Origin of the sequence: Sediminibacillus sp. JSM 1682029, assembly GCF_041366435.1 — a bacterium.
Classification (GTDB): Bacteria; Bacillota; Bacilli; order Bacillales; family Amphibacillaceae; genus Sediminibacillus; species Sediminibacillus terrae.
This window is the reverse complement of the sequence record NZ_JBEWYY010000002.1, coordinates 114,351-345,036: the sequence shown is the minus strand read 5'-3', so window position 1 is coordinate 345,036 and position 230,686 is coordinate 114,351. Positions and strand designations below refer to the sequence as shown.

Below are 230,686 nucleotides of genomic sequence, written 5' to 3'. Positions count from 1 at the left end.
CAATGAAGAAGAAGTGGAATTCAAGGAGATCCCGAAACCTCAGGAGATCTGTGAAATTCTGAATGACTACGTGATTGGCCAAGAAAAGGCAAAGAAGAATCTGTCGGTGGCCGTGTATAACCATTACAAACGGATCAATGCCGGTAAGACTGCTTCCGATGACGTGGAACTGTCCAAGAGTAATATTGCGATGATCGGGCCGACTGGAAGCGGTAAAACGTTGTTGGCACAGACACTTGCACGGATATTGAATGTGCCATTTGCGATTGCGGATGCCACTTCCCTTACGGAAGCGGGCTATGTAGGGGAGGATGTGGAAAACATCTTGCTGAAGCTGATCCAGGCTGCTGACTATGATGTGGAAAAAGCAGAAAAAGGGATTATCTATATCGACGAAATCGATAAAGTAGCGAGAAAATCAGAAAATCCGTCCATCACCCGTGACGTTTCCGGTGAAGGGGTACAGCAGGCATTGCTGAAGATTCTTGAAGGTACTGTTGCAAGCGTACCTCCACAGGGTGGAAGAAAACATCCTCACCAGGAATTCATACAAATCGATACGACCAATGTACTATTTATTTGCGGAGGGGCTTTTGACGGCATCGAGCAAATCGTTAAGCGCCGTCTTGGCAACAAGGTGATTGGCTTCGGCGCGGATGAAGAGAATCAGGACCTGACCAAAGCAGAACTGCTTTCTAAGGTTCTTCCGGAAGACATGCTTCGTTTCGGCCTTATTCCTGAATTTATCGGGCGGCTCCCGGTTATCGGAGCTTTAGAGCCATTAGACGAAGAAGCGCTAGTCGAAATTTTGACAAAGCCGAAAAATGCGCTCGTCAAGCAATATCAAAAGCTGTTCCAAATCGATAATGTCGAATTGGAAATGGAAGAGGAAGCTTTAATTGAAATTGCACGAAAAGCCATTGAACGAAAAACGGGGGCACGCGGGCTGCGTTCCATTATCGAAGGAATTATGCTTGACGTCATGTTTGAGTTGCCATCGAGAGACGACATCGAAAAGTGTATCATAACCAAAGACACCGTCCTGTTAGAAAACGGCCGTCCAAAGCTAGTTCTAAGCGATGGCACGGTAAAAGACGAAAACAAAGAATCACCGAAAGAAAGTGCTTAAAAAAACGTCAGGACACCAGTCTCGTTAAAACAGACACGCATTATCCTGCAATGTAAATCCCTTGTTATGGCATAACAAGGGATTTACACATGGTTAAAAGGAAGTTTCTAGAACGGTATCGATGTTTTGATTAGAAAATGCCAGGTAATGATAAACTAATGGGGCGAATAGAAAGCTTGCATAGCGAACTTCTCGTGAAATGGTATAAATGCGCCTTATTAGTGAAGTAATAAGGAAATGGAAGCAATGTCGTGAATGGACTGGTTTGCGAAGATATGGAGGTGCCAATTGTGACAGCAGAAAACAAAGTACAAATCCCCCTGCTTCCGCTGCGCGGGCTATTGGTCTTTCCCGCTATGGTTTTACACTTGGACGTCGGGCGGGAAAAGTCGGTAAATGCATTGGAAAAAGCGATGATGGACGATCAAAGTATTTTTCTTGCTGCCCAAAAAGAAAGCGGCGTGGACGAGCCTGCTGTAAATGATATTTACAGAGTGGGAACGATGGCAAAAGTAAAGCAAATGCTGAAACTGCCAAACGGTACAATCCGTGTGCTGGTGGAAGGATTGTATCGAGGTGAAATTGTTCAATTTCTTGAAGAAGACGACCAATTTATCGTCGAAGTCCAGGAATTTGAAGAAGTCCATGGAGACAACAACGAAGAAGAAGCACTAATGCGGTCTCTGATCGAACAGTTCGAGCAGTACATAAAGATATCAAAGAAGGTAAGTCAGGAAACGCTAGCGACGGTTACTGACATTGATGAACCAGGCAGACTTGCTGACATCATTACTTCCCACTTATCTTTAAAGCTCAAAGATAAACAGGAACTGCTGGAGACGGAAAATGTCAAAGAACGGTTGAACCGTTTGATTTCGTTCATTACAAATGAGCGTGAAGTGCTCGATTTAGAGAAAAAAATCGGGCAACGGGTCAAGAAGTCGATGGAAAAAACGCAAAAAGAATATTACTTGCGTGAACAAATGAAAGCTATCCAGACAGAGCTCGGAGATAAGGATGGCAAAGCTTCTGAAGTAAATCAGCTCAAAGAAAGAATCGAAGCTTCAGATATGCCGGAAAGAATCCAGGAAATTGCCTATAAGGAATTGGATAGATACGAAAAAGTTCCACAAAGCTCTGCGGAAAGTTCGGTTATCCGTAATTATGTCGATTGGCTGGTTTCCATTCCCTGGACGGACAAGACGGAGGACAATCTTGATGTCAACCATGCTGAAAAAATATTGGATGAAGACCATTACGGACTCGAAAAAGTAAAAGAGCGAGTTTTGGAATATTTGGCTGTTCAGCAGCTTACTAAAACAATCAAAGGGCCGATATTGTGTTTAGCCGGACCTCCGGGTGTTGGGAAGACATCATTGGCGAAGTCCATTGCCCGGGCAATAAATCGGAATTTTGTGAGGATCTCCCTCGGTGGAGTCAGGGACGAAGCGGAAATCCGCGGCCATCGCCGAACTTATGTCGGCGCAATGCCAGGCAGAATCATACAAGGCATGAAAAAAGCTAAAACGGTCAATCCGATTTTTTTGCTGGATGAAATCGATAAAATGGCAAGTGATTTCCGTGGGGATCCTTCGGCAGCTATGCTCGAAGTATTGGATCCAGAGCAAAACAGTAATTTCAGCGATCATTTCATTGAAGAAACGTACGATTTATCCAATGTGATGTTCATCGCCACGGCCAACAATCTTGCTTCGATTCCAGGGCCGCTGCGTGACCGGATGGAAGTGATTTCAATTGCCGGTTATACGGAAGTGGAAAAACTCCACATTGCCAAAGAGCACCTTTTGCCGAAACAAATTAAAGAAAATGGGCTGAACAAAGGGCAATTGCAAGTTCGTGATGAGGCATTGACGAAATTGATCCGCACGTATACAAGAGAAGCGGGTGTGCGAGGACTGGAAAGGCAGCTTGCATCCTTATGCCGGAAAGCGGCAAAAATAATCGTGTCAGAAGATAAAAAGCGTGTCGTAGTAACCGATAAACAGTTAGAGTCACTGCTTGGCAAGCCGCTCTTCCGGTATGGAAGGATGGAAGAGGAGAACCAAGTGGGTGCTGCAACAGGGCTCGCTTATACGTCTGCTGGCGGAGATACCTTATCGATTGAAGTTAGTTTATATCCGGGCAAAGGAAAATTGACGCTTACCGGGAAATTGGGAGATGTCATGAAGGAATCTGCTCACGCGGCTTTCAGCTATATTCGGTCCCGGGCAGAAGAATTGAAAATCGATCGAGAATTTCATGAGAAAAACGACATTCACATTCATGTCCCGGAAGGCGCGACACCCAAAGACGGACCTTCAGCCGGGATTACTATGGCTACCGCGCTGGTTTCAGCTCTGACTGGCCGGGCAGTGAAACGTGAAGTAGGTATGACGGGAGAAATAACACTCAGGGGAAGAGTGCTTCCGATCGGAGGTTTAAAGGAAAAATCTCTTAGTGCTCATCGTGCAGGCTTGACAACGATCATTATCCCTGCAGATAACAAGCGCGATTTGGATGATATTCCGGAAAGCGTCAGGGAAGGGCTGACTTTTATCCCTGTCGAGCATTTAGATGAAGTGCTGGAACATGCATTAGTGGAGGAGAAACATGAAAGTAACTGAGGCGGAGATTGTAATCAGTGCAGTATCGAAAAAGCAATACCCGGGAGACATGCTGCCAGAAATAGCGTTGGCAGGAAGGTCGAACGTCGGCAAATCTTCTTTCATCAACAAAATGATCAACCGGAAGAATCTTGCCAGAACCTCTTCCAAACCGGGGAAAACCCAAACACTGAATTTCTATAAAATTAATCAAAGCTTTTATTTTGTGGATGTACCAGGCTATGGGTATGCCAAAGTCTCCAAGAAAGAGCGGGAAAAATGGGGTAAGATGATGGAAGAATACTTCATGCAGCGGGAAAACCTGAAAGCTGCCGTTCTTATTGTAGATATCAGGCACCAGCCGACAGAAGATGATGTGATGATGTATGATTTTTTAAAGCATTTCGAACTTCCTGTCATTGTAGTCGCTACAAAATTGGACAAGATTTCGAAAAACAAACGGGCAGCACACCTGCAAAAAGTGATTAAAACCCTTCAAGCGGACGTCGAGGACATCGTTATTCCTTTTTCCGCTGAAACGGCAGAAGGAAAAGAAGAGGCTTGGAAAGTGTTACAAGGCTTTTTGTAAAGCCGGCTGTCTTTTTGCTGGTCTTGGCCGGAATCAAAGAAAAGGCTTGAAAGCAGATGGAATGAATGTATGTATGGGTGCCGAAACAAAACCGAACGAATTCGAATGCTGAACATTCGAATTCGTTCGGTTTTTTGATTGTTGATAGCAGGCAATGCCCCCGTCAGCTGCCTTTTATCCTTTTTGCACGACTACATTACGCTTCTTTTTCTTCGACGTGTTAACTGAATCCATACGCACGGAAAGCGAATCACCTTGCCATCTTTCATAGGAAACAGAAGTTTCTCACTTGCTGCCGGCCCATCGTTCTGTTACAGAGGTGAAAGCAATATCTCTCCTTTTTGCTATGCTACTTTTTCCGGTAAACAAGATAACCACCGACAGCTATCAAAACAAGCGGCCAAAAGCTTTCCAGCAAAGCAGCCGTTTCGTTTATCCAGTTGAACCAGCCCGGCTTGTTAATCGAATAGATAGCGAACAAAGCAATTCCCAATAAAAGCAGGCCGGGAAGCAATCCGCTTTTTGTTTTTTGAAACCGGATAAGAAAAGCAATGCCAATGATCAATGGGTAAACACCCCAATGATCAATCCAAAAACCATAATGGCGCAAACCGAAAAAGTGGAGGCCCAATCCAAGAAGAATGGTACCCGGGAATAAATTTTTATACTCCTTGGAAAAGTAACTATGAAACAGAAATACAATGCCGATGATCATTAGTAATGTGGGCCAGGAATAGAAATCGGTGAAAAAGGGTATCTGGAACTGTTGGAGAAAAAAGTAGCAGCCGATACCGATCAACAAAAAGCCGGTGAAAATGTTTTGTTTCTTCACGCAGGTTCCTCCGTAAATTATAATAATTATTAAATAGTATTAATTAGTTGCTTATGTGCTGTGTATATGATAAAGTACAAAAGGATTGAAAAACAGCAAGATACAACTACGTACTGATATTATCCTAACATATAGTTTCAATATCTGTTCACAAAATTCATAAGTCGCTGGTGACATGCGTGTTATAATGAAAGATGGACTTATAAAAATAATAAAGTGAAAAGCGCTGGCCGGCATGTTTGAATAATGAATGCAGCTGCCTTGCTGCACCAGTTTTTATACGTAATATTGGGGGTAGAATAAAGTGCATATTTTAGTTGTCGGAATAAACTACAGAACAGCCCCTGTGGAAGTTAGGGAAAAACTTACTTTTGAAAATCAAGATGTTTCGCAGGCGATGAAGTCATTGAACCAACAAAAAAGTGTGCTGGAAAATGTGATTATCTCCACATGCAACCGGACAGAGATTTATGCAGTGGTCGATCAACTCCATACAGGACGCTATTATATCAAGCAATTCCTTGCAGAATGGTTCGACATGGACAAAGACTTTTTCTCGCCACATCTGGCTATTTACGAAGCAGATGGAGCTGTGGAACACTTGTTCAAAGTGACGAGCGGTCTTGATTCCATGGTGCTGGGCGAAACCCAAATTCTAGGTCAAATGAAACAGGCATTTCTTTTGGCACAGGAATCGGGAACAACCGGCACCATTTATAATGAACTCTTCAAACAAGCTGTTACGCTGGCAAAGCGTGCCCATAAGGAAACCGAAATCGGCGATCATGCAGTATCGGTTAGTTATGCGGCCGTGGAACTTGCCAAGAAGATATTCGGCGATTTGTTGAACAAACATGTCGTCATCCTTGGTGCCGGAAAAATGGGAGAGTTGGCTGCGAAAAACTTGCAAGGTTCTGGTGTGGAGAAAGTGACGGTCATCAACCGCACCTTATCAAAAGCGGAAGCACTGGCTGAGCAATTCTCCGGACAAGCGCGTACAACCGAGAGTCTTCCCGAGGTTTTGAAGGATGCAGATATATTGATCAGCTCAACCGGAGCGAACAATTACGTGTTGGACAAAGACGTGCTGGCACCTGTTCATAAGCAAAGGAAAGGACGTCCCCTTTTCTTAGTCGATATTGCGGTTCCACGTGATATTGATCCAGTCTTGGGTGATCTTGACAGCGTGTTTTTATATGATATCGATGATTTACAAGGTATTGTCGATGCCAACCTGGAAACAAGGAAGCAAGCTGCGGAAGCAATCGAATTGATGATAGAGGGAGAAATCGTTGCTTTCAAGGAATGGCTTCAAACCAAGGGCGTTGTACCGGTCATTTCTGCTCTGAGAGAAAAAGCGTTATCCATACAGGCAGAAACGATGAAAAGCATTGAGCGCAAAATGCCGGATTTGTCCGATCGCGAGCGCAAGGTGTTGAACAAGCATACGAAAAGTATCATCAACCAAATGCTGAAACAACCGATTTTGCAAGCGAAGGAAATGGCGGGAAAGCCGCAGGCAGAAGAATCACTGCAAATGTTCATGCAAATATTCGGTATCGAAGAGATGGTTCAAGAGGAATTGAACAAACAGGCCGGCAGCAAGGTTTTCAGTTTTGATCAAGGAGCAAAGGTGCCGCAAAGGACTGCTGTACAAAAAGCTTCCACTAATTGAGCCCCATGGGCGATAAACGGGAAAGAAGTGGGCTGAATGCTATACAAATGAGAGGATTTCTCATATGCTGGAAATGAAGTGGCTTTATGAACTGATTCTTATCATATACGGCGCTAGTGTAATGGGATACTTTATCGATTTTATTCAATACAACCGGAAGGCCAATCGGATTGCCTTCTGGTTGCTTAGTTTGGTATGGGTTTTACAAACCTTGTTTTTAATTTATCAACTGTTGCTGGAAGACAGCTTCCCGGTGCTCAATATTTATGATGGGCTTTATTTTTATGCCTGGATACTGGTTACATTTTCTCTGTTGATCAACCGTTTTTTTCGGGTCGATTTGATTGTTTTTTTTACGAACCTGCTAGGGTTTTTCATTATGCTTCTTCATGTAGGGGCTAGTGCACAAAATCTGGGGAACGAACGGGGAGTCCATCTTGTCAGCGAGTTGTTGATCGCCCATATCAGCCTGGCGCTTTTATCCTATGGTTTTTTTACAGTGTCTTTCCTATTTTCTATTATGTACTTACTGCAATACCGCTTGCTGAAGGAGAAAAAAGGGTATAAATGGCTTAGTCGGTTCGGAGGACTCGACCGGCTTGATACCTTGTCGTTCCAAGCGGTGACGGTTGGGGTGCCCATACTCATGATTTCCATCATCCTCGGGATCGTTTGGGCGTATTCCTCCGGTGCGGAATTTTATTGGAATGATTTCAAAACAATGGGATCAATGTTCGTTTTAATTGTTTATATGGTCCATTTGATATTACGATTGGTAAAAGGGTATCAAGGCAGGACAATAGCTTTGTATAATGCAGGAGCATTTTTGTTTCTGTTGATTAATTTCTTTCTATTCAGCATGCTGTCTAATTTTCACTTTTGAAAAGATGACTTGCTTTAAATAAAATCGTTCTATTTTTATGATGTCAGGAGGATAACAATGCGCAAAATCGTAATCGGTTCCCGAAAAAGCAACCTGGCTTTGACCCAGACAGAATGGGTGATCGACCAGCTGAAAAAAGCAGGGGTGCCATATGAATTCGAAATCAAGAAGATTATGACCAAAGGGGATAAAATCCTCGATGTCACGCTTTCAAAAGTGGGCGGAAAGGGCCTGTTCGTCAAAGAAATAGAACAGGCGATGTTTGACAAGGAAATCGACATGGCTGTGCACAGTATGAAGGACATGCCTTCTCAGCTGCCTGAAGGACTTGTCATTTCTTCCATACCTGGCCGTGAAGACCACCGCGATGCTTTTGTTTCCAATAATGAAGTATCATTGAAAGACCTGCCGGAGGGAGCGGTTGTCGGTACAAGCAGCTTGAGAAGGGCGGCTCAAGTACTGGCAGCAAGGCCGGATGTTGAAATTAAATCCATACGCGGCAATATCGAAACACGGTTGCGGAAATTGAAGGAAGAGGACTACGATGCTATTGTCCTTGCAGCTGCGGGCTTGATCCGCATGGGATGGGGAGAAGAAATCGTAACCGAATTCCTGGATCCTGAGCTTTGTGTTCCGGCCGTCGGGCAGGGAGCATTGGCCATCGAATGCAGAGAGGATGATCAGGAGCTGCGTGAACTGCTTCAGAAAATCAATGATCAATACACGGCGCATACAGTCTCAGCTGAGCGTACCTTCCTGCACCTGTTGGAAGGTGGATGCCAAATCCCGATAGCTGGATATGCTCATATGGAAGAAGAAGAGGTTGTCCTGACCGCGCTTGTTGCCACCTCAGATGGAAAGACGGTTTTAAAGGAAGTTGTCAAAGGCAAAGACCCTGTGGAAGTCGGCAGGGAAGCAGCTGAGCGGATGAAGGCAAGAGGAGCTCAGAAAATCGTCGATGACGCCAAAGAGGAGCTCGACCAATAATGGACAAGCCTCTTGAGGGCAAAAGAGTCTTAATCACCCGCAGTGAGCAGCAGGCGGAGGATTTCGCAAGAAAATTGAAAGAAGCGGAAGCAGTTCCGAAAATTGTTCCGCTTCTTCGTTTTCGAAAACGGGAAGCACCATCCAACAAAAAAATCCTCTCCAAACTTCACGAGTTCACATGGGTGTTTTTCACAAGTGCCAATGGCGTGAAGTTTTTTTTCGAGCAATTAGAGGACTTCGGTCTTGATGTGGGACAACTGGGCAATTGCAGGGTAGCGGCAGTCGGCAGAAAAACGAAACAGGCTTTACATAAACAAGGTTTATCCGTCGACTTTACTCCTCAAAAGTATTCCGGGAAGCAGATGGCTTTGGAATTTATGAAAAAGTATCCGGATCCAGGTCGGGTTCTGCTTGTATGCGGTGGATTGGCGAGACAGGAGATTCCTCAACAGCTTGAAAGGCAGCAGGTTTGTTTCCAGAAAGCGGTGGTTTATGATACGCTGATAAATACAGCGGCTCGTGAAGATTTATTGTCTTTCATCAGAAAGAGAGAATTGGACGTCTACACATTTACCAGCCCATCGACAGTAAAAGCGTTTATGAAGTTAACGTCACATGAACCGGATTTACAGGAAAAGCTTGTTTCTGAAGTGTTGACCGTTTGTATAGGACCGACTACTAAAGAGGCGGCTCAAAAACGAGGGTTTACCAATATTCTGGTACCGGAAGAATACACGCTGGACGGCATGATCAGCCGGCTTGCCAGGCACTATGATACAGAAAGGAACTAGGTGAACGTTATGAATGAGTTTAAAAGACATCGACGATTAAGAACAACAGCAGCCATGCGGGCGCTGGTTAGGGAAACACAGTTATCGACTGACGATTTGATTTATCCAATTTTTGTTATAGAAGGGGAAAGCAGCATCAGACGTGAAGTTCCTTCGATGCCTGGAGTATATCAGGTTTCGCTCGACAACCTGTCGGAAGAAATGAATCAGCTTGTGGAACTGGGCATTCGTTCTGTCCTGTTGTTCGGTATTCCAAAAGAGAAGGATGAGCAGGGAACCCAGGCTTACTGTGAAACAGGTATAGTTCAACAAGCATTGAGAAAAATCAAACAAGAATTTCCTGAGTTGATTACCATTGCGGATACTTGTCTCTGTGAATACACCTCTCACGGCCATTGCGGCGTTATTCATGACGGGGATGTTGATAACGATGCCTCTCTTCCGCTACATGTCGAAACGGCAATCAGCCAGGCAAAAGCTGGAGCAGATATTATTGCTCCGTCGAATATGATGGACGGATTTGTTGCTGCAATCCGAGAAGGTTTGGATAATGCCGGCTTTAAACACATCCCGATCATGTCTTACGCGGTAAAATATGCGTCGGCATACTATGGACCATTTCGAGATGCAGCGGACAGTACACCGCAATTCGGTGACAGAAAGACATACCAGATGGATCCGTCCAACCGAATGGAGGCTTTCCGAGAAGCGGCTTCCGACATGGAAGAAGGGGCAGATTTTCTTATTGTCAAGCCAGCTATGTCTTACTTGGACATCATGCGGGAAGTCAAGGACCGTTTTAATGCACCATTGGTCGCTTATAATGTCAGTGGAGAATATGCAATGGTGAAGGCGGCGGCCCAAAATGGCTGGATAAACGAACGGGAATTGGTGATGGAAAAACTGACTTCGATGAAACGCGCAGGCGCAGATTTGATCGTCACCTATTTTGCAAAAGACGTAGCTAAATGGTTAAAAGAAGAATAATCGTTGGAGGTAGTGGATAATGGCTAATTATGATCGTTCGAAACATGCTTATCAAGAAGCTGTGGATTTAATGCCCGGAGGGGTCAACTCACCTGTCAGAGCCTTTAAATCAGTTGGAATGAATCCGCTGTTCATGGAACGCGGGAAAGGCTCGAAAATTTGGGATATCGATGGCAATGAATATATCGACTATGTTCTGAGCTGGGGGCCGTTGATTTTAGGGCATGCCAACGAAAGAGTGGTCAGTCGATTGAAGGAAGTGACCGAGCTGGGTACTAGTTTCGGTGCTCCGACCGAGATTGAAAACAAACTGGCACAACTGGTGATTGAACGGGTACCTTCGATCGAGATGGTGCGAATGGTCAATTCCGGAACCGAAGCGACCATGAGTGCACTGCGACTTGCACGCGGCTATACGGGAAGAGACAAGATTTTGAAATTCGAAGGCAATTATCACGGTCACGGGGATTCACTGTTGATTAAAGCCGGATCAGGCGTTGCGACCCTCGGTCTTCCTGATAGCCCGGGTGTGCCGGAGTCGATAGCTCAGAACACCATTACCGTGCCATACAATGATACCGAAAGCGTCCGCTACGTATTTGAACAGTTTGGTGATGACCTGGCGGCTGTCATAGTGGAACCTGTATCCGGCAACATGGGGGTTGTTCCGCCGCAAGGGAACTTTTTGCAGGACTTGCGTCAATTGACAGAAGACAATGGTACACTGCTCATATTCGACGAAGTCATGACCGGATTCCGCGTCGGATTTAACAGTGCCCAAGGTCACTTTGGTGTAACGCCGGATTTGACTTGTCTCGGAAAAGTAATTGGCGGTGGATTGCCGGTAGGTGCTTACGGCGGAAAGCGTGAGATTATGGAACGCATAGCCCCGACAGGCGATATTTATCAGGCTGGTACACTATCTGGCAACCCTTTGGCGATGACAGCCGGATATGAAACCTTAAGTCTTATGGATCAGGAAGCCTATAATCTGATAAGCGATAAAGTCGACAAGCTTATCGAAGGATATAAAAAGGCTTCTGAAGATTTTGGTGTTCCGATTTGTGTCAACCGGGCAGGATCTATGGTTGGAATCTTTTTCACAGAAGCAGATGTCATTAATTATGAAACAGCAAAGTCAGCGAATCTGGATCATTTCTCAAGTTATTACCGCTCGATGGCCGAACAGGGAATATTCCTGCCGCCGTCTCAATTTGAAGGGATCTTCTTGTCGGTCGCGCATACAGACGAGGACATAGAAAAGACAATCCTTGCAGCCAGAAACGCATTTGCCAAAATAAGTGAAAATCAATCATAAAAGGAAGCTTGGACAACAGCATAGTGATCAAAACAAAAACCGAACGAATTCGTTCGGTTTTTGTTTTGTCATAAGGCAAGCTCCATGGATAGAATTCCTTTTATCCAGATATCTAATGATTTCATCGCATTGCTGTGGCTAGCCTTATGTTTTTCATTCCCAAGTCAGTGGAGCCTTTCCCGCGCTACCCAACGGGGTCAGTCCCTTTTTATTTGATTCCCCCTAGTAATAAATCAAGTGCGAAGAGAGAGGGTCTGACCCTCATTATAAAGAATGCTTATTTCTAAGGTTTTTCAGCCCGATGGGAGGAAGCCATCCCCCTATTCGGGGACAGTCCCCCTGCCATTCAGTCCCCCTGCATGAGGGGGACTGTCCCCTCACTATGCTGTCCATACAAAGTCTGAGCTGATGGTTCTCCTGTCTTCCTATTGGGTTTTGGCATAAATTCCAAGGGATGGTCATATATCTTAAGGGAGAGAGTGTTCGAGGTTTTATGGATCTTGAAGGGAGGAGTAAGTTTTGGCAGAAGGTGGTCAATCCGTGTTTACGTTTGATTTGAATGAATCTATCTGGTTTAAAAAAGGACAGGAAGTTGATGAAATGATGGGAATATCCCTGGATCCGGAAATTTCTATTCAAGACATGGGTGAGTTTGTATCCATCAGGGGTGTAATTGAGTTGAAAGGGGAGTACTTTCAGGTGAAAGGTCTGGGGGATTCCGATGATGGTGATGGCTTTTCCGGCGAGCACCCATCCCACCGGCTGGTTGATCAAATAGAAGCTTATGAAGATGGGGTGAATGAGTTTTTTCATCATTTTCCAGTCGAAGTGTCCATACCAAAATATCGAGTCAATTCACTGGATGAAGTCATGGTCGGGATTGAGTCGTTTGATTATGAATTGCCTGCATCCAATCAATTGAAATTAAATGCTTCCTTGGCAATCCACGGTGTTACGGAACAACGTCAGGAAAGTACTCAGGAAACAGAAACAGCCGCCCTTCAACAAACGGAACTAGAGGAAGAAGCAGAAGGTTTGCTGGAAGAAGCGGATCCTGAAGGTGCAGAAGGAACACGTGACAACACGATTCCTGATACACCGCAATTGGAAGTTGTAAAAGAGGAGACGGAGTTGGAAACAGAAGAGCAGGAAGTATTCCGGTTTGACGTGAAAGAAAAAGCAGAATCCCCCGCTGAAGACCACGAACGAGAGCAAGAATCAGCCGACGATCTTCCAGCCTCCAACGACAAGGAACAGGAAAAAGTACAGGAAAAGGAACAGGAAAAAGACCGGTGGAAACAGAAAACCCAGTCACTGGCAGAGTTCTTCGGCAAAGTGGAAGAAGTGGAGGAATCAGCTGAATCGAGCCATGTCGAATATGAAAGCGATGATGGAAAGGCAGTTGATGTGTATGAAGAATCCGTCGAGTCGAGTGAGGAATCTCCAGAAGGAAGGGACGGAGAAACCCCTGATACTCGCTATTTATTGAATATCTTTGATAACAAAGAAGAACGCTATGCACGCTTGAAAATGTGCATCGTACAGGAAAGCGATACACTCGCATCATTGGCGGAAAAGTACAAGGTTTCCCCACTTCACATTTCAAAATCCAACCGTTTAGGGGACGATGACATAGAAGAAGGACAGATTCTATATATACCTGTCAAAAAGTGAAGAGCATATGAGAAAATCCCTTGCCATCCATGATTCGGTCAAGGGATTTCTTGCGTTACAACTTTTACGACAGGAATTCTTCTGGCAGATATCTTCGACCTCGTAAAATCAGAATAAGAAACGGTGAGTTTTTAGGAGGGAGATCGGTGGAAAGGATTCAAACAGTTTTGCAAGAATACCAAATCGGACCTGCAGAAATTGTTCCGATAACAAGCAGATTGTACAAAATACACACATATGATCATACATTCGCCCTAAAAAAGTCTCGCATGCAGTCAGAAGCCCTTGCTGACTGGGAAAATGTATTCCGTATAGCCAATTTGCACAGGCTATCTTCTATCGTTCCTGTCTATTTAACTGAAAGAGGACAAATATACGTTCCTTATGAAAATGATATTTATTATTTGTCTCCTTGGCAGGAAAAACTGGAGAGAGATGAACCAGTCCATGAACTGGAAGGTTTTTTCCGGGAATTGGCGAATATTCATGCTGTGACGATGGAAGAACATGAGATCAACCTGGAACTGGTGCAAGATATAGTCGCTCAGGAATTACAAAAGCTAGAATCCCGTCGCGCAGACTTACTAGAATACGTTGAACAGTTTGAGGCAAGACGCTTTATGTCACCGTATGAATTAGAGGTATGCACCCATTATCGTGATATCGAAATTGCCTTCTCTAAAACTTCTGCATGGTTTGAGTCGTATATAGAAGATTTGCGTAGAGACAAAATAGGCAGAACATGTCTATGCCATGGCAATTTACGTACATCTCATTTGTTAACTGGTCAGGAACAAGCCAAGTTTATCAACTGGGAACATGCTTTTACTGGCAACCCGGTACAGGATTTATCCGTTTATTTTCAGCAGGAATGGCAATTCCATGATTGCTCTTTTCAGGAGGTTTTGCAGTCTTTCCCGTTATATGAAAAGCAGAACCGATTGCTGCTCAGTGAGAAATCCCTTTTGGCTATTTTATCTATCAATCCGTCTAATTACCTGGATACAGTAGAAGACCATCTCCGGAGGCCGTACGACAGACCGCTTCCATTTCAAATAAGAGATTTGGAACGGACTTATCGAAGGTTGTACTATGGCCTGAAATTTCAGGAAATACTTGAAGGCCAACGACAGGAGTACCTGGAAAAGCTGGAAGAAGACGATTAAATCCACTCCAGGTAAAATGCAACGAAAACCCCGACAAACAAACCAAGCAGGAAAACGTCCATTGTAGTGGGAAAAAACAAAGTACGGATCAGTTGAAAAATCATGATCGGCAAGGTAGCCTTTTCCAAAACGATAAGCCAGTACCTGCACCATGGAGGGAGTTTATACCGATAATAACGAGCCAATTGCTTTCACTCCTTTTTGCTGCCTTTTGGTGTATCCTATGAACGGAAAAGGCATTATGGTACTTAAAAAGAGAAAATTAATGGCACCATCAGCCGCATTTTTGTCACCTGGCTATTTTTATCATCTTTTTGTTGACTTGCCAGCTGAAATTTGGATAAAATAAGGAATATAAATTGAACACCATAAATGCCGTGATCGGGAAGAGTACAATACAATGCCTTTAGAGAGGGGAACCATTAGCTGAGAGGTTTTCCAGGATGATTGTTTTGGAAGGTCGCCCGGGATGCAGCTTCCTTGAAATAAAGTAAAGGTAGCCGGTTTACAGCCGTTAAAACATTCAAGTGTGCAGATTGGATGCGTCCGTCTGTAAACAAAGGTGGTACCACGGAAATACAGCCCTTTTCGTCCTTTAGGATGAGGAGGGCTTTTGTTATGTTGTGAAAGTCGACATTGTGCATGAGCAAGGATTTCCGCAAACAGGGAAGGATTGCCCTGGCGGTGAATGCTGCAAGGGTACCATTTTCATTTTATCTGCACGGCAATTATGGGAGCAGGAGGTAAAAACGAAATGGATGAAAATAAACAAGAGTTATCTTTGCCGACCAAGTATGATCCACAAGCAGTCGAAAGCGATCGTTATCGGTTTTGGGTGGAAGGGAAGTATTTCGAAGCGGACGGTGATGAGAAAAAACAGCCTTTCACGATTGTTATTCCCCCGCCGAATGTCACAGGAAAATTGCATATCGGCCACGCCTGGGATACAACCCTGCAAGATTTGATTACCAGAATGAAGAGGATGCAGGGATATGATGTACTCTGGTTGCCTGGTATGGATCACGCAGGCATCGCCACCCAGGCAAAAATCGAGGCAAAGCTCAAGGAAGAAGGACAAAACCGTTACGATTTAGGGCGCGAAAAGTTCCTTGAAAAATCATGGGAGTGGAAAGAAGAATACGCTGCCTTCATCCGCCGCCAGTGGGCTAAGCTGGGGCTTGGATTGGATTATTCACGTGAACGGTTCACACTGGATGAAGGTTTGTCAGAAGCCGTGAAAGAAGTTTTTGTCACGTTATATGAAAAAGGGTTGATTTATCGCGGCGAGTATATTATCAACTGGGATCCGACAACCAAAACAGCACTCTCGGACATCGAAGTAATTCACGAAGAAATCCAAGGCCATTTTTATCATATGAAGTACCCGTTAAAGGATGGCAGCGGGCATATCGAGATAGCGACTACCCGTCCGGAAACGATGCTCGGCGACACTGCTGTTGCTGTCCATCCAAAAGATGAACGGTATCAGCACTTGATCGGCAAAAAAGTTGTCTTGCCGGTAGTTGGTCGTGAAATCGAAATAGTCGCAGATGATTATGTCGATATGGAGTTTGGTTCCGGAGCTGTTAAAATCACACCTGCCCACGACCCGAATGATTTTGAAATCGGGAACCGCCATAATCTGGAGCGCATCCTGGTGATGAATGAGGACGGAACGATGAATGAAAACGCGGGAAGCTACCAGGGCATGGATCGATTTGAATGCAGGAAGCAACTGATCAAAGACCTCCAGGATCAGGATGTATTGTTTAAAATAGAAGAGCATATGCACTCAGTCGGCCATTCAGAGCGCAGTGGGGCTGTAGTCGAACCATATTTGTCGACACAATGGTTTGTCAAGATGCAGCCATTGGCTGATGCTGCTGTCGAATTGCAGTCCGATCAGAAAGAAAAAGTGAATTTTGTTCCAGAACGGTTTGAACGGACCTATCTGAATTGGATGGAAAACATACGTGATTGGTGTATCTCCCGTCAACTATGGTGGGGACATCGGATACCAGCCTGGTACCATAAGGAAACCGGAGAAATATATGTAGGCAAGCAAGCTCCGGAGGATAGCGACAATTGGGAACAGGATGAAGATGTACTAGATACATGGTTCTCATCTGCATTGTGGCCCTTCTCGACGATGAACTGGCCGGATACAGAAGCAGAGGACTTCAAACGTTATTTTCCGACGGATGCGCTTGTCACTGGATACGATATTATCTTCTTCTGGGTTTCAAGAATGATTTTTCAATCAAAGCAATTCACTGGCAAACGTCCGTTTAAAGACGTATTGATCCATGGTCTTGTTCGTGCTGCCGATGGCAGGAAAATGAGTAAGTCGCTCGGCAATGGTGTCGACCCGATGGATGTAATCGATAAGTATGGTGCAGACTCCCTGCGTTACTTCCTATTGACGGGTACTACTCCAGGTCAGGATTTGAGGTTTCAGTGGGAAAAGGTGGAATCCACTTGGAATTTTGCCAACAAAATTTGGAATGCTTCCCGATTCGCTTTGATGAACATGGGGGACTTGCGTTATGAGCAAATAGATTTGACCGGAAAGAAATCGGTCGCCGATGAGTGGATTTTGACCCGACTGAATGAGACCATCGAGCAAGTGACCAAAAATGCGGATAAGTATGAATTTGGCGAAGCGGGACGTCATCTTTACAACTTTATTTGGGATGAACTGTGTGACTGGTATATCGAAATGGCGAAGCTCCCGCTATATGGAGAGGATGAACAGGCGAAACACACGACAAGGTCTGTCCTTGCATATGTACTTGATCAAACGATGAGGATGCTCCATCCGTTTATGCCATTCATTACCGAGGAAATATGGCAGCACCTGCCTCATGAAGGAGAATCAATTACAAGAGCTGCCTGGCCGCTTGTGAAAAGGGAACTCCATAATGAAGAAGTTGCGCAGGAAATGCAACAGCTGGTTGCCATCATCCGGTCCGTAAGAAATATTCGGGCTGAGGTCGATACACCGATGTCAAAGCAGGTCCAGCTGCTAATTCAGACGGAAAACCTATCCATCGCTGAAAAGCTGGAGAAAAACCGTCATTATTTAGAACGATTCTGTAATACGAGCAAGCTGGAGATCTCGGACAATATCGATGCACCTGAAAAAGCAATGTCCGCGGTAGTCACTGGAGCAGAATTATTCCTGCCGCTCGAGGGGTTGATCGATATTGAGAAAGAGATCGAGCGACTCAAAAAAGAACTTGAGAAGTGGAATAAAGAAGTGGAACGAGTGGAAAAGAAACTTTCTAATCAAGGATTTGTCAGCAAAGCTCCAGCAAGTGTAGTCGAGGAAGAAAAACAGAAACAGGCAGATTATTTGGAGAAGCGTGCAAAAGTACAGGCTAGACTGGATGAACTGCAATCTTGATAGAAGTAGAAGAGCACAGGGGTATTTGCATGCCCCCTGTGTTTTTTTGCGTGGACGAATTCCTCATAGTGGAGTTTCATTCCTATTCAAAAAGCGTGTTACCCATCGCTTCGGTAGCATACTTCGCTTTCCGCGGGCTCGGCTTCAGCTAACTTGGTAAAGAAAACCGCTTTACCAAGTGGATCTTCAGCTCGTGCTGTTCCCGCAGGAGTCTGCGTATGCTACCTGCGCTAAAAAGCATGCTGATTAAAGGAAGCATAGACTTTTTCCTTGAGAACCAACGAGCCATCTTAAAAACGTTTGTCTGGAAATGTGTACTTCTTTTCATAAAGGACAGTTGGAGTTCCCGTCTTTTCTCCTGTTCTTGGACTTTCTGCTTGTTTTCCTGGCAATGTCTTTTGATGATACGGTGCATGGAGTATTATGAATAAAAAAATTTCGAGGTGTTTCTAAACAGAAATGCTGTTCCTAGCGAAGAAAATACCCGGAGACTCCCGCGGGAGGAAAGGCCTCGGTGAGATCCCGCAGAGCGTCAGCTCGAGGAAGCTCACCAGCCGCCCGCGGAAAGCGCAGGGTATTTTCGCAGCGTCGAATTCCAACTCAACAAAAGTAAGAAGTCAGAAAGACGCATCCAAACTATGTCGCAGTTTATATTTTTTGTTCAAAAGCGACCATCTATTAAAATAGCGACTTTCTCAGCGAAGTCCAGCCTAAAGCTGTTTCAAAAGCTTCCAGTTCCGCAAGGTATTTACGGTCGACTGGTTCTGCCCCTAGGTGTTTGTAGAATTCCTTGGCAGGGTTCTCTTCCAGAACCCAGACCAACAAGGATTCATGTCCATCCTCTAGCAACCGCTCAGCCATCACTCGGACAAGCTTTCTGCCGATTTGGAGGTTGTGATATTCATCGAGTATGTATAGGCTGTAAATCTCTCCATCATAGGGATAAACCCCGCTTCTTTCCGGACCTCCATTAATGAAACCGACTAGTTGTCCATCTGCTGTTTCGGCCGCAAATAGATAGTGCTGTGGATCGTCAAGCCGATTTTTGAAGGCTGTCGTACGTTGTTTATAGGTTATTTTTTTCAATATCTTCTCAGGTATAATTCCTCGATAAGTGGATAACCAGGAATCGACACTGACCTTGGCGATTTCTGCGGCATCGTCTCTTCCAGCTCTTCTGATATGGACCATCAAGTTTCCTCCTTGTAGATTTGATGTCGGATCCATTTCACGTATTTTTCCAAAAGATTGATTTCACTAACTTTGCTTAACGTTCTGCTGCCAACCACATCTTCTATTTCATTCAACAACAAAGAACCGGTACTTGAAAATAGAAAATCGATTCCTACCAGGGAAAACGAAAAATGATCGACAATCCTACGGACCAAGTGGATTTCTTCTTCAGACAATTCGTACCACTCAGCAGTCCCGCCAAGTTTATAATTGGCCCTAAAATCATTTTCATTTCTTCGCAGCACGGCACCGATAATTTCTTTCCCCACTACGAACACTCGCAAATCCTTCCCAGACTGTACAGCGCTTCCTTGTATAAGGATATCTTCAGCTTGCAGTTCATTCCTTACAGAAAGCCAGTTATCGAGATTGTTTACTTTGTAGACTTGTTGACCGCCTCTTCCGGTGGCTTCTTTTACGACGAATGGTACCGGAACAGGCAAATGTTCGCCCAGGAGATATTTTTTCAGAAAGATTGTATCCACCATCGGGATACCCAAGGCTGACAATCTTTGATGCGTGACTGCTTTATTGTTGCAGAGGTAAGAAACTTCCGAAGAATTGAATACAGGGATTCCGAGCATTTCTAGTTGCCTGTTCAGCAATGGTTCGATGGTGCGGACGACACAGAAGTCGGGCAATCTCGTGTTTTCGTCGGTTTTAACAGTCAATTTTCCCGCAAACACACCGATGGTAAGTTCTTCCCGAAAGACGAGGAGAAGCTTGATGTCCTGCTTTTCACACTCCTGGGTGAACCAATCAATATAAGGTGTGTTGACAGCAGCATCTTCCCGCTTATAAATCAGCCATCCGGTTACTTGCATTTTATCCCTCCTGAAGCTTCTCTATGATATAATCGATGATCCATGCCGCAACATTTACGTTAGTACAATCGAATATATTGCGGATGTGGGCATTGGAGTTTACCTCACAGACAATGGGAGCCCCCTCCGGCCCAAACAGAAGATCGACGCCGGCAAAATCTGTACCGACGGCATGGGAAGCAGCTACTGCCAATTCTGCTTCCTGTTTAGTTGGTTGATAAACTTCCATTGATCCGCCTGCACTTACATTTGCTCGAAAATCATCCGGGGAAGTGCGCTTCATCGCAGCAACCACTTTGTCCCCGACCACGTTCAATCGCACATCCGTCCCATAACTGGAAGAAATAAATTCCTGCAAAACAAATGGGCGGTCTCGCAGTTCTCCTATTTTGTCTATCAAACCCTGTTCTGTTTCTATTAAGTACACTTGCTCGCCAAAAGAACCAAACGCTTCCTTTACAACCAATGGATAACCGAGCAATTCTCCGGCTTCGATTAGGTTTGCTGTCTCCAAAGCCCTGGAGTTAGGGAAAATCTTTGGACCTGCAATGGTTGCAGGGATAGGAAGATGATGGACTGACAAGGCTTGATAAGTAGCTATTTTGTCATCACACCGGCTGATTGCCTGTGCACTATTGAATACGGGAATACCCATTAATTCCAGTTGCCTGGCCAGATGTATATCTTTGTCGCCAAACACGACAAAATCAGGCCGTTTGTTATATTCCATCAAAAGAGTGCCGCCTGTCTGTCGATGTAGGGCGAGCAACTCATTGTTTTTGATTAACTTCAGTTCGATTCCCTTTTCTTCAGCTGCTTCCTGTATCCATTCCGCGAAGTCTTTGAATTTCTCGCCAGGCAGGTGTCCGTTATAAATGACCCATCCATTTTTTAACATGTCATTCTCCTTTTTCGTCTGCTAGTGATAGTATATAATGAAGCATGCGAATCTATAAACAAGCAATTTATTTATTGCTGTATTATATTTTAAAAAGCTTTCACACTTTTGAAAAGCAAAACCATAACAGAAATGTTTTGTGTAATGAAAGATACGGGGGTTGCACCATGTTCAGCAATTATCAGGAAGTAAACACGTTTCTGGAGGGAAGGAAACAGCTCGGCGTAAAACCAGGACTAGGACGTGTCCGCTTTCTTCTGGAAAGGCTAGGTCATCCGGAACGAACAATTCAAGCCATCCATGTCGCTGGAACGAATGGCAAAGGTTCAACGGTCACTTACATCAAAGGAATGCTCATGAACGGCGGTTGGAAAGTCGGTACATACACTACACCGCACATCGCGGGACTAAAAGCTGAAATCGAAATTGATGGAAGTTCAATGACAGACACCCAGTCTGTCGAATTGGTCAATCGGATGCTGCCTTTCATTGAAATGTTAGATGAAAGCGGAAATCCTCCGACCGCATTCGAGATCCATACTGTAGCTGCTTTTTGCTTTTTGGGTGAACATGCAGAAATTAGTGTAATTGAAACGGGAATGGGAGGCACAGAGGATGCAACCAATTGCTTTACTCCGCTCCTTTCCATCATCACCAATGTCGGTTTGGATCACCAGCGTATGCTTGGAGAAACCATTGCAGCTATTGCCGGTCATAAGGCAGGCATCATAAAGCAGCGAGTACCGCTTGTGCTCGGGGATGTTTCAGGAGAGGCAGCCACAGTTATTTTAAATAAAGCAAAGGAGTTTCACGCACCTGTTTACCAAATATCAAAGGACTTTTCTATCAAGAAAGTGGCAGCGGAACATCCGGACCAGACGGTATTCACGTTTGAAAGCAATGGATGGTCACAGGAAGCTGTGATTTCGATGGCAGGCAGTCACCAAGTGAAAAATGCAGCGCTGGCTCTTATGGCTGTGAAGCTTTTGAAAGGCCGCTTTCCATTCGAGTGGCCAAAAGCGTTAAAGGGATTGCAACACGCTGTGACTAGTGGCCGATTTGAAAAAATTCATGACCACCCGGCCATCATCGTCGATGCAGCTCATAATCCTGAAGGGATGGCGGCCTTTTTACAAACGGTGAACCACTTTTATCCAGACAAGAAGAAACAATTACTTTTCGCCGCTTTTAAGGACAAGCCTCTCCAAAAAATGCTTCCACAGCTTGAAGATGAGTTTCAAAGCGTCCATTTTACGACTTTCCTGCACGAACGGGCAGCTTCAGCAGAAGTCTTGCAGTCACACTATCCGGCCAAAAACAGCAAGATAGTAGAATGGGAAAAGGTCATCCGCCGTCACTTGGACTCAAGTGGAGAATCTATCTTATTCATCACCGGTTCCTTATATTTCATAGAATTAGTCAGAAAATTCTTTGTTAAACCATGATAAGTATGGTATTTTAAATTTAGGAAATTAAATAAGGCTTAAGACCTAAGCGTGATGAGTTGAAAGTGATAGATAAGTCGGGGAGATGCTGAGAATGGTAAGTAAAAATAAAAAAATTGCTCTTTTAGTTATATGGCTCATTCTATGGCCGCTCCTTACTTGGTGGAGTTATCAGCAATGGAATCCTGATATCCCGGTCAACTGGTATGACTTAGTATTATTCGGTTTTCTCATGTGCAGTGTCGCCCTGTTTCCGATTATCATCAATCAAACGCCCATCTTTTTCGTGAACGGGCTTAGTCTGGCTGTGTTTTTATATTACGGTCTTTTCATCGAAGTCATTCTGACGCAGGTGTCCATCCTCTGTCTTTTGGCCGGTATTCGATTGAAGCGGGCGGAATGGTTTCGCATTCCTATGAATCTTTTTATGTTTTTGATCATTTCGATTATATCAGCTCTGGTCTATTGGTTGTTGGGCGGTAACAATGGAGCGGGCGTGCTGAAGGATCCGCAAAATGCCCTGCCTGTTGCCGGATATGTATTGACTGCTTTTTTTACCAATCAGTTCTCCTTGCGTTTAATCAAGCGATTTGTTTACGGCATAAAGGCTCCTTTTTTTGACAGGGGGCTTATTTGGGAAGCTTATACACTGATTTTGGTCATTCCGATCGGGTTGATCCTGCATTTGTTGTTTGTACAAAATGGGACGACCGCAATTGTGTTCATCGGGTTTCCTTTACTGAGTATTAGTTATATTTTACGGATGTTTCATTCAAGCCAAAAAATCAACTATCATTTGCAAAAAACGAGTGAAATTGGTCATAAGTTGACAGCGCAAATGGAAGTGAATGAGGTCATCGATCTCTTCAATGGGCAAATACATGAGTTGTTGCCCGTGGATTATACGATGGTCTATGAGGTGGAAGATGGATCCAGCATGCGGCTAGTCCGCTTTATCGACATGGAAAGACGAATGGACTTTCCGGAATATGACCGGCTCTTTAAAAATGAAGCTGTAAGCGGTCGGGTTTGGGCGAGTAAACAAGGGGTCCATTATCATCGAAGGAGCCAGTGGGCAGATATGGTCGCCAAACACTTGGAGATGCCGGGAGAAAGTTTGATGTCTGTACCCTTGGAAAGGGATAACGAAGTTGTCGGCGTCATTACACTGATTTCGAAACAAAAGCGGGCATTTGAAAAATCTCAGTTCATGATGCTTTCTATTCTGACTAATTATTTGGCGGTATCGTTGCAAAATGCGAAAAATTACGAAGAGACGAAAATGAGGAGTGAACGGGACGCTCTTACCCGTTTATACAACTTTCGTTATTTTGAAGATTACTTGCATAGGTACTTTACAAGACAGCGGCCGGAAAGTATCACAGATCCATCCTCCTTGATATTGCTTGATCTCGATCACTTCAAAGCTTTCAACGATACATACGGCCATCAAAGTGGAAATGAAATATTGCGGGAACTTGCTGCAAGACTTACAAGGATAATCGGACAGAAGGGGATAACTGCCCGATATGGTGGAGAGGAATTTATCATTTTTCTTCCCAATGCCGATAAATCGGCAGCATTGTTCCTTGCAGAAGTTATTCGCAAGTCTATATCAGAAGACCCTTTTTATCTTTCCGACCACATCATGGACGGGGAAGAAACGATAAAAGTATCTCTGACCGCAAGCATCGGTATAGCTTCCTATCCTGATGAATGTGAAGAACCGATGGAACTCATCCGGCATGCGGACAGGGCAATGTACGTTGGCGCAAAACAAAAAGGCCGAAACCGCGTGGCCGTTTATGAGAAATAGGAACTTTTCTAAGAATTCGCTGTTGCCGGGAAGCGGCCGCAGCTTTTTTGTGGAAGCTTATCCTTTCCGGATTGATAGGGCCGGAATCACGAGGAATGAGGGGGAGTGTTTGTGACCAGGTGGAAGCAGCGGATTATGATGGAAGAAAACGGCATGACGCTTATTGAAGTAGTTGTTTCCATTGCAATATTATCAATCATCATTACGAGTTTTTTCGCTTTTTTTGCTCAGGCAGCCAAGACCAATAAAAATGCGGGCTCGATTGTTACCGCTACTTACGTGGCTGAAAGTTACATGGAAGAAGTTTATCAAATAAGTGTCGACTGTCCGGGGTACACTGAATGCAAAAATAAACTGGCCGACGAATATGGAGATGGAGCAGATAATCGGATCTTCACGGATACTTCGGATGGTTATCAGGTGAGGATAGAGCTGAAACCGTTGATTGAGGACAGTAATATCGGGAATGTGGTGGTCAAAGTCTATGAATCTGATATTTCCCAACTGGAAGCTCAAATGGAAACGACAATTGATTGGAAGGTGCAGCAAGATGACCAATAACAAAGGTTTTACGCTGGTAGAGTTACTGGCTGTACTGGCTTTGCTGGGTTTGATAATCACGCTTGCCGGCTCTGTTTCCTGGTTCGGGCAAAAACAATATACAAACCAGTTAGAGGAGACAAAACAGCAATCGGAAGTCAGGTTGGCCTTAAAGCAAATAACCAAGGACGTGCGTCAAGCCGATTCTTTAACGGTAACGAACAATCAACTGGAACTTGATGAGATTGTTTACCGGTTGGAAGATGGTCTGCTATTACGGGACGGGCGAATGGTTGCCGAGGGGATTGCCGATTTTCTAGTTGAGTCAACGGAACGAGGCACTGGTGTGAAGCTGAAAATAAAGGGTGCTGGTGACGCACATCAATTGTCCGAAGTATCAACCGTTCTGTATATCAGGGAGTAGGGATATTATGATACCGAGAAAAAAATGGAACGGAAAAGGTGAATGGAATAATCAGTCAGGGTCTGCTCTCATTTTCACGTTGATTGTACTCGTCATTCTTTCGGTGCTAGGGTTGAGCTTGCTCGGTGTGATAGTGAACCATACAAAGCTGAGCTCAAGTGAACGGAGCGATCAGTCAGCCTATTATATCGCTGAAGCAGGTGCTGCCTTGAAATATGCTGAAATCGAAACAGCGATCGAACGTTATTATGAGGAGGAAGAAGGGTCTGAAGCAGAAATAAGGGAACTGGTCCAAGCGGAACGGACATACAACAATTTTGAACAGGCGTACGGAAAACAGCCTGAAGCCATCGTGCAAATCGAGGTAGATTCGCCGGACGATGGACAAACCATCCAGTATAGACTTGTTTCCACTGGTACAATCGGCCAGCGTTCCAGAACGGTGGAACGCCCGTTCACCGTCAACTGGATTCCGAAAGACAGCGGAGGCGTCGATTTACCTGACGGGACAGCGGTATATACCAATACGAGTATCGATTTATCAGGTGGTGCGACAATCAAGGGAGGCATCAAAACGAATTCAGATCAGGATGGCTCCATCCGTCTTGATGGGGGAGCCACAGTGGAAGGAAACATCTATGTACCTTTTGGATCGGAAGACCGTGCACTTGATGCTCCGAAATGGATGCTTGATAACTTGCCAAGTCTTCAAGGACAAGCAAAAGGTTCGATGGAAATGCCTGAGTTTCCTGCATTTCCTGAATATCCGCAGGTAGATGACCGACGGTTGCAAGGTGGTGAAACAGGATACATCCAGGAAGGAAGGCTGAAAATCAGGGGCGGAGGAAATTATTCCCTGTCCTTGGAACGGAGCGCTTTTTTCAAAGAAATCAAAATCAGCAGTAACAATAAATTAACCATAGACTTGCATGGCAACAATCTTTCTATAGTCGTTGACCATTTAAATATAGAGAATGGCCACATTGAATTGAAGAACCCGGGTAAGCTGACGTTTTATGTTCGGGATAAAATCACGTTAGGTTCGGGGAGTACGTTGAATGGAGCAGGGGAGACAGGAATTGTCGGTGTATATTACAAAGGGTTGGATAAAGTGAGACTGGCCGGATCACAAGTGATAAAAGGCTCCCTTTTTGCGGAACGGGCTAATATCGAGTTAACGGGCGGCGGGGGCTTCACCGGACATATTTTCACTGGCGGCACAAGTGTAAAAGTTAATGGCGGAGCAAGGAGTGCTTACCTTATATATGCTCCAAATGCAGACTTCCATTTTACAGGAGGCGGCCAATTGAAAGGGATGGTTGTTTCCGACTCGCTGACCGGAGATGGGGGCGGCAGGATTGAGTATGAAGAATTCAATCTCGATGAGCTTCCGTTTGTTTCTGGCCGGACGTTGGATATAGAGGAAATCATCACCAAAGAACCAATCAGGGAAACGGACGAACAGGAGGAAGAACATGGCAATTCGCAATAAAAAGAAGCTGGGCGACTTATTGAAAGAGGCGGGAGTATTAACGGAAACGGAAATCGTAGAAACACTCGACCAAAAAAAACAAGGTCAGAAACTCGGGGATGCCTTATTGGAACACGGTTATATTACCGAGCAGCAGTTGCTTGAAGTATTGGAGCTGCAGCTTGGTATCCAAAGTGTGTCGTTATATCGCTATCCCATTGATCAAAAACTTACCGAGCTCGTGCCAAAGGAAATGGCACAGCGCAACGTGTTGATGCCTTTGAATTTGAGAGAAAATACCATGACAGTTGCGATGAATGACCCGATCGACTACTTTTCAATCGATGATTTAGAGTTGTCGACCGGGTTCGATGTCAAGCCGGTGATCGCTTCGAAGGATGATATTTTGCAGGCGATCAACAAGTATTACGATCTGGAGGATTTCACCCTGAAAGAAGATGAAGCGGACCTCGCTGATGACGCTCCTGCAGTCCGGTTAATGGATCAACTGCTTCAAACAGGGGTCCATTTAAAGGCGAGCGACATCCATATTGACCCGGCGGAAGACAGTCTATCGGTCCGGTATCGGGTCGACGGCGTATTGCATAAGGAAAGAACAATTCCGAAACGGTTGCAAAACTCGCTGACTGCCCGGGTGAAAATCATGGCTAACTTGAATATTACCGAGACGAGGCTTCCGCAGGATGGAAGAATCCGGGTTATTATCGACGAAAAGCCGATCGATTTACGGATTTCGATTTTGCCGACAGTTTTCGGAGAAAAAATCGTTATTCGGATCCTCGACCTTAACAATATTGTTAAAAAGCTAAATGATCTGGATTTCAGTGAAGAAAATCATCATGCTTATAACAAGCTTATTCAGCAGCCCTCCGGACTGATTCTATTGACAGGACCTACTGGGTCAGGAAAAACTTCTACTCTATATGCTTCAATCAATCAATTGAACCGGGAAGATGTCAATATCATCACAGTGGAAGATCCAGTGGAATATCAGTTGGAAGGAATCAACCAAGTGCAAGTGAATGCAAAAATCGGTCTCGACTTCGCCGCCGGACTCCGGTCGATACTACGACAGGATCCCAATATCATCATGGTAGGAGAAATCCGCGATACAGAAACTGCCGAAATAGCCGTCCGCTCATCCCTCACCGGACATATGGTGTTCAGCACCCTCCATACGAATAGTGCGATGGCTGCGATACCGAGACTGTTTGATATGAAAGTAGAACCATATTTGGTCGTATCGTCGCTATCCGGAATCATGGCACAGCGACTGGTAAAAAAACTGTGCAAGAACTGTAAAAGAAGCAGGGAATTGAATGAAATGGAAAAAGAAATTTTCCAAAGACATAACATTGCAATAGACAGGCTTTATGAAGGAAAAGGCTGTAACAGCTGTAGACAGACCGGATATAAAGGCAGGACAGCCATTCAGGAACTGCTCGTGATCGATGACGCTGTCCGGCAAATGATGATGGAAAACAGCACGATGTCCGAAATGAAAAAGTACTTGAAGCAGAGAGGCATGAAGTTTTTGATGGATGACGGTCTGGAAAAAGTGATGCAAGGAACCACCAGCCTGGAAGAAGTCTTACGTGTTGCAACTGAAGAGTAAGGGGGAATCAACATGAATCGATTGGATTCTTTATTGGAGGAAGCTTTTTCCCGAAATGCTTCTGATATTCATCTTACAGTAGGGACGTCGCCGGTTTTCCGTATCCATGGGGAGTTAAAGCCGTTCGGACAGGAAATGCTTACACCAGAGGATACGGAGAATATGGTCAAATCCGCGATAAATGACAAGTTATGGGATAGACTGCAGGAGAAGAGAGAAATAGATTTGTCTTATGGCCTACCTGGAATATCACGATTCAGGATGAACATTTTTCATCAACGGAATTGTCTTTCGCTTGCTATACGCGTCGTTCCCAAGGTCATTCCCACTCTGGAAGAGCTCCAACTGCCCGGGGTGATCAAAGAAATCGCTGCCAGCACCCAGGGACTGGTGCTGGTTACAGGGCCGACGGGAAGTGGCAAAAGCACGACACTTGCTGCCATGATTGATTATATGAACAAGACGATGCATAAACACATCATTACGTTGGAAGATCCGATTGAGTACTTACATTCCCACGGAAATTGCATTATTGACCAACGGGAAGTAGGATTCGACACGCAAAACTTCCAAAATGGTTTGCGTGCTTGCCTGCGGCAGGACCCAGACGTCATACTCGTCGGAGAAATGCGCGATTTGGAAACGATAGCGACCGCTATCACAGCCGCCGAGACCGGTCATCTTGTCCTCGGAACTTTGCATACGACCGATGCTTCCTCCACGATGGACAGAATCATCGACGTGTTTCCTTCCCATCAAAAGGGACAGATTCGTATACAACTGGCAAACGTACTGCAGGCGATCATTTCGCAGCGTTTGTTTCAGACCCCTGATAAGCAGGGGCGGAAAGCAGCAACAGAAATCTTGCGGAATACTGCAGCGATAAAGAATTTGATCCGAAACGAAAAGATGCACCAAATTCCGAATACCATGCAGGTGTCCCGCGAGCAAGGGATGCACACGATGACAATGGATATAAAAAAATTGCTGCGAACAAGAGAAATTTCCGAAGAACTCGCCCTTCCTTACCTCAAGGAAAGAGGGTGAGGCTGAATGGCGTATTACCGATACCGGGCGAGAAGCAAGGAAGGAAAGGCTAGGACGGGAAAAGTGAGTGCCGAATCGAAGCAGGAAGCACTGACTTACCTAAGGAGTCAGGGTGTGGTTGTTTATGATGTGGAAGAGCTCAACAGTTTCCTGTACAGAGATATTCATTTGGGACGACAGGTGAAAAACCGTGATTTCGTTTTGTTTTTGCGGCAATTCGCTACCTTGGTCGATGCAGGCATTTCACTGGTTGCTGCCACATCAATCCTGGCTGAACAGGCTGATAACAAATACCTGAAAGCAGCTCTGGAACACGTCAAACAAGATTTGGAGACAGGTGTCCCGTTAACTGATGCAATGGAGAAATATCCAAAAATATTTCCGGAATTATTGGTCAGTATGGTCCATGCAGGGGAAATCAGCGGCAGTCTGGACGACATTCTCGATAATATGGCGGCCTATTACGAGAAGCAATATAGGCTGAAACAGAAGATCGCTTCATCGCTTGCTTATCCATTGGCAGTAGGCGCGATTTCTATTTTGGTTTCCATTTTTCTGCTAGTTTTCATTGTTCCGATTTTTACGGAAATGTTTGCCTCTTTTGGAGAAGATATTCCTGCTTATACGGCAGCCGTATTAAAAATAAGTAGTTTGGCCCAAGGTTATTGGTGGGTAATAGTCATGTTGGCTGTTTTATTTTCCGTCCTCTACCCATACTTAAGCAAAAAGACTTATATCGCAGATCGGTTGGACCGTGCTAAACTAAAACTTCCGTTGTTCGGCAAGTTCTTACAAAAAGCTTTATTAGCCCGGATGACCCAGACGTTAAGCTCGCTTTTGGCCAGCTCGGTTCCGATTTTGCAGGCTATCAGTATTACTGAACGAGTAATCGGCAACAAGATGTTCAAGCAAGTGTTGAAAAGAAGTCGGGATGCTTTGGAAGAAGGGGAATCGTTGGCAGGCCCGATGAAAGAACACTGGGCTTTTCCGAAGCTGGTGACCCAAATGATCGCCGTCGGAGAAAGTTCAGGTTCTTTGGACAAAATGCTGAAAAAAGTCGCCGATTTTTACGAACAGGAGTTGGATGAGGCTTCTGATAAACTGAAATCGCTGATCGAACCGATCATGATCGTGTTTTTGGCTGTGATGGTCGGCGCCATCGTGTTGGCTATCATCATACCGATGTTTTCTATTTTTGAAAGTATTTAACAGAAAATATACGGATTCTAGTAAAAAGGTCCTGTTCAAAGCCGGTTTATATAGTATAATAGGGTTAGTTGAGAGAACAATGGGAGAACCGCCGGAAACCATGGTAGTCGCAGGCTTGTCGACAAAATACATAGTCAAGGAGGAATCATTGATGTTAAGAAGATTATGGAAGAAGTGCAAGGAAGAAAAAGGGTTTACGTTGGTCGAGTTGCTCGCAGTCATTGTTATTTTAGGAATCATCGCGGCCATCGCGGTGCCGGCTATCGGTGGAATAATCGGAAACACAGAGCATAAAGCGGATGAGGCAGAAATCGATATGATTATCGAGGCTGCCCGTATTGCTTATGCAGCCGAAGAATTCGAAACGGAAATTACAGTTGCTGATCTGGTAACCAAAAATTACCTGGAAGAGAAAGACGGTACGGAGCTCCCTACTGGTAAAGTTGTGTATAAGAGCAATCCAGGTGCAGATGAACAAAATTTCGAGTTTACACCAACCACCACTACTACGGAATAGAATGAAGAATACCGAGGGATCCCCGCTGAGGGATCTCTCTGCATATAGGAGAACATGATGACAATCTTTTACCTCTGTTATTTTTTCATCCTCGGATTGATTTTTGGCTCGTTTTTCAATGTTGTCGGCATGCGGGTCCCCAGGCAGCAGTTGTTCGCAAAGAATCGCTCCTATTGCCCGCATTGCGGTCATTCCTTAAAGTGGTATGAGCTGATTCCCGTCCTGTCCTATCTGTGGCAAAAGGGCCGCTGCCGTCATTGCCGCGGCTGCATTTCCCCGATATATCCTGTGACTGAGTCGGGAACCGGCCTGTTGTTTGCAGCATGCTTCTGGCATGTTGGATTTCAAGCAGAACTTTTAGTCGCCTTGCTATTAAGCTCGATGCTCGCCATCATACTGGTATCAGACTTGCGATATATGGAAATACCTGATCGTGTACTGTTATTTTTTTTGCCGCTTTTCTTAGCGGGAAGAATCATTAGTCCGCTTGATCCATGGTGGACAACAATCATTGGCGGTTTCACCGGGCTCGTGCTTCTCGCAGCCATCATCTTTGCCAGCCGTGGCGGAATGGGCGGCGGGGATATGAAACTATTCGGCGTATTGGGAATAGTACTGGGCTGGAAAAAAGTGTTGTTGGCATTTTTTATTTCGACGGTGTATGGAGCGGTGATCACGCTGATTTTACTTGCATTTAAACGGATAGAACGGGAAAAACCAGTTCCCTTCGGTCCTTTTATCGTACTCGGAAGCATTACGGTCTATTTCTTTGGTGATAAATTATTCAACTGGTACTTAACCTCATTTTTTTAAAGTAGGTGGATCATGTTTCAGAAAAATAAAAAGCAAGTCAATTTGATAATCAAAGATCGAGCGATTCGATACATGGTCACAAGTCAGCCGACGCTCACCGGGGTAGTCGATTATGGAGAGATACAGCTGGAAGCCGGAGTCATCATCGACGGGAAAATTTCTGAACCGGAAAGCTTTGCGTCTGTCTTGCGTATGCTTGTATCCAATAAAAAATGGAAAAATAACCGGCTATCTTTTTGTGTACCTGATGCTTCAGTAACCATCCGCGAGCATTTGGTACCAAAACAACTGAAAAAAGCGGAAATAAAAAGCTTTATCAAAATGGAATTAGAAGAAAACATCCGTCTCCCTTTTTCCGACCCGGTTTTTGACTTTGTCATCATAGGTGAAGAAAATGACCAAGTGAAGATACTATTATTTGCTTATCCGAAAGAACGGATAAATGAATATTTGTATGCTTTCAAGCAATCTGGGCTGGTACCGGTGGTGGCGGATCTTTCCTCTTTATCGCTGTATCGTCTTTATAACGAGCTCGACTATGCAGAGGAAGGCGATCATTTGCTGCTGGCACAGTGGGGAAGGGATGCAGCAGTGCTGACGGCTTTCAACGAAAACAAGCCCGTTTTCACCCGTCAAATTAAATCTGTCCTATCGCAGGATTCGTGGGAGTTAAACGAGGAATCGGAAGAGATAATCTGGCATGGAAGCCAGACAGAAATCGCCGAATCGATTGACGAACAGCTGACAATGCTGGAAAGGTTTTTAGATTTTTATCAGTATTCTGTAATGGACGGAGAGAAACAAATCAATAAACTGCTGCTTTGCGGCGATTTTCCTTTTTTGGAGGAAGTCGAGACTAACCTGAAGGAAAATTATCGGATGCCTATCATCATCCTGGATGATTTGGAAAAGAACATGCAGATGCCGGGAAAATTTGCTGATGTATTGGGATTATCGATAAAAAAGTGATGGTAAATCAAGGTGGGGACTGCCGATGACAATCGAAATCAATTTTATTGCACAACAAAAGAAAAAAAGTTTTGTTTCTCTTATTGCTGTCGTGATGCTTGTTTTTTTGTTTGCCTGTATCGGATTTCTTTATTGGCAGCATGCTTATTTAAATAGCCAGGTGGATGATATGCAAGTACAGTGGAAGAAAAACAATTCCTCACTCAGTGATCGGACGAGCAGTCACAATATTCAACGACAGCGGAAAGAACTGGCTGAACGGGTGGAAATAGTAGAGTCATCCTTGTTTTCGCCAAGGGCGTTAATGGAGGAAATGAACGGCCTTTTACCAGAAAGTGGTTATTTGTCAAATTTTGTTTATGATTCGATGGAAGGTGTGAAACTGACCATGGAATCCGACTCGCTCTCAGGAGCTGCTGCTTTTTCAGAAGCACTGACTAATCAGCCGTATGTCGAGGAGGCAAGTTTGGTCGATGTTTATCCCCAGAAAACGAAAGATGGACAAATCTATCAATCTAGTTTCCGATTCCAAGTGGATACAGCGAGATTCAAGGAGGTGATCAGTGGTGGCGGATAATCACCGTTTCCTTCCAGTGACAATCCTTGCAGCCTTCATTGCCATCGGGAGTTTTTATGCTATTGGTTATCATTTTTATGTAGCTCCGGCAAAAGATAAAAAGAACGAGCTGGAGGAAGAAATACGAATACAGGATCAGGCTTTGCGAAGTCTTGAGTCTGGAGCAAGTGGAGCGAACCTTCCAGAAGGAGCGGGCGCGTTGCAATCGAAGCTTCCGATTGACAAGGAAATGGACCAAATCCTTGTCACCTTAGAAGCTATAGCTGAATCTACTGGAGTAACGCTCAAAGAGCTGGTCGAAATTCAAGAAAGTGAAGAGAGCGCAGAAGGACAGAGAGAATCAGAGGCGATGGCGGAGATTGATAGCTTTGCCTATGAATTGCAAGGCAAATCGGAACAATACGAGGAAGTCGACAACTTTCTTCAACTGTTGGAAAAAGAGAATCGCCTTTTGCGAGTCAATCATTTGGAAATGGCAGGGGAGGAGAATGGAGTTGCTTTCACTGTACATATACAAGGTTTTTATGCCCCGGACCTGGAAGCTCTGTTGGAGGAAAGCATAGGAGAAGCCGAACCAACAACAGAAGAGGAAATTTAAAAATAATGACGGAATTTAATCAAAATGAGGGGCATTTGTAGAAAAGAGGAGAGTTGTCTTAGACAATTCTCCTCTTACTTTTTACCTTTCATATGCTAGAGTTGAAAGAAATTCTAGTAGAGAAACGGGGAAATTGGAGTGGACAAACATAAACCGATCACTGTACGAATCAATGACAACAAAAGGAAGCATGTCAACGCCAAACACGATGAATACCCGGAAGAAAGCAAGAAGACCATCCGTGAACAAGCCGCTGCTTTGGAGAAAAATTTACATGGTTCTGCAAGTCCGCTTTTCGAGAGCCCGATAGAAGAAGGTGCAAGTGAGTGGTATCAGAAAAAGCCACCTGCAAAAAGAAAGCTGCCCGGCATTTATAAGGTGTTTCTTTTTGCGGCATTTTCTGCGTTGGCGATTGGCCTGACATTGGGCTTTATTATGCTTCGAATGTTTGCCGGTATCGATGAATCAAGTGATCCGGGAACATTGCCATCGTCCTACACAAGCCCTGCAAATGACGGCACAGAAAAAGATGACACAGCTGAAAATGCCGGTGGCATGAAAGGAATGGAAGCCTTTGTCGTCCAGGGAGGGGTTTTTTCATCAAAAGAAAAAGCGGAGGCATGGCAGAAAAATTTCACGGAAGCAGATTTTCCTTCGATGGTATGGGAGCGTGAAGGACAGTACTATCTCTTTGCCGGAGTTGCCGACACTGAAGCCGCTGCCAAAAAAACAGCAGTAGAGATGACTGACAGTGAACTGGAAACCTATGTAAAACCTTGGCAGACAGCAGCCGTCAAAAGTGATTTCACAAAAGAGGAAGCAGAATGGCTGAAGCAGTTCCCGCAATTATGGCAAGACAGCGTGAGTGCTGGAGGAGAGATAAATGGCGAGGATTGGAACGATTGGTTGGGGTTGCTTCCGGAAGATGGTCCGGAATCGTTGCTGCAATTTCATGATAAGGCTAAAGAGCTGACAAACCAAGCCAAGGATTTGTCGATGAACGAGATACAGATTGAACTGCTTTCTCTGTGGAAAATGGCCGTCCAACTGTAATGGTTTACTTAACCCGGAAAGACGCTCGGAATCCCGGGAAACAATAGGGGGAATTCCTGTTTTTCCGTTGGTGGAGTTGTCCAAAATTGTTTTTTGTCTGCTTGAATGCAAGCTGTTTTCTCGGTTACAATAAACGTACTCAATACCTAACGGAAAGGACACTGAGAATTGAAGCTTATTTTAGCCTCCGGGTCACCGCGCAGAAAAAAACTACTGGAACAGGCGGGTTTGCAGTTTTTTGTAGAAGCACCCGATATAGACGAACGATCGGTTACCGCTGGTAATGCAAGAGAGCTGGTGGAAAAACTGGCCGTGATGAAAGGGGAAAAGCTGAATCCTGCCGAAGAAGAGGTGGTGCTCAGTGCCGACACGGTAGTCAGCTTGCATGGACGGATTCTCACCAAGCCAGATAGCCGGGAAAAAGCATTCTCCATGCTTTCAGATTTGAACGGAGAAACACACCAAGTACATACTGGAGTTTCTATTCGTTCGCAGGGTAAATCTATCGTTTTTTCTGTCGCAACCAAGGTCACCTTTTGGGAAATGACCGATGAAAAACTGGATACTTATATCGACACCGGCGAACCTTTCGACAAGGCTGGTGGTTATGGCATCCAGGGAAAGGGCTCGTTATTGGTCCGGGAAATTCATGGTGATTATTTCAATGTGGTCGGCCTGCCGCTGTCTAAGGTGGTCCGCGAGCTTGAGCATTTTGGCATTGTCCCATCTTCCTCCGGGTAATTGAGGTTTATCTAAAAGGGGCTGATAAATGCTATGGTGCAAGCGGATGTTACGTTGAAACATGTTCCCAAGCAGGATAGACCAAGGGAACGACTGATTGAAAAAGGACCGGCGACATTATCGAACCAGGATTTACTTGCCATATTGCTTGGTACTGGTACGAAGGATGAATCGGTCACCACGCTTTCTCAACGTGTGTTTATGCATTTTGAGGGGCTTGATTTACTGAAGGACGCTACGATTGAAGAATTGACTGCAATCAGGGGAATCGGCACAGCCAAGGGAGTTTTGATTCTGGCTGCGATTGAATTCGGTAAACGCCTCCACCGTTTTCGACCGGACGAACGGTATGTCATCCGCAGTCCGGAAGACGGAGCAGATTATATTATGGAAGAAATGAGAAACCTCAATCAAGAACATTTTGTTGTAATTTTTTTAAACACCAAAAATCAAATCCTCCACAGACAGACGATCTTCATAGGCAGCTTGAATGCTTCGATCGTCCATCCGAGAGAAGTGTTTCGCGAAGCGGTAAAACGCTCTGCTGCTTCTATTATCTGTGCACATAACCACCCATCCGGCGATCCATCCCCTTCTCAGGAAGATATCCATGTTACCAAGCGTTTGTCCGAGTGTGGCAAGATGATCGGCATCGAACTTTTAGATCATATAGTGATCGGCGACCGTAAATTTGTCTCATTGAAAGAAAAAGGGTATCTGTAACACTATCTATTTTTAATTTTTTTTCGTATAATTATATAGGCGGATGATACAGTCAGCGCCATGCTCGGGATTCTTTCCAGGGTTTGGCGCTTCTTCTCATGCAGCTTTCTGCATTGAAGATGGATGGCAAGTGTCCGCCCGAACAGGAAATCCGTCATTGGAACTGCAATGGGATTAATTGCAAGTTATGTCGGTAATCGATATAGTAAAACATACAAAAGAATGTAATGACAAGATTATGAGATGTGTTGGAAAGGGAGATTTTTTTGGGAAGATTCAGTTTATCACAAGACTTAGGTATAGATTTAGGAACGGCGAACACGCTGGTATTCGTCAAAGGCAAGGGTGTTGTCGTAAGGGAGCCGTCTGTTGTAGCCAAAAACACAGCGACTGGTGAAATAGAAGCAGTTGGCAGTTCTGCACGAAATATGATCGGAAGGACGCCGGGTAACATTTCCGTCATACGTCCGATGAAAGACGGAGTTATTGCGGATTACGACACGACTGCTGTCATGATGAAATACTACATCAAAAAAGCGCAAAAAACCCGGTCTGCTTTTGCCCGCAAGCCGAATGTCATGGTTTGTGTGCCTTCAGGAATCACGATGGTCGAGGAAAGGGCGGTCATCGATGCTACGAAACAAGCAGGCGCCAAAGATGCATTTCCGATTGCAGAACCTTTTGCTGCTGCGATAGGTGCCGGCTTGCCTGTATGGGAGCCTACTGGAAGCATGATTGTCGACATCGGTGGAGGCACTACAGAAGTCGCTATCATTTCACTCGGCGGTATTGTGACCAGTCAATCTATCAGAACAGCAGGCGATGATATGGACGATGCAATCATTCAATATATTCGCAAGCAATACAATCTGATGATCGGTGAACGCTCGGCGGAATCCATCAAAATGGATATCGGATCCGCAGGTAGTCCGTCCGAAGTAGAAGAGATGGATATCCGTGGGAGGGACCTGTTGACAGGCCTGCCGAAAACCATCACCATCACATCGGATGAAATTTCTTCATCTCTGCAAGATACGGTATCTTCCATTGTCGAAGCAGTCAAAAATACGCTGGAAAAAACACCTCCAGAGCTTGCGGCAGACATTATGGACCGGGGAATTGTCCTGTCAGGAGGCGGCGCACTGCTTAAAGGGCTGGATGATGTCATCAGCGAGGAAACAAAAATGCCGGTATTTGTTGCGGAAGAACCGTTGGACAGTGTAGCTATTGGCACAGGGAAAGCATTGGAGTACATCCATCACTTTACCTCCCAACCTAACGTATCCAGTCGATCCTCGATGAAGTAAGTAGGTGTTAATTGATGTCTTTTTTTAGAAGAACACGGTTGTTCATCATTTTAATTGGTTTTATTGTACTGGTTGCCTTGATCGGATACTCTATGAGTGATCGGAGCAATCTTACAGTGGGTGAGGAGTTCTTGAAAGATACGGTCGGATGGCTTCAGGGAGTGGTCCACCGGCCGGCAGAGTTCACCAGCAATATTTTTTCCAATATTGATGAAATCAAACATACGTATGAAGAAAACCAACTATTGAAGGAGCGGCTGGCCGATCATAAGTCACTGCTCTATGAGATACAGGAACTGAAACAGGATAACGAAGAGTTACGGCAGATACTGGACAAAACCGAGTCCATTTCTGATTATGAACCGATTCAGGCCTCTGTAAGGAGCCAAAGTCCAGAACCTTTTTTCAAGGAAGTAACCATCAATAAAGGGGAACAGGATGGCGTCAAAAAGAATATGGCAGTTATTACAGGCCAAGGTATGGTCGGCAAAATTAAATCAGCTGCCGAATTTTCTTCCACTGTCCAATTGCTTAGAGGCTTTGACGGAACCAACAGGATTTCTGTAACAGTTTCCCAAGAGGACAAAGAGGACGAGTCTGGGTTTGTCATTGGTTACGATGAAGAAAAAGAAGCATTGATGTTAAAGCTCAATTCCTATGAATCTGAAGTCGAAGAAGGTGCCTTAGTCGTTTCATCCGGTATGGGCGGGGTATTCATCCGCGGTCTGGAAATCGGGACGGTTAAAGAAGTCACTCCGGACAAATACGGTCTTACCCAAATGGCTTATGTCACTCCTGCAGCCGATGTCGATAACATGGATCATGTGATCGTCGTCAATGCAGCTGAAGGGAATCAGCAGGAGGAGGAAGAATAATGGCGAAATTCTACCTTCCTCTTTTTCTTTTACTTCTGTTGGTACTCGAGGGCGTGGCGGTCGACTTTCTTCCGAACAGCCTGGTGACCGGCCGCTGGATGATCGCTGCACATTGGGTATTGTTGTATTTGGTGTTAATCAGTATTTTTTACGACCTGGAAAATACATACGTATCGGTGCTGTATGCCATTGTCTTCGGTTTGATGATTGATATCGTTTATACTAGCGTCTTAGGCGTTTACATGTTTATCTATCCTTTAGTCGTTTATGGAATCCATGGTCTGAAAAAATTGCTTCATACCAATTTTTTGGTGGCGGTGGTTCTTGCCGCCCTGGCAGTTGTTCTGGCAGATACTGGTGTCTATATAGTATACTCCTTTATTGGTTTGACCGAGCTGCCTTGGCAGGATTATTTCTATATTCGTCTGATTCCGACTCTTCTGGCCAATCTGTTGCTTTTAATCCTAATTTACCCATTGACAAAAGCGAAGTTGTCCAAATGGTCAACGGAGCGTTTCAACACTTCTGGGAAGTTTTGAGATTTAACGGAATGTTCTATCTCCTGAAAAAGATATAAATATAAAAGGCTTGAGGTGAATGATCGTGGCAGGCAGCAAGCAATTAATAACGATAAAAGGAACTCGGGATGGTCTTACCCTGTATATTGATGATTCATGCTCATTCAGTGAAATGCTAACCGAACTCGAAGCAACCCTGTCCACTAATCATGTGGCAGAAGATGAGCCGATGATCACTGTTACCATTCAGCTGGGGAACCGTTATTTACACGAAAATCAAGAAGAACAACTGCGCGAGTTGATCCGCAGTAAAAATAAATTAGTCGTTCAATCGATCGAATCAAATGTCATTCCGAAAAAACAGGCGCTGGATTGGCTCGAGGATAGTGAAGTCAAGGTGGTCAACAAGGTAGTCCGTTCTGGACAGGTAATCGAGGTCCAGGGGGATATGTTGCTGATCGGTGATGTGAATCCTGGCGGAAAAATCATGGCTAGCGGGAATATTTTCGTGATGGGGAATTTGCGGGGAGTCGCCCATGCAGGAGTTCCCAACAATCGGGAAGCGGTGATTGCCGCTGCATATATGAAGCCAACCCAGCTGCGGATAGCTGATTATATCAGTCGTTCCCCAGATTATGAAACAGAAGGCGTTTATATGGAATGCGGAATCATCGATCATGAGCAAGAAAAAATCATTATCGACCGTCTACAGATTTTGGCACGTAAACGACCTGATATAAACGGGTTTGAAAGGAGAATGATACATGGGTGAAGCAATCGTAATTACTTCAGGTAAGGGCGGCGTCGGCAAAACCACCACAACTGCCAATATAGGTACTGCGCTCGCGTTGATGGAGAAAAAAGTTTGTCTGATTGATACAGACATCGGGCTCCGTAATTTAGATGTTGTCATGGGGCTTGAAAACCGGATAATTTATGATATCGTCGATGTTATCCAGAAGCGCTGTAAATTGAAACAGGCATTGATCAAAGATAAACGATTTGATTGTTTGTATCTGCTTCCTGCAGCCCAGACGAGTGATAAATCGGATCTTACTCCCGAGGGGATGGAAGCGATTGTTGCTGAATTGAAACAAGAATATGATTATATTTTAATAGATTGTCCAGCTGGCATTGAACAGGGTTATAAAAATGCGGTTGCCGGTGCCGATAAAGCAATTGTCGTCACGACACCGGAAAAATCAAGCGTGCGGGATGCAGACCGGATCATCGGGTTGTTGGAAAAAGAAGAAAAAGTGGAACCGCCCCATTTGATTGTTAACCGTATCCGGAATCATATGGTTAAAAATGGCGATATGCTGGATGTGGATGAAATCGTTCAAATTTTGTCGATTGAATTACTGGGGATAGTTGCGGATGATGATGAAGTGATCAAAGCTTCCAATCATGGTGAACCCGTTGCTTTTCACCCGAATACAAAAGCCTCCCTGGCTTATCGAAACATCGCCCGCCGGATTCTTGGCGAAACGGTACCTCTATTGTCACTGGAAGAAGAAAAAGGCATGTTCGCCAAAATGAAAAAATTCTTGGGAATTCGCTCCTGAAGCTGATATGTTTGTTACCAATCTCTCAACCTGCCGATGACAGGTTGAGAGATTTTTTGTGGGGTAATGCATTATTGGCAGGAATACACTCGGTTCTAATCTTGAGACGTCGGCTGGCTGTACCGAGAGCCCACTATGTTTTCCGCAACCGGTGAACAGCCTTCGAAGCCGTACTTGTCACGAAAAAGCAAATCCCCCTGTTCCGTAAAGCTTGGGCGTGTCGGTTCCGCGGGGGAACTTTATCATCATTTCCTTGCCATGAACTTTTAAACGGATGGAATAGACGAAGTTTAAAGGGAAGGGTTTGGAGGACAGGTATATCTTTTTTTATTGCTTCATAGACTTGTACAAATCCCGCAAAGGAAAGTGAAGCAAATGAAAAAAGATGTCAGACAAATCAGGAAAAACATTGCGAAAAGAAAAAGAGAACATCCGTTAAATCAATCACTTCCGGATAAACAAGCAGTGACTCCTTTCCCGCAAGAAGAAGAAAAACACGGTTATCTTCCTTTCACCCCTAGTCAAGGGACAAGCCCGGGCACACGTAAAGAAAGTTTTGCTGCCAGCTTAATGTTGAAAGGCATATTAGCGGGCGTCCTGTTTTTTGGTGTCTCGATGATACATCAGCTGGAAGCCAGTTGGAGTGAACGTCCCAAACAATGGACGACCGAGGCCTTTACTGAAGAATTCCCATTCGCTTCTGTGAACGCATGGTATCAAAGTAAGTTTGGCAACCCTTTGGCCATGGTACCGGATCAAGAAGAGACGGAAGAACTTCCGGCTGTGCTTCCAGTTAACGGGACAGTGAGCCAGTCCTTCCAATCAACTGGGGAAGCTATCCGTATAGCTGCCGACGAGAAGTCCGAAGTAGTCGCAGTGAAAGACGGAACAGTGATTTTCGCTGGCAATAAACCGGATACAGGGAAAACAGTCATCGTACAGCATGCCGACCGGAGTAAGAGCATTTATGGATACTTGACCAATATCGATGTTTATCAATATCAGTTCATTGGGGATAATCACGTTATCGGGCAGTTTGATCCAGTAAAAGGAGAGAAACAAGACATTTATTTTGCGATACAAAAAAACAACCAATTTCTCGACCCTGTACAGGTGATGCAAGTTGACGAGCAGTCATAACATGGTTCCTCAACTGCATATTCATCCGATATTATGGTTGTTCGCACTTACTGCAGTCCTGACTGGTACCCTTGCAGAATTTCTGGTTATTTTTTTTATTGTTGTCGTACATGAACTTGGTCATTACCTGGCAGCGAAGTGGTATGGCTGGCGGATAAGAAAAATCAATCTATGGGTTTTCGGCGGAGTGATGGAAACGGAAGAACATAGCAGCAAACCAATCAGGGAGGAAGCTTGGATTATTGCTGCAGGACCGCTGCAGCACCTGTGGATTTATGGTGTGTTGTTTTTATGCAAAGAAAGTTCCGCAATGCCCGCTTCCCTCGTCGAAATCGGCTTTCTATACAACACAACCATCTTATTGTTTAACCTGCTGCCGATTTGGCCACTTGACGGGGGGAAAATGGTATTTTTGTTATTATCCTATATTTTTCCTTTCAGGTTGGCCCACACCCTGACAATTGTCAGTTCAATCGCCTTCTCCTTGGCTGCTGTTGTCTCGTTGCTCCTGTTTTTTCCTTTTACATTGAGCGCTGTCATGTTGACCGGTTTTATATTATGGGAAAATCGATTAGAATGGAAGCAGCGTTATTATATTTTTCTACGGTTTTTGTTGAAACGTTATTTGACGCCCATTACGGAAAAATCGAAAATACGGCCGGTTATTGTTAATCCCAATACAAGGCTGCTTCACGTGTTTTTCCGGTTTAAGCGCGGACAGACACATCACATTTATGTGAAACCGTCCAAAAGGCAATCCGATTGGCTGGAAGAACATACTTGCCTGGACGCCTATTTCAAGATGAAGCAGCACCAGATAAGTGCAGGTGAATTACTTAGCCGTTCCAAGTGAGGATGATCAAACTTGCTGACAATTTATTTATTGACACAAGCAACAGAAAAAATCGGAATAATCGAAGCAGATGGAGTAATCAAAGAGTTTGTCGTCGATCGTCCTGGTTGGGAGGACCAAGTAGGAAATATCTATCAGGCCCAGGTTGCCAATATGGAAAAGGGACTGCAGGCAGCCTTCATCGAAATTGGAACTGGTAAGCCCGGGTTTTTACCTAAAAAGGAATTGCCGGAACTGAGAAAAAATCCCACACGTAAACTGGAAAATGTAATCACTGAAGGAAAACATTTGTTCGTGCAAGTTCAAAAGGCGGCATACGGGGATAAAGGAGCAAAGCTCACAGCCAATCCCACCCTGCCAGGAATTTCGATTATATATATGCCCTTTGGAGGTTATGTGGCTGTTTCGAAAAAAATTGATGAACCGCAACGCAGCGAGTGGAGGGAAAGGTTGGGATCTCTCCTGGGCCCGGAAGAGGGGGTCATCGTCCGGACCAGCTCTGCCAATACCGACTTCGCAATGGTCGTGGAAGAATTGAACAGACTGCGCCAGCAGTGGGATGAGATTACAAGGAAAGCCGCTTCTGCCAAAACTCCTTCCTGTATATATGAGGACCGGTTAATTCCCGAGCGGTTGCTTCGACGTTTTGCACCGGATAAGGTGGATAGAGTGATAATCGACAGCGCGGATTTGGCTCGGAGAATCAGACGGACCTTTCCTGCTTTGGCAGAAAAGACAGAGTGGAAGAAAGACATGACAAACCACCTTCCCTTTTCTGTGAACCAGCTTGTGGAAAAAGCAACCCGGAGACGTGTGAAGCTGCACAAAGGGGTAGAGCTATACATAGACCAAACGGAAGCAATGACCGTAATCGATGTCAATTCTGGTTCTTTTACAGGAAGGAGCAGTAAACAACATACCGCGGAGAAAACGAACCGTATCGCAGCAGAAGAGGTTGCAAGACAATTGCGGTTGCGAAATATTGCTGGTATTATCGTGGTGGACTTCATCAACATGGATAGAGACGAAGCCCGGTCCAACCTGCTCCGTCATTTTCGACAGCATTTAGCCGATGATCCGACAAGGACAGAGATATATGGGTTCACGAATCTCGGTCTCCTGGAGATGACCAGAAAAAGAGAATCGTATTCTCTGTCGCATTTGCTTCAGGACAACAATAATAGCGGATCGTCGCTTTCTGCTTCAACGCTTGTCTACATGCTTGAAAGAGATTTGTATGATGCATCTTACAGCGGGAATGAGGCAGTAGTTGTGGTGGCAAGTCACGAATTCATAAAGTTACTTTCACAGTTGCTTTCCCTTCCAGAGCTCGCGGTTAAATTGGGCATTTCGTTATACACGATTACCGACGACTGTCTGAGAGCAGGTTATCAGCTCGGTTTTACAGGAAGCCAGACGCAGGTGGAAGTGTACCTCGATAGCAAACCGGCAGAAAGTGTTGACAAACTTTTTTAAACTATGGTAACATCAGTATGTTATTCATCGTAGCACCCGCTGCTACAACCGCTCAGAACAGGTCGATAAGTCAACCTCGTTGACACCTGAATGGCGAGTCTTAGTCTAACGAGGAGGTGCAGAAGTATGTACGCAATTATTGAAACTGGTGGTAAACAAGTGAAAGTAGAAGAGGGCCAAGCTATCTACGTAGAAAAAGTAGAGGGTGAAGACGGCGCTACTGTCACTTTTGATAAAGTACTTGTTGTCGGTGGAGATGACGTGAAAGTCGGTGCTCCATATGTTGATGGTGCTACTGTCACTGCTAAGGTCGAAAAGCAAGGCCGCGGCAAAAAAGTAACTGTCTTCAAATACAAGCCGAAAAAGAACTACCATCGTAAACAAGGTCACCGTCAGCCTTACACCAAACTGACCATTGATAAAATCAATGCATAAGGTTTGATAGCATGATTCAGGTGGCTGTGTATCGTAAACAAGGCAATATCCATGCGTTTGAATTAAGTGGTCATGCTGATAGTGTATCAGAAGGCTATGACTTGGTCTGCGCTGGTGTTTCAGCAGTTTCTTTCGGATCCGTGAACGCCGTTATCCGTCTTTGTGAAATCGAACCGATTATTGAACAGGCTGGCGAAGAAGGCGGTTATTTACGGATGGAACTGCCTGAAAACTTAACAGATGAAACAAAAGCGAAAGCATATTTACTGCTTGAGGGTATGATGGTATCCTTGGAGACCATAGCAAGAGACTATGGGAAGTATATTACCATCTCTGAAAAATAAGGAGGTGCAAACCAAATGCTACGTCTTAATCTACAATTTTTCTCCCAGAAAAAAGGTCAAGGTAGTACGAAAAACGGACGTGATTCCGAATCGAAGCGTCTTGGTGCGAAGCGTGCAGACGGACAATTCGTAACAGGCGGATCTATTCTTTACCGTCAACGCGGTACAAAAATCTATCCAGGTGCTAACGTTGGACGCGGCGGAGACGACACGTTGTTCGCTAAAGCCGACGGCATCGTTAAGTTTGAACGTGTGGGACGCGATCGCAAAAAAGTGAGCGTGTATCCGGAAGTACAAGAAGCTTAATGAAAAAAAGACCCTAACCAGTAGAGGCTAGGGTCTTTTTTTATGCCTGTACATAAATAGAAATTAGCCCTGTTTTCGTTCTCCGGCTTTTTTGCTATAATTTTGATAACTGAGTGGGGGGCGGATAACAAGATGGAACCCGAAAAGGTTGTAGATCTATTAAGTCATTATCGTCATGATTGGATGAATGCGATGCAGTTGATTAGCGGTTATGCTTCAATGGGAAAACTGGATAAAGTGAAGGAAAAAATCCATCAAATCGGTGCTGAAATGGAGAAAGAACGGCGAATTTCAAATGCATGCCTGCCACAAACCGCACTATGGGCGATAAGTTTTAATTGGCATCACAGCAATTTTCGGCTTGATTACGACATTTCACTGGAATCAAACGGGTATTCTATATATGATGAAGAGATAGTGTCCCGGCTGAATAGGCTGATAGAAGTGATCAGCCAGCATGCAAACGAAATGGAAATGTACGAGGGGTATCTTACTCTCCATTCCGACCAATCGGATCAATTAGTCGTATTATTGGAGTTTTCCGGGGTGTACCAAGAACCTGGAAAGATGGGCAAAGAACTTTCTGAACTTGACGAACGATTTCTCGTTACGGTTTCAGAATCAGAAAAAAATCGATGTACAGTCAAATGGGTGTGCAGCTGAAGAGGTGATCAACTATGTTTGTCGATCAAGTGAAAGTGTATGTGAAAGCAGGGGATGGCGGAAATGGCCTGGTTGCTTTTAGGAGAGAGAAATACGTACCGATGGGCGGTCCTGCCGGGGGAGACGGCGGGAACGGCGGTGATATCGTGTTTGAAGTGGACGAAGGTTTGAATACATTGATGGATTTCCGTTACCAAAAACATTTTAAAGCAAAACGCGGAGAAAACGGCATGAGCAAGGGACAGCACGGAAAGAATTCCGATCCCCTCGTACTGGCTGTTCCTCCAGGAACAACTGTGAGAGATGATGATACAGGACAAGTCATTGCAGATCTTGTAGAACATAAACAACGAGCGGTGATTGCCCAGGGCGGTCGCGGAGGACGGGGAAATATCCGGTTTGCGACCGCGAGGAATCCGGCGCCGGAACTGGCCGAAAATGGGGAGCCTGGACGGGAGCGTTATATCCAAATTGAATTGAAGTTGATCGCTGATGTCGGATTGGTCGGCTTTCCAAGTGTCGGGAAATCCACCTTGTTATCGGTTGTCAGTGCAGCAAAACCGAAAATCGCTGATTATCATTTCACGACTTTATCCCCTAATCTAGGGGTAGTGGAAACGACGGATCAACGCAGTTTTGTCATGGCGGACCTGCCTGGTTTGATAGAAGGTGCCCATGAAGGCGTCGGATTAGGGCATCAGTTTCTGCGTCACGTGGAGCGGACCCGGGTGATTGTACATGTGATCGACATGGCAGCCAGTGAGGGGCGTGATCCATACGAGGATTATGTAGCCATAAACAAAGAATTGAAGGAGTACGACATGGCTCTGGAAAATCGGCCGCAAATAATTGTCGCCAATAAAATGGATATGCCAGGTGCTGAGGAAAATCTAAAGGAATTCCATGCGAAAATGACGGACGACCATCCTGTCTATCCAATTTCTACGGTGACAAGAGAAGGGGTACGCGAGCTGTTGTTTGCCGTCGCAGATTTACTCGATACGATACCGAAAGAGAGTGCGCCGATCGAAGAGAAGGAAGAGCGTGTTGTCTACAAGTATGAGCCGGAGCAGGAAGGTTTCCAAATAACCCGTGATCCGGACGGTGCTTTTGTCCTTTCAGGGGAGCGTATCGAAAAACTGTTCCGAATGACGGACTTCAACCGTGATGAGTCTGTTAGAAGATTCTCCCGGCAAATGCGGGGGATGGGAATAGACGAAGCCCTCCGCAAGCAGGGAGCCGAAGACGGGGATACAGTACGGCTGCTGGATTATGAATTTGAGTTCATTGAATAAATATGGACAGGCGGAGCCAGGCAAATACAAAGGGGAATAAACCGATGGCTGAAAAAGAGGAAAAATTTTATCTGGTACGAAGTGACATTCTTCCGGACGCCATGAAAAAAACTATTGAGGCAAAAGCACTCATTGAACGCGGCAAGGTGGAATCTGTATTCGACGCGGTGAAACAAGTCGATTTGTCGCGGAGTGCTTTTTATAAGTATCGGGATGCAGTATTTCCTTTCCAGGCAATGGTAAAAGAGCGGATGATCACCTTGTTTTTCCACTTGGAAGACAGGGCAGGAACATTGTCCAACCTGCTGGATACGGTAGCAAAAGCAGGGGGGAATATTTTGACCATCCACCAGACGATTCCGCTTCAAGGAAAGGCCAATGTGACATTGTCCTTGAATACTTCCGCCATGACTGTTCAAATCGAGACGTTGATTCAACAATTGAAACGGCTTGATTTTGTCGATAAAGTGGAAATATTAAGTTCTGGTGCTTAGAACAGGGGGAAGCATGTTGACGACGAAGAAAATAGGGTATTTGGGGCCAAAAGGGACTTTTACAAAAATTGCAGTAGATTCCCTTTTTAATGGAGAAGAAAAAGCGGATTTTGCGACCATTCCTGAATGTATGGACGCTGTCGAGCATGGAGCAATCGACATAGCTGTCGTGCCATTGGAAAATGCGATTGAAGGAACGGTACACTTGACGATTGACTATATGATTCATCAAGTCAGACTTCCTATCGTTGCAGAAATTGTTGTTCCGATCAAGCAGCACCTCCTGGTGAACGAAAGAGCGACCGGGTCTTTGTCGGATATAGCTCATGTATATTCGCACAGCCATGCAATTGCACAATGTCATCAATTTTTGCATAAACAACTGCAGCAGGCGGATGTGCATTACACCACTTCTACAGGAAAGGCAGCAGAGATGGTTGCAGCATCCGATCCGACAGCTGCTGCAATTGGCAACAAGCTTGCTGCAAAGGAATATGGATTAACAATCCTGGCAGAGGATATTCATGATTATCCGAATAATCATACAAGGTTTGCGGTGTTATCGAAACAAGAGGAACCGCTAATCAGCAATGGTCATGTGGCAGGTACGCAAAAAACAACATTGTTGATTACGCTCCCAAGCGATTATGCGGGTGCATTGCACCAGGTGTTGTCTGCTTTTGCCTGGCGGAAAATGAACCTATCCAAAATCGAATCTCGACCGATGAAGACAGGCCTGGGAAATTATTATTTCATCATTGATGTCAACCAGGCATATGACCAAGTGTTGTTTCCCGGGGTGAAGGCCGAATTGGAGGCGTTGGGCTGTAAAGTGACACTCCTCGGTACATATCCCGTCTACCAAATGAATATGTAAAAGTAGTTTTGCTGCCGGCAGGGATGATGCAAGTCATTCCGGCCGGCAGCTTGTATTTTTTGGGCATATTTTTCATGATCATCGAATATTTCATCAACCTTTCTGGGGCATTCGCATATGTTGTATGGAATTGTTCTGTAATTCAGGCTCGTTAGTGTCTGCCATAATTATACAGAAGGGAGTTTCAGTATTGAGAATTCATGTAGTGCAAAAAGGAGAAACATTGTGGGAAATAGCCAAAAAGTATGGAGTGGATTTTGAAGAACTGAAGCAGGTGAATTCTCACCTGTCCAACCCGGATATGATCATGCCGGGGATGAAAATCAAGATACCGGGCAATTCTGTTCAAGTTAAACAAGAGGGAAGCTTAGATAAGGAAATGCAGCAATACCCTCCGCAAACAGCACAACAAAAACAGAAGAAGAAGCAACAGGAAAGCCAGCAGAAGCCCAAGGAAAAAGAAAAGCCGGATACACAGCCACAGGCTGGCAAGCAGCCTGCAAAGCATCCTTGGAAGGATACTTCGCCAAAAGCATTTCCGGTGATCAAGGAAGATGACCATAAGAAACCTCTTTCTAAAATGATGGACGTTCCGAAAGTGCCCATGATGGAACAGCACATGGAAAAGTTTCCGATCAATATGACAGTGCCGAAAAAGCCGTCCTATGAGTCGCCAAAAAAACACGAGGATAAAAAATGGAAACAGGAAAAACCGACCTATGAAATGCCTGCACATACAATGCCGGGACAACAGCCGATGCCTTTCAACTGTTATCAACCGATGCCATACTGTATCCCAATGCAGCCTATGACCATGCCGGTACATCATTATCCGATGGGTGATATGATGCCTTGTGGGCCGCAATTCGGGGTAGAGAATATGACGGCCGGTCATTCTTTTTCTTACCCTGCTGTGCAAGGTGTCTCGCAGGGGATGGAAGACTTGATGGAATCCTCTTCTTCGATGGAAATGCCACAGATGCCGCAAAATGTGGCAGGAACGCACACTGACGATTGCGGTTGCGGGGGTTCATCCCTCATGGGGCAGTACGCCGATCCGAATCAGTTCATGGCTGGAAATCCAGGTCAGCAATGGCCGGGTTATGGTTATCCTGGATTTATGCCGCAGCAAGGCATGCAGCCTTACGGTGGGCAAATGATGCCACAGCAAATGTATCCATCCCACCAACAGTTCCAACCCCAACAGCCATATACAGGGATGACGAATTTCAACCCACCATATCCACCTTATTCCCGGGAGGAAGAAGAAGAGAGTGAATAAGCCAGAACTTAGAGACGAAGCCTTCAAGGCTCGTCTCTCTTCCTTTTTACAAAAGAGGGCAAACTTGTACCTGAAAAAAGTAAGTTTCCTGAAGAACTCTGTTTTCGCTATCCGTGATGAACATGGCCGGGAGTATATTCTGAAAGGAATCAGGCAAATAGCATCAGTACAGCAACAACTCGATTTTCAAGTCGCTTATGCTGCTTCGGGCATTGTCAGGTTTGTCCATTTTCCAAATGGGGAACTCTTTTTATATGAATATGGTTACTATTGGCTTTTAATGCCTCACCGGGCGGGAAAGTCTCTTCATTTCGCCGACAAGCAGGACAGAGAAATGGCGGTAAAGGCCCTCCGTAATTTTCATTCGGCAGCCAGGGGAATTAACGTGTCGGATCCAGTCATCCGGCCGCCGCTGTTGTACAAGTGGGAAAATCGGTTGCAAAAGTTTTCCAAAACCCGAGTTCTCTTTGATAATGCTGGAAAGGGTAGCTTGGCCAGGGAAATCATCGACAGGACGACCGCCCTTTTGGAACAGTTGCGGAAGGATGTCGACTGGTATGCAATAGAAAAAAAGGCAGTAGATCTACACTGTTGGACGCACGGCGATGTCGCTTCCCACAATTTTTTACGGACAAAATCGGGAACAGTGGAAGTCATCGACTTTGATTTGCTCAGTCTGGCTCCGGAAAGTTACGACTGGATTCAAATTGGCCAGCGTTTTTTGTCTTACATCAATTATGATGTAAATCAATTATGCAGGAATGTTTTCCCGGAAAATGAAGAGGAACTTAAGTTTATTTTGCAAGGTGTCGGTATACCGGTCGATTTGCTCAGAGAATGGTTGTTGTTTTTGCGGAAACAACCGTCACGGCAGCAAGTGTCCGATTTTATGGACGATTTGGAGGATAAATGGGAAAAGCGGGTTAAATTTGTGAAAGAAGTTCAAATTGTGCTAACATAAATTATTATCAAATGGGAGGAGACTTACGATGCAGGAAAAAGTAGAAAAGATTGTAGCATGGCTGCAGGAAAAAATCGAAGAATCCGGAGTGAAAGGGTTACTGGTAGGCGTAAGCGGCGGCATTGATTCAGCCGTGGTGGCACATCTGATAAAACGTGCGGCACCAGATCACTCACTCGGTGTAATACTCCCCTGCAAAAGCAATCCGCAGGACATGGAAGATGCCAAGAAGGTAATTGACAGTTGTGGAATCGACTCTTTAACCGTTGATTTGTCAGAAACACATGATGTATTGTTCAACAATATCCAAAAACAGCTCAACGACCAGCAGTCCGTCAATCCGGATAACCAGCAGTTGGCAGATGCCAACTTACGCGCCCGTCTGCGCATGAGCACTTTATATGCTTTGGCGGCGAATTATCAATACTTAGTGGTTGGAACAGACAACGCAGCAGAATTTTATACGGGTTATTTTACCAAGTATGGGGATGGCGGCGTTGATTTGGTACCTTTAGTAAGCCTGGGCAAAGGTGAAGTCCGGGAAATGGCGGAATATTTAGGTGTACCCGATGACATTGTCCATAAACAGCCTAGTGCTGGACTATGGGAAGGACAAACCGACGAGAATGAAATGGGAACGACTTACGAGAAAATCGACAGATATTTGAAAGGTGGGGAAATTCCGCAAAAGGATAAAGATATTATTGAGCGGCTTCATAAAAAGTCAGCTCATAAGCGGGAAATCGCACCGGGACCATCCTTGTAACAGTTCCTCCCAGAATATAACTGATTAAAAAATCTTCCTTATCTCATTATAAAGGTAAGGGAGGTTTTTTTATTGAGTAAATTTTTATTGTTCGCTTTTGGCTGTGTGGTTCTTATGGTTGCAGCGGGGTGTGCAGATCAGCAGGAAGAAGGACAAATGATTAGTGAGGACATGGAAGACTCCACTATGCCGATCGACTATAGTACCCACGATGAGGCCGAACGGAAATTGGATGATGAAGGGAATCGAAACGGCGGTCAGGAAGAGGCGCAGGATTATACCGGCTACCAGGAGAACCTGCCGCCTGGCCAGCGTCATTTAGGCGGCTTTTACAACGAATTGTCTCAATCCATTACCGAGGACCTAAATCGACTGGATGAAGTCAAGCTTGCCCAAGTTTACGTTACCGATCAACGTGTCATCGTTTCTCTTACCTTGAACCAGGAGTATGATGATAATGCTGCATCGATAGCAGACAAGGTTTACAGCAAAGTGGAACGCCAAGCTGAAGGAAAAGAGGTTCTCGTTTATACTGGAGACATCTATTGGAACCAAATGAGAGATCGAGATGCCAAGGAACCGGTAAGATGAGACGATATAACAGATTTTTGCCTTTGTGCAGTATTCGCTGTGGCAAGGGCTTTTTTGCGCTGGGAAGAAGACCGTAATGGCAACAATCCCGATTTATGATGGTTGGAACCCCCAGCGTGAGGATTTGAACTGGTTCTTACATGGTAAAATGATGCAGGCTGTCTGTTTAATCGGAGGCTCAAAATCCCTTATTTATCATTCCGTGCTCTTGATAGAAATTGCGCAGTGGTTGTAATAGGAAGTTCCATTGCCTATTCAAAAAGCGTGTGCTAATCAACGCTTCGGTAGCATACTTCGCTTTCCGCGGGCACGGCTTCAGCTAACTTGGTAAAGAAAATCGCTTTACCAAGTGGATCTTCAGCTCGCGCTGTTCCCGCAGGAGTCTGCGTATGCTCCCTGCGCTAAGGAGCAGGCTGATTAAAGAAAGCGTAGACTTTTTCCTTGAGAACCAACAAGCCATCTTAAAAACGTTTGTCAGGAAATGTGTACTTCTTTTCTCCTGTTCTTGGACTTTCTACTTGTTTTCCCAGCTAAGTCTTTTGATGATACGGTGCATGGAGTATTATGATTAAAAATTTCGAGTCCACGCGTTTCTAAACAGAAAGCTGTTCCTAGCGAAGAAAACACCCGGAGACTCCAGCGGGAGGAAAGGCCTCGGTGAGATCCCGCAGAGCGTCAGCTCGAGGAAGCTCACCAGCCGCCCGCGGAAAGCGCAGGGTATTTTCGCAGCGCCGAGTCCCATCTTAACGACTATAGGAAGGCTAGAAAGGCCCATTCAAACAATGTCACAATTTATATCTTTTGTGTAAAAGCCAAAAGCAATTATTCTCTACTAATACAGACTCCGGGGATATAAATATTTATAAGCATAAAATTTTATGTTATAGTAATAAAGGAATTTTTTCTCAACTTTTACTTGCAGGCAATGTCCTGACTGAATTATTCAGCATTAAGAGAGGAGAATGTCCTATGGCTGGTCATTCTAAATGGAAAAATATACAACGACGCAAGAATGCACAGGATGCAAAGCGCGGCAAAATATTTATGAAGATGGCGAAGGAAATATTCGTCGCAGCGAAACAGGGCGGTGGAGATCCGGAAATGAACCCGTCACTCCGCTTGGCTGTAGATAAAGCAAAAGCAAATAACATGCCAAATGATAATATCGATCGCGCGATAAAAAAAGCGACCGGTGACTTGGAAGGCGTAAACTATGAAGAAATGACATATGAAGGCTACGGACCAGGCGGAGTTGCTGTGATGGTGAAAGCTTTGACAGATAATAAAAATCGGACTGCATCTGAAGTGCGCTATGCTTTTAATAAAAACGGCGGGAACCTCGGAGAAAACGGCTGTGTTGCATTCATGTTCGACCGAAAGGGTTATCTCGTCATCGATAGAAGTACAACGGATGCGGACGAGGATGAAATGCTGTTGGCAGTCATAGAAGCTGGTGCAGAAGAAATGGAAACGACGGACGATGTTTTTGAAATCTATACGGATCCGGAAAGCTTTGCTGAAGTGAAAAATCAATTGGAAGCCGATGGTTATACTTTTTCAACGGCAGAATTGACGATGATACCACAGACGCTCTCACCGCTCGGTGAAGACGAAGCGAAACAGATGATACGTCTGGTAGATATGCTGGAAGATAACGAAGACGTTCAGGACGTTTACCATAACCTTGATGCAGACGAGGAAATTCTTGCTCAATTATAAAGTGATTCTTAACCGGCGTTTTTATAGGAAACTGCCGGTTTTTCTGTGCGCTGACCACTCTTCCTCAGGATAAAAAGTGTGGAAAATGGCCAAACTGTCAAATAGAGGTTTGGCTATTTTAAAATATGGGGTGGATAGTGTGAGACAACGACGAAAGCTTTTTGTCTGTTACAAGGCAGTTATGGGAATAGCCGGTGTATTCCTGTTGTTCGGTATACTGATACATTCAACTGGCGGACGGACGACTCAAGTCTTGGCACAAGAAGAGCAAGCTGCACCAAAAGAACCATTGGTATTGGAAGTGACCCTGCAAAAGCAATACATGGACGGACATGTAGAAAACAGCACCCATGAGGAAAAAATATGGGCGATGGAAGATTTCTGGTCGTATTATCATGATTGGAAGGTAGTCGAACAGCAGGAAGGAAAGGTTGTTTTAAAAAAAGAAATTGCTGACATTTCACCGTACATGAAGGAACATGGTTACTTCGGCTTATCTGACAACCAATTGGCGATATTTGAAGGACTGCCTATCCATGAACAAGTGATACAATCCTTTTATCAGATCGATACGGGTGAGCTGGAGAGTTACCAGCGGCAAAGGCTTCAGAACGGTATCAAAATTGATTCCAAACAAGTTTACCAGTATGTTCTGGAGGCTTATCGAGGTATGGCTCCCCAGCGTTCAGTCAACAGTTAATGGAGGGTTCCGGTTTTCAGCCGGAATCCTTTTTATCATGATTCGTGAATCTCCCCATAGTCACCAAGTAAGCTTAGATAGAAAACAGTTATACGAACATACGCTTGTATGGTAAGATAGATACAGGCTATTGTGGATAGGGGAGAATAATCACGATGATCGCATACATAAAGGGAAATTTGGAAGCAGTGAATGAAGAAGCTGTAGTAGTGGAAGCGAATGGGGTTGGTTATGAAATTATTTGTGCAAATCCATTCGCATTTCAGGATTCTTTAGGTGAGCAAGTACTGATTTATACGTATCATTACGTCAGAGAAGATAATCAAACATTGTTTGGTTTTAAAAAAACAGATGACAAATTATTGTTCTCCAAACTGCTGAATGTATCAGGAATTGGTCCGAAAGGGGCGTTGGCCGTTCTTGCTTCTGTGCGGGTGGAAGAATTCGTATCGGCTATCGAAAGGGAAGACGATAAGTTTTTGACTCAATTTCCGGGTATCGGCAAAAAAACAGCACGCCAAATGATCCTTGACTTGAAGGGGAAGCTGCCTGATGGATTTGCGGCTGTCGCACTCGAAACTGCCGACCGTTCTTCGGAAGCAGATGCTCTCCAGGGACAAAACAACGCCTTGGAGGAAGCAGTTGCCGCCATGAAAGCACTGGGATATTCGGAACGCGAAGTAAAAGCAATCGTACCGACATTGAAACAGGAACACCATGAAAATTCCGATCCGTATATCCGTAAAGGATTGGCTTTGTTGATGAAATAAGTGCCTGTTGTATAAATGGATCAGCCAGAGAGAACTTCTTATTGATAAAGGGGAGATAACGTGGAAGAACGAATGATTTCCGGCGAATTGCAGGAAGACGATCAGTCGATGGAGCTTAGCCTGCGTCCGATCAATCTTGCCCAGTATATTGGACAGGATAAGGCAAAGGGTAATTTGCGCATCTTTATAGAAGCAGCCAGAATGAGAAATGAGCCGCTTGATCACGTTTTACTTTACGGACCTCCCGGACTTGGGAAAACGACATTGGCTTCCATCATAGCCAACGAAATGGGGGTGCAATTCCGTACGACCTCAGGACCCGCGATCGAGCGGGCGGGTGACCTTGCAGCGATACTTTCTTCATTGGAGGCCGGAGATGTTTTGTTCATCGACGAAATCCACCGGCTGCCCCGGGCGGTAGAAGAAATTCTTTATCCTGCCATGGAGGATTTTTGCCTTGATATTGTCATAGGCTCCGGTTCCAGTGCCCGCTCTGTACGGCTTGATTTACCGCCGTTCACGCTTGTCGGGGCTACGACCCGTGCAGGGTTGCTGACAGCTCCGTTGCGCGATCGGTTTGGTGTTCTCAGTCGTTTGGAATATTATGAAACAAAAGACCTGTGTGCCATTGTGGAAAGAACAGCAGAGATCTTCCAAGTAGGAATCGAAAAAGAAGCAGCAATTGAAATCGCCAGAAGGTCCAGAGGTACACCGCGGATTGCCAATAGGCTGCTAAAAAGGGTAAGGGACATATCACAGGTGCAAGGTGAGCAGGTCATTTCACAACAAACAACCAAAACGGCGTTGGAAATGCTTCAAGTAGATGCTGCCGGCCTGGATCATATCGACCATAAATTACTGCTGGGCATCATCGATGGATTTAACGGTGGTCCAGTCGGATTGGACACCATCTCGGCAACTATTGGGGAAGAATCCCAGACAATAGAGGATGTGTATGAACCGTTCCTTCTTCAGACCGGGTTCATTCAGCGGACGCCGAGGGGCAGGCAGGTCACTGCCAAAGCATATCACCATTTCAACCGGGAGGTGCCGAAAGCTTGACCGGAATGGGAAAACTATTTATTGTAATAGGAGTCGTTTTTATTATCATTGGATTGCTGTGGGGGATATTCGGCAGGCTTCCTGGCGATATTAGTTTTAAAAAAGGGAATGTGTCCTTTCACTTTCCGATCATGACTTCAATTTTGGTCAGTATCATCTTATCGGTGATTTTATTTATTATAGGGAAATTCCGATAACATAGTAAGGAGATTGACAATGGATATAAATGATTTTGATTTTGACTTGCCTGAGGAATTAATCGCACAAACGCCATTGGAGGATCGAACAGCGTCCCGTTTGCTTGTGATGGACCGTCTGAATCAGACAATCAGTCATCAACACTTTTCGGACGTGATTGACTATTTATCACCTGGCGATTGCCTTGTATTGAATGATACCAAAGTTTTGCCGGCCAGGCTCTATGGCAGTAAACAGGATACAGGTGGAAAAATAGAAGTTTTGCTGCTACATCAACAACAACAGGATGAGTGGGAAGTGCTTGCTAAGCCCGCAAAGAAAATTAAAGAAGGAACAGTCATCTTATTTGGAGACGGACAACTGCGAGCCGTTTGCACCGGAATCAAAGAGCACGGTGGAAGGATTGTCCGCTTCGAATACGACGGGATTTTTCTGGAAGTGCTCGAACAGCTTGGCGAAATGCCGCTCCCTCCATACATAAAGGAGCAGCTGCCGGATAAAGACAGGTATCAAACGGTTTATGCAAAAGAAGAAGGCTCGGCGGCAGCACCAACAGCCGGACTTCATTTTACCGAGGAACTGCTTGAACGGATTAAAGAGAAGGGTGTCGAGCTTGCCTTCGTCACTCTGCATGTCGGTTTGGGAACTTTTCGGCCGGTGAGTGTCGACAGCATTGAAGAACATGACATGCATAGTGAGTTTTATCACATGTCCAAGGAAACCGCTGATCAGTTGAATAGGATCAAAGCGGCTGGTGGAAAAATCATTTCAGTCGGGACGACTTCGACAAGAACACTGGAAACCATCACTCGGGACAATGGCGGGGTATTCACACAAGCAAGCGGATGGACGGATATCTTCATTTATCCCCCTTACCGTTTTACGGCGATTGACGGGCTCATCACGAATTTCCATCTTCCGAAATCGACATTGATCATGCTGGTAAGTGCGCTGGCGGGAAAGGATTTTATCCTGAAAGCGTATCGTGAAGCAGTAGATCAACGATACCGTTTTTTCAGCTTCGGAGACGCAATGCTGATTGTATAAGCTATTATAGAAGACAAAGAAAGGGTGCAGTTAATGCCAATCACCTATGAACATATCAAAACATGCAAACAGACAGGAGCCCGCCTGGGGCGTGTGCATACACCCCACGGTTCGTTTGATACACCGATGTTTATGCCGGTCGGAACCCTTGCGACAGTAAAGACGATGAGCCCTGAAGAGTTGGAGGAGATGGGGGCTAAAATCATTCTTTCCAATACTTATCATTTATGGCTGCGTCCCGGTGAAGACATTGTTGAAGAGGCGGGAGGCCTGCATAAATTCATGAACTGGGATGGTGCTATTTTGACCGACTCAGGTGGTTTTCAGGTCTTCAGTCTCAGTGATTTACGGGATATCGAGGAACAAGGGGTTCATTTCCGGAATCATATCAGTGGGGAAAAGTTGTTTTTATCTCCTGAAAAAGCAATTCAAATCCAGAATTCTCTGGGATCGGATATCATGATGGCATTTGACGAATGTCCTCCGTATCCAGCGTCCCACGATTATATGAAAGCATCAGTGGAAAGGACAAGCAGGTGGGCAGAACGCTGTCTGGAGGCACATAAACGCCCGGGAGAGCAGGGGTTGTTCGGTATTGTGCAGGGTGGTGAGTACGAAGAACTCCGTCGTCAAAGTGCCCGGGATCTTACCTCGCTTGATTTTTCCGGTTATGCGGTCGGAGGATTGTCTGTCGGAGAGCCGAAAGATGTCATGAATAAAGTGCTGGAGTTTACTACTCCGATGCTGCCGACAAACAAACCGCGTTACCTGATGGGAGTGGGATCGCCCGATTCATTGATCGACGGGGCGATCCGGGGAATAGACATGTTTGATTGTGTGCTTCCTACTAGGGTTGCAAGAAATGGAACGTGTATGACTTCCAACGGCAGACTGGTTGTCCGAAATGCGAAGTATGCACGGGATTTCGGTCCGTTGGATCCAAATTGCAGCTGTCATGTTTGCCGAAATTATTCCCGCGCTTATATCCGGCATCTCATTAAAGCTAACGAAACATTCGGCTTTCGTTTAACTACTTACCATAATCTTTATTTTCTGTTAGAATTAATGATGCAAGTCCGCGAAGCGATAAAAGAAGATCGTCTTGGCGATTTCAGAGAGGAATTCTTTGAACAATATGGTTTTAACAAACCGAATGCAAAAAACTTTTAGAAGGGAGGAAATACGATGGATATTTTAGCATCATTAGCACCGATCATATTAATGTTCGTTATTTTTTATTTCCTTTTGATCCGTCCACAGCAAAAGAAGCAAAAGCAAGTACGCCAAATGCAGTCAGATCTAAAAAAAGGGGATAAAGTCATCACGATTGGCGGCATGCATGGAACGGTGCATGCGCTGGACGAGGGTACGCTTGTTTTGACTACCCAGGATGGTACAAAGATTACATACGACCGTTCCGCGGTAAGAGATGTAGTTTCCCAAGATTAAAATCAAATTTTTGTTTTACAAACTCCGATTTGCTTCCTTGTATAAAGGGGCATCGGAGTTTTTTTTTGTTCTTCTCCCGTGACCTCATCATTTGTGAAAAAAAGGACCGGATGACTCATTCCTGAACCAAAGAAATTTTTGAAAATGAAAAGAAACAAGACTGGAAGCTGCATCCGGCCTTGTCCTTCTGAAAGAAACTTTTCTTCCATTCCTCTTGCATCGTCTCAACTATCTACTTGGAAGACGTATTGTCTTCTGTGCTTAAGTTGACACCCAGCATGCCTCCGATTAGCGATGCAGCTAAAAAACCACCATAATGAACGAGCTGCTCCAATCTGATGCCCGTACGGTATCCGAGGTATTGATACAGCAAAACAAAAAGGATAAACCCCAGTCCTGTCAGGCCACCCAATATCCAACCCTTTTCTTTTCCTTTCAGACCAGAAATAAGGCCACCGATGAACAGTGCCGCAATACTGATTGCGATAGTCGTCCAGTTCAATGCATTTGCCCCAAAACTGGTGAACTTCAAAAGAATGGATAAAATCAGGCTTGCTGCCAAGATAATTCCCAATGCTGTAATCCATCCATAAAGAAGTGCGGTCATTCGTGTCCGTGCCATCTGATTACCTCCCTATGTGTTTGTCCCTTTTGTAACAGCTTATTCGGGGTTTTTTAAATTAGAATTAAATATTTGCCCAAGCTCTGAATACATTCTTAGTAATGGATTTTTAAAAGGAAGCTCGATCAGGCATTTTCGTGGGGAAGGGGAGAAATGCATGTCTGCTGTGGTAGCCATTGCGGTTTTCATCATCAGTTACTTTTTCATTATGACCGAGAAAATCAACCGGGCGCTTGTTGCTTTATCAGGAGGGGTCCTGCTTCTTCTGACAGGCATTTACCGTTGGGAAGATGCTTATACACATTACATCGATTGGAATACGATTGCTTTATTGTTTTCGATGATGGTACTCGTGTCCATCACGAAAAAAACGGGACTGTTTGAATTTATTGCAATTGCTTTTGCCCAGAGAGTGCATGGTGCTCCCATTCCGCTGCTGGTTGGTTGTTCTGTCCTTACAGCGCTTGGGTCTGCCTTGCTTGATAATGTGACAACCGTACTCCTGTTTGTTCCGATTGTTTTGACATTGACCAGGCTGTTGCAGCTTCCGTCATTTCCCTATTTGTTGACAATCATCTTCAGCGCCAATATCGGAGGAACCGCCACTTTGATCGGGGATCCGCCAAACATCATGATCGGCCAGGCGGTAGAGCATTTAACCTTCCTGTCGTTTATTGTTCATTTAGGGCCTGTTGTCGTTTTACTGTTTTCAGTCATGATGATTTCAGTTGTCATTTTATTTCGCAATAAGTTGAAGAAAAACGAGGACCGCATTGATCAGTTGATGGGAATGGATGGAACAGCCTATTTAAAAAAGACACCGATGCTTTATCAATCGGTAACGGTTCTATTACTGACAATCACCGGATTCTTGCTTCATCCGGTGTTCCATATTGAATTGACCACAGTAGCAGTAGCAGGGGCACTCTTACTGCTTCTTCTCACTGACAAAGAAGCTGGTACAGAAAAAGTGTTTCAAGAGGTAGAATGGATCACTTTGTTTTTCTTCATCGGATTATTCATGTTAGTCGGTGGATTGGAGAGAGTCGGAGTCATCGATGAACTGGCCAGGGGAATCATGATACTGACAGAAGGGGATCTGCCCTTCACGGCGTTGCTGATTTTATGGACGGCGGGTTTGTTCTCAGGGATTATCGATAATATCCCGTTCGTAGCTGCTATGATCCCGGTGGTGAAGGAATTTCAATCGTACGGAATGGCGAACTTGGATCCGCTGTGGTGGTCATTGGCACTGGGGGCTTGTCTGGGGGGGAATGGAACATTGATCGGGGCTTCTGCCAACGTCGTGGTAGCGGGTCTTGCAGAGGGAAATGGGCAGCGTATCCCTTTTATCAAATTTCTTTGTTATGGGATTCCACTCGTGCTCGTTTCGTTAATCGTATCAACCATATATATTTATTTTCGCTATCTCGTTCCTTTCCAGCAGAGCTTGTAAGCAAGCGTCATCTGCAGCATAAAATCCAGTCTATTAGCAATAATAGCTATAACTGTGATTTTGGGAAGTGATTTGATTATGGATATCGAACTTGGGAAGATAATATTCCGCACTGTTTTCACCTATTTAATTATCGTGGTGATTTTTCGTTTGATGGGAAAACGGGAAATCGGAGAATTAAGCCTTTTGGATATCGTCGTATTTATCATGATTGGGGAAATGGCGGTTTTCGCCATCGAGGAACCGAAGTCGAATATCGCCCAAGCTATCATACCCATGGCTGTTTTGATGGTCATTCAACGCTTTACTGCCTGGGCGTCCTTGAAAAATCAACGATTTCGTGGATGGTTTGAAGGCAAACCTTCTGTGATTATTTCGAAAGGGAAAATCGATGAACATGAAATGCGGAAACAACGTTACAATTTTAATGATTTGATGCAGCAACTGCGGGAAAACGGCACAAAGAGTATCCATGATGTAGAATTTGCGATTCTTGAAGCGTCCGGAAAACTATCCATATTTGAAAAGTCGGATAATGACAAGGAGGGTATATCATCAGAGGGATACGTAGTACCCATGATCGTAGACGGGAAAATTCAATATGATTCTCTGGAAAAAATAGATAGAACCAAGGATTGGCTCATTGAGGAAGTGAAAAAGCGAGATCTCACAGTCGAAGAGGTCTCTTTTTGCAGTATCGACAAAGATGATCAAATTTATATCGATATAAAAAACGAAAAAAAATAGAAAATGCCATGGGTTTTGGCAGTGAAGAACCTGTTCCAGAGCTGCACTTTCCACGGTTGCATGGAGAGGGCCAGCCCGGGCTTATTAGCGGTCCGCGGTCTGACCGGTCCCTTTTTTATCGAGGAGGGGTGACTCACCTGATTTTGTCGCCATGCCATGGCAGGCTTTATCCTATTTACGGATCAAACGGTTCAGAAGCGGGAATTGACGCAGCTCGGCCATCGATAAAAATTTAAATTGAAACAATAAAACGAGATAAAAGATTCCCAGAACTGCAAGGATGGCAAGAAAAATCAACAAATTGTCCGCATATCCTGGAATTAACTGCTTCAGCAGATTTCCTGCCCACCAGGTAATGGCAAACAAACAGACCATTTTCAGAAAATCCAGCCAAGGCAGTTTGAAGGAAATGACTTTGATCAAAGTAGCCATATGGAGCATAGTACCAAGAACCACACCTACAATCATTCCCAAGGCAACCCCCATGATCCCGAATTGAGGATTGGTAGCAAAAATGACCAAGACTGCAAATTTCACCCCTGTGCTGATGATGCTGTTCCACATTGCTTCTTTTGCATAATTCAATGCTTGCAGTGCTGCGTTTAAAGGGAACTGCACATACAGCATGACGAAGAATGGGGCCATTAAAATCAAAAATCTGCTTGCACTGCTGGTTCCATACATGAATTCCAGAATCGGGACCGAAAAAAGCATCAGGATCACTGTCGCCAAAGCACCAGAAGCAAAAGAAATCCGGATCGCCTGATGAATGCGATAGTGAACGAGTTGGCTGTTTTGTTTCGCGTCTGCTTCACTGATGTTCGGCACCATGGCGACAGCGAGCGAATGGGTGATGAAGGTAGGCATGAACAGTAATGGAAGAGCATATCCCGTAAGCGAGCCATAAAGTTTTGTCGCAGCTACAGTATGAAATCCTGCAATGGCCAGACTTTGTGAAACGAGAATCGGTTCGAGAAAATTGGAAACAGAACCCACAAGGCGGCTCCCGGTTCCGGGCAAGGCAATCGACATGAGTTCATTGAATGTCGTTCTTCCGGATTTGATATAGTGGAGGATGTCAGCCCGCAACTTGATACGCTTCTTCGTTTTAAACATGCGCAGCATGAAAAACAACGAGCAAAGTTCTCCGACAATAACAGAAAACATGGCACCTGCCGCGGCGAATTCCACTCCATAAGGAAGAAACAATTTAACTAAAAATGAAACACAGCAAATCCTGACAATCTGTTCAATGACTTGAGCGTAGCTCTGTGGTTTCATGTTTTGTCTTCCCTGGAAGTATCCACGGATGACAGAGGAAACAGCCGAAATCGGAACCATCGGGCTGATTGCGAGCAACGGATAAAGCGTCCGTTCATCCGTTAAGAACTTTGTCGCTACTATCGGAGCGATCAAAATCAATCCGACGAGGAAAATGACGCTAAGTGTCCCGGTAATAGTCAGAGAAATAATTAGAATGCGTTTGATCTTTTTGAGATCACCATGTGCTTCTGCCTCTGCTACCCGTTTTGAAATAGCTATCGGCAGTCCGAACTGGGTGAGTGTATAGACGAGAAACAAGGTAGGAAGAGCCATCATATACAGCCCTATCCCTTCCTCCCCCATTAATCTTGCAACGATGATGCGGTTGATAAAGCCTAAGAATCTGGTGATCATACCGGCTGCTATCAAAATCAGGGTCCCCTGAAGAAATGTTTGCTTGGTCACAAGTAACGACCTGCCTTCTCAAATTTTTATAATTCATATACAATGAATGTATATGCAAGGTGGTTGGCCAAGCATGACAGGCAGGTAAAAAAATTATCAAAAGCTAGAGGGGGCGCACCAGTGGCGGAGGAAAAACTAGTTGATGAATGGAAAAAAGAAATGGAATTGATACTGGAAAGCAAAGTGGAAGAATTTCAATTGATGGGGTACTCCAGGGCGACTTCTCTGGATGTATGGAATTGTCTCAAGAAGAAGGTATGGAAAGGCAATCCCCCCAAGCGTGTCCATGAGGTTGTGGGAGATATTTTTCATTTGAGTTCAAACATTTATATGAGTTATTTAACCGTTCAAGCTTATCAAGACGACGATTTAATGGCATCCATTGCCGCTTTATCCGGCCCTGTTGAAGAAGAAGGATAGGAATAGTCCATTGACCTTCATGTAAATAATTTCTATAATGTTCCTATGTGTTGTTTGATATGAAACATTAATGAAAAAAGGATCCAGGCGATTTAGCCGGTCACAAATTAGCTGTATTTGCTGTTAGAGCGGATGGAGTATGAGGAGGCACAAACAGGATGGTTAAAAGAGGCAGAATCGTTGCCTTTTTTCTAATCGTGTTGATTTTTGCAGGGACGATTGGGACAACGATTACAGGTATAACCAAGGATATCAAGCTAGGCCTTGATTTGCAGGGCGGTTTTGAAGTGTTATATGAAGTGGAGACACTGGATGGTGATTCGGATGTCAGCATGGAAACGTTGGAAGCGACGACGGAAGCGCTCCGTGAACGTGTCGATGTTCTAGGTGTCAATGAACCGAATTTCAATATTGAGGAGCCGAACCGGATTCGGGTACAGCTCGCGGGAGTGGACGACCAGAATGAGGCAAGGGAGTTGCTCTCAACTTCAGCCCAATTATCATTTCGTGATGTCAATGATAAAGAATACTTAAACGGAGATGACTTAAAAGAGAACAGCGCTCGGCAGGACTTTGATCCAAACACCAATCAGCCGATCGTTACTCTTCAGTTGAAGGACCCTTCTAAATTTGCAGACGTTACGAGGGAAATCTCGCAAATGCCTGATAACCGTCTGGTGATCTGGATGGATTATGAAGAAGGAGATTCATTTGAGGAAGAATCAAAGAAAGAAGATCCCAAGTATATTTCCGCGCCGGCAGTCAATCAGACATTGAATACATCGAATGTTCAAATCAGCGGTAACTTCACAGTTGATTCTGCCCAACGCTTGGCAGATATTTTAAATGCCGGTTCATTGCCGGTAAATTTAAATGAGGTGTATTCTACCTCAGTGGGAGCACAATTTGGACAACAGGCACTTGATAAAACAGTTTTTGCCGGTTTTATCGGAGTAGCGCTCATTTTCTTGTTTATGATGGTCTACTACCGTTTCCCTGGTGTGATTGCTTCCATTACATTGAGCATTTATATTTACTTGATCCTGCTTGTATTTGAATGGATGAACGGGGTGTTGACTTTACCCGGAATCGCTGCTCTGATACTAGGGGTAGGGATGGCGGTCGATGCCAACATCATCACCTATGAACGGATCAAGGAGGAATTGAAATCCGGTAAATCGGTACAATCCGCATTCAAAGCCGGTAACAAAAATTCCCTGTCGACGATTCTCGATGCCAATATCACCACGATGATTGCGGCGGCAGTGTTATTTATTTTCGGGACAAGTTCGGTCAAGGGATTTGCCACTATGTTGATTATCAGCATATTGGTCAGCTTTATTACAGCAGTTTATGGAACAAGGCTGTTTCTTGGTCTTTGGGTAAACAGCCGTTTTCTAAATAAACGTCCTGGCTGGTTTGGCGTGAAATCCAAAGATATACAAGACAAGGACAATACCGATGAGGTAGAACCGAAGTTATTCGGGCGCACATTTGATTTGGTGAGCCATCGTAAAAAGTTCTTTTCGCTCTCCCTTATTCTTGTCCTTGCCGGTGTAATTTGTCTGGCCGTTTTCCGGTTGAACCTCGGGATCGACTTTACGGCGGGATCCAGAGTGGAAGTTCTTGCCGATACAAGTCTGACTCAGGAAGCAATCGAAGAAGATTTTGAAGAACTCGGACATTCCCCGGAACAAATCGTCATTTCCGGAGATGATAACGACATCGCAGTGGCAAGGTTCGATACAGTCCTGTCTCAGGACGAAGTAGGAGAATTCCAAGATTATTTCAGTGATCAATACGGGAACAATCCAAGCGTTAGTACGGTGTCGCCTGTAGTTGGACAGGAGCTCGCCAAAAACGCTGTGATGGCAGTGTTGTATGCCGCGCTATGCATCATCGTTTATGTGACAATCCGTTTTGAATTTTTCTTTGCACTTACAGCAATCATCGCTTTGCTGCATGATGCATTTTTCATCGTGGCGTTGTTCAGCATTACGAGATTGGAATTCGATATTACGATTATCGCTGCGATACTGACAATAGTCGGTTATTCGATCAACGATACTATTGTTACATTTGATCGGATCAGGGAAAACCTGAAGCTTAAGAAACGGGTGAAATCGTTCGGAGAGCTAGCGAAAATCGTCAACCGCAGCTTAATGCAAACCCTGGCGAGAAGCTTCAATACGGTTATTACAGTGGTGTTTGCCGCTGTTATGCTGCTGGTGTTCGGTGCATCCTCGATTACTAACTTTTCCTTTGCGTTAGTTGTCGGGCTAATTGCCGGAACCTATTCGTCATTATTTATTGCAGCCCAGCTTTGGTTGATTTTCCGTGGAAGAAATATCAAAGAAAAACCAATTAACTATGTGAAGAAAAAACAAACAGGCGGACCGCAGGTTTAAGGTGCCTCTCTGTGGGACACGGCCACAGCTGACCTGGTCTTGAAAACCCAGTTGACCATGGGACTTCGGCTGGCGCTGTTCCCGCAGGCGTCACCACCGAACGCTCATCGTGGAATCGACAGAGGTAAAACGAAAAAGCGTGATTTTCTTTGATTTTTAAAAGAAAGTCACGCTTTTTTCTAATACATAAAAGGGAGGGATTCGATGTTAGACCGTCCATTATCCATGAATTTAAGCCAGTATGAAGGGCTTTACGATATGTTGGTCCCTAAGGACCATCTTCTTCGGGAAATCAATGAGCTTATCGATTTTTCCTTCGTTTATGACGAATTGAAGGACAAATACTGTCATGACAATGGACGGAACGCTGTTCATCCCCTTCGTATGCTCCAATACCTTCTCTTGAAAACCATGTATACATTGTCTGATGGAAATCGCGTGGAACGCGCTCAGGTCGACATGTCCTTTAAATGTTTCTTTGAGATGGTACCAGAAGATGACGTCTTTGATCCCAGCTTATTAGCTTACTTCCGTCGTAGTGAAACGAATGAAGGAATAGAGGGCAATAATCACTTGAAATTAGATAAAGAGACCGGGACAAAAGCATGGCCGCCAAATCAAATACCGAAATAATTCTAACTACCAATCAAATTCGTTCGGTTTTCGTTTTATATTCTCGTTATATCCTGTTGTTTGATGTGTGCTTCGAATCGCTACGGCAAGATACTACGCGTTCCACGGGCACGGCTTCAACTTCCTCAGAAAGCAAAAAACGCTTTCTTGCGGGATTTTCAGCTCGTGCTGTTCCCGTTGGAGTCTCCGTATCTTGCCTTCGCTACGTTTTTGTGCTCTGATTTCTACTTTATCAAGACAAGATGACTAGACAGTATTCTTTTATTGGTTGATAGGTATCTAAACAGAGGAGAAGACAAAAAATAAGTACGGAGGTTCCTTTATTCTTTGGAAACTGGACAATTGCATAATAAGGAAAAGAAGTAAACCTGGTCTCCATGCGGCTTCGCTTTCTATCCGCAAGGACATGAGGCAAAACGGAAAACACTCCAGAAGAAGGTATCTCATTCTTTGCCAAGTTAGCTGAAGCCGTGTCCGTGGAAAGCGAAGTACCTTGCCGGAGTGGAAAGTTGCACTTTTATAGGGTCAGTGGCGTCACTGAATTACGAGGGTTTTTTTTCTACTTAGGTTGGGAAGTATATCTTTAACCGGTGTTTATAACCTCTATCATGCAGTAAAGGAGGAAACAAATGAAAGGGCAAAGCTATATCATCCTTGCACTCATATTTGCATTGATTGTGGCGATTTTCGCTGTTATTAATGTCGAACCTGTAGAAGTCGACTACTTATTCGGAACCGGAAATGCACCATTGATCCTGGTCATCTTGATATCTGTCTTGATGGGGGGATTGATCACGGCTGCCGTGGGCTGGGTCAAAGTGCTTCGATTGCAAAAGGAAGTCCGCTCGTTGAAAAAGAAAAACGAACAACTCGACGAACCTGTTGCCGAGCCGGCTTCGATGGAAGAAAGCACGGAACAAGACCAGAAAGAAGCAATGTCCAATCACAAAGAATGAGGGAAGATACGAAAAAAATCCATTTGCTCCCCCTGATTCACTCTAGTATAATAAGTGGGTCAGGGGTGAATTTATGTTACAAAGCCAAGCAAATTGGAAGTTTACATATAACGATTCAGATGAAGGTATCGATTTTACAGAAGAATTTTCCTTGGCTCCTTTAACCGAGCGTCTGTTGTTTCAAAGAGGTATCGTTTCAAAGGAGCAGGTGGAAAAATTCCTTCATCCAAGTCTTGAGGACCTACATGATCCGACGTTGATGAATGACATCAGCAAAGCTGCTGAAAGAGTCCATCAAGCCATAGCGGATGGAGAAAAAATTCTTGTTTTTGGAGACTATGATGCAGATGGTGTAAGCTCGACTGCGGTCATGCTAGAGGCACTTCGGGAGTTGGGGGCGGACTGTGCTTTTTACATTCCCAATCGCTTTACAGAAGGATACGGACCCAATGAACAAGCCTTCCGCAAGGCGAAAACGGAGGGTGTAAACTTGATCATCACTGTGGATACCGGGATTGCTGCAGTCGAAGAGGCGGAAATCGCCAAAGAAATCGGTTTGGACCTGATTATAACCGACCACCATGAAGTGCAGGATCAGCTTCCTGATGCGCTGGCAATCGTGCATCCCAAATGTTCCACTGATTATCCATTTCAGGAACTTGCCGGTGTAGGAGTAGCTTTTAAATTCGCCCAGCAGTTACTTGGCTATTTCCCCAAGCAATTGTTGGATTTGGCTGTGATAGGGACCATCGCTGATTTGGTGCCGCTGGTCAATGAAAACAGAGTGCTGGCCAAATTCGGCTTGAAAGCAATCTCGCAATCAAACCGTCCAGGAATTAAAGCTTTGAAGAAGGTTTGTAATATAGAGGGCGATATTACCGAAGAACATATCGGTTTTTTTATTGGCCCGAGAATCAACGCGGTGGGAAGGCTTCAGGATGCGGATATGGCCGTGGATTTGCTGCTTACACAGGATGGTGCCGAGGCGGAGGAACTGGCAGGATTCATCCAGGAATTGAATCAGGAAAGGCAAAAAATAGTTGCCGACATTGCTAAAGAAGCGGAAGCATTGGTAGAAGCGGGTGACACGGGAGAACATGTCATTGTGGCTGCGAAAGAGGGATGGAATGAAGGAGTTTTGGGGATTGTTGCATCAAAACTCGTAAGGAAATATGATCGGCCTGCAATTGTCTTATCCATTAACGCTGACAAAAACCAGGCCAAGGGATCGGCAAGAAGTATCGATGCTTTTGATTTGTTCAACAACTGTATGGAAATCAGGGAAACCTTTACGCATTTTGGCGGGCACGCACAGGCTGCCGGTATGACGTTGCCGGTGGAAAATCTCCCGGCACTCCGGAATCTCTTGAACGATGCGGCTGCCAATAAACTTACGGAAGAGGACTACAAACAGTCATTGACAATAGATTCGACCGTCGATATCGAAGAGTTGGATGTCTCGATCATAAAAGAGGTCAATAAATTAGCTCCATTCGGAATGAGCAACCCCAAACCGTTGTTCCATGTTCAAGCTAAGCCTGCAGAAATAAGGCTTATCGGAAGCCAGCAAAATCATCTGAAGTTTTCCTTCCAGGGAGGACAAAAAAAATTGGACGGCATCGCTTTCGGTATGGGCGAACTCTACAGTAAAATCTCTCCTCGTTCCGTTATTGATGTGATTGGAGAGTTGGAGATTAATGAATGGAATGGAAAACAAAAAGTACAGCTAATGGTTAAAGATTTAGCAGTACATGCCTGGCAGCTTTTCGATTATCGCGGGTCCAGACACCTCTCAAAGCAAATTCCACTGGAACTTTTCCAGGAAAGTCTGGCTGTCTGTTTTCATGAGGAATCAATGAAACAACGTATTCCAGCTGAAGTCAACCCGTCGCTTTATAGCGAGGACAAGCTGTCTCGCTGGGAGCAGGAAAATATCGAAAGCTTGATTTTGCTCGACTTGCCTGAGCGTTTGGGGGATTTAGAGCAACTGTTGTCCCGGTTGAAACCAGGCAAAATTTTTGCTTGTTTCTATGAAAAAGACGGACGTTTTCTGGAAGTGCTCCCGAGCCGTGAGGATTTCAAGTGGTTTTATGCCATGGTGTTGAAGAGAAAACAATTCGATATGAATACAGAATTGGATATGCTCGCGAAGCATAAAGGCTGGAAGCCGGAAAAGATAAAATTCATCAGCCAAGTGTTTTTTGAATTGGAATTTGTTAAAATAGAGGATGGTCTGCTGAAAACCAATCCGAATCCAGCAAAAAAAGATTTGACCGAAGCGCCTGCATATCAAAAGATGCAAAACAGGCTGGAAATAGAGAAAAAACTTTATTATTCATCTTATGATGAATTGAAAGCTTGGTTCGATCCATTTATGGAAAAGAGCGGATCACCTAAGGAGGAAGTAAGCCATGGATTATAAAAAATACATCACCGTCGTAGAAGATTGGCCGAAAGAGGGAGTAAGATTCAAAGATATCACGACTCTTATGGATAATGGGACTGCCTATAAGGCTGCAGTGGATGAGATTGTCGAGTACTCCCGCACGAAAGAAATCGATTTGGTGGTGGGACCGGAAGCAAGAGGGTTCATTGTCGGCTGTCCTGTTTCATATGCGTTGGAAGTCGGTTTCGCCCCTGTCAGAAAAGAAGGCAAGCTGCCGCGCGAAGTGATCAAAGTCGATTACGGTCTTGAATATGGAAAAAATGTACTGACAATCCATAAGGATGCCATCAAACCCGGCCAGCGGGTCCTGATTACCGATGATTTGTTGGCAACAGGGGGAACAATCGAAGCGACCATCAAGCTTGTAGAAGAACTGGGGGGTATTGTGGCAGGTTGTGCCTTCTTGATCGAGTTAACTTACTTACATGGCCGGCAGAAGCTGGATGGTTATGATGTCCTTACTTTAATGCAATATTGATATAAGCAAAAAAGAGGAGTGCTCTCAGGAGTACTCCTGTTTAGCTACTATCCGGTTTGTACGGATGGAAAAACTTTTTTTCTTTACTTTTTTTAAGCTTTTTTTATACTAGAAGAAAGCATAAACAGCAAATGATGTTATTTTACACTTTTATTGCAGATTGAACTATCCCTGTTGTATAGCGGAAGCTTTCTTACTTGATTCAGCAATCTGATAGTTTTAGGTTTTGATTCACACAACATTGTCCATTCCAGTGTTCAATAGTAAAAGAAATCAAGGTGATTACATGTCGAAAGATAAAATTTTGACAGCAGAAGATGTCATGGAGCAAGCCGGTACGTATCTTCCTGAAAAAGATGTATCCTTTATCAGAGAAGCATACTACTATGCCGAAAAGGCACATGAAGGCCAGTATCGGCGATCCGGAGAAGCCTATATTATCCACCCCGTACAAGTGGCGGGCATTCTCGTTCATTTGGAACTGGATCCGGAGACAATTGCCGGCGGGTTCTTACATGATGTTGTCGAAGATACCGATGTAACGGTGGAACAGTTAGCTGAAGCGTTCAATGATGAGGTTGCAATGCTTGTGGACGGCGTAACCAAGCTAGGAAAAATCAAGTATAAGTCCAAAGAAGCGCAGCAGGCAGAAAATCACCGTAAAATGTTCGTTGCGATGGCCAAAGACATTCGGGTCATCCTGATCAAACTGGCGGATCGGCTCCACAATATGCGGACGCTGAAACATTTGCCGCCCGAGAAGCAGAGACGGATTTCAAATGAGACACTGGAAATATTTTCTCCTTTGGCGCATCGTCTTGGTATTTCCACCATCAAGTGGGAATTAGAAGATACGGCGTTACGATATTTAAATCCTCAACAGTACTATCGAATCGTGCATTTAATGAAACAAAAGCGCGAGGAACGTGAAAACTATATTGAAGAAGTCATGCAGGAAGTGCAAAAGCAGCTGGATGACGTCCATATCAAAGCTGATTTTTCCGGACGGCCGAAGCACTTATATAGTATTTATAAAAAAATGGCCATGCAGAATAAACAGTTTAACGAAATATATGATTTACTGGCTGTCCGGATAATTGTCGACAGCATAAAAGATTGTTATGCCGTACTTGGCATCATCCATACTTGTTGGAAACCAATGCCGGGACGTTTCAAAGATTATATCGCTATGCCGAAACCAAATCTTTATCAGTCCTTGCATACGACCGTGATCGGGCCGAAGGGGGCTCCTCTGGAAGTCCAAATCCGGACAAAGGATATGCACGAAATTGCCGAATTCGGAATCGCCGCTCATTGGGCATATAAAGAAGGAAAACAGCTTGATCAGAATCAAGAGGACTCTGAAGCCAAGTTGAGCTGGTTCCGGGAAATACTGGAATGGCAAAACGAAACACATGATGCAGAAGAGTTCATGGAGTCTTTGAAAGTCGATTTATTTTCCGATATGGTATATGTTTTCACCCCGAAAGGAGATGTGATTGAGCTTCCATCGGGTTCTGTACCTTTGGATTTTGCTTATAAAATCCATACAGAGGTCGGGAACCAAACAATCGGTGCAAAAGTGAATGGCAAGATGGAACCTCTTGACTACCGCCTGCACACTGGAGATATTGTCGAGGTGATGACTTCCAAACATTCTTATGGACCGTCCCAGGACTGGCTAAGTATCACGCAGACATCCCAGGCGAAAAATAAAATCAAACAATTTTTCAAGAAACAGCGCCGCGACGAAAATGTGGTGAAAGGAAAAGAATTGGTCGAAAAAGAAGTGAAGGCTGCAGGTTTCGAACCAAAAGATATTTTAACCGCCGAGAATATTGAAAAAATTGCCGAAAAATTCAACTTCAGCAATGAGGAAGATATGTACGCAGCTGTAGGTTATCAGGGAATCACTGCCGCACAAATCGCCACGCGCCTGACTGAAAAACAGAAGAAACAAAATTTGAAAACCCAGGATTTAGCTGAAACTTTGGAAGGCGTATCCAAAACAGATGTCAAATCAGGGCACGGTAGAAAAAGAGATTCAGGAGTGCGGGTCGCAGGTGTCGACAATCTCCTGGTCCGTTTGTCTAAATGTTGCAATCCAGTCCCGGGTGACGATATTGTCGGTTATATAACGAAAGGTCGTGGTGTTTCCGTTCACCGGACCGACTGCCCTAATATACAGACAGAAGAAGCGCAAGACCGGATTTTAGAGGTGGATTGGGAAAACAATGATGCATTGTCAAAACAATATCATGTAGATTTAGAAATCTCCGGGTTCGATCGGCGGGGATTACTGAATGAGGTATTACAGGCTGTCAATGAAACCAAAACGAACATCATCGGGGTCAACGGGAAATCGGACCGCAATAAGATGGCCCTCATCCATATTACCATCTTGATTCATAACATCAGTCATCTTCGAAAGATAGTGGACAGGCTGAAGCAAATTAAAGATGTTTACACGGTAACAAGAATGTTGCAATAAGGAGTGCGTTAAAGGTGAAAGCTGTCATTCAACGGGCAAAACAAGCCAAGGTTGAGGTGGAGGATAGAACGGTCGGGGAAATAGAATCCGGGCTGGTTGTATTACTCGGAATAGGCCAAGAGGATACAACAGAAGATGCCAAATATTTGGCGGATAAGATAGTATCTCTCCGCATCTTTGAAGATGATCAGGAAAAGATGAATTTGTCCTTGAAAGACGTTGGAGGCAGTGTGCTTTCTATTTCTCAGTTTACTTTGTACGCGGATACGAGGAAGGGACGGCGTCCAAACTTCATGGCCGCGGCGAAGCCCGGTCCTGCTGAACAACTGTATGAAAAATTCAATCAGTATGTAGCAGATTCCGGAACAAAAGTAGAAACAGGCACCTTCGGGGCAGATATGCAGGTCCATCTTACAAACGATGGCCCTGTAACCTTGCTTTTGGATAGTTCGGACCGCAGATGAATGTAATCGGTCTGTCGTAAAGCAATCCAGTTTGTTTTTAGCACATCCCGATTGTCGGGTGTCGGCATAGTCGCCAATTGACTTGGGCATACTTAGGGTAGAGAACGAAACAGCGTTATTTTCTTCAGCGTTTCGCTTGGCTAGTCGTTAGGGGAAATCCAAATCAATAAGGAGGCCTACAGCCGATGCGGTACAACCAAAAGCAATCGGACATGCAGTCAGCAGCACCGAGCATTTTTGGAGCGGATTTTCACCGTTTTATGGAAATTGAAGGGCAGTTGAACAGACTGGAAATTGCCGAAGACCTCGGTATCTCGCTAGGTGATGTAAAAAAACTGAAAGAAAAATTGAACCGCGCTTGACAACAGAAGCGGCAAACATTATGATTATAAACAATTCTTAATATGAATCGAACAACCATGGAAGGGAAAAGTAGACAGAATCACACGTGAACAGAGAAGGAGTGCCACAGGTTGAGAGCACTTCTACATGATGCTCTGTCGAAAGACGTCCCGGAGGTTTTGTATTGAATTTAGTAAATACAAACGTTTTGCAGGCGTTAACTGTGAAAGTGGAAGCTGTGCATACAGCTTCAACCAGGGTGGCAACGCGGGTGAACTCTCGTCCCTTTTCTTAAAGGGACGAGAGTTTATTTTTTATTTGCTGAAACATGTGTTGCGAGATGTCTCATGACATCGAACCATACTCAAGACTACATACATTACAGGGGGTTTGAAAATGAATATCAAGGCACCGAGGGGTACCCAAGACCTATTACCCGAAACTACTGGTGACTGGCAATATATCGAACAGAAATTGACCGACTTATGCAGAAGGTTCAACTATCAAGAAATACGCACTCCTGTATTCGAACACACCGAATTGTTCCAAAGGGGAGTAGGTGACAGTACAGACATTGTGCAAAAGGAGATGTACACCTTCGAAGACAGGGGCGGCAGAAGTCTTACCCTGCGTCCGGAAGGAACTGCTTCGGCAGTACGGGCGTTCGTCGAACATAAGCTTTACGGACTCGCCAATCAGCCGGTCAAACTTTTTTATTTCGGGCCGATGTTCCGTTATGAGAGGCCACAGCAAGGAAGAATGAGACAGTTTGTCCAATTCGGCATCGAGGCTTTGGGCAGTGCTGACCCTGCCGTGGATGCGGAAGTTCTTTCATTGGCTATGAGTGCTTATCAGCAATTAGGGCTTCGTTCTTTGAAGCTCGTAATCAACAGCCTGGGTGATGCGGAAAGCCGCAGCAATCATCGTAATGCTCTTGTAGAGCATTTTTCACCACATAAAGAGGAGCTTTGTGCAGATTGTCAGGTCCGGCTTGAACAAAACCCACTGCGGATTTTGGACTGTAAAAAAGACCGCAACCATCCAGCAATGGCAACAGCCCCTTCTATCCTGACTTATTTGAATGAAGATTCCGAAAAATATTTCGCGGAAGTTAAGAACCATCTTGACAACATGGGTATCGATTATGTCGTGGATCCCAACTTAGTACGAGGTCTGGATTATTACAATCATACCGCTTTTGAAATCATGAGCAATGCCGAAGGGTTTGGCGCTATCACTACTTTATCTGGTGGAGGCCGCTACAATGGCCTTGTCGAAGAACTAGGCGGTCCTGAGACTCCAGGAATCGGATTTGCCATGAGCCTGGAACGACTTTTGATGGCTCTAGATGCTGAAGGCATTGAATTACCGGTGGATGATGGACTTGATTGTTTTATTGTCTCTCTTGGTGAAAAAGCTGAAAAGGCAGCAGTACGCTATACTTATGAATTAAGAAATGCGGGTGTCCAAGTTGACAAGGATTATCAGCAGCGAAAATTCAAAGCACAGTTCAAAGCCGCTGATCGTCTGAAAGCAAAGTATGTAGTGATACTAGGGGAAGAAGAATTGGAAAAAGATACAGCGACCGTGAGAAACATGAGTACCGGGGAGCAAGTAGATGTTTCGCTCCAGCAGTTGGTTGCTTATATGAAGGAAGAGTTGGAAGGAGGAAACTAATATGGCAGAATCAAGACAAATGGCAGGTAGGCTTTCGAGAGAGTCAGTCGGTGAACAAGTGAAGTTAAAAGGGTGGGTTCAGAAACGGCGAGACTTGGGCGGATTGATTTTTATCGATTTAAGAGACCGTTCCGGAATCGTCCAAGTGGTTTTCAATCCTGACATTTCTCATGAAGCACTTGCGATTGCCGAACGGGTTAGAAGTGAATATGTGGTAGAAATCGAAGGAACGGTGGTCGAAAGAGACAGTGCTACTGTCAACGAAAAAATGGCTACAGGTGAAATTGAAATTTCCGTATCAAATATCATCATATTGAACAAGTCGAAGACACCCCCTTTCCAAATAGAAGGGGATACAGAGGTATCTGAGGACTTGCGCTTGAAGTACCGTTATATCGACTTAAGAAGAGAGCCGATGCAAAAAACATTCAAGTTGCGCCATCAGACAACGCAAGCGATTCGAAGCTTTTTGAACGAAGAAGATTATTTAGAAATGGAAACCCCGATGCTGACAAAAAGCACGCCAGAGGGGGCGCGGGATTATTTGGTTCCGAGCAGGGTGCACCCAGGTCACTTTTATGCACTTCCACAGTCTCCGCAGTTGTTTAAACAACTGCTTATGGTTTCTGGATTTGAAAAATATTATCAATTCGCCCGTTGTTTCCGTGACGAGGACTTACGTGCAGACAGGCAGCCGGAATTCACTCAAATCGATATCGAGACTTCTTTCTTGTCGAGCGAAGAAATCATGGCGATGTCTGAGCGAATGATGAAAAAGGTAATGAAGCAAGTGAAGGATATGGACATTGAAACACCTTTTCCGCGAATCAGCTACGATGAAGCGATGGAAAGGTTCGGTTCCGACAAACCGGATACAAGGTTTTCGATGGAGTTAGTCAATGTTTCTGAAGTAGTAAAAAATGCTGGTTTTAAAGTTTTCAGCAGTGCAGTCGAGAATGGCGGGAAAGTCAGTGCACTCAATGTCAAAAGTGCCGCAGCGGATTATTCCAGGAAAGACATCGACCAGTTGACAGAGTTCGTCAAGATATACGGGGCTAAAGGTCTTGCCTGGTTGAAAACAGAAGGATCCGAATTAAAAGGCCCTATCGCTAAATTTTTGTCGGAGCAGGAAGCGGAAGATTTAAAGCAAGTACTTAAAGCTGAAGATGGAGATTTGTTGTTGTTTGTGGCAGATAAAGTGTCGGTAGTGCACGAAAGCCTGGGAGCACTTCGCTTGAAACTGGGGAAAGAACGGAAGTTGATTGATGAATCATCATTCCATTTCCTTTGGGTGACGGATTGGCCGTTGCTAGAATATGACGAAGAACAAGGCCGTTATTTTGCTGCTCATCATCCTTTCACCATGCCTGTTCAACAAGATCTCGACAAGTTGGATACCCACCCGGAGGAAGTGAAAGCGGAAGCCTATGACCTTGTTCTTAATGGCTATGAATTGGGTGGCGGATCATTGCGTATTTACCAACGGGAGATGCAAAACAGGATGTTCGAGGTTTTAGGGTTTTCCCAGGAAGAGGCAGAGGAGCAGTTCGGATTTCTGCTGGATGCATTGGAGCATGGAGCACCTCCACATGGAGGAATCGCCCTTGGCTTCGACCGTTTTATCATGTTGCTTGCCGGCAGAACGAATTTGCGGGATACAATCTTGTTTCCTAAAACGGCTTCGGCGTCTGACTTGCTTACTGAAGCGCCGGGAAGTGTAAGCCAAGCGCAGTTGGATGAATTGAATTTGAAATTGAAAGAATCAAGCCGGAAATCCTGACATTTCAAGCATGTAACAATTGTTATGGAAACGTCATGAGTAAGCTTCTTGAAAGCTGTATATTTCTGTGCTATCATTTGAATATAACTTAAGCGGCACTCCTTTAGGAGTCCAGCTATCAATCCTGATGTGTTCGTCTCATCCAATACGTTTTGACCGAACATTTAGTTGAACGGGAGCCTGTGGTTTCTGTGCAGCGTGCAAGCCTCATTGGAATAACTGATGAGAGGAAGCATAAAACATAGAACAGGGCACCCACCTGCCGAGAGCGGGTTCAAAACTATCCAGGGGACGGCACAATCGGGATTGATGCTACATAATGAAAAACCTTAAGGATATGTCCTTAAGGTTTTCTTTGTGTTTTGTAATTTCTTATTATCTTATTAACTGGTTATCTAGCCATATGTTCTAAATTTCCATTCTTGTCCATCTTGAAAGCAGATGCCGACAGGCTGTCCTGATCATCAAAGACGACCATTTTACGGGCACGGTCCATGATTTGAATCAACACTTGATAATCTTCCTGGATTGCTTGCAACTGTTCCTTCGTGGCCCCCAGTTGTTTCTCGAGCTGGTGGTTTTTTTCTTTGAGAGATTCATTTTCTTCTGTTAAGGTTTGAGCATCCAACTGCGACTGCCTGGAATCATGATAACCCTGTTTTAAGGAAGTTAAATAGTCAATAACCATGTCCAAATTGATAGAAGCCTCTTTTTCTTCTTCAGCAAGGTGAACAGGCAAATGAAATGACTCGTTTACCGTTTCCTCCGTTTCTTCAACCGGACCAGATAAAAAGGCCGTTGCCGGTCTTTGGGCGTTTTTTTGTTGTTTGGCAAGAGCGCGTTTCTTCTCTTTTCGTTGACGCTTGGCAATATCGACAGCTTGCTCGTATTTTTTTCTTACCTCTGCATTCCAACGGAAACCGCAAGCAGCCGAGGTTCTATTTAATTTATCACCGACTTCTTCAAAAGCATTCAATTGGGTGCTGCCTTCCCTGATATGTCTCAATACTGTTTCGGCCAATAGCAAGTCATCTTCATGTGACCAGGCATCTTGTCTAACTTTAACCAAAGTATTCACTCCTTCGCTATGTTCATAGAAATAGTTTGTAAATTTTATATCTATCTTTGCCTTTTCTATTGGATTTATACACAGGAATGCAATACTCTGATATTTTTATGCAAGAACGGACTTTCATGTAGATCTGCCGTTGCCAAAGCAGGTGATTGTTTGCCCACTTGTTGGAAGGAAGCTTACAACCGTCAGCACTAATTTCGATAAAGGGAAAATCAAATCGCTTTTCTTCCTGGCGCTTTCCCTCGGAAACCTTGAAAGAAGTCTATTTTTGTTTTTTGAAATCTTTCAATTTCCTGTAGATTTCAGCCATTCGTCGTTCCTCTCCAGCTTCGACGGGATGATAATACTGTCTGTCTCTCAATTTTTCGGGAAGGTAATCTTGATTGACCCAACCGCCAAATGAACCAACAGGATAATTGTGTGGGTATAAGTATCCTTCATGGCCCAAATCCTTTGCACCTTTATAATGGGTATCGCGCAAATGAAGAGGGATATCCCCCACTTTACCTTTCCGTATATCATTTATTGCCATATCAAGCGCTTTGTAGGCGGAATTGGATTTTGTAGATAAACACATGTCCACCACAGCGACCGATAAAGGAATCCGGGCTTCCGGCATGCCAAGACGTTCACTTGCCTCCACAGCTGCCAGTACACGACCGCCGACATCTTTGTTAGCAAGTCCAATGTCTTCATAAGCTATCACAAGCAGGCGGCGATTGACTGCAGTCAAATCTCCGCTTTCCAACAGGTGAGCCAAATAATACAAACCTGCATTTACATCACTGCCGCGGATACTTTTTTGCAGACTCGACAACAAATTATAAAAGTTGGACCCCTTTTTATCTCCGAACACACCCGCCTTGTCGATAAATTCCTCCACTGTTTGTTCTTCCAGGACGATTCCTTCTTCTTGATTACCGGATGCATAGACCACCGCTTCCAGTACATTCAATGCTTTCCTTGCATCCCCGTTGGTCCCTTCGGCAATGCGCTGAATCACTGTATCGTCAACAGTGATAGAGATTTTTCCGAAGCCTCTTTCTTCATCGGCCAAAGCGTTACGAAGCAGCTTTTCAATATCTTTGCTGTCCAGCCTTGTCAGCTGCTTGATCTGTCCACATCTGCTCCTGATAGCGGGATTAACATCGTGGTAAGGATTCTCTGTCGTGGCCCCGATCAAAACGATCAATCCTTTTTCAACATGCGGGAGCAAATAATCTTGCTGTGCTTTGTTAAAGCGATGAATCTCATCAAGAAAAAGGATGGTGCTTCCTTCCATCTTTGCTTTTTCGATGACGATTTCTACATCTTTTTTTCCGGCGGTAGTTGCATTCAAGGTAGTGAACGGCATGTTTACTGTACCTGCGATAGCATGGGCAATCGCCGTCTTGCCGATACCTGGATCTCCATATAGAAGCATGGATGGTACATACCCGTTCATCAGCATTTGATAAAGTTTTGTCTGTTTTCCAATCACATTTTCCTGACCGACGACTTCATCGATCGTTTTTGGACGCATCCGATAAGCCAATGGTTCTTTGCTTCTCATTATTATTCCCCCTGTTTGATGAAGTGTCCAATTGTCGCTCTGTGAGTATATAGCTTGACGTAACATGAGAATGTCTATAAAATAACTATTTTCAAGCGTAATGATAACCTTGATAAAATGCAAGAAACTTGCTATTCATGCTATAATAGCTTTTGGCTATAGATAAGATGATGCAACGTATAAAAGAGTGAGGTACAAAAGAATTTTCTATATAAATGGTTAAATATACTTCGAGACATTTTTGTCATGAAGGTGTTTCACAACAGAAAACAGACAAATCAGCGGTAACTAAGGCGAAGATATCACAAGCTTGATGTATCAAATAGCGGAGTCAAGCAAAACTAAAGCCTATAAAAGGGTTCTGCTGATAGAAAGATGCATGAAGAGGTGAGGGGAATGAAAATCTCGACCAAGGGCCGATATGGCTTGACTATCATGATAGAGTTAGCTAAAAATTACGGCAACGGTCCGGTATCATTGAAGACAATCGCCAAGGAAAACGAACTGTCTGAACATTACTTAGAACAATTGGCGGCCCCGTTGCGCAATGCCTGTTTGGTAAAGAGTGTACGGGGAGCCTATGGAGGATATATTTTGGCTAAACAGCCCAGCGAAATTACCGCAGGTGACATCATTCGTGTGTTAGAAGGACCCATCACTCCTGTAGAAGGAATTGAAGACGAAGAACCAGCTAAACAAGCCCTTTGGTTGCGGGTCAGGGATGCAGTGAAAAATGTTCTGGATACCACAACCCTTGACGATTTGCGAAAGCATGGTGATGATGACAGCCAGGAAGCCTATATGTTTTATATTTGATTCGAGGGAAGGGAGGATAAAAAATGGAACCAATTTATTTAGATCATGCAGCAACGACACCGGTGCATCCAGAAGTGACGAAAGCCATGCTCCCGGTTTTGCAAGAAGTGTTCGGAAATCCTTCCAGCGTACATCATTTTGGTCGAAAGGCGAGACAGATAATCGATGAAGCTCGGCGGATCATAGCCGGAAGTATCCATGCGAATGAAAAAGAAATCGTGTTTACGAGCGGTGGGACAGAAGCAGATAATCTTGCTGTTGTCGGAACAGCCATGGCTAACCGGGATCGGGGCATGCATGTGATTACCACACAAATCGAACACCATGCCACACTGCATGCTGCCGAATACTTGGAAAAACAAGGTTTTGAAATCACTTATCTTCCTGTCGGTTCAGAAGGAAAGGTATCGGTGGAAGAACTGGAGTCCGCATTGAGAGATGATACGGTTTTAGTGTCGATCATGGCAGTAAATAATGAGACAGGGATGGTACAGCCAATTAAGGAAATGGGCAAGGTTTTGAAGGGACATCCTGCCTATTTTCATACAGACGCGGTTCAGGCATACGGACTGATGGATATAAATGTCGATGACTGGAACGTCGATTTGCTGACTGCTTCTTCCCACAAAATCAACGGACCCAAGGCTGGCGGATTTCTTTATATGCGGGAAGGTGTACAGGTTTCAGCCCTGCAATACGGTGGACAGCAGGAAAGGAAACGCAGACCGGGAACGGAAAATGTATCCGGCATAAAAGGGTTTCAGCGGGCGGTTGAGTTGGCTGTGGAGAACCGCTCTGAGCGACAACAAAAATACGCCGATTTCAAACAGACATTTCTTCAAAAATTAAGACAGGAAAATGTTCAGTTTGTTGTAAACGGGATAGAAACGGAAACAGTTCCCGCTATTGTCAACATCAGCTTTCCTGGGACGAACGTGGAGGCTCTCCTCACGAACTTCGACTTATCAGGTGTTGCGGCTTCCAGCGGGAGCGCCTGTACAGCTGGTTCTATCGAGCCTTCTCATGTATTGTCGGCAATGTTCGGCAAAGGAGATGACCGTACGATCAACTCGATACGATTCAGTTTCGGTCTTGCCAATACCAAAGATAATGTAGAAGAAGCAGCTGGACGGGTCGCTTCGATTGTCAATCGTCTGGCGGAATGATTTATTAATAAAGTAAAAGTAACTAATGAACAAGGCGGGTGAACAGCATGAAAGATAAGAAAGATACACGGGTGGTCGTCGGGATGAGCGGAGGTGTCGATTCTTCCGTGGCAGCTTTGCTTCTAAAAGAGCAAGGTTATGACGTTGTCGGCATTTTTATGAAGAATTGGGATGACACTGATGAAAACGGCGTATGCACGGCTACAGAAGATTTCGATGATGTCGTGAGAGTGTGCAACCAATTGGAAATACCCTACTATGCGGTGAATTTCGAAAAACAATATTGGGATAAAGTGTTTACCTATTTTTTGGATGAATACAAAGCTGGACGGACGCCGAATCCAGATGTTATGTGTAACAAAGAGATAAAATTCAAGGCGTTTCTTGATCATGCTTTGTCGTTAGGAGCAGATTATCTTGCGACGGGGCATTATGCCCAAGTCCGCGAAGTGGATGGAGAATACCAAATGCTCCGTGGTGTGGACGATAACAAAGATCAAACTTATTTCTTGAATCAGCTTTCTCAATCTGTCTTATCCAAAGTCATGTTCCCCTTGGGGCATTTACCGAAAAAGGAAGTGCGCAGAATTGCGGGCGAACATGATTTGGCCACTGCTAATAAAAAGGACAGCACTGGAATTTGTTTTATCGGCGAAAGAAATTTCAAGGAGTTTTTGAGTGAATACCTGCCTGCACAGCCGGGTAAAATGAAGACCTTGAACGGAGTGGAAAAAGGCAGACATGAAGGGCTTATGTATTACACAATCGGTCAAAGACAAGGTCTGGGCATAGGCGGTTCCGGCGATCCGTGGTTTGTCGTCGGGAAAAACCTTGAAGAAAATATTCTTTACGTGGAACAAGGATTTCATAATCACAGGTTGTACTCTGACGGTTTGATAGCTACAGACCTTAATTGGATAAACGAAGAAAAATTGATTGAACCGATGGAATGCACTGCGAAATTCCGTTATCGTCAACAGGATAGCAAAGTGACGGTAAGACCTCTCGGCGATGATAAGGTGCGTGTGGAATTTCATGATGCACAGCGTGCAATCACGCCGGGTCAGGCTGTCGTGTTTTATGACGGTGACGTTTGTTTAGGCGGAGGGACTATTGATGAAGTCCTTAAAGATGAGAAGTATCTCGACTATGTTGGCTGACCGTTTTATCTAAACCCCTTGTCCAAAGAGACAAGGGGTTTTTCAAAGTTCGATCAAGGGGTTGGCGGGACAATCAATTTTCATTAGACTAGAGGTAAGAGATTAAGCTGTGCTTTTGCTGCTCGCCAAATGATTTGGTTTTAAAATATTTCTTATGATGAGACACAAAAATAATGAACTGCGCCGTAACTTTAATGGGAAGTGTCATTGCCTATTCAAAAAGGGTGTTACCCACCGCTTCGGTAGCATACTTCGCTTTCCGCGGGCACGGCTTCAGCTAACTTGGTAAAGAAAAGCGCTTTACCAAGTGGATCTTCAGCTCGCGCTGTTCCCGCTGGAGTCTACGCATGCTACCTACGCTAAGAAGCATGGTGTTATCGCAAACCTAGAGACTATTTCTTTGAGTCCCAACAAGCCGTCTTATTAATGTTTGTCAGGAAATAGGTGCTTCTTTTCATAAATAGAAAGTTGGAGTTCCATTTATTATCCTGTTCTTGGACTTTCTGCTTGTTATCCTAGCTCTGTCTTTTGATAATACGGTTCATAGAGGACCATGAATAAAAAATGTCTAGTACACGCATTTTTAAACAGAAAGCTGTTCCTAGCGAAGAAAATACCCGAAGACTCCTCGAAAATACAAAACCATTTTCTTCGTGCGATGCATCGCTGCCGCAGCCTTCCTTGTCCCGCGGGAGGAAAGGCCTCGGTGAGATCCCGCAGAGCGTCAGCTCGAGGAAGCTCACCAGCCGCCCGCGGAAAGCGCAGGGTATTTTCGCAGCGCAGCACTTCCTCTCATTGAATATAGGTAGGTTAGGAAGACGTACACAAACAATGTCACTGTTTCTATCAACTGGGACAAAAAATGCTTTTCTTCGTCCTAAATCAAGAGCGCATGGGTCTTGTTTATATAGCTGCAGAAGAGCCGATAGTCAACTGTTTAGGAAAAACAATGAAAACTTGTAAGAATGTATAGTAACGGCAGGGTATAAGACGGGTGAAAATAAATTGAGGTGAAAAGATGGATAAAATCAGTAAAGGGATAGAAAAAATGCAAGAACAGGATCTACAGGAAGCAGCAAGATTGTTCAATGAAGCCATTGAGGAAAATCCGGAAGATCCCGTAGGATTCATCAATTTTGGCAACTTGCTGCTTCATATGAATGACTACCAGCGAGCTGAAAAATTTTATCATAAAGCGATCGAACTCGATCCGAATGCGGCTACAGCTTACTTTGGTTTGGGAAATGCCGCTTTTGAACAGGAAGACTATCCGGCTGCACAGCAATATTTTCAAAAGGCAGTCAATTCAGGGCTTGAAGAAGGAGATGTCTATATGATGCTGGCAATGTCCTTGCAGCATCAGGACCATCAAAAGCTTTCTCTTCCTTATTTTCAGCGTGCCATTGAATTGAACCCGAAAGATGAGTCAGCTTTATTCCAGTATGGACTGGCTTTAGCACAGACCAATCAAATTCAGCTGGCCCAAAAAACTTTTTTCAAAGTCCTTGAAATTAACGAGGAACACAGCGATGCACTCTATAATATCGGGGTAAGTTATTTATATGAAGAGGATGCTGATCGGGCTTACGAGTTTTTTGACAAAGCACTGCATTACCAGCCTGATCATTTGCTTGCTGCAAACGGAAAAAAAAGCATTGATGAAATGCTGAGCCAGGATAATCAGGAACAGTAAAAAGGAGCAATCAAGATGGCAATGGAAGATAATAGCGGACAGCTACAACAGAATAGCTATGTGAAAGGAGAGCTTATCCATCATATTTTTATCAATGAGGAGGAGCACTTTTCCATTGCCAGAATCAAGGTTCTAGATACCAATGAATCTTTCAAAGAAAAAGATTTGGTTGTGAAAGGATATTTCTCCCGTCTGAATGAAGGAGAAACTTATGTTTTCCAAGGCACTTTTGAACATCACAAAAAGTTCGGTCTGCAATATGAAGTGAATCAATTCAAACGATTTATCCCGGAAACGGAAGATGGATTGGTTGCTTACTTATCCAGTGATTTGTTTTATGGAATCGGTAAGAAAACAGCTCAGCGGATTGTCGAGGAATTGGGAGAAACTGCCGTCAGCAAGATACTGAAAGATCCAGGTGTCCTGGATTCGATACCAGGTCTTGCAAAGGAAAAAGCGGAACAGCTTTCAAAGGAATTGGCTGAACACCAGGGATTCGAACACATTGTCGTCCATTTATCCAACTATGGTTTCGGCCTGAAAATGGCACAAAAAATCTATCAAGCCTACAAAGATGAAGCGATTTCGATACTTGAGAGAGATCCGTACCAATATGTTTTTGACATAGAAGGATTCGGATTTCAGCGAGCTGACGAAGTGGCACATCAAAATCACATTCCGATGGACCATCCTAGTCGTATTCAAGCAGCCTGCATATATACGTTACAGCAAAGTATCCAGGAAGGGCACGTATATCTGCCATTGGAAAAACATCTTGAAGTTGCCGATGAATTGTTGCAAGGAGAGCAATATCAGATTGAACCGGAAGCAATCACTTCTCAAATTGCAGACTTGAATAAGCAGAAAAAGATAATCGTGGTTGATTCCAGGGTTTACTTGCCATCATTGTATTATTCAGAAAGCGGTTTTTGTACCAACATCGACCGCATCATTGGTCAATCAATCACCGAACTGCCGGCAGATGCAGAGCTGCTAAAAATTGTCGGAAGCATCGAGGAAGAAGAGTCTCTCAGTTATGGAAAGGAACAATACCAGGCGATCGAAAAAGCAATCGGTTCGAAATTGATGGTGTTGACAGGTGGTCCGGGGACTGGAAAGACAACGGTTATTAAAGGAATAATCAACGCCTATGCAGAAATCCACGGCCTATCACTTGATCCGGATGATTATGACAATGATGCAGCCTATCCGTTTATATTGACGGCTCCAACCGGAAGGGCGGCAAAGCGGATGAAAGAATCTACAGGTCTTCCTGCAATGACGATTCATCGACTGCTAGGATGGAATGGTCACGAGACATTTGAAAGAAATGAAGACAATCGTTTGGAAGGAAAACTGCTGGTCATCGATGAGTTTTCCATGGTGGATATCTGGCTGGCACATCAATTGTTCAAAGCAATTCCAAATGATATGCAAGTGCTGATTGTGGGGGACGAAGACCAATTGCCATCGGTGGGGCCTGGACAGGTATTGGCCGATTTATTGAAAAGCGGTCTTGTCCCTTTCGTACAACTGAGTGAAGTATATCGGCAAAAAGAAGGTTCGAAGATCATCCAGCTTGCTCATGAAATAAAAAACAATCAATGCAGTGCAGACTCGCTCCGGCAAGATTCCGATTTTAACTTTATCGAATGTCCGGAATATCAAGTGGTGGATGTGATCATTCAGATTGTCAAAAGAGCTCATGACAAAGGGGTCGACTTGAGAGATTTGCAAGTGCTCGCACCCATGTATCGCTCCAAGGCGGGGATTCATCGCATTAATGAAGAGATACAGAAACTGATCAACCCAAAAACAAATCAACGTAGAGAAATCCGGACAAAAGATGTCACATTCCGGACCGGCGACAAAGTGATCCAACTGGTAAATCAGCCGGAAGATGGTGTCTTTAACGGGGATATCGGAGAAATATCGGCGATTTTCGAGGAAGACGAAGGAAGCGGTCAGTCTGAAGAAGTGGTCGTGGCCTTTGAAGAAAAAGAGGTAGTTTATGAACGAAAAGACCTGGCAAATATAATGCACGCTTACTGTACTTCCATACACAAATCCCAGGGAAGCGAATTTCCGATTGTCATCATTCCGGTCATACAAGGTTACCGAAGAATGTTACGCAAGAATTTGCTGTATACCGCCGTCACGAGATGCAAGAAATCGTTGATTTTGTGCGGCAATAAGCAGGCATTTATTCACGGAGTGAATGAACAGGACACGAATCGGCGGTTTACTTCATTGGAAGAACAGCTTCGTGAGCTAATAGAGAATGTACCCAAACCGGAAGAGGATGTGGAAGAAGAAGTTTCGCCTTACGATTTTCTATAAATTTCATGTATAAAACAGCATAAACCGGGCATGCTTTAGGACAACTTATGATTGGCGAGGAGGGTCCTGGATGCATTGCCCTAACTGTAAAGGTAAAAACATTGGGAAAATAGGAAACCAGCAATTTTATTGCTGGGATTGTTTCATAGAGCTGTCTCTGTTAGGAGAAGTACTTGATCTTCATCAGGTGGAACAGGACGGTTCTTTGAGTTCGTTGAATGACCTTTTTAGCGAGGATGAAAGAAAAGCAAGTTGGTAGAATATCCAGGCAGCGACCAGTGATTGATAAAATCTTCTCTCCCGGGAAAACTAGACGTAGATCGTTTTGATTAACCTTGATCGTTAGGTCTTTTTACCGGGAAGGAGGAATATTGCTTGTTCCATCCTAATAAATCAATTCGCTTTTTATATTGGATTTCAGCGGGAATATTGGCATTTTTGTTTATGTATCTATTATGGAAACTGCTGCCACTGTATCAGTCGGTTTTGACTGTACTTCTCCATATATTGACTCCTTTCATTATTTCTGCTTTAATTGCTTATTTGCTGCATCCGATTATTGAAAAGCTTCATCAATATAATTTCCCGCGTTGGTTTGCCATCATCGGTATTTATCTCGTGTTTTTTGGACTTTCAGGTTATCTTCTATACAAAGCTTTTCCTGTCTTGCTCCATCAACTACGGGATTTGAACGCCAATTTGCCGACGTTTATGGAACAATACCGCAGTGCCATCTATGGACTGTATGAACGGACGGCATACTTACCGGAATCCGTACATGATCGGATGGATCTTCTTTTTTACCGGGTCGAAGAGTTTATCGGCCGCTTGCTTACCAGTGTAGTCGAACAGGCAGCCAAGTTAATGGACATCGTCATACTGGCAGCTGTGATTCCTGTCCTAGTATTTTATATGCTGAAAGATTTTGAATTGATCAGGAAGGTGGTCAGCAGGCTGACCCCTGAGAAATACCGCGATGATGGAAGGAAACTCTGTATCGAAATAGACAAGAGTCTTGGAAGTTACGTCAGGGGACAGCTGCTTGTCTGCCTGTTTGTTAGTTTGACCACTTATGGATTGTTGTGGTTGATCGGCATGCGATATCCGCTTCTCTTGGCAGTGATCATGGGAGTGACAAATATCATTCCTTACTTCGGACCGATTCTGGGTGCTGTTCCGGCAGTAGTGATCGCTTTCACCATCTCTTATAAAATGGTGGTTTACGTAGTGATTTCCGTGTTTATCGTTCAGATCATCGAAGGGAACTTGCTATCCCCTTTCATTGTCGGCAAAAGCATCGATATCCATCCGATATTGATTATATTCGCTTTGCTTGCTGGAGGAGAGGTGGGAGGCATCATCGGCATGATACTGGCTGTCCCGCTTCTAACTGTCTTAAAAGTGATACTGTATCACATCCGTCGTTTTCGGGCGGCTGATTGATTGACATAGCAAAGAATTTTTTTTATACTTTGATACAAGTAGACGAAGGTCAATAAAAGGAATGCTATAATGCGTTGAAGATCCCGAGTACATGGTGTACCATCCGATCAGAGAGGAATTTCCAGGCTGAAAAAATTCCCGGTCAGGACCATGGAAGCTAGATCCGAGTGCGGATTCATCTCCGCCGGCATGCACCGTTACAAGCAACTAGAGGTGATGGATCGTTGTATCCATAATCAGGGTGGTACCGCGAACAGAGCTCTCGTCCCTGCTTTCAGGCAGGAACGGGGGCTTTTTTTGCCTTATCGGGAAGTACATCCTGCTTTTGAAAAAGGGGGCAATAAGCATTCCTTTGTAAAATAAGTCAAAGTAAATGGAGGTAAAAACCTATGAAGCATTTAACTTCAGCAGAGGTTCGGCAGATGTATTTAGATTTCTTTAAAGAGAAAGGGCACCGGGTGGAACCAAGTGCTTCCTTAGTGCCTAAAGAAGACCCGACACTGCTTTGGATAAACAGTGGTGTGGCAACGTTGAAAAAATACTTTGATGGAAGAGTGATTCCAGATAATCCCCGATTGGTCAACGCCCAGAAAGCGATTCGGACAAATGACATCGAAAATGTGGGAAAGACAGCACGTCATCACACTTTCTTTGAAATGTTGGGGAACTTTTCGATTGGTGATTATTTTAAAGAAGAAGCGATTGAATGGGCTTGGGAGTTTCTTACCAGTAGTGATTGGATAGGTTTCGAAAAAGATAAACTATCTGTCACCGTGCATCCAGAAGATGACGAAGCTTTCCGGATTTGGCGGGATAAAATCGGACTTCCCGAAGAGAGGATAATCCGTCTGGAGGAAAACTTTTGGGATATCGGTGAAGGGCCGAGCGGGCCGAACACGGAAATATTCTACGACCGAGGCGAAAAATACGGCAATGACCCAGAGGACCCGGAACTGTATCCAGGTGGAGAAAATGAACGCTATCTGGAAATCTGGAACTTGGTTTTTTCTCAATTTAATCATAATCCTGATCACACTTATACGCCGCTTCCAAAGAAAAACATCGATACTGGAATGGGCTTGGAACGGATGGTGTGTGTCATCCAGGATACCCCGACTAATTTTGAAACCGATTTGTTCATGCCGCTGATAAAACGTGCCGAACAACTGGCTGGTGTGAACTATGGGGATACAGAAACAGGCGACGTAGCATTCAAAGTGATTGCCGACCATATCCGCACGGTAACATTTGCTGTCAGCGACGGCGCACTTCCTTCGAATGAAGGACGTGGTTATGTATTGAGAAGACTTTTGCGGCGGGCGGTCCGTTACGCCAAACAGATCGGAATCGATCGACCGTTCATGTACCAGCTGGTGGAATCGGTCAGTGATATCATGGGAGAATTTTATGAAGAGGTTCGGAAGAAAAAGTCTTTTATTGAGAATGTGGTGAAGACAGAAGAGGAACGGTTCCATGAAACCTTAAGTGAAGGTTTGGCAATTTTATCGGAAATTATGGAAAAAGAAAAACAAAAGGGAAGTAATGTCTTTCCTGGTGAAGAGGTATTCCGTTTGTACGATACCTATGGTTTTCCGAAGGAACTCACCGATGAATATATAAGCGAAGCGGGTTTCACCATGGATGAGGAAGGATTCGAACAGGAGATGGACAAACAGCGGGAAAGGGCCCGTCAAGCCAGGCAAAAGGTTGATTCCATGCATGTCCAGGAAGGCGTTGCCGGTGAAGTGGAAGTAGAAAGCACGTTTACCGGTTATGAAGAGCTGGAAGCGCAAACCACTGTTTTGGCAATCATTAAAGACAAACAGCTGGTTGATACAGTGGAAGCAGGGGAAGAGGCTTATCTTTTCTTGAAAGAAACTCCTTTCTATGCGGAAAGCGGCGGGCAGGTTGCCGACAGAGGATGGATTCATACCGATCAAGCTACCCTTTCTGTAGAAGATGTTCAGAAAGCTCCACAGGGACAGAACCTGCACCGTGTCCTGGTGAAGGAAGGCCGATTGCAAAAAGGAGACCAGGTAAAGGCTACGGTCGATCAACAATCCCGTTCGGAAATCGTCAAAAACCATACAGCAACCCATTTGCTGCACCAGGCACTGAAAGATGTGTTAGGAGAACATGTCAATCAAGCCGGATCATTGGTGACAACAGACAGACTTCGGTTTGATTTTTCACATTTCGGTTCTATATCGCGAGAGGAACTGGACCGTGTCGAACAACTTGTCAATGAAAAAATATGGGAATCTGTACAGGTTGCAATTGATTATCATCCAATTGAAGAAGCCAAGAACATGGGAGCCATGGCCTTATTCGGAGAAAAGTACGGCGATATCGTACGTGTTGTCCAGGTCGGCGACTACAGCATTGAATTATGCGGAGGCTGCCATGTCGTGAACACTGCAGAAATCGGGTTGTTCAAGGTAACGGCGGAGTCGGGGATCGGTGCTGGAACCCGAAGGATTGAAGCCAGCACTGGAAAAGCAGCTTATCAGTATTTAAACGATAGACAGACGGTGTTGAGGAAGGCAGCAGATATGCTCAAGACAACTCCAGAGAATGTGCCGGAACGAATTGACGTCCTGTTTAATGACATGAAGGAACTTCAAAGAGAAAAGGAATCTTTAAGTGCCAAGCTTTCCAATTTGGAAGCATCTTCGGTACTGGATCATATTCAAGAAGTCGACGGAGTGAAGCTTTTGGCCCGGCAGGTTGATGTCCAGGATATGAACCAGCTGCGCAATATGGTCGACGAGCTCAAACAAAAGGCAGGTTCTGGTATTATCCTGTTGGGTGCGGTTTCCGACGGAAAAGTCCAACTTGCGGCAGGAGTTTCGAAGGATCTTGTTGAACAAGGTTATCATGCAGGGAAATTGATCAAAGAAACGGCCCAGCGCTGTGGCGGAGGCGGAGGCGGACGTCCGGATATGGCACAAGCGGGTGGCAAAAATCCTGACCAGCTTCCAGAGGCACTACAATACGCTGAAACGTACATCAAGGAAAACTCCTAGTTTTTCTTGTACACTATTTAGGTATATAATGGTGTGTAACGAATTGTGGTCGATTGTCAATATACGTTAAAATTTGAAATCGGGGGTAAACTAATGGGATCTATGGATAAAACAATGAAATTTAATTTTCCCGAAGAACCATTCGAAGAAAATGTGAAAGAAGTGCTCTTAACCGTGCATGAAGCTTTGCGGGAAAAAGGTTATAATCCAATCAATCAAATTGTCGGGTACTTGTTGTCCGGTGATCCGGCGTATATTCCCCGGCACAAAGATGCAAGGAACCTAATTAGAAAAATAGAACGGGATGAGTTGATTGAAGAACTGGTCAAGTCCTATTTGAACAACCATAAGGAGTAGTAATGAAAAAAATTGGTTTTGATGTTGGCGAAAAAACAATCGGAGTTGCTGTCAGTGATGCCCTTGGCTGGACAGCCCAGGGTATCACGACCATTAAATGGGATGAAAAGGATTATTCGACAGCAGATTCCGAAATAGAAAGAATTATCTCTGAATATAATATTGAAGAAGCAGTAGTCGGCCTGCCTAAAAATATGAACGGAACAATCGGGGAGCGGGGAGAAGCTTCTCAAGCGTTTGCCAAGTATCTCGAGGACCGCTTTTCACTCCGGACCGTTTTATGGGATGAAAGGTTGACTACCATGGCTGCGGAGCGGGTTCTTTTAGAAGCCGATATGAGCCGCAAAAAGCGAAAAAAGGTAATTGATAAAATGGCTGCCGTCATGATTTTGCAAGGTTATCTGGACGCTAACAAATGAACGAATAACTTACGGAGGTGCAGAAAATGGCATTAGAAGAAAAAGAAAGAATTATCATTCCTGACGAAAATGGAGAAGAGCATCTATTTGAAGTACTGTTCACCTTTGATGTAGACCAGACAGACAGTTCTTATATTGCTGTCGTTCCTGCTGAACAGAAAGACGACGATGAAGTCGAGGTGTTTGCCTTCCGCTATGAAGAAAAATCCCAGGATGAAGATGACTTGTCTTTATTTCAAATCGAGTCAGAGGAAGAATGGGAAATGGTCGAGGAAATGCTTAATACCCTGACGGAAGAAGAAACAGAATAAGCATTCGCATTGGATGAATGAAGAGCCTATTATCGATCTCAACCGATAATAGGCTTTTTTTAACTGTCAGGGAACTTAGGCTCTCAAAGTAGGTGCGGTGTCTCTGTGATGATGTGGAATATGGAGGCGGGGAGGCTCGGGTATTTGCCTGTGGAATGGAAATTTCACTACAACACACCCTCTTTGTGGATTAACACACGGGTCCTTGGTTACTCGGTTTAGCGGATGATCGGGACCGTGTAATCCTTGAAAACGGGAACAAAATACATAATAATTAGAAATGTTGTCGTTGTTTGTAGTATAATGTATCCGGTGAAGGGGGTTTCGTATGTCTACTTCTGATAAAGAGACAAAGTTTTCCGTACGTTGGAAACAGCGAATGGAAGAAGCAAGCACCGTCAGGAAAATCGTCGCTATAGTCTTGTCCTGTTTACTATTGATAATGGTAATCGGCTCTATTGCCGGATATTTATACGTTAAGTCTGCCATGGAACCTGTAGATCCGGATGATGATACGACCACAGATGTAGAAATACCGTTAGGTTCTTCTACTTCCCAAATCGCCGGGATTCTAGAAGAAAATGGCATCATCAGCAACAGCCTTGTATTCCGCTTTTATATAAAATTCAACAATGTAGCAGAATTTCAAGCCGGAGAATACGAGTTCTCGCCGTCGATGAGCTTTGACCAGATTGTGGAGTCATTGCAGACAGGTACGCTTGTCAAGGATCCTATTCTGACAATCACCATACCAGAAGGAAAAACAATTGAAGAAATAGCTTCTATTTATGCTGAAAAAGCAGGCATAGATCCAGACGCATTTATTTCCAAAACAGAAGATGCCGAATACTTAGAAAACCTGATTGCTCAACATCCAATGCTATTGTCGGAGGAGATATTGGATCCGGAAATAAGATATCCATTGGAAGGCTACTTATTTGCTGCTACCTACGACTTTTACGTAGAAAATCCTACACCGGAAAAGATTATCGACAAAATGCTGCGAAAGACAGAAAACGTTTTGACGCCATATATGGATTCCATTTCAGCCAACGATAATATTGGATCTGTTCATGAAGCACTGACAATGGCATCTCTAGTGGAAAAAGAGGCGCAAACGGAGAAAGATCGAAAGATGATAGCAGGAGTGTTTTTCAACCGGATGGCTGAAGATATGAGGCTACAGACTGATCCGACCGTGCTTTACGCCTTGGGGGAACACAAATCAAGAGTGTTGTTCGAAGACCTTGAGGTCGAATCGCCATATAATACCTATCAAGTATCCGGACTGCCGATAGGACCGATTTCAAACTTCGGTGAAAATTCACTACAGTCGGTTCTCAATCCGGAGGATACCGATTATATGTACTTCGTTGCGGCAGAAGATGGGACGATTTATTACTCGGAAACCTTTGAAGAACACCAGCAGCTGACGCAAAAATATTTACACAGGGAAGCAGCAGGGAACGAATGAAAAATTCGCATTCCCTGCTTTTTTTGTGTTAAAATAATATGGTTGTAAAAAATGTTGAAAGATTTAATAAGCATTTTTTGAAGAATCTTATTTATAAAAAGTTGTATTTTGACATAAGGAAAACGACGGAGGTTGCAAAAGTGGACGATCAGTTGGAGCAATATTTAACAGGAACTGTCCCAGCCGTACCAAAATGGGCTGCAGAACTTGAGACATATGCACATGAGCATCGCATACCAATAATGGAACCGCTAGGCATCCAGTTGTTGATGCAATTGATCCGTATTCATAAGCCTGATAAAATACTTGAAATCGGGACGGCTATCGGTTACTCTGCGCTCAGAATGCTGGAAGCTCACCCTGCGGCGCACATTACGACAATCGAGAGGGATGACCAGCGATATCAGGAAGCAATAAATAATATTGAAGCTCGAAATCAACAAAATCAGATCCAGGCGTTTTTTGGAGATGCATTGGAAGAAGTTGAACGGGTAGAAAAGAACGGGCCCTATGATCTGCTTTTTATTGATGCAGCCAAGGGTCAGTATCAGCGTTTTTTTGAAATTTACAGCAAGCAGTTGAACGAGGATGCGATCATCGTTTCTGATAACGTATTATTCAGAGGACTGGTTGCTGCAGAATCAGATCAAAAGGACAGGCTCAACAAGATTGCAGGGAAAATACGCACTTATAACGAATGGCTTGTCAATCATCCCGACTATTATACAACGATTATTCCGGTTGGAGACGGAATCGCTGTCAGTGTTAGAAGATGAAAGGAAAAAAAGGAGAGCTAGGTAGCATGTCGAACAAACCAGTAGTAATTGGCGTTGCAGGGGGAAGCGGTTCTGGAAAAACCTCTGTAACGAGATCAATCAGCCAGCGTTTTACAGATAAGACCATATTGGTCATTGAACAGGATTATTACTATAAAGATCAAAGTCATCTTCCCTATGAAGAACGTTTGAGCACCAACTATGACCATCCATTGGCTTTCGATAACGATTTATTGATAGAACATGTGAACACACTGCTGGAACAGAAACCTGTCAACAAACCTGTTTATGACTATACTCGTCATACCCGCTCAGAGGAAGTGATACGTGTCGAGCCCAAAGATGTGATTATTTTAGAAGGAATTTTGATTTTGGAAGATCAACGCCTGCTCGATTTAATGGATATTAAAGTATTTGTTGATACGGATGCAGACGTTAGAATTATCAGGCGGTTGCTTCGGGATATCAAGGAACGCGGGCGCACCATCGATTCTGTTATTGACCAATACATCAATGTAGTCCGTCCCATGCATCTGCAGTTTGTCGAACCGACAAAACGATATGCAGACATCATTATCCCGGAGGGTGGACAAAACCATGTAGCTATTGATTTGATGGCTACTAAAATACAAACCATTCTGAACCGGTAAAATTTTCCGTCCATAAGTAAAAACTATTGAAAAATTAGATAAAATCTGCCATAGTATTGGATATAGTCAAAACTGAAAACGGGAACAAAACCTTGAGCGCACGATTGTGCTGCTCATTTTTATAAAAGGACAAGGTTTTGTCCCGCCCCGATTACCAAGTTGGTGACCAGCAATGTGAACCTTCACCCATTTCATTTATCATGTTTTTGTTGTATATTATATAAACTATATATACCTTGGATAAAAGAAGACTTGGAATGATCGGGAATTTGATATTATTGTTGGAATCAAAGGAGTGTGTCAAATGGCCGCAGAAAAAAGTTTTTATATGACCAATGAGGGCAAGCAGAAATTAGAAGATGAACTGGAATACCTTAAAACGGAAAAAAGACAGGAAGTTGTGGAAAGAATAAAAATAGCCAGAGGATTCGGAGATCTATCCGAGAACTCGGAGTACGATGCTGCCAAGGATGAGCAGGCTTTTGTAGAATCCCGTATCGCTACGGTGGAAAACATGATTCGGAATGCCGTAATCATCGAAAACGATAATGAAAACCCTAACGTAGTCAATTTAGGAAAATCTGTTACATTTAAAGAGCTTCCTGATGGTGACGAGGAAAGTTATCAAATTGTCGGCAGTGCGGAAGCAGATCCGTTCGAAGGGAAAATTTCGAACGATTCACCAATTGCAAAATCACTGATAGGACGTGAAATAGGCGAAAAGGTAACCGTCCCGACACCTGGTGGAGATATGGAAGTTGAAATCCTTAGCGTTGATTAAGGCTGAGAATGTGATAGAAACAAAAACAAAGTAATCGAAGAAAAACCGTGCGATGTTGCGAATGCCTAAGCATTCGATTTCGTTCGGTTTTTTCTTGTTATGGTTAGTTGGACCAAAAAATCCGGCTCTATACTGCATGCGGCGCGATTAAGCAAGCGGTAAAAAAGACGTTATAGAGAGAAATAGCGTAGAACAGAGGAACTAAGCGACACTCCTGCGGAATAAATAGCTATTTTTTGGAGTGATCCTTTCAATAAAGAGAGGGGGGAGTGAAAAACCACCCCACCACATTTGACAGAGAACCAAAATTCTTTGGTTCTACCTGAAGACGGTGGATCACTTACACATATCACCTGTAGGAGAATACATGTTGTTCATCCTTCCTATCCAAACAAACCACTCTTCAGTGGAGAAAACTGCTGATGAGTGGTTTGGATAGCTCTAAAACTCTGTCATTGTTGAATTTATTTAAGTCGATAAGAACGGAGTCCATATCCTTATAAAGAACTTGTTCACCGCAACTCTGAAAGTTCTGTTCTATGCTTGCAAGGATAGTAAGGAAGAAACACTTTTTTGATAAAATCCTCCTTTTTCAGGGAAATCAGGAACTCGAAGACGACCAACTCTTCCACTTCAGCAAATTGAACCTCTGTGCCATCAAAAAAGAAAATGGAAAACAGATTGTGTTCTTTATCATAACCGACTTCATTGAAGGTGGTTATCCCCCAAAGCTGCTGATCGAACTTGGTAATTTTCAATAGCATCATCCCCTTCTGAACTCGCTGTTTTATTAGTTAGATGTTTATGCAAGGACTCCTTCCTATATGCCAAAAGTAGAAGAAGTTCGACAAAAATAATCCGGCGCCCAGTTTAGAATGATTTTGTCCAATTCAAAATACCATAGTATAATAGCAGATAGATGGAAAAGGAGGTACTTTCATGTCAGACGATTTTCATTCACCATCAAGGGTGAATCGTTTTGAGAAAAGAAGAAAAAGCACAAAAGCGATAACTTTCCTTTTGATTGCCGGAGGAATACTGATCCTTGTTTTGATTGGTTTTTTTCTGTTCGGCGGTGGGGATGAAGATAATTCCGCAAACAACAATGAAAACCAAGAAGCTTCACCTGAGGAAGAAAATGATTCTACTACCGAAGCGGATGAGAATGGAAACAGCGAAAATGAAAATGCGCCGGAAGTCGAAGAGCCTGACTCGGACGTAACCGAAGAAGAAGGTAGCGATACGAATGGAAATGAGACGGAGCAAGAAGCAGAAAAAGAAACAGTTGACTCGAGCGGAGACAGTAATGTAAAAGAGGCTTACACTGCTGATTGGAAACCGGTGGGTACTGACCAGCAAGGAACCCATGAGACAACGTTCGAAAAAGGCACCGAGGACTGGGAAGAAATGATGGAAGCCATCGAATTGGCGACGGATTTGCCAAGCAGTGATCGAATTGTCTGGTGGGTCGAAAGAGGAAGTGCCCAACAACAAGTTATTGCGACCGTTTCTGACAGTGACGAGACGGAAACATACCGGACGTACCTTACCTGGGTGGATAACGAGGGCTGGAAACCAACCAAGGTGGAAGTGTTAAAAGAAAATGATCAAAAATACCGTTTTGAACAATGATCAGACCAAGTTTACAGGAGGAATCAGACTATGACGATTGCCATTATCGGAGCAATGGATGAAGAAGTGCAAATCTTGAAGGATAAAATGGACGTCCTCGATACCGTTAAAGTAGCAGGGTGTACGTTTGTGAAGGGTACCCTCGAAAACCGTGAAGTCGTTTTACTTCAATCGGGAATAGGAAAAGTAAATGCCGCGATGGCTGCGACAATTTTGCACGAAAGATTTGCGCCCTCCCATGTAATCAATACTGGATCAGCAGGTGGGTTTGATGAGGAACTGGAAGTAGGGGATCTCGTCATTTCAACTTCCGTCACCCACCATGATGTCGATGTTACAGCGTTCGATTATGAGTATGGGCAGGTTCCAGGAATGCCACCTAAATATGAGGCGGACGAACGATTGGTAGAATTAGCGCTGCAGGCAGCAAATGGATTGAACGATCTTCAGGCGAAAAAAGGATTGATTGCTACCAGTGACTCCTTCATGCAAGATGAAGAACGTGTAGCATTTGCGAGGGGGAAATTTCCTGAAATGATTGCGGCAGAAATGGAAGCAGCTGCGATAGCCCAAGTTTCATACAATTATCAGGTTCCTTTTGTAGTCATTCGCGCCTTATCGGACATTGCAGGAAAGGAATCCTCCGTGTCTTTTGATGCTTTTTTAGAGAAAGCAGCTGCAAATGCGGCAAATTTGATCATCGAGATAGTAGAAAACATTTGAGTTTTTCCATGAATTACCTTCCTGGCAAACTGTAATTCTATGTTATAGTACAAATAGAATCGCTTTGCTTGAATAGGAAGGAGGAAAAACTTATGAAGCAACAGGAAGCTAAAATTATCGAGGAGCGGATTGAAGATTTTGGCCGTTTCTTGGTAACACTGTTGATGCTTAGTGCTTTTTTCTATTTAGGGATGATTATCAATTATTATCTAGAGCCGATGAATAGGGGCGGTCTTTTGCCGGCGATATTGGTAGTTACCGTAGCCTCGGCTGGATGGATTGCTGTTTTGCTGAAAAAATGGCAACGACAGTTAAATAGTTTAATGGAATAATACAAACCGCATGGTATTTGACGACTTGAAGGTCATGGAACGCCATGCGGTTTTTTCATGCATTATGAAAGCTTTCTACATCGAAAGCTGCTTTTTCGCTCTGGGAAAGAAAGTCTTTATCTATGCAGAAGGACGATATGTTTTAACATCCTTTTGAGTATCAGGTTCCTCTTTCCTGGCGGTAATACTCATGAAAAACCTTCATTAGGGCACGTTTTTCGATTCTTGAAACATAACTGCGGGAAATTTTCAGCTTTTTGGCAATTTCGCGCTGTGTTAATTCTTTGGTATTATTAAGCCCGTAACGGTTGATGACTACTTCTTTTTCTCTTTCATCCAGTATGCCAAGATACTCTTTGATTTTTTCCACTTCCATGTTTAATTGGATGTATTCTATTAAATCTTCGTTTTCTGCTTCTAAAATATCAATCAAACTGATTTCGTTTCCCTCTTTGTCTTGGCCGATGGGATCATGGAGAGAAACATCTTTTTTGGTTTTCTTCAACGCCCGTAAATGCATAAGTATTTCGTTTTCAATACATCTTGCCGCATAAGTGGCCAACTTTGTTCCTTTTCCGACTGAAAAGCTTTCAATTCCTTTGATCAATCCGATTGTCCCGATCGAAATCAAATCTTCCGTATCTTCTCCGGTATTTTCAAATTTTTTCACTATGTGCGCGACCAAGCGTAAATTATGTTCGATCAACATATCCCTGGCGTGCTGGTCGCCTTCTTGCATCTTTTCAATATATAATGCTTCTTCTTTTGCGGAAAGGGGCTGGGGAAAAGCATGATTTTTAACATAGGATACAAAGAACAGTGTTTCTTTGATGAGATATGCCAACGCACTTAATATACCCGACAAAAACAAGCACCTCCGTCAGAGTGGGCTATAGCCTATATCTTCACTCTATGTGCGGTGAAGGGAAATTGTGCCTGTCTGCCGGTGAAACATTTATTAATCTGCTTCTGAGTCCATGCAGGGTAAAAAGAGGGTATTCTCAAACATGCTCCCAAAGCAATTCAGGGGCATGTTTATCTAATATGCAGTTAAGCGACATCGTTCTACAGGAAAATTCATGGAATAACCCTGCAATGAAAAAGCGAAGAGTGACTACTGCACAATAGCTATAAACTGCGAACTAACTATAAAGGAAAATTCCATTGCCTATTCAAAAAGTGTGTTACCCACCGCTTCGGTAGCATACTTCGCTTTCCGCGGGCACGGCTTCAGCTAACTTGGTAAAGAAAAGCGCTTTACCAAGTGGATCTTCAGCTCGCGCTGTTCCCGCAGGAGTCTGCGTATGCTACCTGCGCTAAGGAGGAGGCTGATTAAAGAAAGCGTAGACTTTTTCCTTGGAGGAAATGTGTACTTCTTTTCATAAAAGACAGTTGTAATTCCCGTCTTTTCTCCTGTTCTTGGACTTTCTGCTTGTTTTCCTACTATGTCTTTTGATGATACGGTGCATGGAGTATTATGAATAAAAAATTTTGAGTACACGCGTTTCTAAACAGAAAGCTGTTCCTAGCGAAGAAAATACCCGGAGACTCCTGCGGGAAGAAAGGCCTCGGGGAGATCCCGCAGAGCGTCGCTCGAGGAAGCTCACCAGCCGCCCGCGGAAAGCGCATGGTATTTTCGCAGCGCCGAACTCCCACTCAGCGAATGTAAGAAGTAAGAAAGACAAATTCTAACCATGTCGTAGTTTCTATTTATGGCGAATCAGGAGAACGAGGCTTTGTTGGAAATTGGGTAAACGAAAAAATCATCAGCATCTTATTTACTGCTGATGATTTCTTCATAACTTTGAGTATTTTGTCTTTACACTATTTCATATGATCTGGATTTTCTTTTGCTCTGATTGCTTCTGTATAATCATCTCGTACTTTGTCACCCCAGGGAATTACGCCGCTGCGGTGGGCCGCCCTGGAAATCATATGACCTGATACCGGAACAGTCAAAAGTACAAACAACAAACCTAAGATCAACTTTCCGCTTAATATGTCATGTTCGACATATAGAAACAGGAAAGCTCCAATCATGATTCCGGCTATACCCAGGGTGGATGCTTTTGTAGCTGCATGCATCCTTGTATAGACATCAGGGAAGCGCAGCAACCCGATGGATGTTGAAAAAATGAAGAATGTACCAACCAGCAGGCATACCGAAATCAGAATATCCATGAAGATATCAACGCTCGTCCCTGTCAATGATAACACCCTTTTCTATGAATTTTGCTAATGCAATCGTTCCTATAAACAATAAAATACCAATCAACAATACAATATCATTCAATTTTGTGGTGACAAGCAATATGGCAATCAAACCTACCAGAGCCATTAAATTGATCCCAATCGCGTCCAGTGCTACCGCCCGATCTGGATTTGTCGGTCCTTTAATCGCGCGGATCATTAAAAGAATCAGGGAAATGGAGGTTGCAACTAAACATATATACGTGACAATCTCTGTAATATAGTAAAAATCAGTTGATGTCATATTATCTGGTCACCTCCATTATCGCTTTTTCGAAGCTGTCCTTGATTTCCTGAATGGATTCCTGGGTATCGTCTATATGCATCGCATGAATGTAAATCAAACTGTTATCGTCCGAAACAGCTATCGACAGGGTTCCTGGAGTGAGGGAAATCAGATTTGCAAGCAGCGTGATTTCCCAATCACTTTTCAGTTCTGTCGGCAATGCGAAGATACCCGGTGTGATGTCGAGTTTTGGTTTGTAAACCAGCTTGACGATCTGCAGGTTGGAAAGAATCAGCTCTTTAGTAAACAAAAGCATCAACCTTATCACTTTAACCACGCGTTTCATATAAAAAGCGTCAGGGATAAAGCGCTGCAAGACCAGCAAAAGCAGGATACCGATCAAATACCCTCCAAAAAATGTCGAGAATGTGTAGCTTTCACTCATGAACATCCACATTACCGCGATCAAAATGTTTAATAAAATCTGAAAAGGCATATAGGTTTACTCCTTAAAAACAGAATCGATATAAATTTCCGGATTCATTAATTGATTCGAGATATCATCAACGACCGGGTAAAACATTTCCGCTCCGATTCCGAGCAATACGGTGAAAAATACCAGGAAAGCGACCGGCCAAGTCAGTGCGGTGACGGTTTTTTTATCGATCGTGATGCTTTCATCTTTTTCTCCCCAGAACCCTCTGACAAATATTTTCATTATCGAATACAATATCAACAGGCTGGACAATAAACCAATAATAACAATGGCTATCTCTCCATCAGCAAAGCCGCCCTGCATGATCATTAATTTGCCAATGAACCCGCTGAATGGCGGGACTCCGGCCAGAACAAATGCAGATATGAACAACAGCCAGCCAAGAAGAGGCAATTGATGAATCAATCCCTTCATTTTTCGTAAATCCGGGGTGCCGACAACGTGGGCGACTGCACCCGCCAACAAAAATAAGGCGGCTTTGATAATCATGTCACTAATCATATAGTAAACTGATCCACTTAGCGCCGTTTGATTATAGATTCCGACACCCATCACCATGAAACCGACAGCAGGAATTATGTTGTATGCGATAACCAGTTTGATGTTATTCGTCGACAAAGCACCGATTGCCCCAAAAACCAACGTGAATCCCGCTATCCAAATAAATAGTTCATGTGTCACTTCCATCTTATGGACAAAGACTAACGTGAACATTCGGATGATCGAGTAAACGCCAACCTTTGTCAGTAGGGCCGCAAACATTGCAGATACGACCGGATTGGGAACCGTATAAGGCTTAGGCAGCCAATAATAGAGCGGGAACAATGCTGCTTTTGTCGCAAATACGAAAAACAGCAAGATACCGATTGTCGTCAAAATCCCCTGTTGCTCTACTTCTTGGACCCTTTCAGCCATTTGCGCCATATTGACAGTTCCTAAAACAGAGTAGAGAAAAGCGACGGTGGTGACAAAAACAATCGAAGAAAACAAATTCACCAGCACATACTTGATCGATTCACGAAGCTGTACTTTTTCTCCTCCTAAAGTGATCAAAGCATAGGAAGCCATCAAGAGGACTTCAAAAAAGACAAAAAGGTTAAACAAGTCACCAGTCAGGAATGCACCTGACACGCCAGTGATAAGAAGGAAGAAAAACGTGTAAAAGTAGAACTTTTCCTTCTGCTCTGTCAGGGAATGCGGTGCATAAAAAATGCAGGCCAGACCGATGATGTTGGTCGTCAAAACTAATGTGACCGCCAACAGGTCGGCGACTAGTACGATGCCATAAGGGGCTTCCCAGCCTCCAGTCTCCAATGTGACGGTACCGTTCTGCAATACATAATAAAAAACATATGCAGCGACGCCTGTACTAATCACAGACAGCAGTTTTGCTGCATGGCGTACGAACGGTGTTTTTGTATGAAAGAATGCTAACAAAATCCCGGAAACCAGCGGGATGATGATCGGAAGTACTGCTAAGTTACTCATCATGGTTACCCCTCAATTTTTCCATATTATCTGTACTGTTCTCTTGTGCCGCCCGGTAGGAAAGCACCAGCAGAAGACTGGTCAGACCGAAACTGATGACAATGGAGGTCAAAATCAAGGCCTGAGGAAGTGGATCTGCGTACTCACTTACTCCATATTCCAACACAGGCGGAGCCCCTCTTTTCAACTTTCCCATTGTAAGAATGAACAAGTGAGCTCCGTTGGAAAGAATAACGGTACCGATCACTATTCGAAGCAGCTGTTTTTGCAGCAAATTATAAATGCCTGCTGCAAATAAAATTCCGGCTACCACCGACATGATAATTTCCAATTTATTCTCCCTCCTTGCTGCGCAGCTTTATCAAGCTGTAAATGCTGAACGCGGCGATACCTAGGACAGTAATCTCAAACAATGTATCTAATCCACGCATGTCAACGAGAATCACATTTACTACGTTGTCTCCACCGCCTAAATCATGTGAAGTTTCCAGGAAGTAGTCGGAAATCGCAGTGAACCATTTGCTGCTGTGTGCCGATATGCCGATCAAAGTCATCAATGTACCAAAGCCTACTGCAATGACTGCATTTGTCAGCCGGAAGCCGGCACCTTCCGTCCTGCGGCTCAATTGTGGCAAATGATGGAAACATAACAACAGCAAAGCTACGGTAATCGTTTCAATTACCAATTGGGTCAACGCCAGGTCGGGTGCCCTGTAAAAGACGAACAACAGTGCCTGCCCATATCCTGATACGCCGAGAATGATAATGGCAGCTACATTGTTTTTGGCAAGAATGGTACCGACTGCACCAGCTATCACCATGATTCCCACAAGGATTTCCGGGATTGTGACAGGTGCCAGGTCGTCTGTTTTAAAGGTGAAACCATTCGTCCCGGCCATGACCAGTCCAGTCACAATGATAATAGTCGAAACAATCAGTGCAGTATATCTACGCAATGATCCATTCATATAACCTTTTGTCAATTTAGCGGTGTAGACATCCAATCCTTTCAAAATGCCATTATAAACCCTATTAAAGCTCAGACTGCCTGGAATGGCCCTGTATATACTCCACCACTTTTTCCGGAATAGATATAGCAGGGTACCAAAGGCTACAACAATCAAAGACATGTAGAATGCTGGTTTCAATCCGTGCCAGTACACGATATGTTCATGAGTGTCTTCCCCGCTGATTGCTTCGGCGGCATGGGCGAGAAATGTCTCATTGAACAGGTTTGGAAACAGGCCGATGAAGATAACCCCGAAGACAAGAATCGCAGGGGCAATCAGCATGCCAATCGGTGCCTCATGCGGTTTTTTTGGCAACTGCTCGAGTTTCTGTTTGCCGGTAAATGTGCCGAACAAGAAATACATTGAATAAACAAATGTAAAGATACTCCCAAACACTGCAAGATAAGGTATCGCCTGTTTTAAAAAGGAAGCTATCCACAATGTGGTATCTCCGATATGAAGGGAGTTTTCAAAAAATAATTCCTTACTGTAAAATCCATTGAGAAATGGAAGTGGCACACCTGCCATTGACAATGCCGCGAACAGGGCAAGTGTTGCAGAAATAGGCATCAATGTCATCAACCCGCCCAGTTTGCGTATATCCCGTGTTCCGGATTCGTGATCGATGATGCCGGCGATCATAAACAAACTTCCTTTGAAAGTGGCATGATTCAATATGTGAAAAACAGCAGCAAAAACAGCAGCCTCGGTGCCAAAACCAAGCATGGCCATGATCATACCTAACTGACTGACTGTCGAGAAAGCAAGAATGCCTTTCAAATCTGTCTGTCTGACAGCCATGTAAGAAGCCCAGCATAGTGTGATAATGCCGATTCCGCTTACCACAATGAAAAACCATTCATACCCGTGGAAGATTGGAGAGAATCGGGCGACCAGAAAAATGCCCGCTTTCACCATCGTAGCAGAGTGGAGATAAGCACTGACAGGGGTCGGTGCCTCCATGGCGTCCGGCAGCCAAATATGGAAAGGAAATTGAGCCGATTTGGTGAAAGCCCCCAGTAAAAGCAAGGTCATTATCAACGGCAGATAGTCACTCGAAAGAATCAAATCCACACTTCCGATCATCTGCTGTACACTTGTGACGCCAGTTATGACATGCAAAAGCATGAAGGCACCGAGCATGCTCAAACCTCCGAAGACGGTAATCAGCATTGATTTCATAGCCCCATACCTGGAGCATTCACGATGGTTCCAGTATCCAATCAATAAAAAGGATGAAATGGAAGTCAATTCCCAAAATGTATACAGAAGATACACATTATCGGATAATACGACTCCGAGCATTGCGGTCATGAATAGCAAAAGGTACACATAAAAGTGAGCCAGTTTTTCTGATTTATGTAAATAAAAGATGGAATAAAAGGTGACCAAGGCACCAATTCCACTGATCAAAAGCACAAATAATAAACTAAGCCCATCCAGATAAAAATCTAGCGAAATGCCCAAGGAAGGAATCCAAGGATAGCTTTCCAGTTCCGGAGAAAAACCTTCTCCAATAAACCGGACAAAAAAAATGAATATTCCTAGAGGTATAAAAAAGACAAATATTCCTGTGTGGACTTTATCTTTAAACTTACTCAAGAAAGGAATAAGAAGTGTCAAGACAAGTGGTAATAAAACTGCGAATAGCATGTATTAATGGTCCTCCTTTAGTTGATCTCATTCACAGGGGAAGGTTAATCATTTGATAGTTAAACTGATATCATGGCGGGATAAACGCATACTTATCTTTCATTTTAATCAGAACAAGGGGTAATATTCAACTAAATGCATTCAACGGCGGATGATGGGCAGACAAAAAGCATACATAATCTTATTTTAGCGAAAATAAAAAACCCCTGCCATGAGAAAACATGACAAGAGTTTGACAATTTTCAGTAAATCATCCATTTAACTCAAACAGAAAACGGAAGCATCAGCTGGAGTATTTAATTTCGTGAGTTAGCGATCTTCTTTGAATTTCCGCTTCTATTAAATGAATGAATTCATTGCTCAAATTCAGTTCATTCGCTTTGTGATAGGATTCTATTAACAATTCGTCCGATAAATGTTCCATAAGGCTGCTCCTCCTGTATTGGAAGTTTCCCATCAATACATTTTTAAGGAATGAATGTCTGTCTTGAAGTTATTAATACTTTACCATGAAAGAAGGGGTTGGACAAGTTGTAAGTTATTAACAATTGGTTGTATATAACTTGTTAATAAACTGTTTATTTCGGACGAATAATTTGATTTGACGGGAAAAGTAATGTTGATAAAGTTATCCACAGAGTGAATTGTGGTGGAATTTGTCGAAAGAAAGATTCATTTTTGCTGAAATCAGCCATATATGACAAGATGGAAAAAGAAATGAATGCTTGGAAAATTTCTTTTGAATCATGGAGGTAAAATGTATATCATGAGTAAGGAGTGCGGAGAACGGTTATACATAAAATGAGGTGACTAGCAGTTGATTTTAAAGAGATTTTTGCCAAACGAACATGTGAAAAGCGTTTTTGAAATCCATCCGGAAGATTTAAAAGCCCGAGGAATAAAAGGTATCATAACAGATCTTGACAATACATTGGTGGCTTGGGATGTGGCCATGGCCACACCAGAAATCATCGCTTGGTTCAAACTGATGGAAAAACATGAAATCAAAATTACAATCATTTCAAATAATAAAGAAGAAAGAGTAAAATTATTTTCAGAACCATTAAATACGCCGTTCGTTTATGGTGCGAGGAAACCACTGGGGCAAGCCTTCAAAAAAGCCACTAAACAGATGGAGTTGGACAGGGATCAAATCGTTGTTGTCGGAGATCAGATTATGACGGATGTTCTGGGCGGCAACAGTGCCGGTTTTTATACTATTCTTGTAGTGCCTATTGTTCAAACAGATGGTAAATTGACAAAGATCAACCGAAAAATTGAAAGACGGATTTTAAGTTGGATGAGAAAAAAAGGGATGATTACTTGGGAGGAATAGTGAGATGGAAGAGATAATCTGCCAAGGGTGCGGAGCATATATTCAAACAGAAAAGGAAGAGAAGCCAGGTTTCGCGCCTAAATCGGCTTTGGAAAAAGATGTAGTGATTTGCAAGCGGTGCTTCAGACTAAAACATTATAATGAAGTACAGGATGTATCGCTGACAGATGATGATTTTTTGAAAATGATCAGCGAAATCCGTAATACGGATGCGCTAATCGTGCAGGTGGTCGACATTTTCGACTTCAATGGCAGCTTCATCAGCAGTCTGCAGCGGCTTACCGGAAACAACCCGATACTGCTTGCTGGAAATAAAGTGGACTTGCTTCCGAAATCTACAAATAAAAATAAATTAAAGCAATGGCTTCAGCATTCCGCGAAAGAGGAGGGGCTTCCGGTTAAGGATGTCCTGTTGATTTCAGCTGAAAAAGGAATCGGTTTTGATGGACTGGAAGCTGCAATCGAAACATACCGGGAAGGGAAGGATGTATATATCGTCGGCAGCACCAATGTAGGGAAATCCACACTGATCAACAAGTTGATCAATCGTAGCAGTGGAATCAGCGATGCTATTACCACTTCTTATTTCCCTGGTACTACACTAGGTTTCATTGATATTCCGCTGGATGATGATAGTTCCTTGTATGATACGCCAGGTGTCATTAACAGAAAACAGATGGCCCACTATTTATCCGATGAAGATGTCAAAGCAATCACGCCTGGAAAAGAAATAAAACCACGTGTCTTTCAATTGAATGAACAGCAGACCCTTTATTTTGGCGGTCTTGCCCGTTTTGATTTCAATAAGGGAGGAAGAAAATCTTTTGTCTGTTATTTTGCGAATCAATTGAACATCCATCGTACCAAATTGGATAATGCAGACAATCTTTACCAGCGTCATGTCGGTGAGTTATTGTCGCCGCCTGGTGAAGAATCGATCGACTTACTCCCGCCCTTGGAGAAGAAAACGATGAAAATAACAGAAGGGAAAACGGATGTAGTATTTCCTGGGTTGGGCTGGATCACGATTCCGGAAGGGGAAGTAACAGTTACAGTATACAGCCCGAAAGGCGTAACAATTTCAGTCCGTCCTTCATTGATATAGGAGGAGAACAATGGGATATAAGCTAGGATTGATCGGCTACCCGGTTCAGCATTCATTGTCACCGTTCATTCATCAAAAATTTATGGAAAACACCAACATCCAAGGGTCTTACCAGCTTTTCGAGACAGAGCCGGACCAACTGGAGAAACGCGTGAAACTGTTGAAAAAAGAGGGGATCTCCGGTTTTAATGTGACGGTTCCCCATAAACAAACAGTCATGTCCTTGCTGGATGAGGTGGATCAAGATGCTCTCAGAATCGGAGCGGTAAACACTGTGGTCAATGAAAACGGCAGGTTGAAGGGATATAACACCGATGGCAGCGGCTATGTGCGCTCCCTTGAGGAAGCATGGCCAGACGTGTTTCAAAAGGAGAAGAAGGCTCTTATACTGGGGGCAGGAGGCGCCGCGCGCGGCATTTACCGTGCCCTTTCCAAACAGGGATTACAAGAAATCAGTATTGCGAACAGAACCAAGTCCAAAGCAGAGGGCCTGCTCGATTTGCGGAATATACATACAAAGACAGAAATCCTTTCGTATGCCGAAGCGGAAACGGTGCTCGATAACTTTGACTTGATTGTACAGACTACTTCTGTCGGGATGTCTCCTGACCAAAATGAACAGATCATCTCATTAAATAAATTAAAGCCACATACAGTGGTTAGTGATATCGTTTATAAGCCATTGACTACCAAACTGCTTAGACAAGCTGCAGACTTGGGGGCCAGAACGCACCATGGACATGCCATGCTGCTTTATCAAGCACAATATGCTTTTGAAATTTGGACGGGAATCCATCCGCAAATGGAAACTCTGGTCGCTCAACTAGAACAAAGATTGCGAGGAAATTGATATGTTAACAGGAAAACAAAAACGTTATTTACGATCCCAGGCGCATCATTTAAATCCCATTTTTCAGGTTGGCAAAACAGGTGTCAACGAGAATATGATAACCCAGGTGGGTGAAGCATTGGAGAAGCGGGAGTTGATTAAAGTCAGTATCCTGCAAAATTGCATGGAAGATAAAGGCGAGGTTGCCGAGGAGCTTGCAGAAGGTGCCAATGCAGAAATCGTACAAATAATCGGAAACATTATCGTGCTGTACAAGGAATCAGAAGAGAATAAACAAATTGTACTGCCTTAAAGGAGTTTGTTATGAAAAGGATTGGTTTGTTGGGCGGCACATTTGACCCGCCTCACTTGGGCCATTTGTTGATTGCCGAGGAAGTGTACCATGCATTGCAGCTTGATGAGGTTTGGTTCATTCCTTCTAATTTGCCGCCGCATAAGCAACATTCTGGAACAAACGCATCGGTTCGTTTAGAGATGGTCGAGAGCGCTATAGAGGACAATCCTCATTTTCGTGTCGAGCCAATTGAATTAGAGCGGGAAGGGAAGTCCTATACGATTGACACCATAAGGTTATTGCGGGAACGCGAGCCTGACACGGATTTTTATTTCATCATAGGAGCCGATATGGTGGAATACTTGCCTAAGTGGCACCAAATCCAGGAGTTGGCAGATATGGTACACTTTGTAGGAGTGAAACGTTCTGACTACCGACTCGATACTGTCTATCCAGTTATGGAAGTCGAAATCCCCGGCATAGATGTTTCTTCTACTTTAATAAGAGACAGGACTTCGTCAAATCATTCTGTGAAGTATTTGGTGCCTGATAAAGTAATTAACAAAATAAAGGAGCATCGATTATATGGAGCGCAGTGAAGCACTGGCCATCGTTGAGCCGCATCTGACAAAAGCACGGTTCGAGCATACTGTCCGGGTAACGGATACCGCTTTGGAATTGGCGGACAAATATGGGGGTAAATTAAAAACGGTGGAGCTTGCAGCGATTTTTCATGATTACGCCAAATACCGTGACCGAGAGGAAATGCGCGGCTGGATTATCCATGAACCCCTGCCGAAGGACTTGTTGGAATACCATCATGAATTGTGGCATGGACCAGTCGGTGCTTTGCTTGTCCAGCGTGAAGTCGGCATCCAAGATAACGATGTCTTGAGTCCGATTCGCTGGCATACGACAGGCAAAGCTGGCATGAATCATCTGGAAAAACTGGTCTTTTTGGCCGATTATATGGAACCTGGACGCGATTTTCCCGGTGTCGATGAGGTACGAAAAGCGGCCGAGGAAAATTTAGACTACGCCTGCTGGATGGTTTCCAAAAATACCATTCGTTATTTAATGAGCAAAAATCAACGGATTTATCCCGATACTTTTCACGCATACAACGATTTAACCAAGGTGATGGAGGATAATAAATGGAGGGAAGCAATCAATGGATAGTAAACAATTAGCACAATTAGCTGCAAAAGCATGCGAGGATAAGAGAGGCGAAGATATCGTCTTATTGGATATGAAGGATGTCTCGCTTATCGCCGACTACTTCCTCATCTGTGAGGGAAGCAATGAACGACAGGTTCAGGCTATCGCCAGGGCAATAAAGGAAACAGCAGAAGAAAAGGAACTAACCGTGAAGCGATTGGAAGGGTTCGAGCAGGCAAGGTGGATCCTGGTCGATTTGGAAGATGTAGTCTGCCATATATTCCATAAGGAAGAAAGAAGCTATTATAATTTGGAGCGTTTATGGGGAGACGCACCATTAGTAGAAACAGGAATTAACTGATGTCCTATGCACGGCTTGCGTTGGTATATGACTTGCTGATGGAAGATGCTCCATATGATGAGTGGACTTCCTTTGCCGAAAAGATGTTTGCTCGCTATGCCAAATCCGTGACCACTGTTGCTGATTTAGGCTGCGGTACCGGACAAATCACCAGACGTTTAGCCAATTCTGGCTACCAAATGGCAGGTATCGATAACTCGGAAGAAATGCTTGCTTATGCTAGACGGGCGGTCGAAGAAACGGGTGAGCAAGTCCAGTGGTACCATGCGGACTTGACAGAAATGAATGGTTTTCCTCAATTTGATGCAGCTGTCAGTTTTTGTGATGTGATCAATTATATGACGGACGAACACTCTCTACGCAAAGCGTTTGCCAATGTGAATCGCATGTTAGTCCAGGGAGGATTGTTTCTCTTTGATATCCACTCGGTTGAGCATATCGAGAATGATTTGAAGGGCGAGACATTCGCTGAAATATATGACGATATTTCGTATGTATGGCTTTGTCAGGCAGGCGAAAATGAAGGAGAAGTTTTCCACGATTTGACTTTCTTTATTCAAGAAGAAGATCAGCGATATCAACGTTTTGATGAGCAGCATCACCAACGGACTTTTCCAGTTATTAAATACAGTGAACTGCTGAAAGATACAGGGTTTATTATCCGGGGAATTTACGGGGATTTTTCTGATGAGCTGCTTGAGGATTCGCCGGCAGAACGGATTTTCTTTGTGTGTGAGAAAAAGGAGGATATTTGATCCCTTCTTGGCTTGTAGAAGAACCTTAAGTTTTTCTACAAGCTTTTGTTTTTTCTGCTGATGTTTTTCTGAGGAGTCTTTATGCGCGATAAATAGAAATAGCACAATAACTGTAATGGGAAGTTCCATTGCCTATTCAAAAAACGTGTTACCCACCGCTTCGACAGCATACTTCGCTTTCCACGGGCACGGCCTCAGCTAACTTGGTAAAGAAAAGCCCTTTACCAAGTGGATCTTCAGCTCGTGCTGTTCCCGCAGGAGTCTGCATATGCTCCCTGCGCTAAGGAGCAGGCTGATTAAAGAAAGCGTAGATTTTTTCCTTGAGAACCAACAAGCCATCTTAAAAACGTTTGTCTGGAAGTAGGTATTTCTTTTCATGAAAAACAGCTGGAGTTCCGCCGTTTCTCCTGTTCTTGGACTTTCTGCTTGTTTTCCCAGCCGCCCGCGGAAAGCGCAGGGTATTTCCGCAGCGTCGAACTCCAACTCAACAAAAGTAAGAAGTCAGGAAGACGCATTCAAACTATGTCGTAGTTTATTGAGATGCTCAGCTCGAGGATTTTTTTATTTAATAAAAGGATTTTTGCAAAATTTGTTGAATCTATTATTAACCCTCTAGCATCTGATAACTAATTTTTTCAATGTCCTCGTAATACTTTGCATGTGTCCTGCTGATTAAACTGCTAAATAAACGGCCGGCTTCTCCTTCGAGTGCCTTGATTCCTTCTCCCGTAACGCCTCCTTTGACGCATACCTTTTCAATGAGCCCAGGTAGGCTGTAATGCCCTTGCTCCAACAATTTTCCATAACCGATCAGCATATTTTCCATTAAACTTGTCGCTTCCCGCTTGGTGATGTTGGTATCACGGCAGGCAGCTTCGATGAATTCCTGTGCCAAGTAACTGAAGAAGGCAGGACCGCAAGAAACGATGTCGGATGCTATGCGAGTCACTTTTTCATCAATGACCTGCGGATTGGAAAATAGCTTGCTGCTTTGGAGTAGGTATCCCTTCATTTCTTTTGTCACCGTTTCGCCAAAGCTGAACAACGTTGTCCCGCAAAGAGTGCGATTCGTGATACTTGGAATCATCCGGGCGACCTGACAGGGTACTAGTTGTTCCAATCGCTGGACGGAATATGGACTTGTAATCGATATAAGGCATTGTTCACTGGCAAGTCCGCCGTGAATTTCGGTAATAAGCGAATAAATTTCCGTCGGTCTTGCACAAATGAAAAGGATATCGACAGCGGTTGTAAGTTCATTTTTGTCCTCCAAGACATGAATATCAGGGTAAACCGCTTGTATAGCATGGGCTTTGCTGATGGTTCGGTTGGTTATAAAAAGCTGATCCGGATCGATAACACGGGATGACATCCATGCTTCGATAAGGATTTGCCCCATATTTCCCGTCCCAATAACTCCCCATTTCATTTCATCAACTCCCTGCGTGTTTTACCAATCTATTGTATGAGCGAATAACCTGTCCTATGAAAACCTTGTTAACAAGGAGGAAAAAAGATGAAAATAGTGACAAAACATATCCGGATCATTTTAATACTTGTCGGTATAGGCATTCTGACTGCTATTTACTTTCTTGGTGTACCATTGACAGCCGAAGAAGGAAACGCTCTATCCTTACCAGAGGAAGTGAAGGACGCTTCCGGAACGCAAACAGAAAAAAATGAAGACCAATCAAATCAGAACAAGAAAGAGGAAGTATATGTAGATATTAAAGGAGAAGTGAAACATCCGGGTGTTTATCCTTTATCTGCTGACAAAAGGGTAAAAGATGCCATTGAATTGGCAGGAGGGTTTCTTGAAAAAGCAGATACGGATTCGGTAAATTTAGCGCAGAAAGTGCAGGACGAACAAGTGATCATGGTTCCTGCCCAAGGCGAACAAAATGAAAAATCCGCTGATGAAACGGAACAGGGGAACAGCAAGATTCCAGTGAACACTGCGGACGCAGAAGAATTGACAAAACTGCCGGGAATCGGCCCATCCAAGGCAGACGCGATTATTCAGTATCGGGATGAAAATGGCGGTTATCAGCAAAAAGAGGATCTGCTTGATGTAGGGGGAATAGGAGAGAAGACTCTGGAAAAAATCGCTCCCTCTATCCAAGTCCCATAGAGTATTGACGAGAAATAATGCTGGGGTTAAACTAAATGAAACTGTGGTTAAGGTGGTAATCAATTTGGAAAGAATATCATGGAATCAATATTTTATGGCACAAAGCCATCTGCTTGCATTGCGCAGTACTTGCCAGCGTCTAATGGTGGGGGCCACCATTGTCCGAGATAAACGCATCATTGCGGGGGGCTACAATGGAAGTGTGTCTGGCAGTGTTCATTGCATTGATGAAGGCTGTTATGTGATTGACGGCCACTGTGTACGGACCGTCCATGCGGAAATAAATGCGCTCTTGCAATGTGCGAAGTTTGGAGTCGCCACAGAGGGAGCAGAGCTCTATGTCACCCATTTTCCTTGTCTCCAATGCTGCAAATCGATTATCCAGAGCGGAATCTGCAAGGTCTATTATGCTGAGGATTATAAGAATCATCCTTATGCTATAGAACTTTTCCATGACGCGGGAGTACAAACGGAAAAAGTGAAGCTGGAAGAGGTTGCAGTAGATATCCACGTACAGGAGAAAAAGCAATACGTGAATCAATTGTTGGACAAGCTGGAAGAAGCAGGAAGAGATGAACGCGAACTCACTGCCATTAAGCAGGAAGCAGAGCAGTTATTCCGTGTATAATCTTATTAACGAAGTTTGGAAGAGAGAGCGGTGAAGGGGAACTGGCATCTAATAGCTTTGGCAATGCTGGCGAGTTCCTTTCCCGTTTTCCTTCATAAATCCATCGTTGTATTCTTTTTCCTCCTCTGGATCACCATGCTCTATCTACTCAATCGATTGACCGGCAGGCAACTGTTGCTGGTTATCTCCTCACTCGTCCTGTTTAGTGGATGGATAGTTTTCACTCATGAACTTTCTCCTTCTCCTGATTCTGATCCCGACATCATTCAAGGCAAAATCATCGGTTCTATTCAAAAAAGTCCTGAAAAAACGGTGTTCACTGTCAAAGATACATCAAGCGGGCTCAAGACCTTGGTCACTTACTTTAACAACCAGGACAAAAACGGAAATAGCGGGCCGCCTTTCGAACAGCTGCGAAGGGGTGCGGACTGTCGTATAAAAGGTCGATTCGAACTTCCCCCGCAGGCTACCAATCCAGGTGAGTTTGATTATCGGGAATATTTGAAATCGAAGGACATTTCCTATCAATTGATTCTCTCTTCTACAGACAACATCGATTGTAAAGGCTCCTCTTATCTGCATTACGTCGATCAAATTCGATCCTCGGTTCTTCGTTATAATAATTCCCATTTAAGTCCCTTTTCCGCATCTTGGCTCAATGCGCTTTTAATCGGAGATGATACGCAGCTTCCGGAAGAGCAATCAGACAGGTTTCAAAGGTGGGGGATCAGTCATCTGCTAGCGATTTCGGGATTGCATGTTGGTTTGCTGATGGCTATTTTTTATCATCTTGCTGTAAAAACCGGATGGTGGACGATAGAAAAAATTCAATCTGGCTTGATCGCTATTCTGCCTATTTATGCTATTTTGGCCGGTGAATCCCCCTCCGTTTGGCGTGCATGTTTATTGGCCGTCCTGTTGATTGTCTGTAAAAAGTTAAAATGCAGCCTCTCCCTCACGGATTGTCTCAGTCTTATTTTTATCGGGTTAATGGCAGGGAATCCTCGACTCATCATGCAAACAGGGTTTCAATTCTCCTATCTCATTACCTTTGGCTTACTCCTCTCCAAAAAGTTTTTTTCCAAATCGTTTTCCTTCCTTTACATCAGCTTGTCAGTAAGCCTCATAGCCCAGCTTACAATCCTGCCCATCCAACTGGACACCTTTTATTTTTTTCAGCCGCTATCCATCATATTAAATCTGTTTGTCGTACCTTACTTCACTCTATTTGTCATGCCCTGTCTACTGACTCTTCAATTTTCTGTTCTAGTGATAGCCCCTCTTTCCGCTTACCTCGATAGTGTGTTTTTCAGCATTCATCGCTCGATGTTATTGTTGTTAGGAAAACTTGACCGACTTATTGATTTTTCATGGGTTATTGGTGATTTTCCTGTCGTCATGTATTTTCCATACTTTATATTTCTGATTATGTTTATGGCAAAAGTGACTGCTGAAAGGCGGTTTCAGGCATTGCTATACGGTTCGTCATTGGTAGCTTTGCTAGTAACGATATCGCTCGCCCCATTTTTTAATCCTAATGGAAAAGTGACCATGCTGGACGTCGGGCAAGGAGATTGTTTTGTCATAGAGCTTCCTCATCGTAAAGGAGTGATACTGATCGATGCTGCCGGCGCAACCTCGGCCGATTTTCATTCATCGACAGACAAAGTTTATAAACAAATAATCAAGCCATATCTGTACTACAGGGGTATTACAACCATCGATGGACTATTTTTGTCTCACGGTGACATGGATCATGACGGAAGTGCTCCTTATTTGCTCCATGATATGGAAGTGAAAAAATTGATTACGAGTCCTTATTATCAATTTGATCATCAACTGACAGACGAATTGGAAAAAAGGGGGACGCGTGTCGTTCAATTAAATGCCGGCCAGTCCATTACGGTCGGCGGACAAACGTTATTTATTCTGTCCCCGACGCGTGATAGCGGGAATCCTAATGACAATTCATTGGTATTGTTTTCAAAAATTGGAGGGAAACGCTGGTTATTTACAGGAGACGTTGGAAAAGAAGCGGAAAAGGCTGTAACCGATGCTTATCCGTACTTGCGTATCGATGTATTGAAAGTAGCTCATCACGGAAGTAAAACCTCCACTTCGAAAGAAATTCTCCAACAGACAACACCCAAAGCCGCCTTGATATCTGTGGGTAAATCAAATCGTTACGGCCACCCTCACCAGGAAGTGCTTGAAAAGTTGAGGCATTTTGATACTTCCGCCATGCGGACAGATCGGCAGGGTGCAGTGTGGTACTCTTTTTTCGGCCAAGATGGAACATTTTATTCTTTTCTTCCATAGAATGATCATGTAGTCGGAAGCAATCCATTACCAAAAAGAATCAGAACATGGACATTAACAATTAAAAAAAGAGACTGCGTCATACAGTCTCTTTCCTTGCGTACCATACTTATTCAGGATCCGATCACTTTTGCGAAGACACCAATGAAGAAAATGATGAAAAAGAAAAGGAATGAGAAAATAAATCCTTTACCAGAATCAATCACATCATTATTTTTGGATTGGACATCTCTTTCAAATTCGTTCACATTAACCCCTCCTATAACAATTTTAGTATAAGACATTCCCGTCAAAAAATCCACATTTGATTGTAATTTAACTTGTTTATATGTACTTACCTTTGTTAGCAAGACTTAACACCCATATATAAAGATAAACTGGTCAATCTATACCCAAGAGCAAAATGTCGCAGGCATAGCATTTTCCCGGGGTTGTTATGCCTGCGTTGATATAGATTGCTTTTTCTTGAGGAGGAGACAGTTCGCTCTGTTTCCTCCTTTCTGTCATGAACCGGCTTGCAAGGAAGACGTTTTCGTTTTACGATTGTCTTACAAGGATGGAGTGAACAGAATGAATTATTTTGAGGTTTTAAAGGAAATTAAGAGTAAGCATTTTTCTCCAATATATTTATTATATGGTACTGAATCTTATTTAATGCAGGATATCCGTCAGCAGCTGCTGTTGCATGCACTGTCGGAGGAAGAAAGGGAAACGGGTATCACTACATATGATTTAACGGAAACATCCATCCAGGAAGTGATCGAGGATGCGGAGACTTACCCGTTTTTAAGTGAACGGAAAGTGATCATTGCAAATAATGCGGTTTTTTTAAAAGCAAAACCTGACAAGGTGGCTGTCGAGCATAGTCTTGATGCACTTCAAGCATATCTGGCTGCACCAGCGGAATATACTGTGCTTCTGATTACAGCACCATATGAAAAGCTCGATGAACGGAAGAAAGTGACGAAATCGTTAAAGCAACAAAGCGCCTTCATTGAATGTCAGCCGGTGAAGGAATGGGAGCTCCCGAAATGGATTGAGAGTTTGGCGAAGAGTGCGGGAGTGGGAATCGATGAAGAAGCTTTTGATATTATCGGGCAGGAAGTGGGAACCAATTTGCTCATGCTGAAGCAGGAAATCGATAAACTTGCACTTTATGCAGGGGGAAAAGGAAGGATAACGAAGGAAATCACCGAGCAGCTCATTGCCCACAATGCCACGACCTCTGGATTAAAGCTGGTAGATGCAGTCATTGAAAAGGATTTAAGTAAAGCTGTTCATATTTATAAGGATTTGGAAAAAGCGAACGAAGATGCAATAGCTTTGCTGGCATTACTGGCTTCCCAATTCAGAACGGTCATGCATGTAAAGGTGCTGCAGAAAAAAGGATATTCACAAAAGCAAATGGCCCAGCAGCTGAAGGTACATCCATATGTGGTGAAGATGTCACAAAAACGTGAGAAAAGCTTCACCCTTGATGAGTTGCAGCAAATCATTAATCTATTTACGGAAACGGATGCAAAAATCAAGCAGGGCAAAATGGATAAAGCCCTTTCTTTTGAACTGCTTCTTTATCAATTGATCCATCATCGGCAAACCAGAATGGCCAATACCAATAGATAGCAAAAGAGGGACTGAAGGAAGCAATCCAACTTCCGCCAGTCCCTCTTTCCAGCTATTGAATTGATCAAAACCCAGTTGGCATATAAGTTCTTCGATGCCGATCAACTCTGGTTTAAGAAAATAAAAAACGATCCTGCGTCAGGATCGTTCGTGTTGGTCATAAAATCAGCAGCCCATTAAGCACTAAGTTCATTGACTATTTTTGCAAGACGGGCTTTTTGGCGGTTGCCTTTGTTTTTGTGTACGATACCTTTTTGAACAGCTTTGTCAATTTTATGAGTTGCTTTTCGAAGCGCTGTTTGCGCATTTTCGACATCATTGCTATTAACAAAGTTTTCTACACGCTTAATCTGTGTACGCATATCCGTCTTGAAAGATTGATTGCGCAAGTGGTGATCGTTATTGGTGCGGACACGTTTGATTGCAGATTTAATATTAGCCATTTAGTTTCACCTCCATAGAAAACATCACTGAAATGTTAATTTGGAACAAAAGCCATTTTACCAAAGCGCATGCCGCTTTTCAATAGCTATCTTCCAGTATAAACGATATTCCGTATGATTAACAGCAAAATCGGCAACCCTAAACATTAAAAAGGGAGGCCCCATCATGAATAAGGAAGAACAAAAGAAATACCAAGTAAGAACCGATTTAGCAGTTGAAGCAAAAGACATGTATGTAGAAAAAGAAAAAACGGATGACAGCAGCATAAAAGGTGTTACCACAAAGGAAAGACAGGAAGGTGACATCACAGTAACCTATGTGCAGATAGATGAAACGGGGGCAAAAGCGCTCGACAAAAAAGCGGGAAGCTATGTGACGATTCATTCGGAGGCTGTAAAAAAACAGGATACCAAGAGCCAGGAGCAGACCGCGAAAGTATTAGCCAAAGAAATGGGAGAGCTGATCAAGCAGAGTAAGCTTCCTAAGGAAGCCACTTGCCTTGTAGTGGGACTTGGCAATTGGAATATTACCCCGGACGCACTCGGACCGATGACCGTTGAAAAAGTCATGGTTACCAGCCATTTGTTTAACCTGCATCCAGAATATGTAGAAGACGGCTATCGGCCGGTATCCGCGATGACCCCTGGGGTGATGGGCGTGACGGGGATTGAAACGAGTGATATTATTTTTGGATTGATCAAGCAGGTGGAACCCGACTTCGTGATAGCAGTTGATGCTCTTGCTTCCAGATCTGTGGAGAGGGTGAATGCCACCATACAAATTTCTGATTCGGGTATTCATCCAGGATCGGGAGTCGGGAATAAACGAAAAGAAATTAGTGAGGATTCCCTTGGAATTCCTGTAATTGCTATAGGGGTGCCGACTGTCGTCGATGCTGTGACAATAACCAGCGACACAATCGATTTCCTTCTGAAGCATTTTGGGAGAGAGTTCAAGGAAAAGGATAAGCCTTCAAAGGCTTTGACACCTGCCGGGATGTCTTTCGGTGAACGGCAGCTTACAGAAGAAGACTTGCCGGGCGAGGAACAAAGAAAAGCGGTACTAGGCATGGTGGGTGGTTTATCAGAGGAAGAAAAGCGCTCGCTCATCAAAGAAGTCTTGACCCCGTTAGGGCATAATCTGATGGTGACTCCAAAAGAGGTTGACGGTTATATGGAGGATATGGCCCATATTATTGCGTCAGGCCTCAATGCTGCCCTGCATGAAAATATCAATGTCGAAAACTTCGGTTCCTATACCCGCTGATCATAATCCATAAATTCGATGTTCTACTCTTTCTTGTCTGTTCATAGATTCTACTAAAGATGATAGAAAAGACAGGAAGGATGGAACCATGAAAAAGCAGACTAAAAAAACCACTATTCACGAATTCGTGCACAAAACGAAGCCCTGGTATAGAAATGGAAGTGTACTCATTCTCAGCATAGCGGCATTGTTTATTTTTATAGGGGTCCTGACGACGATTCAACCTGCCTATCGGTTATCCTCCAGTACAATCAATGAATGGACAAGACAGATTAAAGGTTCTTCGTTCCTCTATCTGGTAGGTATGGAAAACAGGGCATTCGAGAGTGCGTATCCGGATGACTATCAACCACTCCATACATCGGATGTGGCTTTCAGGCTGACCACGAGTTTAAAACCGGAAGACCCTCGCAGTCTGCTCGGAAAGGAGCTTCCAGGATTCCAGCAGTTTGATCGGGAAATATTGGTTGCGGGTGAAGGGACAAACTATACCAATCTTACAGTTGAATCTTCTGCCCCTCTCGATGTGGTTTTGAAGGAAAGAGAGGCTTCTCTTCCAGAGGAACAGGATAAAGAAACAGAGGAAAACGAAGGGGAAAAAGAGGAAGAAGATTCTTCCAGTCAGCCGACTACAGGCGACAGGAAAGTAGTGTTTATTTATAACACCCACAATCGGGAATCCTTTTTGCCGCACTTGCCTGGGGTAGATAACCCGGATGAGGCATTTCATGCTGAAGTCAACATCACCAAAGTGAGCGATGAATTGAAAAAACGCTTAGAAGAGCACGGGGTCGGAACACAAGTTGATCATACAGATAACACAGGCGAACTTCAGGAAAAGGGCTGGGATTATACAGCCGATTCTTATCGGGCCTCAAAGCCGGTGGTAGAAGCTGCGCTCGCCGGCAATAAAGATCTGCAATTTGTCTTCGATCTGCACCGGGATTCCATGGGAAGAGATGTCACGACCAAACAAATCGACGGGAAAGATTTTGCAAAAATAATGTTTGTGTTAGGCAGTGAAAACAAACATTTCGAAAAGAATTTACAACTCGCCAACAAACTACATCATTTAATGGAAGAAAAGTACCCGGGCCTTAGCCGAGGTGTCGAGAAGTATGGCGGACCGGGAAGGAACGGTGTGTACAACCAAGATGTTTCCGAAAATGCATTGACTATTGAATTTGGCGGCGTCGACAATAACATGGATGAACTGTATCGTTCGGCCGCGGCTTTGGCAGAAGTATTCAGTGACTATTATTGGGATGCAGAGAAGGTTCAGGGAAATCCTTAGGAGGTCGGCCAATGGCGAAGGTGATGTTTAGTTTATTGATAATGGTGCTGCTATTCCTTGGAGGGATACTTACAGGGATCAACCAGGTATCAGAAGGGACGGATCGTCCAACGTCTGTCGTCGAGCTAGTTTCAGGAAAAGATGAAAAAGCACCTTTGATAACGGTCAAAGAGCCGGAAACGGAGTCAGTCCTGGCCGCAGACAGAGACTATGAACCAGTTGAGGAAACCCATTTTACACAGAAGCTGGCCGCTGCTCTAGGGAGTTTTCTGAGCTGGCTCTACAATCAATTGATTGTCGCTATTTACCAACTGGTACAAGTGTTTTTCTGATAAAAAAGGATGATTAATTATGTCTAGTGGAAGTGTCAGCAGGATGTCGAAGGCAAGAATAACTGCCGGAAACATACTGCTGTCATTTATTTGCGGGAACTCCACTGTTTTCGTTGAATGTATTGCTGCCTACTGCTATAATCAATGCTAGTTATCGTTGCTCGAAAAATAGGAGTGATCATCATTGGTTAATGCAAGGAATCAAAGTAGAGTACGCAATTTTTCCATCATCGCTCACATCGATCATGGAAAATCAACACTTGCCGACAGAATTTTGGAAAAAACAAAGGCACTTACTTCCCGGGAAATGAAGGAGCAATTCCTCGACGCCATGGACTTGGAACGGGAACGTGGAATCACGATAAAGTTAAATGCTGTACAGCTGAAATATCAACGCGACAATGGAGAAGATTATCTATTCCATCTGATCGATACACCTGGTCATGTAGACTTTACATACGAAGTGTCGCGTAGTTTGGCAGCTTGCGAAGGTGCTATCCTGGTGGTGGACGCTGCCCAGGGAATAGAGGCCCAGACATTGGCGAATGTGTATCTTGCGCTTGACAACGATCTGGAAATCATTCCGGTCATTAATAAAGTCGACCTTCCAAGCGCTGATCCGGATCGAGTCAAAAAGGAAATTGAAGATGTAATCGGAATTCCGGCCGATGACGCGATTCTCGCTAGTGGGAAATCAGGACTCGGGGTAGATGAGATACTGGAACAAATCGTCGAAAGGATTCCGGCCCCGCAGGGAGACGCAGAAGCGCCATTGAAGGCGTTGATTTTCGACTCCTTGTACGACCCTTACCGCGGCGTGGTCGCCTACATACGTGTGAAAGAAGGCTCAGTAAAAGTAGGCGACAAGATTAAAATGATGGCGAATGGAAAAGAGTTCGAAGTGAACGAGCTGGGGGTATTCAATCCGAAGCCATTCCAACAAAATGAATTGACAGTAGGAGATGTAGGTTATTTGACGGCCTCCATCAAAAACGTGGGTGACAGCCAGGTCGGTGACACTATCACACTAAGTGGGAGGCCGGCGGCTGAACCTCTGCCAGGATATAAGCGCTTGAACCCGATGGTGTTTTGCGGGATGTATCCGGTGGACGCGAATAATTATAACGATTTACGCGAAGCGCTTGAACGCTTGGAGTTGAACGATTCTTCCCTGCAATATGAAGCAGAAACCTCACAGGCGCTCGGCTTTGGGTTCCGTTGTGGTTTTTTGGGCATGCTCCACATGGAAATCATCCAGGAACGGATCGAGCGTGAATTCAATATCGAACTGATTACGACAGCTCCAAGTGTTATCTATCAAGTCGCTTTGACAGACGGCGAAGAGATAGAAGTGGATAATCCTTCTGTCATGCCGGATCCGCAAAGCGTCCAGGAAGTAAGGGAACCATACGTGAAAGCGACGGTAATGGTGCCCAATGATTATGTAGGTGCGGTTATGGAGCTTTGCCAGAAGAAGCGTGGCGACTTCATTGATATGCAGTATCTCGATGAAGTCCGGGTGAATGTCGTTTATGATATACCGCTCTCAGAAATTGTCTACGACTTTTTTGATCAGTTGAAATCCCAGACAAAAGGGTATGCGTCTTTTGATTATGAATTGATCGGCTACAAGCAATCCAACCTTGTTAAGATGGACATCTTGCTAAACGGGGATACGATCGATGCATTATCGTTTATTGTCCATAGGGATTTTGCATATGAACGAGGGAAACAGATTGTAGAAAAGTTGAAAAATTTGATTCCGCGCCAGCAGTTCGAAGTTCCTGTACAGGCGGCCATCGGCAACAAAGTGGTTGCCCGCTCAACAATCAAAGCGATGCGGAAGAATGTGCTTTCAAAATGTTACGGCGGAGACATTTCCAGAAAAAGGAAGCTGTTGGAAAAGCAAAAAGAAGGAAAGAAGCGGATGAAAATGGTCGGTTCGGTGGAAGTCCCGCAGGAAGCCTTTATGTCAGTGCTGAAAATGGACGAAGAGTAAAATAAAATCTTGCTTCATCATTCTGGCTTACTGCCTACCGGCTGATCAGGCTTCTGTTTACACAAAGATAAGAGTAAATAGTGAAGGAGCTGTTCTTTCTGGAACAGCTCCTTCACTGATAACAACAAGCTACACTGCAATTAGCAGAGAAAGGGCGACACCAAATGGTCAAATCCGTTTATATTCACATACCTTTTTGCCAGCAAATTTGCCATTACTGCGATTTTACTAAATTTTATTATAACGAAACACTTGTGGACGAGTATCTCGATGCTTTGGAGAAGGAGATGTCCACTTATATTGACGAACCGAAACAATCCATGAACACTATATTTGTGGGCGGCGGAACGCCTACAGCATTGAACAGCAGTCAATTGGAAAAACTGCTCCAAATGATCGACAGATATTTCGAAGTGAACTCCTGTGAGGAATATTCCTTTGAAGCGAATCCTGGAGACTTAGATGACGAAAAAATCAAGCTTTTGAAGCATTATGGAGTACAAAGGATATCGATGGGGGTCCAGGTCTTCGACGATGAGATGTTGGAATTCATTGGAAGGGTGCATCGCGTGAAAGATGTATATCAGAATGTGAATGCCTTAACTCGACACGGTTTCGAAAATATCAGCATCGATTTGATATACAGTCTGCCTGATCAGACGTTGGGACATTTTGAACGGACACTTCATGAAGCTTTGTCTTTCCAGCTTCCTCATTATTCAGCCTATTCACTGCAAATTGAGCCGAAGACCATTTTCTATCAACGTTACAAAAAAGGGAAGCTCCATAAACCGAAGGAAGAAGTGGAAGCAGAAATGTACCAGCTGTTGACTGAACAAATGGAGGCGCAAGGGCTCGCGCAATATGAAATCAGTAATTTTGCCAAACTTGGTTATGAGAGCCGTCATAATCTAACGTATTGGAACAATGATCATTACTATGGAATGGGAGCTGGGGCACACGGTTACTTGCCTGGCGAAAGAACTGTCAATTTAAGACCTTTGCCGGCATATGTAGAGCAGGCGTTGAAGGATGGAAAACCGGTACTCCATACAGAACCGATAGGTCTGAAGGAGCGGGTGGAGGAAGAAATGTTCCTCGGCCTTCGCAAACGCCAAGGGGTTTCGAAGCAAAAATTCCGCCAAAAGTACGGGCGGGAGATTGAACATCTCTATGGAAATGAAATAAAGCAGTTAAAACAAAAAGGCTGGCTGACTGAAAAAGCCGGATTTTTACAGCTTACATCCGAGGGCCTTTTGTTTGGAAATGAAGTTTTTCAAGAATTCCTTTTGGATGATGATTCGCTGGAGCTTACTTATTGACAAGAAACTTCCCATTTGATAATTTAATAGTAGATTTAGCACTCGCTGCATAAGAGTGCTAACAGGGGTGATCATCGATGTTATCAAATAGACAGCTGCTCGTATTACAAGTTATTATTGATGAATTCATCACTACTGCACAACCAATTGGTTCCAGAGCTATTGCCAAAAAGGATGAAGTTACCTTCAGTTCTGCGACCATTCGAAACGAAATGGCGGACTTGGAGGAGTTGGGCTTTATTGAAAAAACGCATTCTTCTTCAGGAAGGGTGCCTTCGGAAAAAGGATACAGATTCTATGTGGATCATCTTTTGTCCCCGTTTTCTTTATCCAACTCCGAGCTGGAGATAATCACGCATACTTTTGAAGAGGAAATGCTGGAATTTGAACGGGTTGTGCAAAAGTCAGCCGGAATTCTTTCCGACTTGACGAACTATACATCTATCATTCTAGGGCCTGAGGTCTTTGAAACAAAGTTGAAGCAGATGCAAATCATCAGCCTTACGGCAAACACAGCTGTTGCCATCCTGGTTACCAACACCGGCCATGTCGAACATCGGTCTTTTAATGTACCGCATGAAATCAATGCGGCCGATCTGGAAATACTGGTCAATATACTGAATGATAAATTGGCAGGTGTGCCGATCATCAAGCTGGAGGAAAAGCTGAAAGCAGAAGTAGCGGCATTGCTGAGAGAACATACACGCGATTATAAAACGGCCTACCATTACCTTAACGGGGCTTTGTTTGAGGAGCATCCGGTCAAGCTCTATGTAGGCGGCAAAACCAATATATTGATGCAGCCAGAGTTCAAAGACGTGGAAAAAATACGGTCGCTATATTCCATGATGGAGCAGGAAGAGCTTGTGGCGAGCCTTCTCCGAACAGAAAAAGACGGGATCAAAGTCTCTATTGGACAGGAGAATAAGCTTGATGCCATGCAGGATTGCAGTTTGATCACCGCGACTTATTCTATCGGTGACCAGCAAATGGGAACACTTGCCTTGCTTGGGCCGACGCGGATGGAATATTCCAGGGTGATCAGTCTGTTGAACGTGCTTTCGAAAAGGTTGACCAATACTTTCCGCTCGCTGTATGAAAGGGAATAATTGCGGGCATAGCTGGTATGATGGGAGGCATTATTTCCCATCCCTTCTTTGTGTACAGACAGAATGATTTTTTTGAAATAGTCACAAACGTATTAATTTAACCCACACCATTTTCATGATATATTCTACAATGGTTATGATGGAAGAGGTTGCTTAGGAGGTGACAATCGTGGAAGAAAAAGATCAGGAAAAACAAGAACAGGAAGTAGTGGAAGAACCTGAGCAGGAGCTGGTCGAAGAAACAGCGGAAGATTCCGGCAATGTAGAATCGGATCAGCAGGCTTCACAGGAAATCGAAGCATTAAAGAAGGAAAAGGACGACGTATATCAGCGATTGTTGAGATTACAAGCTGAATATGATAATTTCCGTAAACGCACGCAAAAAGAAAAAGAGGCAGATCTTAAGTATAAGTCGCAATCGCTTGTGTCCGAATTGCTTCCTGTTGTCGATAATTTCGAAAGAGCACTTGATACAGCGCCAGATGATGAATCGACGGCAGGATTTGTGGATGGAATCAAAATGGTTTATCGCCAATTGAAGGATGCTTTAGAAAAAGAAGGCGTCGAAGAAATCAAGACAGAAGGCGAACCGTTCGATCCTACGATCCATCAAGCAGTTATGCAGGTGGAAGATGATCAATATGAATCCAATGTAGTAGTACAAGAATTGCAAAAAGGCTATTTGCTGAAGGACCGTGTCGTCAGGCCGGCCATGGTGAAGGTCAATCAATGACTACATATGCTGTAAAGGAGGAAGTTAGACATGGGTAAAATAATTGGAATTGACTTAGGAACAACAAACTCTTGTGTAGCAGTGATGGAAGGTGGAGAATCAAAGGTAATCCCGAACCCTGAGGGAAACCGTACAACTCCTTCTGTTGTTGCATTCAAGAACGGAGAAAGACAAGTAGGCGAAGTTGCCAAGCGGCAGGCAATCACCAATAAAAACACGATTCAATCAATCAAACGCCATATGGGTACAGACTATAAGGTGGAAATTGAAGGGAAAGAATATACTCCACAGGAAATCTCAGCGATCATTCTGCAGTACATTAAGTCTTATGCAGAGGACTATCTGGGAGAATCTGTCGACAAAGCCGTCATTACCGTACCTGCTTATTTCAATGACGCCGAGCGCCAAGCAACAAAAGACGCAGGTAAAATTGCAGGTCTTGAAGTAGAGCGTATCATCAACGAACCAACTGCAGCTGCATTGGCATATGGTATTGATCAAGATGGCCAAGATCAAACAATTCTTGTTTATGACTTGGGCGGCGGTACATTCGACGTTTCGATTCTGGATATCGGCGAAGGTACCTTTGAAGTTGTGGCCACTGCGGGGGACAACCGTTTGGGCGGCGATGACTTTGACCAAGTGATTATTGATCATATGGTTGCAGAGTTCAAAAAAGAAAATGGAATCGATCTGTCGCAAGACAACATGGCATTGCAACGTCTGAAAGATGCTGCCGAAAAAGCGAAAAAAGACCTTTCCGGTGTTGCACAAACTCAAATTTCCCTTCCATTTATCACTGCTGGGGATGCCGGCCCGCTTCATTTGGAAATGAACTTGACCCGTGCGAAATTCGATGAGCTGTCTTCAGATCTTGTAGAGCGTACAATGGGACCAACTCGCCAGGCGTTGAAAGACGCAAGTATGAGTGCGGGTGAAATCGATAAAGTGCTTCTTGTGGGTGGTTCAACCAGGATTCCTGCTGTCCAGGAGGCAATCAAAAAGGAAATCGGCAACGATCCGTCCAAAGGAGTAAACCCTGATGAAGTTGTTGCACTTGGTGCTGCTATCCAAGGCGGTGTGTTGCAAGGCGACGTCAAGGATGTAGTATTGCTGGATGTTACACCATTATCATTGGGTATCGAAACAATGGGCGGTGTAACGACGAAGTTGATTGAACGGAATACGACTATTCCTACCAGCCATTCACAAGTATTCTCAACAGCCGCAGATAATCAAACAGCGGTTGATATCCATGTGCTGCAAGGTGAACGAGAAATGGCTGCCGACAACAAAACAATGGGCCGTTTCCAGTTGACCGATATCCCGCCAGCACCACGCGGTGTACCGCAAATCGAAGTATCTTTCGATATCGATGCAAATGGTATCGTAAATGTCCGGGCAAAAGACCTTGGCACGAACAAAGAACAATCGATCACCATCAAATCATCTTCCGGCCTATCTGACGAAGAAGTGGAACAAATGGTGAAAGATGCGGAAGCAAACGCAGAAGAAGATAAGAAACGCCGTGAAGAAGTAGAACTTCGCAACGAAGCAGATCAATTGGTTTTCACAACAGATAAAACCATCAAAGACCTAGGCGACAAGGTATCTGAAGATGAAAAACAAAAAGCTGAGTCTGCCAAAGAAGAATTGCAAAAAGCGCTGGAAGAAGGCGACCTGGAGCAAATCAGAACGAAAAAAGATGCACTGCAGGAGCAAGTTCAAGCTTTATCGGTCAAACTATATGAACAAGCGCAGGCAGATGCCCAGGCCCAACAAAGTGAAGGCGGCCAGGAAGGCGAAGACGTAGTGGACGCCGATTATGAAGAAGTAGACGATGATGAAGAGAAAAAATAAGCGTTAAAATAAGTCCGTGTCAAAAAGTCAAAGTCAGGATTTCCTTGGCTTTGGCTTTTTACACGTCATTCATCTTATAACACCAATTGATCAAGCTTCTATTTTTTATTTGCCCCAACTCATCTACACGAAAAGGTATTTGCTCAGTTACGGGAAGTAATGTTATGATAAACTTTATGCTATAGAGATTCGGGAGAGTGATCTTCAAGTGAGTAAAAGAGACTATTATGAAATCCTTGGTGTCTCCAAAGACGCTTCCAAGGATGAAATTAAAAAAGCATACCGGAAATTGGCCCGCAAATATCATCCGGATGTTAATAAAGAAGCAGATGCTGCCGACAAGTTTAAAGAAGCGAAGGAAGCTTATGAAGTATTGGGCGATGAACAAAAAAGAACACAGTATGACCAGTTCGGTCATGCAGGACCGCAGAGTCAGGGATTTGGCGGCGGTTTTGGCGGGGCCGAGGACTTTGGTGGTTTCGGCGATATTTTCGACATGTTCTTTGGCGGCGGTGGAAGAAGGCGGGACCCTAATGCACCACGGCAGGGGGCTGACTTACAATACACCATGACGCTGGATTTCGAGGAAGCTATTTTCGGTAAGGAAACTGACATTCAAATTCCGCGGGAAGAAACCTGTGACACTTGTAATGGATCTGGCGCCAAGCCTGGAACAGAACCAAAAACCTGTTCACATTGTAATGGGTCAGGTCAGTTGAATATGGAGCAAAACACACCATTCGGCCGTGTTGTAAACAAGCGTGTCTGCCATTATTGCCAAGGCACAGGCAAAATCATACCTGACAAGTGCAATACTTGCGGTGGAACAGGAAAAGTGAAAAAACGCAAAAAAATTCATATCAACATCCCGGCAGGAATTGACGAAGGACAGCAAATCCGAGTTTCCGGACAAGGCGAAGCCGGTGCCAACGGGGGACCTCCAGGAGACTTATATGTCGTGGTCCAAATCAAACCTCACGAATTTTACCAGCGCGAAGGCGACCATATTTTCTGTGAAATGCCGATAACTTTTGCCCAGGCGGCCCTGGGAGATGAAATTGAAGTGCCCACAGTCCATGGTAAAGTAAAGCTTAAAGTTCCAGCTGGAACACAGACAGGCAAGACGTTCCGCTTGAAAGGAAAAGGAGCTCCGAATGTACGTGGTTATGGACATGGAGATCAACATGTCAACATCCGCGTGGTGACTCCTACAAATCTTACAGAACGGCAACAGGAAATCTTGCGCGAATTCAACGATATCAGCGGTAATCAGCCGACGGAAGAGCAGCACGGAACATTCTTTCAGCGGGTAAAACGCGCATTCAAAGGGGAATGACCATAAGTGGGAAAAAACGGCGGGAGGATACAAATAATGTAACTTCCTGCCCGTTTTTTAAATAGCTTCCATCACGACTTACATAATCTATTTATCAATAATCGCAAAAAAGCCTAGTCATCAGACTTTTTGCGGAAAAGCGGGTGATTCCAGTGAAATGGTCAGAAATCACAATCCACACGACAAATGAGGCGATAGAACCGATTTCCAATATACTTCACGAAGCAGGTGCCAGTGGAGTTGTCATCGAAGACCCTAGGGATTTGATAAAAGAAAGAGACACTTTTTACGGTGAAATATACGAGCTGAACCCAGAAGACTATCCAGAAGAAGGCGTCTATGTGAAAGCTTACTTGCCTGTCAACAGTTTTCTCGGAGAAACAGTAGAAGAGATCAAGCAGGCAGTCAATAACCTGCTTCTTTACAATATTGACCTGGGCATGAACAAGATAACGCTTAGCGAAGTGCATGAAGAAGAGTGGGCAACTGCCTGGAAGAAGTATTACAAACCTGTGAAAATATCAGAAAGAGTGACGATTATACCGACTTGGGAGGAGTACACGCCTGTCTCGAGCGACGAAATCATCATTGAACTGGATCCTGGAATGGCTTTTGGGACGGGGACGCACCCTACGACAGTTTTGAGCATCCAGGCATTGGAAAGGTTTGTATCGGAAGGGGATCACATTTTAGATGTCGGTTCTGGGTCAGGTGTGTTGAGCATTGCTTCCGTGCTGTTGGGAGCGGAGCGTGTAAAAGCGTTCGATTTGGATGACATCGCTGTAAAAAGCACTGTCATCAATGCGAAATTGAATCATGTAGAGAGTAAGATTGAATCAAGACAGAATAACTTGCTTGACAACGTGAAAGAAGAAGCGGATGTAATTGTATCCAATATTCTGGCTGAGATTATTGTCCGTTTCGTCGAAGAAGCCTATGACTGCTTGAAACCGGGTGGAACTTTTATTACTTCTGGTATCATTCAAGCAAAAAAACAAATGGTGCGACAGGAATTGGAAAAGAACGGATTCGAAATACTGGAGGTCAATCAGATGGAGGACTGGATCTCCTTTATAGCAAAAAAACCAGAAGCAGAGCAGGTGTTTTAATTGCAGCGATATTTCGTACCTGAAGAGGGATGGAAGGAAAACTCGATCCGAATCACCGGAGATGACAGGCATCACATCAATAGGGTGATGCGTATGCAGTCTGGTGATTCGATTATCTGCAATGCACCGGCAGGCACAGCGGCGGTCTGTACGATCACCGAGGTCACCGATCAGTATATCTCCGCCGACATCGTCGAATGGCTGGAAGAATCCAAAGAGCTTCCGATAGATGTGACAATCGCCCATGGACTTCCTAAAGGGGATAAGCTGGAACTTGTATTGCAAAAAGGAACAGAGCTCGGAGCATCCAGATTCATTCCTTTCCAGGCAGGACGTTCGATTGTGAAGTGGGATCAGAAAAAGGCAGAAAAAAAACTGTCCCGCTATCGGAAAATAGTCAAAGAGGCCAGTGAGCAATCACATCGTAACGTAGTTCCGGAAGTGGAAGCTTTTCTAGATTTTCAAGCCCTTTTGGAAAAGAGTGAAGAATATCCGGTAAAAATATTTGCCTATGAAGATGAGGCAAAAACCAATGATTATCAAGGTTTGAGTGTTATACTGTCTAACGTGGAACCAGGCCAGAAAATCATTGCTTGTATCGGACCGGAGGGCGGCTATACAATAGAAGAAGCCGAAGCCTTCAAAGCCCATGGTTTTGAACCGGTCCGTCTCGGCCCGCGCATACTTAGAACAGAGACTGCACCATTGTATTTGTTGTCGAGTATTTCGTATCATTTTGAAGAATTGGGGTGTTGAAAATGCCGACAGTGGCTTTTCATACATTGGGTTGTAAAGTGAACCATTATGAGACAGAAGGAATTTGGAGAAAATTCAAAGAGGAAGGTTATGAACGGGTGGATTTCGACCACCAGTCCGATGTATATGTAATCAATACATGTACCGTAACCAATACAGGCGATAAAAAAAGCCGGCAAGTGATTCGCCGTGCCATCCGGAAAAACCCGGAAGCAGTTGTTTGTGTTACCGGCTGTTATGCTCAAACCTCACCGGGTGAAATCATGGAGATTCCCGGCGTGGATGTTGTTGTCGGAACCCAGCATCGGGAAAAGATGATCGAGTATATCGAGCAGCATAAGCGGGATCGTCAGCCAATAAACGGAGTTTCAAATATCATGAAAAACCGGGTCTTCGAAGAAATGGACGTACCTGTGTTTACAGACCGGACACGGGCATCCTTGAAAATCCAGGAAGGATGCAATAATTTCTGTACGTTTTGTATCATCCCCTGGTCGCGTGGGCTATTGCGCTCCAGAGAACCTGAAAATGTATTAAAACAAGCTCAGCAGCTTGTAGATGCCGGATATAAAGAAATTGTTCTGACTGGAATTCATACAGCGGGATACGGAGAGGATATGAAGGATTACAACTTTGCCCAATTACTGCGTGAATTGGAAACAAAAGTGGATGGGTTAAAACGTATCCGGATTTCCTCTATTGAAGCGAGTCAAATCACTGACGAGGTGATCGAAGTGCTCGACCAGTCGGATAAAATAGTCCGCCACCTCCACATTCCGTTGCAGTCAGGTTCCGACACCGTTTTAGAGCGAATGAGAAGAAAATATTCTGCTGACTTTTACCGTGGAAAAATCGAAAAAATCAAGCGAGCATTGCCTGGTTTGGCGATTACGTCTGATGTAATTGTCGGTTTTCCTGGAGAAACAGAGGAAGAGTTTCAGGAAACGTACGATTTTATCCGGGAAATCGGCTATTCAGAACTACATGTATTCCCGTTCTCCAAACGCACTGGGACACCAGCGGCACGTATGACTGATCAAGTTGAAGATGATGTGAAGAATGAACGTGTCCGCCGGCTGATCGAGCTTTCGGACCAACAGGCAAAAGAATATGCTTCCCAGTATGAAGGCGAGGTACTGGAAGTGATACCTGAAGAGCGTTTTGACGAAGAGGCAGGAGACAATATATTTGTCGGTTATACGGATAACTACCTGAAGGTGAAATTTGAAGCCTCCGATGACATGATTGGCAAAATTGTCCGTGTGAAAATTACAAAAGCAGGATATCCATATAATGAAGGGCAGTTCGTCCGTGTGATGGATGAACCGAAAATCAACCAAAAAGCAGAAATCTCTTAAAAAATCCGGCCTTGCCGGGTTTTTTAATGTGCTGGACCAAGATTCTCTTTGTTTTAGGTAATTGCTGAACAATGCTTGGTTTTTTCCATTCGGAAGTGCTATCATTGATAAGAGGTTCGTACAACGAGAAAGGATGGGTAAAATTGGATAAAAATCTAGCGGGTATGATTGATCATACACAACTGAAGCCGGATACACCAGTTTCAAAAATTGACCAAATCATTCAAGAGGCAAAAGATAACCATTTTGCTTCCGTGTGTGTTAATCCTTATTGGGTTTCTTACTGTTATCAACAATTAAAGGACACAGACGTAAAAGTCTGCACCGTGATCGGTTTTCCTTTAGGGGCAACAACGACGGAAACAAAGGTGTTTGAAACGGAGCAAGCCATCAAAAATGGAGCTACGGAAGTAGACATGGTTATCAATGTGGGAGCATTGAAATCTGGTGATTCCGATGTAGTGGAAAAGGATATTGCAGCTGTTGTTCATGCAGCTCGCAATCTGGCACTGACTAAAGTAATCATTGAAACTTCTCTGCTGGATGAAGAGGAAAAGGTTACGGCTTGTCAACTGGCTAAAAAAGCCGGCGCTGACTTCGTAAAAACGTCGACAGGTTTCTCTGGGGGCGGTGCAACGGTGGAAGATATAGCTTTGATGAGAAAAACTGTAGGACAAGAAATGGGAGTAAAAGCATCGGGAGGTGTCAGGGACAGGGAAACAACGGATGCGATGATTGAAGCAGGAGCAACTCGTATCGGTGCGAGTGCGGGTGTACAAATTGTCTCCGGAGGCACAGCCGACTCTGATTATTAATCGAGGTAGAGGAAAAGAGTGTACCGGAACGGGCAGACTGTCCAGGCGAGGTAACCTTCGTTTCCTTTCACCCCTGAAATTTTAATAATTTATGGAAAAACACACTGCAACAATGGTTCCTGTTTAGAAGGAAATGTCATGCAGTGTGTTTTTCATATTTCCTGTTCGCCGTGGAACCGGATGATGAACCTCTCGAATAGTCCGATAAACGGCAGGAATAAAAGTACGGAAGCGACATTGAATAAGACGGCAATATGAGCTAGTTGCTTGATGGGATAACTGGACAATGACTCTGCAAATCCAGTAAGTCCGGTAAGGAATGGAAGAAATAGCAGGACGCTGAACAAGTTGAACCAGACATGGGCCATCGCAGTTAAGATAGCTTGTTTACCTGTGCCCAGTGCTGCAAGGACTGCTGTCAGGCAAGTACCGATATTTGCCCCTAGTACGATTGCAATGGAAGCTGCCATGCTTATTAGTCCCTCGTTTAAAAAACTCATCGTAATACCAGTGGTGGCACTTGAAGATTGGATGGCACCACTGAACACCATTCCGATGATCACCCCTGCCTCTGGATTCAACTGAGTAAACATAATGGCATCTTTCAATATCGGAAGTTCCACAATCAGGGGAGCCAATGATTCGAATCCATCCAATGCGACAAAGATGGATCCGATGCCGAACAGGATGGTACCCGCCCCAAAAAGTAATTTTATATTGGAGAACAGCAGGATGGCACCTATGACTACAAAAGCCCATTCGGGAATATAGTGACTGAATGTCAGCAATTCACCTGTTGCGGTCGTTCCGATGTTTGCACCGAGTATGACGCCCAAGGACTGTTTGAAGGTCATCAACCCTACGCTGACAAAACTGATCGTCAGTACCATGATCAAGGAGCTGCTCTGCAATACGGCAGTTGCAAGCAGACCTGTCAGAATACCGTAATAATGATTTTTCGTCATGCCTGCAAGCAATGGTTCTACTTTATGGAAGGCGACATGGTGCAAGCCTGTCCGCAAAACTTGGAAACCGAGAAAAAACAGCATTAAAAATACCGCGGATAAAGAAAGCAAATCAGCCAAACCACTCACCTCGTTACATTATATGGACAGGCGGTGGAAACATGTCTGTTAAAAACTTTCTTTTCAAGGCTGTTTAACAAAAGATGGTTATTCTTGCATGAAAAATATAAACTACGACATAGTTTGGATGCGTCTTTCTGACTTCTTACTTTTGTTGAGTTGGAATTCGACGCTGCGAAAATACCCTGCGCTTTCCGCGGGCGGCTGGTGAGCTTCCTCGAGCTGACGCTCTGCGGGATCTCACCGAGGCCTTTCCTCCCGCGGGAGTCTCCGGGTATTTTCTTCGCTAGGAACAGCATTTCTGTTTAGAAACACCTCGAAATTTTTTTATTCATAAGTACTCCATGCACCGTATCATCAAAAGACATTGCCAGGAAAACAAGCAGAAAGTCCAAGAACAGGAGAAAAGGCGGGAATTACAACTGTCTTTTATGAAAAGAAGTACACATTTCCTGACAAACGTTTTTAAGATGGCTTGTTGGTTCTCAAGGAAAAAGTCTACGCTTCCGTTAATCAGCCTGCTCCTTAGCGCAGGGAGCATACGCAGACTCCTGCGGGAACAGCACGAGCTGAAGATCCACTTGGTAAAGCGGTTTTCTTTACCAAGTTAGCTGAAGCCGTGCCCGCGGAAAGCGAAGTATGCTACCGAAGCGGTGGGTAACACCCTTTTTGAATAGGCAATGGAATTTTCCGTTATAGTTAGCTCGCAGTTTATATCAACTACGGCATACAACGAGTTTCGGAGTGTTTGAGGAGCATGTTAAATAAACAAAAGAATGGCCGCAAGGTAAGAAAAATAGAATTTATTAGTAATTGCTTGTGAAATAAGTTGACCGGGAAATAGCAATATATTATAATTGTCGGGAGACATATGGAAGGATACATATGTCCCAGAAACCTGTTGTATGCTTCGGAGGGAGGGAAAATAGCATGTCAAACACAACTCGCGTTCGTAAAAACGAGTCTCTTGAAGATGCTCTTCGTCGCTTCAAACGCAGTGTATCTAAAAGTGGTACATTGTCTGAATACCGCAAGCGTGAATTTTATGAAAAACCTAGTGTGCGCCGCAAGAAAAAATCTGAGGCTGCTAGAAAGCGTAAGTAACAAAGAGGGTGTAGAAGAGATATGTCATTAGTTGAACGTCTGAACCAGGATATGAAGCAGGCGATGAAAAACAAGGATAAACAAGCCTTGAGTGTCATCCGCATGGTGAAAGCTTCTTTACAGAATGAAGCGATCAAACTTGGTAAAGACGAATTATCTGAAGAAGAAGAACTAACTGTTTTATCCAGAGAGTTAAAACAGCGAAAAGATTCCCTCCAAGAATTCAAAGAAGCTGGACGCGATGATCTTGCGGAAAAACTTGAAGATGAAATAAAAGTTTTACAAGCATATATGCCGAAACAGCTTACAGAAGAAGAACTTGAACAAATTGTTCAAGAAACGATCCAGGAAGTCGGCGCGACTTCCAAAAAAGATATGGGGACAGTGATGAGTGCCATCATGCCTAAAGTAAAAGGGCAGGCTGATGGTTCACAAGTGAATCGTCTTGTCCAAAAGCATTTGTCTTAATTAGTTTAAACAAGTGAGCGCTAAAAGGGAGAAGTGGTTTTCGCCGGTCAAGGCGAAGCTGCTTCTCTTTTTTTATAGGAAAATGACGGGAACTCTTCTTCATTCGGGAGCTTATTCTTATGAATTTGTGGCGTTGGGTGAATACTAACGGCTGAAAATATATGTTAAACTGAAGAAAAGATTTGAAACTTTCATAGGTAGTGGACCGTATACATAGCGTGTCGATAGAAAGGGGGCGATAGCAGGTGGGCAGAAGAATAGCCGTTGTCTTGGTCGTGTTCTTGGGCGTGATAACGGGGTTGATCGGTTCTTTCGTCACTCCAACACCGATTGACGCAGCTGACGGAGACGGGAAGCTGGTGTACGTTATACCGGTTGAAGATGAAGTGGAGCGGGGGCTGGAGGCTTTTCTGAGAAGGACCACACAGGAAGCTGCAGAAGAAAATGCCGACCATATCATTTTTGAAATAGATACACCTGGCGGCCGAGTGGATGCAGCAGGGCAGATAGCTGAAATGTTACAGGATTTAGAAATACAGACGACAGCGTTTATTACAAATGAAGCATTGTCAGCGGGATCGTACATAGCATTGAACACCGACAATATCTACATGAAGCCGCATGCAACAATGGGAGCGAGCGGTGTCATAAACTCAGATGGAACGGCTGCTGATAAAAAGGCACAGTCAGCCTGGATTTCGGCTATGAAGAGTGCCGCTGCTTCTAAGGATAGAGATCCATTGTATGCAGAAGCGATGGCGAATCCTTCGATTGATTTACCGGAGTACGGGGCGCCGGAAGGAGATTTTTTAACCTTAGAGCCGACCACGGCTGTAGAGGTAGGTTATGCTGAAGCAATCGTTAACCACCGTACAGAACTTCTAGCTGAGCTGGATTTGCAAAATGCTGAAATTATCGAAACCGATACTACGCTTGCAGAGGAAATTGCCAGATTTTTGACCAATCCCGTGGTGGTGCCGATACTGTTGTCTCTTGCAAGCATTGGCTTGATCGTAGAGTTATATTCTCCGGGATTCGGCATTCCAGGTTCCATTGGGCTGTTGTCCCTTGTATTATTTTTCTACGGACATATTGTGGCAGGCCTTGCAGGATATGAAGCAGTCATTTTGCTCGTATTAGGAATCATTATGATTATTGCAGAAATTTTTGTGCCCGGAGGAATACTCGGGATTCTCGGGATAGGTGCAGTAGTCGCTGCTCTGTTCATGTCTTCAGCGGATATGGGCCATATGGCCATGAGCATAGCAATCGCCCTACTGTCATCGATCGTTGTTTCTGTTATTCTGTTCAAAACAATCGGTCTGGAAAAAGGTTTCTTTAAAAACATCATATTAAAGGATGCCACCACTACCGAACAGGGATATGTGTCTTCGGTGAGCAGGTTGGATTTAATCGGTTTGGAAGGCAGAGCGGTCACCATGCTTAGGCCGTCAGGAACGGCGGTCTTCGGGGAGGAGCGGCTTGATGTCGTGACAGAAGGAGCTTTTGTCGAGAAGGATACTCCTATCAAGATCGTCAAAACGGAAGGTTCAAGAATTGTGGTAAGAAAAATAAACAATCAACATACACAGGAGGAAGTATAATGGACATTCAAAGTTTATTACCGATCATAGTAATCGGATTAATTGTTATAGCAGTTGCTGTTTTATTCACTTTCATTCCCGTCATGCTCTGGATCAGCGCTTTGGCCGCTGGTGTCCGGGTCAGCATATTCACCCTTGTCGGAATGCGACTGAGAAGGGTCGTCCCTTCCAGAGTGATCAACCCGCTGATCAAAGCGCACAAAGCTGGACTTGGAGTAAACACGAATCAATTGGAGAGTCACTATCTGGCAGGAGGTAATGTCGATCGGGTGGTCAATGCGTTGATTGCCGCACAACGGGCTAATATTGAATTGACATTCGAACGGGCTGCTGCAATTGACTTGGCTGGCCGTGATGTGCTGGAAGCTGTCCAAATGAGTGTTAACCCGAAAGTAATAGAAACACCGTTTATTGCAGGTATTGCTATGGATGGGATTGAAGTGAAAGCAAAAGCCAGGATCACTGTCCGGGCAAATATCGACCGGCTTGTCGGTGGTGCTGGTGAAGATACAGTGATCGCACGTGTTGGTGAAGGGATTGTAAGTACGATTGGTAGCTCGGACAGCCATACGAAAGTATTGGAAAATCCGGATTCCATCTCCCATAATGTCCTATCCAAAGGGTTGGACGCAGGAACAGCTTTTGAAATTCTATCGATTGATATCGCTGATATCGATATCGGTAAAAACATCGGGGCTACTCTTTCCACTGATCAGGCAGAAGCAGACAAAAACATTGCCCAGGCTAAAGCGGAAGAACGTCGTGCAATGGCTGTGGCCCAAGAGCAGGAAATGCTGGCAAGGGTACAGGAAATGCGCGCAAAAGTCGTCGAGGCAGAAGCAGATGTACCGCTCGCGCTCGCCGAGGCGCTTCGATCAGGCAATATGGGCGTGATGGACTATATGAATTATAAGAACATCAATGCTGATACAGATATGCGTGATACGATTGGCAAGCTTTCTCAAGAAGAAAATGACGAGGACCAATAATAGAGGCCGAGTGAAAGAGGAGGATGATCAATGGAGGATTTAATAGGCTTAATCATCCCGCTTCTTGCCGTGGTCGGATGGCTGTTTGGCATGTTTAAAAATGAGGAGGAGGAACAGAAGGGCGGGAAACCTACCCGGCCTTCCCGGCCAAATCCTTCTCCTTCACGCCAACAAACAAGCACTAAAGAGCCTGCACAAACAACTGTGAATGTTGAGGCTGAAACACAAACAAATCCTTCCACTGCAGTAGGGCCGTCGAGTGCACAAACGTATTACGAGAAAAAGAAGGCGAAGCTGGCAGAAACACAGTATGCAGATGTGGACGTTTTTTCTTATCACATGGACTCTATCCAGGAGGTGGAACGACCGAGACAGTTGGATAAAGGAGTCAGCAATCGAACCGCCAAAAAAGACGGCCGTTCGAATAAGAAGCTTTCCATCCGCCGGAATCTATCCAAAAAAGGGATTGCAGAAAGTTTTGTGATGGCAGAAGTGCTCGGTCAGCCTCGGGCTCATCGGCCTTACCAAAAAAGACGGCACACGAAGTGAAAAAGGGACTGGGACAAAAGCATAGTGACCAAAATAAAAACCGAACGATTCGTTCGGTTTTTTGATTACTCGTGCCCAGCACGCTATTAATTGCTTACTGGTGAAAGCCCAGCCTGTGTAAGGATCAAGACGCTCAGTAGCTGACAGGCGACTGGTGGAGAAATCCTAAGGTTGGAGCCCTGTGACAGAGTAACTCCTTTTGGAGTGCGAGCAACTTAACAGGCTTCACATGAAATGAATCCTGCAGCCTCAAGATACTTCGCTTTCCGCAGACACGCCTTCAGCTAATTCGGCAAAGAAATGCCCTTTGCCAAATGGATCTTCAGCTCGCGCTCATCCTGCTGGAGTTACCTTGCCTCGGTTGGTTGGAGATATTCTTTCTTCTGCGTAATTTTCCGTCTTGTCTATTGCCGTTACGAGAAATAACTAAGCCGCATGGAAGCCTTTTACCTTGCTGTTAGTTCACCCCCTCCAATTTCGGAAGAATAACGACTCCTCCCTTACGTCTTTGTCATTGTTTAGAAACCTAACACCGAATCCGGTTCTATTCATCTTTTCTTTCGCATGTAGAAGCACGGCCTGAAAATCCCGCAAGAAAGTGATTGGTGCTTTCAGAGGAAGGTGAAGCTCTGCCCGTGGTTGCCGTAGCGATACAGCACCGATAAAAAAACAGGATAAAAGAAGTTTGTCTTAGGAGCATTTGATTAGCATGTAGAATCTGATTAAGTTTTAACTTTGATAGTCATGTTTTTATCCACTCCACTTTTTCAATTAGACGAAAGCCCTTTTGTTTTTAAACCGCGTTCTTTCGTAAAATATCTAGTGTGTTGTTAATTATCATTTGGCCGGCCCTCCCCTTTATAACCCATCATACATGGTTTAGCCTTGGATATTTTGCTGTTCTTATCTCCTGGTTTCATTCATACATATGATGTGAGAGGGGGCATCCTGGGTGAACAAATGGAAACAGCGCATCGAGAAAATGCTCACGCAGCATCTTGAACTTCCTTCCGATGTTATCCTCGAACTTCCGAGAATTACGACTATCGGTCAAATCCATGCTTATATCGAAAATCATAAAGGACTCATTCTGTTTTCAGAATCTGAGCTCCGTTTACGTATGAAAGACGGATACCTCCGGATAACTGGAGAAAAATTTGTGCTGAAGATGATGCTGCCGGAGGAAATCCTGCTTGAGGGTAAAATCAAGGAGCTGGCATTCATCGAGGCGTGACCGGATAGCCGGCGGAGGGGGGCAGAGATGAAGCACACACAAGACATATTTTTTACAGGATCTGTAAAGATAGAAGTGACCGGACACCACCCGGAGCTGTTTTTCGATCTGTGCGCAAGGGAAGGAATAACTGTTTGGAATGTGATAAAAATAAATGAAACGCGATGTGTCGGATATGTAAGATTACGTGATATTTCCGCGATAAAAAGATTGCGCAGGCAAACGGTTTACAAGCTGTCTTTTCTGTCACGGAAAGGTTTTCCTTTTTTGATACAGCGCGTTTTGCGTAAAAAACCATTCATGGCAGGATTATTTTTGAGTATCTTGTTCGTCATGTTTCTTTCGAACGTCGTCTGGGACATAGAAGTCGAAAATGTCCCGCCAGAAATAGAAGCGAAGATTATCGAAAAATTGGACGAGTATGGTATTCACCGCGGTGCCATAAAGTTTACCATCGGTACACCAAGTGACATTCAACAACGTTTGCTGGATGATTTGCCTGAATTGCTATGGGTGGGTGTGACGGAAAAGGGGACAACCTATCAACTGGAAGCTGTCGAGAAAACGATTGTCGAAGAACCTGAGCAGTCTGGCCCCAGGAATCTGGTTGCTGCAAAGAAAGGTGTCATTGTTGATATGTTTGTGGCTAAGGGGCTTCCTTTGGTCAAAGTGAATGACCTTGTCACACCTGGGCAAGTATTGGTTTCCGGCAACCTGAACGAGGAGAAAACAGAGGAAGAACAAGATGACGACAAAGAAAAAAACGCTAAGCCAAAGAACAACGTGGCAGCCGAAGGGGAAGTAATTGCAGAGACGTGGTACGAGGTGGAAACAACTGTACCGATGAAGGCGAATTATCAAACCCTTACCGGGGAAAATGAAACGAAATTCCATCTTCAAATCGGGAAACTGAGAATTCCGGTTTGGGGTTTCAAAAAGGTCGATTATGAACATGTATATAAAGAAACCACAAGTAAACCATTGTACTTTTTGCATTGGACGCTGCCGATATCCATCGTGGAAGAGAAATGGAATGAACAGGCATCTTATAATGAAAAACGAAGCAGGGAAAAAGCCAGAGAAGAAGCCGTGAAACAAGCGACAAAGCAGCTTCGGAGTGAGCTTGGAAAGGATGCAGAAATAGCTTTTCAAAAAGTTTTGCACGAACGAATAGAGAGTGGTAAAGTTAAGTTAACCCTTTATTTTAAAGCTAAGGAAGATATAACAAAAATTCAACCAATATCTCAAGGAGATTGATTATGCCTGAAGATTTAAAAACGATCGATTTACAACTGGAAAATCCAAACGAAGCACTCACATTGTTTGGAACCGAAGATAGACACCTAAAACAAATCGAACAACATTTGAATGTATCGATTGTCACGCGAGGAGAACAGGTCAGCGTTTCCGGCACACCGGAAGATACCCAGCTTATAGAGGAAATATTGCTTGCATTACTTCATATTGTCCGCAAAGGGCTGACTGTCACAGAACGCGATGTGGTATATGCTGTCGATCTCGCCAAAAAAGGTAAAATAGATCAATTTGAAACATTGTTTGAAGATGAAATTACCAAAAATGCCAAAGGAAAATCCATCAGGGTCAAAACGTTGGGGCAACGTAATTATGTCAATGCGATAAAATCCAACGATCTTGTCTTCGGCATTGGTCCTGCTGGAACTGGAAAGACTTATTTGGCGGTTGTCATGGCAGTGACAGCTCTAAAAAAAGGCCTTGTCAAAAAAATCATTTTGACAAGGCCGGCAGTCGAAGCCGGCGAAAGTCTTGGTTTCTTGCCTGGCGATCTAAAAGAAAAAGTCGATCCTTATTTACGCCCTCTTTATGATGCCTTGCACGATGTTCTCGGTAACGAGCACACCCTTCGGCTGATTGAGAGAGGCACCATTGAAATCGCACCGCTCGCCTATATGAGGGGCAGGACGCTTGATGACGCATTCGTCATTCTGGATGAAGCGCAAAACACAACCCCTGCTCAAATGAAAATGTTCCTAACCAGACTTGGTTTTGGCTCGAAAATGGTAATCACCGGCGATATTACTCAAGTCGATCTTCCTATGGGTGTCACATCCGGCCTGAAAGCTGTCGAAGCCCGGTTGGCATCAATCAAAGGCATCGCTTTTATGTATTTAAAACAGTCTGATGTAGTTCGTCATCCACTGGTTCAGAAAATTATCGATGCTTATGAGGAAGAGTAAGCATTGACTACAGGATTAAGACCCATTTTCCAGGGTCTTATTTCTGTATAGACCGCTCTTTTTCAAAAATGAGGTGAGGGAATGAAGCATTACTGGAAACGTTTTAAACAATTACCGGTTTATAAAAACAAATGGCTGAAAATCAGTTTGGCAGTTTTGCTTTTATGCATTTTTTTCTTTTTCATCACGCTTTCTAATGTTTATACGGAAACATACAATATCGAAAGGTTTAACGAAGCGAAAGAAACCATCCGCTCTCCATTGTCGATCGAAAACAAAAAAGAAACAGAGCGTGAAAGAAGAGAAGCGATTCAGGCAGTAGAGGACAGGTATGAGATATCGTCAGAAATCACGCAGGAACGTGCAGGTTATATCAATGAGTTGTTTGAAGCGATCGATAAGCTCGAAGAGGAAGAAAAGGCATCGAAATCCAGCGAAGAAGAGGGCGAACCTGCCGTCACCGATAAGGATAAAGTGCAGAAGCTTCAACAGATTATTTCTCCGGAATTGAGCGAAGCGCTCGACCGGGAAGAATTGACTGTGTTGATCCATGCAAATTCAGAAAAACGATCCCTGGCGAAAGAGTTGCTCACAACGTCCATTTACGAGGTAATGAATGACGGCGTGACAACGGAAACTGTAGAAAATGCTGTGAAAAATGTAAATGAAAAGCTCCAGTATTCCAGCTTAAACGATGACTTAAAGGAAGTCCTTTACATACTCAGTGAGTTTGCTGTGGTGGAAAATTCGTTTTATGATGCGGAAAAGACGGTCGAAGCACAAAAACATGCATCCAATAATGTGGAACCAGTGATGATCCGGGCCGGTGAAATCATTGTAACCGAAGGACAGACGATCACCAATGAGATTTATGAACAATTGAAATTGGTCGGTCTCTTGAACGATGATCGTAATGTCTATCCGTTGATCGGACTTATTTTACTGATTTTTTTAATCGGGGGTATCATCACTTATGAAATGCATATCCATTCTAAAAAACGGGAATTGGATGTCAGGAAGATTGCTTCCATTATTCTAATCAGTGTGTTGATGGTATCTTTGATGAAAGTGGCTAGTGTCTTCACGGATTCTGTCAATCAATTGTTCTTTCTCGTTCCTGCAGCGACAGGTGCGATGTTGTTGAAAATTTTGCTTGATGAACGCTTGGCGATGGCGATGGCGATTCTATACAGTATCCTTGCAAGTCTCATTTTCAATGGAGAGATACCAGGATCGCTCAACATGGAAGCGGGCATCTACATGCTATTTTCTCAATTGGCCGGAATCGTGTTCCTGGCCAGTCTGAAAGATCGTATCGCAATTCTGAAGGCAGGAATAGGAATAACACTGGTACACATACTTACCGTACTATTATTTTTATTTCTTTCTTTCGAAAAATATGCTATCGCGGATATGTTGACTTTCAGTGGATATGGCGTAGTCGCCGCTTTTCTTTCATCCGTTTTAACAATCGGACTGTTGCCATTTTTTGAAACCGGACTGGGAATATTGTCTGATACAAAACTGCTCACCCTATCCAATCCGAATCATCCACTATTACGTAAGATATTGATCGAGGCACCGGGGACTTACCATCACAGTGTCATGGTAGCGAATCTAAGTGAAACTGCCTGCGAAGCAGCAGGAGCCAACGGGCTTCTTGCAAGAGTGGCTGCTTATTATCATGATTTAGGAAAAACGGAACAACCGCATTATTTTATTGAGAATCAAATGGGCATCACCAATCCTCATGACATGCTGCAGCCAAAGCAAAGCGCTGAAATTATTATCAACCATCCATACGCTGGGGCTCGACTCCTAAGGAAACACAAACTCCCCAAGGAAATTGTTGATATCGCAGAACAGCATCATGGAAAGAGTCTTCTGCAATTTTTTTACCATAAGGCAAAAGAGCAGAACAAACAAGTGAAAGAGTCGGAATATCGTTATCCTGGTCCTCTCCCGCAAACAAAGGAAGCGGCGATTGTCTGTATATGCGATTCGATTGAAGCGGCTGTGCGTTCATTGAAGGAGCCGACGAACGAAAAAATTGAAGAAATAGTCACCTCGATCATTCACAATAAGCTGATGGATGGACAGTTGAGTGATGCACCGTTAACATTCAAAGAGTTGGAGAAAATCCGTAAAGCGGTTTGTGAAACGCTTAATGGTATCTTCCATTCCAGGATACAGTACCCGACAGATCAAGAAGTGAAGGAGGCAAATTAATGCATATCGATTTTCATGATCAAACAAACAAAGTTGAAGAAGATACGACCGATTTGATTCAGCGGCTTTTGACTTTTGCTGCAGAAAAAGAAGGAATCACGGATGAATCGGAGGTTTCTGTTAATTTTGTCGATAATGAGGAAATTCAAATCATCAATCGTAATTATCGCCAGCAGGACAAACCGACAGATGTGATTTCTTTCGCAATGCAGGAAGAGGGTGAAGGAGAATTGAAAGTAATCGGTGAAGATATCCCGTTAATTCTTGGTGACATCGTCATATCTGTCGATAAGGCCGCTGAACAGGCAGAAGAGTATGGACATTCCCTTCAACGGGAGTTCGGTTTTTTGGCCTTGCACGGTTTTTTACACCTTCTCGGCTATGATCACATACAAAAAGAAGACGAGCGGAAAATGTTCCAGCGACAAGAGGAAATTTTAAATGCGTTCGGACTTGAAAGGAAGTAAACGGAAGCGGACTGTCGGTTTCACGTTTGCTTTGCGTGGATGGAAAAACGCTTGGAAGGAACGGAACCTGCGTATCCAGGTGTTTGCGGCCATTGTTGTATCCGTTATGGGCGCTATTTTCCGGATCACAGCGATCGAATGGCTCCTCCTTGTTGTGGTAATCGGTATGGTGATTGCAATGGAGATGATCAATACAGCGGTTGAACGGCTGCTTGATTATTTAGCACCGGAATTCCACGCGAAAGCGGGAGCTGTTAAAGACATTGCTGCTGGCTCCGTTCTGGCCATGGCTGCTGCAGCTACAGTAGTGGGAGCGATAATTTTCCTTCCGAAAATTGCACAGTTGTTTTGACAGCCAAACCCGGCCCCTATTATCAGGTGGCCGGGTTTTTCTTTTAAGGCATTACTGAAAGAATAGAACAGCTTTTGAACAGAATATATAACCCTTGTGGATTGGAAGCATGGAGGCCATTTTATAATGATATTAGGATAGAGTTGGTATAAACTAAACGAAGGAAAACAAAAACATGTAGATTTTTCGGTTTTCTTTTATGTTGCTTTTGTATTACAACTTTTTTAGAGAGGTTTTGTCGAATCCATGAAAGGGGTAAATTTTTATAGTAAAATAGAAGAAAACCACAGGATGAAAAAGCTATAAAACATAAAAAGGCATAAACGATGGAGGATACAACATGGATGCAGCATACAAATCAGGATTCATATCAATAATCGGAAGGCCGAACGTTGGAAAATCGACGTTCATGAATCGAGTGATCGGACAAAAAATTGCAATAATGAGTGACAAACCACAAACCACCCGCAACAAAATCCAAGGGGTTTTAACAGAAGAAGATGCCCAGATGGTTTTTATCGACACTCCCGGAATCCACAAACCAAAGCATAAGCTTGGTGACTTCATGGTGAAAGTCGCAGAAAATACGCTTAACGAAGTAGACGCGGTAATGTTCATGATTAATGCGGAAGAAGGTTATGGGAGGGGTGACCAGTTTATTCTGGATCGCTTGCAGAATGTAACCAACCCTGTTTTTTTGATCATCAATAAAATTGATCAGGTACATCCTGATGATCTGCTTCCGCTAATCGATGAGTATAAAGACAAATATGACTTCGAGGAAATCATTCCGATTTCAGCGTTGGAAGGAAACAATGTCGCCCATTTGCTTCATGTTTTGAAGGATCATTTACCGGAAGGACCACAGTATTATCCGGAAGATCAAATCACTGACCACCCAGAGCGTTTCATTATCAGTGAATTGATAAGGGAAAAAGCTTTACAATTGACCAGAGAAGAAATTCCCCATTCCATTGCAGTTGTCATTGACAATATAGAAGTCAGGGAAAAAGGCGGAAGTGTTTTTATACAAGCTACGGTTGTAACAGAGAGAAAATCACAAAAGGGTATCATTATCGGCAAACAGGGTTCGATGCTCAAAGAAATCGGAAAACGAGCCAGACAGGATATAGAAGCACTCTTGGGAACGAAGATATACTTAGAACTATGGGTCAAAGTACAGAAGGATTGGCGCAACAGACAAAGTCAGTTGACGGAGTATGGATTTAGCAGTGACGAATATTGAATTCTGACAAAATCCGCCGGTGAAGAAGTTCCTTTCTGTTCATACATGGTAAATATTTTTACTCATGTAACCAAAAGAGAAGGCCATCCTAGAGGTGTGGGGGAAGCAGCTGCCTGTCAGCTGTCATGGGAGTTATAGAGGGTCCGGAGCGTATAAAGGCATATATGAGGAACCGAGAAGCGCAACGAACGAAGAAATACGCAGAGTCATTTTCACCGGAAATTTTGAACTTCCTATAAAGTGTTCAAAAAGAGGATGAAAAGGACCAAGTAGTTCTAGGCAGTGAAGGTTGGAGGTCCGGAATGTATAAAGACATACATGAGGAACCGAGAAGCGCAACGAACGAAGAAATACGAAGAGTCATTTTCACCGGAAATTTTGAACTTCCTATAAAAAGTATGATTTCTAATATGTATAACAGTTTATAGAAAGGTGGGGTTTCTTGTGCTCGACTTTCCCTGGAAAATATTCAGTCAAACAGGAAACATTGAAACCTATTTACTGATGAAAGAAATGGAATCTTACTACGATGAAGAATCATCTGCTAATGCAAACTATAAAGAACATTTGCAAGAATTTGATCGAAACTTATAAGCGACTGCCGCGCCGCCAAATGGAAACTAGGCGGCGTCTTCTTAGTATAAAAAGTGTCGTCTTTTTTGAAAGGGATTGGTGAATAGATTTGTTTGAGAAAACAGAGGGCATAATCCTGCGGACGCAAGATTATGGGGAGACACATAAGATTGTGACGATATTGACGCCGTCACACGGGAAAATCGGTGTAGTCGCGAGGGGAGCAAAAAAACCGAAAAGCAGGATGGCAGCCATCACACAGCCGTTCATCCATGGTCAATTCTTAATACAGACGGGGAGAAATCTGGGTACACTGCAACAAGGCGAAGTGCTTTCTTCCTTTCGGGAAATCAGGGAAGATATTGTAAAGACGGCATACGCGACTTATCTGTCAGAGCTGACAGATAAGTTGGTGGAAAAAAACAACTATGATCCATTTTTATTTCGACAACTGGAACAAACGCTGACCTGGATTTCGGAAGGGAAAGACGCGGAAATATTGACGATCATTTATGAACTCAAAATGTACCAGCGGGCAGGATACGCTCCTGAACTGCAACAGTGTGTCAATTGCGGGAACCCTCAGGGACCATTTGCATTCTCTACCGCAGAGGGAGGTTATCTTTGCCCTCGCTGTCGTCATATCGATGAGTATGCGGTATCCTTGCCGGAAAACCTGTCGAGAATCTTTTCAATGTTTTCCACCATCGATATCGAACGAATCGGAAATATTTCGATAAAACCGGAAAATAAACAACTGTTGAAAAAATTGATGGAGGAGTATTATGAACGGTATGGCGGATATCATATCAAGTCAAAAAAATTTTTAAACCAGCTGGATCTCTTGAAATAGCATTATGATTGACAAAAAGGATAAAATTCAGTAAGGTTAAATCAAAATTTACATATTGCATTGACGGTGAGTAGTACTTGGACATCTTTTCTAAAAGCGAATCCAGGATAGTGAGAGCTGGAGTAGAAAAAACCGGGGAAGGCGCACCAGAGCAATCAAGCGAAAGCGGCTTTCCGTTAATCGGAAAGCAAGTAGGGTGGAACCGCGGATATCCCGTCCCTATGCCTTGGATTGGCGTAGGGGCGGTTTTTTGTCGTGATTTTACAGCAAAGCCCGCTTCTAAGTTTGAATACCATAATCGGAGGAATGAGCAAATGAATATTCAGCAAATGATCTTAACTTTGCAAAAGCATTGGTCAGATCAAAACTGTATTTTAATGCAAGCATATGACGTAGAGAAAGGTGCTGGGACAATGTCACCGATGACATTGTTGCGCAGCCTTGGCCCGGAACCTTGGAATGTTGCATATGTAGAACCGTCCCGCCGGCCGGCTGACGGAAGATATGGACAGAATCCGAATCGTTTGTATCAACACCATCAATTTCAGGTGATCATGAAGCCTTCACCAGATAACATACAAGAGTTATATTTGGATTCTTTGCGGGCATTGGGTATTGATCCTTTACAGCATGATATCCGGTTTGTTGAAGATAACTGGGAAAATCCTACGCTCGGTGCGGCCGGGCTTGGTTGGGAAGTGTGGTTGGATGGAATGGAAATCACTCAATTCACGTATTTTCAACAAATCGGCGGGCTCGAAGCAAAGCCGGTAGCGGTTGAATTGACTTATGGAATTGAACGACTTGCTTCCTATATCCAGGATAAAGAAAATGTGTTTGATTTAGAATGGACGGATGGAGTAACGGTTTCTGACATCTTCCTACAGCCTGAATATGAACATTCCAAATATACTTTCGAAGAATCCGATACAGATATGCTGTTCAATCTGTTTTCGACCTATGAGAAGGAAGCAAAGCGGACAATGGAGAAAGGCCTTGTATTCCCGGCTTATGACTATGTATTGAAGTGCTCTCACACATTCAATCTCCTGGATGCAAAAGGAGTTATCTCCGTAACCGAAAGAACCGGATATATTTCCAGGGTAAGAAATTTAGCGCGGGAAATAGCCAAAATATATGTAGAAGAGCGTGAACGTCTTGGGTTCCCTATGTTGAAGGAGGCGGCAAACAATGACAACAACTAATATTTTATTCGAAATAGGCCTTGAAGAAATGCCGGCCCGTTTTCTTGATGATGCACAGAGACAATTACTGGAAAAAACCACCGCCTGGCTGGATGAATTGCGGGTACCTTATCAAGGTGTCGAAGCATATGTAACACCGCGGCGGCTCGCTGTTCTAATCAAGGACGCAGCTGAAAAACAGCCAGATATCGAGGAAGAAGCAAAAGGTCCGGCGAAAAGCATTGCACTAGACGAAAATGGCGAGTGGACAAAAGCAGCTGTTGGTTTCTCACGAGGTCAAGGAAAAACGGTGAAAGACATCTATACCAAAGAAGTAAATGGGACAGAATACATTTTTGTGAGTAAGTTTATAGAGGGCAGCAAGACCTTCGATTTATTGCAGGGATTCAAAGATGTCGTGTTAAAGGTAAACTTCCCCAAAAATATGCGCTGGAGTGATTTGAACCTACGTTACGTGAGACCCATCCGCTGGATCACTGCTTTGTTCGGCAGTGAAGTCATCCCGTTGGAGATTGCTGGTGTTACCGCATCAAATACGACATTCGGACATCGATTTCTTGGTAAATCCATTGAATTATCATCTGCTGGTGACTATCGAAATAAGCTAAAAGAGCAGTATGTAATCGTGGATCCTTCTGAAAGAGAAAAGAAGATCAGAAGTGAAATTGAACAATTACAGGAAAACAAAAACTGGCAGGTTACAGTGGATGCCGATTTGCTGGACGAAGTAAAGCATTTGGTTGAGTATCCTACCGTTTTTTCCGGTTCCTTTGATGAAGAGTTCCTGGCCGTTCCCGAAGAGGCTCTGATTACTTCCATGAAAGAACATCAGCGATATTTCCCAGTGCGGGATAGTGAAGGAGAGTTGCTGCCGAACTTTGTCGCTGTAAGAAACGGTAATAGCGATTTTATAGAAACGGTTGCTCGCGGAAACGAAAAAGTGTTAAGGGCCAGACTTTCCGATGCAAGATTCTTTTTTGAAGAAGATAAGAAACAATCCATAGCCAACAATGTGAAGAAACTGGAAAAGATGGTGTTTCAGGAAAAGCTCGGAACTATTGCAGAAAAGGTGGAACGTGTAGCTCAACTAACAAGTAAAATCGCTGAGTTGCTCGATATGGACACAGCTGTACGGAACCACGCAGTTCGGGCAGCAGAAATCTCCAAGTTTGATTTGGTGACCAATATGGTCAATGAGTTCACAGAACTTCAGGGGATTATGGGGGAGAAATACGCCCGTCTGTTCGGTGAAAATGAACGAACAGCTCAGGCTATCAATGAACATTATATGCCACGGCATGCAGGAGACACTCTCCCTCAGTCGCCAGAAGGTGCTCTTGTAAGTGTTGCTGATAAATTGGATACCATTATCGGCTGCATTTCTGTAGGCATCATTCCCAGCGGTTCCCAGGATCCTTATGGGCTCAGACGGCAGGCTATCGGAGTTTTGCAAATCTTGAAAGCTCAAAAGTGGGAAGTGAAACTGGAACAGTTGCTTGAACAAGCTTATCTGCAATTTGAAACAAAGGGTATTCCAACTCGGGATAAACAAGAGACAATGGAAAATGTGTCCGAGTTCTTTGCCCACCGTGCGGGTTATATTTTGAAAGAAGCAGGAATTGACCAGGATGTCATCGAAGCAGTCCTTCATGCAGGCATCGGAATCTTTCAATTCACTTTCGATAAAGCTCTTGTTTTGACCGATAAAAGACAGGATGAAGCCTTCAAACCAGTTCAAGAAGGACTGGGGCGTGTGTTGAATTTAGCCGGCAAGGCTAAGACGGAAGAGGTCAAAAAAGAATTATTCGAAAATGAAACAGAAACCGAATTGAATGCTGCAGTAGAACGGGCGGTGCCGGAATTTCAACAAGCTTTGAATCGACAAAAAGCAAGTCAAGCTATAAATGTTTTGGCTGAATTGGCAGATCCTATTCACGCATTTTTTGATCATACGATGGTTATGGCGGAAGATGAGCACGTAAAAAATAACCGGCTTGCATTATTGAATAAAATTGCTTCCATGGTTTATCAATATGCCGACCTGTCAAAAGTGCAGTGGAAACAGCAATTCTGACATATTCCCGTTTATATATGTTGTACCTGTCTATAATGAGAGAAAAAATGTGCTTCATGCCGAGAAGGTGGTGAAAGGATGGAACTTTCCGATCGTCAGCAGCAGATTATTGAGATTGTAAAAAAACATGGTCCGATTACCGGGGAGAATATAGCGGAAAAACTCCAATTGACAAGAGCTACGCTCCGACCAGACTTATCTGTCCTCACCATGTCCGGCTTCTTGGATGCCCGTCCGAGAGTAGGTTATTTTTTCACGGGGAAAACCGGTTTTGAATTGCTTTCTGAAAAACTGAAAAAAGTGAAGGTGCGGGATTTTCAATCGATACCGATCGTGATTAAAGAAAATGACTCGGTTTATGATGCCATCAGCAAAATGTTCCTGGAAGATGTTGGAACGTTATTCGTGGTGGACGATGCTTCGCTTTTAACAGGGGTCGTTTCTCGAAAAGACTTGCTCAGGGCTAGTCTGGGCAATCAGGATTTAGCCAGTCTTCCGGTTAATATCATCATGACGAGAATGCCGAATGTTACGATTTGCCGAAAAAACGATTATCTGATCAACGCAGCAAAACAATTGATCAGCAAACAAATCGATGGTCTTCCTGTGGTAGAGGATACAGAAAATGGCCTACAGGTCATCGGCCGCATAACCAAAACAAATATGACCAAAGCATTAGTGGAATTCACCGGGAATGATAACTTGCAGGGAGGTTAAATGATGGGCAAACCTATTGTGTATATAGTTTCTGACTCGGTGGGAGAGACAGCAGAATTAGTGGTGAAAGCTGCTCTGAGCCAGTTTGATAACAGCGGAGAATATCTTCTACACCGAGTACCTTATGTTGAAAATCTGGAGATACTGGATGAAACCATCAACCAAGCGGAGGAAAAAGGGGCGATAATCGGTTTCACCCTGGTGAATCCTACGTTTCGCAGACATCTGCTGGAGGAATCCGTTAAAAGAAAGATTGAATGCATTGATATCATGGGACCGCTTATGGACGCCATGGAAAAGGTTTATCAAAAAAAACCGAGGCTCGAACCCGGATTGGTTCATAAATTGGACGAAGATTATTTCAAGCGGGTAGAAGCGATAGAATTTGCGGTGCGGTATGATGATGGAAGAGATCCGAGGGGGATATCGAAAGCGGATATTGTATTGATCGGCGTTTCCCGGACCTCCAAAACACCGCTTTCGCAATATCTTGCCCACAAACGCCTCAAGGTTGCCAATGTCCCTATAGTACCAGAGGTGAATCCTCCGGAAGAGTTATTTCAAGTGGATCCCAATCGGTGTATTGGTTTGAAAATCAGCCCTGAAAAACTGAACGATATCCGGAAGGAACGGCTGAAGGCCCTGGGGTTGGGAGACCAAGCCAGCTATGCTAACCGGGAACGGATTTTGCAAGAGCTTGATCATTTTGAAAAAGTGGTGGAAAGAATCGGGTGTCATGTGATCAATGTTTCGAATAAGGCAGTGGAGGAAACTGCAAACGTTATTCTGAATATAAGAAAGCAATTGTTGTTGAATGGCAAACCCTGACTGTTAACCACGTGTTTGTACAACCATGGCCAGGTGTCAAAGCAGGAAGGCTGTCGTATGCATCTCCTTCCAAACAGCTATAATAAGAAGAAGGAGTTTCACTTGCTTCGCCTTCCATCCCACTCACCGTTTTGTGCAGGAGAAAGGGAATGATCAACGAGAGAGTTGCCTTGCAGAATACAATCACGGGGTGCAACGGTTCTTTAAGCGCAACGTTATAAGAAAAAATATTAGCATTTTCTTTTTTTCTGTATTATAATTATTTTTTGTGAAAAAATGTTTCTATAATGTCTTTCTCTATTGGACAGTATTCCAAATTGGGGATGCTAAATTCTGAAAAATAAAAACATAGGAAAAAGGAAGGATTATTCGGATACATGTAGAATAAAAAACTAGCTGTTTTCTTTTTTATATCGAATTAGAAGAAGCATTACATTTATCTTTTCTTTTTTTATTTTATCTGATGAGAATATGTATGGAGAAGCAGGTACTGGTTTGACCCTTTTCTTCAAAGGTTACATTAAACTGTGAGGGCAGGATCAGGAATGTGTTTTGTTGGTGGAAGATTTTTATTTTAATGATAGAAAATGAAATCAGTTATTTTTTTAAAAAAGATTGTCGAATTTTGCAGGGTTTTCTTAGTCTTTATAGAATAAACGTAGAGCATGGTGATTCTAATGAATGGTCAAATCCCTGAAGAAACGATAGAAGAAATCAGAAAGTCCAATGATATCGTGGATGTCGTGGGAGAATATGTCCAATTGAAAAAGCAGGGCAGAAATTACTTTGGATTGTGCCCATTTCACGGGGAAAAGACTCCATCTTTCTCCGTGACACAGGACAAACAGATATTTCATTGCTTCGGCTGCCATAAAGGCGGGAATGTTGTTACGTTTGTAATGGAGATGGAAGGCTTCAGTTTTTTTGAGGCTTTAAAGCATTTGGCTGAAAAAAGTGGGCATACTTTGCCGGAAAGCTATCAGCCTGCCAGCCAAAACCAGCAAGTAAGTCAAGAGAGCCAGGATGTTCTCAGTGCGTATGAATGGCTGACGAAACTTTATCACCATTTGCTCCGTCACACGAAAGAAGGGAAGGAAGGCTATCAGTATTTAATCGACAGAGGCTTCACTGACGAGGTTATTGATGCTTTCCAGTTGGGCTTTTCCCCGAATTCCAGGGAGTTCATTGTTCAGTTTCTGGAGAAGAAAGGGTTTCATCCCCAGGCCATGGTTAAGGCGGGGCTGCTTTCGATGAATGACCAGCAGGAAGTATCCGACAGGTTTAGAGGAAGGGTTGTTTTCCCTATCCGCAATCATCTAGGGAAAACGGTCGGATTTGGAGGCAGATCGATAAACAATCAGGAGCCAAAATACCTGAACAGCCCGGAATCGGAACTATTTCATAAAGGAAGACTTTTATATAATTTTGATTTAGCCAGAAGTAACATCCGTAAACAGGAAGAAGCGGTACTTTTTGAAGGGTATGCGGATGTGATATCGGCTTTTGCAGCTGGGGTCACAAATGGCGTAGCCACCCTGGGAACAGCCATTACAGAAGCACAAGCCAAACTGCTGCGCCGCTATGTGGATACAGTGGTTATTTGCTATGATGCAGATGATGCGGGCGTACAGGCTTCTTACAAAGCCGCCAAGATCCTGAAAAAGGCAGGATGTACAGTGAAGATTGCCAGTATGCCAAACGGAATGGATCCGGACGAATTCATCCAGCAAAACGGTGCGGAACGCTTTCGGAAAGAGGTAATCGATGTAAGCGACACATACATGTCCTTCCTGATGCGATACTTCAAAAAAGATTATAATCTAAATCTGGAAGGAGATCGCATACAATATGTTGAAAGTGTACTTGATGAAGTCGCATTGATAGACAGGCCGGTGGAACGGGAGCATTATTTGAAAGAATTAGCAAATGAATTTGAATTATCTATGGAAACTTTATCTCAAGAGGTAACGGCTAGAAGGCAAAAGATAGGTGCCGGGCAGGATAAGATGGTGCAAAAGAGCAATACTAGTATGGCGAAAGCCCCGTTTAGTCAAAAGAAATTGCTCCCCGCTTACCATAATGCGGAGAAACAGTTAATTGCTTACATGTTAAACGATCGAACGATTGCTGAAAAAGTGAAGGAAGAATTAGGTGGTTCGTTTAATGTAGAGCAGCACCAAATCATTGTTACTTATTTATATGCTTATTATGAAGAAGGGAACGGGGCGGATGTCAGTATGTTTGTAGAAAGACTGCCAGACCCGTCCATCCAAAGTTTGGTTGTCCAAATTGCAATGATGCCTATCCACCAGGATATCAGTGATAGAGAGATAAATGATTATATACGTCTCATCCGTGTAGAACACAGTGATGAAGCAGCCATTAAATCTCTGAAAGCGGAGCAAAAACTGGCAGAAAAACAAAATGATCCTGTAAAGGCAGCCCAGATAGCCATGCAGATTCTTGAGATCAGAAAGCAATTGAAAAATTCAATTCATTGATATAGAAGTAAGTCTGGAAGGAGGGGGACTCATGGCAGATAACAAGCCATCACGTTCTAAAGAAAATGAAAATGAAAATGAGCTCACCCTGGAGCAAGCGAAGGACCAGTTGCTTGAGCTGGGAAAAAAGCGCGGGGTACTAGCATATGAAGAAGTAGCAGAGCGTTTGTCCAACTTTGAGTTGGAATCAGAGCAGATGGACGAGTTTTATGAGTACCTGAATGAGCAAGGGGTAGAAGTGATCGGTGATTCGGAAGAAGATCCGAGCATGCAGCAGCTATCAAAAGAAGAGGAATTCGACTTAAACGATTTGAGTGTGCCGCTGGGCATTAAGATCAATGATCCGGTCAGGATGTATTTGAAAGAAATCGGAAGAGTCGATTTACTTTCTGCCTCAGAAGAAATAAACCTGGCAAAGCGGATTGAAGAAGGCGAAGAAGAGGCCAAAAGAAGACTGGCTGAAGCAAACCTCCGACTTGTCGTAAGTATTGCAAAGCGTTATGTCGGTCGTGGAATGCTTTTCCTTGATTTGATTCAGGAAGGCAACATGGGTTTGATCAAAGCTGTAGAAAAGTTTGATTATCGAAAAGGGTATAAATTCAGCACCTATGCCACTTGGTGGATTCGCCAGGCAATAACACGGGCGATAGCCGACCAGGCGAGAACAATCCGGATACCTGTGCACATGGTGGAAACCATCAACAAATTGATCCGTGTACAGCGTCAGCTTTTGCAAGATCTGGGCAGAGAACCTATACCAGAAGAAATCGCGAAAGAAATGGAGTTAACCCCTGATAAAGTAAGGGAAATTTTAAAAATTGCTCAGGAACCAGTGTCTCTTGAAACACCAATTGGTGAAGAAGACGATTCTCATTTAGGCGACTTTATCGAGGACCAGGAAGCCACTTCTCCTTCTGATCATGCAGCATATGAATTGTTGAAGGAACAGTTGGAAGATGTACTGGATACGTTGACTGATCGCGAGGAAAACGTTCTGCGACTCCGTTTCGGTTTGGACGATGGCCGAACCAGAACACTTGAAGAAGTAGGGAAGGTGTTTGGTGTAACCAGAGAACGAATCAGACAAATCGAAGCAAAAGCTTTACGCAAGTTACGCCATCCAAGCCGGAGTAAACGGTTAAAGGATTTCCTCGAATAAACAACCTGTTCATGTGGAACTGTTTGGAGCTCAGCTAAGTCATTGTGCATCCGTACAATGACTTTGATTTTGCTTCAAGTGGCAGTAACTGTAATATTGATGTCCGACAGGATGTCCCGCTATTAAAGGACCCATTTACCGACAGGTATTACTGGAAATCGGATGGGGGAAAAGAATGGCTATTGAGAAAAAAGAAATCATCATTCGGGAAATTCAACAATGGAAGCAGAGCAGGCTATTACCGGGTGAATATTGTGATTTTTTGCTGGCTCTTTATTCTCAAGGTGAGGGGATAGACGAGCCCGCAAAACCTTATATGAGCCTGAAGCTGGTAATTCTGCTCTTTTGTGATATTTTAATGTTACCGCTAACATATCTTGTTATCAATTTTACTGAATTCCCAGACAGATTGCAAATCTTCCTTGCAATTATTTTTCTGTTGATTTCCTTTGCGCTTTACCGTGTGTTTTCAAAAATAGATGTCATCAAAATACCGGTGGCAAAGCTTATCACATTGGGTATGTCGTTACTCATCACGATAGAATTGGCGCAATTGTTGACGAAAAATCACTGGGTTACAGCGATTGTAATCTCGCTTCAACTTGCGGGGTGGTTGATCACCGGCTATAAACAGAAAGATAAATACTTGTTTGGTGCAGGAATGATTGGTACGATTATGATAATATACTATGTAGTTATATAAAATTTCTTGTCATTTCCCTTTTCTCTTGTCACATTTTCAAGTAAAATATATGTAGTTTGGTCTGTAGAGACAAGTTTGGGGATTACATAAGGAGGATAAAGACATGAAAAGAAACCCAGTTATCCCTTTTGCAATTATCGCAGTGTTGGGAATACTTACAATGATTGTTTTATCTGTAGTCGGTCTGAATCAATATGAGGACATTCAACAAGCTGGTGAAGAGGGGAATCAGCAAGAGGAATCCGGAGAAGGCGGCGGTGAAGAAGCAGCATCCGATGATCCGGAAGCGATTTTCCAGAATAACTGTGCTACATGCCATGGAGGCGACTTGTCTGGAGGTGCCGGTCCTAATCTGCAGGAAGTTGGAGGCAGATATTCCAAGGATGAAATACATGAAATTATCATGAACGGTACTGATGGAGGAATGCCAGGCGGTCTGGTAAGTGACAGCGAAGCAGATATGCTTGCTCAATGGTTATCTGAACACAAGTAATACGCAAAAGAAAGCTTTCTGTCGCCAGAAAGCTTTCTTTTTTAAATAGGAAGGAATATAACCGGGTGAAAAAAGGAGTTAATGAAATGAATGAGAGACTGGTGTCTGATCGCATACGATGTATTGCATCATTTTTACCAAAAGGTGCGTTGTTCGCTGATATTGGTTCTGATCACGCATACCTACCTGTATATGTCTGTCATCTGGACAAAAAGGCAGCAGCTATAGCGGGTGAAATAAACGAAGGTCCGTACCAGAGTGCCAAAAACAATGTCGCCGCAGAAGGGCTGACAGACAGGATAGAAGTGCGTAAAGGCGATGGCCTTGCGGTTATATCTGCCAATGAAGTCAACCAGGTGGTGATTGCAGGCATGGGGGGCAGTTTGATTTCTACGATTTTAGAAGAAGGGAAAGAGAAATTAGAACGTGTCGGGCAAATAATTGCACAACCCAATGTGGAAGCGAGGGCTGTCCGGATGTGGCTTCAAGGGAATGGATACCGACTGGCTGGGGAAGCGATTGTCGAAGAAGCGGGTCACACTTATGAGGTGATTTCCGCCTTTTTATCCGATACGCCAGCGACAATGACAGAAAAGGAATTACTACTCGGTCCTTATTTGATGAAAGAAAAATCGGATGCTTTCCAAAAGAAGTGGAAAACAGAAATAGAAAAAAGGGAACGAGTGATTAAACAAATGAAACAGGCAGTTTCACCTGATGAAAAGAAGATGGAAGCTTTCCGTCATGAAGTAGAATTAATCAAGGAGGGTTTAATGTGACGGATAATCTAATGACATGCAGGAAAATCATTGATGCCTTTGAAACGTGGGCACCTCCGGGATTAGCCTATAAATGGGACAATGTAGGATTACAGGTAGGTACACTGGACAAACCTGTGAAAAAAGTGATGATTACATTGGATGTCCTTGAAACAGTCGTTGATGAAGCAGTCGAAACAGGTGTGGATTTGATTATTGCCCACCACCCTTTATTGTTTAAAACATTAAAACAAATAGATACAACAACACCAAAAGGGCGTACGATCGCCAAACTGATCGAAAACGGGATTACTGTCTATGCCGCTCATACCAATTTGGATATAACCACTGGAGGTGTTAGTGATATTCTGTCCGAACGATTAGGTGTGCGTGACACTTCTGTCCTAGTGACGACCGACCAAGATAAGCTCATCAAACTTGCGGTATATGTTCCAGTTGACTATACGGAAAAGGTCAGAGAAGCGATTGGAAATCAAGGCGCAGGTCATATCGGTGGCTATAGTCATTGCAGTTATCATGTCAGAGGAGAAGGGGCTTTTAAGCCGTTGGATGGGACACAGCCATTTATCGGTTCACAAGGAGAACTGACAAGGGTGGAAGAAGACAGATTGGAAACAATCATTCCAGAAAGCAAACTTCCGCATGTGCTTGCTGCAATAAAAACCGTTCATCCCTATGAAGAACCTGCTTATGATCTTAATCCACTGAAAAATAAAGGGGAAGAAACCGGCGTCGGGCGTATTGGAGACCTACAAAAAAGCATGACGCTTCGCGAATTGGGTGAACTTGTGAAAGACCGTTTTCAAATCCCTGCTTTAAGAATAGTCGGGAATCTCGACGAGCAGGTCCGTAAAGTCGCCGTATTAGGTGGAAGCGGGGAAGACTACATCGACCAGGCATACCAACAGGGAGCCGACGTGTATATAACCGGAGATCTCAGTTTCCATGAAGCGCAGGATGCTTGGCAGATGGGGTTGAAACTCATTGATCCAGGGCATCACGTGGAAAAATTCATGAAACAAGGTGTCCAATCCTTTTTACAAAGGTATTTTGATAAATCGGATTTACCGGAAATAATCATTTCCAGTGTCCACACCGAACCCTTTCATTTTATGTAAAGAGGGTTGCTTAAAAAAAAGAGCAAACAGTATGTACTATAAAAAACCGCGAAGATGCAATTCTTCGCGGTTTTCCTGTTATGCTTTTTTCTTCGCTTTGACTTTTGGAAGGATTTTGCTTTGTTCAACTTTGGACTGAAGATCCCACTCTTTCTGTGCTGCATCAAAGCTTTCGATGAAGCGAATCACTTCTTTGGTGATAGGGGTAGGGGTGGAAGCGCCAGCCGTTACTGCTACCTTGCTAACCCCTTCCAGCCATTCCAGCTTGATTTCCGAAACATCTGCAATCCGGTATGCTGTAGTTCCTGCAATTTCTTGGGAAACTTGTGCAAGACGATTGGAATTGTTACTACGGGGATCTCCGACCACAAGCGTCAAGTCTGCTTCCTTTGCTTGTTCAGCCACTGCTTCTTGGCGTACCTGTGTTGCCATGCAAATCTCTTGTACCATTTCCGTCTGAGGATATTTTTCCTTCACTTTTTGCATGACATCATATACATCCCATTGGCTCATCGTAGTTTGGTTGGTGACGATTAGTTTGTCGCTATCCAGATGTATCTTCTCTACATCGTCTTCTGTCTGTACTAAATGAACTTTTCCGGGCGCAACCCCCATGGCTCCCTCCGGTTCCGGATGGCCTTTTTTTCCGATATAAACTACTTCATAGCCTTCTTTTACCTTTTCGCGTATCAAGTCATGCGTCCGTGTGACATCGGGACAAGTGGCATCCAGTACTGTCAAACCCTTTGCTTCTGCTCTTTTTTTCACTTCCGGCGAAACACCGTGGGCGGTAAAAACCACCGTACCTTCATTGATTTCTTCCAGAAGCTCTCCTCTGTTTTTTCCATCGAGAGTGATGACTCCCTCGCTTTCAAAGGCTTTGGTTACATGAGAATTGTGTACGATCATTCCCAATATATAAATAGGTCTTGGCAGATTCGGATCTTTAACCGCATTCTGAGCTATGACCATTGCATCTACTACTCCATAACAATAACCGCGCGGAGCTATTTTAATTACTTCCATGATTACGGTTCCCCCTCTATTATATATCTTCACTACTTTTTGTTTTCAGGGCATCAGTTTCATTATAAAGGTAAAACTACAATATGACAAAATATTCATCAGTTATGCTTTTACAGGACATAACCTTTTTATTGCAGTCTTGCGAGAGATAATGTTTGCATCTGTGAAGGATTACCGTGCAAAATCCCTCTTTCTCCACTATAATAGGAAAGTAGCAAAAGTCAATTTAAAGGAGTTTATAAATGAAGAATCATCATTTTAGACAATATTCATTGCATCCACTTATCAACGACGTCATTGACAGACTTGATTTCCATAAACCGACCCCCATACAGGAAAAAGTGATTCCCGCCGTTCTGAGAGGGGAAAGTGTGATTGGACAATCCCATACAGGATCAGGGAAAACCCATGCTTATTTGCTGCCTCTATTCAATGAAATGGAGGAAGCGAAGAAACAGGTCCAATTTGTGGTGACGGCACCGACAAGGGAACTGGCTATCCAAATCTATGATGAAGTAAGGAAAATCATTCATTATGCCAACAAAGATCATCGTTGGAATGCAAAATTGCTGATCGGCGGAACAGATAAAAAAAGGTCGATTGAAAAGTTGAAGGAGCAGCCGCACATTGTCGTCGGGACACCGGGAAGGATTTTGGACCTTGTCGAGGAAGAAGCGCTCGATTTACACAATGCCAAGGCCTTCGTTGTCGACGAAGCGGACTTAATGCTTGATCTTGGCTTCATACAAGAGGTCGATAAAACTTTGGTAAAGACAAATCCGGAAATACAGCTTCTCGTATTTTCTGCAACCATTCCGGAAAGATTGCAGCCTTTTTTAAAAAAATATCTGGAGAATCCGGCATATCTGACGGCGGATGAGCACAAGCTTTCACCCGAAACAATGGAGCACAGACTGGTCCCTCTGCGGCATCGTTCAACTTCGGAAATGATATTTCGTATTTCTGAGGCTATTCAGCCATATTTAGCGATCATTTTTACGAATGGAAAGGAACTGGCTGATCAACTTGCGGAAGAGCTGACTGAAAAAGGGATGGAAGTAGGACTTATCCATGGAGGGCTTTCTCCGAGAGAAAGAAAACGGGTGTTGAAAGACATTCAAAATCTTCGTTTTCAATATATTGTGGCTACTGATCTTGCAGCAAGAGGAATCGACATTAAAGGTGTCAGTCATGTGATCAATGCCCAACTGCCAAAGGAAGAAGCGTTTTATATACATCGAGTCGGCCGGACAGCGCGTGCAGGGATGGAAGGCACGGCGATTAATTTGTACACCGATCAAGATGTTCAGCTGATTGAAAAACTGGAGAAAAAAGGATTGTCCTTTACGAGCTTTGATGTGAAAAACGGGGAATGGAAAGAAGTCAAAGCCTGGAATGAAAGAAGTGCAAGGAAGAAAACAGAATCAGACACGGAAAAAGAAGCTTGGCGCAGAGTACGGAAACCAAAAAAAGTGAAGCCGGGCTATAAAAAGAAAATGAAGCAACAAAAGGAACAAGTGAAGAAAAAGTTAAATCGTAATAAATATAAAAAATAACTATTATTATGTTATAATAATTATAGAAAAAGAACAGAGAGGTGGAGGAATTGTTGAAAATAGGTTCACACGTATCGATGAGTGGAAAGAAAATGTTGCTGGGATCGAGTGAGGAAGCAGTGTCATATGGTTCCAATGCATTTATGATTTATACAGGAGCACCTCAAAATACCCGACGGCGTCCAATAGAAGAGTTGAATATTGAAAATGGACGCAGGCATATGGCGGAAAACGGTATTGTAGATCTCGTGGTCCATGCACCCTATATCATCAATATTGGCAATACGACAAAAAAAGAGACATTTGAGCTTGGCGTCGATTTTTTGAGAAGTGAAATCGAACGAACGGAAGCCTTAGGAGCTGGGCAAATTGTCCTGCATCCAGGCGCACATGTGGGTGCAGGTGTAGACAAAGGAATAGAGAAAATTATTGAAGGTTTAAACGAGGTCCTTCATAAAGACCAGCAAGTGCAGATTGCCTTGGAGACAATGGCTGGAAAGGGATCAGAGGTCGGAAGGAACTTCGATGAATTAGCGAAGATTATTGACGGTGTCAAGCTGAATGACAAGCTGTCTATCTGCTTCGATACTTGCCATACTCACGATGCAGGTTATGATATCGTCCATGATTTTGATGGAGTTCTTGCCGAATTTGATCAGGTGATCGGTTTAGACCGTTTGAAAGTCATCCATGTAAATGATAGCAAAAATGTGCGCGGAGCCGGGAAAGACCGTCACGAAAATATCGGTTTTGGTCATATCGGCTTCGATGCACTCCGGAATATTGTCCACCATCCACAATTGGAGGCATTGCCGAAGATATTGGAAACTCCGTATGTAGGTGAAGATAAAAAGAACAAAAAGCCTCCATATAAGTTTGAGATTGAGATGCTTAAAGGAGACTCTTTCGTAAGAGATTTAAAAGAACAAATTGTTTCGCAATAACAAAGCAAAAGCATAGGCGGTAAAGGTAAAAGCAAGAGACTGGGACAAGGTTTTTGGGTTTGAAAAAGTAAACCATTCCAGCCTGCCCTTTTAAGAAGAGCAACGCTCCACTCCGGGAAGGTACTTCGCTTTCCGCGGGCACGGCTTCAGCTAACTCCCGTAAGAAAGCGCAGTATCTTGCTGTAGCATACAAGCACGCATCAAACAACAGGATAACAAGAAGTCTATATCTCAGGTACACAAAAATTAAAAACCGAGCGAATTTGATTGATAGTTCAAATTCGCTCGGTTTTTGTTTTGGTAGCTATGCTTTTGTCCCAGAAAAAAATAAGAAAGAATGCATTCCAGAGAAGATCTAGCTCTATCGTTCTCCCCCTCGAGGGCTTAAGTCCATCCTTTGTGCCTACTACACGGTTGTATTAGCTTCTCGGAAGCCGTACGTGGAGGGTCATGTAGAAGGTGGTGAATGAGCCTGTATTCCTTAAAACGGGCGCTTGCGCTTTTGTATTTCCGAAAAATACGCCCAGAATAAGTTGAAGTCAGCTCGACACTTCGATCCATCCCACTTCATTTCTGACTTTTGGCAGATCAAAGCTTGATTTTTTTAAGCCCCATCTCTTTTGCATCATGTTGAATTACTCGTGTTTCTATTCATACGGTCCGCTATAGCTGCATAGGCTTACCAATGTCTAACAGAATGTTTTAGTTTATCCTTCGGAAATGTTTAGTTTTGATAAAGTTGGGGAAGTCAATAAAACCAGGAGTCAACGCCATATTCTTTCGTCAGTTGTTTGAACAGTTTATTGGCTTTTTGGGCTGTTTCAACGTTTGTCATTCTTGCCAGATCTTTGAATAAAGCCATGCGCCCTTGCTCGCTGAAAGGATCGAACTCGATTTTTCGCAAATAGGCGGTGATTTGTTCGGCCTGACTTTTGGTGATTGGGATATCATACTGCTTACTATAATGTAGCAGCTCTTCTGTACTTACTTGTTTCAATTTATTTAGTATCATCTTTTTTAGCATGCTGTTCATCCAAAAACCCTTTCTTTTTCCACTGGCTGTAATGATAGGGCGGCGCCAGCCAAGTGTATTAATTTTTCCCTGTTACACCTTATGTAGGAGAACTGGTTTTGTGACGGGCGGCAGTCGGTATCTGTAAGTAAATCAATTGCATTTATAATCCGCAAAAGCTAGTATAGTTTTTTGTGGTTCGAAAAATGCAGGTTGTAGTAAGGAGTGAATGTGTGTGAACTTTTGGAGTAACTCTGGTTCTAAGGCTCTTAGCTTTTTATTTATTTGTGCACTATTATTATTTTTATTTGACGGATTTGCCGAAGACAACCAGGAAATCGATGCAATCTCGCAGGAGAAAGAAGAAATAAAAGCGCAGATTGTCAAACTCGAACAGGAAAACAAGCAACTGCAATCGGAAAAAGAATATCTGCAATCCCAACAATCGAAGTCGCCCGACAAAAATGGGTATCTCACTTGGCCGAAAATCGAACAGATTGCGGACACTTTTGTAGAAGAAAGCGAGGGTAGGTTCAAAAAGTCATGGGCTCTCTATTTAGTCAAGGAGTCCCAGAAATTCGATGTAGATCCAAAAATCGTTTATGAGCTACTCAAGGTTGAAACGGGCGGAACTTTCGATGCAAAATTGGTCGGTCCGGAAACAAAATACGGAAAGGCGTATGGAATGGGGCAGTTCATGACGAACACTGCGCCGTGGGTGGCTGAAATGGCTGGTTTGCCATATGAGAAGGAATTGTTGTACGATCCTTATTATTCGATGCAGCTATCAATCGTGTACCTCGATTATTTGCATAATGAATATGGGAATTGGGAAGAAGCTTTGACTGCGTATCATCGGGGCATGAGCGGAATGAAAAAATTCGTCCGTGAAAATGGCGATGCAAAAAGCTGGTATGCCGTAGAGATATTGTCCAATGCGGAAAATCACAAAACGGTTGTAACAGCAAATTAAATATACAAAGGGGCTGGGACAAGTATAGTGATCAAAAACCGAACGATTCCAATTCGTTCGGTTTTTACTGCCTTGGAAGTCTTTTTTAAATTCTGTCAGCCCATAGAATAAAACGATTACAGCTCACCTGTCCAAGAATCAGGACACAACCATTGCAATGGCAAGATACAGATTCCGACGGGAACAGCACGAGCCGAAAACACACAAGCCCCGGGTGTTTTTTTTGTGAATAGGGCTTTGCTTTATAAGCAAGTTCTCCGTCAGGTTGATAATTACATCCTTTATTTACCTTGTAAAATGTTCAAGGTTCCTTCATACACTACAAAGGCACCCCGATAAGAAAGCGAGGATGTTGCCAATGGACGAGAATTCGAACAACAAGCAACAGAACGAAGAGGTGGAGGATGCTCCGAAGTTTGGGGATGACACGAATGATCCGATCATTACCCAGCAGCAGGGTGGATCAGTACCTCCGCGCGATCCCCATGAACAGTATATACTCGATGAGCCATATAAACGTGATGAAGAAATGGCTCAGGAGTTGACCGCCACAGAATTCAATAAGCCGATCCGCACCGAGGAAAAGGAAACAAAGATGGACGGGGATGTCCAGACAGGGTTTGGCTGGGTGGCTGTTATCCTTGGTGTTTTATCTTTCTTCATGATGCCGGTGGTTCTGGGAGCCGCCGCGATCATATTCGGGTTTATATCCAGAAATCGGGGTGCCCATACTCTGGGAAACACAGCGATAATTGCTGGAGCTGTTTCGATTATCCTGACGTTATTTTTAGCCCCCTTTGTATAGCAAAAGAGCTGGTTCCGAATGGAACCAGCTCTTTTCATGGTGGTTATTATGCTTTCTGTTTGTCTTCTTCTTCTTTTTGTTGAGCAAAGTACTCTTCCGCGATTCGATCGACTTCGATTTTCAACTCGTCTACCATTGTTTCTTCCGGCACTTTTCGGATGATTTCCCCATGGCGGAACAGCAATCCTTCCCCTCGTGCTCCAGCGATACCGATATCAGCTTCTCTGGCTTCTCCTGGTCCATTTACTGCACAACCCAATACAGCTACTTTGATTGGGGCTTTGATGGTTGAAATATAATCCTCCACTTCATTGGCAATTGAAATAAGGTCAATTTCAATTCTGCCGCAAGTCGGACAAGAAATCAGGGTTGCCGCATTGGAAGCAAGGCCAAAGGATTTGAGTAACTCTCTTCCAACTTTGACTTCTTCAACTGGATCCGCGCTTAAGGAAATTCTCATTGTATTTCCGATGCCTTTACTAAGAATCGCTCCCAAACCGGCAGCACTTTTTACTGTCCCGGCAAACAAGGTGCCGGATTCGGTGATGCCAAGATGGAGCGGATAATCAATTGCTTCAGCTGCTTTTTCATAGGCTTCGATTGCCAAAGGGACATCAGAGGCTTTCATCGAAACGATGATGTCATGAAAATCGAGGTCCTCTAGAATTTTGATATGGTGCAAGGCGCTTTCCACCATACCGTCTGCAGTCGGATAGCCGTATTTTTCAATGATATGCCGTTCAAGTGACCCGGCGTTAACCCCGATCCGGATTGGAATTCCTTTTGCTTTGGCTGCATTGACGACAGCTTCCACTTTATCGCGTTTGCCGATATTCCCCGGGTTGATCCTGATTTTGTCTGCTCCGCCTTCAATTGCTTTCAACGCTAATTTATAGTTAAAGTGAATATCTACTACTAAAGGAATATTTATTCTTTTTTTGATTTCCGGAATGGCGTCTGCAGCTCTGTCATCGGGACAAGCCACTCGTACAATTTGGCATCCGGCTTCTTCCAAACGGTTTATTTGATCAACAGTTGCTTCGACGTCGTGTGTTTTGGTCGTTGTCATGGACTGGATGACAACTTCGTTTTTACCCCCGACCATGACATTGCCTACTTTGACTGGTCGTGTATTTTTTCTGTGGGTTAGTGCCATAAATATATCGCTCCTTTATTTAATCGCGAACAAGAATGGTATTTTAGGTACCATTGCTTATTATAAGGGGAAAAGGCCGAATTGAGAAGTAACAAACCTTAAAAAACTGACAAGTCATTCTTCGCTTACATATAAAGGAAATAAGTACGTTTCTCCAGGCTGAATTTGTTGGGGATTTGTTCCCGGATTCATCTTTTGGAAGTCAGCGATGATGCTGTCGATCGACAGGACTGCTTCCGCTCGATTGATTTCTTCTATTATGCTGAGCACTGTATCACCGGGTCGCACCTCCACTTCCAGGGCTTGGTAGTCTGTGGCATTTTGTTGAGCTGTATTCTGAGAAGGCTCGAGACTTTCTGACGGGTTGTCGTTCTGCTCTTCTACCTGCTGGATGCTATTTATCGTTCCGACCGTTAAATCTTTAAAAATACTGACAATAAATAATATAATGAAGAGAGTGACAAGCGCTTTTTTGAAGAATCCCATTGCAACACCGCCTTCTATTGATTTATATATACATTCTACAAAGAAAATAAAACCCTTTTTTTGAAACAAAATTATTTTGAAGAACGTAAATAATACAAAGCGGGAAGGGTGATACAAATGGACGTTTTTTCAGCAGACTGGGTGAGTTTTATCATAACAGGACTTGGTACGTTATTTTTATTTGGAGAACTGCTGGTAAATACGAGAGGATTTTTCGGGATTATCGGTTTAGGTTTCATCACCATCTATTTTCTGTCTTTTTTGGCACCAGGTGCATTCGTACTGATGATGGTTATCTATTTGGTCGGACTGTTGCTGATTATTATAGATGGTAAATTTCTGAATGACGGAACCCTTGCCACCATCGGAGCAGTATGTATGATCTTGTCGATTGGATTAAGTTCCCCCAATTGGACGGCAGGATTGTATGGGGTGATCGGAGTGATTATTGGCGGTTTTTGTTCTCTTCTTTTCCTGAAAGTTTTCAAGCGCAGAGAAATGTGGTCGAAGTTGGCTTTAGTCGATCAACTGACAAGTGAAAAAGGGTATAATTCGATGAACGAGACGTATGCCTCGCTAGTGGGGAAAATGGCGATCACCGTTACTGATATGCGCCCTGTCGGAACCATCCGGGTAGACGGCGAGGACTACAGCGCAGTGACGAATGGCCAATGGATCGCAAGAGATACCGAGGTTAGAGTAGTACAGGTAGACGGAACAAAAATCCTTGTATCAAAAAACAAACAATAACAAAGGCTATGGGAGAGTATTTCATCTTGGAGTGGTGAAGTACTCTTTTTTGTCGGTTATGTAACTGTCAACTTTACGATTGCTGTAGTTGAATTGGGGTACATAACAAATAGAGAGGAAATCTAATGTAAAAAGTGGTGAATATTCCAGCTTTTACATAGATTTTGCCAAGAAAAAGTCGTCTGAAGTACAAGAATGTAAATTTAACGTAAATTTTAACGAAAAATCTTTACAAACTCTTCTGCTTTCATTAATAATGAGAGAGGCATTTCAAGCTAATCAGCATGTGTGAAGGGATGGGAAACGTTGGATATTAATGTGCAATCCTTAATTTTCGAGTTTGTCGGTGGACTGGGAATCTTCCTGCTCGGATTGAAATTCATGGGAGATGGTTTACAAAAGTCTGCAGGTGACCGATTGAGGGATATTTTAGACCGGTTTACCAGCAATCCATTTATGGGGGTGCTGGCAGGTATTATTGTTACTGTTTTGATACAGAGCAGTTCCGGGACAACAGTACTGACAGTAGGACTAGTAAATGCCGGTTTTATGACGCTCCGGCAATCAATCGGGGTCATCATGGGTGCCAATATCGGTACGACGGTGACTGCCTTCATCATCGGTATCGATTTGGGAGAGTACGCTCTGCCCATTATGGCTGTCGGTGCATTTATGCTCTTTTTCTTTAAAAATAATAAAGTGACTTACCTGGGGCAGACGGTTTTTGGATTTGGGTCCCTGTTCTACGGTTTAGAATTGATGAGCAGCGGAATGTCTCCACTTCGTGATGTACAAGCTTTCCATGATTTGACCTTGAACATGAGTTCCAATCCGATTCTCGGTGTAGTTGTTGGAACGTTGTTTACCTTTATCGTGCAAAGCTCCAGTGCAACGATCGGTATCCTGCAAGGTTTGTTCGAACAGGGTGCCATCGATATCCAAGCAGCGTTGCCGGTATTGTTCGGGGATAATATCGGGACGACGATCACTGCGATTCTTGCTTCGATCGGAGCGACCATTGCAGCAAAACGTGCTGCATTCACCCACGTTATCTTCAACGTGGTAGGAACGACAATCTTTTTGATTTTGTTGCCTTTATACACGAAATATGTTACTTATTTGCAGGATGCTTTCAATCTCAATCCGGAAATGACGATTGCTTTTGCTCACGGCAGTTTCAACGTGGCGAATACGATCCTCCAATTTCCGTTCATCGGGGCATTGGCCTTTATCGTGACAAAACTGATACCTGGCGAGGATACAGTGATCGAGTACAAACCGAAGCACTTGGATCCGATTTTTATCCAGCAGTCGCCTTCAGTTGCTCTTGATCAAGCAAAAGAAGAAGTGATCCGTATGGGTGAATATGCTCACAAAGGATTAGAGGAATCAAGCAAGTATTTAAACAATCATAGCCAAAAGCACGCAGACATGGCCCTCCAGGTAGAAGGGGCGCTGAATAATCTTGACAAGGAAATCACTGAGTACCTTGTCAGTTTATCGGGTACGTCTTTTTCAGAAGCAGACAGTACGAAGCACTCTGCTTTAATGGACTCGGTTCGTGACATTGAAAGAATCGGCGATCACTTCGAAAATATAGTCGAATTGGTCGATTATAAGATTTCCAACAAAGTCGTTATCACGGAACAGGCACAACAGGATTTGAACGATATGTTCGATCTTACGTTAATCACTGTAAAACAAGCGATCAAGGCTCTTGGAGAGATGGACAGGGAAGAAGCATTGGCGGTTGTCCAAAAAGAAGATCAAATCGACCAAATGGAGCGCGCTTATAGGAAAAAGCATATTATCCGTATGAACGAGGGTTCATGTTCCGGCCCAGCCGGTATCGTTTTTGTCGATATCATCAGCAATCTGGAAAGGATCGGCGACCATGCGGTCAACATAGCGGAAGAAGTGTTAGGGGAATGATGCAAAAAGGGTGCCAAAGCAGTTTGGCACCCTTTTTAAATAAGGAAGAGGCAGGAACGATCTAAAAAAGTTTAAAAAAATGCTTGAATGGAAGAAGCGGACATGCTATATTATTTTTGTTGCCGATTTAAAAACATCTGCAAAAAGTGTTGACAGTCTTACATATTCATGGTAAATTATATTTCGTCGCTTCAACAAGTTAGATCATTAACAGCAAGGAAAGCAATTTGATTCTTTCCACAGTAGCTCAGTGGTAGAGCAATCGGCTGTTAACCGATCGGTCGTAGGTTCGAATCCTACCTGTGGAGCCATATGGCGGTGTAGCTCAGCTGGCTAGAGCGTACGGTTCATACCCGTGAGGTCGGGGGTTCGATCCCCTCCGCCGCTACCAACTTAATATGGCGGTCGTGGCGAAGTGGTTAACGCACCGGATTGTGGCTCCGGCATTCGTGGGTTCGATTCCCACCGGTCGCCCCATATATTTACTAGGACCCTTAGCTCAGCTGGTTAGAGCTATCGGCTCATAACCGATCGGTCGCAGGTTCGAGTCCTGCAGGGTCCACCAATAACTCGAGGAGGATTACCCAAGTCTGGCTGAAGGGAGCGGTCTTGAAAACCGCCAGGGGCTTCATCGCCCGCGGGGGTTCGAATCCCTCATCCTCCTCCATTTACATAAAATTTCTTCTGGAACTTTGAAAAGGCAAGTACCGGAATACACAAAAGGCTCGGTAGATCAGTCGGTAGAGAGCCGCCAGCTTCTCTGAACTGACTCCCATGTGCAGGTTTGCGAGGAACGCAGATTCACCGAATAAACCATTAACGTGACGAGCACAAAACTTCATAGGGATACTACGAAGCAAGAAAACAGGGCGAGAAAAAAACATATTTATTTGCTATTTATGGCTCGGTAGCTCAGTCGGTAGAGCAACGGACTGAAAATCCGTGTGTCGGCGGTTCGATTCCGTCCCGAGCCACCATTTTACTTTATGAATATAAATCAAAAACAGTAGGGACAAGCATTCTGCAGCTTGTCTTTTTTTTATTGTCCAAATAAAATTTTATGGCGGCAAGCGGTTAAAAAGGGCTTTTAGAGAGAAAAAGCGTAGCAGAGGAACTAAACGATATCCTGAGACTTCTGCGGAACAACGGGCGACAGGGACCTCACAGCGGGCTTTTCGAGGAGGCTCGGGCGTTCGTCCGTGGAAAGCGCTCTGCGTCCTGAAACAAATGGCCATTTCTTGGAGTGAGCCTTTCGATAAAGAGAGGGTGGAGTGATAAATCACACCACCACATTTGACAGAGAACCATAATAAGTAGGGTGTTTCCGGTCGCGGGATGAATTTTCTCGGTTAGTTCAACGAAAGGTCGATAAGTAAAAGGTTTTTCCTTTCTTTCAGATAAAAGGGAAAAGTTTCTATTTTTAAAGGCATAAAAGTTGCAAGAAAAAACACGCTTTGATAATCTGGGTTTTGAAGGAAAGATGATTAGTTTCATCTTTTTCCGGCTACATATCATTCAAAGGAGGAATTAACAATGGCTAAATTTGAACTACCAGAGCTACCTTATGCATACGATGCATTAGAACCGCATATCGATAAGGAAACAATGAACATCCACCACACAAAACACCATAACACTTATGTTACGAAATTAAATGGTGCGGTGGAAGGAAACAGTGATTTGGAAAACAAATCACTCGAAGACTTGCTTTCAGATATCGACAGTGTTCCTGCTGAAGTTCGTACGGCAGTACGCAACAATGGCGGAGGTCATGCCAACCATTCACTATTCTGGACAGTACTTTCTCCTAATGGCGGCGGCGAACCATCCGGTGAGTTAGCTGATAAAATCAATTCTAAATTCGGCAGCTTCGACAAATTCAAAGAAGAATTCGGCAATGCTGCAACAGGCCGTTTTGGTTCTGGATGGGCTTGGCTGGTTGTCAATAATGGCGAACTGGAAATCACCAGCACGCTGAACCAGGACTCCCCGATCATGGAAGGAAAAACGCCTATCCTTGGCTTGGATGTTTGGGAGCATGCTTACTACCTTAAGTACCAAAACAAACGTCCAGAATACGTTTCTGCTTTCTGGAACGTTGTAAACTGGGATGAAGTTGCCAAGCGTTACGAAGCAGCTAAATAATAGAAGCTTCTAAGCAAAAGGACTTGATGAGTCATACTCGTCAAGTCCTTTTTTAATGGATGGAAAAATTCATATTTGTACACTCGCCTTCCTCACACCTTTCCTCGTGGTTTTAAACTTATCAGCTGCAAATAAGGGATGACTTTTTCTTTTTGCATGGAATATTTCAATTCTCCGTCTTTTGTATAACTCCGTTCCTTTAGAAAACACTAAGTTTAACAGTAAAGGAGACGGGAATCATGAAAAAATCGTTACATTTACTATTAGGTGATATAGAAATAGACAAGGATTTAAAATTGCTGCTGACAATAGGCGGACTATATTCATTGGGGATTTTTTTGTCGAATACCTTTGTGAACATTTATCTTTGGAAGCAATCGGGTGATTATATGGCAATCGCCCTCTACAATTTAGCTATATATATTTTACAGCCCCTTACATTCATCCTGGCAGGGCGCTGGGCAAAGAAAGTCGACCGGGTGATTGTGTTACGCCTTGGCGTGTTATTTCTCTCCCTATTCTTTATGACCGTCTTGTTGGTCGGTGAACAAGCTGCCAAGTATAACATGTTATTGGGCGGATTGCTCGGGATTGGTTACGGTTTTTACTGGCTGGCTTTCAATGTCCTGACCTTTGAAGTAACCGAACCAGAAACAAGGGATTTTTTCAATGGATTTCAAGGACTGCTGCAATCATTTGGTGGAATGATCGGTCCGATACTCGCTGGTTATATCATATCCAGGATGGCGTCTTTTCAAGGCTATACCGTTATATTCGCCATCTCATTCTCTCTTTTTGTACTGGCGGTTGTCTGTACTTTTTTTCTAAAGCGTCGTTCTGCAAAGGGAGTTTTCCGGTTTGTACGGATCTTCCAAGAACGGAAGCAAAATAAAGATTGGAAAAGGGTGCTTTATGCCCATTCCTTTCAAGGGCTGCGGGAAGGTATCTTCGTCTTTGTCATTTCGGTATGGGTATTTATCACAACAAACAGCGAATTGGCATTGGGCACGTTCAATTTAATTTTCTCTGGATTCTCTTTTTTGTTTTACTATGCGGCTACCCGTTTAATCAAACCGCGAATGCGAAAGGGAGCAATTTTTATTGGAGGGTTGTCTCTTTGCCTGTCCGTATTCCTGATCCTCATTCATTTGGATTATACGACATTGCTCATATACGCCGGGATTATCGGTTTTTCCTACCCAATATTGTTCGTCCCGTATGCCTCGATGACATATGATGTCATCGGTAAAGCTTGGCGGGCCGGTGAGATGCGGATAGAGTATATTGTCGTAAGAGAGTTGTTTCTCAATTTTGGCAGAATTACATCGATCCTTTTATTTTTGGCAGCGGTCAGTCTTTTTGAGGCGGAAACTGCGATTCCTTATTTGTTGGTAGGAGTCGGAGTAGGTCCGTTCATCATCTATTTCTTTTTGAAGAACATCGATTTGAAGGTCACAGAACCACGGGAAAAACCAGCCATTTCCAAAGAATTGGCGGAAGAGGAAAATCGTTGATAAATAATAGTCTGCTCCCCCGAAAGATGTTATACTAGCAGTAATGTGAATTTATAAAGGGGGAGCGATATGGGAAAGAAGAAGAAAAAAAGAGCACAACTTCCCTTTCGTTTAAATATATTGTTTTTGTTTGTCTTTTTGCTGTTTTCCGGCTTGATTTTGCAGCTGGGTGTTGTGCAAATCTTGAACGGCGAGGAAGCGCAGGATGAAATCAACCGAACGGAGAACACGATTTCAGAAATACCGGTACCCCGGGGAAAGATGTTTGACCGTTACGGGCGCCTGGTATTGGATAATGAACCGGTACGTTCGATCACCTATACGGCTCCTAAAAATGGAGCGAAAGCAGAAGATCGCCTCGATTTGGCGAAGAAACTTGCTGGTTATATCGACATAGAAGATGCTGAAGAAAAAGTCAGTGAACGGGATAAACAGGAGTACTGGTATCTCTTAAATGAAGAAGATGCTCTAGAGAAGCTTACAGATGAAGAAAAGGAAGAGTTGGATAACGGCGATCAATACAATACGATGCTGGAACGAATCACGGAAGAAGAGCTGGCAGAAATCGAGTGGAACGATGACTTGCTCGAAGTGATCGCGATTAAAAAAGAATTGGACGCAGCTTCAGAGCTATCTCCTCACATTGTTAAAAATGAAGGAGTCACAGAAGAGGAGTATGCAAAGGTCTCCGAGCATTTAGGTGAATTGGAAGGAATCGACGCAACGATTGACTGGAAACGTATTTCTGCTGTAGAAGGCACTTTCTCCGACATTATCGGAAGTGTATCCAGCACGGAACGCGGCATACCGAAAGAAAATGAACAGTACTACTTAAGCAGAGGGTATAGCCCGAACGACCGTGTCGGTATCAGCGGGTTGGAAGAACAGTACGAAGCCGAGCTCAAGGGGACCAAAGAAAAGGTCGAGTATATCACCGACAGCAGTGGTAAGGTAGTCAATACAGAAGTGGTCACCGAAGGACAGCGCGGGAATGATTTGATGCTGACTATCGATATGGAGCTACAGCAGGCTGTTGATAAAATTGTCCGGGAAGAACTGAAAACCGCGATTGAAATGCATCCATCCAAAAACCAATACATGTCTGATGCGTTGGTCGTCATGATGGATCCGCAAACGGGTGAAGTGTTGACCATGTCTGGGCAACACTATGACAGAGAGGAAAAGGAATACCGCAACCAATCCTACCGGACGCTTTACGATGCACATCGTCCTGGTTCCGCTGTGAAAGGTGCGACCGTGTTGTCAGGTTTGGATGCCGGAGTAATCAATCCGGGAACAGTGTTTAATGATAGAACGATTAAAATAGGCCAGTTGGAAAAATCATCCTATAAAGATTTAGGACCTGTCACTGATATCCAGGCTTTACAAGAATCATCCAACGTGTACATGTTCCATATTGCCATGCGCATGGCGGGAGAATTCAATTACCACTATGGCATGAAGTCGATGAACTTTGATCCCCAATCCTTTACGACGATGCGGAACTATTTCAAGCAATTCGGTCTCGGTGTCGAAACGGGAATCGATTATCCTTATGAAGCGACAGGTTATGTAGGTCCCGACCCTCAAGGCGGTAACTTGCTTGACTTTGCCATCGGTCAGTATGACACCTATACAACGATGCAGTTGGCCCAATATGTCTCTACATTGGCCAACGATGGCTACCGCATACGACCACGTTTGGTCAGCGAGATAAGATCCCCTAAGCCTGATCGAGATGAGCTTGGTTCTGTCGTCGAAAGCTTTAATACGGATGTCTTAAACAAAATCGAAATGGATGATAAATACTTGGATCGTGTCCATGAAGGTTTCCGCAGGGTTATTACCCAAGGAACAGCGGAAGGACATGGATGGGGAAGCCTGAGTGAGTATAAAGTCGCGGCCAAAACGGGTACAGCGGAAAACGAAGTATACAAGGATGGCAAAAAGCTAGCTGATACGGAAAACCTCAGTCTTGTCGGATATGCTCCATATGACGAACCGGAAGTGGCCTTTGCCATCATCGTGCCGAACAACGGAACAGGGAACGGTCAGTATGATATCAACCATAAAATCGGAACGAGGATCATCAAGAAATACTTTGAATTGAAAGAAAACCGTGATAAAGACGGTGTGAACAAAGAATTGAAACAGAGCAAGGAAGGAAAAGAAGAAGTAGAAGATTAAATCAATAAAACGAGATTACAGGAGAAGCCCTTGGCAATATATTGCCAAGGGCTTTTTTGGTTGAAAAGTGAAGATATCTGCGTTTGCCCTTTGTGCCTGCCGCACCTTCGGTCACAGGTGACGGCCGCTTTCCCGCCATTTAAGTCATTCAGGAACTTTCACCCCTGCCTCACAACAAAATCTACCAATCAGGACTATTTATCTAGTAAATTTACACGATCTTTACAAGCAGTTAACTGCTACTTAAAACTAACACGTTACGATGTATTTGTAGCCGGATAGGCGACAATCATTTTATAAGACTATAGGGGGAACAAACTTATGAAGAAAACGAAGTTATTATCCTTTGCTGCATTGTTGATTTTACTGATAGGGATGTTGGCAGCATGTGGATCAAGCAATGGAGAAGAACAAGAATCAAACGGTTCGAATGAAACAGATCAAGAGAGAGATGCCGGACAAGGTTCTGAAAGTGAATCAGACGAAGGTGCAAGCGATGAAAGTGCCTCTGGCTCAATTACCATTTCCGGCTCTAGTGCTATGCAGCCGCTGGTAGCAGCCGCAGCAGAACAATTCATGAGTGAAAACCCTGAAGCAGACATTCAAGTCAACGCCGGCGGATCTGGTACAGGTCTTAGTGAAGTGTCTGAAGGAACAGTAGATATTGGAAACTCGGATGTGTTCGCAGAAGAAAAAGATGGCATTCCTGCTGATGAATTAGTCGATCACAAGGTTGCTGTAGTTGGGATGACTGCGGCAGTGAATCCTGGAGTGGGAATTGATGATATTTCGAAAGAAGATTTGAAAAAAGTATTCACCGGAGAAATCACGAACTGGTCTGAATTGGGTGGAGAAGATGTTGATATTACGCTGGTCAACCGTCCGGATTCATCTGGAACCCGCGCAACTTTCGTGAACTTCGGTCTTGATGGAGAAACTCCTGCAGAGGGTGTCACTGAAGATTCTTCTAATACGGTAAAGCAAATTATCAGTGAAACTGAAGGCGCGATTGGTTATCTGGCTTTCTCTTACTTTACCGATGACTCTGTAACACCCCTGTCAATAGATGGAGTGGAAGCAAATGATGAAAACGTACAAAGCGGTGAATTCCCGATTTGGGCTTATCAGCACTCTTACACAAACGGAGAAGCAGAAGGCCTTGCCAAAACGTTCCTTGACTACTTAATGAGTGATGAAGTCCAAACCGGTCTATTACCTGAGCAAGGATATATCGCTTCGACCAAAATGCAAGTAGAACGTGATGCAGAAGGAAATCAAACAGATAAATAAGATGGAAAAACAAGAAAAAAAGCAGGGTAAATGCTAAAAAGCATTTGCCCTGTGATGACTTATTAGGGGTGTTTACTATGGAAAATAAAGCAGCTCTATCAGCGGGAGAGCGATTAATAAAATCAAAACGAAACAGGTCTTTAGGTGAATTGAGAGGGAAAATTCTGGTTACGCTGTGTGCGTTAATCATGATTACAGCGACAGTGTCCGTAACAATTTTCCTGACTGTGAAGGGGCTGCAATCTTTTCTAGTTAACCATGTAAGTCCCATTGAGTTTTTAACCAGCACCAACTGGAACCCGTTAGCAGACGATCCGAGCTATGGTGCATTGCCATTCATTTTTGGTTCATTGGCTGTCACCTTCCTCTCCGCATTGATTGCAGCGCCGTTAGGCATTGGCGGAGCGATCTTCATGACAGAAATAGCCCCGTCTTGGGGCAGGAAAGTCCTGCAGCCAGTCATTGAGCTGCTGGTAGGAATTCCTTCTGTTGTTTATGGATTCATAGGGCTTACAATTTTGGTTCCTTTTATTAGAGAACATGGCACTGGGACCGGTTTTAGTATTCTTGCAGGTACCATCGTACTGTCCATCATGATTTTGCCGACGATCACTACCATTGCAACGGATGCGATGGGAGCTTTGCCGAGCAGTTTACGAGAAGGTTCTTTGGCGCTCGGAGCGACTAGATGGCAGACAATCCGGAAAGTATTGCTGCCGGCCGCATTGCCATCTTTGTTGACAGCAGTCGTTCTTGGGATGGCTCGGGCATTTGGCGAAGCATTGGCGGTCCAAATGGTCATCGGAAATGTCAGGAGCCTGCCGGCCAGTTTACTAGATCCTTCTGCCACGCTAACGACGATCATTACACTAAACATGGGGCACACCACCTATGGAAGTGTCGAAAACAACACGTTATGGTCCATGGGTCTGATTTTATTGATTATTTCGTTTGTCTTCATATTAATTGTCCGATACTTGTCATCTAGGAGGAAAATCTAATGAACAGCAAGGTAGCAGATCGAATCGCCACAGGAGTCTTTATCGCAATAGCCTTTATCATCGTTGCCATTCTGGCCGCGCTGTTCTCGTTTATTCTGTTCAGAGGTGTACCGCAAATTTCCTGGGAATTTTTGACCACTCCTTCCAGCTCTGTACGGGCAGGAGGGGGAATCAGGGATCAACTATTCAATTCTATTTATATTTTATTTATCACGATGCTGATCACTGTACCGCTTGGAGTATGCGGTGGTATTTATATGGCGGAATATGCCAAGCCGGGAAAAGTGACCAATTTCATTCGATCTTGTATCGAAATGCTTGCCTCCCTGCCTTCGATCGTCGTCGGTATGTTCGGGCTCTTGGTTTTTGTCAACACGACAGGGTGGGGCTATACCATTATAGGCGGTGCGCTGGCTTTAACGATTTTCAATATTCCGGTTATGGTGCGTGTCAGTGAAGATGCCATTCGATCTGTTCCTGCTGAAATGAAAGAAGCAAGTCTGGCCTTGGGCATCACTCATTGGCATACAATCAAGACAGTGCTGATTCCATCGGCATTCCCGGGAATCTTGACAGGCGCCATTCTTGCGTCAGGGCGTGTATTCGGAGAAGCGGCAGCTCTGTTGTTTACAGCGGGGCTGTCTACACCGCGGCTTGACTATCTGGACTTAAACCCTTTTTCAGAGACTTCTCCGTTGAACATTTTTCGACCGGCGGAAACGTTGGCTGTTCACATTTGGGCAGTGAATACAAATGGTATCATGCCGGATATCAGGGAAATTGCAAATGGATCTTCTGCAGTCCTGGTTTTGGCAGTATTGATTTTCAACTTATTGGCAAGGTGGCTCGGCAGCGCCGTCCATAAAAAAATGACGGCAGGTAAATAAATGAATAAAGGGGTATTCGATATGGCTGCTACAATTACAATTGAACCAAAGTTGCATAAACATCCGACAGCAATGGAGATAAAAAGAGAAACCATACTGCAGACAGAGGACCTGAGTATTTATTATGGGGACAATCAGGCAGTGAAACATGCCAACCTGGATATAGAGAAAAATGCCATAACTGCATTGATCGGTCCTTCTGGTTGCGGGAAGTCGACATTTCTGCGCAGTATCAACCGGATGAACGATTTGATCCCGGTTTCTTGGAATGAAGGGAAAATAATGTATGAGGGCGTGGATATCCTTTCAAAGAACATTAATACAATCGCACTGCGTAAAGAAATCGGCATGGTTTTTCAAAAACCGAATCCATTTCCTAAATCAGTCTATAACAATATCGCGCATGCTTTACGATTCTATGGAATCCGCAAGAAAAAGCAGTTAGATGAAATCGTCGAAGAAAGCTTGCGGAAGGCTGCCTTATGGGACGAGATTAAAGACAGGCTGCACGATTCTGCTTTATCGTTGTCAGGAGGACAACAACAGCGACTTTGCATCGCCCGGACACTTGCAATGGAACCTAACGTACTACTGCTCGATGAACCTTCATCTGCTCTGGATCCGATTTCCAATGCCAAAATTGAAGAGTTGATTTTGCAATTGAAGGAAGACTATTCGATTGTTATTGTCACGCATAACATGCAACAGGCTTCCAGAATCTCGGACAAAACAGCGTTTTTCTTGAATGGATCTGTCATTGAATATGGAGAAACCGAGAAGATTTTCACCAATCCGGATCAAGAAAAGACAGAAGATTATATTTCTGGCAGATTCGGATAAAGGGAGGGAACAGAGACATGAACAAGACAACAACCACAGTGAAACCGGTTTTTCATGTACAAGACATGAACTTATGGTATGGAAACAACCAGGCATTGAAAAATGTCCATCTCGAAATTCCGGAGAATGAAGTGACGGCGGTAATCGGGCCATCTGGATGTGGAAAATCGACTTTTGTCAAAACGTTGAATTTGATGGTTAAAAGGATTCCAAGTGTTAAATTATCAGGTGAACTGCATTTTAACGGACAAAATATTTTAAAAGACAAAGTAGATTTAGTTAACCTAAGAAAACAAATCGGAATGATATTTCAAAAAGGAAATCCTTTCCCGCAATCCATTTATGATAATGTAGCGTATGGCCCGAGAATACATGGAATGAAAAGGAAAAAAGAACTGGATGAAGTGGTGGAAACTTCTTTGAAGCAAGTTGCTTTATGGGACGAAGTGAAGGATCGCTTGAACAGTTCTGCTCTTGGTTTATCAGGCGGACAGCAGCAACGTCTTTGTATTGCCCGTGCAATTGCCACCAAACCCAGTGTTGTATTGATGGATGAACCCACTTCGGCTTTGGATCCGGTTTCCACTCTCCGGATCGAGCAATTGATCAGCGAACTGAAGAATCAATACACCATCGTCATTGTGACCCATAATATGCAGCAGGCTGCGAGAATATCTGATCAAACAGCATTCTTTCTTCATGGCGAAATAATAGAAGCTTCGGATACAGATAGTTTGTTTTCAGTGCCATCCGACAGACGGACAGAAGACTATATAAGCGGCCGGTTCGGTTAATTCATAGGAAAGAGGAGATAAGATGGTTGCAAGAGAACAGTTCCAGGTAGAATTGACTGCGTTAAGGAGCCAAATAATCAGTCTTGCCCACGAAACGGAAAAAATGCTGGAAAAGTCTATGGAAGCATTGTATAACCAGGACATCGACCTGGCCAACGAGATAATCGAATACGATAAGCAACTGGATGAAAAGGAGCTGAAAATCAATGAAGATGCGATTTTGATGATTGCCCGGCAACAGCCCGTTGCAACAGATTTACGAAGGTTGATCATCGCTTTGCGCATTTCCTCTGATTTAGAAAGAATGGGCGATAACGCAAAAAACATAGCGAAAGCAGCCATTCATTTAGGCGAACACCATGGACTGACAATCCACCCCGCCTTAAATGATATGAAGCAAACGGCTTTAAAAATGGTGGACCTTTCCGTCAAAGCTTTTGAATATGAGGACATCACTCTGGCGAGAAAACTGGCGGAGCTGGATGATCTTGTCGATAACATGTATGGTGAAGTAGTAAGGGAAATGCTCGAAAAAACGGCGACGAACCCACAAAAAATACAACACATCATGCAGATGGCTTTTAGCGCAAGGTACATTGAACGTTTTGCCGATCACACCACCAATATCGGTGAAAGCATCCTTTATTTGGTTAAAGGGGAAACATTGGACTTAAATAAATAGTCTATAAAACCAAATGTGGCCGACACAAGGGGATCAAGCAAAGAGGAGCAGGGACAAAAGCATAGTGCCAAAGTAGAAACCGGACGATTCCACAATTGGTCCGGTTTTCTCGTAACCTGGCTTAGCGCACTATCAAACAAAAGGTTAAAAGAAGTTTCTCTGTCAAATGTGGTGGTGCGATTTTTCTTCCACCCTCTCTTTATCGAAAGGCTCAGAACAGCTATTTTACTCAGACCGCAATAAACCCGCTTTCCGCGGGCGAACGCCCGAGCCTCCTCGCAAAACCCGCTGCGGGGTCTCGGCGGCCCGTTTTTCCGCAGGAGTTTCGCTTATTTTCCACTGCTACGCTATTTCGCTCTATAGAGCCTTTTTAACTGCTTGCTGCCATAAGATTTTATGCTTTAATCGTTCAAAGTCTTTGATGCCAAAAAAATCTCGTTTTAAAACGAATACGTGTCTTCTTTATCTACCTTTCCTGTGACCTTGCACACTGCAGGAATACCCATCACGACAGGGACACCACCACATTCAGTATAGAGCCTAAAAGAAAAGGGTATCCAAATCAAAAAACGAGCGAATTCTAAGTGCTATTCGAATTCGCTCGGTATCGCTTTGAGTGCCATGTCAGGCTACTTTACATGCGGATTTTCCTTATATACACACCGCCATCGTTCAAGCATGACGCTCAACGGGTGATTGTTTCAGCAATCTCTTGATAAGACATGTCTTCTTCTATATGAAACTCACCGGTCTGGATTGCGGTACTATAATTTTGATCGGTTAAATAATCAGTGAAACTCTGTCGGTCTTCCACTATACCTGCTTTATAGAGGGTATCGATGATTTCCTCCGTATTCATACCCGGTTTGATTTGTAAGTCTATACTGGCAGGTGTCTTTCCTTCTTGTTCCTCCGTTTTTTCTTCGTCTTCCTCGTCTGCTGGTCCGGCTTGTTCATCATCTTTTGATTGTTCTGTCTGTATTTCGTCCAGCGTTTTAACGACATATCCTTCTGCTTCCAGCTTGTTAACCATCTCGGAAGCCGGCATCTCTGCATTTGATTGTTTTGTTTCTGTCGGTTTTCCTTCGATATAATAGCTGACGCCAAGCACGAATACAGCACTCAAGAGGCCAAGGGCGAATGCCCTTATCGGTTGCTTCATCCTGATTCTCCTTATCTCTTTGAAGAAAATTGTTTTATAATGGAATGTATGTCATGCTCATTCAAGGAAGTTTCCCTGGCAATTTGTTCGACTGACTTTCCCTGGTGATTGAGTTCCAGGATTGTTTGGTACATGGGCGGCGTTGTGCCTTGTGAAGCAGGATTGGTGTTTTCCATAAAATCCATGTCGTCCGCAAGCAGTTCTTCTTCCAGAATTCTTAGCTTTTTCTTCATTTGATAGGATTCTTGCATGGAAGAAATGGAAAGCTGCTCTAATTGCTGTTCGATGTCTTTGAATCGGTCGTTCATAAAAAAGGATAAAATCAATAAAATGATGGATACTGCCAATAAGGCAGATAGTGCATAAACCATGGTAATTCCTCTTTTCTTAAATACTTTATATGAAAATCCTACTGAACTCACATATATATAATAGAAGTGCGACCAGTCCTTTTACCTGGATGAAGACACAGGAATCTGGAACTTACCGTTTTATACTATTTCAAAACTTGTTTCGTTTTCCTGTTAAATGGCGAAAAAATATCAAGCATAAAGTTCTTGCTTATGGTTACTGAAAGAAGTATTGGTTGTTTCCATTAACAGTTATATCATATTCTATCGATTATTTGAATGCTTTCTGTTAAGAGGTTGAAATTGTTATGTTTTTTTGGTAATATTATTAAGTCTGAAAAATGATATGTAAGATTGAAATGTTGATTACATTTGAAGAAGGTTTGGAGGGATAAAGAATGCGTGTAAACATTACACTTGCTTGCACCGAAACTGGTGACCGCAACTATATTACTACTAAAAATAAACGTAAGCATCCAGAACGTTTGGAGCTAAAAAAATATTCTCCACGTTTGCGTCGGCATACACTGCACCGCGAAACAAAATAAGCTTACAGTAAATCCGGTTCACCCGGAAGCTGTATGTGTTAAAACCCTCACCAACATAGTTTGGCGGGGGTTTTTATTTGTTGAATTCATGAATCTCCTCATTTAAATGACGCGAAAATTGGCTCAATACTGAATGTGGTGGTGTCCTCTTTCTTGATGGGTGTTCCTGCATTGTGCAAAGAAATACACTCATTCCCTCTGCGGCCTGAGTAAATTAGCTGTTTTTAGAATGCGCTTTCGAAAAAGAGAGGGTGGAAGAAAAATCACACCACCACATTTGAGAGAGAACCGGAAAGTTGCGGAAGCTTACCAAGCTTGCTTTTCATTTGATATGATGGAATCAAAGCATGGCAAAGCGAGCATTAAAGGATAGGGGGCTGGGTAATGAAAAAAAGCGAATGGAGGACGATGGCTAAACAATTGCTAAAAGACATGCCTGCTGAAAAAAGGGAATCGATAGAAACAAAGTTGGCGTCACACTTATTCGATTCGGTTTATTGGAAAAGGGCCAATACAATTGCTTTGACTGTCTCCCAACATCACGAATGGGATACCAGGATGATCATCGAAAGGGCGTGGAAGGAAAAGAAAAACGTTTGTGTCCCCAAGTGTTACCCGAAAGTTCCGGAAATAATATTTTATCATTTGAAGTCCTATGACCAATTAGAGTGTGTTTATATTGATTTACTGGAACCAAATCCTGATGCAGCCCAGTCTATCCCGAAGCAGCAAATTGACCTGGTCATCGTCCCGGGCTTATTGTTTGATCGGCAAGGCTATAGGATCGGCTATGGCGGGGGATATTACGATCGCTTTCTATCCGGTTTTTCAAATTCCACCCTTGCTTTGACAAGTAATGAACAGTTAATTGATGAGGTTCCAAGAGATACTTACGATATTGCGGTTGATCATCTCATAACGGAAACAGGATTGATATTTTAGAAAGCATAAAATTGATTCACCTGGTGCATGATAAGAGCATCCAGTGAGAAAGGGTGTAGAACATGAGGTCATTTCTGATTGCATGCTCGATCATTATCACCGCCGGTATGATTTTTCAAAAACGATTTAAAATACTTAACGCACTGCTTGCAGTCAATACACTGCGAAAGCTTGCTGTGACTGTTTCGATGAACATTCCGTATGTGCGGTCAAAAATCATGCCTGCTATTTTAGGGCGCTCAGCATCATAAGCTGAGTGTCTTTTTTATGAAGCAAATTAAGTGATTTGACTTCTACACTTATAGTATAAACTGCGACATAGTTTGAATGCGTCTTCCTTTTGTTGAGTTGGAGTTCTACGCTGCGAAAATACCCTGCGCTTTCCCCGGGCGGCTGGTGAGCTTCCTCGAGCTGACGCTCTGCGGGATCTCACCGAGGCCTTTCCTCCCGAGGGAGTCACCGGGTATTTTCTTCGCTGGGAACAGCTTTCTGTTTAGAAACGCCTCGAAATTTTTATTCATGGTACTCTATGCACCGTATCATCAAAAGACATTGCCAGGGAACAAGCAGAAAGTCCAAGAACAGGATAATAAATGGAACTTCAACTATCTATTTATGAAAAGAAGTACACATTTCCTGACAAAAGCTTTTAAGATGGCTTGTTGGGACTCAAAGTCTCTAGGTTTGCGATAACACCATGCTTCTTGGCGTAGGTAGCATGCGTAGACTCCAGCGGGAACAGCGCGAGCTGAAGATCCACTAGGTAAAGCGGTTTTCTTTACCTAGTTAGCTGAAGCCGTGCCCGCGGAAAGCGAAGTATGCTACCGAAGCGGTGGTTAGCACGCTTTTTGAATAGGACATTACAGTTACTGCGCATTTTCTATCTCCAGTGCATATACAATAATTTTTTCATTATTGGTCCTGTTTTAAAAAAGTGACAGAGAGGAGCTAGTGGACAAGGCGGTTCATCCTTTTCATCTGAGTGGCGAGACGATCACAGGTTGGTTTTTTGTCATTGAGACGGTCATACATGGTAAGATAAAAGGGAGAGGGAGTGGCATCATGTATGTACAAGATGAATATTATTTTTTGAATTTAGCTAATGACTTGGTCCATGACCATGACTATGAAATACTCCATATCGATCAGGACAGTCAGGAGATTTGGCTCGAGAAACAACAAAAAGATACATCGAATGTCATCCGGCTGTATCATAAAAGTTTTGATTGGGGAAACCATTTAAAAAATGACATGGCTCAAGTCATTTATAAGGTGCAAAATTTACGCAAACTGCTTGGTGGCAAAAAAGTGAAAATACACGATGTATATGTGGCAGCACAACCCCCTGTCGATGATTGGGAATCCTTGAAGAAACCGTTGCTTGTAAAGGATAAAAAGCAGACAGAAATGCATGTGTATTATTTGGACGAAAGGAACCGTATAAGTGAAAAGCATCGATTATATGACAATTTGGGACTTGATGATCGACCGTCCGTGCAGTCCGACAACGAAGGAACAATGGAGCGCCAGTCATATGAATTGAAAAGCCTTTTAAAAAAACGCCTGGTTGAACAACAACAGGCCGAGCAGTCAGTATTCCAGAAGGGGCGTCCTTTGTTTACATATATCTTACTTGCGATCAATGTCCTTTTATTTTTTTTATTGGAGAGGCATGGAAGCAGTTTAAATACACAGTCACTGATCGAGTTCGGCGCAAAGTACAACCCGGCAATCCTGCAAGGAGAATGGTGGAGGCTCATTTCTTCCATGTTCCTTCATATAGGTGTTGTCCACTTGCTCATGAATATGATTGCTTTGTTTTATCTCGGCACAGCGGTAGAAAGACTCTATGGATCAAGCCGGTTTATCATAATCTATTTTCTGGCCGGATTAACAGGCGGTCTTGCCAGCTTTGCCTTCAACACGCAAGTTTCGGCCGGTGCATCCGGAGCTATATTTGGTCTTTTCGGTTCTTTGCTTTATTTCGGTGTGCTTTACAAGCGGTTGTTTTTTCGGACGATGGGCTGGAACCTTTTGTTTATATTGGCTTTAAATATTGCTTTTGGTTTGATGATGCCGCAAATTGACAATGGTGCACATATCGGAGGGTTGCTTGGCGGTTTTTTGGCCTCTGCTTTCGTTTCCCTACCCGGTAAAAAGAAATGGTTGAATCAATTGGGGGGATTCCTGCTTTACCTTTTAATGGCAGGCGGTCTGCTATTTTATGGTATGCACTTTTCAGCTGCCAATCTTCTTCAGCTTGCCCAGCAATCCTTAGACCAAAAAGAATACCAACGCACCATAAACTATACGGAGAGAGGGCTTGAAGATGGGACTGAATATCAGGCCGAGCTTTTATTTTACCGATCACTGGCACATTTGAAATTAGATGAAACAGAAGCAGCAATCGATGATTTAGAGAAGAGTCTGGAAGCGAAACCGGATTTTGCCGAGGCGCATTACAATTTGGCTTTGTTGTACGCCAGCCATGATCAAATTGACAATGCGAAACAACATGCAGAAAAAGCTTTGAACCTGCAACCGGATAACGATGATTTTGGGAATCTGGTTCACCGTTTGTCATCGAATGAAGGATAGGCCTGCAGCAGTTGCTGTTTTTCTTCGTTTTCATCTTGAAAGAGCACCATTAAATGACTTCCATCATTCGCAAATAAAAGCAAAGGGATGAACGTATTGATCGGTTGCTTGTTATTTTGACTGCCTGCAATTCCAAGGATGTAATGTTTATAGAGTCCTTCCCAAAGCTGTCCGATGACCTGTTGACTTTCCGTGTCTGTCAATCCCGGAAGTGGCAGGTCTTCGTATTTTGCCAAATCTGTAAGTGGAACGATGGTATAACTATCAACCGGAATATCAAAGTGATTGATCAGCTGGTTCCAATGAAAACTGAGTTGCTGGTTGGTGGCTGTATCAAGTGTATGCTTCCATTCTTCCTGATTTTTATTTAGAGGCTGGTCAAAAGATTCCAAGGCTGTATGCGGAGAATCAATAACATACAATTCATCAGAGGACATTGCCTGGATGCTTTTGATCTTATCATCCGGATAATGAATCTCTCCGTGATGAAAAGTGATGGCTTGGAAATGACTGCTGTCTTCCCCGTGGATAGGGGACTTTTGTTCAATGGTTTGTCCGTTCTCTTTCCATTTACTAAGGATTCCTTTCAATTTTCCGTCTATATACAATAAGGAAACATCCTGCCGCAAATAAATAGGGCGTTCTAATTCTGAGGCTTCCTGCCAACGTACGCCGTATTCATCTGTATCTATTTCGGACAAGATTTTCAGTTCTGTATGATAAGAAGAAAATGACACTTTATCGTCCAATGGAAAGTATTTTAGTACTGTTTTCTCTTTGTCGGTGAGGAAAAATAAGCTGGCAGCAAGTAAGGCGGCAAATAAAATGACCGGAATGAGCAAGTTTTTTTTCATGTAACTACTCCTTTAACAGCTTGTCATTTGTTGCTTAATTGAATATATGTGCCGTATAGGAGTTATATGAAACGAAGCTGGTTGTAAGTTTATATGCCGAAGGGGTCATAGTGTTGTATTTTTTTCCGTATGGTTCGAACCTAAACGGTACAAGCTAACAGTGTTAAAGAAATCACCATATAGGATGAGAACATGGACAACGAAACGAAAAAGGTACCAGTACATCGTGACCTGGAAAAAAATGTTGAATACATGCGAGAGCGCCTCGGAGTGGACAAAAGCTTCGATGTCATTCACATGGACTTGGAGTATGCAGGAAGGAAAATGGCTTTATTTATGGTTGATGGCTTTGTCAAGGATGATATCCTCCATTTATTGATGAAGCTTCTATCAAGACTTGAGCCAGATCAGTTGGACCCTGACCCACTTGAAAAACTGCTGAAAACGCATTTGCCTTATATCGAACTGGACAAGTCAGAGGATTTGGATAAAACCGTGGATACGGTACTGGCCGGGCCAACAGCATTGTTAGTGGATGGAATCCGTTATGCCATCATCATTGATGCACGTACTTACCCAGTCAGGAGCCCCGACGAACCGGACTTGGAAAGAGTGGTAAGGGGATCGCGTGACGGCTATGTAGAAACAATTGTCTTTAACACTGCTTTAACCAGAAGAAGAATTCGTGACCGTTCATTGCGTATGGAGTATTTAAGTATAGGGAGAAGATCCAAAACAGATATTTGTCTTTGCTACTTGGAAGACATTGCCGACAAACGCAGAGTGGAGACGTTAAAAAAACACCTGAAGAAAATCGATACAGACGGTCTTCCGATGGCAGAGAAGACCATTGAAGAATATCTTTGTGGAAGACATTGGAATCCCTATCCGACTATACGTTACACAGAACGTCCGGACACGGCCGCGGCCCACATTTATGAAGGGCACATATTGGTGATTATCGACGGGTCGCCCAGTGTTATGATCACACCTGCCACCTTCTGGCATCATTTACAGCATGCCGAAGAATACCGGCAAAAACCTCTGGTAGGGGCCTATCTGCGGATGGTTCGTTTTGTTGCAGTGATCGCTTCCATTTTTATTCTTCCTTTATATTATTTGCTCTCGACAAGGCCGGAATTGCTTCCGGAGGCACTTGCTTTTATCGGACCGAACGAAGACGGCGCCATTCCGATATTGATCCAGTTTTTGATAGCAGAAGCAGGAATAGACATGCTTCGGATGGCGGCGATCCATACACCTACTGCGTTAGCGACTGCACTTGGACTTGTCGCGGCCATATTGATTGGACAAGTTGCTGTCGAAGTGGGGCTGTTTTCTTATGAAGTCGTGCTATATCTTGCAGTAGCGGCGATTGGAACATTTGCTACACCTAGTTACGAGCTCAGTCTTGCTAATCGCATATTCCGGATTGTCCTTCTTATTGTAACAGCTATTTTTGGAGTGAAAGGCTATGTTGCAGGGATTACGATTTGGATTTTTTACTTGGTCCGGATAGACTCTTTCCGGATTGGCTATCTATGGCCGTTCTTTCCATTTTCTGCCCGGCCGTTGCGAGATATTGTGCTTCGCTCTCCGATTCCATTGAAAAACAGAAGACCTACATTTTTAAATCCACAGGATCCCGATCGATAACGAGGTGTGTAAGGTAAGCCTGCAGAAACAGAAGATGTTCCTGCAGGCTTTTCACTGTTTTTGCGAGCCCTGATCATTAAGTGTCATTCTGCATAAACTGACAATTAGTGGTTAATCATTCCCAATCGTTTAAAAGATTGGTATAATGTTTTTTGGTGATTTAATATGAAAACGATTTATGATATACAACAATATTTAAAAAGATTTGGCACTTTCATTTACTTGGGGGATAGAATCGCAGACCTCGATATGATGGAAGATGAAGTAAGGGAATTATACAAAGCGCAGTGTATGGAAACAAGGGATTTTCAAATGGCAATCCTTTTGTTGAAACAGGAGAAACAGAAGCTGAGGGAACAACAATGAGGGGGAATCGGAATGGCAGAAAAATACGCTGTCGGCGTCGATATCGGCGGGACTACTGTAAAACTGGCCATTATTAAAGAAAGCGGCGACATTGTGGAAAAGTGGGAGATTGAGACCAACCTTGAAAACAATGGTTCATCCATACCGGAAGATATATGGTCTTCCGTTGCCAAAACAATAAAGGCGATTGGCTTGCGCTCATCTGATTTGATTGGAATCGGAGCTGGTGCTCCTGGATTTGTCGACACAGATACCGGGGTTGTAGCTGTGGCTGTCAATATCGGGTGGAAAAACTTTGCATTGGCCGAAAATCTTGGCCAGTTATCAGGTTTGCCGGTGGTCGTCGATAATGACGCCAATATTGCTGCACTGGGAGAAAATTGGCTTGGGGCAGGAAACCAGGCAGAAAATTTGATAGCAGTCACAATCGGGACAGGCGTCGGCGGTGGGATAATCGCAAACGGACAGGTGATAAATGGAGTAAATGGAACAGCGGGGGAAATCGGCCATATTACAGTTGAAACAGACGGTGCCCCTTGCAATTGCGGTCGTAATGGATGTTTGGAAACTGTTGCTTCTGCAACCGGCATTGCCAGGCAGGCTGAGCAATATATTAAATCGAACCAGGAAACATCTCTGCTAACGGCATATAAAGAGAACGGAAGAGTTACCGCCAAGGATGTATTCGAGCAAGCAAAGAACGGAGACAAAATTTCTGAAGTGATCCTGGAACGGGTAACGGATGTTTTGGGCCTGGCAATTGCTAATGCGGCCACGGTGGTAAATCCATCCAAAATCGTGATTGGAGGAGGGGTATCCAAAGCGGGGGACCAGCTCCTCGTCCCGCTCCGGAAAGCTTTTGACAAATTTGCATTGCCCCGGATCAGCGGCGCTGCTGAATTTGTAACGGCTAAATTGGGCAATGATGCGGGGGTAATCGGCGCAGCCTATTTAGTCAAACAGGAAATGAGGGCATAAACGATTTAATCAATACAAAAAAATAAGCCTTAAGAGGGTTTATTTTTTTGCCAATGTCTATTAAAATATAGAAATATTAAAAAGACGTAATTTTTTTCTTAAAAAAATGAAACCTTCTTTTAGGAGGACACGTCTTATTATTAGTGTTTATTTATTATGGATGGTGGAATATAAGTTAATAATGTAAACCGGATGTAAATTGATCATGATATGCTATCAAACTATGAAAATAGAGTTTTGTTGTTAGGAGGAAGAAAGCATGTACAAGAAATTGTTTAATATACCGTTGTATATTATTGCAACAGTGCTGTTTGGTTTAAAAACGTACATTGTTTATCGATTTATTTTTGAGATATCGCTTGATAATTGGATGCAGGAATTCATCCTGTTTGTGAACCCTTTTGCTTCTGCATTTTTGGTATTCACGTTGAGTGTTTGGTTTAAAGAAAGAAGACAGATGAAATTCTTGCGCTATGCTGCGCTGATCGGGACACTGATCATTTATTTCAACTTGATCTTTTACCGGAATTTCACCGACTTTATCACCATCCCTGTTCTATTCCAGGGAAGCAATGCAGCTGACTTGGGTTCGAGTATTATGTCGCTTGTCCATATACCGGACTTGTTACTGTTTCTCGATGTTGCCATCATCTGGGTACTGAGCAGAAAGTATCCGTCCGTAATATCGGCAGGATACCATAAGCGAGGAAAAACTCTTGCTCTCAGTGTTTCTCTTTTATTCTTGCTTTTCAACTACACACTTGCCGAAATTGAACGTCCGCAGCTGCTGCAGCGTACATTCGACCGGGAATACCTGGTGAAAAACATCGGATTGTTCAACTATCACATCTATGATGCAGTATTACAATCCAAAACGAAGGCCCAGCGGGTTTTCGCAGATGGAAATGAAATGCCTGAAATAACAGAGTATGTTGATGAACATGTTCAAAACAAAGAGAAATCAGATATGTTCGGAGCAGCCAAAGGTAAAAATGTCATTTTTATCTCACTGGAGTCAGTGCAGAACTTCGTCATCAATAACAAAGTGAATGGTGAAGAAATCACACCGTTCCTAAATGATTTAATTGATGAAAGTTATTACTTTGAAAACTTCTACCACCAAACCGAGCAGGGTAAAACATCTGACTCCGAATTTTTGATTGAAAACTCCTTATATCCTTTGTCGAGGGGGGCAGTTTTCTTTACACACGGTCAGAATGAGTACCATGCATCGCCGGAAATCTTAGGGGAAAATGGATATTTCACATCTGTATTCCACGCAAATAATAAGAGTTTCTGGAATCGGGATGTCATGTATGACAGCCTTGGCTATGATAAGTTTTTCGATGTGGAATCTTACGAAGTGACAGAAGATAACTCGATTGGTTGGGGGTTAAAAGATAAACCATTCTTTGAACAATCGATGAAATACCTACAATCACAACAGCAGCCTTTTTACTCCAAATTCATTACGCTAACCAACCACTATCCGTTTGATTTGGAAGAGGAAGATGCTTCGATTGATAAGTATGATTCGAATTCGAAGACATTGAACCAATATTTTCCGACTGTACGTTATACGGATGAAGCTGTAGAGCAATTCTTCAAGGATTTGAAAGAATCCGGCCTATATGAAGATTCGGTTATCGTATTGATGGGTGACCACTATGGTATTAGTGAATTCCATAACAAAGCCATGGGTCAGTACCTTGGCAGAGAAGTAACACCGTATGAACACATTCAATTACAGCGTGTACCATTCTTTATTCACATTCCTGGAGAAGAGGGCGGCGTCATCTCGGAGGTTGCTGGTCAAATCGATGTGAAGCCGACAATTTTAAGCCTGTTGGGAATTGAAAGCGACGACGATATTACCTTCGGAACGGATTTGTTTGCCAAAGATCGTAAAGAGTTTATCGCCCTTCGTAATGGAGATTACATCAGTGATGACTACATCTATACAAAGGGACAGTGCTATGATCGTAAAACCGGAGAACTGCTTGAATCCGATCCAACTGGTTTGGAACAACAAAAAGATGATCAAAGCGAAGGCTTATGTGAGCCTGTTAAAGAAAAAGTAGACAAGGAACTATCTTATTCCGATAAGATAATTTACGGAGACTTGCTCCGATTCTATGATTTCAATGACGAAGAAGACGATCAAGATGAGCAAGTAGAAGAATAAGAAAAAGAGTCCGGCACAAAAGCGTCGTGACTAAATTAAAACCCGAACGATTCCTAGATTCGTTCGGGTTTTCTTTTTTTTATGGCCATGATTTTGCCCCGCCACTTTTCAAATAAAGATAAAAGTAAGGACTCAATGCTGAATGTGTTGGCGTCTCCTGTCGTGATCCAGATTCGAACAGGGCAAAAAATACACTCAGCCCTCTCTCTTTGTTACCCTAAAGTTGATGACACCAAAGAAAAAGAGAGGGATATGAGTTGAAACGTCATATAAGCAGGCAGTCCATAAGGTACTGGGAGATCCATTAATCATTGCCGACCGATTTCAATTCATGCTGCAAATTTATTGGGTTTGGATGAAATTCGTCGAGAAGTTAAACAAGAGGTTAAAGAGGTTGAAGAAGCGAAGCAGAGGAAGCCTGGGGAAATTCGGGCGACCGAGACCCTTCAGCGGGCTTGGTGAGAGCAGCCTATAGCGTTCGTTCGCGGAAAACGAGCTTATGTCCTCTGCGACTTGATGACATTATCACTATTTTGATAGAAGGAGCCTTTCGATAAAGAGTTAGTGGCTTGAAAAACAACACCACCACATTTGACAGAAAACCGTTTAGATTTCAGTGATGTCTAGCTGGTATTGAAACAGGATGTGGCTGTTTTAGCCTACATTCCTTTAGACAGGCGGTTACGCTTTTCTTTAACTGCAAATCTTGGAAAAGGGCATAGGAAAGAGTATGAGTAGGACATGAAAAAATCCCTTGACCAAAAGGACAAGGGATTTCATACTGACTTATTCAAGCTGGGATTATACGTTTTGAAACAATTCTGCCCAAATAGTCATAATGGAAAACCAGCCGAACACTAAGGTGGATAATCCGGCAAATAGAACAGCAAACATATTTTTAGCTTTCAATTCACGTAATACAGCAACAGCACATAAAATAGCTACAATCAATAACAGGATTGCCAATACCACTATCGATAACCTCCTTGAATTCCCGAAAAGAAAGTTTCAGGAACAATCAATATTAATATGTAGTAGATATGATCTCCTCATACATTCTAAAACAAATTAAATGATTTGTCGAGATATACAAAGACGATTTATACTGTTTTTAGAAGGAGTGGTGACATGAAGATAGAGAAAATTCCCCTTGGACCGTTAGGCACTAATTGCTACCTTGTCATGAAAGGACAGGAAGCAATGATTATAGATCCGGGAGGAGACGCTGATAAACTGAATGCGTATTTAAAAGAGGCAGATTTAAAACCTATTGCTATATTGCTGACCCATGCCCACTTTGACCATATCGGTGCAGTGGAAGAATTGCGGGATATGTACCAGATTCCTGTGTATGTACATAAGGCAGAGTCAGACTGGCTGTCAAATCCTAATCTGAATGGCTCTGCATTATTCCGGATGGAACCGATATCTGCCGCGCCTGCTGACAGTTTTATAAGTAGCGGTGAAATGTCGGTTGGTTCCTTCGTATTCAACATACTGGAAACCCCTGGTCATTCACCAGGTGGGGTGGCTTTCGTTTTTTCTGAGGAAAAATGGGTAGTCTCAGGTGATTCCTTGTTTCAAAGAGGAATTGGGAGAACTGATTTACCCGGCGGGGATTTTGAAGTGTTAGTGGAAACGATTAAAAGTAAATTGTTCAGCTTGCCTGATGATTATACAGTTTATCCAGGACACGGTCCAGAAACCTCGATCGGTGACGAAAAACTGCATAACCAATTTGTCGGCTGAACATAAGGCAGGAATCAGGAAAAAAAGAAAAGCTCTGGCCTTTTTGAAAAGGTCCAGAGCTTCCTGTTTTTAGTGCCCAAATCCGGGAACGAGTATGAAGTTCGTATAATAGGTAAAACCAATAAAGAACAGGGTGCAATAGCCACCGAATAAGTACATGTACATGCGTTCTGAAAGCTTCAAATAGCTTACAGCAATAAAGAAAACTGTTTGAGCAAGGAATAACACAGCAAGGCTTTCCATATCACCTATATAAAACATGACTGTGAAAATACCTGTCCAAAAAGAAAGAACGCGATACATTCTATCCATACTTTTCCCCTCCTTTTCAAGGTTATGTATCATGATTATTATAAACGAGTATGATAAGATTGTAAATCAATCTTATCGTTTCTGGGAGAGAAGGGAAATCCACCAAAAAACAAACTGGGCTAGCTGGATTCGAACCAGCGAATCACGGGATCAAAACCCGCTGCCTTACCGCTTGGCTATAGCCCAATGATTGTACAGTGATAGGATGGATATTTGGAGAGTAAAATATACGTCTTTTCTCCAAAAAATTTGAACACAATGCCACCATTCAGCCTGTTATTCTATATGAATAAACGAAACCAGTAATTCCAGTTTTTTCTTATGCATTTTTCACTTTTGTCGGTGAGGTGTATGCTCCTTGATTTATGATATCCACTGCATCATAAACAGCTTCCCATTTCTAACTCGCGGAGACAATCAGCTTCCTCTTCTTGTACTTGCGTGAAGCTTGCCGATGAAAAAAATCCCCCTTAAACAATTTGGCTGTCGAACCTGGAAAGGAACAGAAAGAAATAGCTGCAGGATCGAAAAGGGTTTCGAGTGTCAGAAGTGTAGCAGGAACTACATTTTATTGTGGTTGATCAAATAAAATATTTGTTCTTAAACAGCAAAAAATGAAACGGTTGTCCCTAAGTCTCCGACCATTTGCGGGACAACCCTCACTACAAAAAAGAAATAATGAATCGGACCGCCTCCATCTCGGTAGAGAAAGGAGAATACTCGAATGGGGGAGATGAAAGTGAAAATCATATGGACTATGGCAGGTCTGTTCTGAAGTTAACCAATTTGTTGACGATGGTGCCTTTGTTTGTTTCCAAGGTGAATCTCGCTTTAAGGATTCCATCTTCTATCTGTTCGCACCGAATAGTGGCAGTGCCATATGGATAGGTGTAAGTCCGGGAACGGGGACAGTCTTTATCCAAAACAGACTGTTCAGTACGTAGTTGTTCTTTTCCCATTTGCAGCAGTGTATCCAACTTGAGTTGTTCATAATACTGATATGTTCCTAACTGCTGATTGTTGACTAGGGCGACAGCACTGATCAATGCCGTGATGATGACAACTGAGACAAAGGCAATATACGGGAAGATAAAGCCATTGTGGTTAAATTTTTCGTGTTTAAGGATAACGAATCTTTTTTTCATATTGATCTCCTCCCGCCATCACTATCGTTATGCTTAAGCCGGATTGTAACTGCTTTAAAGAAAAATCGGATATATCCCTCAGCAGTATTTCATGTCCTTCACCAGACACTTGTCTTCTTAATACCCCTCCATATTGGCTTACCGAAATAACTGATCCCTCTTCAGATTCAAAAAATAGATTGTTTCCTTTTACTCGAACCCCCACAGATTGTTCTGACTGATCAGCGAGAAATTGAAAGGTTAGTCTTACGGCTTGTTCCTGATAGTGGTTTCCCATATCAATCGATTGATAAAATATGCCGACACAGGGCAGTACCATTAATAAGATGGCTAACCCGAATAGGAGCGAAACAAACGTGAATCCCTTATTGTTTTGCGGGAAAGGCGTAAAGACAAACTTCATGTTCCTTTTGTTTTGCATCGTTCCATTCCGCACATCCTTTCGTCAACTCGGTTTCCTTGGTGAATGTATACATAACCTCAACACCCATTTTGCTCTCCTGATGATTATGGTTTTCCGGATTTTCTTGATGTTCTCCATAAGCAATTTCAATTAAATCGTCATGAAGTTGCGACAGCACTTGACGTTTTATCAATAATTGCTGGTCTTCCAGCTTGATGTAAAGGAAGCTTGGCAGGAGGGAAACGGAGACCATGAGAAAAACAGAGAAAACTGCCAATGCCTCGATTGTGGTGAATCCTCTACAATTCCTCATAGTAGTGTCTCCCTTTACCGAGCGGAAAGACCACTTTGTATCGACTTCTACCTGTGTGAATGATCATGGTCCCCGGACGTTTAATTGTTCCTTTGGAATTAAAGGAAAGCGGCATTTTAAGGGTTCGTAATTCGATTCGCCAGTTTTCCGGTATTTTTCTAGTCAGGATAACTTCCCCTGTACCGCCTGTGCGTATCGTGTATTCATGATGCTCTGCATCGATGTAAAGTGCACACTTTTCGGATGACAGCATTGCAGACTGCTGTAGGTAAATAAGATCGCTGTCGAACAACTGAAAGAAATCATTTATTTTTTGTTTTTCTAACATATGGACGGGGAGCGCGATACCCACGGCTGTTAGTGCAACCATACTGCCTAATACAATCATCACTTCGATGAAAGTAAAGCCTCCTGTTTTCATGGTGAGACTATCTCAACCTCCCCCGTCGGAGTAAGTTGGATTTTCTTCGATCCATTGGCACATGAATCTGTTTTTATATAATTTTCATCTAGCAGTTGAGAAATAGAGTCAGGTTCGTTGCCGTGATCCAATACGTAAGCCTGTATTTGGCTGGAAGTCATTTCTGCTAATGCGGTGCAGCCTTTTGACTGGACCTCTTCATTTTTGTCGGCGAGATTAGGCAAAATCAGTATCAAAAGAATGGAAATAATCGTCAAAACGATCAACATTTCAATTAAGGTAAAACCTTTCTCGTTTTTCATCACAATCTCCTTTGTCAGATTGAATTGATCAATTGGAACATTGGCATCATAATCGATAAATAGACAAAGATTATCAACCCTGCAAGAAGACAAAATGTAATTGGCTGGATCCAGGAAAGCAGCTTTTTCCATTTTTCCTCTAGACTTTCAGTTAAAAATTCGGCGTAAATCAGTAAATCGTGCTCCAATTCTTTGACATTGTTATTTTTAAGGAAAATGCTGGTTAGCTCCTTTTCAAAAAGGGGGAGACTTGGAAGAATCGTGGTGATATTGATTCCTCGATTAAGGTTCTCTGTTATGATCATCGCATAATGGGCAAGGATTGGATGGTGATTCTGCTCTTGCATAACGATCAGGGCATCTTTCATAGGCACAGTACTTTTCAAAAGGGCGCCTAAATGTATGGCAAACAAAAAAGTGGTTTTCATCCGTTGAAAGCCGAACACTACAGGGATCCTTTGAAGTATCTTTAGGTGCCGATCAATTGGTATCCGGCTCCTTAATGATAGCCAGACAGGGCCAAATAGGATGACGGCGGCAGCCATGAATGCAGAGAGCGTGAACAAAAAGTCGACGAAGAAAATAGAATAGGTGGTGACTGCCGGTGTATCCCCTGAAACAGAGAGGACCATTTGGGTAAAAGCGGGATAAACAGCAGTCTTGATGAAGTATAATAACACGGTGAAAAAAACAATCAGAATAAAAGGGTAGCGTGAAGTTTTTTGGAATTGGGCGTATTGGGAAAGCTGTTTCTCCATTGCCTGTGAACAATGGAAGAGCATGGATTCTAAATCGCCGTTTTTTCTGGCAAAATATAAATAGGAGATGATATTTTGATGGAAATGTGCTTTCTCGAAAGCCTTGTCGATTCTTTCCCCATCTGCCAAAGAACTAGAAATGGAACGGGAGGCTTTCTTTAACTTTGGGTCCCATTCAAGCATAAGAAGGGACTCCATCAAAGAATATCCACCTTCTATCAGTCTGGTGAGACGTTGCAGCAAGACAAGCTGGTCTTTGGTGGATAGTTTCATCCCGTGCTTAAAAACCAGTGTTGAAAATTGTCTGATCAGCATAGCCATATGCGTATGCTTTCCTCCTTAATCGGGCAAATGTAGGGAAAGCCGAGGAACGATAGGGATTGTTGCCGTTTATCGCCTTGACGAGGAGAGCATTTTCCAGCAACTCCAGCACGGCAGTGCGTTTAATATCGGAACCGGGCAGTCGTGTCGGCAATAATTGAAGAGCACAGACACCTAGCAATACTTGGTGAAGATCAGTCTCGCTGATTTCCATATCAATCAGGCGTTTGATCGTGCCATAGGCATTTTTGGCATGAAGCGTGGATAAGACGAGATGCCCTGTAAGAGCAGCCTGGACGGCAATCTGTGCCGTCCCCTTATCACGGATTTCGCCTATCATGACAATGTCTGGATCATGTCGGAGCGCCGCTTTTAACCCTGTTTGAAAAGTTAAGCCGGCTTTTTCATTCACCTGAACTTGAATAGCTTTGCATAATTCCTTTTCAATCGGATCTTCGAGTGTGATCACCTGGGGGGATAACTTATCGAGCAAGGATTGTAGCAAGGCATAAAGCGTAGTGGTCTTCCCGCTACCCGTGGGTCCTGTAAGCAGTATGATTCCGGATCTGGCTGAAACCAACCTGTAAAGCTTTGTTAACTGCCAAGGGAACAACAACAGCCGTTCGAGAGGAGGGGTGTCAGTTTGGGGAAGGATGCGGACGGCCAAACTTTCCGAATGTTTTACGGGGAGTGTGGACAATCGAAGGGAATAGGTCGATCCGTTTTCCGTTTTAAAAGGGATGGTACCGTTTTGCGGCTTACGTACTTCTCCTATATCCATACCTGAGGTAAACTTATAGTAACCGAGTATTTTTTTATAGTGTCTTACAGGTATCCTGCTGAAGAGGCTTCGTTCACCCCTGATTCGGAATGAAATTTCTGTTTCATCGGCAGATGGTAGGAAGTGGATGTCGGAGGCATGGGCTGAAATGGCTGCAGCAAGCAGTTTTTCGGAGAAGGTGACAGCGATTGTCACTTCTTTAATCACCTCACTTTCATTGGGGGATAAAGATTGATTCGACGAATCTTGTTTAATTCCTGCAATCAAATAAAAATATTCTACATAAAAATTAAAAGGGAGAGAATTATGAAAGCAATTTATCTTATTGGCTTTATGGGAAGCGGTAAATCAAGTGTATTACGATTACTGGCTGAGAAAATGGCTGTACCGGGACTGGATACAGATCAACAGATTGAGCAAACGACCCAGCGGACGATTCCCGAAATTTTTCAGAGCCAGGGGGAAATGGCCTTCCGCGAAAAGGAAACCGATACTTTGATGAAAATGCCTAAGACAGATGCAGTGGTAGCAACGGGAGGTGGTATTGTAGAGTCCGACGTAAACAGGAAGTGGATGAAAGAAAATGTTATCGTCGTTTACCTGCACACTACGTTAGATGAAATAGAGCGAAGATTAGGAAACGATCGGTCCCGTCCGCTCTGGAAAAAGCATGGTAAAGCCGCACTATATGAGAATAGATTGGGAAAATACCGCCAGACGGCAGACATATTGATCGAAACGGATGGAAAGAGTCCAGAACAGGTGGCAGAAGAAATACATCAGCTTATAAGAAAAGGAAAAACGGACATGCTAGACCTATAAGAAATTATCGAGGTGAATGAAGTGTCCGGAAACGATTACGTTAAGTTCATGACACAGGAAATCGTGAAATACATGGATACACCACACGACCAGAGGAAAAAGCAAAAACGCCTTAGCAAAAGAGAGCACAACGAAGTTTCTGATCATTGGCTGGGTTTACTTCCGTTTGCTTTTCGTCTACTCATGAAAAAGAAAAAGTAACAGACTGTTTATGGACTGTCTGTTACTTTTTTTAATTGGCATCAGCATTACTGAAGACGGGCGTGTGAAAAACATAGTGCTCCCTGCGATTAGCGGCTAAGGATTAGTTTTGTTCTTGTCGCCGAGCAGGTCCCCCTCTTCTGGATAAGATATAGTCCCGTTCCAAGTAGAAAGGCAACGTCAGGACATTGTACGGCTAGTTTTCCTTTCGCGTCATCAGTAAAAAACACATTCGGTGACAGATGTTTATCTTAAAGTTGTAAGACCTTTTGTTTAACTGCCCGAACTGACGACGTTCGAACTACCTTGGGTAAGATAAAAAAGGCCGCCATTGATTATGTCGATGGAAATCCGAGGACGGAACCTGCTTTCGATTTCATTCAGTGCCTGCTGTAACTGATTCTGTTTTTCTTCTTCTGCCTGCTCTTCCTTATAGAAATGCTCGAGTAGTTTTCCTTCGGCATAAAGGTGATCCCATGATTCTTTCGCCCAGGTGTAATCCTTCGTCCGAAGGTAATCCTGTACATAACGAATCAATCGTTGATAGGCACTTTTGTTGTGTATCAACGGAGATATGGTATAACAGTAATCAGGTATTGCCGGCTGCAGGTTTAATAGGGATAGTTTCTCCATCATCGGGCTGACCAACGTTCCGTTGATCAATTGCAGACCATAAGACAGCAATTCATCCTTTTTGTGCTTCCCTTGATAACTTACTTTGATATTCAACACTAGCCACGGAATTAGCGGCTGTCGCTGTATAGAAACAATTTGTTCATATTGTCTGGTTATTTTTCCTTGCCTTGTCAACGTACGGAAAATTTGATGCAATCTTGGACTGCCGAAATGTACCCATTCACCCTGTTCGTTTTGTCTGTCTGGATTTGTTATAAAAGTGATTTTCATCGGCTGCCCTTTTTGGCCGATTTGCTTGATGTAATGCCAATAAAACGGCCGATTCATAATCAGTTCATCCATTTCATCAGTCAATTGAATGGTCACTTTTCCATTGTCGTTTTCCAACAACTCGCATTGATTGGCAAGAAAGTAGTCGGTAAGAAATTCATGAAGATTCTCGATTGCCATTCCAATCCTCCTGTTCTTGTAATTGGTCTTGTCGCAAGGAAATGACGGAAGATAGATTATCCAGTTTGATTTTGGCCTCTCCTTCTGTTTCAGATTCCCTGAAGATGGTCTGGATTTCCTGTTCGACATCTTTTATGTCCAATTCGGCAAGAATGTCATCAAGATTGCCTACCACACGTTCAAACAAATGGATTTTTTCATACAATAAGTTCAGCACATGTTCTTCCATTGTGTTGCGAATCGCAAAGTTGTATATGTGGACATCCTGTTGTTGGCCGAATCGGTGTATTCTACCGATTCGCTGTTCTAATCGCATGGGATTCCAAGGTAAATCATAATTTATCATGTTATTGCAAAATTGAAGATTGATTCCTTCACCGCCGGCTTCAGTGGCAATCAAAACCTGTGCATGGTTTTGAAAAAGCTGCTTCATCCAATCCTTTTTGCCGCGTTTAAAGCCGCCCCGATAGGGAACAGAAGTGATACCATGCTGTTGCAGGTACCATTGCAAGTACAATTGGCTTGCTCTGTATTCCGTGAAGATGATGTACTTTTCCTCCGTGTCTCCGATGAGTTCAACCACCTTAGCGGCTTTCGCATGATGCGGCAGCTCTTCTATCACTTTCAGAAATTCTTGATAGGCCTCCCTGTTGGAAATTGCTTTTTCCTGCTGCAGCATTTTTTTCATGGACAAATAACAAGCTTCCCGGGAAGAACACAGTTCTCTTGTTAATGTAATAGAAGAAAAAGTGTCTGCTTCCCTGGTAATCGATGTTAACTGATTGTAAGCTTTTTGCTCAGCTTCGCTGAAAGTTATCCATATCGTCTTCACTTTCCTATCCGTCCAGTCCACCTTTGTATCTTGCCTGCGGTTTCGTACCATCACTTTTTGAATCAGCTGTTTAAGATGATCATCGTTGAATAAATTGTTACGATCTTTTCCGTAAGTGGCGGTAAAGTCTTCATAATTTCCGAGATGTCCAGGTTTCAAAATCGAGACAAGATTGAAAATGTCACTGAGTTTGTTTTGTACAGGCGTTGCAGTAAGAAGCAGGCAGTATTTCTTTTTCAAAGCACGAACGAACTCATAGTTCTTGGTTTTGTGGTTTTTGAGTTTGTGAGCTTCGTCTATTAAGATGAAATCGTATTCCTGTTCCAGTATTATATCGCGGTGGGGTTGTCGTTTTGCTGTATCAATCGAGCTGACAATGATGCTGTTTTGGTCCCATACCGGCCGTTTGCCTTGGGAGACGGCCGGTATGTAGAATTTTTGGCTCAGTTCGAGTACCCATTGGTTTACAAGGGAAGCGGGAACAAGAATCAGCGCTTTTTTAACCAATCCCCTGATCATGTATTCTTTTAAGATCAATCCGGCTTCTATCGTTTTTCCCAAACCGACCTCATCCGCCAGCAATCCCCTTCCGTTCATTTCCTCGATAATCTGTCTGGCGCAGTCGAGCTGGTGCGGTAAAAATTCCATATGCGGCAAATGTTTAGGAGCAGTCAACCCGGTGAATTCAGGCGTCAGTGTCGTTTGGGCTGCATGATAGGACATTTGAAAAAGTTTCCACGAAGAGAACGGTCCGTCCTGTTGGATAGCAGATTCCAATTCTTCTATAAAAGCATTGTCATTGTTAAGCTGAATGTTCATCCAGTTTCCCCCTTAAAAAATATTAAAAATTCTTTCCATACCGGCTAATTGCTATGGTATAATGATGCTGAATTTAAAAAAGTGTAAACATTATGACAGAATCACCCTGGTTGCGACATCATCCTTATTATGTCCGAACACGGTTAATTTAATATAGCGAATGAATATAAGAGGAGAGACTATCTGTGATGATAGCGCCGAAGGAGCAAACATAATGTGAATCTCTCAGGCAAAAAGACTCTTATAGGACGCAGCTCTGGAGAGTGTTTACGCATGTAAACCACCTAAGAAGCAAGCCAATCGGATTGGCGAAACTTTCTGGTGAAAGGACAGAGATTTTCCTGATTGGGAGAATCTCTGTCCTTTTATGTTTGATTTCTGCAATGGTGAATGGCTGCAGACAATTGTATTCCGTTTTAATCCTGAATGATTACTTAAGAAGGAGTTGAGAGAATGACAGAATTAAACAGAACCCCTTTATTTGCTGAATATGAGAAAAGTGGAGCCAAAACCGTAAATTTCGGTGGTTGGGAAATGCCGGTCCAATTTTCCGGGATCAAGAAGGAACACGAGGCTACAAGAATGGCGGCTGGCCTCTTCGATGTTTCTCACATGGGTGAGATTCTTATAGAAGGCCAGAATGCAGAACGTTGTTTGCAAAAGCTTTTAACGAATGATGTAGCGAAGCTTACCCCAAAACGGGCTCAGTACACCATGATGTGTTATCCAGATGGGGGTACGGTTGATGATTTGATTGTTTATCAACTCGCCGAGAAACGTTATCTGCTTGTGGTGAATGCGGCCAACAGGGAAAAAGATTATCAGTGGATTCAGGAAAATAAAATCGAGGGGGTTTCTATAAAGGATATATCAGATCAGTATGTTCAATTGGCTATCCAGGGACCAAAAGCTGAATCCATCCTACAAAAAATGACGGAAATCGATCTCTCCGCGATCCGCTTTTTCCGTTTTGAATCGGATGTCCCGTTTAACGATGTAGAAGGAACAGCTATCGTCGCACGTACCGGATATACAGGGGAAGACGGATTTGAAATATACATAGAACCCGGCGCTGGCATACAACTTTGGAGAAAACTGCTGGAAGAAGGTTCGCCAGATGGCCTCCAGCCGGTCGGACTCGGGGCACGGGATACGCTCCGTTTTGAAGCGAACCTTGCACTCTATGGTCAGGAACTTTCTTCGGAAATAACCCCGATAGAAGCCGGTCTCGGTTTTGCGGTCAAGACCGAGAAAGAGGCTGATTTCATCGGTAAAGATGTACTGAAAAAGCAAAAAGAGGACGGACCGCCCCGAAAATTAGTAGGCCTGGAGATGATCGACAAAGGAATTCCCCGTACCGGCTATGCTGTATTTGCAGGGGAAGAGGAAATCGGCTTTATCACTACTGGTACCCAGTCACCGACTTTAAAGAAAAATATCGGCCTTGCTTTAATCAGGGCGAGTCATGCAACGCAGGGAGAAGAGGTTTATGTGCAGGTGCGTAAACGGCTGTTGAAGGCCAAAGTAGTTCCTACGCCATTTTATAAAAAATCTTAAACACATCGCTAAGGGGGAGATAAAATGGAGTTTCGCTATTTACCGATGACTGATGAAGATAAGCAGGAAATGCTGCGTACGATCGGTGTCGAATCAACGGATACATTGTTTTCCGATATACCTGAACAAGTGCGTTTTCAAGGGGAACTGGATATAAAGGAACCTACCAATGAACCAGCACTCCTGAAGGAGCTGGCTGATTTATCAAGACGAAATGTCAACTTAAAGTCACATGCTTCCTTTCTAGGTGCAGGGGTTTATGATCACTACATCCCGTCTATCGTCGATCACGTCATCTCACGATCGGAGTTTTATACAGCATATACCCCTTACCAACCGGAAATCTCACAAGGAGAATTGCAAGCCATTTTTGAATTTCAGACGATGATTTGTGAATTGACAGGAATGGAAGTGGCGAACTCATCCATGTATGATGGACCGACCGCTTTGGCTGAAGCAGGAACTCTCAGTGCATCGCAGACGAAGCGGAAAAAAATCCTTGTGGCAAATACAGTACATCCAGAGTCCAGGCAAGTGTTAGCTTCTTATGCAAAAGGGCCAGGACTCGATATAGTAGAAATAGGACATAAGGATGGAACGGTGGATTTAGAAGCTTTGGAGGCAGAAATTGACGAAAACACGGCGGGAGTCATTGTTCAGTATCCAAATTTCTTCGGACAAATCGAGCCGCTTGCCGAACTGCAGAGGTTGTTAGAAGACGAGAAAGCGATGTTCATTGTTTCCAGCAACCCATTGGCATTGGGATATTTGACCCCGCCTGCGGCATTTGGGGCAGATATCGTAGTAGGAGATACGCAAGTTTTCGGAATTCCGGCTCAATTCGGCGGTCCGCATTGTGGTTACTTCGCGACAACAAAGAAACTGATGCGGAAAGTACCGGGGAGGCTGGTCGGTCAAACTACCGATGAAGACGGCCGACGGGGGTTTGTACTCACTCTGCAAGCAAGAGAACAGCATATCCGCAGAGACAAGGCGACTTCCAACATATGCTCGAATCAGGCTTTGAATGCACTTGCTTCATCTGTAGCAATGAGTTCTTTGGGAAAGCAGGGCATCAAGAAGATGGCGTGGCTTAATATGCAAAAGGCCAGGTACTTACATCAACAGCTTAAAGAACAAGGGATAGAGAGCGTTCTTACCGGACCGTTCTTCAATGAACTGGTTGTCGATATACACATGCCTGTATCGAAGATGAATGAACGCCTGCTTAACAAAGGCTTTATAGGTGGGTATGATTTGGCGAAGACGTATCCTGAATTTCCTACTCATATGCTGATAGCAGTTACAGAGAATCGAAGTAAAGAGGAAATGGATGCCTTCGCAAAAGAAATGGGGGATATTCATGGATAAACAAGACTTTCCTTTGATTTTTGAACACAGCAAGGCGGGAAGAACAAGCTACAGCCTGCCAGAACTGGAAATCGAGGAGTTCGACTTGAAAGAGGAATTCGATCCGGTTTACATTCGCGAGGAAGCACCAGATCTTCCAGAAGTAAGCGAACTGCAGATTATCCGTCATTATACAGCTTTATCGAAAAGGAATCATGGAGTGGATTCAGGATTTTATCCATTAGGTTCCTGCACGATGAAGTATAATCCGAAAATGAACGAGGATGTAGCCCGCATGGAAGGGTTCAGCCATATACATCCGTATCAGGATCCCAAGTCGGTACAGGGTGCTTTGAAAGTGATGTACGATTTACAATCGTCACTCGCAGCCATCACCGGTATGCACGAGGTGACATTGCAGCCAGCTGCTGGCGCGCAGGGAGAATGGACGGGGTTGATGATGATCCGTGCTTATCATGAAGCAAATGGCGAACTGAACCGTACCAAAGTTATTGTACCCGATTCCGCCCACGGCACCAATCCTGCATCTGCCACGGTCGCCGGTTTTGAAGCGGTAACCGTGAAGTCCAACGAACATGGAACGGTGGATTTGGAAGATTTAAAACGTGTAGTCGGTGAGGATACGGCTGCGTTGATGCTGACCAACCCGAATACGCTTGGTTTATTTGAAGAAAACATTGTGGAAATGGCGGAAATCGTACACCAGGCTGGCGGGAAGCTTTATTATGACGGCGCCAACCTTAATGCAGTTATGGGGTATGCCCGCCCTGGAGACATGGGATTCGATGTCGTCCATTTAAATCTTCATAAAACTTTCACTGGACCCCATGGAGGTGGGGGACCAGGTTCAGGGCCGGTAGGAGTGAGTGAGGAATTGGCACGGTTTCTACCTAAGCCGATTCTGTCAGAAGCGAATGGGGAATACTATTTTGAAGAGGACAGACCAGATTCTATCGGCAGGGTAAAGCCTTTTTATGGTAATTTCGGCATTAATTTGCGGGCTTATACGTATATCCGGACAATGGGAGCGGAAGGATTGAAAAAGGTAAGCGAGCATGCCGTTTTAAATGCAAATTACATGATGAGGCGCCTGCAGGAAGAGTATGAACTTCCTTATACCCAACATTGCAAGCATGAGTTTGTGCTGTCGGGAAAACGGCAGAAGAAACTGGGAGTACGGACGCTTGATATTGCCAAACGGTTGTTGGATTTCGGTTACCATCCCCCGACCATTTACTTTCCGCTGAATGTGGAAGAAGCGTTGATGGTAGAACCAACTGAAACGGAGTCCAAAGAAACACTGGATGGATTCATTGATACCATGATCCAAATCTCCAATGAAGCGAAGAATGACCCTGAACTTGTCCAAGAGGCACCCTATCATACGGTTGTGAAGCGAATGGATGAGACGACGGCGGCCAGAAAACCCGTTCTCCGTTACAATAGACCACAATAAAAAGAAAGCGGCTATCCGAAATAAGGATAGCCGCTTTCTTTTCATTGTCTAGCTCCAGTGCCAACCCCCTGAGGTCTTAAGGCAATCCTCTGTGTGGCAAAGAAGCGCCACTCCGAGTTTCGCCTTAAGCTTGTCGGAGGCCCAAACGATGTGGGTCATGCAGGCGCTGCCACAGGACGTGGCGGTTTTAGCCTGTACTCTCTTTAAACAGCCGCTTGCGCTTTTGTCCTTATATCTTCGATCTCGAAGTGTCTTTCCTTTTAGTACTGGGTAGATTTTGATTTTTTGATTTTGCCGTTCCATTTTTTGAAACCGCCCTGAAGCTGATACAATTCGTTGTACCCCTTCTTGTTTAAAAGAATGGCAGCTCTTGCGGTCCTTGTACCATTTTGACAATACATATAGATTGGCTGGTCTTTCCTTAATTCGATCAAACGGTTCCGCAGCTGTGAAAGCGGGATATTCCTTGCCCCCAGGATGTGTCCCCCGTCGAATTCTTTCGGTTCTCTCACATCGATTAATTGGGCTTTCCGGTAGCCCTGACGGAATTCTTCTTCCGACAAGGTTTTCAGTATTTTTCTTTGTTTAAAATATCTATATATACCGAACCCTACGATCACAATTAGTAAAATTAGCAGAAATTCAATCCCCATCATCTGTTCCCCCATTTTTCTTTAGCGTCAACCTATATTATAGGCATGTTCTTCATATTTTTCAAAGGATAATTGCGTAACGCCGTGTACGGCTGAACAGGGTAACGTTGAAAGTTGTCACAATAAAAATTTTTTCTTGTTTCCCTTCCTTTGTAAGCTTTCTATTTGGCGGTATTACGGGCTTCTGTTTCTTTCAACAAAATAAGCTAAAAAACGCAACTAATAAAAAAGGCGGTTTTTCAAAAAAATTGACCATTTTTCTTTTTTTATCTTTTATTTCCGTTTATAATTGCGGTTTCTCATCTTTGACAAACTTCGTTTGTTTCGTTCCATTTAACAATATATAGTATGTGTCAAAAAAACCGAACACAATATATTGTTTTATTTCTCGGTTATGTGGTAAATTGAATATTATACTTAAATGTTTTAAAGGGAAGAAGGAGTGATGCCATATATGAAAACCATCACAGAAGTAAACATGCAGATTAATGTCGAGCAATTAAACGAGGATATCGCTTTATTTGAGCAGGTACATCCAATAACCCCGGATATGAAAATCACCCATGAAGGTGTATCGCGTTTAGTAATGCTGGATAGGTACGCTTTCAAGGATACGGAGAAGGCAACGTTGAAGTCAGGCGATTTTGTCGTTTTGACCGTAAAGGCGGACCCTAAGTTTCCGGCGAGGGGATATGGTTTTGTCAAATCTATCGATTGGCAGTCAAAACGTGCCGAAATCCAGGTGGATAAGGACTTTGTGTCTGTGCTGGACGATCAGGAAGAAGCAAACACAGGCGTTGTCAGTAGATCATTGGATGTGATTGATAAACCACTCGAAATCTATTATGAACAAATTGCGAAGCGGAATGCTACAGGTCTGTCGAAGGTGGAAACAACAGAAGAAAAGCAACAGGAAGCCTTTGACCGCTTTTATCATGAATTATCCAATATGCATTTCATCCCTGCCGGACGCGTTTTATATGGAGCTGGGGCAGAAACAGATGTGACTTACTTCAATTGTTATGTCATGCCATTTATACAAGACTCTCGTGAAGGGATTTCTGATCACCGTAAGCAAGTAATGGAAATTATGAGCAGGGGTGGAGGTGTAGGCACCAACGGTTCTACATTGCGTCCACGTAACACTCTTGCACGTGGTGTCAATGGTAAATCTTCCGGTTCAGTTTCCTGGCTGGATGATATTGCGAAGTTGACCCATTTGGTGGAGCAAGGCGGTTCCCGCAGGGGAGCACAAATGATCATGCTGGCAGATTGGCATCCGGATATCATCGAGTTTATCATTTCAAAAATGCAAAATCCGAGAATTCTCCGATTTTTGATAGAAAACACAGAGGATGAGCAAATTAGAAAGCTGGCACAGGAAAAGCTGAAATTCACTCCGCTGTCACCAATTGAAATCGATCTGTATCAAGGCATTGTAAACTATAAAAACATGCCGGGATTGGGAGGCTTTACGGAAGCTGCTATCAAAGAAGCAGAAGAAAAGCTGAACACTGGAGGTACATACAGTGTTCATAATCCGGAATTCCTGACGGGGGCAAATATATCCGTATGCTTGACAAAAGAGTTTATGGAAGCAGTCGAAAAGGATATGGATTATGAACTGAGATTTCCGAATGTGGAAAGTTATTCACCGGAAGAGATGCGGGCCTATAACGAGAATTGGCATGAAACCGGCGATGTACGCCGATGGGAAGAACAAGGGTACGGTGTCCGGGTTTATCGCCGGATGAAAGCGAAGGAATTGTGGAACTTGATTAATATCTGTGCCACATATTCTGCAGAACCTGGCATTTTCTTTATCGATAACGCAAATGATATGACAAATGCAAAGGCTTATGGACAGCAGGTAGTTGCCACCAACCCTTGTGGAGAACAGCCGCTTGCACCGTATTCTGTATGTAACCTGGCTGCGGTAAATCTTGCATCCGTGGCCGATAAAGAAAATAAGAAGGTAGACTTTGAAAAACTTAAGAGCATTGTCAGAACTGGCGTAAGAATGCAGGATAATGTGATTGATGCCACACCATACTTCTTGGAAGAAAACAAAAAGCAGGCATTAGGTGAACGGCGTGTCGGTCTGGGAGTAATGGGACTGCACGATCTTTTGATTTATGCTGAAACGGAATACGGTTCGGCTGAGGGTAATCAACTTGTCGATGAAATTTTTGAAACGATCGCGACCACAGCTTATCGTACATCAATTGAATTGGCGAAGGAGAAAGGAAGCTTCCCGTTCTTGATCGGAGATACAGAACAAGAGACCAGGGAGCTGCGTGAAAGGTTTACCAAAACCGGTTATGTGAAGAAACTGCCGGAGGATATCCGTCAAGGCATCTTAGAGCACGGCATCCGTAACTCGCACCTTCTCACGGTGGCACCTACAGGAAGTACCGGGACCATGGTCGGTGTTTCTACCGGTCTGGAGCCATACTTCTCATTCTCCTACTTCCGCAGCGGCCGTTTAGGAAAGTTTATTGAAGTGAAAGCTGATATTGTCCAGGAGTATTTGGACAAGCATCCAGGAGAAGATGCCGACAACCTGCCGAATTGGTTTGTTACCGCTATGGAATTGGCACCGGAAGCGCACGCAGATACTCAATGCGTGATTCAGAAATGGGTTGACAGTTCTATTTCCAAAACTGTCAATGCACCGAAAGGTTACTCGGTTGAACAAGTGGAAAGTGTTTACCGTCGCCTTTATAACGGGGGAGCCAAAGGTGGAACTGTCTATGTTGATGGCAGCCGAGACACCCAGGTGCTTTCCTTGAAAGCGGAAGATAACAGCTTTGATGAGGAAGCAGCACACCAGGATGAAGCAGCTGACAACAAACCTCATGTCGTTTTGATGGATACCATTCATGAATTGGAAAAAACGAATGTGACGATTGGTTCAGAAGTCGGTGATACATGTCCTGTTTGCCGTAAAGGTACGGTGGAAGATATAGGTGGCTGTAACACGTGTACAAATTGCAACGCACAGCTGAAATGTGGTTTATAAACAAGCAAGGGGCGGCATCTGCCGCCCCTTCTCTTGTTGACGATGACCGTCATACTAGAAAATCAATACCCTGCGGTTATCAGCTTGTCTGCATGTACAAACTATTGTATGCTTTTACATAGAGGGAATAATTGGATTGAAGAAGCGAATGGAGGATTATAATGCCAACACCAAGCATGGAAGACTATATTGAGCAAATTTATCTGTTGATTGAATCGAAAGGATATGCACGCGTGTCTGATATAGCAGAAGCATTGCATGTTCATCCATCCTCCGTCACGAAAATGGTTCAAAAACTGGATAAAGATGAATATTTGAATTATGAAAAATACCGAGGACTGATACTGACTGCAAAAGGAAAAAAAGTTGGTAAGCGTTTAGTATATCGACATGAGTTATTGGAGCAATTTTTAGAATTGATCGGCGTAAACAAAGAAAATATTTATGAAGACGTAGAGGGAATCGAGCATCACTTAAGCTGGAATTCGATCGATCGTATCGGTGACCTGGTGCAATATTTTGAAGAAGATGATGCGAGAGTGAAGGAATTGGAAGCCATTCATCAAAAAGCGGAAAATCAATAAAGAACGCTAAAAAAGAAGTATTACATCTTTGGTATAATACTTCTTTTTAATATAAGCTTTTACGGATTTGGAACGCCTTAGCTTGTTATATCATAATAAATAGAAACTACTCCCTAACTGTATAGGGAACTTCCTTACCTATTCAAAAAGAGTGTGACCCCCCGCTTCGGTAGCATACTTCGCTTTCCGCGGGCACGGCTTCAGCTAACTTGGTAAAGAAAACCGCTTTACCAAGTGGATCTTCAGCTCGCGCTGTTCCCGCAGGAGTCTGCGTATGCTACCTACGCTAAGAAGCATGCTGATTATCGCAAGCGTAGAAACTTTTCCTTGATGCCCAACAACCATCTTAAAAACGTTTGTCAGGAAATAGGTACTTCTTTTTCATAAAAGACAGTTGGAGTTCCCGTCTTTTCTCCTGTTCTTGGACTTTCTGTTTGTTTTCCTAGCTTTGTCTTTTGATGGGACATTTCTTTAGTACCAAGCGAATCAAGAAACAATGTCTCGTACACGCGTTTCTATACAGGAAGCTGTCCCTAGCGGAGGAATACCCGGAGACTCCAGCGGGAGGAAAGGCCTCGGTGAGATCCCACAGAGCGTCAGCTCGAGGAAGCTCACCAGCCGCCCGCGGAAAGCGCAGGGTATTTCCGCAGCGCCGAACTACCGCTCAATAAAAGCAAGGAGTCAGGAAGACGCATTCAAACCATGTCGCAGTTTATATCTTTTGGCCCTCGTCTCCTAGGGAACAAAACCTGGCGGCAATGGTAGGGGATAGCGTTTATCGATAGTATCTTTACAAGAAAGAAGGTTGAATTGATGAAACTGCAAGGAATCAATCATTTACTATTTTCAGTAGCAGACTTGGAGAAATCGATTGATTTTTATCAGAGGGTGTTCGGGGCCAAACTGCTCGTAAAGGGGAGGAATACTGCTTATTTCGATTTGAATGGGCTATGGATTGCCCTCAATGTTGAAAAAGAAATTCCAAGGGGGGAAATTCATCAGTCTTATACTCATATCGCTTTTTCCATTGGAGAATCCGAATTCGAAGAAGCATGCAAAAACTTGGAAATGCTCGATGTACACATATTGGAAGGCAGGAGTCGGGATGACAGGGACAAGTCCTCCGTTTATTTTACAGATCCGGATGGACACAAATTTGAGTTTCATACCGGAACCCTAAAGGATCGTCTGGAATATTATCGACAGGCTAAGCCGCATATGGAATTTTTTGATTAGCATAATTCCAGTGGTACTATCTCCACACAGGAATGCGAGGTTTTCCAGGGAAAGCCTTTATAGAAGATTTGATTTGGGCAGCGAGAAGCATATCCAGTCATTATCGAAAGGATCTCAATTAAAAAATCGAGCTTACAGAGAAGCTCGATTTTTGCGTTTGTGTTTATTTCCGTCGATCACCCGTAAATGGGTGGCGCGGGCCCGATTGTTTTTCTTCTGTTTCAGGAGTGGGGCATTCTTTTTAGCAGCCTGTGAAAATGTTTTTTTGCTGCCAGCATCTTCCCCTTTGTACTTCATCTTTGATTGTTTTACTGCCTTCTTATACTTTTTCAATTCATTCGATGTACGTTTGCGGATGAAAAAATAGTAAACGACCCCGTATAATGCAGCGCCGACCACCACCATCATGACCAAATTCATTAATAATCCGCTTGTATTAGTTAAAAGCTGAGCAGCAAAACCAAATATAGCAAGGCCGATCAGTAAATAAATAAAAAGGGACATCTTACTGCGAGTCATCTAATCAAGTCCTCCTTTCACCAGGGAAATAACCTTATTCGAATTCTCTTACTATCCTGTATACCACTACTGGAATATCTTTTAGCATCTTAATTGGAATTTTCCAAAGAAAAAGATTGGAACAACAAGGGTGGATGAATCAGGAAGCAGATTATCGAAATATAAGTACGAGAGCAGACTTCATTAATAACCTTTCCCGAAAAGTTGGATTTTACACCGGATACGGGCATTTTCTATCCAAAAGGTTGGGAAACGCTTGTTATCACTCATGAATAAATTCTTCCCCGACAAATCATAATTATTCATCAAAGCACATTATTTTCTGAAAGAATTCTCGATCCTTATCACGATGTGCAGGAATGATTCCTATCTTTATTTTACTAAAAAAAGATTCAGATAACTAGCGCATTTTTTTAGAGGCTTAGAATAATTACGTGGATGAAAAGGAAGGTTATTGGTCACTCTTATAAAAGAAGGTGGTGTTATCCCATGGATAAAGATAATGAAAAATTAGAGCAAAATAAACAAGAGAAAGCAGTGTCCTTTTTCCGTAAAGCCTTGTTCACTGGATTTTTCGGAGGTGTGTTCTGGAGTTTCATTGGATTTGTCGCCTCATTCTTCAATTTCACTTCTTATTCACCGGCAACTTTCATTCTCAGGTCCTGGTTGACTACAGCGTGGACCGATGGTTGGCTCGGTGAGTTGATTTCGATCTTTGTAATTGGACTGCTGTCGATGGGGACTGCCGCTATTTTTTATTTTTTTATGAAAACGGTAGAAGGAATCTGGCCCAGTGCGATTTTCGGTATCGCTTTATGGTTTCTGGTTTTCTATCTGTTGCATCCGATTTTTCCTACGGTCCCCCAAATGACAAGGCTGGACAGCGATACGGTGGTGACAACCATTTGTCTGTTTTTATTATATGGCACCTTTATCGGTTATTCGATATCCTATAATTATCAAGATGCGCAAAGAGCCGGAGGAAAAAATTATTCAAAGGATAGTTAATTATGATAAACTGGAAGGTGTTGTATCAGTATAGATGGTAAAGGGATGGGAAAGCTGCAATGAAACGATTATTACTGTTGAATGGTCCGAACTTGAACAGGCTTGGCAAACGGGAACCGTCGATTTATGGTTCGACGACCTTGGACGATGTGCATGCGGAGATAGAAGAGTTAACCGCGGCCTATGGTTGGGAATTGGACACTTTCCAGTCGAACCATGAAGGGGAGTTAATCGATTGTTTGCAAGATGCCGAGGATAAATACCAGGGGGTCGTTTTTAACCCAGGGGCGTATACGCACACTAGCATCGCCATCCGGGATGCAATCAGCGGTTTGGATGTCCCGGTCATCGAAGTCCATATTTCCAACATACATCAAAGGGAAGCTTTCCGTCATCATTCCATGCTTGCACCAGTATGCTATGGTCAAGTTGTTGGGCTGGGGACGACAGGATATCGTTTGGCAGCTTTAGCATTTCTGGAAGAAAACAAGAAAGGATGAAGATGATGGGGAAACTGGAGAAGCTGAGGCAGGCGCTAAAGGATCAAGAGCTCGATGCATTGTTGATAACGAGTGCACAAAACCGTAGATACATAACTGGATTTACCGGATCAGCTGGGGTTGTATTGGTGACTGTTGACAAGGCACTGTTTATCACTGATTTTCGCTATACGGAGCAGGCTGGAGAACAGGTGAAGGATTTTGAAATCATCGAACATAAGCAGCCGATTCATCAAGAAGTTGCCGAACAGGTGAAGAAATTGGGCAGCAGGAAGATCGGCTTTGAAAAAGCTGATCTGACTTATGGCCTTTTTGAGCAGTACCGTGATCAGATAGAGGCAGAACTTGTACCAACCAGCGGATTGGTTGAAAAGCTTCGTTTGATAAAATCTGCAGAAGAGCTTGATATTATAAAGTCTGCTGCACAGATTGCCGACGCCGCATTCGAGCACATATTGACTTTTATCAAGCCAGGGGTGAAAGAAATAGATGTTTCGAATGAACTTGAATTTTTTATGAGGAAGCAAGGGGCAACCTCTTCAAGTTTCGATATCATTGTTGCATCCGGTTTGCGTTCTGCTCTTCCTCATGGAGTCGCTTCCGAAAAGGAAATTCAGAAAGGCGAACTTGTTACCCTTGATTTTGGGGCTCTTTATAAAGGTTATGCTTCGGATATAACCCGGACTGTGGCTGTAGGAGCTATCAGTGATGAATTGAGATCGATATATAATACTGTTTTAGAAGCCCAATTAAAAGGAATGGAAGGAATAAAAGCCGGTATAACCGGAAAAGAAGCGGATGCATTAACAAGAGATTATATTGAAGAGAAAGGGTACGGTTCCTACTTTGGACACTCTACCGGCCATGGCCTCGGCCTGGATGTTCACGAAGGACCGGCGTTGTCTCACCGGAGTCAACAGGTTTTGGAAGAAGGAATGGTCGTGACGGTCGAGCCGGGGATTTATATTCCGGATGTCGGTGGCTGTAGGATAGAAGATGATACATTGGTAACCAAGGATGGAAATGAATCTCTTAGCTTCGCATCCAAAGAATTGATAACCTTATAGTTGAGAGATTGAAGGAGGAAATGACATGATTTCAGTAAACGATTTTCGTACAGGACTAACAATTGAAGTGGATAATGGTATTTGGCAGGTACTGGATTTTCAACATGTGAAGCCAGGCAAAGGTGCTGCTTTCGTCCGCTCCAAGCTGCGTAATCTGCGTAACGGTAACATCCAGGAGAAAACGTTCCGGGCTGGTGAAAAAGTAAGCCGTGCGCATATCGAAAACAGAAAAATGCAGTATCTATATGCTTCAGGTGACACACATACCTTCATGGATACCAACACTTATGAACAGTTGGAATTACAGGCAAACCAAATCGATTACGAACTAAAGTTCCTACGAGAAAATATGGAAGTGAATATTATGACATACGGTGGTGAAACATTGGGTGTCGAACTTCCTAACAACGTGGAATTGAAAGTGGAAGAAACAGAACCAGGCATAAAAGGGGATACAGCAAGTGGGGGCACAAAGCCGGCCCTTCTCGAAACAGGACTGAGCGTACAAGTACCGTTCTTCATCAACGAAGGTGATGTCCTCGTTATCAGCACTGCAGATGGAAAATATGTTTCCCGTGCCTAATACCTATATCGGATGATGCTAGATTAAAGAAGATGAAACAAACGCAAAAAACCGAACGATTACCAATTCGTTCGGTTTTTTGCGTGTTTCATAACCTTGCTTAGCAAAAAGCAAACTGTTCTATCCTTCGCCTGCCACCTGCATGTCTTCAGAAATGACTTGGAAAAGAAAAGTGTATTTTCTTGTTGCATCGATACGAAGCACCATCGAAAAACAGGCTAACATACAAATGAAAAACACCGTGCGAGCCACTCTGTTCAGGCTTTATGTTAGAGGGGATCGGGAAAGAACAGCAGAAGGTTACAGCCTCCTCACTAAGAGTCCTCTGAAAAATTAAAACAACATCCTTCTATCCCGGCCACACGATTCTGGGATTGCCTGGGGCATACAGGATATAGTATTCAAGGATTCCCGCCGGACTACATTTTACCTCTTTCCTGAGCACTTCCCTTCACAGTCACTTTGCTTTTTAACTGTTGACTTTAAATATCATCAGCGGTTTCCCCAGTCACTCCTTTTCATTCTTTTTTTCTTACATCCGTGGTTTATCCTTTCAGTTTCTGTGCTTTTCGTTTGTCATATTTGAAGGTGTTCAGCATACATTGTTGGTAGGGGTTATAGAAGTGATACGAAGGGTTGCAAACCCCGGTTTTCATCACTTCCCATGAACTCAAAGTGTGTTGAAAAAGCGAGGGTGGTTTCATGGAAGAAATTTTACGGTTGTTTTCAGAACCGTCCAGGACAGGCCTTGCCAGGATCGTCGGCAAGAGATGGACAAGTCTTCAGGAAATAAGAATAAGGCTGTCCCGTCCGATTGAACTTATTTTTGACAATGGTAGTGAATGGGTGGATGGGCTGAAACCCATGAAGGAAGATGGCATTTTTCTATTGAATCAGATTAGTCAATTTTCCCTTTATCGCCTGGAGGACGAATTGCGCGAGGGGTTCATCACGATAGAAGGCGGTCATCGAATCGGTCTATCTGGCAAGGTGAATACAGTAAAAGGCGCAGTTAAAGCGATAAAGGATATTTCCTCTTTCAATATACGGATTGCCAAAGAAAAACAGGGAAGCGGGAAAAGGATCATTCCGTTTCTATATGAGGAAAATTACTTGAATACCTTGATTATCGGCCCACCGCAAACCGGGAAGACGACGATGCTGAGAGATATCGTGAGGTTGGTATCATCAGGCTGGGGACAAGCAGCAGGCAGGAAGGCGGCGGTCATCGATGAACGGTCCGAAATCGGGGGCAGTGTAGATGGAATACCACAACATGACCTTGGACCACGAACTGATATCATGGATGCTTGTCCAAAGGCAGACGGTATGATGATGATGATCCGGTCTATGTCACCAGAGGTTTTGCTTGTTGATGAAATCGGCAGCAAACAGGATGTACAAGCCTTGATGGAAGCGATTTATGCAGGGGTGAAAGTAATTTGTTCCATTCACGGTGATTATCTGCATGAATTGAAAAGACGCCCTTCTCTTCTGCCGCTTTTCGAAAGCAACGCTTTTCAACGATACATTGTGTTAGAGAGAAAAGCGACTCCCGGGACAGTGAAATGGATATTAAACGGAAACGGAGAGCGTATCGAGAGGAAACAGAGGTGCAGACAAAATGAAGTGGATAGGAGCGATTCTACTGCTTTGCGCAACTACGTGGGCAGGATTTGAATTTTCGAGAAAATTGACCGATCGGCCTTTGCAAATCCGTCAGTTGAAAAGTGCTCTTCAAATATTGGAGGCTGAAATTTTATACAGTCAGGCCCCATTGGGGGAAGCATGTGCAACCTTGGCAAAACAACTGCCGAAGCCAGTGTCGCTGTTCTTTCAATCGGTGCATGAAGACTTGCATGGCAGTACTACCGATCTATATCACATATGGAAAAACAATCTTGAACGGTTTTGGCCGCATGCAGCTTTGAAAGACAGCGAGAAGGAGATTTTGAAACAATTTGGCAGGACACTGGGACAGCATGACTTCTCCCAACAGCAAAAACATATTCAATTAGCGCTGACACATCTGGACAGAGAGCTGGAGGAAGCACAGGATCAACAGCTGAAGTATAGCAAAATGGTGAAAAGTCTTGGTTTTTTAACAGGATTATTAGTCGTCCTACTCTTGATATAGACAAGAAAGGAGTAAACTTTACATGCTAGGTGAGGCCGCCGTTCTATTTCAAATAGCAGGTATTGGAATCATTGTTGCCATGATTCATACGATTCTAAAGCAAATGGGGAAAGAAGATATAGCCCATTTCGCTACGGTCGTCGGATTTATCATCGTGATGATCATCGTTATCGATGAAATTGCTGACTTGTTCAACCAAATAAAATCTGTATTCCTTTTCCAGGGATAGCCATGGAAATCTTTCACATTGTCAGCTTGGGTATCGTGGCAAGTTTATTATATATCCTCTTGAAAGACCAGCAATCGTCGATGGCATTCCTGTTGATTCTTATTACTGGGATTATCATTTTTCTCGCTGTCATACAGTATATCGCAGAAATTTTTTCACTGATAAACAATCTAGGACAAAAAGCGAATATAAATGGTATCTATATAGAAACGATTTTAAAAATAATCGGTATTGCCTATATTGCGGATTTTGGTGCCCATTTGACACGCGACGCGGGGCTTGGATCTATTGCGGCAAAGATAGAATTGGCCGGAAAAATATTCATTCTGGTATTGGCAGTTCCGATTTTGACCGCTGTAATAGAAACAATCCTTGGTTTTTTGCCGGTTTAACCTGAGAGGAGGAAAGAAGCAGATGCACGATTTCATCAAATTCCTCGTATTATTAGCCGCAGCGATCGCAACAACGATTCTCCTTCCTTCCTCTGTCATGGCTGCTGTCGAGGAACCCAACCAGTTCGAGCAATTAAATGAACAAACAGTCGATTCGATATCGTTTGATGAAATAAAGGGATACTGGAACCATGTAGTCGATGAATACGGCGGTTATCTGCCAGGTTTGAAAAAATCCACTTTTATGGACTTTATCAAAAATCAGGAGTCCCTTTCGATCAAAGATTGGGCGAAAGGGATTCTTCAATATTTGTTCCATGAAGTGATCATCAACGGCAAACTACTTGGCATGTTGATACTGTTGACATTATTTTGTGTGATTTTACAAACACTTCAGTCTTCATTTGAAAATAATAATATAAGTAAAATTGCGTATGCCATTGTTTACTTAGTCTTGATTGTCCTGGCATTGAACAGTTTCCATTCAGCTGCATCCTATGCTAAGGATTCCATCGAATTAATGAGCGGATTTATGGTGGCACTGCTCCCTTTGTTGCTTGGTTTGATGGCCTCTCTGGGCAGCATGGCTGCAGTTTCTTTTTTTCACCCGGCAGTCGTCTTTCTTATCCATATCAGCGTATTGTTAATTTCTGTCGTCGTTCTGCCACTCTTCTTTTTATCGGCGTTGTTGTCCATCGTTAGTACGTTGAATGAACATTATAAAGCAACACAGCTTGCCGATTTGCTGAAAAATATCGGCATAGGACTGCTAGGGGTGTTCCTCACAGCCTTCTTGGGAGTTATCTCTGTCCAGGGAGCAGCGACTGCAGTACAAGATGGGATTGCTTTGAAAACGGCTAAGTTTGTAACCGGCAATTTTATTCCTGTGGTCGGACGGATGTTTACTGATGCAGCGGACACCGTATTGAGTGCATCTCTTTTGTTGAAGAACACTATCGGATTGGTCGGTGTCATCCTGGTGCTTGGAATCGCTCTGTTCCCTGCAGTGAAAATTTTTGTGATTGCCTTGATTTATAAACTTGCTTCAGCCCTCCTGCAACCCATTGGAGATGGGCCGGTGATCGAGTGTATGGATAGCATTAGCAAATATATTATTTATATTTTTGCTGCCCTGTTGATTGTCACTTTTATGTTCTTCCTGGCTATCGTCATTCTCGTTGCCTCAAGCAATTTGACGGTGATGCTGCGGTGAACGGGGAGGGGGTTGTTTGAATTTACTGACGGAGTGGGTAACTCAAATCATTTTGTTTTTGCTTTTGGCGATGGTTGTCGACCTTCTTATGCCGGATTCTTCCATGAAAAAATACATCAAGGTAGTAGTCGGACTTGTGTTGATATTGATCTTTTTACAACCGCTGTTCCGGCTTTTTCAAATGGATATAGAAACGATGATGTCCAATGCTTCAGCTGCATTTGATACGGAAAGCAGGGAGGAAGACATGAAAAATTCGATTGATTTAAAGAAAAAAGAAATACAAGCCTCTCAACGTGCATATATTTTAGAAGAAATGGCTGTCCAAATGAAAAATGAAGTGGAAGAGAGGTTGAAAGAAAAGCATGACGTAGAAATTGCTGATATCTCCTTTCAATTTGAAGAAGGTGAAGACCTTTCCTTCGAGACGTTAAAAGGAGTCCATGTTGTTTTGAGGAAACATCAAATGAATGATGGTCCGGAGGGCGAGGTAGAAGAGGTCGTCATAGATATCGGCGAAGAACCAGTAAAGGAGGACATGCCTGACTCAGAACCAATCAAGTCCTTTTTGTTTGAAGCATGGGGATTGGAAGATCAAACGATAACCATTGACTGGGGGGAGGGATAGAATGGAGAACCCACTGAAAAAACTGTTATCCCACGTGAAGTTAAAGCAGGATGGCGACAATAAGCCCACAAAGCTTGCATATGTGCTGATTGTCGGACTTGTCGGTCTGCTGTTCATTTTGGTCAGCGGCATATTCTCGCCTGGAGAAAAAAGTGAGGATAACATGCTATCTGTCACTCCTGACAGCAATAACGAAAATCAGGAAACTTTCCTCAATAAAAAAGAAGAAGCCGTAGCTGAGAAGGACGAAGAGATAGCTGATCTGGAAGGAACTTATGAAAGTGAACTGACGGCATTACTAGAAAAAATCCAAGGCGTTTCCGACGTCGAAGCAATGGTGAACTTAGATTCGACCAAGCAAAAGGTTTACGAAAAAAACTTGATCATCGGAACACAGACAACGGACGAAACCGATCAGAACGGTGGAGAGCGCACCCTTGAAGATTCTACAAGGGAGCAGGAAGTAGTACTTGTCAGACAAGGTGATAAAGAAGTTCCGCTTCTTGTCCATACAAAAAAGCCAGATGTAAGGGGGGTCCTTGTAGTAGCCAAAGGAGTAGACCATATGCAGGTTAAGCAATGGGTAGTCGAAGCAGTATCCAGAGTATTGGATGTCCCGACACACCGGATTTCGGTCATGCCTAAAAATTAATAAGGAGGAATTTACATGCTGAAAAAGCAAACCGTTTGGTTATTGACAATGTTAAGTTTAATGATTGTACTGAGTGTATATTATATGAGTTCTCCAAATAGCGAGGAACTGGCCTTTTTAAACAATGCAAATTCAGAAGATCAGGCTACATCGGGAGACGGTTCCCAAGTGGTGGAAGGGGAGGATGAAGAATTACTGGAGGAAGGGGATTCTGTTGTTTCTGAATCTTCCACCGATGAGCTGTTTACCTCCATAAGAATGCAAATCCAAGATGATCGAAGTGCAAAGAAAGAAGAATTAGAAGAGACGGTTGCATCAAGTACCGCTTCTACGGAAGAAATCAATGCCGCCTATGAAGAAATGCAGCAAATTGAGGAAGCGGCAAAAAAAGAATCGATCATCGAAGAAACCATTATGGCGGAAAATCAGTATGAAGACGTGCTTGTCCGGTCTGAAGATAACGAAGTGGTGGTAACCGTCAAAGCGGAAGAATTGTCCAAAACGGAAGCGAACAATATCATTCAAATGGTGAAAGACGAATTTGGTGAAGTGACGATTGAAGTGAAGTTCCAACCTGCGAGCTAGCACCGGACAAGTTAAATATGTCCAGCCTCGACCGATTTTCCCGGAAACCATTCCTGGGTTAGTCGGTTTTTTTCTTCTCTCATGCTGTAAGCACTGTTATAATGCAAAAGAAGACAAGCGGTGTACAAACAAGATATAATGAATATGTCTGCTCTTACTAACTTATGGCGGAAGAGTTGAAGTTTTTCTCTCGTTTTCGTAAAATATTAAGAGGAGTTATTAGTACCTGTTGTTAAATTGTGATAAAAAGGGGTGCCCCACTTTATGTTAAAAGTACAGGAAATCAGAGAATTAATTAAGTTGATCGATGAATCTTCCATTGATGAATTCGACTATGAATCAAATGGGACGAAAGTCTCCATGAAAAAACAAACGGGAGAAGTAATCCAGGAAAGGACCGTCGTAAGCGAACCAGTTGTCCGCCAGGAAACAGCGGCTCCTGCAGCTTCACCCGCTCCTGCCCAATCTCAGGAGCAAGTGAAGGAAGAACCGGAACCAGCCCAGCCGAAAGAACAAAATGCTGGAGATTTTGATCACGAAATCGTTTCGCCTATGGTCGGTACCTTTTATAGTTCACCCGAACCGGAAAGCGATGCATTTGTGAAAAAAGGCGATAAAGTAGATAAGGATACCGTCGTCTGTATCGTTGAAGCGATGAAGCTTTTCAATGAAATTGAAGCAGATGTATCTGGTGAAATCGTCGAGATTCTCGTTGAAGATGGAGAACTCGTCGAATATGGACAACCATTATTCAGAGTCAAGGCATAGTAAGGGGATGACAATGTGATTAAGAAAATATTGATTGCGAACAGAGGCGAAATTGCTGTTCGAGTCATTCGCGCATGTAAAGAACTGGGGATTGAAACAGTTGCGGTTTATTCGGAAGGTGACAAAGAGTCACTTCATGTCCAGCTCGCGGATGAAGCATACTGTATCGGTCCTATACTCAGCAAGGACAGCTATTTAAATTTCACAAACATCATGAGTGTAGCCACACTAACCGAAGTGGATGCTATTCATCCAGGCTATGGCTTTTTATCAGAGAATGCTGATTTCGCTGAAATTTGCAAGGCATGCAATATTACGTTCATCGGTCCGAGTGCTTATGCTATTCAAAAGATGGGCACAAAAGATGTCGCCCGGGAGACGATGAAAGCTGCCGGGGTTCCGATAGTCCCTGGTTCAGAAGGAATTATCGCCGACGAAGAAGAAGGACGTCGTGTAGCCAAAGAAATAGGTTATCCGGTAATCATAAAAGCAACAGCCGGTGGCGGCGGAAAAGGAATACGCGTTGCGAAAACGGAAGAAGAATTAGTCAAAGGTATCCGGGTAACCCAGAAGGAAGCAGAAACTGCTTTCGGCAATCCCGGTGTCTATCTGGAAAAATACATTGAAGACTTCCGTCATGTAGAAATTCAAGTTTTGGCGGACAATCATGGGAATGCAGTCCATGTCGGCGAGCGTGATTGCACCATTCAGCGTCGTCTGCAAAAACTGATTGAAGAGTCACCATCACCGGCAGTAACACCGGAAATCAGAAAAAAAATGGGCGACGCAGCAGTCAAAGCTGCATTGGCGGTTGATTATTCAGGAGCCGGTACGATCGAGTTTATTTTCGATAAAAAAGAAGAAAAATTCTATTTTATGGAAATGAATACTCGTATTCAAGTAGAACATCCGGTAACCGAAATGGTAAGCGGAATCGATTTGATCAAGGAACAAATCAATATCGCCAACAATCAACCATTATCGGTAACACAGGAAGATATCGAGTTTGAAGGCTGGTCGATTGAGTGCAGAATAAATGCCGAAAATCCATTTAAGCAATTTATGCCTTCTCCAGGCAAAATCGATATGTACCTCGCGCCGGGAGGTTTGGGTGTCAGGGTCGATTCCGGTGCTTATCCCGGTTATAGTATTCCTCCTTACTATGACTCCATGATTGCCAAGCTGATTGTTCACGGAGCAGACCGGCAGGAAGCAATCAACAGAATGAGACGGGCATTGGACGAATTTGTTATTGAAGGCATCCACACAACTATTCCCTTCCATAGTAGGATGATGGATCATCCACAGTTTATTGACGGAGATTTTAATACGAAGTTTCTGGAGAAATATACTATAATGGAAGATGAATAGCATAAAAAAGGAGTGAACGGAATGGACGAAAACTCTTTATTGAATGTTAGCGAAGGATCTGATCTGGGGAAAGTGGAAATCGCGCCGGAAGTAATCGAAGTTATTGCCGGGATTGCCACCACAGAGATCAAGGGTGTCTACGCCATGCGCGGTAATTTCGCATCCGGGGTAGCAGAACGGTTCGGAAAAAAGTCGCACGGAAAAGGGATTAAAGTCGAGCTTACTGATAAAGGCGTCCTGATAGATGTATTTGTCGTATTGGACTATGGTTCAAGAATTCCGGAAGTGGCCCAAAAAATCCAGACCAATATCCGCCAGGCACTGAGGAATATGACTGCTCTTGAAATAGATGAAATAAATGTCCATATTGTCGGTGTCCAAATCGATCGGGACGAAACAGAAGAAGAAACCATCTAACCAGTGAAACAAGGCCAAGGGAGCAATAGTTGCTTCCTGGCCTTGTTTTTATGATTTTTCCTGGCAAAAAGGAAAGCACGCTTGTATTTTTCGATGATTTCTGTGAAAATTATCTGGAAATGGCTTTGTATCCTGTAACATGTTATCATTTGAAACAGGTATTGCTTGAACAGCTGTTCAAAAAGAAACAGGACGAGCCAGTCTTTTTGAACAGGTAATCAAAGGAGAATAAAACGATGAAAAGACGAACAGCACGTGAAAAATCTTTCCAAATCCTTTTTCAGATGGATGTCAACGACATACCACCGAAGGAGGCAATCGAGCATGTGATGGATGGCCCGGTGGATGATGCTTTTTTGACAGACCTTGTATATGGGGTGATTGAACATAAACAAGAAATCGATAAAAAAATCGATGAAAATTTGGAAAACTGGACGTTCAACAGACTTGCTTCTGTAGAAAGGACGTTGTTGAGAATTGCTGCATATGAGTTGTCCTATAAAGAGGATGTGCCAAGCAGCGTAGCGATAAATGAAGCGATAGAACTGGCCAACAGTTATGGTGATGAAAAATCGGGAAGGTTCATCAATGGCGTTCTATCCAAGATGATAAAATAGGGGGAGAGTAATATGGGAGCCGAAATTATTTACGGAAAAGATTTGGCAGCAGATTTGCGACTGGAGATGAAAGAAGAGGTAAAGGAACTTGCTAAAAAAGGGATTGTGCCTGGTCTGACAGTCGTCCTGATAGGAGATGATCCGGCCTCCCAATCCTATGTGAAAGGGAAACAAAAAGCATCTGACGAGGTCGGCGTCCATTCCAACCTCATCAAATTACCGGATACAACTTCTCAGCAGGAATTGCTCAATCTGATAGACGATTTGAACACAGATGACAATATACATGGCATTCTTGTCCAACTGCCGCTTCCGGATCATATTGAAGAACAAGCAGTAATCGAAGCAATCAGTCCGGAAAAAGATGTCGATGGATTCCATCCGGTTAACATCGGGCGGATGCTTACTGGAGAAGATACGTTCTATCCGTGCACCCCTTTCGGTATCCTGACCATGCTGAAGTCAAAAAACATAGAAATCGCTGGAAAACATGCTGTTGTTGTAGGGCGGAGTAATATTGTAGGAAAGCCGGTCGGTCAATTGCTGTTGAATGAACATGCTACGGTGACATACTGCCATTCGCGGACAGAGAACATGAAAAAGTTCACCAGAGAGGCTGATATTCTGGTAGTGGCGGTTGGGAAACAACATTTCATCAAAGCGGAAGATATTAAGCCTGGAGCAGTGGTCATCGATGTCGGAGTGAACCGGATGGAAAACGGCAAACTGACGGGAGACGTCGACTTTGAGGGAGCAGCGGAAAAAGCATCCTTTATAACACCGGTCCCTAGAGGGGTAGGTCCGATGACGATCACGATGTTATTACATAATACAATTAAGTCGGCAAAAAAACATCAGCCGGCTTCTTGATGGAAAAAAATCCAAATATGCAGGTGTCTAGCGATGAATGATAGATATTTAACGGTAACCGCATTGACAAAATATATAAAACGGAAATTCGAAATGGACCGGCACTTAAAAGATGTTTGGTTGAAAGCCGAGATTTCCAATTTCAAGCATCATAGCAGAGGGCACATGTATCTTACTTTGAAGGACGATCATTCCAGGATCCAGGCAGTGATGTTTGCTGGAAACAACCGGTCTTTGAAGTTTAAACCGGAAAACGGAATGAACGTCCTGGTAAAAGGTGAACTGAGCGTTTACGAGCCGCAAGGCCAGTACCAATTGTATATCTCCCAAATGGAGCCTGACGGAATCGGCGCCCTTTATCTTGCATTTGAACAATTAAAGGAAAAGTTGAGCAAAGAAGGGTTATTCGATCCTTCTATAAAAAAAACGATTCCTGCATATCCGAATAAAATCGGAGTGATTACTTCGCCGACAGGTGCAGCGGTCCGGGATATCATGACCACCCTATCCAGGCGATATCCAATCGCAAAGTCTGTATTGTTTCCGGTTCTTGTGCAAGGTACTCAGTCTGCTGCCTCTATCGTCAAGGCCATTGAATCAGCTGGCCGGATGGGGGGCTTCGATGTTCTGATTGTAGGCCGTGGCGGCGGTTCCATAGAAGAGTTGTGGAGTTTTAATGAAGAAATGGTGGCCCGGGCCATTCACGCTTCTACTGTACCAATTATTTCCGCAGTGGGGCATGAAACCGACTTTACGATCAGTGATATGGCGGCAGACATGCGCGCAGCAACTCCGACAGCTGCTGCAGAGCTGGCAGTTCCTTCTCAAGCGGAAATCAAAGAGCGGATCATCGCTCTTGATCGTTCACTCGATCGCGCATTAAAAACCCGGTTAGTCAATGCGAAAGAACGACTCGGCCAGTTGCAAAGGGCATATGCCTTTCGTTATCCTGCACAATTACTTCGACAAAAAGAGCAGGAACTCGATAAATTCGTGGAACGTCTGGGCAGAGGGTTGACAGCCAGACACAACAGCAAGCAAGAAAGTCTCCGTGCTCTTCATAAAAGGCTGATGCTCAAGCACCCGAAAACGAAGACGCAGCTTTTGAACCGCGAACTTGTCCAACTGCGTATGCGGCTTGACCGAGCTTTTGCCAAAGAAGTACAGGCAAGACAAAACAGATTCCAAAAGAATCTGGATAAATTATCGTTATTAAATCCGTTAAATACGATGAAGCGTGGATATTCCATCACTTACCAGCAAAACGGTGACGTATTATCCTCTACCAAAGAAGTCCAGCCGGGGGAACAAGTGACAGTCAAACTATTTGATGGTTCGCTGGACTGCCAGGTATGGGGGATCGAGGAGGAGAAACAATGAGTGAGAAAGAAATCAGTTTTGAGGAAGCAATGAAACAGTTGGAAGAAATTGTGGAAAAACTTGAAGAAGGGGAAGTCCCGCTGGAAAAAGCGATCAATTATTACCAGGAAGGGATGAAGCTTTCCAAGCTTTGCAGCGATAAGCTGTCGAGTGTGGAAGAACAAATGGAGAAAATAGTTAATGAACAGGGCGAAACCGTACCTTTCTCTATTCAGGAGGACGAATAGGGTGACAGAAAGCTTAGAAAATTATTTGAAGCAAAAACAGTTACAGATGGACGGAGCGATCATTGATTATATCGAAAAGCTTCAGGCACCCACACAGCTCAAAGCAGCGATGAAATATTCAGCCGAAGCAGGCGGAAAAAGACTACGTCCGATTTTAATGGCTGCTAGCTGCGAGTC

General features: G+C 43.7%; 229 protein-coding genes, 7 tRNA genes, 1 other RNA gene, 1 pseudogene, 2 riboswitches and 4 other annotated features (2 of these 244 only partly in view). Of the genes and pseudogenes, 195 read left to right on the top strand and 43 right to left on the bottom strand.

The window, feature by feature from the left end; all coding sequences use genetic code 11:
* The 3 genes from clpX to yihA form a co-directional block, all read left to right on the top strand.
* A protein-coding gene (gene clpX, locus ABVF09_RS05600) for an ATP-dependent protease ATP-binding subunit ClpX (protein ID WP_026569779.1) crosses the window boundary here: on the top strand, window positions 1–1,129 show its 3' portion. The gene continues 152 nt to the left of window position 1, outside the view; only the last 1,129 of its 1,281 coding nucleotides appear in the window; the start codon falls outside the window, past its left edge; its stop codon occupies window positions 1,127–1,129.
* Window positions 1,130–1,485: 356 nt separating this feature from the next.
* Window positions 1,486–3,753: an endopeptidase La gene (gene lon / locus ABVF09_RS05595; RefSeq protein WP_371068789.1), complete on the top strand. Its 2,268-nt coding sequence runs from the start codon at window positions 1,486–1,488 to the stop codon at window positions 3,751–3,753.
* Entirely contained in the window at window positions 3,740–4,321 is a 582-nt protein-coding gene (gene yihA, locus ABVF09_RS05590) for a ribosome biogenesis GTP-binding protein YihA/YsxC (protein WP_026569781.1), read from the top strand. The genes lon and yihA overlap by 14 nt, the downstream gene beginning before the upstream one ends.
* Window positions 4,322–4,670: 349 nt before the next feature.
* Here the strand turns inward: yihA and ABVF09_RS05585 are convergent, their stop codons facing one another.
* Window positions 4,671–5,153, bottom strand: coding sequence for a LiaI-LiaF-like domain-containing protein (locus tag ABVF09_RS05585; protein ID WP_026771100.1), 483 nt, complete (start codon window positions 5,151–5,153; stop codon window positions 4,671–4,673).
* A gap of 304 nt (window positions 5,154–5,457) precedes the next feature.
* Here ABVF09_RS05585 and hemA point away from each other — a divergent pair, with 304 nt between their 5' ends.
* From hemA to ABVF09_RS05545, 8 genes are all read left to right on the top strand, one after another.
* Window positions 5,458–6,828 carry a glutamyl-tRNA reductase gene (gene hemA / locus ABVF09_RS05580; protein ID WP_371068747.1) on the top strand — a complete coding sequence of 457 codons (1,371 nt, stop codon included), beginning with the start codon at window positions 5,458–5,460 and terminating at the stop codon, window positions 6,826–6,828.
* Between the two features lie 64 nt (window positions 6,829–6,892).
* A complete protein-coding gene (locus tag ABVF09_RS05575; RefSeq protein ID WP_026569784.1) occupies window positions 6,893–7,711 on the top strand; it encodes a cytochrome C assembly family protein in 819 nt (272 codons plus the stop codon).
* 57 nt (window positions 7,712–7,768) lie between these two features.
* Entirely contained in the window at window positions 7,769–8,698 is a 930-nt protein-coding gene (gene hemC / locus ABVF09_RS05570; RefSeq protein WP_153464710.1) for a hydroxymethylbilane synthase, read from the top strand.
* Window positions 8,698–9,489: a uroporphyrinogen-III synthase gene (locus ABVF09_RS05565; protein ID WP_035426669.1), complete on the top strand. Its 792-nt coding sequence runs from the start codon at window positions 8,698–8,700 to the stop codon at window positions 9,487–9,489. Before hemC ends, ABVF09_RS05565 begins: the two co-directional genes overlap by 1 nt.
* A 9-nt stretch (window positions 9,490–9,498) precedes the next feature.
* Window positions 9,499–10,476 carry a porphobilinogen synthase gene (hemB, locus tag ABVF09_RS05560; protein ID WP_026569787.1) on the top strand — a complete coding sequence of 326 codons (978 nt, stop codon included), beginning with the start codon at window positions 9,499–9,501 and terminating at the stop codon, window positions 10,474–10,476.
* 19 nt (window positions 10,477–10,495) lie between these two features.
* Entirely contained in the window at window positions 10,496–11,794 is a 1,299-nt protein-coding gene (gene hemL, locus ABVF09_RS05555; RefSeq protein WP_026569788.1) for a glutamate-1-semialdehyde 2,1-aminomutase, read from the top strand.
* Window positions 11,795–12,313: 519 nt separating this feature from the next.
* A complete protein-coding gene (gene spoVID / locus ABVF09_RS05550) occupies window positions 12,314–13,468 on the top strand; it encodes a stage VI sporulation protein D (protein ID WP_371068746.1) in 1,155 nt (384 codons plus the stop codon).
* A 146-nt stretch (window positions 13,469–13,614) separates the two neighbouring features.
* Window positions 13,615–14,634 carry a phosphotransferase gene (locus ABVF09_RS05545; RefSeq protein ID WP_161993104.1) on the top strand — a complete coding sequence of 340 codons (1,020 nt, stop codon included), beginning with the start codon at window positions 13,615–13,617 and terminating at the stop codon, window positions 14,632–14,634.
* Here the strand turns inward: ABVF09_RS05545 and ABVF09_RS05540 are convergent.
* Entirely contained in the window at window positions 14,631–14,819 is a 189-nt protein-coding gene (locus ABVF09_RS05540; protein ID WP_026569791.1) for a hypothetical protein, read from the bottom strand. The genes ABVF09_RS05545 and ABVF09_RS05540 overlap by 4 nt on opposite strands.
* 183 nt (window positions 14,820–15,002) lie before the next feature.
* Window positions 15,003–15,233, top strand: a binding site (T-box leader).
* Between the two features lie 155 nt (window positions 15,234–15,388).
* On the opposite strand from ABVF09_RS05540, the gene ABVF09_RS05535 reads away from it, so the two are divergent.
* Window positions 15,389–18,040, top strand: a complete 2,652-nt coding sequence (locus ABVF09_RS05535; protein ID WP_371068745.1) for a valine--tRNA ligase — start codon at window positions 15,389–15,391, stop codon at window positions 18,038–18,040.
* Between the two features lie 678 nt (window positions 18,041–18,718).
* Here ABVF09_RS05535 and ABVF09_RS05530 read toward each other — a convergent pair.
* From ABVF09_RS05530 to ABVF09_RS05520, 3 genes are read right to left on the bottom strand one after another with little or no spacing between them, the layout of a single operon-like run.
* Window positions 18,719–19,231 carry a GNAT family N-acetyltransferase gene (locus ABVF09_RS05530; RefSeq protein ID WP_371068744.1) on the bottom strand — a complete coding sequence of 171 codons (513 nt, stop codon included), beginning with the start codon at window positions 19,229–19,231 and terminating at the stop codon, window positions 18,719–18,721.
* On the bottom strand, window positions 19,231–20,097 hold the full coding sequence (locus ABVF09_RS05525; RefSeq protein ID WP_371068743.1) for an ATP-grasp domain-containing protein: 867 nt from the start codon (window positions 20,095–20,097) through the stop codon (window positions 19,231–19,233). Before ABVF09_RS05525 ends, ABVF09_RS05530 begins: the two co-directional genes overlap by 1 nt.
* Window position 20,098: 1 nt before the next feature.
* Complete coding sequence (locus ABVF09_RS05520) at window positions 20,099–20,995, bottom strand: ATP-grasp domain-containing protein (RefSeq protein ID WP_371068742.1); 897 nt, start codon at window positions 20,993–20,995, stop codon at window positions 20,099–20,101.
* A gap of 167 nt (window positions 20,996–21,162) precedes the next feature.
* On the opposite strand from ABVF09_RS05520, the gene ABVF09_RS05515 reads away from it, so the two are divergent.
* From ABVF09_RS05515 to yajC, 44 genes are all read left to right on the top strand, one after another.
* Entirely contained in the window at window positions 21,163–22,440 is a 1,278-nt protein-coding gene (locus ABVF09_RS05515; protein ID WP_026569797.1) for a bifunctional folylpolyglutamate synthase/dihydrofolate synthase, read from the top strand.
* 94 nt (window positions 22,441–22,534) lie between these two features.
* A complete protein-coding gene (locus tag ABVF09_RS05510; RefSeq protein WP_371068741.1) occupies window positions 22,535–24,256 on the top strand; it encodes a sensor domain-containing diguanylate cyclase in 1,722 nt (573 codons plus the stop codon).
* 111 nt (window positions 24,257–24,367) lie between these two features.
* Window positions 24,368–24,817 carry a type IV pilus modification PilV family protein gene (locus ABVF09_RS05505; RefSeq protein WP_371068740.1) on the top strand — a complete coding sequence of 150 codons (450 nt, stop codon included), beginning with the start codon at window positions 24,368–24,370 and terminating at the stop codon, window positions 24,815–24,817.
* Window positions 24,807–25,220, top strand: coding sequence for a prepilin-type N-terminal cleavage/methylation domain-containing protein (locus tag ABVF09_RS05500; protein WP_371068739.1), 414 nt, complete (start codon window positions 24,807–24,809; stop codon window positions 25,218–25,220). Before ABVF09_RS05505 ends, ABVF09_RS05500 begins: the two co-directional genes overlap by 11 nt.
* Window positions 25,221–25,227: 7 nt before the next feature.
* Window positions 25,228–26,712, top strand: coding sequence for a pilus assembly PilX N-terminal domain-containing protein (locus tag ABVF09_RS05495; protein WP_371068738.1), 1,485 nt, complete (start codon window positions 25,228–25,230; stop codon window positions 26,710–26,712).
* Entirely contained in the window at window positions 26,696–28,327 is a 1,632-nt protein-coding gene (locus ABVF09_RS05490; RefSeq protein WP_371068737.1) for a GspE/PulE family protein, read from the top strand. The genes ABVF09_RS05495 and ABVF09_RS05490 overlap by 17 nt, the downstream gene beginning before the upstream one ends.
* A gap of 12 nt (window positions 28,328–28,339) precedes the next feature.
* On the top strand, window positions 28,340–29,374 hold the full coding sequence (locus ABVF09_RS05485) for a type IV pilus twitching motility protein PilT (protein ID WP_371068736.1): 1,035 nt from the start codon (window positions 28,340–28,342) through the stop codon (window positions 29,372–29,374).
* 6 nt (window positions 29,375–29,380) lie between these two features.
* The gene (locus ABVF09_RS05480) at window positions 29,381–30,583 is read left to right on the top strand and encodes a type II secretion system F family protein (protein WP_026569803.1); all 1,203 of its coding nucleotides are present in this window, start codon (window positions 29,381–29,383) and stop codon (window positions 30,581–30,583) included.
* A 151-nt stretch (window positions 30,584–30,734) separates the two neighbouring features.
* Window positions 30,735–31,100, top strand: coding sequence for a prepilin-type N-terminal cleavage/methylation domain-containing protein (locus tag ABVF09_RS05475; RefSeq protein WP_153464682.1), 366 nt, complete (start codon window positions 30,735–30,737; stop codon window positions 31,098–31,100).
* 57 nt (window positions 31,101–31,157) lie between these two features.
* A complete protein-coding gene (locus ABVF09_RS05470) occupies window positions 31,158–31,913 on the top strand; it encodes a prepilin peptidase (RefSeq protein WP_026569804.1) in 756 nt (251 codons plus the stop codon).
* 12 nt (window positions 31,914–31,925) lie between these two features.
* On the top strand, window positions 31,926–32,882 hold the full coding sequence (gene pilM, locus ABVF09_RS05465; protein WP_026569805.1) for a type IV pilus biogenesis protein PilM: 957 nt from the start codon (window positions 31,926–31,928) through the stop codon (window positions 32,880–32,882).
* Between the two features lie 25 nt (window positions 32,883–32,907).
* Window positions 32,908–33,459 carry a PilN domain-containing protein gene (locus tag ABVF09_RS05460; RefSeq protein WP_371068735.1) on the top strand — a complete coding sequence of 184 codons (552 nt, stop codon included), beginning with the start codon at window positions 32,908–32,910 and terminating at the stop codon, window positions 33,457–33,459.
* The gene (locus tag ABVF09_RS05455) at window positions 33,449–34,057 is read left to right on the top strand and encodes a hypothetical protein (RefSeq protein ID WP_371068734.1); all 609 of its coding nucleotides are present in this window, start codon (window positions 33,449–33,451) and stop codon (window positions 34,055–34,057) included. Before ABVF09_RS05460 ends, ABVF09_RS05455 begins: the two co-directional genes overlap by 11 nt.
* A 138-nt stretch (window positions 34,058–34,195) precedes the next feature.
* Complete coding sequence (locus tag ABVF09_RS05450) at window positions 34,196–35,110, top strand: hypothetical protein (RefSeq protein ID WP_026771113.1); 915 nt, start codon at window positions 34,196–34,198, stop codon at window positions 35,108–35,110.
* A gap of 168 nt (window positions 35,111–35,278) precedes the next feature.
* Entirely contained in the window at window positions 35,279–35,851 is a 573-nt protein-coding gene (locus tag ABVF09_RS05445; RefSeq protein WP_026569809.1) for a Maf family protein, read from the top strand.
* 33 nt (window positions 35,852–35,884) lie between these two features.
* A complete protein-coding gene (radC, locus tag ABVF09_RS05440; RefSeq protein WP_026569810.1) occupies window positions 35,885–36,574 on the top strand; it encodes a RadC family protein in 690 nt (229 codons plus the stop codon).
* A 266-nt stretch (window positions 36,575–36,840) separates the two neighbouring features.
* On the top strand, window positions 36,841–37,881 hold the full coding sequence (locus tag ABVF09_RS05435; protein ID WP_026569811.1) for a rod shape-determining protein: 1,041 nt from the start codon (window positions 36,841–36,843) through the stop codon (window positions 37,879–37,881).
* 14 nt (window positions 37,882–37,895) lie between these two features.
* A complete protein-coding gene (gene mreC, locus ABVF09_RS05430; protein ID WP_026569812.1) occupies window positions 37,896–38,756 on the top strand; it encodes a rod shape-determining protein MreC in 861 nt (286 codons plus the stop codon).
* Entirely contained in the window at window positions 38,756–39,295 is a 540-nt protein-coding gene (mreD, locus tag ABVF09_RS05425; RefSeq protein ID WP_051390397.1) for a rod shape-determining protein MreD, read from the top strand. The genes mreC and mreD overlap by 1 nt, the downstream gene beginning before the upstream one ends.
* A 64-nt stretch (window positions 39,296–39,359) precedes the next feature.
* The gene (gene minC / locus ABVF09_RS05420) at window positions 39,360–40,046 is read left to right on the top strand and encodes a septum site-determining protein MinC (protein WP_152525502.1); all 687 of its coding nucleotides are present in this window, start codon (window positions 39,360–39,362) and stop codon (window positions 40,044–40,046) included.
* Window positions 40,039–40,839 (top strand): septum site-determining protein MinD, encoded by an 801-nt coding sequence (gene minD, locus ABVF09_RS05415; RefSeq protein ID WP_371068733.1) that lies wholly within the window; start codon window positions 40,039–40,041, stop codon window positions 40,837–40,839. The genes minC and minD overlap by 8 nt, the downstream gene beginning before the upstream one ends.
* Before the next feature lie 375 nt (window positions 40,840–41,214).
* Window positions 41,215–41,979 (top strand): M23 family metallopeptidase, encoded by a 765-nt coding sequence (locus ABVF09_RS05410; protein ID WP_026771116.1) that lies wholly within the window; start codon window positions 41,215–41,217, stop codon window positions 41,977–41,979.
* Window positions 41,963–42,832 carry a M50 family metallopeptidase gene (locus ABVF09_RS05405; RefSeq protein WP_026569817.1) on the top strand — a complete coding sequence of 290 codons (870 nt, stop codon included), beginning with the start codon at window positions 41,963–41,965 and terminating at the stop codon, window positions 42,830–42,832. Before ABVF09_RS05410 ends, ABVF09_RS05405 begins: the two co-directional genes overlap by 17 nt.
* A 12-nt stretch (window positions 42,833–42,844) precedes the next feature.
* Window positions 42,845–44,308, top strand: coding sequence for an Rne/Rng family ribonuclease (locus ABVF09_RS05400; RefSeq protein WP_371068732.1), 1,464 nt, complete (start codon window positions 42,845–42,847; stop codon window positions 44,306–44,308).
* A gap of 36 nt (window positions 44,309–44,344) precedes the next feature.
* Window positions 44,345–44,419, top strand: a sequence feature (ribosomal protein L21 leader region).
* A 15-nt stretch (window positions 44,420–44,434) separates the two neighbouring features.
* Window positions 44,435–44,743, top strand: a complete 309-nt coding sequence (gene rplU, locus ABVF09_RS05395) for a 50S ribosomal protein L21 (protein WP_026569819.1) — start codon at window positions 44,435–44,437, stop codon at window positions 44,741–44,743.
* Between the two features lie 11 nt (window positions 44,744–44,754).
* A complete protein-coding gene (locus ABVF09_RS05390) occupies window positions 44,755–45,087 on the top strand; it encodes a ribosomal-processing cysteine protease Prp (protein WP_026569820.1) in 333 nt (110 codons plus the stop codon).
* Window positions 45,088–45,102: 15 nt separating this feature from the next.
* Complete coding sequence (gene rpmA, locus ABVF09_RS05385; RefSeq protein WP_026569821.1) at window positions 45,103–45,393, top strand: 50S ribosomal protein L27; 291 nt, start codon at window positions 45,103–45,105, stop codon at window positions 45,391–45,393.
* Between the two features lie 132 nt (window positions 45,394–45,525).
* A complete protein-coding gene (locus ABVF09_RS05380; protein WP_026771119.1) occupies window positions 45,526–46,056 on the top strand; it encodes a Spo0B domain-containing protein in 531 nt (176 codons plus the stop codon).
* Window positions 46,057–46,070: 14 nt separating this feature from the next.
* Entirely contained in the window at window positions 46,071–47,351 is a 1,281-nt protein-coding gene (gene obgE, locus ABVF09_RS05375; protein ID WP_026771120.1) for a GTPase ObgE, read from the top strand.
* 44 nt (window positions 47,352–47,395) lie between these two features.
* Entirely contained in the window at window positions 47,396–47,845 is a 450-nt protein-coding gene (locus tag ABVF09_RS05370) for an ACT domain-containing protein (protein WP_026569824.1), read from the top strand.
* A 13-nt stretch (window positions 47,846–47,858) separates the two neighbouring features.
* Window positions 47,859–48,722, top strand: a complete 864-nt coding sequence (gene pheA, locus ABVF09_RS05365; protein WP_035426676.1) for a prephenate dehydratase — start codon at window positions 47,859–47,861, stop codon at window positions 48,720–48,722.
* A 190-nt stretch (window positions 48,723–48,912) separates the two neighbouring features.
* Entirely contained in the window at window positions 48,913–50,004 is a 1,092-nt protein-coding gene (safA, locus tag ABVF09_RS05360) for a SafA/ExsA family spore coat assembly protein (protein WP_371068731.1), read from the top strand.
* Window positions 49,997–50,965 (top strand): aminoglycoside phosphotransferase family protein, encoded by a 969-nt coding sequence (locus ABVF09_RS05355; RefSeq protein ID WP_026569826.1) that lies wholly within the window; start codon window positions 49,997–49,999, stop codon window positions 50,963–50,965. Before safA ends, ABVF09_RS05355 begins: the two co-directional genes overlap by 8 nt.
* A gap of 28 nt (window positions 50,966–50,993) precedes the next feature.
* Window positions 50,994–51,731 (top strand): NAD(+) synthase, encoded by a 738-nt coding sequence (gene nadE / locus ABVF09_RS05350; protein WP_371068730.1) that lies wholly within the window; start codon window positions 50,994–50,996, stop codon window positions 51,729–51,731.
* Window positions 51,732–51,803: 72 nt separating this feature from the next.
* Window positions 51,804–52,322 carry a YhcN/YlaJ family sporulation lipoprotein gene (locus ABVF09_RS05345; protein ID WP_371068729.1) on the top strand — a complete coding sequence of 173 codons (519 nt, stop codon included), beginning with the start codon at window positions 51,804–51,806 and terminating at the stop codon, window positions 52,320–52,322.
* Between the two features lie 76 nt (window positions 52,323–52,398).
* Window positions 52,399–52,557, top strand: coding sequence for a hypothetical protein (locus ABVF09_RS05340; RefSeq protein ID WP_371068728.1), 159 nt, complete (start codon window positions 52,399–52,401; stop codon window positions 52,555–52,557).
* A 734-nt stretch (window positions 52,558–53,291) separates the two neighbouring features.
* Window positions 53,292–54,041, top strand: a complete 750-nt coding sequence (locus ABVF09_RS05335) for a YebC/PmpR family DNA-binding transcriptional regulator (RefSeq protein WP_026569828.1) — start codon at window positions 53,292–53,294, stop codon at window positions 54,039–54,041.
* Window positions 54,042–54,180: 139 nt separating this feature from the next.
* Window positions 54,181–54,741, top strand: coding sequence for a BofC C-terminal domain-containing protein (locus ABVF09_RS05330; protein WP_371068727.1), 561 nt, complete (start codon window positions 54,181–54,183; stop codon window positions 54,739–54,741).
* 155 nt (window positions 54,742–54,896) lie between these two features.
* Window positions 54,897–55,511, top strand: coding sequence for a Holliday junction branch migration protein RuvA (gene ruvA, locus ABVF09_RS05325; RefSeq protein WP_026569830.1), 615 nt, complete (start codon window positions 54,897–54,899; stop codon window positions 55,509–55,511).
* Window positions 55,512–55,571: 60 nt separating this feature from the next.
* Window positions 55,572–56,573 (top strand): Holliday junction branch migration DNA helicase RuvB, encoded by a 1,002-nt coding sequence (gene ruvB, locus ABVF09_RS05320; RefSeq protein WP_026569831.1) that lies wholly within the window; start codon window positions 55,572–55,574, stop codon window positions 56,571–56,573.
* 5 nt (window positions 56,574–56,578) lie between these two features.
* The gene (locus tag ABVF09_RS05315) at window positions 56,579–56,770 is read left to right on the top strand and encodes a DUF2905 domain-containing protein (RefSeq protein WP_035426777.1); all 192 of its coding nucleotides are present in this window, start codon (window positions 56,579–56,581) and stop codon (window positions 56,768–56,770) included.
* A 19-nt stretch (window positions 56,771–56,789) separates the two neighbouring features.
* Window positions 56,790–57,818, top strand: a complete 1,029-nt coding sequence (gene queA, locus ABVF09_RS05310; protein WP_371068726.1) for a tRNA preQ1(34) S-adenosylmethionine ribosyltransferase-isomerase QueA — start codon at window positions 56,790–56,792, stop codon at window positions 57,816–57,818.
* Window positions 57,819–57,851: 33 nt separating this feature from the next.
* The gene (gene tgt / locus ABVF09_RS05305; RefSeq protein ID WP_026569834.1) at window positions 57,852–58,988 is read left to right on the top strand and encodes a tRNA guanosine(34) transglycosylase Tgt; all 1,137 of its coding nucleotides are present in this window, start codon (window positions 57,852–57,854) and stop codon (window positions 58,986–58,988) included.
* Window positions 58,989–59,003: 15 nt separating this feature from the next.
* Window positions 59,004–59,267, top strand: coding sequence for a preprotein translocase subunit YajC (gene yajC / locus ABVF09_RS05300; protein WP_026569835.1), 264 nt, complete (start codon window positions 59,004–59,006; stop codon window positions 59,265–59,267).
* A gap of 232 nt (window positions 59,268–59,499) precedes the next feature.
* Here the strand turns inward: yajC and ABVF09_RS05295 are convergent, their stop codons facing one another.
* Window positions 59,500–59,889 carry a TIGR04086 family membrane protein gene (locus ABVF09_RS05295; protein ID WP_026569836.1) on the bottom strand — a complete coding sequence of 130 codons (390 nt, stop codon included), beginning with the start codon at window positions 59,887–59,889 and terminating at the stop codon, window positions 59,500–59,502.
* 157 nt (window positions 59,890–60,046) lie between these two features.
* Here ABVF09_RS05295 and ABVF09_RS05290 point away from each other — a divergent pair, with 157 nt between their 5' ends.
* Together ABVF09_RS05290 and ABVF09_RS05285 are read left to right on the top strand one after the other, a co-directional pair.
* Entirely contained in the window at window positions 60,047–61,345 is a 1,299-nt protein-coding gene (locus ABVF09_RS05290) for an ArsB/NhaD family transporter (protein ID WP_026771126.1), read from the top strand.
* A 78-nt stretch (window positions 61,346–61,423) separates the two neighbouring features.
* Window positions 61,424–62,092: a DUF421 domain-containing protein gene (locus ABVF09_RS05285; RefSeq protein ID WP_035426677.1), complete on the top strand. Its 669-nt coding sequence runs from the start codon at window positions 61,424–61,426 to the stop codon at window positions 62,090–62,092.
* A gap of 171 nt (window positions 62,093–62,263) precedes the next feature.
* On the opposite strand, the gene spoVB is transcribed toward ABVF09_RS05285, so the two are convergent.
* Window positions 62,264–63,820 carry a stage V sporulation protein B gene (gene spoVB, locus ABVF09_RS05280; protein ID WP_026771127.1) on the bottom strand — a complete coding sequence of 519 codons (1,557 nt, stop codon included), beginning with the start codon at window positions 63,818–63,820 and terminating at the stop codon, window positions 62,264–62,266.
* A gap of 120 nt (window positions 63,821–63,940) precedes the next feature.
* Here spoVB and ABVF09_RS05275 point away from each other — a divergent pair, with 120 nt between their 5' ends.
* The 12 genes and pseudogenes from ABVF09_RS05275 (at window position 63,941) to ssrS (ending at window position 78,226) form a co-directional block, all read left to right on the top strand.
* Window positions 63,941–64,240, top strand: a complete 300-nt coding sequence (locus tag ABVF09_RS05275; protein ID WP_026569840.1) for a post-transcriptional regulator — start codon at window positions 63,941–63,943, stop codon at window positions 64,238–64,240.
* Between the two features lie 158 nt (window positions 64,241–64,398).
* Window positions 64,399–66,648, top strand: coding sequence for a protein translocase subunit SecDF (secDF, locus tag ABVF09_RS05270; RefSeq protein ID WP_153464649.1), 2,250 nt, complete (start codon window positions 64,399–64,401; stop codon window positions 66,646–66,648).
* 204 nt (window positions 66,649–66,852) lie between these two features.
* Window positions 66,853–67,185 (top strand): annotated as a pseudogene (locus tag ABVF09_RS05265) (transposase); the annotation flags it as partial.
* Window positions 67,186–67,910: 725 nt separating this feature from the next.
* Window positions 67,911–68,237 (top strand): LapA family protein, encoded by a 327-nt coding sequence (locus ABVF09_RS05260; RefSeq protein WP_153464647.1) that lies wholly within the window; start codon window positions 67,911–67,913, stop codon window positions 68,235–68,237.
* Window positions 68,238–68,310: 73 nt separating this feature from the next.
* Window positions 68,311–70,659, top strand: a complete 2,349-nt coding sequence (recJ, locus tag ABVF09_RS05255; RefSeq protein WP_371068725.1) for a single-stranded-DNA-specific exonuclease RecJ — start codon at window positions 68,311–68,313, stop codon at window positions 70,657–70,659.
* Window positions 70,649–71,161, top strand: a complete 513-nt coding sequence (locus tag ABVF09_RS05250; RefSeq protein ID WP_026569844.1) for an adenine phosphoribosyltransferase — start codon at window positions 70,649–70,651, stop codon at window positions 71,159–71,161. Before recJ ends, ABVF09_RS05250 begins: the two co-directional genes overlap by 11 nt.
* 286 nt (window positions 71,162–71,447) lie before the next feature.
* On the top strand, window positions 71,448–73,652 hold the full coding sequence (locus tag ABVF09_RS05245) for a RelA/SpoT family protein (RefSeq protein WP_026569845.1): 2,205 nt from the start codon (window positions 71,448–71,450) through the stop codon (window positions 73,650–73,652).
* A 14-nt stretch (window positions 73,653–73,666) separates the two neighbouring features.
* On the top strand, window positions 73,667–74,116 hold the full coding sequence (gene dtd / locus ABVF09_RS05240) for a D-aminoacyl-tRNA deacylase (RefSeq protein WP_026569846.1): 450 nt from the start codon (window positions 73,667–73,669) through the stop codon (window positions 74,114–74,116).
* A 185-nt stretch (window positions 74,117–74,301) separates the two neighbouring features.
* Window positions 74,302–74,478 carry a 4-alpha-glucanotransferase gene (locus ABVF09_RS05235; RefSeq protein ID WP_161629531.1) on the top strand — a complete coding sequence of 59 codons (177 nt, stop codon included), beginning with the start codon at window positions 74,302–74,304 and terminating at the stop codon, window positions 74,476–74,478.
* Between the two features lie 49 nt (window positions 74,479–74,527).
* Window positions 74,528–74,748, top strand: a binding site (T-box leader).
* Window positions 74,749–74,854: 106 nt separating this feature from the next.
* Window positions 74,855–76,135 carry a histidine--tRNA ligase gene (gene hisS / locus ABVF09_RS05230; RefSeq protein WP_026771132.1) on the top strand — a complete coding sequence of 427 codons (1,281 nt, stop codon included), beginning with the start codon at window positions 74,855–74,857 and terminating at the stop codon, window positions 76,133–76,135.
* A gap of 1 nt (window position 76,136) precedes the next feature.
* Complete coding sequence (gene aspS, locus ABVF09_RS05225) at window positions 76,137–77,915, top strand: aspartate--tRNA ligase (protein WP_371068724.1); 1,779 nt, start codon at window positions 76,137–76,139, stop codon at window positions 77,913–77,915.
* Between the two features lie 118 nt (window positions 77,916–78,033).
* Window positions 78,034–78,226, top strand: a non-coding RNA gene (gene ssrS, locus ABVF09_RS05220) — 6S RNA.
* Window positions 78,227–78,306: 80 nt separating this feature from the next.
* Here ssrS and ABVF09_RS05215 read toward each other — a convergent pair.
* Window positions 78,307–78,984 (bottom strand): RsfA family transcriptional regulator, encoded by a 678-nt coding sequence (locus ABVF09_RS05215; protein ID WP_026771134.1) that lies wholly within the window; start codon window positions 78,982–78,984, stop codon window positions 78,307–78,309.
* 268 nt (window positions 78,985–79,252) lie between these two features.
* On the bottom strand, window positions 79,253–80,542 hold the full coding sequence (locus ABVF09_RS05210; protein WP_026771135.1) for a replication-associated recombination protein A: 1,290 nt from the start codon (window positions 80,540–80,542) through the stop codon (window positions 79,253–79,255).
* 396 nt (window positions 80,543–80,938) lie between these two features.
* Between ABVF09_RS05210 and cymR the strand changes: the two genes are divergently transcribed.
* The 15 genes from cymR to greA all read left to right on the top strand — a co-directional run bounded on the left by cymR (window position 80,939) and on the right by greA (window position 96,954).
* The gene (gene cymR / locus ABVF09_RS05205; RefSeq protein ID WP_026569851.1) at window positions 80,939–81,358 is read left to right on the top strand and encodes a cysteine metabolism transcriptional regulator CymR; all 420 of its coding nucleotides are present in this window, start codon (window positions 80,939–80,941) and stop codon (window positions 81,356–81,358) included.
* Window positions 81,359–81,381: 23 nt separating this feature from the next.
* The gene (locus ABVF09_RS05200; RefSeq protein ID WP_026771136.1) at window positions 81,382–82,524 is read left to right on the top strand and encodes a cysteine desulfurase family protein; all 1,143 of its coding nucleotides are present in this window, start codon (window positions 81,382–81,384) and stop codon (window positions 82,522–82,524) included.
* Between the two features lie 47 nt (window positions 82,525–82,571).
* Window positions 82,572–83,684, top strand: coding sequence for a tRNA 2-thiouridine(34) synthase MnmA (mnmA, locus tag ABVF09_RS05195; RefSeq protein WP_026569853.1), 1,113 nt, complete (start codon window positions 82,572–82,574; stop codon window positions 83,682–83,684).
* 1,018 nt (window positions 83,685–84,702) lie between these two features.
* On the top strand, window positions 84,703–85,377 hold the full coding sequence (locus ABVF09_RS05190; protein ID WP_026569854.1) for a tetratricopeptide repeat protein: 675 nt from the start codon (window positions 84,703–84,705) through the stop codon (window positions 85,375–85,377).
* Between the two features lie 21 nt (window positions 85,378–85,398).
* The gene (gene recD2, locus ABVF09_RS05185) at window positions 85,399–87,717 is read left to right on the top strand and encodes an SF1B family DNA helicase RecD2 (protein ID WP_371068788.1); all 2,319 of its coding nucleotides are present in this window, start codon (window positions 85,399–85,401) and stop codon (window positions 87,715–87,717) included.
* Between the two features lie 70 nt (window positions 87,718–87,787).
* Window positions 87,788–87,976 (top strand): hypothetical protein, encoded by a 189-nt coding sequence (locus ABVF09_RS05180; RefSeq protein WP_026569856.1) that lies wholly within the window; start codon window positions 87,788–87,790, stop codon window positions 87,974–87,976.
* A 116-nt stretch (window positions 87,977–88,092) separates the two neighbouring features.
* Window positions 88,093–89,160 carry an AI-2E family transporter gene (locus ABVF09_RS05175; protein ID WP_026569857.1) on the top strand — a complete coding sequence of 356 codons (1,068 nt, stop codon included), beginning with the start codon at window positions 88,093–88,095 and terminating at the stop codon, window positions 89,158–89,160.
* Between the two features lie 65 nt (window positions 89,161–89,225).
* Window positions 89,226–89,433: a binding site (T-box leader), on the top strand.
* A gap of 116 nt (window positions 89,434–89,549) precedes the next feature.
* A complete protein-coding gene (gene alaS / locus ABVF09_RS05170; protein WP_026569859.1) occupies window positions 89,550–92,186 on the top strand; it encodes an alanine--tRNA ligase in 2,637 nt (878 codons plus the stop codon).
* A 93-nt stretch (window positions 92,187–92,279) separates the two neighbouring features.
* Window positions 92,280–92,543: an IreB family regulatory phosphoprotein gene (locus ABVF09_RS05165; RefSeq protein WP_026569860.1), complete on the top strand. Its 264-nt coding sequence runs from the start codon at window positions 92,280–92,282 to the stop codon at window positions 92,541–92,543.
* Window positions 92,544–92,545: 2 nt separating this feature from the next.
* Window positions 92,546–92,962 (top strand): Holliday junction resolvase RuvX, encoded by a 417-nt coding sequence (gene ruvX, locus ABVF09_RS05160; RefSeq protein WP_026569861.1) that lies wholly within the window; start codon window positions 92,546–92,548, stop codon window positions 92,960–92,962.
* 26 nt (window positions 92,963–92,988) lie between these two features.
* A complete protein-coding gene (locus ABVF09_RS05155) occupies window positions 92,989–93,273 on the top strand; it encodes a DUF1292 domain-containing protein (RefSeq protein WP_026569862.1) in 285 nt (94 codons plus the stop codon).
* A gap of 328 nt (window positions 93,274–93,601) precedes the next feature.
* The gene (gene mltG / locus ABVF09_RS05150) at window positions 93,602–94,747 is read left to right on the top strand and encodes an endolytic transglycosylase MltG (protein ID WP_026569863.1); all 1,146 of its coding nucleotides are present in this window, start codon (window positions 93,602–93,604) and stop codon (window positions 94,745–94,747) included.
* Between the two features lie 140 nt (window positions 94,748–94,887).
* The gene (locus ABVF09_RS05145) at window positions 94,888–95,523 is read left to right on the top strand and encodes an O-methyltransferase (RefSeq protein WP_026569864.1); all 636 of its coding nucleotides are present in this window, start codon (window positions 94,888–94,890) and stop codon (window positions 95,521–95,523) included.
* A 26-nt stretch (window positions 95,524–95,549) separates the two neighbouring features.
* Window positions 95,550–96,173 carry a uridine kinase gene (gene udk / locus ABVF09_RS05140; RefSeq protein WP_026569865.1) on the top strand — a complete coding sequence of 208 codons (624 nt, stop codon included), beginning with the start codon at window positions 95,550–95,552 and terminating at the stop codon, window positions 96,171–96,173.
* Between the two features lie 304 nt (window positions 96,174–96,477).
* Complete coding sequence (gene greA, locus ABVF09_RS05135; protein ID WP_026569866.1) at window positions 96,478–96,954, top strand: transcription elongation factor GreA; 477 nt, start codon at window positions 96,478–96,480, stop codon at window positions 96,952–96,954.
* A 512-nt stretch (window positions 96,955–97,466) separates the two neighbouring features.
* Here the strand turns inward: greA and ABVF09_RS05130 are convergent.
* Window positions 97,467–97,712: a KTSC domain-containing protein gene (locus tag ABVF09_RS05130; protein WP_161993099.1), complete on the bottom strand. Its 246-nt coding sequence runs from the start codon at window positions 97,710–97,712 to the stop codon at window positions 97,467–97,469.
* Between the two features lie 181 nt (window positions 97,713–97,893).
* Here ABVF09_RS05130 and ABVF09_RS05125 point away from each other — a divergent pair, with 181 nt between their 5' ends.
* The 3 genes from ABVF09_RS05125 (at window position 97,894) to ABVF09_RS05115 (ending at window position 99,641) form a co-directional block, all read left to right on the top strand.
* Window positions 97,894–98,586, top strand: a complete 693-nt coding sequence (locus ABVF09_RS05125) for a DUF1510 family protein (RefSeq protein ID WP_371068723.1) — start codon at window positions 97,894–97,896, stop codon at window positions 98,584–98,586.
* A gap of 30 nt (window positions 98,587–98,616) precedes the next feature.
* Window positions 98,617–99,309, top strand: a complete 693-nt coding sequence (mtnN, locus tag ABVF09_RS05120; protein ID WP_371068722.1) for a 5'-methylthioadenosine/S-adenosylhomocysteine nucleosidase — start codon at window positions 98,617–98,619, stop codon at window positions 99,307–99,309.
* Between the two features lie 92 nt (window positions 99,310–99,401).
* The gene (locus ABVF09_RS05115; RefSeq protein WP_026569869.1) at window positions 99,402–99,641 is read left to right on the top strand and encodes a YrhC family protein; all 240 of its coding nucleotides are present in this window, start codon (window positions 99,402–99,404) and stop codon (window positions 99,639–99,641) included.
* Window positions 99,642–99,801: 160 nt separating this feature from the next.
* Here the strand turns inward: ABVF09_RS05115 and sigK are convergent, their stop codons facing one another.
* The 8 genes from sigK to sda all read right to left on the bottom strand — a co-directional run bounded on the left by sigK (window position 99,802) and on the right by sda (window position 107,188).
* Window positions 99,802–100,506: an RNA polymerase sporulation sigma factor SigK gene (gene sigK / locus ABVF09_RS05110; protein WP_026569870.1), complete on the bottom strand. Its 705-nt coding sequence runs from the start codon at window positions 100,504–100,506 to the stop codon at window positions 99,802–99,804.
* Between the two features lie 959 nt (window positions 100,507–101,465).
* On the bottom strand, window positions 101,466–101,849 hold the full coding sequence (gene mnhG, locus ABVF09_RS05105; RefSeq protein ID WP_026569871.1) for a monovalent cation/H(+) antiporter subunit G: 384 nt from the start codon (window positions 101,847–101,849) through the stop codon (window positions 101,466–101,468).
* A complete protein-coding gene (locus ABVF09_RS05100; RefSeq protein ID WP_371068787.1) occupies window positions 101,830–102,051 on the bottom strand; it encodes a monovalent cation/H+ antiporter complex subunit F in 222 nt (73 codons plus the stop codon). The genes mnhG and ABVF09_RS05100 overlap by 20 nt, the downstream gene beginning before the upstream one ends.
* 85 nt (window positions 102,052–102,136) lie before the next feature.
* Window positions 102,137–102,613, bottom strand: coding sequence for a Na+/H+ antiporter subunit E (locus ABVF09_RS05095; protein WP_026569873.1), 477 nt, complete (start codon window positions 102,611–102,613; stop codon window positions 102,137–102,139).
* Window positions 102,614–102,619: 6 nt separating this feature from the next.
* Window positions 102,620–104,101: a Na+/H+ antiporter subunit D gene (locus ABVF09_RS05090; RefSeq protein ID WP_026569874.1), complete on the bottom strand. Its 1,482-nt coding sequence runs from the start codon at window positions 104,099–104,101 to the stop codon at window positions 102,620–102,622.
* A complete protein-coding gene (locus ABVF09_RS05085; RefSeq protein ID WP_371068721.1) occupies window positions 104,094–104,432 on the bottom strand; it encodes a Na(+)/H(+) antiporter subunit C in 339 nt (112 codons plus the stop codon). The genes ABVF09_RS05090 and ABVF09_RS05085 overlap by 8 nt, the downstream gene beginning before the upstream one ends.
* A gap of 1 nt (window position 104,433) precedes the next feature.
* Window positions 104,434–106,764, bottom strand: a complete 2,331-nt coding sequence (locus ABVF09_RS05080; protein WP_371068720.1) for a Na+/H+ antiporter subunit A — start codon at window positions 106,762–106,764, stop codon at window positions 104,434–104,436.
* 283 nt (window positions 106,765–107,047) lie between these two features.
* A complete protein-coding gene (sda, locus tag ABVF09_RS05075) occupies window positions 107,048–107,188 on the bottom strand; it encodes a sporulation histidine kinase inhibitor Sda (protein WP_026569877.1) in 141 nt (46 codons plus the stop codon).
* 396 nt (window positions 107,189–107,584) lie between these two features.
* Here sda and ABVF09_RS05070 point away from each other — a divergent pair, with 396 nt between their 5' ends.
* Genes ABVF09_RS05070 through ABVF09_RS05035 form a run of 8 tightly spaced genes read left to right on the top strand, consistent with a single transcriptional unit; the run spans window position 107,585 to window position 112,603 of the window.
* Window positions 107,585–108,100: a YqeG family HAD IIIA-type phosphatase gene (locus tag ABVF09_RS05070; protein ID WP_026771140.1), complete on the top strand. Its 516-nt coding sequence runs from the start codon at window positions 107,585–107,587 to the stop codon at window positions 108,098–108,100.
* Window positions 108,101–108,104: 4 nt separating this feature from the next.
* A complete protein-coding gene (yqeH, locus tag ABVF09_RS05065) occupies window positions 108,105–109,205 on the top strand; it encodes a ribosome biogenesis GTPase YqeH (RefSeq protein WP_371068719.1) in 1,101 nt (366 codons plus the stop codon).
* A 10-nt stretch (window positions 109,206–109,215) separates the two neighbouring features.
* Window positions 109,216–110,055 (top strand): shikimate dehydrogenase, encoded by an 840-nt coding sequence (gene aroE / locus ABVF09_RS05060; RefSeq protein ID WP_371068718.1) that lies wholly within the window; start codon window positions 109,216–109,218, stop codon window positions 110,053–110,055.
* Window position 110,056: 1 nt separating this feature from the next.
* Window positions 110,057–110,347: a ribosome assembly RNA-binding protein YhbY gene (gene yhbY / locus ABVF09_RS05055; RefSeq protein WP_026569880.1), complete on the top strand. Its 291-nt coding sequence runs from the start codon at window positions 110,057–110,059 to the stop codon at window positions 110,345–110,347.
* An 11-nt stretch (window positions 110,348–110,358) separates the two neighbouring features.
* Window positions 110,359–110,928 carry a nicotinate-nucleotide adenylyltransferase gene (locus ABVF09_RS05050; protein WP_371068717.1) on the top strand — a complete coding sequence of 190 codons (570 nt, stop codon included), beginning with the start codon at window positions 110,359–110,361 and terminating at the stop codon, window positions 110,926–110,928.
* Entirely contained in the window at window positions 110,915–111,508 is a 594-nt protein-coding gene (yqeK, locus tag ABVF09_RS05045; RefSeq protein ID WP_026569882.1) for a bis(5'-nucleosyl)-tetraphosphatase (symmetrical) YqeK, read from the top strand. The genes ABVF09_RS05050 and yqeK overlap by 14 nt, the downstream gene beginning before the upstream one ends.
* The gene (gene rsfS / locus ABVF09_RS05040; protein WP_026569883.1) at window positions 111,501–111,848 is read left to right on the top strand and encodes a ribosome silencing factor; all 348 of its coding nucleotides are present in this window, start codon (window positions 111,501–111,503) and stop codon (window positions 111,846–111,848) included. Before yqeK ends, rsfS begins: the two co-directional genes overlap by 8 nt.
* The gene (locus ABVF09_RS05035) at window positions 111,848–112,603 is read left to right on the top strand and encodes a class I SAM-dependent DNA methyltransferase (protein WP_371068716.1); all 756 of its coding nucleotides are present in this window, start codon (window positions 111,848–111,850) and stop codon (window positions 112,601–112,603) included. The genes rsfS and ABVF09_RS05035 overlap by 1 nt, the downstream gene beginning before the upstream one ends.
* Window positions 112,604–113,207: 604 nt before the next feature.
* Here ABVF09_RS05035 and comER read toward each other — a convergent pair.
* The gene (gene comER, locus ABVF09_RS05030; RefSeq protein ID WP_026771142.1) at window positions 113,208–114,032 is read right to left on the bottom strand and encodes a late competence protein ComER; all 825 of its coding nucleotides are present in this window, start codon (window positions 114,030–114,032) and stop codon (window positions 113,208–113,210) included.
* A gap of 87 nt (window positions 114,033–114,119) precedes the next feature.
* Between comER and ABVF09_RS05025 the strand changes: the two genes are divergently transcribed.
* The 3 genes from ABVF09_RS05025 to ABVF09_RS05015 all read left to right on the top strand — a co-directional run bounded on the left by ABVF09_RS05025 (window position 114,120) and on the right by ABVF09_RS05015 (window position 117,681).
* Window positions 114,120–114,734, top strand: coding sequence for a helix-hairpin-helix domain-containing protein (locus ABVF09_RS05025; RefSeq protein WP_371068715.1), 615 nt, complete (start codon window positions 114,120–114,122; stop codon window positions 114,732–114,734).
* Window positions 114,735–114,798: 64 nt separating this feature from the next.
* Window positions 114,799–115,362: a ComE operon protein 2 gene (locus ABVF09_RS05020; protein ID WP_371068714.1), complete on the top strand. Its 564-nt coding sequence runs from the start codon at window positions 114,799–114,801 to the stop codon at window positions 115,360–115,362.
* Between the two features lie 30 nt (window positions 115,363–115,392).
* Window positions 115,393–117,681, top strand: a complete 2,289-nt coding sequence (locus ABVF09_RS05015; protein ID WP_371068713.1) for a DNA internalization-related competence protein ComEC/Rec2 — start codon at window positions 115,393–115,395, stop codon at window positions 117,679–117,681.
* A 113-nt stretch (window positions 117,682–117,794) separates the two neighbouring features.
* On the opposite strand, the gene ABVF09_RS05010 is transcribed toward ABVF09_RS05015, so the two are convergent.
* Window positions 117,795–117,929, bottom strand: coding sequence for a YqzM family protein (locus tag ABVF09_RS05010; RefSeq protein ID WP_026569888.1), 135 nt, complete (start codon window positions 117,927–117,929; stop codon window positions 117,795–117,797).
* A gap of 322 nt (window positions 117,930–118,251) precedes the next feature.
* Here ABVF09_RS05010 and holA point away from each other — a divergent pair, with 322 nt between their 5' ends.
* Window positions 118,252–119,304, top strand: a complete 1,053-nt coding sequence (gene holA / locus ABVF09_RS05005) for a DNA polymerase III subunit delta (RefSeq protein ID WP_371068712.1) — start codon at window positions 118,252–118,254, stop codon at window positions 119,302–119,304.
* 176 nt (window positions 119,305–119,480) lie between these two features.
* On the opposite strand, the gene rpsT is transcribed toward holA, so the two are convergent.
* The gene (gene rpsT, locus ABVF09_RS05000; RefSeq protein ID WP_026569890.1) at window positions 119,481–119,747 is read right to left on the bottom strand and encodes a 30S ribosomal protein S20; all 267 of its coding nucleotides are present in this window, start codon (window positions 119,745–119,747) and stop codon (window positions 119,481–119,483) included.
* A 166-nt stretch (window positions 119,748–119,913) separates the two neighbouring features.
* On the opposite strand from rpsT, the gene gpr reads away from it, so the two are divergent.
* The 13 genes from gpr (at window position 119,914) to deoC (ending at window position 135,037) form a co-directional block, all read left to right on the top strand.
* Entirely contained in the window at window positions 119,914–121,014 is a 1,101-nt protein-coding gene (gene gpr, locus ABVF09_RS04995; RefSeq protein ID WP_026569891.1) for a GPR endopeptidase, read from the top strand.
* 88 nt (window positions 121,015–121,102) lie between these two features.
* On the top strand, window positions 121,103–122,308 hold the full coding sequence (gene spoIIP / locus ABVF09_RS04990; RefSeq protein WP_153464617.1) for a stage II sporulation protein P: 1,206 nt from the start codon (window positions 121,103–121,105) through the stop codon (window positions 122,306–122,308).
* An 11-nt stretch (window positions 122,309–122,319) separates the two neighbouring features.
* Complete coding sequence (locus tag ABVF09_RS04985; RefSeq protein WP_026569892.1) at window positions 122,320–122,640, top strand: DUF3679 domain-containing protein; 321 nt, start codon at window positions 122,320–122,322, stop codon at window positions 122,638–122,640.
* Between the two features lie 184 nt (window positions 122,641–122,824).
* A complete protein-coding gene (gene lepA / locus ABVF09_RS04980) occupies window positions 122,825–124,639 on the top strand; it encodes a translation elongation factor 4 (protein WP_371068711.1) in 1,815 nt (604 codons plus the stop codon).
* Window positions 124,640–124,803: 164 nt separating this feature from the next.
* Window positions 124,804–125,961, top strand: a complete 1,158-nt coding sequence (hemW, locus tag ABVF09_RS04975; protein WP_371068710.1) for a radical SAM family heme chaperone HemW — start codon at window positions 124,804–124,806, stop codon at window positions 125,959–125,961.
* A 77-nt stretch (window positions 125,962–126,038) separates the two neighbouring features.
* The gene (gene hrcA / locus ABVF09_RS04970; protein ID WP_153464615.1) at window positions 126,039–127,070 is read left to right on the top strand and encodes a heat-inducible transcriptional repressor HrcA; all 1,032 of its coding nucleotides are present in this window, start codon (window positions 126,039–126,041) and stop codon (window positions 127,068–127,070) included.
* A 169-nt stretch (window positions 127,071–127,239) separates the two neighbouring features.
* Window positions 127,240–127,803, top strand: coding sequence for a nucleotide exchange factor GrpE (grpE, locus tag ABVF09_RS04965; RefSeq protein ID WP_026771150.1), 564 nt, complete (start codon window positions 127,240–127,242; stop codon window positions 127,801–127,803).
* 30 nt (window positions 127,804–127,833) lie between these two features.
* On the top strand, window positions 127,834–129,663 hold the full coding sequence (dnaK, locus tag ABVF09_RS04960; RefSeq protein ID WP_026569897.1) for a molecular chaperone DnaK: 1,830 nt from the start codon (window positions 127,834–127,836) through the stop codon (window positions 129,661–129,663).
* Window positions 129,664–129,871: 208 nt separating this feature from the next.
* A complete protein-coding gene (dnaJ, locus tag ABVF09_RS04955) occupies window positions 129,872–130,999 on the top strand; it encodes a molecular chaperone DnaJ (RefSeq protein WP_026569898.1) in 1,128 nt (375 codons plus the stop codon).
* A gap of 152 nt (window positions 131,000–131,151) precedes the next feature.
* The gene (gene prmA, locus ABVF09_RS04950) at window positions 131,152–132,108 is read left to right on the top strand and encodes a 50S ribosomal protein L11 methyltransferase (protein ID WP_026569899.1); all 957 of its coding nucleotides are present in this window, start codon (window positions 131,152–131,154) and stop codon (window positions 132,106–132,108) included.
* On the top strand, window positions 132,109–132,864 hold the full coding sequence (locus ABVF09_RS04945; protein ID WP_371068709.1) for a 16S rRNA (uracil(1498)-N(3))-methyltransferase: 756 nt from the start codon (window positions 132,109–132,111) through the stop codon (window positions 132,862–132,864).
* A gap of 2 nt (window positions 132,865–132,866) precedes the next feature.
* The gene (gene mtaB / locus ABVF09_RS04940; RefSeq protein WP_026569901.1) at window positions 132,867–134,222 is read left to right on the top strand and encodes a tRNA (N(6)-L-threonylcarbamoyladenosine(37)-C(2))-methylthiotransferase MtaB; all 1,356 of its coding nucleotides are present in this window, start codon (window positions 132,867–132,869) and stop codon (window positions 134,220–134,222) included.
* Between the two features lie 143 nt (window positions 134,223–134,365).
* Window positions 134,366–135,037 carry a deoxyribose-phosphate aldolase gene (gene deoC, locus ABVF09_RS04935; RefSeq protein WP_026569902.1) on the top strand — a complete coding sequence of 224 codons (672 nt, stop codon included), beginning with the start codon at window positions 134,366–134,368 and terminating at the stop codon, window positions 135,035–135,037.
* A gap of 152 nt (window positions 135,038–135,189) precedes the next feature.
* Here the strand turns inward: deoC and ABVF09_RS04930 are convergent, their stop codons facing one another.
* Window positions 135,190–136,122, bottom strand: coding sequence for a Na/Pi symporter (locus ABVF09_RS04930; RefSeq protein WP_153464611.1), 933 nt, complete (start codon window positions 136,120–136,122; stop codon window positions 135,190–135,192).
* Between the two features lie 930 nt (window positions 136,123–137,052).
* Here ABVF09_RS04930 and rpsU point away from each other — a divergent pair.
* From rpsU to ABVF09_RS04810, 24 genes are all read left to right on the top strand, one after another.
* A complete protein-coding gene (rpsU, locus tag ABVF09_RS04925; RefSeq protein ID WP_067837072.1) occupies window positions 137,053–137,226 on the top strand; it encodes a 30S ribosomal protein S21 in 174 nt (57 codons plus the stop codon).
* Window positions 137,227–137,247: 21 nt separating this feature from the next.
* Window positions 137,248–137,694 (top strand): GatB/YqeY domain-containing protein, encoded by a 447-nt coding sequence (locus tag ABVF09_RS04920; protein ID WP_026569906.1) that lies wholly within the window; start codon window positions 137,248–137,250, stop codon window positions 137,692–137,694.
* Window positions 137,695–137,984: 290 nt separating this feature from the next.
* Window positions 137,985–139,298 carry an NfeD family protein gene (locus ABVF09_RS04915; protein WP_371068786.1) on the top strand — a complete coding sequence of 438 codons (1,314 nt, stop codon included), beginning with the start codon at window positions 137,985–137,987 and terminating at the stop codon, window positions 139,296–139,298.
* Window positions 139,298–140,287: a flotillin-like protein FloA gene (gene floA / locus ABVF09_RS04910; RefSeq protein WP_026569908.1), complete on the top strand. Its 990-nt coding sequence runs from the start codon at window positions 139,298–139,300 to the stop codon at window positions 140,285–140,287. Before ABVF09_RS04915 ends, floA begins: the two co-directional genes overlap by 1 nt.
* 30 nt (window positions 140,288–140,317) lie before the next feature.
* Window positions 140,318–140,836: a hypothetical protein gene (locus ABVF09_RS04905; protein WP_026569909.1), complete on the top strand. Its 519-nt coding sequence runs from the start codon at window positions 140,318–140,320 to the stop codon at window positions 140,834–140,836.
* A gap of 952 nt (window positions 140,837–141,788) precedes the next feature.
* A complete protein-coding gene (yqfC, locus tag ABVF09_RS04900; RefSeq protein ID WP_026569910.1) occupies window positions 141,789–142,070 on the top strand; it encodes a sporulation protein YqfC in 282 nt (93 codons plus the stop codon).
* Between the two features lie 27 nt (window positions 142,071–142,097).
* The gene (gene yqfD, locus ABVF09_RS04895) at window positions 142,098–143,327 is read left to right on the top strand and encodes a sporulation protein YqfD (protein WP_371068708.1); all 1,230 of its coding nucleotides are present in this window, start codon (window positions 142,098–142,100) and stop codon (window positions 143,325–143,327) included.
* 2 nt (window positions 143,328–143,329) lie between these two features.
* Window positions 143,330–144,286, top strand: a complete 957-nt coding sequence (locus ABVF09_RS04890; RefSeq protein ID WP_026569912.1) for a PhoH family protein — start codon at window positions 143,330–143,332, stop codon at window positions 144,284–144,286.
* Window positions 144,287–144,367: 81 nt separating this feature from the next.
* Window positions 144,368–146,515, top strand: coding sequence for an HD family phosphohydrolase (locus ABVF09_RS04885; protein ID WP_153464607.1), 2,148 nt, complete (start codon window positions 144,368–144,370; stop codon window positions 146,513–146,515).
* Window positions 146,515–146,982, top strand: a complete 468-nt coding sequence (gene ybeY / locus ABVF09_RS04880) for an rRNA maturation RNase YbeY (RefSeq protein WP_026569914.1) — start codon at window positions 146,515–146,517, stop codon at window positions 146,980–146,982. Before ABVF09_RS04885 ends, ybeY begins: the two co-directional genes overlap by 1 nt.
* Window positions 146,957–147,334: a diacylglycerol kinase family protein gene (locus tag ABVF09_RS04875; RefSeq protein WP_153464605.1), complete on the top strand. Its 378-nt coding sequence runs from the start codon at window positions 146,957–146,959 to the stop codon at window positions 147,332–147,334. The genes ybeY and ABVF09_RS04875 overlap by 26 nt, the downstream gene beginning before the upstream one ends.
* 340 nt (window positions 147,335–147,674) lie before the next feature.
* A complete protein-coding gene (era, locus tag ABVF09_RS04870) occupies window positions 147,675–148,580 on the top strand; it encodes a GTPase Era (protein WP_026569916.1) in 906 nt (301 codons plus the stop codon).
* Between the two features lie 444 nt (window positions 148,581–149,024).
* Window positions 149,025–149,174 carry a YqzL family protein gene (locus tag ABVF09_RS04865; protein ID WP_081704499.1) on the top strand — a complete coding sequence of 50 codons (150 nt, stop codon included), beginning with the start codon at window positions 149,025–149,027 and terminating at the stop codon, window positions 149,172–149,174.
* An 88-nt stretch (window positions 149,175–149,262) separates the two neighbouring features.
* Window positions 149,263–150,006, top strand: a complete 744-nt coding sequence (recO, locus tag ABVF09_RS04860) for a DNA repair protein RecO (RefSeq protein WP_153461561.1) — start codon at window positions 149,263–149,265, stop codon at window positions 150,004–150,006.
* A gap of 314 nt (window positions 150,007–150,320) precedes the next feature.
* Complete coding sequence (gene glyQ / locus ABVF09_RS04855; protein ID WP_153461559.1) at window positions 150,321–151,211, top strand: glycine--tRNA ligase subunit alpha; 891 nt, start codon at window positions 150,321–150,323, stop codon at window positions 151,209–151,211.
* Window positions 151,198–153,285 (top strand): glycine--tRNA ligase subunit beta, encoded by a 2,088-nt coding sequence (gene glyS / locus ABVF09_RS04850; RefSeq protein WP_371068707.1) that lies wholly within the window; start codon window positions 151,198–151,200, stop codon window positions 153,283–153,285. Before glyQ ends, glyS begins: the two co-directional genes overlap by 14 nt.
* A 78-nt stretch (window positions 153,286–153,363) precedes the next feature.
* Window positions 153,364–154,002 (top strand): transcriptional regulator CcpN, encoded by a 639-nt coding sequence (gene ccpN, locus ABVF09_RS04845; RefSeq protein ID WP_026569920.1) that lies wholly within the window; start codon window positions 153,364–153,366, stop codon window positions 154,000–154,002.
* Window positions 154,003–154,830: a pyruvate, water dikinase regulatory protein gene (locus tag ABVF09_RS04840; RefSeq protein ID WP_026771155.1), complete on the top strand. Its 828-nt coding sequence runs from the start codon at window positions 154,003–154,005 to the stop codon at window positions 154,828–154,830.
* Between the two features lie 677 nt (window positions 154,831–155,507).
* Entirely contained in the window at window positions 155,508–157,331 is a 1,824-nt protein-coding gene (gene dnaG, locus ABVF09_RS04835) for a DNA primase (RefSeq protein ID WP_026569921.1), read from the top strand.
* A gap of 31 nt (window positions 157,332–157,362) precedes the next feature.
* Window positions 157,363–158,490, top strand: coding sequence for an RNA polymerase sigma factor RpoD (gene rpoD / locus ABVF09_RS04830; RefSeq protein ID WP_026771157.1), 1,128 nt, complete (start codon window positions 157,363–157,365; stop codon window positions 158,488–158,490).
* A gap of 175 nt (window positions 158,491–158,665) precedes the next feature.
* Entirely contained in the window at window positions 158,666–159,193 is a 528-nt protein-coding gene (locus ABVF09_RS04825) for a hypothetical protein (protein ID WP_371068706.1), read from the top strand.
* Window positions 159,194–159,296: 103 nt separating this feature from the next.
* Window positions 159,297–159,686 carry a cytochrome c550 gene (gene cccA, locus ABVF09_RS04820; RefSeq protein ID WP_026569923.1) on the top strand — a complete coding sequence of 130 codons (390 nt, stop codon included), beginning with the start codon at window positions 159,297–159,299 and terminating at the stop codon, window positions 159,684–159,686.
* An 86-nt stretch (window positions 159,687–159,772) separates the two neighbouring features.
* Window positions 159,773–160,465, top strand: coding sequence for a tRNA (adenine(22)-N(1))-methyltransferase (locus ABVF09_RS04815; RefSeq protein ID WP_026569924.1), 693 nt, complete (start codon window positions 159,773–159,775; stop codon window positions 160,463–160,465).
* Complete coding sequence (locus tag ABVF09_RS04810) at window positions 160,462–161,583, top strand: Nif3-like dinuclear metal center hexameric protein (protein WP_371068705.1); 1,122 nt, start codon at window positions 160,462–160,464, stop codon at window positions 161,581–161,583. The genes ABVF09_RS04815 and ABVF09_RS04810 overlap by 4 nt, the downstream gene beginning before the upstream one ends.
* A 78-nt stretch (window positions 161,584–161,661) precedes the next feature.
* On the opposite strand, the gene ABVF09_RS04805 is transcribed toward ABVF09_RS04810, so the two are convergent.
* On the bottom strand, window positions 161,662–162,609 hold the full coding sequence (locus ABVF09_RS04805; protein WP_026569926.1) for a 4-hydroxy-3-methylbut-2-enyl diphosphate reductase: 948 nt from the start codon (window positions 162,607–162,609) through the stop codon (window positions 161,662–161,664).
* Between the two features lie 242 nt (window positions 162,610–162,851).
* On the opposite strand from ABVF09_RS04805, the gene ABVF09_RS04800 reads away from it, so the two are divergent.
* Together ABVF09_RS04800 and ABVF09_RS04795 are read left to right on the top strand one after the other, a co-directional pair.
* Complete coding sequence (locus tag ABVF09_RS04800) at window positions 162,852–164,165, top strand: DEAD/DEAH box helicase (protein WP_371068704.1); 1,314 nt, start codon at window positions 162,852–162,854, stop codon at window positions 164,163–164,165.
* A 50-nt stretch (window positions 164,166–164,215) separates the two neighbouring features.
* Window positions 164,216–165,109: a deoxyribonuclease IV gene (locus ABVF09_RS04795; RefSeq protein ID WP_026771160.1), complete on the top strand. Its 894-nt coding sequence runs from the start codon at window positions 164,216–164,218 to the stop codon at window positions 165,107–165,109.
* A gap of 748 nt (window positions 165,110–165,857) precedes the next feature.
* Here ABVF09_RS04795 and ABVF09_RS04790 read toward each other — a convergent pair.
* Window positions 165,858–166,142, bottom strand: coding sequence for a DUF2624 domain-containing protein (locus tag ABVF09_RS04790; protein WP_026569930.1), 285 nt, complete (start codon window positions 166,140–166,142; stop codon window positions 165,858–165,860).
* 214 nt (window positions 166,143–166,356) lie between these two features.
* Here ABVF09_RS04790 and ABVF09_RS04785 point away from each other — a divergent pair, with 214 nt between their 5' ends.
* Window positions 166,357–167,094: a transglycosylase SLT domain-containing protein gene (locus tag ABVF09_RS04785; RefSeq protein ID WP_235162437.1), complete on the top strand. Its 738-nt coding sequence runs from the start codon at window positions 166,357–166,359 to the stop codon at window positions 167,092–167,094.
* Window positions 167,095–167,452: 358 nt separating this feature from the next.
* Window positions 167,453–167,899, top strand: a complete 447-nt coding sequence (locus tag ABVF09_RS04780) for a DUF4190 domain-containing protein (RefSeq protein ID WP_026569932.1) — start codon at window positions 167,453–167,455, stop codon at window positions 167,897–167,899.
* A gap of 46 nt (window positions 167,900–167,945) precedes the next feature.
* Here ABVF09_RS04780 and ispG read toward each other — a convergent pair whose 3' ends face one another.
* A complete protein-coding gene (gene ispG, locus ABVF09_RS04775) occupies window positions 167,946–169,055 on the bottom strand; it encodes a flavodoxin-dependent (E)-4-hydroxy-3-methylbut-2-enyl-diphosphate synthase (RefSeq protein WP_026569933.1) in 1,110 nt (369 codons plus the stop codon).
* Between the two features lie 114 nt (window positions 169,056–169,169).
* Window positions 169,170–169,541, bottom strand: a complete 372-nt coding sequence (locus tag ABVF09_RS04770) for a LysM peptidoglycan-binding domain-containing protein (protein WP_051382013.1) — start codon at window positions 169,539–169,541, stop codon at window positions 169,170–169,172.
* Window positions 169,542–169,658: 117 nt separating this feature from the next.
* Between ABVF09_RS04770 and ABVF09_RS04765 the strand changes: the two genes are divergently transcribed.
* The 17 genes from ABVF09_RS04765 to phoU all read left to right on the top strand — a co-directional run bounded on the left by ABVF09_RS04765 (window position 169,659) and on the right by phoU (window position 183,563).
* Window positions 169,659–170,291, top strand: coding sequence for an NfeD family protein (locus ABVF09_RS04765; RefSeq protein WP_026569934.1), 633 nt, complete (start codon window positions 169,659–169,661; stop codon window positions 170,289–170,291).
* 306 nt (window positions 170,292–170,597) lie between these two features.
* The gene (locus ABVF09_RS04760; protein WP_371068703.1) at window positions 170,598–172,223 is read left to right on the top strand and encodes a Na/Pi cotransporter family protein; all 1,626 of its coding nucleotides are present in this window, start codon (window positions 170,598–170,600) and stop codon (window positions 172,221–172,223) included.
* 236 nt (window positions 172,224–172,459) lie between these two features.
* Window positions 172,460–172,534, top strand: a tRNA-Asn gene (locus ABVF09_RS04755).
* A gap of 3 nt (window positions 172,535–172,537) precedes the next feature.
* Window positions 172,538–172,614: transfer RNA gene (locus ABVF09_RS04750), tRNA-Met, on the top strand.
* Between the two features lie 10 nt (window positions 172,615–172,624).
* Window positions 172,625–172,700, top strand: a tRNA-His gene (locus ABVF09_RS04745).
* 11 nt (window positions 172,701–172,711) lie between these two features.
* Window positions 172,712–172,788: transfer RNA gene (locus ABVF09_RS04740), tRNA-Ile, on the top strand.
* Between the two features lie 9 nt (window positions 172,789–172,797).
* Window positions 172,798–172,890: transfer RNA gene (locus ABVF09_RS04735), tRNA-Ser, on the top strand.
* Between the two features lie 234 nt (window positions 172,891–173,124).
* Window positions 173,125–173,200: transfer RNA gene (locus ABVF09_RS04730), tRNA-Phe, on the top strand.
* Window positions 173,201–173,756: 556 nt separating this feature from the next.
* Window positions 173,757–174,368, top strand: coding sequence for a superoxide dismutase SodA (gene sodA / locus ABVF09_RS04725; protein ID WP_026569936.1), 612 nt, complete (start codon window positions 173,757–173,759; stop codon window positions 174,366–174,368).
* A gap of 239 nt (window positions 174,369–174,607) precedes the next feature.
* Window positions 174,608–175,882, top strand: coding sequence for an MFS transporter (locus tag ABVF09_RS04720; RefSeq protein WP_026771162.1), 1,275 nt, complete (start codon window positions 174,608–174,610; stop codon window positions 175,880–175,882).
* A 69-nt stretch (window positions 175,883–175,951) separates the two neighbouring features.
* Complete coding sequence (locus tag ABVF09_RS04715) at window positions 175,952–178,069, top strand: peptidoglycan D,D-transpeptidase FtsI family protein (protein WP_026569938.1); 2,118 nt, start codon at window positions 175,952–175,954, stop codon at window positions 178,067–178,069.
* Window positions 178,070–178,390: 321 nt separating this feature from the next.
* Window positions 178,391–179,359 (top strand): phosphate ABC transporter substrate-binding protein, encoded by a 969-nt coding sequence (locus ABVF09_RS04710; RefSeq protein ID WP_371068702.1) that lies wholly within the window; start codon window positions 178,391–178,393, stop codon window positions 179,357–179,359.
* Between the two features lie 77 nt (window positions 179,360–179,436).
* Complete coding sequence (gene pstC, locus ABVF09_RS04705; protein ID WP_026569940.1) at window positions 179,437–180,360, top strand: phosphate ABC transporter permease subunit PstC; 924 nt, start codon at window positions 179,437–179,439, stop codon at window positions 180,358–180,360.
* Window positions 180,360–181,247: a phosphate ABC transporter permease PstA gene (gene pstA / locus ABVF09_RS04700; RefSeq protein WP_026569941.1), complete on the top strand. Its 888-nt coding sequence runs from the start codon at window positions 180,360–180,362 to the stop codon at window positions 181,245–181,247. The genes pstC and pstA overlap by 1 nt, the downstream gene beginning before the upstream one ends.
* A 72-nt stretch (window positions 181,248–181,319) precedes the next feature.
* The gene (gene pstB / locus ABVF09_RS04695; protein WP_235162463.1) at window positions 181,320–182,087 is read left to right on the top strand and encodes a phosphate ABC transporter ATP-binding protein PstB; all 768 of its coding nucleotides are present in this window, start codon (window positions 181,320–181,322) and stop codon (window positions 182,085–182,087) included.
* Between the two features lie 17 nt (window positions 182,088–182,104).
* Entirely contained in the window at window positions 182,105–182,881 is a 777-nt protein-coding gene (gene pstB, locus ABVF09_RS04690; RefSeq protein WP_026569943.1) for a phosphate ABC transporter ATP-binding protein PstB, read from the top strand.
* A gap of 22 nt (window positions 182,882–182,903) precedes the next feature.
* Window positions 182,904–183,563, top strand: a complete 660-nt coding sequence (gene phoU, locus ABVF09_RS04685; protein WP_026569944.1) for a phosphate signaling complex protein PhoU — start codon at window positions 182,904–182,906, stop codon at window positions 183,561–183,563.
* A 685-nt stretch (window positions 183,564–184,248) separates the two neighbouring features.
* Here phoU and ABVF09_RS04680 read toward each other — a convergent pair.
* Together ABVF09_RS04680 and ABVF09_RS04675 are read right to left on the bottom strand one after the other, a co-directional pair.
* Window positions 184,249–184,725 carry an endolytic transglycosylase MltG gene (locus ABVF09_RS04680; protein WP_026569945.1) on the bottom strand — a complete coding sequence of 159 codons (477 nt, stop codon included), beginning with the start codon at window positions 184,723–184,725 and terminating at the stop codon, window positions 184,249–184,251.
* A gap of 11 nt (window positions 184,726–184,736) precedes the next feature.
* On the bottom strand, window positions 184,737–185,096 hold the full coding sequence (locus ABVF09_RS04675) for a hypothetical protein (RefSeq protein ID WP_026569946.1): 360 nt from the start codon (window positions 185,094–185,096) through the stop codon (window positions 184,737–184,739).
* Between the two features lie 377 nt (window positions 185,097–185,473).
* Between ABVF09_RS04675 and rpmG the strand changes: the two genes are divergently transcribed.
* From rpmG to ABVF09_RS04655, 4 genes are all read left to right on the top strand, one after another.
* Window positions 185,474–185,623, top strand: coding sequence for a 50S ribosomal protein L33 (rpmG, locus tag ABVF09_RS04670; protein ID WP_026771167.1), 150 nt, complete (start codon window positions 185,474–185,476; stop codon window positions 185,621–185,623).
* A gap of 384 nt (window positions 185,624–186,007) precedes the next feature.
* Window positions 186,008–186,565, top strand: a complete 558-nt coding sequence (locus ABVF09_RS04665; protein ID WP_026569947.1) for a 5-formyltetrahydrofolate cyclo-ligase — start codon at window positions 186,008–186,010, stop codon at window positions 186,563–186,565.
* Window positions 186,566–186,627: 62 nt separating this feature from the next.
* Window positions 186,628–186,816: a hypothetical protein gene (locus tag ABVF09_RS04660; RefSeq protein ID WP_026569948.1), complete on the top strand. Its 189-nt coding sequence runs from the start codon at window positions 186,628–186,630 to the stop codon at window positions 186,814–186,816.
* A gap of 700 nt (window positions 186,817–187,516) precedes the next feature.
* On the top strand, window positions 187,517–189,163 hold the full coding sequence (locus tag ABVF09_RS04655) for a rhomboid family intramembrane serine protease (protein ID WP_371068701.1): 1,647 nt from the start codon (window positions 187,517–187,519) through the stop codon (window positions 189,161–189,163).
* Here the strand turns inward: ABVF09_RS04655 and ABVF09_RS04650 are convergent.
* Window positions 189,136–190,017, bottom strand: a complete 882-nt coding sequence (locus ABVF09_RS04650) for a hypothetical protein (protein WP_371068700.1) — start codon at window positions 190,015–190,017, stop codon at window positions 189,136–189,138. The genes ABVF09_RS04655 and ABVF09_RS04650 overlap by 28 nt on opposite strands.
* A gap of 192 nt (window positions 190,018–190,209) precedes the next feature.
* On the opposite strand from ABVF09_RS04650, the gene ABVF09_RS04645 reads away from it, so the two are divergent.
* From ABVF09_RS04645 to ABVF09_RS04630, 4 genes are all read left to right on the top strand, one after another.
* Entirely contained in the window at window positions 190,210–191,673 is a 1,464-nt protein-coding gene (locus ABVF09_RS04645; RefSeq protein WP_026569951.1) for a spore germination protein, read from the top strand.
* Window positions 191,674–191,838: 165 nt separating this feature from the next.
* Window positions 191,839–192,039 carry a YqgQ family protein gene (locus ABVF09_RS04640; RefSeq protein WP_026771169.1) on the top strand — a complete coding sequence of 67 codons (201 nt, stop codon included), beginning with the start codon at window positions 191,839–191,841 and terminating at the stop codon, window positions 192,037–192,039.
* Between the two features lie 12 nt (window positions 192,040–192,051).
* Entirely contained in the window at window positions 192,052–193,017 is a 966-nt protein-coding gene (locus tag ABVF09_RS04635; protein WP_026569953.1) for an ROK family glucokinase, read from the top strand.
* A 259-nt stretch (window positions 193,018–193,276) separates the two neighbouring features.
* Window positions 193,277–195,202: an LTA synthase family protein gene (locus tag ABVF09_RS04630; protein WP_026569954.1), complete on the top strand. Its 1,926-nt coding sequence runs from the start codon at window positions 193,277–193,279 to the stop codon at window positions 195,200–195,202.
* A gap of 801 nt (window positions 195,203–196,003) precedes the next feature.
* Here the strand turns inward: ABVF09_RS04630 and ABVF09_RS04625 are convergent.
* Window positions 196,004–196,174 carry a DUF2759 domain-containing protein gene (locus ABVF09_RS04625; RefSeq protein WP_074601104.1) on the bottom strand — a complete coding sequence of 57 codons (171 nt, stop codon included), beginning with the start codon at window positions 196,172–196,174 and terminating at the stop codon, window positions 196,004–196,006.
* A 156-nt stretch (window positions 196,175–196,330) separates the two neighbouring features.
* Here ABVF09_RS04625 and ABVF09_RS04620 point away from each other — a divergent pair, with 156 nt between their 5' ends.
* The gene (locus tag ABVF09_RS04620) at window positions 196,331–196,951 is read left to right on the top strand and encodes an MBL fold metallo-hydrolase (RefSeq protein ID WP_026771170.1); all 621 of its coding nucleotides are present in this window, start codon (window positions 196,331–196,333) and stop codon (window positions 196,949–196,951) included.
* A 69-nt stretch (window positions 196,952–197,020) separates the two neighbouring features.
* Here the strand turns inward: ABVF09_RS04620 and ABVF09_RS04615 are convergent, their stop codons facing one another.
* From ABVF09_RS04615 to comGA, 9 genes are all read right to left on the bottom strand, one after another.
* Window positions 197,021–197,263: a DUF2626 domain-containing protein gene (locus ABVF09_RS04615; RefSeq protein ID WP_026569956.1), complete on the bottom strand. Its 243-nt coding sequence runs from the start codon at window positions 197,261–197,263 to the stop codon at window positions 197,021–197,023.
* A gap of 114 nt (window positions 197,264–197,377) precedes the next feature.
* A tRNA-Gln gene (locus ABVF09_RS04610) sits at window positions 197,378–197,449 on the bottom strand.
* Window positions 197,450–198,018: 569 nt separating this feature from the next.
* Window positions 198,019–198,408, bottom strand: coding sequence for a hypothetical protein (locus ABVF09_RS04605; protein WP_371068699.1), 390 nt, complete (start codon window positions 198,406–198,408; stop codon window positions 198,019–198,021).
* Window positions 198,383–198,829 carry a competence type IV pilus minor pilin ComGF gene (locus ABVF09_RS04600; RefSeq protein WP_081704500.1) on the bottom strand — a complete coding sequence of 149 codons (447 nt, stop codon included), beginning with the start codon at window positions 198,827–198,829 and terminating at the stop codon, window positions 198,383–198,385. The genes ABVF09_RS04605 and ABVF09_RS04600 overlap by 26 nt, the downstream gene beginning before the upstream one ends.
* Window positions 198,774–199,124, bottom strand: a complete 351-nt coding sequence (locus tag ABVF09_RS04595) for a type II secretion system protein (protein ID WP_026771171.1) — start codon at window positions 199,122–199,124, stop codon at window positions 198,774–198,776. The genes ABVF09_RS04600 and ABVF09_RS04595 overlap by 56 nt, the downstream gene beginning before the upstream one ends.
* Entirely contained in the window at window positions 199,111–199,545 is a 435-nt protein-coding gene (gene comGD, locus ABVF09_RS04590; protein ID WP_153461542.1) for a competence type IV pilus minor pilin ComGD, read from the bottom strand. The genes ABVF09_RS04595 and comGD overlap by 14 nt, the downstream gene beginning before the upstream one ends.
* Window positions 199,542–199,847, bottom strand: a complete 306-nt coding sequence (comGC, locus tag ABVF09_RS04585) for a competence type IV pilus major pilin ComGC (protein WP_026569961.1) — start codon at window positions 199,845–199,847, stop codon at window positions 199,542–199,544. The genes comGD and comGC overlap by 4 nt, the downstream gene beginning before the upstream one ends.
* A 14-nt stretch (window positions 199,848–199,861) precedes the next feature.
* Window positions 199,862–200,926 carry a competence type IV pilus assembly protein ComGB gene (gene comGB, locus ABVF09_RS04580; RefSeq protein WP_051390402.1) on the bottom strand — a complete coding sequence of 355 codons (1,065 nt, stop codon included), beginning with the start codon at window positions 200,924–200,926 and terminating at the stop codon, window positions 199,862–199,864.
* A complete protein-coding gene (gene comGA, locus ABVF09_RS04575; RefSeq protein WP_321172211.1) occupies window positions 200,886–201,974 on the bottom strand; it encodes a competence type IV pilus ATPase ComGA in 1,089 nt (362 codons plus the stop codon). Before comGA ends, comGB begins: the two co-directional genes overlap by 41 nt.
* A 39-nt stretch (window positions 201,975–202,013) precedes the next feature.
* Between comGA and ABVF09_RS04570 the strand changes: the two genes are divergently transcribed.
* Entirely contained in the window at window positions 202,014–202,529 is a 516-nt protein-coding gene (locus ABVF09_RS04570) for a shikimate kinase (protein ID WP_153461540.1), read from the top strand.
* 21 nt (window positions 202,530–202,550) lie between these two features.
* Complete coding sequence (locus tag ABVF09_RS04565; RefSeq protein WP_026569964.1) at window positions 202,551–202,730, top strand: YqzE family protein; 180 nt, start codon at window positions 202,551–202,553, stop codon at window positions 202,728–202,730.
* Between the two features lie 273 nt (window positions 202,731–203,003).
* Here the strand turns inward: ABVF09_RS04565 and ABVF09_RS04560 are convergent, their stop codons facing one another.
* Entirely contained in the window at window positions 203,004–203,816 is an 813-nt protein-coding gene (locus ABVF09_RS04560; protein WP_153461538.1) for a YqhG family protein, read from the bottom strand.
* Complete coding sequence (locus ABVF09_RS04555; RefSeq protein WP_026569966.1) at window positions 203,794–205,467, bottom strand: DEAD/DEAH box helicase; 1,674 nt, start codon at window positions 205,465–205,467, stop codon at window positions 203,794–203,796. The genes ABVF09_RS04560 and ABVF09_RS04555 overlap by 23 nt, the downstream gene beginning before the upstream one ends.
* 160 nt (window positions 205,468–205,627) lie before the next feature.
* Window positions 205,628–205,718, top strand: a riboswitch (glycine riboswitch).
* A gap of 3 nt (window positions 205,719–205,721) precedes the next feature.
* Window positions 205,722–205,802: riboswitch (glycine riboswitch) on the top strand.
* Between the two features lie 118 nt (window positions 205,803–205,920).
* Here ABVF09_RS04555 and gcvT point away from each other — a divergent pair.
* From gcvT to gcvPB, 3 genes are read left to right on the top strand one after another with little or no spacing between them, the layout of a single operon-like run.
* Window positions 205,921–207,024: a glycine cleavage system aminomethyltransferase GcvT gene (gene gcvT / locus ABVF09_RS04550; RefSeq protein ID WP_026569967.1), complete on the top strand. Its 1,104-nt coding sequence runs from the start codon at window positions 205,921–205,923 to the stop codon at window positions 207,022–207,024.
* 24 nt (window positions 207,025–207,048) lie between these two features.
* Window positions 207,049–208,395 (top strand): aminomethyl-transferring glycine dehydrogenase subunit GcvPA, encoded by a 1,347-nt coding sequence (gene gcvPA, locus ABVF09_RS04545; RefSeq protein WP_026771174.1) that lies wholly within the window; start codon window positions 207,049–207,051, stop codon window positions 208,393–208,395.
* Window positions 208,388–209,851, top strand: coding sequence for an aminomethyl-transferring glycine dehydrogenase subunit GcvPB (gene gcvPB, locus ABVF09_RS04540; protein ID WP_026771175.1), 1,464 nt, complete (start codon window positions 208,388–208,390; stop codon window positions 209,849–209,851). The genes gcvPA and gcvPB overlap by 8 nt, the downstream gene beginning before the upstream one ends.
* A gap of 260 nt (window positions 209,852–210,111) precedes the next feature.
* On the opposite strand, the gene ABVF09_RS04535 is transcribed toward gcvPB, so the two are convergent.
* On the bottom strand, window positions 210,112–210,504 hold the full coding sequence (locus tag ABVF09_RS04535) for a rhodanese-like domain-containing protein (RefSeq protein ID WP_371068698.1): 393 nt from the start codon (window positions 210,502–210,504) through the stop codon (window positions 210,112–210,114).
* 454 nt (window positions 210,505–210,958) lie between these two features.
* On the opposite strand from ABVF09_RS04535, the gene ABVF09_RS04530 reads away from it, so the two are divergent.
* From ABVF09_RS04530 to fosB, 3 genes are all read left to right on the top strand, one after another.
* Entirely contained in the window at window positions 210,959–213,526 is a 2,568-nt protein-coding gene (locus ABVF09_RS04530) for a vitamin B12-dependent ribonucleotide reductase (RefSeq protein WP_026771176.1), read from the top strand.
* Window positions 213,527–213,687: 161 nt separating this feature from the next.
* Window positions 213,688–214,110: a transcriptional regulator MntR gene (mntR, locus tag ABVF09_RS04525; RefSeq protein WP_026771177.1), complete on the top strand. Its 423-nt coding sequence runs from the start codon at window positions 213,688–213,690 to the stop codon at window positions 214,108–214,110.
* An 813-nt stretch (window positions 214,111–214,923) separates the two neighbouring features.
* Complete coding sequence (gene fosB / locus ABVF09_RS04520) at window positions 214,924–215,346, top strand: metallothiol transferase FosB (RefSeq protein WP_026569972.1); 423 nt, start codon at window positions 214,924–214,926, stop codon at window positions 215,344–215,346.
* Window positions 215,347–215,478: 132 nt separating this feature from the next.
* Here fosB and ABVF09_RS04515 read toward each other — a convergent pair whose 3' ends face one another.
* Window positions 215,479–215,865 (bottom strand): SA1362 family protein, encoded by a 387-nt coding sequence (locus tag ABVF09_RS04515; RefSeq protein ID WP_026569973.1) that lies wholly within the window; start codon window positions 215,863–215,865, stop codon window positions 215,479–215,481.
* A gap of 489 nt (window positions 215,866–216,354) precedes the next feature.
* On the opposite strand from ABVF09_RS04515, the gene ABVF09_RS04510 reads away from it, so the two are divergent.
* The 20 genes from ABVF09_RS04510 to ABVF09_RS04415 all read left to right on the top strand — a co-directional run.
* Window positions 216,355–216,873 (top strand): YqhR family membrane protein, encoded by a 519-nt coding sequence (locus ABVF09_RS04510; protein ID WP_026569974.1) that lies wholly within the window; start codon window positions 216,355–216,357, stop codon window positions 216,871–216,873.
* 59 nt (window positions 216,874–216,932) lie between these two features.
* Window positions 216,933–217,373 carry a type II 3-dehydroquinate dehydratase gene (aroQ, locus tag ABVF09_RS04505; RefSeq protein ID WP_026569975.1) on the top strand — a complete coding sequence of 147 codons (441 nt, stop codon included), beginning with the start codon at window positions 216,933–216,935 and terminating at the stop codon, window positions 217,371–217,373.
* Between the two features lie 5 nt (window positions 217,374–217,378).
* Window positions 217,379–218,440, top strand: a complete 1,062-nt coding sequence (locus ABVF09_RS04500) for a M24 family metallopeptidase (RefSeq protein ID WP_026771182.1) — start codon at window positions 217,379–217,381, stop codon at window positions 218,438–218,440.
* Between the two features lie 25 nt (window positions 218,441–218,465).
* Window positions 218,466–219,023 (top strand): elongation factor P, encoded by a 558-nt coding sequence (gene efp, locus ABVF09_RS04495; protein WP_026569977.1) that lies wholly within the window; start codon window positions 218,466–218,468, stop codon window positions 219,021–219,023.
* Window positions 219,024–219,725: 702 nt separating this feature from the next.
* Entirely contained in the window at window positions 219,726–220,703 is a 978-nt protein-coding gene (spoIIIAA, locus tag ABVF09_RS04490) for a stage III sporulation protein AA (protein ID WP_371068697.1), read from the top strand.
* The gene (gene spoIIIAB / locus ABVF09_RS04485; RefSeq protein ID WP_153461530.1) at window positions 220,648–221,160 is read left to right on the top strand and encodes a stage III sporulation protein SpoIIIAB; all 513 of its coding nucleotides are present in this window, start codon (window positions 220,648–220,650) and stop codon (window positions 221,158–221,160) included. Before spoIIIAA ends, spoIIIAB begins: the two co-directional genes overlap by 56 nt.
* 22 nt (window positions 221,161–221,182) lie before the next feature.
* A complete protein-coding gene (gene spoIIIAC / locus ABVF09_RS04480; RefSeq protein ID WP_026569980.1) occupies window positions 221,183–221,389 on the top strand; it encodes a stage III sporulation protein AC in 207 nt (68 codons plus the stop codon).
* Between the two features lie 2 nt (window positions 221,390–221,391).
* The gene (spoIIIAD, locus tag ABVF09_RS04475) at window positions 221,392–221,781 is read left to right on the top strand and encodes a stage III sporulation protein AD (protein ID WP_026569981.1); all 390 of its coding nucleotides are present in this window, start codon (window positions 221,392–221,394) and stop codon (window positions 221,779–221,781) included.
* A gap of 22 nt (window positions 221,782–221,803) precedes the next feature.
* Window positions 221,804–222,994, top strand: coding sequence for a stage III sporulation protein AE (gene spoIIIAE, locus ABVF09_RS04470; RefSeq protein WP_026771183.1), 1,191 nt, complete (start codon window positions 221,804–221,806; stop codon window positions 222,992–222,994).
* A gap of 16 nt (window positions 222,995–223,010) precedes the next feature.
* Window positions 223,011–223,622: a stage III sporulation protein AF gene (gene spoIIIAF / locus ABVF09_RS04465; RefSeq protein WP_153461529.1), complete on the top strand. Its 612-nt coding sequence runs from the start codon at window positions 223,011–223,013 to the stop codon at window positions 223,620–223,622.
* Window position 223,623: 1 nt separating this feature from the next.
* Window positions 223,624–224,274: a stage III sporulation protein AG gene (gene spoIIIAG, locus ABVF09_RS04460; protein ID WP_026569984.1), complete on the top strand. Its 651-nt coding sequence runs from the start codon at window positions 223,624–223,626 to the stop codon at window positions 224,272–224,274.
* 15 nt (window positions 224,275–224,289) lie between these two features.
* Window positions 224,290–224,859 (top strand): SpoIIIAH-like family protein, encoded by a 570-nt coding sequence (locus ABVF09_RS04455; RefSeq protein WP_026569985.1) that lies wholly within the window; start codon window positions 224,290–224,292, stop codon window positions 224,857–224,859.
* Between the two features lie 264 nt (window positions 224,860–225,123).
* Window positions 225,124–225,627: an acetyl-CoA carboxylase biotin carboxyl carrier protein gene (gene accB / locus ABVF09_RS04450; protein WP_026569986.1), complete on the top strand. Its 504-nt coding sequence runs from the start codon at window positions 225,124–225,126 to the stop codon at window positions 225,625–225,627.
* Window positions 225,628–225,642: 15 nt separating this feature from the next.
* On the top strand, window positions 225,643–226,998 hold the full coding sequence (gene accC, locus ABVF09_RS04445; RefSeq protein ID WP_026771185.1) for an acetyl-CoA carboxylase biotin carboxylase subunit: 1,356 nt from the start codon (window positions 225,643–225,645) through the stop codon (window positions 226,996–226,998).
* Between the two features lie 21 nt (window positions 226,999–227,019).
* Entirely contained in the window at window positions 227,020–227,415 is a 396-nt protein-coding gene (locus ABVF09_RS04440) for an Asp23/Gls24 family envelope stress response protein (protein ID WP_026569988.1), read from the top strand.
* Between the two features lie 236 nt (window positions 227,416–227,651).
* Entirely contained in the window at window positions 227,652–228,032 is a 381-nt protein-coding gene (gene nusB, locus ABVF09_RS04435; protein WP_026569990.1) for a transcription antitermination factor NusB, read from the top strand.
* 12 nt (window positions 228,033–228,044) lie between these two features.
* Window positions 228,045–228,902, top strand: a complete 858-nt coding sequence (folD, locus tag ABVF09_RS04430; RefSeq protein WP_371068696.1) for a bifunctional methylenetetrahydrofolate dehydrogenase/methenyltetrahydrofolate cyclohydrolase FolD — start codon at window positions 228,045–228,047, stop codon at window positions 228,900–228,902.
* A 33-nt stretch (window positions 228,903–228,935) separates the two neighbouring features.
* The gene (xseA, locus tag ABVF09_RS04425; protein WP_026569992.1) at window positions 228,936–230,282 is read left to right on the top strand and encodes an exodeoxyribonuclease VII large subunit; all 1,347 of its coding nucleotides are present in this window, start codon (window positions 228,936–228,938) and stop codon (window positions 230,280–230,282) included.
* The gene (locus tag ABVF09_RS04420) at window positions 230,279–230,509 is read left to right on the top strand and encodes an exodeoxyribonuclease VII small subunit (protein WP_026569993.1); all 231 of its coding nucleotides are present in this window, start codon (window positions 230,279–230,281) and stop codon (window positions 230,507–230,509) included. The genes xseA and ABVF09_RS04420 overlap by 4 nt, the downstream gene beginning before the upstream one ends.
* A gap of 1 nt (window position 230,510) precedes the next feature.
* Window positions 230,511–230,686 carry the 5' end (the start) of a polyprenyl synthetase family protein gene (locus tag ABVF09_RS04415; protein ID WP_026569994.1) on the top strand. The gene runs 709 nt beyond the window's last position, so only the first 176 of its 885 coding nucleotides appear in the window; it begins with the start codon at window positions 230,511–230,513; the stop codon falls past the right edge of the window.

What these genes read in the sequence shown, in the direction of transcription:
- mtaB (WP_026569901.1), top strand. Translation starts at nt 132,867, where the DNA reads ATGCCGACAGTGGCTTTTCATACATTGGGTTGTAAAGTGAACCATTAT.
- ABVF09_RS04985 (WP_026569892.1), top strand. Translation starts at nt 122,320, where the DNA reads ATGGCGAAGGTGATGTTTAGTTTATTGATAATGGTGCTGCTATTCCTT.
- ABVF09_RS04660 (WP_026569948.1), top strand. Translation starts at nt 186,628, where the DNA reads ATGAGGTCATTTCTGATTGCATGCTCGATCATTATCACCGCCGGTATG.
- ABVF09_RS04710 (WP_371068702.1), top strand. Translation starts at nt 178,391, where the DNA reads ATGAAGAAAACGAAGTTATTATCCTTTGCTGCATTGTTGATTTTACTG.
- ABVF09_RS04535 (WP_371068698.1), bottom strand. Translation starts at nt 210,504, where the DNA reads ATGGGGATTGAATTTCTGCTAATTTTACTAATTGTGATCGTAGGGTTC.
- pstA (WP_026569941.1), top strand. Translation starts at nt 180,360, where the DNA reads ATGAACAGCAAGGTAGCAGATCGAATCGCCACAGGAGTCTTTATCGCA.
- mltG (WP_026569863.1), top strand. Translation starts at nt 93,602, where the DNA reads ATGTCTACTTCTGATAAAGAGACAAAGTTTTCCGTACGTTGGAAACAG.
- hemL (WP_026569788.1), top strand. Translation starts at nt 10,496, where the DNA reads ATGGCTAATTATGATCGTTCGAAACATGCTTATCAAGAAGCTGTGGAT.
- ABVF09_RS05235 (WP_161629531.1), top strand. Translation starts at nt 74,302, where the DNA reads ATGCGGTACAACCAAAAGCAATCGGACATGCAGTCAGCAGCACCGAGC.
- ccpN (WP_026569920.1), top strand. Translation starts at nt 153,364, where the DNA reads ATGGAACTTTCCGATCGTCAGCAGCAGATTATTGAGATTGTAAAAAAA.
- rpmG (WP_026771167.1), top strand. Translation starts at nt 185,474, where the DNA reads ATGCGTGTAAACATTACACTTGCTTGCACCGAAACTGGTGACCGCAAC.
- ABVF09_RS05460 (WP_371068735.1), top strand. Translation starts at nt 32,908, where the DNA reads ATGACAATCGAAATCAATTTTATTGCACAACAAAAGAAAAAAAGTTTT.
- ABVF09_RS05165 (WP_026569860.1), top strand. Translation starts at nt 92,280, where the DNA reads ATGGGATCTATGGATAAAACAATGAAATTTAATTTTCCCGAAGAACCA.
- floA (WP_026569908.1), top strand. Translation starts at nt 139,298, where the DNA reads ATGGACATTCAAAGTTTATTACCGATCATAGTAATCGGATTAATTGTT.
- mtnN (WP_371068722.1), top strand. Translation starts at nt 98,617, where the DNA reads ATGACGATTGCCATTATCGGAGCAATGGATGAAGAAGTGCAAATCTTG.
- fosB (WP_026569972.1), top strand. Translation starts at nt 214,924, where the DNA reads ATGAAACTGCAAGGAATCAATCATTTACTATTTTCAGTAGCAGACTTG.
- comER (WP_026771142.1), bottom strand. Translation starts at nt 114,032, where the DNA reads ATGAAATGGGGAGTTATTGGGACGGGAAATATGGGGCAAATCCTTATC.
- spoIIIAC (WP_026569980.1), top strand. Translation starts at nt 221,183, where the DNA reads ATGCTAGGTGAGGCCGCCGTTCTATTTCAAATAGCAGGTATTGGAATC.
- ABVF09_RS04780 (WP_026569932.1), top strand. Translation starts at nt 167,453, where the DNA reads ATGGACGAGAATTCGAACAACAAGCAACAGAACGAAGAGGTGGAGGAT.
- spoIIIAD (WP_026569981.1), top strand. Translation starts at nt 221,392, where the DNA reads ATGGAAATCTTTCACATTGTCAGCTTGGGTATCGTGGCAAGTTTATTA.
- rplU (WP_026569819.1), top strand. Translation starts at nt 44,435, where the DNA reads ATGTACGCAATTATTGAAACTGGTGGTAAACAAGTGAAAGTAGAAGAG.
- ruvX (WP_026569861.1), top strand. Translation starts at nt 92,546, where the DNA reads ATGAAAAAAATTGGTTTTGATGTTGGCGAAAAAACAATCGGAGTTGCT.
- ABVF09_RS05370 (WP_026569824.1), top strand. Translation starts at nt 47,396, where the DNA reads ATGGCTGAAAAAGAGGAAAAATTTTATCTGGTACGAAGTGACATTCTT.
- efp (WP_026569977.1), top strand. Translation starts at nt 218,466, where the DNA reads ATGATTTCAGTAAACGATTTTCGTACAGGACTAACAATTGAAGTGGAT.
- yqeH (WP_371068719.1), top strand. Translation starts at nt 108,105, where the DNA reads ATGGAAGAGATAATCTGCCAAGGGTGCGGAGCATATATTCAAACAGAA.
- ABVF09_RS05050 (WP_371068717.1), top strand. Translation starts at nt 110,359, where the DNA reads ATGAAAAGGATTGGTTTGTTGGGCGGCACATTTGACCCGCCTCACTTG.
- ABVF09_RS05025 (WP_371068715.1), top strand. Translation starts at nt 114,120, where the DNA reads ATGAAAATAGTGACAAAACATATCCGGATCATTTTAATACTTGTCGGT.
- ABVF09_RS05090 (WP_026569874.1), bottom strand. Translation starts at nt 104,101, where the DNA reads ATGAGTAACTTAGCAGTACTTCCGATCATCATCCCGCTGGTTTCCGGG.
- spoIIP (WP_153464617.1), top strand. Translation starts at nt 121,103, where the DNA reads ATGAAAAAGCAGACTAAAAAAACCACTATTCACGAATTCGTGCACAAA.
- ABVF09_RS04440 (WP_026569988.1), top strand. Translation starts at nt 227,020, where the DNA reads ATGGACGAAAACTCTTTATTGAATGTTAGCGAAGGATCTGATCTGGGG.
- gcvPB (WP_026771175.1), top strand. Translation starts at nt 208,388, where the DNA reads ATGGATAAACAAGACTTTCCTTTGATTTTTGAACACAGCAAGGCGGGA.
- folD (WP_371068696.1), top strand. Translation starts at nt 228,045, where the DNA reads ATGGGAGCCGAAATTATTTACGGAAAAGATTTGGCAGCAGATTTGCGA.
- accB (WP_026569986.1), top strand. Translation starts at nt 225,124, where the DNA reads ATGTTAAAAGTACAGGAAATCAGAGAATTAATTAAGTTGATCGATGAA.
- ABVF09_RS04885 (WP_153464607.1), top strand. Translation starts at nt 144,368, where the DNA reads ATGAAGCATTACTGGAAACGTTTTAAACAATTACCGGTTTATAAAAAC.
- aroQ (WP_026569975.1), top strand. Translation starts at nt 216,933, where the DNA reads ATGAAACGATTATTACTGTTGAATGGTCCGAACTTGAACAGGCTTGGC.
- ABVF09_RS04675 (WP_026569946.1), bottom strand. Translation starts at nt 185,096, where the DNA reads ATGGTTTATGCACTATCTGCCTTATTGGCAGTATCCATCATTTTATTG.
- hemC (WP_153464710.1), top strand. Translation starts at nt 7,769, where the DNA reads ATGCGCAAAATCGTAATCGGTTCCCGAAAAAGCAACCTGGCTTTGACC.
- ABVF09_RS05210 (WP_026771135.1), bottom strand. Translation starts at nt 80,542, where the DNA reads ATGAGAAGCAAAGAACCATTGGCTTATCGGATGCGTCCAAAAACGATC.
- ABVF09_RS04640 (WP_026771169.1), top strand. Translation starts at nt 191,839, where the DNA reads ATGAAAACGATTTATGATATACAACAATATTTAAAAAGATTTGGCACT.
- rpsT (WP_026569890.1), bottom strand. Translation starts at nt 119,747, where the DNA reads ATGGCTAATATTAAATCTGCAATCAAACGTGTCCGCACCAATAACGAT.
- ABVF09_RS04555 (WP_026569966.1), bottom strand. Translation starts at nt 205,467, where the DNA reads ATGAACATTCAGCTTAACAATGACAATGCTTTTATAGAAGAATTGGAA.
- ABVF09_RS04630 (WP_026569954.1), top strand. Translation starts at nt 193,277, where the DNA reads ATGTACAAGAAATTGTTTAATATACCGTTGTATATTATTGCAACAGTG.
- ABVF09_RS05250 (WP_026569844.1), top strand. Translation starts at nt 70,649, where the DNA reads ATGGATTATAAAAAATACATCACCGTCGTAGAAGATTGGCCGAAAGAG.
- pstC (WP_026569940.1), top strand. Translation starts at nt 179,437, where the DNA reads ATGGAAAATAAAGCAGCTCTATCAGCGGGAGAGCGATTAATAAAATCA.
- phoU (WP_026569944.1), top strand. Translation starts at nt 182,904, where the DNA reads ATGGTTGCAAGAGAACAGTTCCAGGTAGAATTGACTGCGTTAAGGAGC.
- alaS (WP_026569859.1), top strand. Translation starts at nt 89,550, where the DNA reads ATGAAGCATTTAACTTCAGCAGAGGTTCGGCAGATGTATTTAGATTTC.
- recJ (WP_371068725.1), top strand. Translation starts at nt 68,311, where the DNA reads ATGTTACAAAGCCAAGCAAATTGGAAGTTTACATATAACGATTCAGAT.
- mntR (WP_026771177.1), top strand. Translation starts at nt 213,688, where the DNA reads ATGCCAACACCAAGCATGGAAGACTATATTGAGCAAATTTATCTGTTG.
- ABVF09_RS05285 (WP_035426677.1), top strand. Translation starts at nt 61,424, where the DNA reads ATGGATATCGAACTTGGGAAGATAATATTCCGCACTGTTTTCACCTAT.
- yhbY (WP_026569880.1), top strand. Translation starts at nt 110,057, where the DNA reads ATGTTAACAGGAAAACAAAAACGTTATTTACGATCCCAGGCGCATCAT.
- pheA (WP_035426676.1), top strand. Translation starts at nt 47,859, where the DNA reads ATGTTGACGACGAAGAAAATAGGGTATTTGGGGCCAAAAGGGACTTTT.
- ABVF09_RS05480 (WP_026569803.1), top strand. Translation starts at nt 29,381, where the DNA reads ATGGCGTATTACCGATACCGGGCGAGAAGCAAGGAAGGAAAGGCTAGG.
- mnmA (WP_026569853.1), top strand. Translation starts at nt 82,572, where the DNA reads ATGAAAGATAAGAAAGATACACGGGTGGTCGTCGGGATGAGCGGAGGT.
- pilM (WP_026569805.1), top strand. Translation starts at nt 31,926, where the DNA reads ATGTTTCAGAAAAATAAAAAGCAAGTCAATTTGATAATCAAAGATCGA.
- comGC (WP_026569961.1), bottom strand. Translation starts at nt 199,847, where the DNA reads ATGAAAAACGAGAAAGGTTTTACCTTAATTGAAATGTTGATCGTTTTG.
- ABVF09_RS04570 (WP_153461540.1), top strand. Translation starts at nt 202,014, where the DNA reads ATGAAAGCAATTTATCTTATTGGCTTTATGGGAAGCGGTAAATCAAGT.
- ABVF09_RS05485 (WP_371068736.1), top strand. Translation starts at nt 28,340, where the DNA reads ATGAATCGATTGGATTCTTTATTGGAGGAAGCTTTTTCCCGAAATGCT.
- ABVF09_RS05180 (WP_026569856.1), top strand. Translation starts at nt 87,788, where the DNA reads ATGCATTGCCCTAACTGTAAAGGTAAAAACATTGGGAAAATAGGAAAC.
- ABVF09_RS04515 (WP_026569973.1), bottom strand. Translation starts at nt 215,865, where the DNA reads ATGACTCGCAGTAAGATGTCCCTTTTTATTTATTTACTGATCGGCCTT.
- ABVF09_RS04650 (WP_371068700.1), bottom strand. Translation starts at nt 190,017, where the DNA reads ATGAAAAAAAACTTGCTCATTCCGGTCATTTTATTTGCCGCCTTACTT.
- spoIIIAB (WP_153461530.1), top strand. Translation starts at nt 220,648, where the DNA reads ATGAAGTGGATAGGAGCGATTCTACTGCTTTGCGCAACTACGTGGGCA.
- ABVF09_RS05530 (WP_371068744.1), bottom strand. Translation starts at nt 19,231, where the DNA reads ATGGTCCATATCAGAAGAGCTGGAAGAGACGATGCCGCAGAAATCGCC.
- ABVF09_RS05190 (WP_026569854.1), top strand. Translation starts at nt 84,703, where the DNA reads ATGGATAAAATCAGTAAAGGGATAGAAAAAATGCAAGAACAGGATCTA.
- cymR (WP_026569851.1), top strand. Translation starts at nt 80,939, where the DNA reads ATGAAAATCTCGACCAAGGGCCGATATGGCTTGACTATCATGATAGAG.
- ABVF09_RS05035 (WP_371068716.1), top strand. Translation starts at nt 111,848, where the DNA reads ATGTCCTATGCACGGCTTGCGTTGGTATATGACTTGCTGATGGAAGAT.
- minD (WP_371068733.1), top strand. Translation starts at nt 40,039, where the DNA reads ATGGGTGAAGCAATCGTAATTACTTCAGGTAAGGGCGGCGTCGGCAAA.
- nusB (WP_026569990.1), top strand. Translation starts at nt 227,652, where the DNA reads ATGAAAAGACGAACAGCACGTGAAAAATCTTTCCAAATCCTTTTTCAG.
- ABVF09_RS05390 (WP_026569820.1), top strand. Translation starts at nt 44,755, where the DNA reads ATGATTCAGGTGGCTGTGTATCGTAAACAAGGCAATATCCATGCGTTT.
- holA (WP_371068712.1), top strand. Translation starts at nt 118,252, where the DNA reads ATGAATTATTTTGAGGTTTTAAAGGAAATTAAGAGTAAGCATTTTTCT.
- ABVF09_RS04605 (WP_371068699.1), bottom strand. Translation starts at nt 198,408, where the DNA reads ATGAAAAAAAGATTCGTTATCCTTAAACACGAAAAATTTAACCACAAT.
- dnaK (WP_026569897.1), top strand. Translation starts at nt 127,834, where the DNA reads ATGGGTAAAATAATTGGAATTGACTTAGGAACAACAAACTCTTGTGTA.
- ABVF09_RS05380 (WP_026771119.1), top strand. Translation starts at nt 45,526, where the DNA reads ATGGAACCCGAAAAGGTTGTAGATCTATTAAGTCATTATCGTCATGAT.
- ABVF09_RS05495 (WP_371068738.1), top strand. Translation starts at nt 25,228, where the DNA reads ATGATACCGAGAAAAAAATGGAACGGAAAAGGTGAATGGAATAATCAG.
- aspS (WP_371068724.1), top strand. Translation starts at nt 76,137, where the DNA reads ATGGCAGAATCAAGACAAATGGCAGGTAGGCTTTCGAGAGAGTCAGTC.
- yqeK (WP_026569882.1), top strand. Translation starts at nt 110,915, where the DNA reads ATGGAGCGCAGTGAAGCACTGGCCATCGTTGAGCCGCATCTGACAAAA.
- ABVF09_RS05295 (WP_026569836.1), bottom strand. Translation starts at nt 59,889, where the DNA reads ATGGCACGGACACGAATGACCGCACTTCTTTATGGATGGATTACAGCA.
- spoIIIAA (WP_371068697.1), top strand. Translation starts at nt 219,726, where the DNA reads ATGGAAGAAATTTTACGGTTGTTTTCAGAACCGTCCAGGACAGGCCTT.
- ABVF09_RS05340 (WP_371068728.1), top strand. Translation starts at nt 52,399, where the DNA reads ATGGCAACAATCCCGATTTATGATGGTTGGAACCCCCAGCGTGAGGAT.
- ABVF09_RS04765 (WP_026569934.1), top strand. Translation starts at nt 169,659, where the DNA reads ATGGACGTTTTTTCAGCAGACTGGGTGAGTTTTATCATAACAGGACTT.
- ABVF09_RS04720 (WP_026771162.1), top strand. Translation starts at nt 174,608, where the DNA reads ATGAAAAAATCGTTACATTTACTATTAGGTGATATAGAAATAGACAAG.
- ABVF09_RS04825 (WP_371068706.1), top strand. Translation starts at nt 158,666, where the DNA reads ATGGCTATTGAGAAAAAAGAAATCATCATTCGGGAAATTCAACAATGG.
- rpmA (WP_026569821.1), top strand. Translation starts at nt 45,103, where the DNA reads ATGCTACGTCTTAATCTACAATTTTTCTCCCAGAAAAAAGGTCAAGGT.
- rpsU (WP_067837072.1), top strand. Translation starts at nt 137,053, where the DNA reads ATGTCAAACACAACTCGCGTTCGTAAAAACGAGTCTCTTGAAGATGCT.
- yajC (WP_026569835.1), top strand. Translation starts at nt 59,004, where the DNA reads ATGGATATTTTAGCATCATTAGCACCGATCATATTAATGTTCGTTATT.
- ABVF09_RS05115 (WP_026569869.1), top strand. Translation starts at nt 99,402, where the DNA reads ATGAAGCAACAGGAAGCTAAAATTATCGAGGAGCGGATTGAAGATTTT.
- ABVF09_RS04620 (WP_026771170.1), top strand. Translation starts at nt 196,331, where the DNA reads ATGAAGATAGAGAAAATTCCCCTTGGACCGTTAGGCACTAATTGCTAC.
- ABVF09_RS05245 (WP_026569845.1), top strand. Translation starts at nt 71,448, where the DNA reads ATGTCGAAAGATAAAATTTTGACAGCAGAAGATGTCATGGAGCAAGCC.
- ABVF09_RS05260 (WP_153464647.1), top strand. Translation starts at nt 67,911, where the DNA reads ATGAAAGGGCAAAGCTATATCATCCTTGCACTCATATTTGCATTGATT.
- ABVF09_RS04530 (WP_026771176.1), top strand. Translation starts at nt 210,959, where the DNA reads ATGAAAACCATCACAGAAGTAAACATGCAGATTAATGTCGAGCAATTA.
- ABVF09_RS05470 (WP_026569804.1), top strand. Translation starts at nt 31,158, where the DNA reads ATGACAATCTTTTACCTCTGTTATTTTTTCATCCTCGGATTGATTTTT.
- hisS (WP_026771132.1), top strand. Translation starts at nt 74,855, where the DNA reads ATGAATATCAAGGCACCGAGGGGTACCCAAGACCTATTACCCGAAACT.
- udk (WP_026569865.1), top strand. Translation starts at nt 95,550, where the DNA reads ATGTCGAACAAACCAGTAGTAATTGGCGTTGCAGGGGGAAGCGGTTCT.
- ABVF09_RS04680 (WP_026569945.1), bottom strand. Translation starts at nt 184,725, where the DNA reads ATGAAGCAACCGATAAGGGCATTCGCCCTTGGCCTCTTGAGTGCTGTA.
- ABVF09_RS05200 (WP_026771136.1), top strand. Translation starts at nt 81,382, where the DNA reads ATGGAACCAATTTATTTAGATCATGCAGCAACGACACCGGTGCATCCA.
- ABVF09_RS05535 (WP_371068745.1), top strand. Translation starts at nt 15,389, where the DNA reads ATGGATGAAAATAAACAAGAGTTATCTTTGCCGACCAAGTATGATCCA.
- ABVF09_RS05515 (WP_026569797.1), top strand. Translation starts at nt 21,163, where the DNA reads ATGTTCAGCAATTATCAGGAAGTAAACACGTTTCTGGAGGGAAGGAAA.
- spoIIIAE (WP_026771183.1), top strand. Translation starts at nt 221,804, where the DNA reads ATGCACGATTTCATCAAATTCCTCGTATTATTAGCCGCAGCGATCGCA.
- ABVF09_RS04615 (WP_026569956.1), bottom strand. Translation starts at nt 197,263, where the DNA reads ATGGATAGAATGTATCGCGTTCTTTCTTTTTGGACAGGTATTTTCACA.
- nadE (WP_371068730.1), top strand. Translation starts at nt 50,994, where the DNA reads ATGCAGGAAAAAGTAGAAAAGATTGTAGCATGGCTGCAGGAAAAAATC.
- rpoD (WP_026771157.1), top strand. Translation starts at nt 157,363, where the DNA reads ATGGCAGATAACAAGCCATCACGTTCTAAAGAAAATGAAAATGAAAAT.
- ABVF09_RS05565 (WP_035426669.1), top strand. Translation starts at nt 8,698, where the DNA reads ATGGACAAGCCTCTTGAGGGCAAAAGAGTCTTAATCACCCGCAGTGAG.
- era (WP_026569916.1), top strand. Translation starts at nt 147,675, where the DNA reads ATGGATGCAGCATACAAATCAGGATTCATATCAATAATCGGAAGGCCG.
- pstB (WP_026569943.1), top strand. Translation starts at nt 182,105, where the DNA reads ATGAACAAGACAACAACCACAGTGAAACCGGTTTTTCATGTACAAGAC.
- ABVF09_RS05500 (WP_371068739.1), top strand. Translation starts at nt 24,807, where the DNA reads ATGACCAATAACAAAGGTTTTACGCTGGTAGAGTTACTGGCTGTACTG.
- gcvT (WP_026569967.1), top strand. Translation starts at nt 205,921, where the DNA reads ATGACAGAATTAAACAGAACCCCTTTATTTGCTGAATATGAGAAAAGT.
- ABVF09_RS04500 (WP_026771182.1), top strand. Translation starts at nt 217,379, where the DNA reads ATGGGGAAACTGGAGAAGCTGAGGCAGGCGCTAAAGGATCAAGAGCTC.
- aroE (WP_371068718.1), top strand. Translation starts at nt 109,216, where the DNA reads ATGGGATATAAGCTAGGATTGATCGGCTACCCGGTTCAGCATTCATTG.
- glyQ (WP_153461559.1), top strand. Translation starts at nt 150,321, where the DNA reads ATGAATATTCAGCAAATGATCTTAACTTTGCAAAAGCATTGGTCAGAT.
- ABVF09_RS04600 (WP_081704500.1), bottom strand. Translation starts at nt 198,829, where the DNA reads ATGCAAAACAAAAGGAACATGAAGTTTGTCTTTACGCCTTTCCCGCAA.
- ABVF09_RS05100 (WP_371068787.1), bottom strand. Translation starts at nt 102,051, where the DNA reads ATGATCCGCGCGATTAAAGGACCGACAAATCCAGATCGGGCGGTAGCA.
- ispG (WP_026569933.1), bottom strand. Translation starts at nt 169,055, where the DNA reads ATGGCACTAACCCACAGAAAAAATACACGACCAGTCAAAGTAGGCAAT.
- ABVF09_RS04715 (WP_026569938.1), top strand. Translation starts at nt 175,952, where the DNA reads ATGGGAAAGAAGAAGAAAAAAAGAGCACAACTTCCCTTTCGTTTAAAT.
- obgE (WP_026771120.1), top strand. Translation starts at nt 46,071, where the DNA reads ATGTTTGTCGATCAAGTGAAAGTGTATGTGAAAGCAGGGGATGGCGGA.
- ABVF09_RS04665 (WP_026569947.1), top strand. Translation starts at nt 186,008, where the DNA reads ATGAAAAAAAGCGAATGGAGGACGATGGCTAAACAATTGCTAAAAGAC.
- ABVF09_RS04510 (WP_026569974.1), top strand. Translation starts at nt 216,355, where the DNA reads ATGGATAAAGATAATGAAAAATTAGAGCAAAATAAACAAGAGAAAGCA.
- ABVF09_RS04455 (WP_026569985.1), top strand. Translation starts at nt 224,290, where the DNA reads ATGCTGAAAAAGCAAACCGTTTGGTTATTGACAATGTTAAGTTTAATG.
- lon (WP_371068789.1), top strand. Translation starts at nt 1,486, where the DNA reads ATGGTTTTACACTTGGACGTCGGGCGGGAAAAGTCGGTAAATGCATTG.
- pstB (WP_235162463.1), top strand. Translation starts at nt 181,320, where the DNA reads ATGGAGATAAAAAGAGAAACCATACTGCAGACAGAGGACCTGAGTATT.
- ABVF09_RS04790 (WP_026569930.1), bottom strand. Translation starts at nt 166,142, where the DNA reads ATGAACAGCATGCTAAAAAAGATGATACTAAATAAATTGAAACAAGTA.
- ABVF09_RS04770 (WP_051382013.1), bottom strand. Translation starts at nt 169,541, where the DNA reads ATGGGATTCTTCAAAAAAGCGCTTGTCACTCTCTTCATTATATTATTT.
- ABVF09_RS04905 (WP_026569909.1), top strand. Translation starts at nt 140,318, where the DNA reads ATGGAGGATTTAATAGGCTTAATCATCCCGCTTCTTGCCGTGGTCGGA.
- ABVF09_RS05080 (WP_371068720.1), bottom strand. Translation starts at nt 106,764, where the DNA reads ATGCTATTCGCAGTTTTATTACCACTTGTCTTGACACTTCTTATTCCT.
- ABVF09_RS05095 (WP_026569873.1), bottom strand. Translation starts at nt 102,613, where the DNA reads ATGCCTTTTCAGATTTTATTAAACATTTTGATCGCGGTAATGTGGATG.
- ABVF09_RS04815 (WP_026569924.1), top strand. Translation starts at nt 159,773, where the DNA reads ATGAATGAGAGACTGGTGTCTGATCGCATACGATGTATTGCATCATTT.
- ABVF09_RS05125 (WP_371068723.1), top strand. Translation starts at nt 97,894, where the DNA reads ATGTCAGACGATTTTCATTCACCATCAAGGGTGAATCGTTTTGAGAAA.
- ABVF09_RS05525 (WP_371068743.1), bottom strand. Translation starts at nt 20,097, where the DNA reads ATGCAAGTAACCGGATGGCTGATTTATAAGCGGGAAGATGCTGCTGTC.
- sda (WP_026569877.1), bottom strand. Translation starts at nt 107,188, where the DNA reads ATGGAACATTTATCGGACGAATTGTTAATAGAATCCTATCACAAAGCG.
- ABVF09_RS05475 (WP_153464682.1), top strand. Translation starts at nt 30,735, where the DNA reads ATGTTAAGAAGATTATGGAAGAAGTGCAAGGAAGAAAAAGGGTTTACG.
- hrcA (WP_153464615.1), top strand. Translation starts at nt 126,039, where the DNA reads ATGTTATCAAATAGACAGCTGCTCGTATTACAAGTTATTATTGATGAA.
- recD2 (WP_371068788.1), top strand. Translation starts at nt 85,399, where the DNA reads ATGGAAGATAATAGCGGACAGCTACAACAGAATAGCTATGTGAAAGGA.
- dnaG (WP_026569921.1), top strand. Translation starts at nt 155,508, where the DNA reads ATGAATGGTCAAATCCCTGAAGAAACGATAGAAGAAATCAGAAAGTCC.
- gpr (WP_026569891.1), top strand. Translation starts at nt 119,914, where the DNA reads ATGAATAAGGAAGAACAAAAGAAATACCAAGTAAGAACCGATTTAGCA.
- ABVF09_RS05290 (WP_026771126.1), top strand. Translation starts at nt 60,047, where the DNA reads ATGTCTGCTGTGGTAGCCATTGCGGTTTTCATCATCAGTTACTTTTTC.
- comGD (WP_153461542.1), bottom strand. Translation starts at nt 199,545, where the DNA reads ATGAAAACAGGAGGCTTTACTTTCATCGAAGTGATGATTGTATTAGGC.
- ABVF09_RS05520 (WP_371068742.1), bottom strand. Translation starts at nt 20,995, where the DNA reads ATGTTAAAAAATGGATGGGTCATTTATAACGGACACCTGCCTGGCGAG.
- ABVF09_RS05335 (WP_026569828.1), top strand. Translation starts at nt 53,292, where the DNA reads ATGGCTGGTCATTCTAAATGGAAAAATATACAACGACGCAAGAATGCA.
- ABVF09_RS05575 (WP_026569784.1), top strand. Translation starts at nt 6,893, where the DNA reads ATGCTGGAAATGAAGTGGCTTTATGAACTGATTCTTATCATATACGGC.
- mreC (WP_026569812.1), top strand. Translation starts at nt 37,896, where the DNA reads ATGTCTTTTTTTAGAAGAACACGGTTGTTCATCATTTTAATTGGTTTT.
- queA (WP_371068726.1), top strand. Translation starts at nt 56,790, where the DNA reads ATGGATATAAATGATTTTGATTTTGACTTGCCTGAGGAATTAATCGCA.
- hemW (WP_371068710.1), top strand. Translation starts at nt 124,804, where the DNA reads ATGGTCAAATCCGTTTATATTCACATACCTTTTTGCCAGCAAATTTGC.
- greA (WP_026569866.1), top strand. Translation starts at nt 96,478, where the DNA reads ATGGCCGCAGAAAAAAGTTTTTATATGACCAATGAGGGCAAGCAGAAA.
- ABVF09_RS05315 (WP_035426777.1), top strand. Translation starts at nt 56,579, where the DNA reads ATGGGAAAACTATTTATTGTAATAGGAGTCGTTTTTATTATCATTGGA.
- ABVF09_RS04420 (WP_026569993.1), top strand. Translation starts at nt 230,279, where the DNA reads ATGAGTGAGAAAGAAATCAGTTTTGAGGAAGCAATGAAACAGTTGGAA.
- ybeY (WP_026569914.1), top strand. Translation starts at nt 146,515, where the DNA reads ATGCATATCGATTTTCATGATCAAACAAACAAAGTTGAAGAAGATACG.
- yqfD (WP_371068708.1), top strand. Translation starts at nt 142,098, where the DNA reads ATGAAGCACACACAAGACATATTTTTTACAGGATCTGTAAAGATAGAA.
- glyS (WP_371068707.1), top strand. Translation starts at nt 151,198, where the DNA reads ATGACAACAACTAATATTTTATTCGAAATAGGCCTTGAAGAAATGCCG.
- ABVF09_RS04800 (WP_371068704.1), top strand. Translation starts at nt 162,852, where the DNA reads ATGAAGAATCATCATTTTAGACAATATTCATTGCATCCACTTATCAAC.
- ABVF09_RS04840 (WP_026771155.1), top strand. Translation starts at nt 154,003, where the DNA reads ATGATGGGCAAACCTATTGTGTATATAGTTTCTGACTCGGTGGGAGAG.
- ABVF09_RS05510 (WP_371068741.1), top strand. Translation starts at nt 22,535, where the DNA reads ATGGTAAGTAAAAATAAAAAAATTGCTCTTTTAGTTATATGGCTCATT.
- tgt (WP_026569834.1), top strand. Translation starts at nt 57,852, where the DNA reads ATGCCAATCACCTATGAACATATCAAAACATGCAAACAGACAGGAGCC.
- radC (WP_026569810.1), top strand. Translation starts at nt 35,885, where the DNA reads ATGGTGCAAGCGGATGTTACGTTGAAACATGTTCCCAAGCAGGATAGA.
- ABVF09_RS04920 (WP_026569906.1), top strand. Translation starts at nt 137,248, where the DNA reads ATGTCATTAGTTGAACGTCTGAACCAGGATATGAAGCAGGCGATGAAA.
- comGB (WP_051390402.1), bottom strand. Translation starts at nt 200,926, where the DNA reads ATGGCTATGCTGATCAGACAATTTTCAACACTGGTTTTTAAGCACGGG.
- ABVF09_RS04560 (WP_153461538.1), bottom strand. Translation starts at nt 203,816, where the DNA reads ATGGCAATCGAGAATCTTCATGAATTTCTTACCGACTACTTTCTTGCC.
- ABVF09_RS04595 (WP_026771171.1), bottom strand. Translation starts at nt 199,124, where the DNA reads ATGAGGAATTGTAGAGGATTCACCACAATCGAGGCATTGGCAGTTTTC.
- ABVF09_RS05155 (WP_026569862.1), top strand. Translation starts at nt 92,989, where the DNA reads ATGGCATTAGAAGAAAAAGAAAGAATTATCATTCCTGACGAAAATGGA.
- spoIIIAG (WP_026569984.1), top strand. Translation starts at nt 223,624, where the DNA reads ATGGAGAACCCACTGAAAAAACTGTTATCCCACGTGAAGTTAAAGCAG.
- ruvA (WP_026569830.1), top strand. Translation starts at nt 54,897, where the DNA reads ATGATCGCATACATAAAGGGAAATTTGGAAGCAGTGAATGAAGAAGCT.
- sodA (WP_026569936.1), top strand. Translation starts at nt 173,757, where the DNA reads ATGGCTAAATTTGAACTACCAGAGCTACCTTATGCATACGATGCATTA.
- xseA (WP_026569992.1), top strand. Translation starts at nt 228,936, where the DNA reads ATGAATGATAGATATTTAACGGTAACCGCATTGACAAAATATATAAAA.
- ABVF09_RS05410 (WP_026771116.1), top strand. Translation starts at nt 41,215, where the DNA reads ATGAAAAAAGATGTCAGACAAATCAGGAAAAACATTGCGAAAAGAAAA.
- gcvPA (WP_026771174.1), top strand. Translation starts at nt 207,049, where the DNA reads ATGGAGTTTCGCTATTTACCGATGACTGATGAAGATAAGCAGGAAATG.
- ABVF09_RS05490 (WP_371068737.1), top strand. Translation starts at nt 26,696, where the DNA reads ATGGCAATTCGCAATAAAAAGAAGCTGGGCGACTTATTGAAAGAGGCG.
- rsfS (WP_026569883.1), top strand. Translation starts at nt 111,501, where the DNA reads ATGGATAGTAAACAATTAGCACAATTAGCTGCAAAAGCATGCGAGGAT.
- mreD (WP_051390397.1), top strand. Translation starts at nt 38,756, where the DNA reads ATGGCGAAATTCTACCTTCCTCTTTTTCTTTTACTTCTGTTGGTACTC.
- secDF (WP_153464649.1), top strand. Translation starts at nt 64,399, where the DNA reads ATGGTTAAAAGAGGCAGAATCGTTGCCTTTTTTCTAATCGTGTTGATT.
- ABVF09_RS04645 (WP_026569951.1), top strand. Translation starts at nt 190,210, where the DNA reads ATGGACAACGAAACGAAAAAGGTACCAGTACATCGTGACCTGGAAAAA.
- yihA (WP_026569781.1), top strand. Translation starts at nt 3,740, where the DNA reads ATGAAAGTAACTGAGGCGGAGATTGTAATCAGTGCAGTATCGAAAAAG.
- cccA (WP_026569923.1), top strand. Translation starts at nt 159,297, where the DNA reads ATGAAAAGAAACCCAGTTATCCCTTTTGCAATTATCGCAGTGTTGGGA.
- ABVF09_RS04805 (WP_026569926.1), bottom strand. Translation starts at nt 162,609, where the DNA reads ATGGAAGTAATTAAAATAGCTCCGCGCGGTTATTGTTATGGAGTAGTA.
- hemB (WP_026569787.1), top strand. Translation starts at nt 9,499, where the DNA reads ATGAATGAGTTTAAAAGACATCGACGATTAAGAACAACAGCAGCCATG.
- ABVF09_RS04890 (WP_026569912.1), top strand. Translation starts at nt 143,330, where the DNA reads ATGCCTGAAGATTTAAAAACGATCGATTTACAACTGGAAAATCCAAAC.
- ABVF09_RS04635 (WP_026569953.1), top strand. Translation starts at nt 192,052, where the DNA reads ATGGCAGAAAAATACGCTGTCGGCGTCGATATCGGCGGGACTACTGTA.
- ABVF09_RS04875 (WP_153464605.1), top strand. Translation starts at nt 146,957, where the DNA reads ATGCGTTCGGACTTGAAAGGAAGTAAACGGAAGCGGACTGTCGGTTTC.